The 229,456-nt window shown below is 71.1% G+C and carries 210 protein-coding genes and 5 pseudogenes (1 of these 215 running past the window's edge); 99 read left to right on the top strand and 116 right to left on the bottom strand.

Going from position 1 to position 229,456, the window contains the following annotated elements; genetic code table 11:
- The 16 genes from FHR82_RS45190 to FHR82_RS10850 all read right to left on the bottom strand — a co-directional run.
- Positions 1–350, bottom strand: partial view of a right-handed parallel beta-helix repeat-containing protein gene (locus FHR82_RS45190; RefSeq protein WP_221463605.1) — the 5' portion only. Its footprint begins 1,459 nt before the window's first position; only the first 350 of its 1,809 coding nucleotides appear in the window; its start codon is at positions 348–350; its stop codon lies off the left edge, out of view.
- A gap of 4 nt (positions 351–354) precedes the next feature.
- The gene (locus FHR82_RS10920) at positions 355–1,296 is read right to left on the bottom strand and encodes a dihydrodipicolinate synthase family protein (protein WP_184810145.1); all 942 of its coding nucleotides are present in this window, start codon (positions 1,294–1,296) and stop codon (positions 355–357) included.
- Positions 1,296–2,909 carry an FAD-dependent oxidoreductase gene (locus tag FHR82_RS10915; RefSeq protein WP_184810144.1) on the bottom strand — a complete coding sequence of 538 codons (1,614 nt, stop codon included), beginning with the start codon at positions 2,907–2,909 and terminating at the stop codon, positions 1,296–1,298. Before FHR82_RS10915 ends, FHR82_RS10920 begins: the two co-directional genes overlap by 1 nt.
- Positions 2,906–4,570, bottom strand: a complete 1,665-nt coding sequence (locus FHR82_RS10910; protein ID WP_184810143.1) for a glycoside hydrolase family 13 protein — start codon at positions 4,568–4,570, stop codon at positions 2,906–2,908. Before FHR82_RS10910 ends, FHR82_RS10915 begins: the two co-directional genes overlap by 4 nt.
- Positions 4,563–6,422 carry a right-handed parallel beta-helix repeat-containing protein gene (locus FHR82_RS10905; RefSeq protein WP_184810142.1) on the bottom strand — a complete coding sequence of 620 codons (1,860 nt, stop codon included), beginning with the start codon at positions 6,420–6,422 and terminating at the stop codon, positions 4,563–4,565. The genes FHR82_RS10910 and FHR82_RS10905 overlap by 8 nt, the downstream gene beginning before the upstream one ends.
- Positions 6,423–6,477: 55 nt before the next feature.
- Positions 6,478–7,293 (bottom strand): ATP-binding cassette domain-containing protein, encoded by an 816-nt coding sequence (locus FHR82_RS10900; protein WP_184810141.1) that lies wholly within the window; start codon positions 7,291–7,293, stop codon positions 6,478–6,480.
- Positions 7,290–8,366, bottom strand: a complete 1,077-nt coding sequence (locus tag FHR82_RS10895) for an ABC transporter ATP-binding protein (protein WP_184810140.1) — start codon at positions 8,364–8,366, stop codon at positions 7,290–7,292. Before FHR82_RS10895 ends, FHR82_RS10900 begins: the two co-directional genes overlap by 4 nt.
- Positions 8,359–9,864: an ABC transporter substrate-binding protein gene (locus FHR82_RS10890; RefSeq protein WP_184810139.1), complete on the bottom strand. Its 1,506-nt coding sequence runs from the start codon at positions 9,862–9,864 to the stop codon at positions 8,359–8,361. Before FHR82_RS10890 ends, FHR82_RS10895 begins: the two co-directional genes overlap by 8 nt.
- A gap of 49 nt (positions 9,865–9,913) precedes the next feature.
- Entirely contained in the window at positions 9,914–10,792 is an 879-nt protein-coding gene (locus FHR82_RS10885) for an ABC transporter permease (RefSeq protein WP_184810138.1), read from the bottom strand.
- Positions 10,789–11,718: an ABC transporter permease gene (locus FHR82_RS10880; RefSeq protein ID WP_184810137.1), complete on the bottom strand. Its 930-nt coding sequence runs from the start codon at positions 11,716–11,718 to the stop codon at positions 10,789–10,791. Before FHR82_RS10880 ends, FHR82_RS10885 begins: the two co-directional genes overlap by 4 nt.
- A gap of 52 nt (positions 11,719–11,770) precedes the next feature.
- Positions 11,771–12,097 carry a DUF6385 domain-containing protein gene (locus FHR82_RS10875; RefSeq protein ID WP_184810136.1) on the bottom strand — a complete coding sequence of 109 codons (327 nt, stop codon included), beginning with the start codon at positions 12,095–12,097 and terminating at the stop codon, positions 11,771–11,773.
- A gap of 45 nt (positions 12,098–12,142) precedes the next feature.
- Entirely contained in the window at positions 12,143–13,075 is a 933-nt protein-coding gene (locus FHR82_RS10870) for a DUF6772 family protein (RefSeq protein ID WP_184810135.1), read from the bottom strand.
- Positions 13,076–13,110: 35 nt separating this feature from the next.
- Positions 13,111–14,163 (bottom strand): LacI family DNA-binding transcriptional regulator, encoded by a 1,053-nt coding sequence (locus FHR82_RS10865; protein ID WP_184810134.1) that lies wholly within the window; start codon positions 14,161–14,163, stop codon positions 13,111–13,113.
- 219 nt (positions 14,164–14,382) lie between these two features.
- Positions 14,383–15,147, bottom strand: a complete 765-nt coding sequence (locus FHR82_RS10860; protein WP_184810133.1) for an alpha/beta hydrolase — start codon at positions 15,145–15,147, stop codon at positions 14,383–14,385.
- A 110-nt stretch (positions 15,148–15,257) separates the two neighbouring features.
- Entirely contained in the window at positions 15,258–16,592 is a 1,335-nt protein-coding gene (locus tag FHR82_RS10855) for a sulfatase family protein (RefSeq protein WP_184810132.1), read from the bottom strand.
- A gap of 94 nt (positions 16,593–16,686) precedes the next feature.
- On the bottom strand, positions 16,687–17,220 hold the full coding sequence (locus FHR82_RS10850; RefSeq protein ID WP_184810131.1) for an RICIN domain-containing protein: 534 nt from the start codon (positions 17,218–17,220) through the stop codon (positions 16,687–16,689).
- Between the two features lie 98 nt (positions 17,221–17,318).
- Here FHR82_RS10850 and FHR82_RS10845 point away from each other — a divergent pair.
- A pseudogene (locus FHR82_RS10845) lies at positions 17,319–18,371 on the top strand (macrolide family glycosyltransferase); the annotation flags it as partial.
- 392 nt (positions 18,372–18,763) lie between these two features.
- Here FHR82_RS10845 and FHR82_RS10840 read toward each other — a convergent pair.
- Positions 18,764–19,693: a 3-hydroxyacyl-CoA dehydrogenase family protein gene (locus FHR82_RS10840; protein ID WP_184810129.1), complete on the bottom strand. Its 930-nt coding sequence runs from the start codon at positions 19,691–19,693 to the stop codon at positions 18,764–18,766.
- A 343-nt stretch (positions 19,694–20,036) separates the two neighbouring features.
- Here FHR82_RS10840 and FHR82_RS10835 point away from each other — a divergent pair, with 343 nt between their 5' ends.
- The gene (locus tag FHR82_RS10835; protein ID WP_376706396.1) at positions 20,037–20,273 is read left to right on the top strand and encodes an RNA-binding S4 domain-containing protein; all 237 of its coding nucleotides are present in this window, start codon (positions 20,037–20,039) and stop codon (positions 20,271–20,273) included.
- A 282-nt stretch (positions 20,274–20,555) separates the two neighbouring features.
- On the opposite strand, the gene FHR82_RS10830 is transcribed toward FHR82_RS10835, so the two are convergent.
- Positions 20,556–21,050: a hypothetical protein gene (locus FHR82_RS10830; RefSeq protein WP_184810128.1), complete on the bottom strand. Its 495-nt coding sequence runs from the start codon at positions 21,048–21,050 to the stop codon at positions 20,556–20,558.
- 244 nt (positions 21,051–21,294) lie between these two features.
- Between FHR82_RS10830 and FHR82_RS10825 the strand changes: the two genes are divergently transcribed.
- From FHR82_RS10825 to FHR82_RS10810, 4 genes are all read left to right on the top strand, one after another.
- The gene (locus FHR82_RS10825; RefSeq protein ID WP_221463604.1) at positions 21,295–22,452 is read left to right on the top strand and encodes a sensor histidine kinase; all 1,158 of its coding nucleotides are present in this window, start codon (positions 21,295–21,297) and stop codon (positions 22,450–22,452) included.
- A gap of 9 nt (positions 22,453–22,461) precedes the next feature.
- The gene (locus FHR82_RS10820; protein ID WP_184810127.1) at positions 22,462–23,148 is read left to right on the top strand and encodes a response regulator; all 687 of its coding nucleotides are present in this window, start codon (positions 22,462–22,464) and stop codon (positions 23,146–23,148) included.
- Positions 23,149–23,784: 636 nt separating this feature from the next.
- Positions 23,785–24,315, top strand: coding sequence for a Rossmann-fold NAD(P)-binding domain-containing protein (locus FHR82_RS10815; RefSeq protein ID WP_184810126.1), 531 nt, complete (start codon positions 23,785–23,787; stop codon positions 24,313–24,315).
- A gap of 309 nt (positions 24,316–24,624) precedes the next feature.
- The gene (locus FHR82_RS10810; protein WP_221463603.1) at positions 24,625–26,916 is read left to right on the top strand and encodes a choice-of-anchor P domain-containing protein; all 2,292 of its coding nucleotides are present in this window, start codon (positions 24,625–24,627) and stop codon (positions 26,914–26,916) included.
- 65 nt (positions 26,917–26,981) lie between these two features.
- Here FHR82_RS10810 and FHR82_RS10805 read toward each other — a convergent pair whose 3' ends face one another.
- The gene (locus FHR82_RS10805; protein WP_184810125.1) at positions 26,982–27,752 is read right to left on the bottom strand and encodes a hypothetical protein; all 771 of its coding nucleotides are present in this window, start codon (positions 27,750–27,752) and stop codon (positions 26,982–26,984) included.
- A gap of 753 nt (positions 27,753–28,505) precedes the next feature.
- Here FHR82_RS10805 and FHR82_RS10800 point away from each other — a divergent pair.
- The 4 genes from FHR82_RS10800 to FHR82_RS10785 all read left to right on the top strand — a co-directional run bounded on the left by FHR82_RS10800 (position 28,506) and on the right by FHR82_RS10785 (position 33,170).
- Positions 28,506–29,690, top strand: a complete 1,185-nt coding sequence (locus FHR82_RS10800; RefSeq protein ID WP_184810124.1) for an NAD(P)/FAD-dependent oxidoreductase — start codon at positions 28,506–28,508, stop codon at positions 29,688–29,690.
- Positions 29,691–29,837: 147 nt separating this feature from the next.
- Positions 29,838–30,797, top strand: a complete 960-nt coding sequence (locus FHR82_RS10795; RefSeq protein WP_184810123.1) for an RNA polymerase sigma-70 factor — start codon at positions 29,838–29,840, stop codon at positions 30,795–30,797.
- A 35-nt stretch (positions 30,798–30,832) separates the two neighbouring features.
- Positions 30,833–31,927, top strand: coding sequence for an ABC transporter permease (locus FHR82_RS10790; protein WP_221463602.1), 1,095 nt, complete (start codon positions 30,833–30,835; stop codon positions 31,925–31,927).
- A 37-nt stretch (positions 31,928–31,964) separates the two neighbouring features.
- Positions 31,965–33,170 carry an MFS transporter gene (locus tag FHR82_RS10785; protein ID WP_184810122.1) on the top strand — a complete coding sequence of 402 codons (1,206 nt, stop codon included), beginning with the start codon at positions 31,965–31,967 and terminating at the stop codon, positions 33,168–33,170.
- Between the two features lie 55 nt (positions 33,171–33,225).
- Here the strand turns inward: FHR82_RS10785 and FHR82_RS10780 are convergent, their stop codons facing one another.
- Positions 33,226–33,879: a TetR/AcrR family transcriptional regulator gene (locus FHR82_RS10780; RefSeq protein ID WP_184810121.1), complete on the bottom strand. Its 654-nt coding sequence runs from the start codon at positions 33,877–33,879 to the stop codon at positions 33,226–33,228.
- A 102-nt stretch (positions 33,880–33,981) separates the two neighbouring features.
- Between FHR82_RS10780 and FHR82_RS10775 the strand changes: the two genes are divergently transcribed.
- Complete coding sequence (locus FHR82_RS10775; protein WP_184810120.1) at positions 33,982–35,001, top strand: glycoside hydrolase family 113 protein; 1,020 nt, start codon at positions 33,982–33,984, stop codon at positions 34,999–35,001.
- 66 nt (positions 35,002–35,067) lie between these two features.
- On the opposite strand, the gene FHR82_RS10770 is transcribed toward FHR82_RS10775, so the two are convergent.
- Positions 35,068–35,673, bottom strand: a complete 606-nt coding sequence (locus FHR82_RS10770; RefSeq protein ID WP_184810119.1) for a cysteine hydrolase family protein — start codon at positions 35,671–35,673, stop codon at positions 35,068–35,070.
- Positions 35,674–35,835: 162 nt separating this feature from the next.
- Between FHR82_RS10770 and FHR82_RS10765 the strand changes: the two genes are divergently transcribed.
- The 7 genes and pseudogenes from FHR82_RS10765 (at position 35,836) to FHR82_RS10740 (ending at position 39,840) form a co-directional block, all read left to right on the top strand.
- On the top strand, positions 35,836–36,417 hold the full coding sequence (locus FHR82_RS10765) for a dihydrofolate reductase family protein (protein WP_184810118.1): 582 nt from the start codon (positions 35,836–35,838) through the stop codon (positions 36,415–36,417).
- 32 nt (positions 36,418–36,449) lie between these two features.
- Positions 36,450–36,647 (top strand): annotated as a pseudogene (locus FHR82_RS47950) (zinc-binding dehydrogenase); the annotation flags it as partial.
- 166 nt (positions 36,648–36,813) lie between these two features.
- Positions 36,814–38,061, top strand: a complete 1,248-nt coding sequence (locus FHR82_RS45895; RefSeq protein ID WP_225943784.1) for a hypothetical protein — start codon at positions 36,814–36,816, stop codon at positions 38,059–38,061.
- A gap of 160 nt (positions 38,062–38,221) precedes the next feature.
- Complete coding sequence (locus tag FHR82_RS10755; protein ID WP_184810116.1) at positions 38,222–38,509, top strand: hypothetical protein; 288 nt, start codon at positions 38,222–38,224, stop codon at positions 38,507–38,509.
- A gap of 11 nt (positions 38,510–38,520) precedes the next feature.
- Positions 38,521–38,781: a hypothetical protein gene (locus FHR82_RS10750; protein ID WP_184810115.1), complete on the top strand. Its 261-nt coding sequence runs from the start codon at positions 38,521–38,523 to the stop codon at positions 38,779–38,781.
- Positions 38,782–38,992: 211 nt separating this feature from the next.
- Positions 38,993–39,355 carry a peptidoglycan-binding domain-containing protein gene (locus FHR82_RS10745; RefSeq protein ID WP_184810114.1) on the top strand — a complete coding sequence of 121 codons (363 nt, stop codon included), beginning with the start codon at positions 38,993–38,995 and terminating at the stop codon, positions 39,353–39,355.
- Positions 39,352–39,840: a hypothetical protein gene (locus tag FHR82_RS10740; protein WP_184810113.1), complete on the top strand. Its 489-nt coding sequence runs from the start codon at positions 39,352–39,354 to the stop codon at positions 39,838–39,840. The genes FHR82_RS10745 and FHR82_RS10740 overlap by 4 nt, the downstream gene beginning before the upstream one ends.
- 15 nt (positions 39,841–39,855) lie before the next feature.
- Here the strand turns inward: FHR82_RS10740 and FHR82_RS10735 are convergent.
- Positions 39,856–40,289, bottom strand: a pseudogene (locus tag FHR82_RS10735) (MmyB family transcriptional regulator).
- On the opposite strand from FHR82_RS10735, the gene FHR82_RS10730 reads away from it, so the two are divergent.
- Positions 40,261–40,509, top strand: a complete 249-nt coding sequence (locus tag FHR82_RS10730; RefSeq protein WP_225943786.1) for an SDR family oxidoreductase — start codon at positions 40,261–40,263, stop codon at positions 40,507–40,509. The pseudogene FHR82_RS10735 and the gene FHR82_RS10730 overlap by 29 nt on opposite strands.
- A 90-nt stretch (positions 40,510–40,599) precedes the next feature.
- Here FHR82_RS10730 and FHR82_RS10725 read toward each other — a convergent pair whose 3' ends face one another.
- Positions 40,600–41,067 (bottom strand): hypothetical protein, encoded by a 468-nt coding sequence (locus tag FHR82_RS10725; protein WP_184810112.1) that lies wholly within the window; start codon positions 41,065–41,067, stop codon positions 40,600–40,602.
- A 166-nt stretch (positions 41,068–41,233) separates the two neighbouring features.
- Complete coding sequence (locus FHR82_RS10720; protein WP_184810111.1) at positions 41,234–41,818, bottom strand: SMI1/KNR4 family protein; 585 nt, start codon at positions 41,816–41,818, stop codon at positions 41,234–41,236.
- Between the two features lie 323 nt (positions 41,819–42,141).
- Between FHR82_RS10720 and FHR82_RS10715 the strand changes: the two genes are divergently transcribed.
- On the top strand, positions 42,142–43,182 hold the full coding sequence (locus tag FHR82_RS10715) for a ParB/RepB/Spo0J family partition protein (protein WP_184810110.1): 1,041 nt from the start codon (positions 42,142–42,144) through the stop codon (positions 43,180–43,182).
- 478 nt (positions 43,183–43,660) lie between these two features.
- On the opposite strand, the gene FHR82_RS10710 is transcribed toward FHR82_RS10715, so the two are convergent.
- Genes FHR82_RS10710 through FHR82_RS10695 form a run of 4 tightly spaced genes read right to left on the bottom strand, consistent with a single transcriptional unit; the run spans position 43,661 to position 47,099 of the window.
- A complete protein-coding gene (locus FHR82_RS10710; RefSeq protein WP_184810109.1) occupies positions 43,661–45,484 on the bottom strand; it encodes an ABC transporter ATP-binding protein in 1,824 nt (607 codons plus the stop codon).
- Entirely contained in the window at positions 45,481–45,945 is a 465-nt protein-coding gene (locus FHR82_RS10705; RefSeq protein ID WP_184810482.1) for a S26 family signal peptidase, read from the bottom strand. The genes FHR82_RS10710 and FHR82_RS10705 overlap by 4 nt, the downstream gene beginning before the upstream one ends.
- Before the next feature lie 26 nt (positions 45,946–45,971).
- Positions 45,972–46,529 (bottom strand): TlpA family protein disulfide reductase, encoded by a 558-nt coding sequence (locus tag FHR82_RS10700; RefSeq protein ID WP_184810108.1) that lies wholly within the window; start codon positions 46,527–46,529, stop codon positions 45,972–45,974.
- A 33-nt stretch (positions 46,530–46,562) separates the two neighbouring features.
- The gene (locus tag FHR82_RS10695) at positions 46,563–47,099 is read right to left on the bottom strand and encodes a MauE/DoxX family redox-associated membrane protein (protein WP_184810107.1); all 537 of its coding nucleotides are present in this window, start codon (positions 47,097–47,099) and stop codon (positions 46,563–46,565) included.
- 717 nt (positions 47,100–47,816) lie between these two features.
- Between FHR82_RS10695 and FHR82_RS10690 the strand changes: the two genes are divergently transcribed.
- Positions 47,817–48,881 carry a PQQ-dependent sugar dehydrogenase gene (locus FHR82_RS10690; RefSeq protein ID WP_184810106.1) on the top strand — a complete coding sequence of 355 codons (1,065 nt, stop codon included), beginning with the start codon at positions 47,817–47,819 and terminating at the stop codon, positions 48,879–48,881.
- Between the two features lie 57 nt (positions 48,882–48,938).
- Positions 48,939–50,153 (top strand): non-hydrolyzing UDP-N-acetylglucosamine 2-epimerase, encoded by a 1,215-nt coding sequence (gene wecB, locus FHR82_RS10685; protein WP_225943787.1) that lies wholly within the window; start codon positions 48,939–48,941, stop codon positions 50,151–50,153.
- Here wecB and FHR82_RS10680 read toward each other — a convergent pair.
- Complete coding sequence (locus tag FHR82_RS10680; RefSeq protein WP_184810105.1) at positions 50,069–51,427, bottom strand: FAD-dependent oxidoreductase; 1,359 nt, start codon at positions 51,425–51,427, stop codon at positions 50,069–50,071. The two genes, wecB and FHR82_RS10680, sit on opposite strands and share 85 nt — an antisense overlap.
- Positions 51,427–52,260 (bottom strand): glycosyltransferase, encoded by an 834-nt coding sequence (locus tag FHR82_RS10675; RefSeq protein ID WP_311771009.1) that lies wholly within the window; start codon positions 52,258–52,260, stop codon positions 51,427–51,429. The genes FHR82_RS10680 and FHR82_RS10675 overlap by 1 nt, the downstream gene beginning before the upstream one ends.
- A gap of 314 nt (positions 52,261–52,574) precedes the next feature.
- Between FHR82_RS10675 and FHR82_RS10670 the strand changes: the two genes are divergently transcribed.
- Both FHR82_RS10670 and FHR82_RS10665 read left to right on the top strand, forming a co-directional pair.
- On the top strand, positions 52,575–54,002 hold the full coding sequence (locus FHR82_RS10670; protein ID WP_184810103.1) for a sugar transferase: 1,428 nt from the start codon (positions 52,575–52,577) through the stop codon (positions 54,000–54,002).
- On the top strand, positions 53,984–55,219 hold the full coding sequence (locus FHR82_RS10665) for a putative glycoside hydrolase family 15 protein (RefSeq protein ID WP_184810102.1): 1,236 nt from the start codon (positions 53,984–53,986) through the stop codon (positions 55,217–55,219). Before FHR82_RS10670 ends, FHR82_RS10665 begins: the two co-directional genes overlap by 19 nt.
- Here the strand turns inward: FHR82_RS10665 and FHR82_RS10660 are convergent.
- Genes FHR82_RS10660 through FHR82_RS10620 form a run of 9 tightly spaced genes read right to left on the bottom strand, consistent with a single transcriptional unit; the run spans position 55,203 to position 65,291 of the window.
- On the bottom strand, positions 55,203–56,318 hold the full coding sequence (locus FHR82_RS10660) for a glycosyltransferase family 4 protein (protein ID WP_184810101.1): 1,116 nt from the start codon (positions 56,316–56,318) through the stop codon (positions 55,203–55,205). The two genes, FHR82_RS10665 and FHR82_RS10660, sit on opposite strands and share 17 nt — an antisense overlap.
- On the bottom strand, positions 56,315–57,424 hold the full coding sequence (locus tag FHR82_RS47345) for a glycosyltransferase (protein WP_184810100.1): 1,110 nt from the start codon (positions 57,422–57,424) through the stop codon (positions 56,315–56,317). Before FHR82_RS47345 ends, FHR82_RS10660 begins: the two co-directional genes overlap by 4 nt.
- Positions 57,421–58,869, bottom strand: coding sequence for an oligosaccharide flippase family protein (locus FHR82_RS10650; protein ID WP_311771008.1), 1,449 nt, complete (start codon positions 58,867–58,869; stop codon positions 57,421–57,423). Before FHR82_RS10650 ends, FHR82_RS47345 begins: the two co-directional genes overlap by 4 nt.
- The gene (locus FHR82_RS10645; RefSeq protein ID WP_184810098.1) at positions 58,866–60,170 is read right to left on the bottom strand and encodes a glycosyltransferase 87 family protein; all 1,305 of its coding nucleotides are present in this window, start codon (positions 60,168–60,170) and stop codon (positions 58,866–58,868) included. The genes FHR82_RS10650 and FHR82_RS10645 overlap by 4 nt, the downstream gene beginning before the upstream one ends.
- The gene (locus FHR82_RS10640; RefSeq protein WP_311771007.1) at positions 60,167–61,207 is read right to left on the bottom strand and encodes a hypothetical protein; all 1,041 of its coding nucleotides are present in this window, start codon (positions 61,205–61,207) and stop codon (positions 60,167–60,169) included. The genes FHR82_RS10645 and FHR82_RS10640 overlap by 4 nt, the downstream gene beginning before the upstream one ends.
- Positions 61,204–62,283, bottom strand: coding sequence for a glycosyltransferase (locus FHR82_RS10635; protein WP_311771006.1), 1,080 nt, complete (start codon positions 62,281–62,283; stop codon positions 61,204–61,206). Before FHR82_RS10635 ends, FHR82_RS10640 begins: the two co-directional genes overlap by 4 nt.
- Positions 62,258–63,484 carry an O-antigen ligase family protein gene (locus tag FHR82_RS10630; RefSeq protein ID WP_184810097.1) on the bottom strand — a complete coding sequence of 409 codons (1,227 nt, stop codon included), beginning with the start codon at positions 63,482–63,484 and terminating at the stop codon, positions 62,258–62,260. Before FHR82_RS10630 ends, FHR82_RS10635 begins: the two co-directional genes overlap by 26 nt.
- On the bottom strand, positions 63,481–64,458 hold the full coding sequence (locus FHR82_RS10625; RefSeq protein ID WP_184810096.1) for a polysaccharide deacetylase family protein: 978 nt from the start codon (positions 64,456–64,458) through the stop codon (positions 63,481–63,483). The genes FHR82_RS10630 and FHR82_RS10625 overlap by 4 nt, the downstream gene beginning before the upstream one ends.
- The gene (locus tag FHR82_RS10620; protein ID WP_311771005.1) at positions 64,455–65,291 is read right to left on the bottom strand and encodes a hypothetical protein; all 837 of its coding nucleotides are present in this window, start codon (positions 65,289–65,291) and stop codon (positions 64,455–64,457) included. The genes FHR82_RS10625 and FHR82_RS10620 overlap by 4 nt, the downstream gene beginning before the upstream one ends.
- Positions 65,292–65,586: 295 nt before the next feature.
- Between FHR82_RS10620 and FHR82_RS10615 the strand changes: the two genes are divergently transcribed.
- The 5 genes from FHR82_RS10615 to FHR82_RS10595 all read left to right on the top strand — a co-directional run bounded on the left by FHR82_RS10615 (position 65,587) and on the right by FHR82_RS10595 (position 70,553).
- Positions 65,587–66,705, top strand: a complete 1,119-nt coding sequence (locus FHR82_RS10615) for a S1 family peptidase (RefSeq protein WP_184810095.1) — start codon at positions 65,587–65,589, stop codon at positions 66,703–66,705.
- A gap of 67 nt (positions 66,706–66,772) precedes the next feature.
- Positions 66,773–67,357, top strand: a complete 585-nt coding sequence (locus FHR82_RS10610) for a TetR/AcrR family transcriptional regulator (protein WP_311771004.1) — start codon at positions 66,773–66,775, stop codon at positions 67,355–67,357.
- Between the two features lie 39 nt (positions 67,358–67,396).
- Complete coding sequence (locus FHR82_RS10605) at positions 67,397–68,215, top strand: enoyl-CoA hydratase-related protein (RefSeq protein ID WP_184810094.1); 819 nt, start codon at positions 67,397–67,399, stop codon at positions 68,213–68,215.
- Positions 68,216–68,268: 53 nt separating this feature from the next.
- Positions 68,269–69,705 (top strand): AMP-binding protein, encoded by a 1,437-nt coding sequence (locus tag FHR82_RS10600; RefSeq protein ID WP_184810093.1) that lies wholly within the window; start codon positions 68,269–68,271, stop codon positions 69,703–69,705.
- Positions 69,702–70,553, top strand: coding sequence for an acyl-CoA thioesterase (locus FHR82_RS10595; protein WP_311771003.1), 852 nt, complete (start codon positions 69,702–69,704; stop codon positions 70,551–70,553). Before FHR82_RS10600 ends, FHR82_RS10595 begins: the two co-directional genes overlap by 4 nt.
- Positions 70,554–70,580: 27 nt before the next feature.
- Here FHR82_RS10595 and FHR82_RS10590 read toward each other — a convergent pair whose 3' ends face one another.
- The 4 genes from FHR82_RS10590 to FHR82_RS10575 form a co-directional block, all read right to left on the bottom strand.
- Positions 70,581–71,945, bottom strand: coding sequence for a hypothetical protein (locus tag FHR82_RS10590; protein ID WP_184810092.1), 1,365 nt, complete (start codon positions 71,943–71,945; stop codon positions 70,581–70,583).
- The gene (locus tag FHR82_RS10585; RefSeq protein ID WP_184810091.1) at positions 71,942–72,331 is read right to left on the bottom strand and encodes a hypothetical protein; all 390 of its coding nucleotides are present in this window, start codon (positions 72,329–72,331) and stop codon (positions 71,942–71,944) included. Before FHR82_RS10585 ends, FHR82_RS10590 begins: the two co-directional genes overlap by 4 nt.
- A 33-nt stretch (positions 72,332–72,364) precedes the next feature.
- Positions 72,365–73,006, bottom strand: coding sequence for an SAV_915 family protein (locus tag FHR82_RS10580; protein WP_184810090.1), 642 nt, complete (start codon positions 73,004–73,006; stop codon positions 72,365–72,367).
- A gap of 89 nt (positions 73,007–73,095) precedes the next feature.
- Positions 73,096–73,554: a hypothetical protein gene (locus FHR82_RS10575; RefSeq protein ID WP_184810089.1), complete on the bottom strand. Its 459-nt coding sequence runs from the start codon at positions 73,552–73,554 to the stop codon at positions 73,096–73,098.
- A 194-nt stretch (positions 73,555–73,748) separates the two neighbouring features.
- On the opposite strand from FHR82_RS10575, the gene FHR82_RS10570 reads away from it, so the two are divergent.
- The 4 genes from FHR82_RS10570 (at position 73,749) to FHR82_RS47340 (ending at position 82,636) form a co-directional block, all read left to right on the top strand.
- Entirely contained in the window at positions 73,749–75,974 is a 2,226-nt protein-coding gene (locus tag FHR82_RS10570; protein WP_184810088.1) for an Hsp70 family protein, read from the top strand.
- Positions 75,971–78,223 carry an Hsp70 family protein gene (locus FHR82_RS10565; RefSeq protein ID WP_184810087.1) on the top strand — a complete coding sequence of 751 codons (2,253 nt, stop codon included), beginning with the start codon at positions 75,971–75,973 and terminating at the stop codon, positions 78,221–78,223. The genes FHR82_RS10570 and FHR82_RS10565 overlap by 4 nt, the downstream gene beginning before the upstream one ends.
- A gap of 122 nt (positions 78,224–78,345) precedes the next feature.
- Complete coding sequence (locus FHR82_RS10560) at positions 78,346–81,429, top strand: NHL domain-containing protein (RefSeq protein ID WP_184810086.1); 3,084 nt, start codon at positions 78,346–78,348, stop codon at positions 81,427–81,429.
- 559 nt (positions 81,430–81,988) lie between these two features.
- Positions 81,989–82,636 carry a response regulator gene (locus FHR82_RS47340; protein WP_184810475.1) on the top strand — a complete coding sequence of 216 codons (648 nt, stop codon included), beginning with the start codon at positions 81,989–81,991 and terminating at the stop codon, positions 82,634–82,636.
- On the opposite strand, the gene FHR82_RS10550 is transcribed toward FHR82_RS47340, so the two are convergent.
- From FHR82_RS10550 to FHR82_RS10540, 3 genes are all read right to left on the bottom strand, one after another.
- A complete protein-coding gene (locus FHR82_RS10550; RefSeq protein WP_184810474.1) occupies positions 82,617–83,357 on the bottom strand; it encodes a CPBP family intramembrane glutamic endopeptidase in 741 nt (246 codons plus the stop codon). The genes FHR82_RS47340 and FHR82_RS10550 overlap by 20 nt on opposite strands.
- The gene (locus FHR82_RS10545) at positions 83,357–84,280 is read right to left on the bottom strand and encodes an NAD(P)H-binding protein (RefSeq protein ID WP_184810085.1); all 924 of its coding nucleotides are present in this window, start codon (positions 84,278–84,280) and stop codon (positions 83,357–83,359) included. The genes FHR82_RS10550 and FHR82_RS10545 overlap by 1 nt, the downstream gene beginning before the upstream one ends.
- Before the next feature lie 137 nt (positions 84,281–84,417).
- Entirely contained in the window at positions 84,418–84,843 is a 426-nt protein-coding gene (locus FHR82_RS10540) for a VOC family protein (RefSeq protein WP_184810084.1), read from the bottom strand.
- A 62-nt stretch (positions 84,844–84,905) separates the two neighbouring features.
- Here FHR82_RS10540 and FHR82_RS47335 point away from each other — a divergent pair, with 62 nt between their 5' ends.
- Together FHR82_RS47335 and FHR82_RS10535 are read left to right on the top strand one after the other, a co-directional pair.
- Entirely contained in the window at positions 84,906–85,139 is a 234-nt protein-coding gene (locus tag FHR82_RS47335) for a helix-turn-helix transcriptional regulator (RefSeq protein WP_311771002.1), read from the top strand.
- 96 nt (positions 85,140–85,235) lie between these two features.
- Complete coding sequence (locus FHR82_RS10535) at positions 85,236–85,901, top strand: helix-turn-helix transcriptional regulator (protein ID WP_311771030.1); 666 nt, start codon at positions 85,236–85,238, stop codon at positions 85,899–85,901.
- 105 nt (positions 85,902–86,006) lie between these two features.
- Here FHR82_RS10535 and FHR82_RS10530 read toward each other — a convergent pair whose 3' ends face one another.
- Positions 86,007–86,807: an MOSC domain-containing protein gene (locus tag FHR82_RS10530; protein ID WP_184810083.1), complete on the bottom strand. Its 801-nt coding sequence runs from the start codon at positions 86,805–86,807 to the stop codon at positions 86,007–86,009.
- An 82-nt stretch (positions 86,808–86,889) separates the two neighbouring features.
- On the bottom strand, positions 86,890–87,678 hold the full coding sequence (locus FHR82_RS10525; RefSeq protein WP_184810082.1) for a M15 family metallopeptidase: 789 nt from the start codon (positions 87,676–87,678) through the stop codon (positions 86,890–86,892).
- Between the two features lie 230 nt (positions 87,679–87,908).
- On the opposite strand from FHR82_RS10525, the gene FHR82_RS10520 reads away from it, so the two are divergent.
- Together FHR82_RS10520 and FHR82_RS10515 are read left to right on the top strand one after the other, a co-directional pair.
- Positions 87,909–88,667, top strand: a complete 759-nt coding sequence (locus FHR82_RS10520; RefSeq protein ID WP_221463600.1) for an N-acetyltransferase — start codon at positions 87,909–87,911, stop codon at positions 88,665–88,667.
- Between the two features lie 86 nt (positions 88,668–88,753).
- Positions 88,754–90,001 carry a cytochrome P450 family protein gene (locus FHR82_RS10515; RefSeq protein ID WP_184810081.1) on the top strand — a complete coding sequence of 416 codons (1,248 nt, stop codon included), beginning with the start codon at positions 88,754–88,756 and terminating at the stop codon, positions 89,999–90,001.
- A 118-nt stretch (positions 90,002–90,119) separates the two neighbouring features.
- Here FHR82_RS10515 and FHR82_RS10510 read toward each other — a convergent pair whose 3' ends face one another.
- The 3 genes from FHR82_RS10510 to FHR82_RS10500 all read right to left on the bottom strand — a co-directional run bounded on the left by FHR82_RS10510 (position 90,120) and on the right by FHR82_RS10500 (position 94,206).
- Positions 90,120–90,668 carry an SUKH-4 family immunity protein gene (locus FHR82_RS10510; RefSeq protein WP_184810080.1) on the bottom strand — a complete coding sequence of 183 codons (549 nt, stop codon included), beginning with the start codon at positions 90,666–90,668 and terminating at the stop codon, positions 90,120–90,122.
- A 181-nt stretch (positions 90,669–90,849) separates the two neighbouring features.
- Positions 90,850–93,408, bottom strand: coding sequence for an ATP-binding protein (locus FHR82_RS10505; RefSeq protein WP_184810078.1), 2,559 nt, complete (start codon positions 93,406–93,408; stop codon positions 90,850–90,852).
- 60 nt (positions 93,409–93,468) lie between these two features.
- Entirely contained in the window at positions 93,469–94,206 is a 738-nt protein-coding gene (locus FHR82_RS10500) for a phosphotransferase family protein (protein WP_184810077.1), read from the bottom strand.
- Between the two features lie 197 nt (positions 94,207–94,403).
- Here FHR82_RS10500 and FHR82_RS10495 point away from each other — a divergent pair, with 197 nt between their 5' ends.
- The gene (locus tag FHR82_RS10495; protein ID WP_184810075.1) at positions 94,404–94,844 is read left to right on the top strand and encodes a hypothetical protein; all 441 of its coding nucleotides are present in this window, start codon (positions 94,404–94,406) and stop codon (positions 94,842–94,844) included.
- A gap of 221 nt (positions 94,845–95,065) precedes the next feature.
- Positions 95,066–95,869: a hypothetical protein gene (locus FHR82_RS10490; RefSeq protein ID WP_184810074.1), complete on the top strand. Its 804-nt coding sequence runs from the start codon at positions 95,066–95,068 to the stop codon at positions 95,867–95,869.
- Between the two features lie 380 nt (positions 95,870–96,249).
- Here the strand turns inward: FHR82_RS10490 and FHR82_RS10485 are convergent, their stop codons facing one another.
- Both FHR82_RS10485 and FHR82_RS10480 read right to left on the bottom strand, forming a co-directional pair.
- Positions 96,250–96,744 (bottom strand): hypothetical protein, encoded by a 495-nt coding sequence (locus FHR82_RS10485; protein ID WP_184810073.1) that lies wholly within the window; start codon positions 96,742–96,744, stop codon positions 96,250–96,252.
- A gap of 88 nt (positions 96,745–96,832) precedes the next feature.
- Positions 96,833–97,057: pseudogene (locus FHR82_RS10480) on the bottom strand (RNA polymerase subunit sigma-24); the annotation flags it as partial.
- Here FHR82_RS10480 and FHR82_RS10475 point away from each other — a divergent pair.
- Positions 96,998–97,477, top strand: coding sequence for a carboxymuconolactone decarboxylase family protein (locus FHR82_RS10475; RefSeq protein WP_184810472.1), 480 nt, complete (start codon positions 96,998–97,000; stop codon positions 97,475–97,477). The pseudogene FHR82_RS10480 and the gene FHR82_RS10475 sit on opposite strands and share 60 nt — an antisense overlap.
- A 508-nt stretch (positions 97,478–97,985) precedes the next feature.
- On the opposite strand, the gene FHR82_RS10470 is transcribed toward FHR82_RS10475, so the two are convergent.
- Together FHR82_RS10470 and FHR82_RS10465 are read right to left on the bottom strand one after the other, a co-directional pair.
- Positions 97,986–98,753 (bottom strand): DUF6357 family protein, encoded by a 768-nt coding sequence (locus FHR82_RS10470; RefSeq protein WP_184810072.1) that lies wholly within the window; start codon positions 98,751–98,753, stop codon positions 97,986–97,988.
- A 178-nt stretch (positions 98,754–98,931) separates the two neighbouring features.
- Complete coding sequence (locus tag FHR82_RS10465) at positions 98,932–100,347, bottom strand: DUF6357 family protein (protein WP_221463599.1); 1,416 nt, start codon at positions 100,345–100,347, stop codon at positions 98,932–98,934.
- Positions 100,348–100,776: 429 nt separating this feature from the next.
- Here FHR82_RS10465 and FHR82_RS10460 point away from each other — a divergent pair, with 429 nt between their 5' ends.
- Positions 100,777–101,856, top strand: a complete 1,080-nt coding sequence (locus tag FHR82_RS10460; RefSeq protein WP_192772841.1) for a HEAT repeat domain-containing protein — start codon at positions 100,777–100,779, stop codon at positions 101,854–101,856.
- A gap of 56 nt (positions 101,857–101,912) precedes the next feature.
- On the opposite strand, the gene FHR82_RS10455 is transcribed toward FHR82_RS10460, so the two are convergent.
- Entirely contained in the window at positions 101,913–102,473 is a 561-nt protein-coding gene (locus FHR82_RS10455) for a VanZ family protein (RefSeq protein ID WP_184810069.1), read from the bottom strand.
- A gap of 283 nt (positions 102,474–102,756) precedes the next feature.
- Here FHR82_RS10455 and FHR82_RS10450 point away from each other — a divergent pair, with 283 nt between their 5' ends.
- Positions 102,757–103,134: a histone-like nucleoid-structuring protein Lsr2 gene (locus tag FHR82_RS10450; RefSeq protein WP_184810471.1), complete on the top strand. Its 378-nt coding sequence runs from the start codon at positions 102,757–102,759 to the stop codon at positions 103,132–103,134.
- A gap of 141 nt (positions 103,135–103,275) precedes the next feature.
- Here the strand turns inward: FHR82_RS10450 and FHR82_RS10445 are convergent, their stop codons facing one another.
- The 4 genes from FHR82_RS10445 to FHR82_RS10430 form a co-directional block, all read right to left on the bottom strand.
- Positions 103,276–103,473, bottom strand: a complete 198-nt coding sequence (locus FHR82_RS10445; protein ID WP_184810510.1) for a hypothetical protein — start codon at positions 103,471–103,473, stop codon at positions 103,276–103,278.
- Positions 103,470–103,748 carry a DUF3253 domain-containing protein gene (locus FHR82_RS10440; protein ID WP_184810068.1) on the bottom strand — a complete coding sequence of 93 codons (279 nt, stop codon included), beginning with the start codon at positions 103,746–103,748 and terminating at the stop codon, positions 103,470–103,472. Before FHR82_RS10440 ends, FHR82_RS10445 begins: the two co-directional genes overlap by 4 nt.
- Entirely contained in the window at positions 103,745–104,164 is a 420-nt protein-coding gene (locus FHR82_RS10435) for an ATP-binding protein (RefSeq protein WP_184810067.1), read from the bottom strand. The genes FHR82_RS10440 and FHR82_RS10435 overlap by 4 nt, the downstream gene beginning before the upstream one ends.
- Before the next feature lie 117 nt (positions 104,165–104,281).
- Positions 104,282–105,652 carry an APC family permease gene (locus FHR82_RS10430; RefSeq protein ID WP_184810066.1) on the bottom strand — a complete coding sequence of 457 codons (1,371 nt, stop codon included), beginning with the start codon at positions 105,650–105,652 and terminating at the stop codon, positions 104,282–104,284.
- Between the two features lie 97 nt (positions 105,653–105,749).
- On the opposite strand from FHR82_RS10430, the gene FHR82_RS10425 reads away from it, so the two are divergent.
- Complete coding sequence (locus FHR82_RS10425) at positions 105,750–108,983, top strand: tetratricopeptide repeat protein (protein WP_221463598.1); 3,234 nt, start codon at positions 105,750–105,752, stop codon at positions 108,981–108,983.
- A gap of 103 nt (positions 108,984–109,086) precedes the next feature.
- Here the strand turns inward: FHR82_RS10425 and FHR82_RS10420 are convergent, their stop codons facing one another.
- Positions 109,087–109,242 (bottom strand): DUF6131 family protein, encoded by a 156-nt coding sequence (locus tag FHR82_RS10420; RefSeq protein ID WP_184810064.1) that lies wholly within the window; start codon positions 109,240–109,242, stop codon positions 109,087–109,089.
- A gap of 123 nt (positions 109,243–109,365) precedes the next feature.
- Positions 109,366–110,964 (bottom strand): carboxylesterase/lipase family protein, encoded by a 1,599-nt coding sequence (locus FHR82_RS10415; RefSeq protein WP_184810063.1) that lies wholly within the window; start codon positions 110,962–110,964, stop codon positions 109,366–109,368.
- A 179-nt stretch (positions 110,965–111,143) separates the two neighbouring features.
- Between FHR82_RS10415 and FHR82_RS10410 the strand changes: the two genes are divergently transcribed.
- The 3 genes from FHR82_RS10410 (at position 111,144) to FHR82_RS10400 (ending at position 114,380) form a co-directional block, all read left to right on the top strand.
- The gene (locus FHR82_RS10410; protein WP_184810062.1) at positions 111,144–113,132 is read left to right on the top strand and encodes an ATP-binding protein; all 1,989 of its coding nucleotides are present in this window, start codon (positions 111,144–111,146) and stop codon (positions 113,130–113,132) included.
- Entirely contained in the window at positions 113,129–113,803 is a 675-nt protein-coding gene (locus FHR82_RS10405; RefSeq protein ID WP_184810061.1) for a response regulator, read from the top strand. Before FHR82_RS10410 ends, FHR82_RS10405 begins: the two co-directional genes overlap by 4 nt.
- A 103-nt stretch (positions 113,804–113,906) precedes the next feature.
- Complete coding sequence (locus FHR82_RS10400; protein ID WP_184810060.1) at positions 113,907–114,380, top strand: ATP-binding protein; 474 nt, start codon at positions 113,907–113,909, stop codon at positions 114,378–114,380.
- A gap of 95 nt (positions 114,381–114,475) precedes the next feature.
- Here FHR82_RS10400 and FHR82_RS10395 read toward each other — a convergent pair whose 3' ends face one another.
- Together FHR82_RS10395 and FHR82_RS10390 are read right to left on the bottom strand one after the other, a co-directional pair.
- Positions 114,476–115,360, bottom strand: a complete 885-nt coding sequence (locus FHR82_RS10395; RefSeq protein WP_184810059.1) for a hypothetical protein — start codon at positions 115,358–115,360, stop codon at positions 114,476–114,478.
- Positions 115,357–115,980, bottom strand: coding sequence for an RNA polymerase sigma factor (locus FHR82_RS10390; protein WP_184810058.1), 624 nt, complete (start codon positions 115,978–115,980; stop codon positions 115,357–115,359). Before FHR82_RS10390 ends, FHR82_RS10395 begins: the two co-directional genes overlap by 4 nt.
- Before the next feature lie 217 nt (positions 115,981–116,197).
- Here FHR82_RS10390 and FHR82_RS10385 point away from each other — a divergent pair, with 217 nt between their 5' ends.
- On the top strand, positions 116,198–116,350 hold the full coding sequence (locus tag FHR82_RS10385) for a hypothetical protein (protein WP_184810057.1): 153 nt from the start codon (positions 116,198–116,200) through the stop codon (positions 116,348–116,350).
- Between the two features lie 25 nt (positions 116,351–116,375).
- Here the strand turns inward: FHR82_RS10385 and FHR82_RS10380 are convergent, their stop codons facing one another.
- Complete coding sequence (locus tag FHR82_RS10380; RefSeq protein ID WP_184810056.1) at positions 116,376–117,209, bottom strand: SAM-dependent methyltransferase; 834 nt, start codon at positions 117,207–117,209, stop codon at positions 116,376–116,378.
- A gap of 347 nt (positions 117,210–117,556) precedes the next feature.
- Here FHR82_RS10380 and FHR82_RS10375 point away from each other — a divergent pair, with 347 nt between their 5' ends.
- Positions 117,557–120,721, top strand: a complete 3,165-nt coding sequence (locus tag FHR82_RS10375; RefSeq protein WP_184810055.1) for a ThuA domain-containing protein — start codon at positions 117,557–117,559, stop codon at positions 120,719–120,721.
- Between the two features lie 64 nt (positions 120,722–120,785).
- Here the strand turns inward: FHR82_RS10375 and FHR82_RS10370 are convergent, their stop codons facing one another.
- Positions 120,786–121,949 carry a TetR/AcrR family transcriptional regulator gene (locus tag FHR82_RS10370; RefSeq protein WP_184810470.1) on the bottom strand — a complete coding sequence of 388 codons (1,164 nt, stop codon included), beginning with the start codon at positions 121,947–121,949 and terminating at the stop codon, positions 120,786–120,788.
- Between the two features lie 349 nt (positions 121,950–122,298).
- Between FHR82_RS10370 and FHR82_RS10365 the strand changes: the two genes are divergently transcribed.
- The 8 genes and pseudogenes from FHR82_RS10365 (at position 122,299) to FHR82_RS10330 (ending at position 129,316) form a co-directional block, all read left to right on the top strand.
- The gene (locus tag FHR82_RS10365; RefSeq protein WP_184810054.1) at positions 122,299–123,498 is read left to right on the top strand and encodes an oxygenase MpaB family protein; all 1,200 of its coding nucleotides are present in this window, start codon (positions 122,299–122,301) and stop codon (positions 123,496–123,498) included.
- 146 nt (positions 123,499–123,644) lie between these two features.
- Positions 123,645–125,297, top strand: a pseudogene (locus tag FHR82_RS47945) (MMPL family transporter).
- 5 nt (positions 125,298–125,302) lie between these two features.
- Positions 125,303–125,992, top strand: a complete 690-nt coding sequence (locus FHR82_RS10355; RefSeq protein WP_376706395.1) for a response regulator transcription factor — start codon at positions 125,303–125,305, stop codon at positions 125,990–125,992.
- A complete protein-coding gene (locus FHR82_RS10350) occupies positions 125,989–126,777 on the top strand; it encodes a sensor histidine kinase (protein ID WP_184810053.1) in 789 nt (262 codons plus the stop codon). Before FHR82_RS10355 ends, FHR82_RS10350 begins: the two co-directional genes overlap by 4 nt.
- Before the next feature lie 333 nt (positions 126,778–127,110).
- Entirely contained in the window at positions 127,111–127,467 is a 357-nt protein-coding gene (locus tag FHR82_RS10345; protein WP_184810052.1) for a hypothetical protein, read from the top strand.
- Between the two features lie 69 nt (positions 127,468–127,536).
- Positions 127,537–127,884: a hypothetical protein gene (locus FHR82_RS10340; RefSeq protein WP_184810051.1), complete on the top strand. Its 348-nt coding sequence runs from the start codon at positions 127,537–127,539 to the stop codon at positions 127,882–127,884.
- A gap of 106 nt (positions 127,885–127,990) precedes the next feature.
- The gene (locus FHR82_RS10335) at positions 127,991–128,602 is read left to right on the top strand and encodes a hypothetical protein (RefSeq protein WP_184810050.1); all 612 of its coding nucleotides are present in this window, start codon (positions 127,991–127,993) and stop codon (positions 128,600–128,602) included.
- A 141-nt stretch (positions 128,603–128,743) separates the two neighbouring features.
- A complete protein-coding gene (locus FHR82_RS10330) occupies positions 128,744–129,316 on the top strand; it encodes a sigma-70 family RNA polymerase sigma factor (RefSeq protein WP_184810049.1) in 573 nt (190 codons plus the stop codon).
- Here the strand turns inward: FHR82_RS10330 and FHR82_RS10325 are convergent.
- Together FHR82_RS10325 and FHR82_RS10320 are read right to left on the bottom strand one after the other, a co-directional pair.
- Complete coding sequence (locus FHR82_RS10325) at positions 129,313–129,639, bottom strand: LuxR C-terminal-related transcriptional regulator (protein WP_184810048.1); 327 nt, start codon at positions 129,637–129,639, stop codon at positions 129,313–129,315. The genes FHR82_RS10330 and FHR82_RS10325 overlap by 4 nt on opposite strands.
- A 66-nt stretch (positions 129,640–129,705) precedes the next feature.
- Positions 129,706–130,512: a hypothetical protein gene (locus tag FHR82_RS10320; protein WP_184810047.1), complete on the bottom strand. Its 807-nt coding sequence runs from the start codon at positions 130,510–130,512 to the stop codon at positions 129,706–129,708.
- Positions 130,513–131,068: 556 nt separating this feature from the next.
- Between FHR82_RS10320 and FHR82_RS10315 the strand changes: the two genes are divergently transcribed.
- Entirely contained in the window at positions 131,069–131,527 is a 459-nt protein-coding gene (locus tag FHR82_RS10315) for a hypothetical protein (RefSeq protein WP_184810046.1), read from the top strand.
- A gap of 77 nt (positions 131,528–131,604) precedes the next feature.
- On the top strand, positions 131,605–131,937 hold the full coding sequence (locus FHR82_RS10310) for an STAS domain-containing protein (protein WP_311770997.1): 333 nt from the start codon (positions 131,605–131,607) through the stop codon (positions 131,935–131,937).
- 145 nt (positions 131,938–132,082) lie between these two features.
- Here FHR82_RS10310 and FHR82_RS10305 read toward each other — a convergent pair whose 3' ends face one another.
- Together FHR82_RS10305 and FHR82_RS10300 are read right to left on the bottom strand one after the other, a co-directional pair.
- A complete protein-coding gene (locus FHR82_RS10305) occupies positions 132,083–132,376 on the bottom strand; it encodes a WGxxGxxG family protein (RefSeq protein ID WP_225943790.1) in 294 nt (97 codons plus the stop codon).
- Positions 132,373–132,693 carry a PRC-barrel domain-containing protein gene (locus FHR82_RS10300; protein WP_184810045.1) on the bottom strand — a complete coding sequence of 107 codons (321 nt, stop codon included), beginning with the start codon at positions 132,691–132,693 and terminating at the stop codon, positions 132,373–132,375. The genes FHR82_RS10305 and FHR82_RS10300 overlap by 4 nt, the downstream gene beginning before the upstream one ends.
- 153 nt (positions 132,694–132,846) lie before the next feature.
- Here FHR82_RS10300 and FHR82_RS45875 point away from each other — a divergent pair, with 153 nt between their 5' ends.
- Positions 132,847–132,975, top strand: coding sequence for a hypothetical protein (locus tag FHR82_RS45875; RefSeq protein WP_260418018.1), 129 nt, complete (start codon positions 132,847–132,849; stop codon positions 132,973–132,975).
- A 9-nt stretch (positions 132,976–132,984) separates the two neighbouring features.
- Here FHR82_RS45875 and FHR82_RS10295 read toward each other — a convergent pair whose 3' ends face one another.
- From FHR82_RS10295 to FHR82_RS10280, 4 genes are all read right to left on the bottom strand, one after another.
- Positions 132,985–134,430, bottom strand: coding sequence for a glycoside hydrolase family 183 protein (locus tag FHR82_RS10295; protein WP_184810044.1), 1,446 nt, complete (start codon positions 134,428–134,430; stop codon positions 132,985–132,987).
- Between the two features lie 127 nt (positions 134,431–134,557).
- Positions 134,558–135,067, bottom strand: coding sequence for a hypothetical protein (locus FHR82_RS10290; RefSeq protein WP_184810043.1), 510 nt, complete (start codon positions 135,065–135,067; stop codon positions 134,558–134,560).
- Between the two features lie 913 nt (positions 135,068–135,980).
- The gene (locus FHR82_RS10285) at positions 135,981–136,136 is read right to left on the bottom strand and encodes a hypothetical protein (RefSeq protein ID WP_184810042.1); all 156 of its coding nucleotides are present in this window, start codon (positions 136,134–136,136) and stop codon (positions 135,981–135,983) included.
- 76 nt (positions 136,137–136,212) lie between these two features.
- On the bottom strand, positions 136,213–136,833 hold the full coding sequence (locus tag FHR82_RS10280) for a hypothetical protein (protein ID WP_225943791.1): 621 nt from the start codon (positions 136,831–136,833) through the stop codon (positions 136,213–136,215).
- Positions 136,834–136,991: 158 nt separating this feature from the next.
- Between FHR82_RS10280 and FHR82_RS10275 the strand changes: the two genes are divergently transcribed.
- Positions 136,992–138,737, top strand: coding sequence for a serine/threonine-protein kinase (locus FHR82_RS10275; protein ID WP_184810041.1), 1,746 nt, complete (start codon positions 136,992–136,994; stop codon positions 138,735–138,737).
- A gap of 81 nt (positions 138,738–138,818) precedes the next feature.
- Complete coding sequence (locus FHR82_RS10270) at positions 138,819–139,679, top strand: spermidine synthase (protein ID WP_184810040.1); 861 nt, start codon at positions 138,819–138,821, stop codon at positions 139,677–139,679.
- Between the two features lie 32 nt (positions 139,680–139,711).
- On the opposite strand, the gene FHR82_RS10265 is transcribed toward FHR82_RS10270, so the two are convergent.
- Positions 139,712–140,770, bottom strand: a complete 1,059-nt coding sequence (locus FHR82_RS10265) for a hypothetical protein (protein WP_184810039.1) — start codon at positions 140,768–140,770, stop codon at positions 139,712–139,714.
- Between the two features lie 58 nt (positions 140,771–140,828).
- Positions 140,829–142,673 carry a glycoside hydrolase family 5 protein gene (locus tag FHR82_RS10260; protein ID WP_184810038.1) on the bottom strand — a complete coding sequence of 615 codons (1,845 nt, stop codon included), beginning with the start codon at positions 142,671–142,673 and terminating at the stop codon, positions 140,829–140,831.
- 130 nt (positions 142,674–142,803) lie between these two features.
- On the opposite strand from FHR82_RS10260, the gene FHR82_RS10255 reads away from it, so the two are divergent.
- Both FHR82_RS10255 and FHR82_RS10250 read left to right on the top strand, forming a co-directional pair.
- Entirely contained in the window at positions 142,804–143,559 is a 756-nt protein-coding gene (locus tag FHR82_RS10255) for an SDR family oxidoreductase (protein ID WP_184810037.1), read from the top strand.
- Entirely contained in the window at positions 143,556–145,283 is a 1,728-nt protein-coding gene (locus tag FHR82_RS10250) for an L-aspartate oxidase (protein ID WP_184810036.1), read from the top strand. The genes FHR82_RS10255 and FHR82_RS10250 overlap by 4 nt, the downstream gene beginning before the upstream one ends.
- 34 nt (positions 145,284–145,317) lie before the next feature.
- Here the strand turns inward: FHR82_RS10250 and FHR82_RS10245 are convergent, their stop codons facing one another.
- Positions 145,318–145,941 (bottom strand): SEFIR domain-containing protein, encoded by a 624-nt coding sequence (locus tag FHR82_RS10245; RefSeq protein WP_184810035.1) that lies wholly within the window; start codon positions 145,939–145,941, stop codon positions 145,318–145,320.
- An 18-nt stretch (positions 145,942–145,959) separates the two neighbouring features.
- On the bottom strand, positions 145,960–146,304 hold the full coding sequence (locus FHR82_RS10240; protein ID WP_221463595.1) for a hypothetical protein: 345 nt from the start codon (positions 146,302–146,304) through the stop codon (positions 145,960–145,962).
- Positions 146,305–146,436: 132 nt separating this feature from the next.
- Here FHR82_RS10240 and FHR82_RS10235 point away from each other — a divergent pair, with 132 nt between their 5' ends.
- Entirely contained in the window at positions 146,437–146,679 is a 243-nt protein-coding gene (locus tag FHR82_RS10235) for a DUF6411 family protein (protein ID WP_184810033.1), read from the top strand.
- Between the two features lie 44 nt (positions 146,680–146,723).
- On the opposite strand, the gene FHR82_RS10230 is transcribed toward FHR82_RS10235, so the two are convergent.
- Positions 146,724–147,398, bottom strand: a complete 675-nt coding sequence (locus tag FHR82_RS10230; protein ID WP_184810032.1) for a FadR/GntR family transcriptional regulator — start codon at positions 147,396–147,398, stop codon at positions 146,724–146,726.
- Between the two features lie 49 nt (positions 147,399–147,447).
- Here FHR82_RS10230 and FHR82_RS10225 point away from each other — a divergent pair, with 49 nt between their 5' ends.
- Positions 147,448–148,650 carry a CynX/NimT family MFS transporter gene (locus tag FHR82_RS10225; protein ID WP_311770996.1) on the top strand — a complete coding sequence of 401 codons (1,203 nt, stop codon included), beginning with the start codon at positions 147,448–147,450 and terminating at the stop codon, positions 148,648–148,650.
- On the opposite strand, the gene FHR82_RS10220 is transcribed toward FHR82_RS10225, so the two are convergent.
- Positions 148,641–149,306, bottom strand: a complete 666-nt coding sequence (locus FHR82_RS10220; protein ID WP_184810030.1) for a response regulator — start codon at positions 149,304–149,306, stop codon at positions 148,641–148,643. The genes FHR82_RS10225 and FHR82_RS10220 overlap by 10 nt on opposite strands.
- Complete coding sequence (locus FHR82_RS10215; RefSeq protein ID WP_184810029.1) at positions 149,303–150,415, bottom strand: sensor histidine kinase; 1,113 nt, start codon at positions 150,413–150,415, stop codon at positions 149,303–149,305. The genes FHR82_RS10220 and FHR82_RS10215 overlap by 4 nt, the downstream gene beginning before the upstream one ends.
- 194 nt (positions 150,416–150,609) lie before the next feature.
- Here FHR82_RS10215 and FHR82_RS10210 point away from each other — a divergent pair, with 194 nt between their 5' ends.
- Entirely contained in the window at positions 150,610–150,960 is a 351-nt protein-coding gene (locus tag FHR82_RS10210; protein WP_184810028.1) for a DUF6223 family protein, read from the top strand.
- 19 nt (positions 150,961–150,979) lie between these two features.
- On the opposite strand, the gene FHR82_RS10205 is transcribed toward FHR82_RS10210, so the two are convergent.
- The gene (locus FHR82_RS10205) at positions 150,980–151,951 is read right to left on the bottom strand and encodes a helix-turn-helix transcriptional regulator (RefSeq protein WP_184810027.1); all 972 of its coding nucleotides are present in this window, start codon (positions 151,949–151,951) and stop codon (positions 150,980–150,982) included.
- 62 nt (positions 151,952–152,013) lie between these two features.
- Between FHR82_RS10205 and FHR82_RS10200 the strand changes: the two genes are divergently transcribed.
- Complete coding sequence (locus FHR82_RS10200; RefSeq protein WP_184810026.1) at positions 152,014–152,574, top strand: DinB family protein; 561 nt, start codon at positions 152,014–152,016, stop codon at positions 152,572–152,574.
- 1 nt (position 152,575) lies between these two features.
- On the top strand, positions 152,576–153,013 hold the full coding sequence (locus tag FHR82_RS10195; RefSeq protein ID WP_184810025.1) for a VOC family protein: 438 nt from the start codon (positions 152,576–152,578) through the stop codon (positions 153,011–153,013).
- Between the two features lie 39 nt (positions 153,014–153,052).
- Here the strand turns inward: FHR82_RS10195 and FHR82_RS10190 are convergent, their stop codons facing one another.
- From FHR82_RS10190 to FHR82_RS10165, 6 genes are all read right to left on the bottom strand, one after another.
- Positions 153,053–154,315 (bottom strand): MFS transporter, encoded by a 1,263-nt coding sequence (locus FHR82_RS10190; protein WP_184810024.1) that lies wholly within the window; start codon positions 154,313–154,315, stop codon positions 153,053–153,055.
- A gap of 233 nt (positions 154,316–154,548) precedes the next feature.
- Complete coding sequence (locus FHR82_RS10185; RefSeq protein ID WP_221463594.1) at positions 154,549–155,574, bottom strand: GH25 family lysozyme; 1,026 nt, start codon at positions 155,572–155,574, stop codon at positions 154,549–154,551.
- A gap of 8 nt (positions 155,575–155,582) precedes the next feature.
- Positions 155,583–156,416, bottom strand: a complete 834-nt coding sequence (locus tag FHR82_RS10180; RefSeq protein WP_184810023.1) for a peptidoglycan DD-metalloendopeptidase family protein — start codon at positions 156,414–156,416, stop codon at positions 155,583–155,585.
- A gap of 103 nt (positions 156,417–156,519) precedes the next feature.
- Positions 156,520–157,173 (bottom strand): response regulator, encoded by a 654-nt coding sequence (locus tag FHR82_RS10175; RefSeq protein WP_184810022.1) that lies wholly within the window; start codon positions 157,171–157,173, stop codon positions 156,520–156,522.
- Positions 157,155–158,237 (bottom strand): hypothetical protein, encoded by a 1,083-nt coding sequence (locus FHR82_RS10170; RefSeq protein WP_184810021.1) that lies wholly within the window; start codon positions 158,235–158,237, stop codon positions 157,155–157,157. Before FHR82_RS10170 ends, FHR82_RS10175 begins: the two co-directional genes overlap by 19 nt.
- A complete protein-coding gene (locus tag FHR82_RS10165; RefSeq protein ID WP_311770995.1) occupies positions 158,230–159,321 on the bottom strand; it encodes a sensor histidine kinase in 1,092 nt (363 codons plus the stop codon). The genes FHR82_RS10170 and FHR82_RS10165 overlap by 8 nt, the downstream gene beginning before the upstream one ends.
- Before the next feature lie 255 nt (positions 159,322–159,576).
- Here FHR82_RS10165 and FHR82_RS10160 point away from each other — a divergent pair, with 255 nt between their 5' ends.
- The gene (locus FHR82_RS10160) at positions 159,577–160,077 is read left to right on the top strand and encodes a hypothetical protein (protein WP_184810020.1); all 501 of its coding nucleotides are present in this window, start codon (positions 159,577–159,579) and stop codon (positions 160,075–160,077) included.
- On the opposite strand, the gene FHR82_RS10155 is transcribed toward FHR82_RS10160, so the two are convergent.
- Genes FHR82_RS10155 through FHR82_RS10145 form a run of 3 tightly spaced genes read right to left on the bottom strand, consistent with a single transcriptional unit; the run spans position 160,070 to position 162,087 of the window.
- Complete coding sequence (locus FHR82_RS10155; RefSeq protein ID WP_184810019.1) at positions 160,070–161,356, bottom strand: ArsB/NhaD family transporter; 1,287 nt, start codon at positions 161,354–161,356, stop codon at positions 160,070–160,072. The genes FHR82_RS10160 and FHR82_RS10155 overlap by 8 nt on opposite strands.
- Before the next feature lie 10 nt (positions 161,357–161,366).
- Entirely contained in the window at positions 161,367–161,825 is a 459-nt protein-coding gene (locus FHR82_RS10150; RefSeq protein WP_184810018.1) for a CBS domain-containing protein, read from the bottom strand.
- The gene (locus FHR82_RS10145) at positions 161,812–162,087 is read right to left on the bottom strand and encodes a hypothetical protein (protein WP_184810017.1); all 276 of its coding nucleotides are present in this window, start codon (positions 162,085–162,087) and stop codon (positions 161,812–161,814) included. The genes FHR82_RS10150 and FHR82_RS10145 overlap by 14 nt, the downstream gene beginning before the upstream one ends.
- Before the next feature lie 152 nt (positions 162,088–162,239).
- On the opposite strand from FHR82_RS10145, the gene FHR82_RS10140 reads away from it, so the two are divergent.
- The 5 genes from FHR82_RS10140 to FHR82_RS10120 all read left to right on the top strand — a co-directional run bounded on the left by FHR82_RS10140 (position 162,240) and on the right by FHR82_RS10120 (position 166,819).
- Complete coding sequence (locus FHR82_RS10140) at positions 162,240–163,184, top strand: HAMP domain-containing sensor histidine kinase (protein ID WP_184810016.1); 945 nt, start codon at positions 162,240–162,242, stop codon at positions 163,182–163,184.
- The gene (locus FHR82_RS10135; RefSeq protein ID WP_184810015.1) at positions 163,181–163,816 is read left to right on the top strand and encodes a response regulator; all 636 of its coding nucleotides are present in this window, start codon (positions 163,181–163,183) and stop codon (positions 163,814–163,816) included. Before FHR82_RS10140 ends, FHR82_RS10135 begins: the two co-directional genes overlap by 4 nt.
- Before the next feature lie 201 nt (positions 163,817–164,017).
- A complete protein-coding gene (locus FHR82_RS10130; protein ID WP_184810014.1) occupies positions 164,018–165,070 on the top strand; it encodes a sensor histidine kinase in 1,053 nt (350 codons plus the stop codon).
- Positions 165,063–166,166, top strand: a complete 1,104-nt coding sequence (locus tag FHR82_RS10125) for a hypothetical protein (RefSeq protein WP_184810013.1) — start codon at positions 165,063–165,065, stop codon at positions 166,164–166,166. The genes FHR82_RS10130 and FHR82_RS10125 overlap by 8 nt, the downstream gene beginning before the upstream one ends.
- Complete coding sequence (locus FHR82_RS10120; protein WP_184810012.1) at positions 166,148–166,819, top strand: response regulator; 672 nt, start codon at positions 166,148–166,150, stop codon at positions 166,817–166,819. Before FHR82_RS10125 ends, FHR82_RS10120 begins: the two co-directional genes overlap by 19 nt.
- Here FHR82_RS10120 and FHR82_RS10115 read toward each other — a convergent pair.
- The 3 genes from FHR82_RS10115 to FHR82_RS10105 all read right to left on the bottom strand — a co-directional run bounded on the left by FHR82_RS10115 (position 166,785) and on the right by FHR82_RS10105 (position 175,455).
- On the bottom strand, positions 166,785–169,748 hold the full coding sequence (locus FHR82_RS10115) for an AfsR/SARP family transcriptional regulator (RefSeq protein ID WP_184810011.1): 2,964 nt from the start codon (positions 169,746–169,748) through the stop codon (positions 166,785–166,787). The two genes, FHR82_RS10120 and FHR82_RS10115, sit on opposite strands and share 35 nt — an antisense overlap.
- A gap of 195 nt (positions 169,749–169,943) precedes the next feature.
- On the bottom strand, positions 169,944–171,935 hold the full coding sequence (ligA, locus tag FHR82_RS10110; RefSeq protein WP_184810010.1) for an NAD-dependent DNA ligase LigA: 1,992 nt from the start codon (positions 171,933–171,935) through the stop codon (positions 169,944–169,946).
- A gap of 49 nt (positions 171,936–171,984) precedes the next feature.
- A complete protein-coding gene (locus FHR82_RS10105; RefSeq protein ID WP_184810009.1) occupies positions 171,985–175,455 on the bottom strand; it encodes an alpha-N-acetylglucosaminidase TIM-barrel domain-containing protein in 3,471 nt (1,156 codons plus the stop codon).
- A gap of 95 nt (positions 175,456–175,550) precedes the next feature.
- Here FHR82_RS10105 and FHR82_RS10100 point away from each other — a divergent pair, with 95 nt between their 5' ends.
- The 3 genes from FHR82_RS10100 to FHR82_RS10090 all read left to right on the top strand — a co-directional run bounded on the left by FHR82_RS10100 (position 175,551) and on the right by FHR82_RS10090 (position 178,663).
- Complete coding sequence (locus FHR82_RS10100; protein ID WP_221463593.1) at positions 175,551–176,714, top strand: ROK family transcriptional regulator; 1,164 nt, start codon at positions 175,551–175,553, stop codon at positions 176,712–176,714.
- Between the two features lie 591 nt (positions 176,715–177,305).
- On the top strand, positions 177,306–178,001 hold the full coding sequence (gene xynA, locus FHR82_RS10095; protein ID WP_184810007.1) for an endo-1,4-beta-xylanase XynA: 696 nt from the start codon (positions 177,306–177,308) through the stop codon (positions 177,999–178,001).
- Entirely contained in the window at positions 177,998–178,663 is a 666-nt protein-coding gene (locus FHR82_RS10090) for a polysaccharide deacetylase family protein (RefSeq protein WP_311770994.1), read from the top strand. Before xynA ends, FHR82_RS10090 begins: the two co-directional genes overlap by 4 nt.
- Positions 178,664–179,055: 392 nt before the next feature.
- Here FHR82_RS10090 and FHR82_RS10085 read toward each other — a convergent pair whose 3' ends face one another.
- Positions 179,056–180,537, bottom strand: a complete 1,482-nt coding sequence (locus FHR82_RS10085; RefSeq protein WP_221463592.1) for a glycoside hydrolase family 76 protein — start codon at positions 180,535–180,537, stop codon at positions 179,056–179,058.
- A gap of 605 nt (positions 180,538–181,142) precedes the next feature.
- Here FHR82_RS10085 and FHR82_RS10080 point away from each other — a divergent pair.
- Together FHR82_RS10080 and FHR82_RS10075 are read left to right on the top strand one after the other, a co-directional pair.
- The gene (locus tag FHR82_RS10080; RefSeq protein ID WP_184810006.1) at positions 181,143–183,335 is read left to right on the top strand and encodes a hypothetical protein; all 2,193 of its coding nucleotides are present in this window, start codon (positions 181,143–181,145) and stop codon (positions 183,333–183,335) included.
- A gap of 59 nt (positions 183,336–183,394) precedes the next feature.
- Positions 183,395–185,152, top strand: a complete 1,758-nt coding sequence (locus tag FHR82_RS10075; protein WP_184810005.1) for a pentapeptide repeat-containing protein — start codon at positions 183,395–183,397, stop codon at positions 185,150–185,152.
- Here FHR82_RS10075 and FHR82_RS10070 read toward each other — a convergent pair.
- Positions 185,089–185,958, bottom strand: coding sequence for an SDR family NAD(P)-dependent oxidoreductase (locus FHR82_RS10070; RefSeq protein ID WP_184810004.1), 870 nt, complete (start codon positions 185,956–185,958; stop codon positions 185,089–185,091). The genes FHR82_RS10075 and FHR82_RS10070 overlap by 64 nt on opposite strands.
- Positions 185,959–186,029: 71 nt before the next feature.
- On the opposite strand from FHR82_RS10070, the gene FHR82_RS10065 reads away from it, so the two are divergent.
- Positions 186,030–186,935, top strand: coding sequence for a LysR family transcriptional regulator (locus FHR82_RS10065; RefSeq protein WP_184810003.1), 906 nt, complete (start codon positions 186,030–186,032; stop codon positions 186,933–186,935).
- Between the two features lie 36 nt (positions 186,936–186,971).
- On the opposite strand, the gene FHR82_RS10060 is transcribed toward FHR82_RS10065, so the two are convergent.
- Positions 186,972–187,220 carry a hypothetical protein gene (locus tag FHR82_RS10060; protein ID WP_184810002.1) on the bottom strand — a complete coding sequence of 83 codons (249 nt, stop codon included), beginning with the start codon at positions 187,218–187,220 and terminating at the stop codon, positions 186,972–186,974.
- A gap of 152 nt (positions 187,221–187,372) precedes the next feature.
- Between FHR82_RS10060 and FHR82_RS10055 the strand changes: the two genes are divergently transcribed.
- Positions 187,373–188,245: a S1 family peptidase gene (locus FHR82_RS10055; protein WP_311770993.1), complete on the top strand. Its 873-nt coding sequence runs from the start codon at positions 187,373–187,375 to the stop codon at positions 188,243–188,245.
- On the opposite strand, the gene FHR82_RS10050 is transcribed toward FHR82_RS10055, so the two are convergent.
- Genes FHR82_RS10050 through FHR82_RS10035 form a run of 4 tightly spaced genes read right to left on the bottom strand, consistent with a single transcriptional unit; the run spans position 188,237 to position 191,908 of the window.
- Entirely contained in the window at positions 188,237–189,235 is a 999-nt protein-coding gene (locus tag FHR82_RS10050) for an acyltransferase family protein (RefSeq protein WP_184810001.1), read from the bottom strand. The genes FHR82_RS10055 and FHR82_RS10050 overlap by 9 nt on opposite strands.
- Entirely contained in the window at positions 189,232–190,188 is a 957-nt protein-coding gene (locus tag FHR82_RS10045) for a D-alanine--D-alanine ligase family protein (RefSeq protein ID WP_184810000.1), read from the bottom strand. Before FHR82_RS10045 ends, FHR82_RS10050 begins: the two co-directional genes overlap by 4 nt.
- Positions 190,185–191,300 (bottom strand): alanine racemase, encoded by a 1,116-nt coding sequence (gene alr, locus FHR82_RS10040; RefSeq protein WP_184809999.1) that lies wholly within the window; start codon positions 191,298–191,300, stop codon positions 190,185–190,187. The genes FHR82_RS10045 and alr overlap by 4 nt, the downstream gene beginning before the upstream one ends.
- Complete coding sequence (locus FHR82_RS10035; protein ID WP_184809998.1) at positions 191,297–191,908, bottom strand: M15 family metallopeptidase; 612 nt, start codon at positions 191,906–191,908, stop codon at positions 191,297–191,299. Before FHR82_RS10035 ends, alr begins: the two co-directional genes overlap by 4 nt.
- 156 nt (positions 191,909–192,064) lie before the next feature.
- Here FHR82_RS10035 and FHR82_RS45185 point away from each other — a divergent pair, with 156 nt between their 5' ends.
- Complete coding sequence (locus FHR82_RS45185) at positions 192,065–192,340, top strand: DUF2087 domain-containing protein (protein ID WP_221463591.1); 276 nt, start codon at positions 192,065–192,067, stop codon at positions 192,338–192,340.
- Between the two features lie 74 nt (positions 192,341–192,414).
- Here FHR82_RS45185 and FHR82_RS10025 read toward each other — a convergent pair whose 3' ends face one another.
- From FHR82_RS10025 to FHR82_RS10000, 6 genes are all read right to left on the bottom strand, one after another.
- On the bottom strand, positions 192,415–192,936 hold the full coding sequence (locus FHR82_RS10025; protein WP_184809996.1) for a DUF6924 domain-containing protein: 522 nt from the start codon (positions 192,934–192,936) through the stop codon (positions 192,415–192,417).
- 403 nt (positions 192,937–193,339) lie between these two features.
- A complete protein-coding gene (locus tag FHR82_RS10020; protein WP_184809995.1) occupies positions 193,340–194,611 on the bottom strand; it encodes an RNA polymerase sigma factor in 1,272 nt (423 codons plus the stop codon).
- Between the two features lie 15 nt (positions 194,612–194,626).
- Entirely contained in the window at positions 194,627–195,046 is a 420-nt protein-coding gene (locus FHR82_RS10015; protein WP_184809994.1) for a YciI family protein, read from the bottom strand.
- A 150-nt stretch (positions 195,047–195,196) separates the two neighbouring features.
- Positions 195,197–196,351, bottom strand: a complete 1,155-nt coding sequence (locus tag FHR82_RS10010; protein WP_184809993.1) for an ABC transporter substrate-binding protein — start codon at positions 196,349–196,351, stop codon at positions 195,197–195,199.
- 58 nt (positions 196,352–196,409) lie between these two features.
- Positions 196,410–196,835: a roadblock/LC7 domain-containing protein gene (locus FHR82_RS10005; protein WP_184809992.1), complete on the bottom strand. Its 426-nt coding sequence runs from the start codon at positions 196,833–196,835 to the stop codon at positions 196,410–196,412.
- Positions 196,832–198,955: a sensor histidine kinase gene (locus tag FHR82_RS10000; RefSeq protein WP_184809991.1), complete on the bottom strand. Its 2,124-nt coding sequence runs from the start codon at positions 198,953–198,955 to the stop codon at positions 196,832–196,834. The genes FHR82_RS10005 and FHR82_RS10000 overlap by 4 nt, the downstream gene beginning before the upstream one ends.
- Positions 198,956–199,257: 302 nt before the next feature.
- Here FHR82_RS10000 and FHR82_RS09995 point away from each other — a divergent pair, with 302 nt between their 5' ends.
- Positions 199,258–200,118 carry a M23 family metallopeptidase gene (locus FHR82_RS09995; RefSeq protein ID WP_184809990.1) on the top strand — a complete coding sequence of 287 codons (861 nt, stop codon included), beginning with the start codon at positions 199,258–199,260 and terminating at the stop codon, positions 200,116–200,118.
- A gap of 34 nt (positions 200,119–200,152) precedes the next feature.
- Here the strand turns inward: FHR82_RS09995 and FHR82_RS09990 are convergent, their stop codons facing one another.
- The 6 genes from FHR82_RS09990 to FHR82_RS09965 all read right to left on the bottom strand — a co-directional run bounded on the left by FHR82_RS09990 (position 200,153) and on the right by FHR82_RS09965 (position 205,623).
- Positions 200,153–200,554: an STAS domain-containing protein gene (locus FHR82_RS09990; RefSeq protein ID WP_184809989.1), complete on the bottom strand. Its 402-nt coding sequence runs from the start codon at positions 200,552–200,554 to the stop codon at positions 200,153–200,155.
- Positions 200,536–201,003, bottom strand: a complete 468-nt coding sequence (locus tag FHR82_RS09985) for an ATP-binding protein (RefSeq protein WP_184809988.1) — start codon at positions 201,001–201,003, stop codon at positions 200,536–200,538. Before FHR82_RS09985 ends, FHR82_RS09990 begins: the two co-directional genes overlap by 19 nt.
- A gap of 90 nt (positions 201,004–201,093) precedes the next feature.
- Positions 201,094–201,723 carry a TetR/AcrR family transcriptional regulator gene (locus tag FHR82_RS09980; RefSeq protein WP_184809987.1) on the bottom strand — a complete coding sequence of 210 codons (630 nt, stop codon included), beginning with the start codon at positions 201,721–201,723 and terminating at the stop codon, positions 201,094–201,096.
- Positions 201,720–202,244 (bottom strand): carboxymuconolactone decarboxylase family protein, encoded by a 525-nt coding sequence (locus FHR82_RS09975; protein WP_184809986.1) that lies wholly within the window; start codon positions 202,242–202,244, stop codon positions 201,720–201,722. The genes FHR82_RS09980 and FHR82_RS09975 overlap by 4 nt, the downstream gene beginning before the upstream one ends.
- On the bottom strand, positions 202,241–203,089 hold the full coding sequence (locus tag FHR82_RS09970; protein ID WP_184809985.1) for an SDR family NAD(P)-dependent oxidoreductase: 849 nt from the start codon (positions 203,087–203,089) through the stop codon (positions 202,241–202,243). The genes FHR82_RS09975 and FHR82_RS09970 overlap by 4 nt, the downstream gene beginning before the upstream one ends.
- A gap of 245 nt (positions 203,090–203,334) precedes the next feature.
- On the bottom strand, positions 203,335–205,623 hold the full coding sequence (locus FHR82_RS09965; RefSeq protein WP_184809984.1) for a glycogen debranching protein: 2,289 nt from the start codon (positions 205,621–205,623) through the stop codon (positions 203,335–203,337).
- 150 nt (positions 205,624–205,773) lie between these two features.
- On the opposite strand from FHR82_RS09965, the gene FHR82_RS09960 reads away from it, so the two are divergent.
- From FHR82_RS09960 to FHR82_RS09930, 7 genes are all read left to right on the top strand, one after another.
- Positions 205,774–206,895 carry an endonuclease gene (locus FHR82_RS09960; protein ID WP_184809983.1) on the top strand — a complete coding sequence of 374 codons (1,122 nt, stop codon included), beginning with the start codon at positions 205,774–205,776 and terminating at the stop codon, positions 206,893–206,895.
- Positions 206,896–206,967: 72 nt separating this feature from the next.
- A complete protein-coding gene (locus FHR82_RS09955) occupies positions 206,968–208,281 on the top strand; it encodes a cytochrome P450 (RefSeq protein WP_184809982.1) in 1,314 nt (437 codons plus the stop codon).
- 83 nt (positions 208,282–208,364) lie between these two features.
- Positions 208,365–208,796, top strand: a complete 432-nt coding sequence (locus FHR82_RS09950) for an SRPBCC domain-containing protein (protein ID WP_184809981.1) — start codon at positions 208,365–208,367, stop codon at positions 208,794–208,796.
- A gap of 2 nt (positions 208,797–208,798) precedes the next feature.
- Complete coding sequence (locus FHR82_RS09945) at positions 208,799–209,128, top strand: ArsR/SmtB family transcription factor (RefSeq protein ID WP_184809980.1); 330 nt, start codon at positions 208,799–208,801, stop codon at positions 209,126–209,128.
- 3 nt (positions 209,129–209,131) lie between these two features.
- Positions 209,132–209,602, top strand: coding sequence for an SRPBCC family protein (locus FHR82_RS09940; protein ID WP_184809979.1), 471 nt, complete (start codon positions 209,132–209,134; stop codon positions 209,600–209,602).
- Positions 209,599–210,282, top strand: coding sequence for a DUF899 domain-containing protein (locus FHR82_RS09935; protein ID WP_184809978.1), 684 nt, complete (start codon positions 209,599–209,601; stop codon positions 210,280–210,282). The genes FHR82_RS09940 and FHR82_RS09935 overlap by 4 nt, the downstream gene beginning before the upstream one ends.
- Before the next feature lie 229 nt (positions 210,283–210,511).
- Positions 210,512–211,609, top strand: a complete 1,098-nt coding sequence (locus FHR82_RS09930) for an IS630 family transposase (RefSeq protein WP_311770992.1) — start codon at positions 210,512–210,514, stop codon at positions 211,607–211,609.
- Positions 211,610–211,616: 7 nt separating this feature from the next.
- Here FHR82_RS09930 and FHR82_RS09925 read toward each other — a convergent pair whose 3' ends face one another.
- The 3 genes from FHR82_RS09925 to eccCa form a co-directional block, all read right to left on the bottom strand.
- A complete protein-coding gene (locus tag FHR82_RS09925) occupies positions 211,617–212,525 on the bottom strand; it encodes a hypothetical protein (RefSeq protein WP_184809977.1) in 909 nt (302 codons plus the stop codon).
- 233 nt (positions 212,526–212,758) lie between these two features.
- A complete protein-coding gene (locus tag FHR82_RS09920; RefSeq protein WP_184809976.1) occupies positions 212,759–213,904 on the bottom strand; it encodes a S8 family serine peptidase in 1,146 nt (381 codons plus the stop codon).
- Positions 213,901–217,851: a type VII secretion protein EccCa gene (eccCa, locus tag FHR82_RS09915; protein WP_184809975.1), complete on the bottom strand. Its 3,951-nt coding sequence runs from the start codon at positions 217,849–217,851 to the stop codon at positions 213,901–213,903. Before eccCa ends, FHR82_RS09920 begins: the two co-directional genes overlap by 4 nt.
- 212 nt (positions 217,852–218,063) lie before the next feature.
- Between eccCa and eccD the strand changes: the two genes are divergently transcribed.
- The 9 genes from eccD to FHR82_RS09870 form a co-directional block, all read left to right on the top strand.
- Positions 218,064–219,488, top strand: coding sequence for a type VII secretion integral membrane protein EccD (gene eccD / locus FHR82_RS09910; RefSeq protein ID WP_184809974.1), 1,425 nt, complete (start codon positions 218,064–218,066; stop codon positions 219,486–219,488).
- A gap of 49 nt (positions 219,489–219,537) precedes the next feature.
- A complete protein-coding gene (eccB, locus tag FHR82_RS09905) occupies positions 219,538–220,890 on the top strand; it encodes a type VII secretion protein EccB (protein WP_184809973.1) in 1,353 nt (450 codons plus the stop codon).
- An 18-nt stretch (positions 220,891–220,908) separates the two neighbouring features.
- Complete coding sequence (locus tag FHR82_RS09900) at positions 220,909–221,202, top strand: hypothetical protein (RefSeq protein ID WP_184809972.1); 294 nt, start codon at positions 220,909–220,911, stop codon at positions 221,200–221,202.
- A gap of 41 nt (positions 221,203–221,243) precedes the next feature.
- The gene (locus tag FHR82_RS09895; protein ID WP_184809971.1) at positions 221,244–221,534 is read left to right on the top strand and encodes a hypothetical protein; all 291 of its coding nucleotides are present in this window, start codon (positions 221,244–221,246) and stop codon (positions 221,532–221,534) included.
- 70 nt (positions 221,535–221,604) lie between these two features.
- Positions 221,605–223,965, top strand: coding sequence for a hypothetical protein (locus FHR82_RS09890; protein WP_184809970.1), 2,361 nt, complete (start codon positions 221,605–221,607; stop codon positions 223,963–223,965).
- A 26-nt stretch (positions 223,966–223,991) separates the two neighbouring features.
- On the top strand, positions 223,992–226,832 hold the full coding sequence (locus tag FHR82_RS09885; RefSeq protein WP_184809969.1) for a hypothetical protein: 2,841 nt from the start codon (positions 223,992–223,994) through the stop codon (positions 226,830–226,832).
- 9 nt (positions 226,833–226,841) lie between these two features.
- Positions 226,842–227,237, top strand: a complete 396-nt coding sequence (locus tag FHR82_RS09880) for a YbaB/EbfC family nucleoid-associated protein (protein WP_221463590.1) — start codon at positions 226,842–226,844, stop codon at positions 227,235–227,237.
- Positions 227,234–227,545, top strand: a complete 312-nt coding sequence (locus tag FHR82_RS09875; protein WP_184809968.1) for a hypothetical protein — start codon at positions 227,234–227,236, stop codon at positions 227,543–227,545. The genes FHR82_RS09880 and FHR82_RS09875 overlap by 4 nt, the downstream gene beginning before the upstream one ends.
- Before the next feature lie 9 nt (positions 227,546–227,554).
- The coding region (locus FHR82_RS09870; protein WP_446471755.1) for a WXG100-like domain-containing protein at positions 227,555–229,456 on the top strand (1,902 nt) is incomplete at its 3' end.

Below are 229,456 nucleotides of genomic sequence, written 5' to 3'. Positions count from 1 at the left end.
AAGTCCGGGGCGATGATCGAGGTGCGCAGGCCCATCGTGCCCGCGCCGACGAGAAGGATGCGGTTGAAGGCCCCCGACCGGTCGGGGATGACGACGGTTCTTGTGGTGCGGTACGTGCCGGGCGGGAAGTAGACGATCTTGTTCGCCTTGCCCTGCTGCGAGTCGATGGCCGCCTGGATGGCGGCGGTGTCGTCGGCGACGCCGTCGGCGACGGCGCCGAACTCCTGCGGGGTCGTGGCACCGGTCACGTCCACGGCGGGTTCCGCCTGGGCCGGTGTGCCCGCGGTGCCGAGCGCCGCCGCGGTGACTCCCGCGATGCCCGCGGTGCGGATGAGACTGCGCCTGTTCACGGCATTACCCATGCTGCTGTCCGTTCGTCGGGTGAATGAGCTGAGCCTCGTGTGGAGCCATGAATTTCCTGAGTTCCGCGCCCTGGGCCGTGGTGCACTGGCGCAGGGGAGGCGCGACGTGGGGCGGGCAGAGAGAGCGCTGCGCGAGGATTTCCTTGACCGCCGGTGTGCCGGGCCGGATCGTGTGGAGCTTCGTGAGCCCGGTGATCCGGTCCTGGAGCCGTGTCACCTCCGCGCGGTCGCCCGCCGCGTGCGCGGCGACCAGTCGCAGGGACAGTTTTGGCGCGAGGTTGGCGACGCCGGGGGTGATGCCGTCCGCCCCGAGGTCGAGCGCGGCGGCGAGCTGCGTCTCCGCGCCCTGGCTGACCGCGAAACCCGGGCGGTCCCTGGCGCGCTCCACGAGGTGTGCCAACCATTCCAGGTCACCGGAGCTGTCCTTGACGCCGACGACGTCGCCCAGCGCCAGCAGCCCGTCCAGCACGGCGGGGGTGATCGGGTTGCTGTAGCGCGGCGCGTTGTAGGCGATCACCGGCAGCCCGGTGCCCGCGAGGGCGGCGTAGTGGTCGACGATCTCGTCCTCGCGGTGGTGGAAGTAGATCGGCGGGCTCATGACCAGTGCGTCCGCGCCGGCCGCCACCGCGACCGCCGCGCGGTCCAGTGCCTCCGCGGTGCCCGGCGCCGTCACGTTCACCGTCACCACGCCCGACGAACCACACAGGGACCGCCAGCGTGCGATCACGCCCTCGACGAACGGCGCGAGCCACCTGGCCGGGATCAGCGGGCCCTCGCCGTTGCTGCCGAGCAGCATCAGCCGGTGGATGCCCGCACCGTGCAGCGCGTCGAGGAGCGCGCCCGCCGCCGCGGCCGATGGTGTGCCGCCGGGCTCCATCGGGGTCACGAGCGGCACGGTCACGCCGGAGAGCAGCTCCGTGCCGGTGCGGTGCATCAGTAACCCTTCACGTCGGGCCACGCCAGCTCGACCCCGTCGGCCTGGAGCTCCCGCTGGAACGTCGCGAGCCTGCCTTCGTCGGCACGGACCTGGTGCGGCGTCAGGGAGTTGGCCAGGCAGTGCGCCGCGAGCGCGCCGGCGGCCTCGCCGATGTTCCACTCGACCGGATGAAGCCGGTAGCAGCCGTTGGTGATGTGGGTCGTGCCGATGTTCTTCCCGGCGGCGAGGAGGTTGCCCATCCGGACCGGCAGCAGCGCGCCGAGCGGGATCTGGAACGGACTGCTCGGCACGTCGAGGTAGTTGTCGCCACCGGTGGAGGGATGGAGGTCGATCCGGTACATGCCCACACCGACCGTGTCCGGGTAGGACACCGCGCCCGCGTCGCCGCGCACCGTCATCGACAGGTCCTGCTCGACGATCGTGGTCTGTGCGCGGATCCGGCGGGACTCCCGGATGTAGGGCGCCATGGCCAGGCCGTCGTCGGTGCCCATCACGTCGGGCCGCATCCGCAGCCCTGGCCAGCCGGTGCCGCCGTCGGGCCGCGGCGCCTCGGTCTGCAGCCAGTACAGCATGCTGAACGAGAGCTGCCTGGCGCCCTCCAGGTGCTTGGCACGCTCGTCGTCGGTGACCCCGAGCAGCGGCCCGGGGAGATAGTCGATCATCGGCCAGTTGACGACGGTGATGTCGCTGGCCGCGAAACCCGGCACGTACTGCTCCCGCGCGAAGATGCGGCGGAACAGCCACAGGTCGATGTCGCCGCCGTCCTTGCTCTGGTCGGCGACGATCGGGCCGGCCAACGGATGCGGCACGAACGTCCTGGGCGTCGCCTCGAGCGTCCTCGGGTGCGGTGCGGTGAGGCTGAGCATGCGGTCGGGCCAGTAGTCCGGCCGGTACTCCCGCCAGAAGCCGTACGTGTCCGGCCGGTCGATGGTGAAGTCCGCGCCGTCGTGGTGCTCCACGGCGAACACCCACGAGAACGCCTGCTGGTTGAGCGGCTGTGCCTCGCCCGGCGCACTCGGCTCGCCGGTCTCGGCCCGCGACTCGAAGCCGATGACGTGCTCGACGCCCGCCAGCGGCAGCAGGTCACCGAGCTCGGTGGCGTCGAGGACGTACGGCGCCTCGATGGTCAGCTCGTCGCCGGCGCGTGACGCGACCGTCACGGCCGTGATCCGGTCGCCGTCGACGTGTGCCGCGACGGGACGACAACCGGTCAGCGTCCGCAGTTTCCCCGCCGAGCGGTACGGCGCCAGCATTCCCTCCAGCACCGCGACGGCGACCCTCGGCTCGTGACAGAGGCGGCTCACCCGGCCCAGCCCCGGGTTCAGGTCCGGTTGCCGTCGCGCGGCTCCCGTCAGCGGGTACCACGTGCGGTAGTAGTCCCGAACGCCCTCCCGGAACGCGCGGTAGCCGCGCGTGCAGCCGAACTGCTCGATCCACTTGTGCTCGTCCGGCGGGACGGCCTGGCTGGTGAGCTGGCCACCGAGCCAGTCGTACTCCTCGGTCACGATCACCGACCGGCCACGGCGCAACGCCGCGAGCGCCGCGGCGACACCGCCGACACCGCCCCCGACGATCAGAACGTCCGTGCTGGTCCCATGTTCATCCGTCACGTCGTGCTGCTTTCCTCACTTGTGGGATCGAGCGTCAGCCAGACCGCGCTGTGGGGCTGGACCTCGCCATCGACATCGCTGTTGGCACTGGACAGGAGGACGCGGCCGCGAAGGGGGATGGGCGCCGGTGCCGAGCCGAAGTTGACGACGCAGCCGAAGCCGGGCGCGCGGGTGAACACCAGAACGTCGTCGCGTGGCGCGTCGCACCAGTGCAGGTCGCTCGTGCCACCCAACGCCGGGTGGGAGCGCCGAAGTGCCAACGCGGCCCGGTACAGCTCCAGGAACGAGGAGTCACCGCCGTCCTGGACCGACACCGCATGGGTTCCCCACCCCGCGGGCTGCGGCAGCCAGGCCCCGTTGTCGCCGAACCCGTACGAGCTGCCGTCTTCGGTCCACGGCAACGGAACCCGGGCGCCGTCCCGGCCCGGGCGCCTGCCCCCGGACCGGATCCAGATGGGGTCCTGCCGTGCGTGCTCCGGCACGTCCACATCGGTCAGCCCGAGCTCGTCGCCCTGGTAGAGGTACACACTGCCAGGCAAGGCGAGCGTCAGCAGCGCCGCGGCCCTTGCCCGGCGGCGGCCCAGCCGCTCGTCGACCGGCCCCAGCTCGGGCCCGGACATGCCGGAGCGACGACTGGTGTCGGCGCGGCCGTACCGGGTGGCGACCCGTTCGACGTCGTGGTTGGACAGACCCCACGTGGTGGGTGCCCCGACCGACGACGTGGCCGCGATCGAGGCGTCGATGGCGCGGCGCATGTCCGCCGCGGTCCACGCCGACTTCAGGTAGTAGAGGTTCAACGTGGTGTGCAGCTCGTCGGGCCGGACGTACCGCGACAGCCGGTCCGCGTCGTCGAGCCACGCCTCCGCCGCGAACATGCGCGGCGGGTCGTAGGAGTCGGCCAGCTTTCGCCAGTCGCGGTAGATGGCGTGGACCTCGTCGCGGTCTCGGTGCGGGTGGTCCGGCCGCGTCAGGTCGGCGAGGAACGCACCGTCGGGATACCCGAGATCCGGTAGCCCCGGCGCCTTGACCAGCGCGGTGGCCACGTCGATCCGGAACCCGTCGACACCGAGGTCGAACCAGAAACGCAGGATGTCCTCGAACTCCGCCCGCACGTCCTCGTTGTCCCAGTTGAGATCGGGCTGCGAGGAGTCGAACAGGTGCAGGTACCACTCGCCGTCCTCGACGCGTGTCCAGGCAGGACCGCCGAACACGCTCAGCCAGTCGTTGGGCGGACGCTGTCCATCGTCCTGCCCGGCGCGGAAGTGGTAGCGGGCACGTGCCGCGGACCCGGGTGGCGAGCGCAGCGCCTCGACGAACCACGGGTGATCGGACGAGGTGTGGTTGGGGACGATGTCGAGCACGACCCGGATCCCGGCCGCGTGACATTCCTCGATCAGCTCCCGGCCCTCGGCCACGGACCCGTACCGGGGATGGATGGCGCGGTAGTCGGAGACGTCGTAGCCCGCGTCGCGCAGTGGTGAGCGGAACCACGGCGTGATCCAGACGGCGTCGACGCCGAGAGCCGACAGGTAGCCGATTCTGCCGCGCAGCCCGGCGATGTCGCCGATGCCGTCGGCGTTGCCGTCGGCGAACGACTGGATGTAGAGCTGATAGATCACCGCGTCCCGCCACCACGGTGCCGAGGTCACGTCGTCACCCATTGATGGAGTTCCCCAGGGGCACGCGGCGCCACGACTTGCCGTCGGACATCGCCAGGCACGGTTTGCCGTCGTGACCGTCGTCGACGTTGATCAGCGCGCCGCGCGCGTCCGCGGCCGGGGGAAGGTTCGCGGCCTTGTACGGGCGCAGCCGGGTGGCGTGGGTGTACACGGTGCGGATGCTCGCGTCCGCGCTGCCGATGTCACGGGCGTTGTCCGTCGGCGGAACCAGACCCGCGACGCTGGCCTGGAACGAAACCACCTCGTTCGTGGAGTTCGTGGCGCACAGGAGGTTGGTGGCCGCCGAACCGGACGCGTTCACCGCGACCACCTCGACACCGCCCTTGACACCGGGGCCCGACCCCTCCGGCAGCGCGCTCTGGACCAGGTAGCCGCCATAGGTGTTGCCGGCGGCGACATCGGTCGTGGCCGTGCTGAGGACGCGCACCGCGGCGTCCTTCGCGGCGGTCAGCTCGAGCCTGGTGAACCGGCCCGGTGTGGACTCCACGAACGAGTCGGCACCGATCGACCCGGCGCTGACCAACCCGGCTTGCGGGGACGCGTTGCCGACCACGTTGGACGCGGCCAGCTTGCCCGAGACCCGGACCGGCAGCCCGTCGGGCCTCGGGCCGCCAGAGAACACGTTGCCGAGGATCGCGAACCGGGTGGCGTCGGCCTTCGCGAGGATGGCTCCGTGGGCAGGCGAGCTGCCCAGGTTCCAGTTGTCGAACGAGTTGTTCGTGATGCTGACCTTGTCGGCGGCCTGGTCGAACCCGATCGCGGACCCGCGGATCCAGTTGAACGAGTTCGCCGAGATCGTGACGTTCTTCGCGGACACCCCGCCGGTGAACTGGATCGCGTAGAGGGGCGGCGTCCACGCTCCCGGCGTGGTGTCGAACCCGCCGATCACGTTGCCGGTGATGGTGAGGTTGTGGCCGCCCGCGTCGATCTGGATGATCGCGTTCCCGGTGCCGTTCTCGATCACGTTGCCGCTGATGGTCGAGTTGGTGAGGCAGCCCTTGAACAGCCTGCGGCCGATGTCGAGCAGGTTGTTGCTGATCACCGCGCCGCGGAAGTCGGCGTCGGGGGCGTCGTTGAACACGATCGCGTCGAAGTTCGAGTGGAAGTGGTTGTCGGTGATCAGCCATTTGCGCAGGCCGTAGGGCGGGAAGTGGACGGAGTCGGGTACCCCGTCTGTCCCTTCCGTCGGCCAGGAGATGTCGATGCCCGTCGTGCAGACGGCGACCTTGTTCTGCGTGAACGAGAAACCGCGGCCCACGCTCACGACCGCGCGGTTGAAACGCAGGAACGAGCACTCGACGATCGTGACGTCGGTGTCGTCGGTGTTCGCGGTCCTCTTGACGTGGATGCCGACGTTGTTCGCCGTCTTCACCGGGGCGTCGAACGCCATGCCGTGGATTCCGCCGAGCGACGCCTCCCACCGGATGCCGACACCGTCGTGGTGGAAGCGGATCTTCGACGGCTCCTCACTGAACATGCCGTACCCGCGCATCACGAACCGGTTCAGGTGCTCGCCGGGGGTGTCGTACTCGTGGTCGCCGACCACGAGGGTGGACGTGACCTTGTACAGCCCGGGCGGAAAGACCACGATCTTGTTCAGCTGCGACCGGGCGGCGTTGATCGCGGCCTGGATGGCGGCGGTGTCGTCGGCTTCTCCGTCACCGACCGCGCCGAACTGCTGGGGCGTGAGGACGGGCGAGCCATCGGCGTTGACCAGACTCGGTGGTGCCGACTCGGCCTGTGCCGAGCCCCCGAGCGCGAGCCCGCCGACGCCCACGACACCTGCGCCTGCGGCGGAACGGAGCATCATGCGCCGGTTCAATCGATCGGTCACGTGTCCTTCTCCTTACGGTGGTCCACTGGGGAATGAGGACTTGCCTTGCGGGGAGTCAGCTGCTCACGTCGAGGTCGACGGCGGCAGCGAGGAGTTCCTTGGTGTAGTCGTGCCGTGGGTCCGCGAACAGCGTCTGCGCGTCGGCGCTCTCGACCAGCTCGCCGCGGCGCATGACCGCGACGCGGTCGGCGACCTGACGTACGACGCCGAGGTCGTGGGTGATGAAGAGCATCGAGAGCGAGCGCGCCTCGCGCACGCTCACCAGCAGAGCCAGCACCTGTGCCTGGACGGAGACGTCGAGCGCCGACACCGCCTCGTCGCAGATGAGCAACCGAGGACGCAGCGCCAGCGCGCGAGCGATGCTGACTCGCTGGCACTGCCCACCGGACAACGCCGTCGGACGTTTCCCCGCGACGTCCGGGTCGAGCCCGACCTGGGCCAGCAGGTCGACCACGGCCGCCCGCCGTCGCCGAGGATCACGGCGCACGCCCTCCGGCGCTGCTTCGGGGTGTGCCTGCCAGGCCTCGCTGATGGACGCCTCCGCCGACATGCGCGGGTTCAGCGCGGACCGGGGGTCCTGGAAGATCATCGCGATGTTCCGCCGCGCCCACCGGTCACGCTGGTTCAGCAACGACGTCCCGTCGAACTCGATGGCACCGCCTGACGGAGCCACGAGTCCGACGATCGCGCGGGCGATCGTGGACTTCCCGGACCCGGACTCACCGACGAGCGCGACGGTCTCGTCCGGTGCGACGTCGAGGCTCACGGCGCGTACCGCGGTGATGGGCGACCGGCGGCCGAAACCACTGGTGCGGGGCCCCGGATAGGTCACGGTGAGATCGGTGATCCGCAGGCCGGTGCGAGCCGTCATAGCAGGTCCTCCGCGGCTGTGTCCGATGTTCGCTCCGCAAGCTCCGCGAAGTGACACGCGCTGAAACGCCCGGGCTCGACCTCGCGCAGCGGCGGCACCTCCGTCCTGCACCGGTCCTCCGCACGCGGACAGCGCGGGTTGAACGGGCAGCCGGTCGGCCGGTCGAACGGGTTGGCGGGGCTGCCCGGTAGCGGGTCGGCGATCGCCGACCTGACCCGCACCGAGGGAACACTGCGCACCAGCGCGTCGGTGTAGGGATGGAGTGGCCGGTTGAGCACCGCTTTCGCCCCGCCGCGCTCACAGACCCGGCCCGCGTACATGACGACGAGGTCGTCGGCGACGTGCGACATCACCCGCAGGTCGTGGCTGACCAGCAGCATGGACAGGTTGTCCTCGTCGCGTAAGCGAGCGAGCAGGTCGAGGATCCTGGCCTGCACGGTGACGTCCAGCGCGGTCGTCGGCTCGTCGGCGAGGACGAACCTCGGCCTGCCCGCCAGCGCCAGGGCGATCATCGCGCGTTGCCGCATCCCGCCGGAGAACTCGTGCGGGTAGGCGCCGACGCGTCCCGCCGCGTCCGGGATTCCGACGTGGTCGAGAAGGTCCGCGGCCCGCTCCCGCGCCTGGCGCCGGGACAGCCCCCGGCCCCGCAGGATCTCGCCGACCTGGTCACCGATGGTCATGGTCGGGTTGAGCGCGGTCGACGGGTCCTGGAACACGACCGAGATCTCCGCACCGCGGACCTGCCGCATCCGCGCCCGGCCCGCCGTGAGCAGGTTCTCGTCTCCCAGGAGCACCTGCCCGCTCGCCACACCGGTGTCGGGGATCAGGCCGACCAACGCCATCGCCGTGAGCGACTTCCCGCTCCCGGACTCACCGATCAGGCCCGTCGTGCGCCCTTCCAGCACGTCGAAGGAGACGTCGTCGACGACGTCGGCCGTGCCACGTTGGCCGGGCAGCGCGATCGTCAGACCCCTGACCCGGAGGGGCCCAGCGGAGGATCGCTGAGCCCGCTCCGGTGCACGGTCCGACATCGTCGCCGTCGTGCGCGTCGGCACCGGGTGCCTGTCACTCATCAATCGAGACCGAGTCGAAGCGCGGCAGTCCCTCACCGTCGGGTTCGAAGCCGGACACCGACGCACGGGTGGCGAAGAGGTTCTTGGCGAACATGGGGAACATGCCCACGGCCTCGTTCCAGATCAGCTCGGTCGCGTCGGCGTAGGCCGCCTTCCGCTCCTCCGGGTCGACGGAGGTGCCCGCCCGCTTCAGGATGGTGTCCAGCTCCGGGTTGCAGTACCCGGTCCGCTCCGCGGCGCAGGTGTAGAGCCGGCCGAGGTTGTACGAGGCGTCCAGCCCGAGCGTGCCGACCTGCTGGATGTTGATGTCCCAGTTCAGCGCCAGCAGATCCTCGGTGTAGACGGCCTGTTCCTTCTCCAGTGCCTCGGCCTTCACGCCGATGGCCGCGAGATCGGACACGACCGAGTCCACCCACTGCCGGAACTGCGCCTGTGAGAAGTGGAAGCGCAACGTCGTGTCGAAGTCGAACCCCGCGTCGGCGAGCGCCTGCTTCGCCGCGTCGGGGTCGTAGGCCACGGGCTCCTGCGGTGCGTAGCCGAACACCGTGGGGCCGACGACCGAGTCGGCGGGCTCACCGCTTTCCGGGTAGAGCGCCTTGATCTTCTTGTCGAAGTCGACCGCCTGCCACAGCGCCCGCCGCACCTCGGCCTTCCCCAACGCCGGCGTCGAGGCGTTCATCCACATGGTGATGACAGCGGAACCGGTCGCGGACACGACCTTGACCTCGGAGTTGCCGTTCAACTGCGTCACCTGGTCGTCGGAGATACCCCAGATGACGTCGAGCTCACCGGTCTCCAGAGCCGTGACCCGCGCGGCGACCTCGGGGATGGACCGGATGGTGAGCCGGTCGAGCTTCGGCTTGTCTCCCCAGTACTTGTCGTTGGGGACCATGACGAGGTCTCCGCCGGGGGTGAACGACTCCACCTTGAACGGACCCGAGGTCACCGGCTTGTCCAGGTAGCTGTCCTCGGTGGCGTCGGCCGGGGTGATCATGACCCCGGTCAGCTTGGCAGGCAGAGCCGGATCTGGTTCGGCCGGTGTGAACGTCACCGTGTCGTCGGTCGCCGTGACACCGACGTCGACGAAGTTCGCCGAGAACGGGCTCTTGGCCGCGACCGTGCGCTCGAACGACGCGGCCACGTCCTGGCCGGTGATCGGGGAGCCGTCGGAGAAGGTGATCCCGTCGCGCAACGTGAAGGTGAACTCCGTCGCGGTGTCGTTGATCTCCCAGCTCTCCGCGGCCTTGGGGTCGAACTCGCCCGGGCCGATCGTTTCCAGCAACGGGCTGTACAACTGCATCGATGCGACCCGGGTGCCGCCGTCGATGGCCAGCGTTCCGTTGGGATCGATGGACTCGGTGGGGAACTGCCCGGCAACCGCGATCTCCCCTCCGCTCGCATCGCCGCCGCCGTCCGCGGCATCGGCGCCACATGCCGTGGTCGCGACCAGGCCCACGAGTGCGGTCACCGCGATCGCGGCATGCCGTAGGGATCTCATTGCCTTGCTCCTCACTGAGCTGTGCTCGGGCTGTCGTACAGACGTTTCGCTATTGCTTCCGACCGAAGTGGCGGGTGAGCCGGTCTCCGGTGAAGCCCACACAGATGACGAGCACCGCGAGGGCGATGCCGGGAATGGCGGAGATCCACCAGGCGCTGGCGAGATATTCCTTTCCTGAGGCGATCGTCTGTCCCCAGGAGACCGACGCCGATGGCAGGCCGAGCCCGAGGAAGCTCAGGGCGGCCTCGGCCAGGATGGCGCCCGCGAACTCGACGGTCGCCAGCGCCAGCGTCGGCCCGGCGATGAACGGCAGGATGTGCCGCGCGATGATTCGCCTGCGCCGCACGCCCATCACCGTCGCCGACTTGACCCAGTCGCGCTCCCGCAGGGTCATGGCCATCGATCGGGAGAGGCGGGCGAAGCCGATCCAGTTGGTGACACTGAGCGCGATGACCACGATCGCGAGGCTTCGGTCGAACACCCCGGCGATGACGATGGCGAGCAGGATGCCGGGAAAGGCGAGCAGCACGTCGATGACGCGCGATGCCACGAGATCGGTCTTGCCGCGCAGATATCCCGCTGCGGTACCGACCGCGATGCCGACCAGGCCGCTGAACAGCACGACGAGCGTGCCGATGAGCACGGATGTTCTCGCGCCGTAGAGGACCTGGCCGAAGAGGTCCCGGCCGAGCGCGTCGGTGCCGAACACGGCCGTGCTGCCGTCGCTCGTGACCGAGCCGGGGGAGAGGAGCCGATCGTCGAGCTCCCCGCCGACGGGGGAGTAGTCGACGAACAGCGGACCGAACACACCCGCCACGACATACAGTCCGAAGATCACGACCGGGATGGCGCCGACGATCCGGCGTACCGTGGCCCGCCCGGTCCGCACCGGCACCACCGGGGTGTGCACCAGTCCCATCGTCGTCATGCCTGGGCCCCCGCCCGGATTCGTGGGTCCAGCCGGGAGTTGAGCACGTCGGCGAGCAGGTTCATCGTCACCACGACGATGGCGAACAGCACGGTCGCGCCCTGGACGATGGCGTAGTCACGGTTGCCGACCGCACCCACCAGCAGCGATCCGACCCCTTCCCACGCGAAGACCTGCTCGACGATGACCGCGCCGCCCAGCAGGGTGCCGATGTGCAGCGACACGATGGTCACGACCGGGATCACCGAGTTGCGCACGGCGTGCCTGGCCAGCACGGCGCGCTCGGACAAGCCCTTCGACCGTGCGGTCAGGATGTACGGCTCTGCGGTGACTTCCGCGACACTGCTGCGGGTGATCCGCGCGACCAGGGCGGTGAACGGGATCGCGAGGGTGACCGAGGGCAGGACCAGGTGCTCCAGGTCGCCCGACCCCGCACTCGGCAGGAGCCGCAGGGTCAACGCCATGAGCAGGATCAGCATGATGCCTGACCAGAACGGCGGGATGGCCTGCATGACCAGGGTGATGCCGGAGATCACGCGGTCGGCGAGCCGTCCTGGCGAACGACCCGCCATGATCCCGAGGAGCAGACCGATCGTCAGCGCCAGCGCCGTCGCGGTGAGCGCGAGCACGACGGTGGCGGGGAACCGTTCGAGGATGACCGTCATCGCCGACTCGTGGAACCGGTACGACTCACCGAAGTCACCGGTGCTCGCCGAGCCGAGATAATCCAGGTACTGCACGAAGATCGGCCGATCGAGGCCGAGTTCCCCGCGCAGCGCGGACACCTCGGCCGCGGTCGCGTCCGGCCCCAGTTGCACGGTGGCCTGATCCCCTGGCGCGAGCCGGAGGATCACGAAGGTGAGGCTGACCGCGCCCCACACGGTGAACACCATGAGGCCGATTCGACGCACCAGTTGGGGAAGCATCAAGCCGTCCTCCTCTCGATCGCAACGAACCCCGGAGCTTCCCTGCTACGGGTCATCCCTTCAGGGCAAGGTGAACCAGGACGGTCGCGGGCTGTTCCTCGGTCGCTCCGGTGATGGCCAGACGCAGCCATCCGCCGAAGTTCACCAGGTCGATGGCGGCGATCTCCTCCTGTGCGGCCAGCACACAGGGGCCGCCCCGGTCGATCCAGTGCAGTCCGTCCGGGGAGATCTGCGCCTGAATGGACAGTTCCGGATGCGTTCCCTCGACCTGGATGAAGAAGACGGCTTCGCCTGCCCAGCCGGCCTCAAAAGGGTGAGTGGTGTGCGCCGCCTTGATTTCGAGCCGGCGTTCGATTACCGAAGTGGCGAAAGTGAGCACGGATTGGGTCCTTCTCGAGTGGCATGGTCCGTCGTGCTGGACGTGTCATTCCGTGGAGTACACGACGGAGTCGAGGAAGAGGTTGACGCTTCGGTTCGTGTCGGTCTCGACGAAGAAGATGGGGTTGATCAGGTTGTTGATGCTCTTGTACGGCTCGGACAGGGTCGGCGTCAGGCCGCGCAGGTCGAAGGTCCGGTCCATGCTCTGCAACTCGACGTACTCGCGCCGCCGGTAGTCGACCAGCAGCCGGAAGTACAACCAGTTGATCTTGTCCGGGCTCTCGTTGTAGAGCAGGTCCTGTGCGCCGTCGGGCACCCATTGGAAGGCATCCGCTGAGCCGTCGGGAAAGCGGCGCCCGTACCACAGGTTGTCGATACCCGGTCGCTGCCAGCCGTCCTCGCGGCCGTAGCACCAGTCCTTCTTCGTCACCCCGTCGGCGACCTTCCAGTACTGCCATTTCTTGGTGAGCTCGCCGTTGACCGAGTTCACGTAGCGCACGCCCGGCATCCAGCGGTATTCGGGATCCTGCAGGTCGAAGTAGAACCCGAACGCGCGCATGTCCTCTTCGCCGAACCCCAGCCGGTCCTGCTGTGGGGTGTACGCGTACCACGCCTCCATCTGGATGAACCGCATGGTGGGGTCGAAGTTCGAGAGCCGCTTGAGCGCGACGCCCATGCTTCCGTTCGCGGGCTTCTCCTCGTAGCGGTTGGCGACCGGTTTGGTGTTCAGCTTGAGCGAGTACGTGCCTTCCATCGACCCGTGAGTGGCGGCGAACCGCATCGGCGCGGCACTGAGCATGGTCGGTGCCCAGCTCGCCAGGTCCACTTCGGACGGATGGTGGCGGTAGTCGTCGTTGACGAAGTTCGGGGTCAGGTCGAGCCAGCCGTTGTAACCGTGGTCGAAGTCGTCGTAGGTCACGATGTTGCGTAACGGTGTGAACTTCTCCAGGCCGCGCTCATAAGAAATGACCCGTTGCATCGTGCCTCCGTCAGGGTGATGTTTGCCTGTCCGAGCTATTCGGGGAGCTCTGTCACCGAGTCGCCGGCGACCTGGGTGCAGTCCAGGTACAGCTGCCGGGCGCTCACGTTGTCGTTCAGCAGTTCGAGGAGAATCCGGACGGCTTCGCGGCCCATCTGTTCGCGGGGGAGGGTGAACCGGGTCCAGTCGCGTGCGGTCGCTTCGCTCAGCGGGGGGTCGCCGAGTACGGCGACGGAGACGTCGTCCGGGATCCGCACGCCTGCTTCGGCGGCCGCGTTCTCCAGTGCGACGATCGCACTGTCGTCGTCGGTGGGTTCCACCAGCACCGCGGTGATCCCCGCCGCGAGCCAATCCTGTAGCCGAACCGCCGAGAGGGCGGCTCTCTCGTCCATCGCGAAGACGCGGACCTGGTCGTCCGGGATCCCGGCCGCCACGAGGCCCTGCCGGAACCCGGCCTCGCGGTCGCGGGTCCACTCCCTGTCGTCGGTCACCTTCAGGTAGGCGAGGCGCCGGTGCCCGAGCCGGGCCAGGTGCGCCACCATCTCGCTGGTGGCGCCCACGTAGTCGGCGGCGACGTACGACAACTCGACACCGGGCACCTCGCGTCGTCCGACGAAGACGAACGGGAAGTCCTCTTTGGCCAGTTCGGCCAGGTCGTCGCGGTGCAGGTGCCTGCCGAGCAGGACGCATCCGTCGGCCACCTTCAACCTGTTGACCCCGCCGGCGTAGATCCGACGGTCGCCACCAGAGCCCGCCGAGCTGAACAGCAGCAGGTCGTACCCGTACGCCGCGGTCGCCTCCTCCACCCCGAGCAGGAACGGGAAGTAGAAGTCGCGCTGGTCCACCGGGAACACCGGCTCGAACGTGTACAGGCCGAGCATGCGGTTGCGGCCACCCTTGAGGCTGCGCGCCACGGCGTTGACCGTGTACCCGAGTTCCGCGGCGGCCTGGAGCACCGCCTGCCGGGTGCTCTCCGCGACCTGGTTGCCCAACGCGCCACCGCTGATGACCAGCGACACCGTCGCCTGGGACACGCCGGCGCGGCGGGCTACGTCTACCTGCGTCGGGGACCGTCGTTGGCCTGCCATCGCCGTCCTTAATACGTATCAATTTCCGGTGAGCCGAGAGGTTACGGGCCGATGTCGCGCGCCGTCAAGAGCCCGCGGCGCGGGGTGGGTCCGGCGCGGTCGCGGGTGTCGGCCGTGTCGTGAAAGGAGCGTGCACGGCACCGGAAGTGCCGTCCGCGCCCAGGAACCCGGCGGCGCCAAACGCCCCACGATGGCGCACGCCGAGACTTCCGGTCGCGGTTATTCGAATACCGCGATGCGCATGAACCGGATCATTTCCCGGGTCGTCCGGTCGAAATACGTGTCGTGCCCGTCGCCGGGCGCACGGGGATCGTCATCGCGCGGGTTGAAGAACCCGTGTCGCTGGCCAGGGTACAGAACGATCTCCGCGTGCCCGCCGTGGAGCCGCACCTTCTCGACGAATTCCACGGAGTTGTCGCAATGGACGGCGGTGTCCGCCGTGCCGTGCATGACGAGCGTGGGCGGGGTGCTCGCACCGACGTGCCGCAGCGGCGAATAACGGAGTGCGTGATCGTCATTGTCGAAATACCGCCTGCCGAACCCGAGCGGGAACTCACCGGACGTGTTCGTCACCGGGTTCAGCAGGACGAGGGCCGCTGGCCGGTGGCCGGGGTTCGTGCCCGGCAGGTCGAGCACGGCCGTCGCCAGCGCCAGGTGCCCGCCTGCCGACCCGCCGATCGCGACGACGCGCTCCGGGTCGCCCCCGAGGTCCGGGGCCACCTCGAACACCGCGTTCATGGCGGCCACCGCGTCCTCGGTCGCCGCCACCGGACCCGCCGTGCGGTACTCGACCAGGACGGTGAGCATGCCCAGCGCGTTGAGGCGGTCGGCCTGCGGGCGGAACTGCGTCCAGTCCCCTTTCACCCATCCACCGCCGTGGTAGAACACGGCCACCGGCACCGGCGAGCGTGGCGGCTCGGCCGGCGCCGACACCCGAAGGAACAGCGTCCTGCCGCCGACGGACCGGTAAGGGATCTCCCGCATGAATGCCGATTATGCGCAGCGCGGTCACCGGCACGGCGAGGCGGCCGCGGTGCGTCGTGCGGCGGCCGCCTCCGTCCAGGGCGGTTCGCCACCGGCCTGAGTGGACCGTCTCAGCGCACGAGACGGTCCCGGGTCCTGCGGTGCAGCGGGGACGTGACGGCGCCGTCCAGGAGCGGGTCGCCGGTCACGGCCATCCAGGTGTGCAGCCGGGCCAGCAGCTCCTCGACCGTCGCCGCGTGCGCCGGCTCGGCCGCCAGGTCGGTCAGCTCGTGGGGGTCCGCCGCGAGGTCGTACAGCTCGACGGGTGGGTGGTAGGCCATGGGCTCCACCCGGGGCGTGCAGCGCCGGTGCCACGACTGGCTGGGGTCCATGTACGCGTACGCGTTGCTGAAGTTGGCGATCAGCTTGTGCCGGTCGGTCCGGACGCAGCGGCGGGGGTCGTAGTAGTCGTGGTAGGTCAGCTCGCCGAAGATCTCCTCGTTGGGCCGGTAGTCACCGCCGTCCAGCAGGCCGAGGAAGCTGCGGCCGTGCAGCTCGTCGCCGGGGTCGATGCCCAGCAGCTCCAGCAAGGTCGGCACGACGTCCACATTGGACAACAGGGCGGCGTGCGCCCGGCCCCCGAGCCAGCCTCGCGCGGGGTACCGGACGATCATGGCGACCTCGAGGCCGGGGTCGTAGAGGGAGCATTTGGCCCGGGGCAGGGCCAGGCCGTGGTCGGTGGTGAACAGGACGAGCGTGTCGTCGGCAATCCCGAGACGGTCGAGCTGGTCGAGGATCCGGCCTGCGGCCTGGTCCATGTGGGCGACCGCGCCCTGCAACTCGGCGATCTCCGCGCGGGCGGACTCGGTGTCGTTGAGGTAAGGCGGGATCTCGACGCCCAGCTCGTCGTCCGGCTCGACGTGGTTGCCGATGAAGCCCTTGGTGCCCTCCGGGTCGCGGGCTCCGCCCATCCGGTGCGGCTCGAAGCAACCCACCTGGAGGTAGAAGGGTTGCTTGCCGGCCAGCTCCGGCAGGTGCTCGCAGGCGAGGTCGGCGACGGGCGTGGCCATGATCCGCGAGGTGTCGACGTGATCGAACCCGAGCCGGGCGGCGAGCTCGGTGTCCGGCCGGGCACGGGACTCGTGGTGCACCCCGAGGAGCACGCTGCGATAGCCCGCCTCGCGGAGCAGGCCGCCGAGGTGGCGCTCGCCGGGATGGAGGTCCCAGGCGAAGTCGCCGTGGGTCAGGCCCATGACGCCGTTCGCGTGCGGCCACCGCCCGGTGAACAGCGACGCCCGCGACGGGCTGCACTGCGGCGCGGTGGCGAACGCGCGGTCGAGACGGATCCCGTCCGCGGCAAAGGAGTCCAGGTTCGGCGTACGCACGGTCGGGTGGCCGTAGCACCCGAGGAAACGTCCGAGATCGTGGCAGTGCAGGACGATGATGTTGGGGCGCGCGGTCGTCACCGGCCGAAACTACCGAACGTCGGCTCGATTCACAGCGGAGGACGGGCCCTCCGCCACGTTGTCGTGGCAGGAGGGCCCGTTCGTCGTCAGTTCGTCAGTACCACCACTGGTCCTCGAACCGGGCCGTGCAGGTGTACTGGACCGCGGCGGCGTTGTTGGCGCCGCCCCGCACCAGCAGGCACTTGCCGCTGTTGTAGTTCTTGAGCATGAGGCCCTGGCTCCCGGAGGAGTGCACCTGCCAGAACTGGTCGGCGTAGCGGTCCGAGCACGTCTGTTGCTGTGCTGGCGCCTCGTTCGCTCCGCCCTGCACCACGAGGCACCTGCCGCTGGCGAGGTTCTGGATCCAGAAGTAGTCGCTCTCCGGGCCGGTGTAGATGAACGCCCAGTAGTGGTAGCTGCTGCTGGTGCAGGTGGTCTGCACAGCGCGGGTGCCGTTGTTCGCGTTCGGCACCGCGAGGCACTTGCCACTGCTGTAGTTGCGCCAGTGGTAGAAGACGGCCGCGGCCGAGGCGTCGTCGGAGGGTGCGGATGCCGGTGCGGCGGCTGCCGCCGGGGCCGACACCAGCGCGAGCCCGGCGATCATGCCGAGCGCGGACAGCAGGAGGGTGAGTCTTCGGCGAGCGCTCATCGTGGTTCCTCTCGGTTGGCGGTCGCTGTGCGCGCCCACCGTTTCGGACCGGTGGTGGGGAAACCTTGAACGGACCATGAACCGGTTACGACTCACAACTCGTGCACGTCGACCTGTCCGAAGTGGTCAACGCCGACGCGACCTCGCGGATGCCCGGCATCTACCTGCAGGAGACCGTCGACATCCTGGCCGCCGCCGAACCGGTGCTGACCGAGGACCGGCCCGACCTGATCGCCTTCGACATGACCGTCTACCACTCGGGCCGCATCCTGGCCCGCAAGTGGGACGTGCCCGCCGCCGAGTGCTTCCCGTGCCTGGCGTCGAACAAGCACTTCTCGTTCCTCGACGCGATGCTCGACACGATGGCGGACAAGGGCAGCTGGGGCCACCCCGCGCTGCGCGCGTTCTTCACGAGGCTCAACGGTGTCCTGGCCGACCACGGCCAGTCCGACCGCACCGTCGAGGACATCATGGGCCAGGTGGACGACCTGAACCTGGTCTTCCACCCGCGCCGGTTCCAGCCTGCCGGGGGCTCCTTCGACGACCGGTTCACCTTCATGGGCCCGTGCCTGGAGTACACCGAGCGCACCGAGGCGCCGTGGCGCCCGCCGGATGGCGCGGGGCCGGTCGTGCTGATCTCGCTGGGCACCAGCGTGAACCAGCAGCCGGACTTCTTCCGGATGTGCGTGGACACCTTCGCGGACACCCCGTGGCACGTCGTCCTCGCGGTGCACAACGCCGTCGACCCGGCCGACCTCGCGCCCCTGCCGCCCAACATCGAGGCACACTCCTGGATCCCGCACCTGTCGGTGCTCGAGCACGCCGCCGTGTTCGTCTCCCACGCCGGCCTCGGCAGCACGATGGGCGGGCTGCACAAGGGAGTGCCGCTCGTACTCGTGCCGTCCTCGCCGGAGCACAAGGTCAACGCGCACCGGGTCGCGGAACTCGGTCTCGGCCGCGTCGTACGCCAGGAGGCGCTCACCCCGCAGCGCCTGCTGGCCGCGGTCGGCGAGGTCGCGGCCGACCCGCTCACCACCAACCGCGTCAAGCGCATGCAGGAGGAGATCCGGCAGGCGGGCGGTCCTGCCGCGGCTGCCGACGCCATCGAGCGGCGCGTCGCCGCTCACCGGAGCGTGGTTTCTGTCCACTGAGGACTGATGTGCGATCGCTGTGATGGATTGTCTCGTGTGTGGGGTTGTCCTCGCCCCGCTGCGATGCCACGAAAGCCCCTTCGGGAAACTCAACGTCCCAAAGGAACCCTTCGTAACGTCCGGCGGGATGAAGGACCCCTTCGTTGCGCCCAGCGGGATGAAGGGCCCCTTCGTGACGTCCGGCGGGATGAAGGACCCCTTCGTTGCGCCCAGCGAGATGAAGGACCCCTTCGTGACGCCCGGTGAGATGAAGGACCCCTTCGTTGCGTTCACCGTGACAAAGGGCCCCTTCGTCACGGCCGGAGTGATGAAGGGCGCCTTCATGACATCCCAGAGAGACCTGCCCCTCCGGCGAGGAGCCTCCGGAGGGCACGCCGTCGGCAGGCGCCGGTTCACCGGGACAGGCGCAGCGGCAGCTCTTCCAGCATGCGGAGGTTGAAGTGCTCACGGTAACGCGGCTCGTCCACCCCCAGCTCGATCTTGGGGTAGCGCGCCAGCAGCGTCCCGAACACCCCGCCCGCCTCGACCAGCCGCATCGCGGGCGCCGGGTTGAAGAAGTGCAGCCCCACCACGTCCCACGGTCTGCCCGACGCGGCGGCGCACTCGGCCACCGGCAGGCTCGACGTGGTCGTCGCCAGCACCGCTCCCGGCGCGCAGATCCGCCCGAGGTCGGCGAACAGCTCCCGCTTGACCGCCAGGTCCTCGACCACCGCCTCCACGGCCAGGTCGACGTCGGCCAGCACGCCGCGCTCCCCGGCCGGGGTCAGCAGACCCAGTGCCCGGTCGCGCTCCGCCTCGGTCATCCTCCCCTTGCCGACCGACCGCTCCATCGACGCCGCGATCTTCGCCACGGCCTGCTCGGCCCGCGCGTGGTCCCGTCCCACGAGCACCGCCGGCAGTCCCGCGGTCACCGCCACCTCGGCGATCCCCCGCGCCATGGTCCCGGTGCCGACCACGCCGGCCCGGTCGATCCGCCGCGCCGTGGCCGTGCCGGTGGCCGGCGTGCCGGTCGGCCGCCGGCCGACCCGCGCGAAATCCGCGAACAATGGCGCGGGCGCGAAAGACGGGTCGCCGGTCGTGTCGTGCATGCGCGCCAGCACACCGCGCACGACATCCGGCCCGATCAGGTCGATCATCGCGAAAGGCCCGGACGGCAGGCCGCACCCCAGCCGCATGGCGGTATCGATATCCGACGCCGAGGCGTACCCGGTTGCCAGCAAACCCGCGGCCCGGTTCAGGTAAGCGAACACCAGCGCGGCGGCAGGCCCTTCCTCGGCCACGCCGATCGGTATGTCAGGGGAGTAGCTCAGTTCGATGGACATTGCGTCGATCTCCTCCAGTCTGAGCCCACGTAAAGCGGTCGATTCACGACTGACCGCCGCACCCGCCGCCGTGTGGAGTCCTCCCCTGCACCGTAAAGACGCCCGGCAACCCCCTGTAACCCTTAACTCCTCCTAGGCGGACCGGCGCTGTAGGGACGCGTGCGGGGTGACCGCGGCTACACGTACGTCAGGTAGGCGCCGGAGTTCTGCCAGGTCCCGTTTCTCCCACCACTGGACCTGCCACACGATGGTGCTGCGCTTGAGATGGGTGAACTGGGGTTCGTGGTGAGCCGGGGTCGGCAGCCAGGGGAGGCGGCTTCTGCTGACGACGGCCTGATCGGCGATGATGGGCGTCGTGTCGCCATCATCGATCCAGGACGTTCCCGTCGCCGAGTTGCCGATCCGGCTTGGTCAGTTCCTCAAGCTGGCCGGTCTCGCCGAGCACGGGGCGCACGCGCGTGAGCTCGTCGAGACCGATCAGGTGCAGGTCAACGGCCAGGTGGAGGCTCGGAGAGGAGCGCAGCTCCACCTTGGTGACGTGGTCACGGTCGCCGGCAGGCAAGCTCGTCCGGTGACCTGAGAGCTCCCGGACGGCACGGATCAAGGCCGGACGACGCCGTCGGCCGGCTCATCCGTCGTGCGTCGCAGTCGGGTGAGGCGTTGTCGTGGCGCCCGACGGTGCGGTAGAAGTCACCGACGTTTGTTGAGGACGATGCCCTCGAAGTACCCGACCGTCCACAGCTCGTAGGCCCGCCGGAGCTGGGGGTGTGGTGGAATGGCGGCGAGTGGGGGGCCGCCATCCCACCAGGGCGTCATCCGAGTCACCCGGAGGCCGCCGACATGGCGTAACGGCGCCGGTGCCTCAGCTGACCTTCAGCGCGGAGATCTTGTTGTTGAACGCGGTCAGCTCGATGTCGTGGTCCCGGTAGCCGGCGAAGTGCGCGCCGGTGAACCGCAGCCCGTCGTAGGCCTTGATGTCGCAGTTGTTGTGCGTGGTGAAGGAACCGGCCCAGTCGGACCGCTGGCCGAGGTCGGGGATCGTGTAGTCGGGCCGGTCGGTGCCTTCGGAGCAGTTCTCCTTGCTGAAGCTGCCGATCAGATAGGCGTTGCCGGCGTAGCCGGTCCGGGGGAACAACCGGACGTGGATGTGGAACGGGATGCCGCCGGTCGAGCGGAAGCCGGCGACCTCCGTCGTGCTGTCGAAGCAGGTCTCCTTGCCGTCGTCGACGTTGAGGACGCACTGCTCCCCGGACGCCTTCTCCGTGCTGACGGACGCCGTCGCGGCGACCGCACCACCCACACTGATCGCGGCCACGGCGGCTGTTGCGACGCCGGCCCTCCAGAACGCCTCGCGCATGTTCGAACCCTTCTCGTCACTGGTGCCCTCTGCACCGCACACGGCCTTCGACGGCGCTGTGGCCAGATCGGATCGCCGCACAGCATCCCGGTAAGAACTCCGTAACCAGTGCCTCACCTGCTCACGGTGTGCAGCTTGACGCCGATCCTCGATGCCAGAGCCCGCCGTTGCTGCAACCCGTGTAGTAGGCGTCTGCACCGTGGGTTGGACGTGTGCGCCCCACGCTGTACTTATGCTGGGGCGCATGCGCGACGCCGAGGTGATGAAGGTTCCGGTCGCGGACCTCGTGGTCGCCATCGCACTGGTCGCGATCGCGTGTGTGGTCGGGAGCCAGTACGCACCGTTCGGCTGGGGGCCGGATCCCGTCGCCTTTCTGTTGACCGTGTTGGTCTTCCTGCCGTTCGCGGTGCGGCGCATGGCGCCGGTGCTCGCGTTCGGGTTGAGCAACGCGGCGCTGCTGGTGTTCGTCGTGCACGGCTACACCCAGCTGGGACTCAACTACTGGGGCCCGATCCTCCTGCTGTACACGGTGGCGTCGTTGCGTCCACCGATGATCACCGCGCTGTGCCTCGCGACCCTGGCGCCGGTGCTGTTGTTCGCCGGGCTGCGATTGTCGCTGTTGTGGTACATCGCGGTCGCCGAGGCCATCCTGTTTCCGTTGACAGCGTGGGTGTTGGGCAATGTCGGCAGGCAGTTGGCGCTCCGCAACCGGCAGCTGGCCGAGCTGACCGAGCAGCTGCGGGTCGAGCAGGAGCTGCGGACGGAACAAGCGGTGACCAGGGAACGGGTTCGCATCGCCAGAGAACTCCACGACGTCGTCGCGCACCACATGTCGGTGATCGCCGTGCAAACCGGGCTGGCGCAGTACGTCTTCGACGACGACCCGGCGACCGCCCGGGGCGCGGTGAAGGCCATCGGCGCCACCAGCCGGGAGGCGATGCGTGAGATGCGGCGTCTGCTGGTGCTGTTGCGCGCGGACGACGAGCCGGGGGACACCGCGCTGAGCCTGGCGCACCTGCCGGAGCTGGCCGATCGGATGAGGTCCATGGGCCAGCCGGTGACGCTGGACATGGCGGACACCGGGGAGCTGCCGTCCGGGTTGCAGCTGTGCGCGTACCGGGTCGTTCAGGAAGCACTCACCAACGTCGTCAAACACGCCGGGTTCGCGGACACCGCCGTGCTGGTGCGGCGGGACGCCGACCGCCTCGTCGTGCGGATCACGAACGAGCCGGGACAACCGTCATCCGTGGCGGGCTCGGGCTCCGGCCACGGCCTCGTCTCCATGCGCGAGCGGGCGGAGTTGTACCACGGGACGTTGTCCACGCGGTGCCGCGCGGACGGCGGGTTCGTGGTCGAGCTGACCCTGCCGATCAGGCCGGATGACGAGCCGACTGCGGTATAACTGTTCGTGATGAACGGGTTGGTTTCGGTACTGGTCGCCGACGACGAGGTCCTGATCCGCGCCGGGCTGGCGTCCCTGATGCGGGCCGCGCCGGGCATCGAGGTCCTCGGTGAAGCAGCCGACGGGGAGGAGGCGGTCGCGCTGGCCGCGCGGACGCGTCCGGACGTGATCCTGATGGACATCAGGATGCCGGGTGTGGACGGCATCACCGCCACCGAGCGCATCCTGGCCGCGGCGGAAGAGCCCAAGCCGCGCGTGCTGGTGCTGACCACGTTCGACCTCGACGAATACGTCTACGCGGCACTGCGCGCCGGTGCGTCCGGCTTCCTGCTGAAGGAGACCGAGCCGCACCAGGTGATCGCGGCGGTCCAGACCGTGTCGGCCGGGAACACGCTGCTCGCCCCCGCCGTCACCTGCCGTCTCGTCGAGGCGTACGCCCGGCAGCCGCTGCCGCACCTCATGTCGCCGAAGCCGGTCGACATCGAGCAGCTGACCCCCCGCGAGGTCGAGATCCTCCGCTTCGTGGCAACCGGGCGAACCAACCGGGAGATCGCACTCGACCTGACCGTCAGCGAGGCCACGGTCAAGACCCACCTCAACCGCGCCATGACGAAACTCGCGCTCAACAGCCGGGCACAGGCCGTCGTGGCGGCGTACGAGTCAGGCTTGGTCACCCCCGGACACCAAGCCCGCTGACTCAATCAGGCGCCCCGCCCCACTTTCCCCCGGTCACGCCGTGGCTCCTTCCGCTCCGGCCGGCTCTCCCGGGACGTTAGTCCCGCGAGGGTGGCGTGCGCGTCCAACGCAGGCAGACAAACCAACGCGGTAGGCGATGACAACTTCCGCGGTACGGGCGGGATCGCGTTCGGCGGTCGGGTCAGCCCGTGTTCATCCCCGCTGTCCGGAAGGGGCCACCCCCGGTCGGTCCGCAGGCCGCTTCGGGATCATGGACCGGTATCCGTGGCGGTGATGGGGCTGAGGTGGCTGTGAAGACGTTGGGCGATGCCGGGCCGCGCCAGGTCGGGCCCTACCGGGTGCTCGCCGAGCTGGGGCGGGGCGGCATGGGACCACACGAGACGCCGACGTAGATTGCACGCCGGTGCACCGACTCCTCAGCGCTCGTGTCCTTCCGGGACCGTCGTCACCGGACCTGGATCAACCCGACGGGGTCACGTCAGCAGGAAGGGGCCGCCATGGCGCGGTCCAGGATCGTCGAGAGCGCTTGCGGCTGAGCGTGTGAGGTCCCACGCGATCAGGCTGCCTCGACGCACCCCAGGGCGGCGGCGATGACTCCACCTGGACGACCTCGATCACGATCGCGACTACGACCCGGTGCACGCGTACGGTGCGTCGAAGCTCGAGAACATCCTGTTCACCACCGAACTCCATCGGCGCTACCACGCCAGCGGCCTGTCGGCGGCCTCCTTCTACCCCGGCAACGTCGCCACGAACCTCGCCTCCGACACCACCAGCCCGGTCATGCGCCTCGTCCGCTTCCTCGCCTCCAACGCGCTGTTCCGGCGCGTCATGCTGTCCACGCCCGACCATGGTGCGGACCAGATCGTGTGGCTCGCCGAAGGCGTCCCGGGAACGGACTGGCAGTCAGGGGCTAATTACTACAAGCGCAGGGCCGTCGCGCCGCGAAACACGCAAGCGCTCGACGCTGGTCTCGCCCGCGCACTGTGGGAGCGCTCCGAAGAACTGCTCGCGGGGCGACTGTCTGGGTTCGGCATGACGAACCCGGTGGGGCCACCGTCCGGACGAGAACGGCATCGGACGCGCGCCCTCGCGAGCAGGACCCGGGCTGATTTCACCCGCACAGCCGATCGGTTGCGCGATGCCGGTACATGTCGTTCCCGTTGACCACTGAGACGACTATTTCGGAATGCTCCGTTCGGCACCGCTCGGCCGAAGGCGTGAACAATCTCCGGTGGCCGGCGGCGTCCGGCCGAAAACCGGCAGACAATTCCCAGGTCGGTCGCGGTGTCCGGGTTTCCTGTTGGGCCATAGGGACGAACTCGCACCGTGCAAAGTGCACGGCCGAATCCCGTAACGGCTGTGTGCTCACGAGGCGATGCACCGGAGTGCCGAACAAATCGGATAACCGGAAGGTTCCTCCTTTATCGGCGCGATACGGAAAGGGAACTCATGCACATCGGAGTCAGGTCACCAGTGGTACGAAGACCCAGGTGGACGGCGGCTCTCGCCTCGGCGGTCCTGGTGCCCGTGGTGCCGGTGGCGCTCGCCACCCCCGCGGCGGCCGTGGTGGCGGGCACGAATGTCCTGTACACAGTGGACGCCCAGTTCGACGAAGGTGTTCTGCAGGACGTCAACCACGACGCACCGAACAACGACCAGTTGCAGCTCGACCGGACCTCGGTCTTCTTCCCGTACGTCAACATCGCCGCGTCGGGACGCGGCACGATGGTCCGCATCGACGTGAACACGGGCGAGACGGTCGGCGAGTGGTTCTCCGCGCCGTCCGGCCGGGGCCGTGACCCGTCACGCACCACCGTGGACCGGCTGGGCAACACGTGGTTCTCGAACCGGGCCGAGTCCTCGGACGTCGACGGGGACGGCAACCCCGACGGCTCGATCACGAGGGTCGGTGTCGTGGTCGGTGGCACGCGGGCGAACGCGGACGGCTCGGCCAATCCCGCGGGTGACTACCTGGCGGGCCCGTTCGCCTACAACACCTGCGTGGACCGCGACGAGGACGGGCTGATCGCCACCTCCCGCGGCCTCGGGGACATCAGGCCCTGGACCAACGCGGGCGGTGCCGACAACGACGGCGGGGTGGCGACCGCGGCCGACGAGTGCCTGATCAACTACACCAGGGTGGCGGGCACCAACACCCGCACGGTCGCGGTCGACGCGAACAACGACGTGTGGACGGGCGGCGCCGACACCGAGCACGAGAAGGTCTCCGGTGGGACCGGTGACCCGGTGCCCGGCACAGAGTTCTCCCTCGGGTGCGGTGGCTACGGCGGGCTGATCGACCAGGCCGGCACGCTCTGGTCTGCCCGGTACGGCAACAACCTGCTGCGTTACGTGCCGAGCACCGGCACGGGCGCCTGCCTGGACACCTCCCACGGCGACTACGGGCTGGGCATCGACCCGATGACCGGCCACATCTGGCACACGACGGTCGGCAGCGGTGTCGTGAAGGAGCTCGATCCCGCGACGGGGAACGTGCTCGGCTCGTACCCGCACGGCAACACCTTCGCGCAGGGCGTCGCGGTGGACCGGGACGGCAACGTGTGGGTCGCCCACTCGATCCTCGGCGGCGGGCAGACCACGGTTGGCCACCTGCGGACCGACGGCACGTTCGTCGGCAACGTGACACTGCCGGGCGGCGCGGGCCCGACCGGTGTCGCGGTCGACACGAACGGCAAGATCTGGGTCGCCAACCTGAACACGAACAACGCCATGCGGATCGACCCCGACGCGGGGCCGATCGGCGGTGACGGGTTCCCGGTGGGCGCGGTGGACCTCACCGTGGACCTGGGTGCCGGTGCCGCGCCGTACAACTACAGCGACATGACCGGTTCGGTGCTCGGCGAGATCACCGCGCCGGTGGGCACGTGGTCGGTGGTACAGGACGGCGGCGTCGCCGGGCAGACGTGGGGTCGCATCACCTGGAACACCGAGGCGCAGGGCAGCGTGCCGCCGGGGACGAGCATCACGCTCGAGGCACGTGCGTCCGACACCGAGGCCGGGCTGGCCGGCGAGTCGTTCGTCCCGGTGGGCAACGGCACGCTGTTCTCGTTGACCGGCCGGTACATCGAGGCGCGGGCGACGTTGACGGCCGCACCGGACGGCACCAGCCCGGTGCTGTCGGACGTGCGGATCCAGACGGCGGAGCGGTCCGGGGTGTTCTCCTGCCAGGCCACCGCGCTGAACCTGGCGGGCATCGTCGTGGCGCGGGCCAACCCGCCGGACGTGCCGTGCGTCGACGACCAGGAGCAGGTGGCCGACGTGAACCTGAACGCGGGCATCCTGACCGTGCGGGCGAACGTGCTGGACGCGACGACGGACCAGACACCGGACACGCTGACCGGGTCGCCACCCACCGCGGGTGACAAGGCGACGGCGACCGCGCGGGTCGACTCCACGAAGGTGACGGCGACGCTCGTCACCGTCGAGATCGGCGTGATCAGCTCCACGGCCACCGCGGAGTGCGTCGCGGGACCGGGCGGTCTGGTGCCGCAGTTCACCGGCTCGTCCACGATCGCCAGCCTGAAGATCAACGGTGTCTCGGTGACGGTGGGCAGCGCGCCGCTGACGATACCGCTGCTGATCGGTTCGTTGCGGCTCAACAGCACCACCACGACCGCGACGAGCGTGACCCAGCAGGCGGTCGTGCTCGACACACTGCTCACCGACGTGGTGATCGGTGAGGCGAAGGCGAACGTCGAGGGCAAACCCGCCACCCCGGGCGGGAACCCCTGCGCCGTCGCGTGACCGAGCGGGTGACCGCGGGGCAGCCCGCGGTCACCCGTGCACCGACGCGGTGGTGCCGAGCGGTGTCACTCCGCCGGCGCCGCCGCCTTCATCGAGTCGAAGAGCACGGTGTTCAGGCCCGTGAGAATCTTCAGGTAGCGGTACGGCTTCGAGGACGGGTTGTCGACCGTGGTGACGCGCGGACCGGAGCCGATCATGCCCAACTGGCCCTGCCCGAGGCGCTTCCCGTTCCGGTCGAGGAAATGCACGTCCATCACCATGCCGAGAACGTCGCCCGGCTGCAGTGCGTAGTGCACCTCGAGATCGCCGATTCCTTCTTCGCCCGCACCGAGGTCGAGAACCAGGAATTTCGTGAGCCGCCCGTGCACGGTGGCGAACCGCCCGTCGGGCGCGCCCGTCAGGTTGGCCGCGTCGTCCACCGCAATCTCGTTCTGCGGTGCGAGACCGTCGAGGTACGGGTCCGGTGCCGCCGCGCGCGCCGTGTCGCTTGGCAGGAAGAGGAAGTAGTCGCCGTCGAGGCCGATGGGCACCCAGGCGCAGCGGTAGGCAGTCCATTCGCCATTGCTGACACCAGCCGCGCCCGCGGTCTCGCACTGCGCGCACGTGTGGAAGCGGTGAATGGTCATGGACCACCCAGAGCCGGGTGACGGGGGAAACCAGCAGGCCCACGGATCCGTGGCGGCAGGGGAGTCGGCGGGAGCGGTGATTCCTCCCGCCGGTACTGGCAGGAGGAATACGGTCACGGCCGCGATCAGCAGGGTGATGGTACGCATTTCCCGAGTATCCGCGCCGGATCGCGCGGGGTAGAAGATCCGGCCACAGGTGGTGACGAACATCCAGGCGTTTATGGGCCATTCAGGCGACTGGGGGTCAAGGAACTGTTACAGGCACCGGGCGTGATGAAGGGCCCCTTCGTAACACCCGGTGTGATGAAGGGCCCCTTCGTTGTGCTCGGTGCGATGAAGGACTCCTTCGTTACGTCCGGTGTGATGAAGGGCCCCTTCATGACACCGGGCCCACGTCCGAAAGCGCCCTTCACGGCACGAACGCCAACCGGGCACGGGCGGAAGCCCGCACAAGGGGCTGCCTGCCATCCCGTCGACCTGGCAAAGCCCGATCACACCGGATCAAGGGGGCACAAACAACGGAACCGGCAGCAAACGCTGGAACCGCCCCCTTGAGCCGGTGTGATAGCCCGCAGGGAGGTCGACGGGATGGCAGGCAGACCGACCCATGCCAAAGAACCGAAGATGCCAACCGGGTAGCCATCCCAGAGACCTGCCCCTCCGGCGAGGAGCCGCCGGAGGCAAACCCGCTCGGCGAGAACGTCCGGCGAGGACAAACCACCCCGTGCAGAACGTCCGACGTGGACAACACCCACCGAGACCAACCCAACCCGGCCAACGAATCTGGACACAACACCAGCTAGGTGTTGGGCACGTACGACCTGCGTCTCCGGCGCTGCGGGCGCGTCCACGTTCGCCGCAGACCGATGAGCTGCGGACTGCCGAGTGATCTCCTTCACATGATGTCAGGTTCTTCGTCGATGCGGTGTCTTGTGCTCGATCCACGGAGCGAAGGAGACGCCCATGAGCAAGAACATCGATGTGGTCGTGATCGGCGGCGGATATGCCGGTGTCATGGCGGCCAATCGTCTGACACAGCGCGACGACGTGACGGTGACGGTGGTCAATCCGCGGCCGGTCTTCGTCCCGCGGCTGCGTCTGCACCAGTTGGTGGGTGGGTCCCACGACGCGGTCGTCGACTACACGGAGGTCCTCGCCAAGGGGGTCAGGTTGGTTGTCGACGGCGCGACACGCATCGACGCGGCCGGGCGCAGTGTGACCCTGGCCGAGGGCGGCACAATCGGCTACGACTACCTGATCTACGCGGTGGGCAGCGGCAGCGCAGGCCCTCGGGTGCCGGGCGCGGCCGAGTTCGCATACCCGATCTCCACGTTGGAGGCGGCGCAGCGACTGCGGTCGGTGCTCTCCGACACGCCCATGACGGCCGAGGTGACGGTCGTCGGGGGTGGTCCGACCGGCATCGAGACCGCGGCGGAGCTGGCGGAACAGGGTCGCGCCGTCACGTTGGTCTGCGGGGGTGAGGTCGGTCCGTACCTGCACCCACGAGCTCGACGCACCGCCCGCAAGTACCTCGCCAAGCTGGGGGTCGACGTGCTGGAAGGCTCGGACGCGTCGGTCAGCGCGGTCACACCGGATGCCGTGGAACTCGTTGACGGCCGCACGTTGGCCAGTCAGGTCACCATTTGGACCGCGGGCTTCGGTGTGCCCGATCTGGCGGCCGACAGCGGGTTGCGCACCGACGCAGTGGGGCGCCTGGTCACCGACGAAACACTGACCAGCATGGACGACGAGCGCATCGTCGCGGCGGGTGACTCGGCAGCACCGTCCGACCTGCCGTTCCGGATGAGCGCCTACGCCGCGGGTTGCCTGGGCGCTCACGCCGCCGACACCGTCCTGAACCGGATCGCGGGTGCGCGGCCGGCGCCGATCGACCTGTCGTTCCCCGCCATGTGCATCAGCTTCGGCCGCGGCACCGGCATCTTCCAGCTCGGCCGCAAGGACGACACGGCGATGCGGATCTACTTCAGTGGGCTCGCGGGCAAGAAGCTCAAGGAGTTCGCCTGCGCCGCCAGCGTCAAGCACCTGGCCAACGAAGCGCACAAGCCCGGCTCGCACTCCTGGTTCAAGTACGGCGAGCACAGGCTGCAGATGCTGCAGGCCCGGCGCAGCGACGCGCCGATCGTCTGAAACACCGACACCGCCGTCGTCGCGCTCGGTTCCCGGTTGATCACGGCCACACGATGTGCGGCGGTGCCCGAATCGCGGGCGCCGCCACTCATCGTGCGCCATCGGCGAACCGGCGCGGACCCGACGGGCACTGAAAGGGGAGGACTCATGGACACAACAGGTGAAGCCGACGGGCAGCGGCGGGCCGACGGGGAGACAGCGGACCTCGACGGAGACGACCGCGCCACCGTCGACGCGACGGAAACGTTCGTCGTACACCGCAACCTGCTGTTCACCGTCGCCTACGAGATGCTCGGATCAGCGGCCGACGCCGAGGACGTGCTGCAGGAGACCTGGCTGCGATGGGTGAAGGTCGACGTGGCACAGGTGAGCGACCGGCGCGCCTACCTGGTGCGGATCACGACCCGGCAGTCGCTCAACCGGCTGCGCTCGATGAAGAACCGCCGGGAGGCGTACGTGGGCTCCTGGCTGCCGGAGCCACTGCTCACCGCACCGGACGTGGCCGTCGACATCGAACTCGCCGAGAGCGTGTCGATGGCGCTGATGCTCGTCCTCGAGACACTGAGCCCGACCGAACGGGCGGTGTACGTGCTGCGAGAAGCGTTCGGGATCGGCTTCGACGACATCGCGGACGCGGTCGGCAAGACCCCCGCCGCCGTGCACCAGATCGCCCGTCGTGCCCGCCGCCACGTCGAAGCCCGCCGTCCGCGCCGCGCGGTCACCGCCCGGCAGGCCCAGGCGGCGCTCGAAGCCTTTCAGCGTGCGCTCGAGACCCGGGACCTGCAGGGGCTGCTCGACGTGCTCGCCCCCGACGTGGTCGCGATCAGCGACGGTGGTGGCATCAAGCAGGCCACCCCGCGTCCGGTCGTCGGCGCCGACAAGGTGGCCAGGTTCATCGTCGGCGGACTCACCAGGAACGACGTGCCGCTCACCGTCGAGCCCGCGGTGGTCAACGCCGGCCCGGCACTGGCTCTGCACGTCGACGGTGAACTCGACGGCGTCATCGTGATGCACGTCGAGGACACCCGCATCACCGGCCTCTACTACGTCCGCAACCCGCAGAAACTGACCCACATCGAATCCGCGACCCCGCTCACCCTGCGATGAACCTCGGTCTCGGCCCAACTGTTCAAGGAGTGGACATGACCACGCGGGCACCGCTCGCCACCGGCACACCTCCGTCCCCATGGTCGACGGTGGCCGGAGCCGTCGTCCTGCTCACGGCGCTCACGAGCATGTTGCTCATCGCGTTCGCCTGGCCGTCGGTGCGCTCAACGGTGCAGGATGTGCCGATCGCTGTCGCCGGGCCGACCAGCGCGGTCGCACAGATCCGTACCGCACTCGACCAGCGTCTGCCGGGCGGCTTCGAGATCACCGAAGTCGCCGACTCCGATGCCGCCGAACGACTCGTCCGCGACCGGCAGGTGTACGGGGCGATAGACCTCAGCTCCGGCCACCCGCAGGTGATCGTCGCCTCCGCCGCCAGCACCGCGGTCGCCCAAACCCTGCAGACCATGGCGACCGGCCTCGGCCAGGCAGGCGAACCAGGCACCTCGGCCGCCGTCCGCGACCTCGCCACCCTGCCCGCCGACGACCCGCGCGGCGCAGGACTGGCCGCGGGCGCACTGCCACTGGTCATGGGCGGTTCGATGGCCGCGGTGCTGCTGGTCAGACTCGTCCGCGGCACCGGCCGCCGGGTCACCGGGGCACTCGCCTTCTCGGCCATCGGCGGCCTGTCGGTGGCGGCGATCCTGCAGTTCTGGTTCGGCTCGCTGAGCGGGTCCTACCCAGCCAAGAGCGGCGCCGTCGCCCTGACCATCGCGGCCACGTCCCTGACCATCCTCGGGCTGGAATCCCTGCTCGGATATGCCGGAATCGGGCTCGGCGCCGTGGTCATGATGCTCGTCGGCAACCCACTCTCCGGCACGGCGACCGCACCCGAGATGCTGCCCGGCTGGTCCGGCACGCTCGGCCAGCTACTGCCCCCGGGAGCGGGTGGCCGGTTGCTGCGATCGACCGCCTTCTTCGACGGCCGCGGCGCCACCCACGCCGTCACCGTTCTGGTCGCCTGGATCGCGCTCGGCGCGGTGCTCTGCCTGGCGGGCGGCCTGCGCGCACGCCGGACCGCCAACCGCGGCCGGACTTCTGGCGACCCGCACAGCACCGGCCACCGCCACGTCCGCACCCCAGAGCCCGCCGCGGTGCCGGCTCTGTCACCGTGGTCGGCCGGTAAATGAGGTTCGGCCCGAGCACGTCTTCGGGAGCATTGTGATCATGACCGATCAGTTCACGGCGAAGGCCACCTATGGCCAGGTCTTCGCTGTCACACAGTTCCGCGTCATCTTCGCGGGTCGGTTGCTCGGCGTCATGTCGGACACGCTGCGGTCCGTCGCGCTGGCGGTGCTGGTGTTCCGCCAGACCGCCTCTCCGTTGTTGACGGCGATGGCGTTCACGATCGGTTTCCTCCCCCAGGCCGCGGGTGGCCTGTTCCTTGCCGCGATGGCGGACCGGTTCTCGCCGAGGACCCTCATCGCCACGGGCTACGCGCTCCAGTGCGCGGTCGGGCTGCTGCTCGCGTTCGGGCACCTCCCGGTCGTGGCCAGCCTGCTCCTCGTCGCGGCCGTGGCCTGCCTGACTCCGGTCACCACCGGGGCCGCTGGCCGGGTCATGGCGGAGGTCCTCACCGGCGACACCTACGTGCTGGGGCGTTCGCTGTCCTACCTCGTCGCGGTCGCGGCGCAGATGGTGGGCATGGCCGCCGGTGGGGTCCTGGTCGGGTGGCTGGGTGTGGAACGGACGATGCTGGTCACCGCAGGGGCGCACCTGCTCGCGTCGGTGATCAGCCGCCTGTTCCTGTCGCGCACCGAGGTGGTCCGCCAGGGCGGGTCGATCGTGCGCAGGACCTTCCAGGGCAACGCCGCGCTCGTCGCCGCGCCCGGCGTCACCAAGCTGATCATGGTCCAGTGCCTGCCCGCCGCGTACCTGGCAGCAGCGGGAAGCCTGCTCATCCCGTACGCCGCGCAGCGTGCGTTCGACCCGAGGGAGACCGGCATCCTGTTGGCGGCCACGTCGGTCGGCATGCTCATCGGCGACGTCGTGGTCGGGCGAGCGTTCGCGCCCGCCACCCGGGAACGACTCGTCCTGCCACTGCTGCTGGTGATGGGCACGCCCCCGATCGCGCTCGTCCTGGACCTGCCGTACCCGGCGGTCGCCGCGGCGTACGTGATCACCGGCGTGGGCTCCGCCTACCTGCTCGGCCTGCAGCGACGCTTCCTGGAGGCGGTCCCGGCCGACCTCCAGGGACAGGGTTTCGCACTGCTCAACACCACCACCATGACCATCCAGGGGATCGGCCCCCTGGTCTTCGGCGTGTTCGCGGAATTCCTCCCGGTCGGCCTCGCGATCGCACTGACCGGGGTGAGCAGCGTGCTCACCACACTCCTCCTGCGGAACGCGATCCGCCCACGCACCTCCGGCTGAGGCTTGCGGCCCGGGACCGTGGCCGGTCGGGCAGCGGCACGGTTACCGCTCCTCGTCACTGAGGCGAGCGTTGTCGTGCTCGTTCTTCGGCCGCGTCGAGCGCGGGTGCGAGCGGCGCGAGTGCGGCGCGGAGCAGGTCGGGTAGCGAGCCGGCCGGTACGACGAGCCCACTGGTCGTGGGAGACGCGGTGCTCGGCTGTACCCATTGGTGGAGCGCGATCCGGATCGCGGCGGCGACGCTCGCCGCGAGCACGCGGGCGGTGTGCGGGTCGGTGTCGCCGAGGCGGTGGGCGATCGCGTCGGCGAGGGGGTGTTCGACCGTGCCGGCTGTGTCGACGAACGCGGCACGCAGTGCTGGGTGGGTGGTGATCATCAGCAGTGCGTCGCGGTGGTGCTCTCCCGGGTCGGTGTACTGCTCCACGATCGCGTCGGCCACGGCGTCGGCGAGGCCGACGCCGGTGGGGCGGGCGGCGATCGCCGCCGCGACTCGTGCTTCCCGTTCGGCGGTGACGGCGGCGACGATCGCCTGTTCGCGGCTGGAGAAGTAGTTGTTGTAGGTCCTCGGCGAGACCCCGGCTGCCTCGGCGATGTCGTCGACGCGCACGTTCTCCGGTCCGTGCGTCATGGCCAGCCGCAGGGCCGCCTCTCGCAACGCCGCCCTGGTGGCCTGCTTCTTCTGCTCGCGTAGCCCCGTCGGTTGTGCGGTCATGGCCCCAGTGTCCCAGCTAACATGCGTGCACGCAAACTTGCGTGCACGCACTTTTCTTTCTAGGCTCGGGCCGTCAGCTCCCCGACAGGAAGGACCAAACCCATGCGTGCCAAGGGCATCGCGTACGACACCGGGTTCGTTCGCAACGGCGAGATCTCCCGTGAGCGCTTCGATCTCGACGTGGTCAGGCGAGAGCTGGCCATCATCCGAGACGACCTGCACTGCAACGCCGTGCACGTCGTCGGTGGCGATCCGGAGCGACTGGAACAGGCCGCCCGTTGCGCGGCCGAGCTCGGGCTGGAGGTCTGGTTCTCGCCCTACCCGCTGGAACTGACGACCGCGGAGATCCTGTCGCTGTTCGCCGACTGCGCGCAGCGGGCGGAGCGGATCCGGGAGGCGGGCGCCGAGGTCGTCTTCGTCGCCGGCGTCGAGCTGAGCATCATGAACCGGGGATTCCTGTCCGGTGACAACGTGGAAGAGCGGGTCGAGCTGCTGTTGAGCCGGCCAGATGGCCGGGGCGAGCGAATCGCCGAGGCGAACGCCCGCCTCAACGACTTCCTCGGCGACGCCGTCACGGCTGTCCGCGAACGTTTCCGGGGGAGGATCACCTACGCCTGCATTCCGTTCGAGAACGTCGACTGGACCCTCTTCGACATCACCTCGGTCGAGCTCATCCGGTCCGCCGAGGTGGCCGACCAGTTCCGGGAAGGCGTGCGAAAGCTCGTCGCGCAGGGAAAGCCGGTCGCGATCACCGGCTTCGGCACGGCCACCTGGCAGGGTGCGGGCGACGTCGCGCCGCGCAGCATGGAGATCGTCGAGTACGACGAGACCGGTCGCCCGGTCGCACTGGACGGGGACTACGTCCGCGACGAGCCCGGCCAGGCCGCCTACCTGCGCGAGTTGCTGGAGATCTTTGACGCCGAAGGCGTGGACGGCGCCTTCGTGTACCTCTTCGCGCTCAACAACTTCCCACACCGGCCCGACGACCCTCGCCACGACCTCGACCTGGCCAGTCTCGGCATCGTCAAGGTCCTCGAGGACCGCACCGGCGACACCTACCCGGACATGCCGTGGGAACCCAAGGCCGCGTTCACCGCCGTCGCCGACTACTACCGCGGCTGAAACAGGGTCAGCACGACACCAGACTGATGCTCGACCGGCTCCTCGGCTCGCTGTGCGCGGTGCGGATCACCGAAGCGAGAGCTGGGTGACGATCTCCGCCGAGGACAGGCAGCCCGCGGTCGTCAGCTCGAGGTTCGCCAGCGAGGCGGCGTGGACGTCCTCGTCGGCGGCGGTCACGCAGTCGCTGACCACGTGCACGGTGAAGCCGAGGTCGGTGGCCTGACGCGCGGTCTGCTCGACGGTCAGGTTCGTGGCCACGCCCGTGACGAACAGCGTGTCGACGTCGCGTGCGGTGAGCCGTTCGGCCAGGTCGCTGCCTGCCAGGCCGGACAGCTTCTGGTTGTCCACGACCTCGGTGGCGCCCTCGGCCATCTCCGGGATCAGCTGTGCGCCCCGCGCATCGGGCCGGAACGAGTCCTGGGCGTCGCCGACCGCGTGCATGAACGCGGTGTTGCGGACCAGCCCGCCGTCGCCCGCCGGGATGGTGAACCGGGTGAAGACGACCGGCACCCCGGCCGCGCGCGCGGCCGCGTGGAAGTCCACCGCCCTGGCCACGACGCCGCTGCGGGCCACCGGTCCGGCCAGCATCGCGCCGAAGAAGCCCTCGGGCCGGATCACGTTCACCTGCCAGTGCAGCGCCAGGACCGCGGCACGCGTCGGGTTGAGCACCATGCCGCCATCATGCCCGAACCGTCGATCGCCAAGATCGGTCATCGGCGGGTGGCAGGAAATCCGGCACGGGGTGTCGAATCGGGGCGGAGGTGTTCGTAGCGGAGGTGAGAGGCCGCCCACGACGGGCGCCAACGCAGCAGCACCGCACTCGAGGAGAGCATCGTGACCGCTACCTACACCTTCGACGTCTTCTCCACTCTCGACGGCTTCGGCTCGTACAACGGCAACGGCGACTGGGGTGGCTACTGGGGCAAGCAAGGTCCCGACTTCCTCGACCGCCGTCTCGCCTTGTACGGCGAGGAGCAGCGGATGGTCCTCGGCGCCACCACCTTCCGGCAGTTCGTGCAGGTGCTGGGGCCGAGCGCCGCGGCCAAGGTGACCGATCCGGTGAACACGCGGATGAGGAACCTGCCGACCACCGTGGTGTCGACGACCCTGGACGGCCCCCTCGACTGGCCGGACGCGACCCTGGTGAGCGGCGACGCCGTCGACGTCGTCGCCCGGCTCAAGGAGGAGTCCGACGTGCCGCTGCGCTCCCACGGCAGCCTGTCGATGAACCGGGCGCTGATGGCCGCGGGTCTCGTCGACCGCGTCCAGCTGACGGTCTTCCCGGTGATCACCGGTCGGACCGGGGCGGACCCGATCTTCCAGGGCGCCGCCGACTTCGACCTCGAGCTGCTCGAGAGCCGGACCCTCGACGGCCACACCCAGGAACTCATCTACCGGCCCACTCCGCACGCCTGAGCGGTCCCACCCGGTCCGGCACCTCGGGCCGGGTGGCCGCCAGCTCGCGGAGCAGGGCGGCGCTGTCCTCGTCGGCGGGGAGGAAGGTTTCGTGCGAGGTCGGACGCGCCGACGTCCAGCGGCGCGCCGAGCGTGTGCGCGCCCACCGGATACGGCCGGTCCTGGACCGGACCTTCCCCTTCGACGACGCACCAGAGGCGTTCCGCCACTACCTCGGCGGGGCCGCCATCGGGAAGGTCGTCATGAGGACTACGTCGGAACCACCACCAGCACCACTCCTTCCAGGGCCACAGCCACCCGGCAACCACGCCACAGCCGCCCGGCAACCGCCGGTCCGTAGACCTTCCAGCGGACCGGCGGACAGGTGGTGCCGGCCACGTCAGGAAGGACGAATCCATGCGCACACGCTCACGTGCCGGCGGTCTACGTCGCTACGGGCTGCCACTGGTCGCGGTCGTGGCGGTCGCGGCGGCCCTGGTCCCCGCACAGGCCGTCGCCACTGCCCAGCAGCCCCGGGTCGCGGTCGAGGACCCGGAGTACCCGCCCCCGCCGACGCCGGGTGACCTGAGGTCCGATCCCGAGATCGCGTCGATCATGCAGGACGCCGACTACGCGCTGAAGTACTCGATGGCCGTGGTCGCCGCCGACCCGTCCACGTCGTACCCCGCCGGCAGCATCGAGGAGGACCTGCGCACGGGCATCCTGTCGATGCCCGCCGACCGGCAGAAGTCCGCCGCCGAGGCCGCCCGCCAGATGATCGCCGACCCGGCGGTCCGCAAGCGCGAGTTCGGCAGGCACGGCGCCATCGAGCCCGCGAAGTACGCCCAGCTGGGCTTCTCCGGCGTGTTCACCCCGGACACCGTGCCGTTCGACCGGGTGGCGCTCAAGAACAGGCTCACCGACCGGGCGGCCCGGATCGAGGCGGTCCACCGGGCCGAAGAGGCCGCCGCCATGGACATGGCGCGGAAGTACCAGATCCCGGCGCACCTGTGGATCCCCACGCTCACCAGCCTCGACTACCGGATCGAGCGGGTGAAGTGCGCGGACGAGACCAACCCGGAGTGGCCGGGTGACGACGAGATCGCGATGGGCGGGGTCGCCGTCGGCCACAACGGTGTGACGACGAAGGTCGGGCAGTTCATGGTCCGCGACGACTTCGACGACGACGAGGTCAAGGTCTACGCCGACCCCGGCAAGCTCTTCCACCGGTTCGACCTCACCGGCGCGGGGGCCTGGCCGAGGACCTACAGCACTGTCGTGATGCTCGCGGAGAAGGACGGCTCCGGGTTCGCCGACGCGATCAACACCGTGTGGGCCAAGGTCAAGAACGACGTGCTTGCGGTGATCGAGAAGGCCATCGCCGGTGTCCTCACCGGCTACCTCGGCGCCGCGCTCGCCGAAGCCATCGGCAAGGCGGTCGCGTGGCTCGTCGGTGTGTTCTTCGACTGGCTGTTCGAGCTGTTCCAGGACGACCTGTTCGACCCGGGCACGCACTACGTGTACCTGCCGAACCGGTACGAGTGGATGTACAAGAACGCGGCGGACTACGGCTGGACGAACTTCCGCCTCCCGACGGGCACGTTCACCTTCAACGGGCACGGTGGCAGCTACAAGGTCAACGTGCACTGGCAGGTCAACCCCTGACCTGTGCGGTACCGCGCGGAGGCGTCCGGATCCTTTCGGGCGCCTCCGCGTGTCCACTTGGACCGTCCACCCCTGCCCCAACGGACGTGCCACCGGACGTGTCCACTGTGGAATCCCGCGCGGAGAATGATGTGTTCGCGCACATGAGGAGGTGGAACACGTGGCGAACATCAATGTCTGGGGTTACCCCCAAGGGGGAGCGCTGGCGCCGCAACAGGAGCAGTCCTGGTGGACCGGGCCCCTGCCCGCGTCGTTCGGGGGGACGGTACAGGTCATGGCGCACGCGTGGATCGGCCCGGGGGCGCAGTACACGCAGGCGCTGGCGGTGACCTTCGTACAGATGACGGTCAACGAGTTCGGCCAGCACTACGCGGAATACGTCATCAAGAACGTCCATACGACCCATGTCGCGGCTTACATGATATGGGTGACCACGATCGGGGCTTAGAACGGAGAGTCATGAGGTTCTTCGCCGTGCACGACACAGAAGGAAACATCGCGCGCATCGTCGGCTGCCCGGACGGCGCCCCGCCGACGCTCCCCGCGTCGATGGCGCCAGGACAGGCGGCCTCGGAGATCGTCCTACCCGACAGCGTGTCGGTCTCCTCGGACCGGGACATCCTCGCGGACCTCGTCGAGGTGGCGGAGAACTACCGCCTCGACGTCAGTCCCGGCCCATCGGTGCGGATCATGAGGAAGGACCGTGCCACGGGCGAGTGAGACCGCCTCGCACGGACGTCCCGCCGCGTCTGCCGAAATTCCTTGACACCGGAGATCCTGCCCATTCGGGCGGGATCTCCGGTCCGCATTCCGGACCGGGCCACCGGCCACCGCCGGGTCGGTGTCCCTGCGCGCGAAGGCACTTCCGTTCGCACGATGGGGTGCCCCAAGGACGATTGCCCACGACCGCGCGAGCTGGCACAACGGAGGTATGGCGGAGCAACCGACGCTCAGTGCGGGCGATACCGGGGAATGGGTGACCTACCTGCAGGAGATGCTGGCGTACCACCAGATGGGCAGCGGATTCCAGGACGGCACCTACTGCGCGGCCACCGAGTACGCGGTGAGCACGCTCCAGCAGCACCACGGACTGCCCGCCACCGGTCAGTGCGACGAGGCGACCTGGGCGGCCCTGCTCGGTGGCGCCGCTCCCACCGAGCAGGGAACCGGGCAGTCGGAGGCGATGCCGGCCGACATCGCGGTCTCCATGCAGGTGCAGGTCGCCGCGCCGGACGAGCAGCACACGCTCGAAGAGCTGGACGACCTGCCGGGCAACGCCAGGAGAAACGCATGACCGACACCGACCTGGGCCCGATCGCCGTCGAGGCCGCCGCCGAAGGTGACACGAGTGAGGGCTTCGAGGGCACGATGACCTTCGAGTTCGCCTTCGGGGACTTCCACCTGTTGCCCCGGCCGCTGTTCGGGTTGATCAACCCGCGGGACCCGGCTTTCTCGATCACCTACACCACCGGCTTCTCGTGGCAGGCGCGGTTCGGCTGGACGCTGCTCCAAAGAAGCTGGCCGGCGTTCGGTTCGCACCTGGAGTTCAGCCTCGAACAGGGCATCGGCGCGCAGTTCGGGCACGACTCGACCGAACACGCCTGGATCGTGGACTTCCTGCAGGGCAGGGTGAAGTACCCGGTGCGCCGCTCGAACATCTACCTGTTCGGCGAGGTCGGGTTCAGCGGTCAGTACAACGGCGCCCGCGGCTGGACCGCGGGGTTCACCGGCGCCATGGGGGTCGGGATCGAGCTGGAGACGTTGTTCGGCACGTTCTGAGCGGCGGTGCCGTCGTCAGCGGGGGAGAAGCGGTGCGGCCCGTGTCGACAACCGGTCCAATGCCGACTGGGTTTCCGTGTTCGCGGCGCGGTAGATCACCAGCAGCTGGTCCGGGTCCTGGAGTGGCCGCAGCGTCTCGAACTGCATGGCGAGTACCCCGACCTCGGGGTGCCGCATCATCTTGAGCCCTCGGCCGCTGACTTGACGTCTTGTTCGCCCCACAACCGCGCGAAGTCCTGGTTGCCGGCGGCGAACTCGGCGATGAGGCCGCTCAGGGCCCGGTCGTCCGGGTGCGCGGCCCACGCGGCGCGCAGGTGGGCGATCCCTTCGCGCACCATGCGTTCGCGGTCGAGGTAGAAATCGCGCATCCGGGGGTGCATCAGGCACAACCACATCGAGTTGCGCTGCGATGGCGGCAGGGTGTCGAAATCCACCAGCAGTCGCGCCATCTCCGCCGCGGCCCTCACGGGCAAGCAGCCCGCGGGTGACCCGGCCGCCGCGGCCAAGGCACTCCTCAAGATCGTCGACGCCGACAACCCGCCGCTGCGGATCCTCTTCGGCCAGGGCTTCTACCCGCTGATCCAGCAGACCTACGCCGCCCGGCTCAAGACCTGGGCCGACTGGCAGGACCTCTCCGCGGAAGCACACGGCAACCACGAAGATCGGTGACCTTCGGTGTGACGGGTGTCGGCGTGACCCGGGTACGGCGAAACGCGTCCGTCCCGCACCTCTCGGTGCGAGACGGACGCATTGGGCGGGTCAGCCGCAGAGAAGGGCCCACGCGTTGTTCGGGCGCCAGGTCTCCTGGCCGGCGGACGCGCCCCGCCAGTAGAACGTCGCGACCACGCTGTAACTCTGCCGCGGGTAGTTGCACGGGTCGACGGTGGTGGTGCCTGCCAGGTCCTCGGTGGCGTGCCAACCGTCACCGTCGGCCTTGGTGCGCAACGTGACATAGCCACCGCTGGTGCTGGTTCGCTGCAGCTTCACGTCGATGACCCGAACCTCGTAGTCGACGCCACCGTCGGCATCGGTGATCTTCGCCCGTGCCCGGTAGGTGTCGTCGGTCTCGTCCCACCAAACGGTGGCACACCGCTTGACCGCGGTGCCGTGGCACCACCACTCGCTGTCCGCGGACGCCGATGACGGGACGAAGACGATCAGCGCGCCGGCGACCGCGGCGACCACCGCGCCAACGATACCGAACCGGCGCACAGCCTTGAGCCTCATGAAGAACCTTTCTGAATTGCCGGAGCCGGCAGATATCACGTCGACGTGGTCACCCGTGCGACGAGTCCTGTAAGGACCCAGGGTTGTCCATCGTCCACAGCAGAATAGGTACCGACACTGGCACGGCGCTGCCCGTACTTCACCCGTATCCGAAGCGGCCGCGGGGTCAGGCCCAGCCGAGCGCGCCGTCGTCGAGGACCTTCGGGCGGGCGCCGTCCACCGCCGTGCCGTGTTCGAGGGCGTCGGCGATCTCGGTGAGCATGGTGGCGACGTCGGGCCATGTCGGGTCCATCGTCGCGAACTCGGTCTCGTACCACCGCGTGACGCACCCGCGTTCCGGACCGGAGCGCAGGTCGACGAACAGAAGGTCGCCGCCGGTGTCGTGGGCGATGGGTACCCACATCGGCAACCAGTGCCAGCACGGGGAGCCCGCGGGTTCCGCCGACAGGTCGGCCAGTTCCGAGTCGTCGCACGCCGCGATCTCCAGCATCATCGTGCGGCACTCCACGGCCTCGTCGATCGAGTACGGGGCGAACCCGGTCAGCAGCCGGCCCGCGAGGAAACTGGTCGTCCCGCACGAGCGGCGCCACCACGTGACCAGGTCGTCGGGCAGCGGCTCGTCCACCAGCGCCGCGACAGGTGGGATCGTGTCCCTGCGCGCGGGTATGCCGAGATGCTCGTCGGAGGCGGGCGCGTTGGTCCGCAGCCAGGCTTCGATCCGGTCCCAGGTGTCGTCGACGTCGGGTGGCATCCCGGCATTGTGCCGACCGATCGGCAACTGGTCCAGTCGGTGTCCACTGTGGAGCGATACGTCCCGGGTGTGGTGGGCGCCATCCCGGCTCCGACTTCGACTCCGCGTCCCGGACCGGCAGCCGCGGCCGGTGGCTGACCAGCGGGTAAGGCGAGTACGGGTGGAGTACGGGCAGTCCCGTGTCAGTCGTGGTTCCTAGGCTGCCACCAGGTTTGTCCGGAAGGTTCGTGGCCCTGACCCGCCGACACGATGGTGGAGCCGCCGTGGGTTCAGAATCGTTGCCGATGCCCAGTCCGTCCCGACCCCGCTCGGTATCGTCGACGGTGACGGGCCCCACCGGGCCCGAGTTCGCCGACGCCGTCTCGATGGTGTCGATCAGCGATCTCGTGCGGGGTGACTCGCCTCGGCTGGACGGGGAGGACGAGGAACACATCCAGCGGCTCGCCGAAACGGACGAGCCGCTGCCCCCGATCCTGGTGCACTGGCCGTCGATGCTCGTCATCGACGGCATGCACCGGCTCCGAGCCGCCCAGCTGCGAGGGCAGCGCGCGATCGGGGTCCGATTCCTCGACTGTGGGCCGAACGAGATCTTCGTGGAGAAGGTCAGGGCGAACGTCGCCCACGGGCTGCCCCTGTCGCTCGCCGATCGCAAGGCCGCGGCGGAACGGGTGCTGACGACGCATTCGCACTGGTCGGACCGGATGATCGCGGGCGTGACCGGGCTGGCGCACAAGACTGTCGGGCGGATTCGGCGTGACCTCGCCGAGCACCTCCCGGAGGCCACGAGCAGGGTCGGCCGCGACGGCTACGCCCGTCCGCTCGGGCGCGGCGGCCGGGAGCGTGCGGCGGAGATCGTCCGTCGTGATCCCGATGCCTCGCTCCGGACGGTGGCCAGGGCCGCGGGTGTCTCGGTCGGCACCGTCCACGCCGTACGGCGGGAGGTGAACGTCCACAACGCCGAAACCTCGCCGGTACCACCGGGGAGCGTTCGGGATGGTGAACCGGTCGTCGGCCTCGTCCGGCGCGCGGAGGAGCCGCCGGCGCACGTGCACAGCATCGCTGTCCCGGACGTCCCTGACGTGCAGTGGGCGTCGATGATGCGAAGGCTGAGGGCCGATCCCTCGCTCAGGTTCACAGAAGCGGGCCGCGCCGTGCTGCAGCTGTTCGGCTCGCATTCCATCGCGGGCGGTGGATGGCGGCGCCTGTCCGACAGCGTGCCCCCGTACTGGGCGCCGTCGCTCGCTGATCGGGCCCACGAGCTCGCCTTGGCGTGGCAGCAGTTCGCGGCGCACCTCGACGAGGTCGCCAAGGGCTCCGGCGAACGCCTGCCGGGCCAGCGGCGGCACGAACCGCCTGCGCCGTGATGTCAACGGGTGTTCAACCGGGGAACGTCCCCAGTGTGCGTCAGCGTCCCGATTTCGGAGAAGACCACTTCGGACTCGACCATGTCCCAGTTTGCTGCTAATAGGTGAACTCGGCGAAACATGTTGAATCACTGAATGCTTTCGCGTCGAAAGCGGGATTGTCGAAGTCTTGATCATCTTGGGTGGCTCGGTTATCGTTTCCGCACTTAGGAGGTATTCATGACAAAGTTTGTCGGAAGCTTGAGTGACCGCCTGCTCTCCGTATTCGCACCAAAGATCGAGGCATCCGCGATCTGTCCGCCGTGCCGCTGGGTCGGCCAGTGCGGTGGTTGCAACGGAAACCGCAGGTACCGGACCAAGGTGTGCCTGTCCGGCCCGGGATGCCAGACGGAGACCCGTACCTGTGCGGCTGACCCCGGCTGCGCCCCGTAGACCCGCATGACCGGCGGCGGCGTTCGAACGAACGCCGCCGTTTTCTTTATTCGCTCTGGTAACCCTTGGCCTGTGTGGCGAACAGGCGGGCGTAGGTGCCACCGCTTGCGAGCAGTGACGTGTGGGTACCGGCCTCCGTGACTGCCCCGTCGTCCAGGACGACGATCAGATCGGCATCGCGCAGCGTACCGAGCCGGTGCGAGATCAGCACCGAGGTGCTTCCCGCCCGCAACGCGCTGATCCTGGCGTGCGACTCGGCTTCGGCCTCCGGATCGAGGCCCGCGTTCGGCTCGTCGAGGATCAACAGGTCTGCCTCGGCGCGGAGGAAGGCCCTTGCCAGCGCCAATCGCTGCCACTGTCCGCCGGACAGGACGACCCCGGTCCCGTCCGATCCGTCGTCATCGGCGAACATGCGGCTGAGCATGGTGCGGTAGCCGCCCGGAAGGTTCTCGACGACATCGTGGATGTCCGCACGCGCGGCAGCCGCGGTGATCCGAGCCGGATCCGCCAGCGCCGTGAGGTCGCCGAGCGCGATGTTCTCCGCCGCGGTGAGGTCATAGGACATGAAGTCCTGGAACACCGCACCAATACGATCCCGTAGCCGGGCCGGATCGAGATCGCGCAGGTCGACTCCGTCCCAGGTGATTCTGCCCTTCGTCGGGTCGTACATCCGGCACAGGAGTTTGACGATGGTGGACTTGCCAGCGCCGTTCTTCCCGACCAGACCCACGGCCATGCCGTACGGAATGGTGAGCGACACGCCTCGCAGCACCCACGGCAGGTCGTCGCCATAGCGGAACCACACGTCGTCGAGCACGATCCCGCGGCGCAGTTCCGGCGTCGGCACCGGGTGCTCCGCGATGGGCAGCTCTGGCGGAGCGCTGACCACGACGGTGTAGTGGGTGAAGATCATCAGCTGTTCGTTCGTCTGCGCCAGCAACGACACGATGCCCGCCACCGCCGTCTGCACACCCGCGACCGCGGCGATGAACATGGCGATGTCGCCCGCGGTCAGCTCACCGCGGCCTGCCGCGAGGATCGCCCAGACCAGACCCGTGCCCGCGACGGCGGCGGCGAAGAGCTCGAGGCCACTTTGGACGAACAGTTCGCGGCGGTCGAGTGCGCGCCGGGCGGCGTGGATACCCGACATCGTGCGCATCATCCTGCCGCGCAGGAAATCGCCGGTGCCGAACAGCCGGATCTCCTTGCTGGCGCGCTCATCGGACAGCAGCATCTGGTAGAAGAGCTCGCGGCGTTCGTCCGGGCTCAGCCGCGTCGTGGTGTTCACCCGGCGTTGTGTCAGCGCGAGCTCGGCGAAAAGTGTCGGCAGCGCGGCGACCAGGACGACGCAGGCGATGAGCGGGCTGATGACATACAGCGATCCGAACAGCCCGAGTGCCGTGATCGCGTTCCTGACCAGCTGCATCGTCGCGGTGGTCAGCTGCGCGGGAGCACTGTCGGCGGCTTCCGCCAGACGCAGCTGGTTGAGGAACCGAGGATCCTCGAACCGGCCGAGTCCGGGGAACCGGTTCACCGCCTGGTACAGCCGGTCCTTGGCCGCTCGGCTGATGCGCCGTTGCGCTTCCGCGGAGAGGTACTGCGTGAGCTGCGCAAGCGTCGCGGTCAACGCGCCGAGCACGGCAAGTGCGATCGCCAGCGGAAGCAGCGCGTCTGTCGCGGAGCCCCCGGTCACCGAGTCGATGACCAGCTTGGTCAGCCAGGTGATCGCGACCGGGAGTACCGCCCCTGCCAACGCGACCACGCTCAGCAGCCCCAGCTGCGCGGGTGCGCCCCGGAAGGCCAGCGCCACCGCGGGCGCCAACCCTCGCGCGGTACGCCACCTGTGCCCGTCCGGCACGTCCGTCGTCATGAGGCCTGACCCCGGGCACGTGCGCGCATCGACCTGGTGACCACACCGAGTACCGCATCCCCAGCGGTGAAGCCCCAGTGCCGGGAGTCCCCGCTGCGTGCCGGGTTGTCCCCGAGCAGCAGCAGCCGTCCCTCCGGCACCAACGCGCCGGCGAAGTCGATGTCGCCGTTTTCGGCCCAGCCGCGCCGGATGACCGGCGGTATCCGCTCGCCTGCCGTCGCGGCGGCGCGCTTGATCACCCAGGGCCCCGCCGTCGCGAACTCGTGGGAGTCCGGACGGGCGACGACGACCAGGTCACCGGTTCGGACCGCGGTCAGCGGAACGCGCCGGACCAGGACCCGGTCGCCGTCGTACAGGGTCGGTTCCATGCTCGGGCCCCGCACGTCGACCACCACCAGCCGCCGCGCCCGCAGGAGCAGCGCGAGGGACGCGGCCACCACGACGGCAGCGACTGTCCACATCACCGGGAGATCTCCGCCGGGGTTCGTCAGACCGGAGCGGGGACCGGCAGCGTGGTGAACTGGAGCGCGGTCGCGGTGATCCTGCCGGACGCGACCACGGCGTAGGTCGGGAACGCGGTCACGCCGAAGGCGGTGGCCACCGGCCCGTCGTATCCCTCGACGACGACCCGGGCGCCGTCGCTGAGGGTGCGGACCATCTCGGACGGGTCGTCATCGCCGTCGGCGACGACGACCGCGAGCACGCTGTCCTTGCCACCGGGTACTCCGGCGGCGTGTGCGGCGAACTTCGGCGCGTTCTCGGCGCAGGGTGCGCAGGACACCGAGAAGAAGCCGACCATCGTCTCCTCGGCCAGTGCGTCCCTGGTAACCGGAACACCGTCCGTGCTCACCGCGGTGAACTCGTCGACCTCCGAGCCGGGAGCCCGCATCGAATCCGCGGGCGCGCTCGCCATCGAGCCGTGCGGGATCTTCGCGATCGCCTGGTCATGCTCCTTCAGCCGGCGAATGACACCGAGCAGCAGCAACAAGTTCAGCACGCAGACAATGCCGACCACGGTCACCACAGCGGTGAGAAACGTCGTCACGGAATCCAGCCCCTCTTCAGTATTCTTGCTGAGCTACGACGTCGCTGTCGTCGCCCGGAACAGACTGATCAGGTCGTCGAGACGGGCGGTCAGCGCGACACCGATCAGCGCGGCGAAGGCGACCACGCACGCCAGCCCCAGGTCCAGCGACGACGCTTCCCCGAACGTGCCCGCGGCGATGCCGAGGCCACCGAACGCCGCGAGGACGCCGTTGCGGGCCACATGCTGCGTGCCGAGCGGCGTGTTCGACGCGCCGAAGCAACGGCACGGCGACCGCTGCCCCCGGCGCAGGGAGCGGACGACGGCCGCCGTCAGGACGGCGAGCAGGCCCACACTGGCGGCAAATCCCCACAGGACCAGCGCCGGGACGGCCAAGGCGAGCACGATGGCGAGCTCGGCCGCCACGGCGGCGACGGCGAGCTGTCGCGCCCGTGCCGCACGCGCTCCGGTCAGCCGGGCCGTCGCCGCCGTGAAATCGGCGAACGCGGTGCGCGAGTACAGCTTGGAGCCGGCGGACACGGCGAACACACCGCCCAGCAGGACCCGGCAGCCGAACTCCAGATACTCCACGCCCACCTCGCCACTTCGGCCACGTCGTATGGCCGCGATTCTGCTCAGGTGAAGATCACTTGGCAACGCCGTCGCACGAGACCGGCCGCGGGAGCGTCAGTCGGACGCGATCCGGTGGCCGTCAGGGAAGTCGGTGGAGCGGGACAGCTCCCACTCGAGTAGGCCCTTGTCGACCGTCGACCGTCGACCGTCGAGCGACCGGCGACGACCGGTCGCCGCGCGTCAGAACCCAGTACCAGGTGCACGAGCGGGTTCTTTGCCTCCAGGACTCGCAGGACAGCCGCCGCGGCCATGGCCGGGTTCCCCAGCTGGTTGCCGCTCGCTGCCTCCCGAGCCGCGCGGAGCGGCTCGAACAGCCTGTCGTAGTCCTATGGACCGTTCCGTGCGCACCATCGACCGGCCTGCCCAGTCTGGGCGGAACGAGCCGGGTTCGATGATCGTCACGTGCACGCCGAAGTCCTTGACCTCCGTGGCGACGGTCTCCAGAATCCAGCAGAGCGCTCGGGCGAGCGCCGTCGCGCCGGTTGGACCGTCCTCGTCGGGCAGCCCGGCCGCGACGAGGACACGGGCCATGGCGTCGGTGTTGCCTCCGCGGCGTCCAGGATCGCCTGTGACGTGGCACGCCCTGATCCGGTCGAACGGTTCGTCTTCACCGAATCGGGTGCACCTACGCGTTCCGCCGCGTTCCCGGGGCGGAATTGCTGAACCATGGCCCCCATGAACTTCGGCAGGATCGCGGTGGCGCTGTTGTGCGTGCTCGTCTCGGCGCTGAGTGGCGGCGCGGTCGCGGCGCACGCGGACACGCCGGCGAGGACGATCGCCCAGGGCCTGCACAGCCCGTGGGCGATCGCGTTCCTCCCCGGCGGCGACGCGTTGGTGACCGAACGGGACACCGCCCGGCTGCTGCGCGTGACGACTGCCGGCGCGGTGACCGTCGTCGGTGTGGTGCCTGGTGTGGTGCCGCGCCCACAAGGCGGGTTGCTCGGTGTCGCGGTGTCGCCGCGGTTCTCGACCGACCGGTACGTCTACGCGTTCGTCTCCGCCGCCCAGGACAACCGGATCGTGCGTTTCCGCTACCCCGAGGGCACCGGCATCACGGGGATCGAGACCGTGCTCGCCGGCATTCCCGTCGCCGACGCCGCCAACGGCGGTCGCCTGAAGTTCGGTCCGGACGGGATGCTGTACGCGACCACGGGCTTCAACTTCCGGCTCGAGTTCGCGCAGAACCCCGGCTCGCTGGGCGGGAAGATCCTGCGGATGACACCGGACGGCCGCCCCGCGCCGGGCAACCCGTTCCCGGGCTCTGTCGTGTGGACGCTGGGCCACCGCAACGTGGAAGGCCTCGCCTGGGACCCCTACGGCAGGGCCTACGCGACCGAGTTCGGCGAAGCCGCGTTCGACGAGCTGAACCGGATCAGGCGCGGCCACAACTACGGGTGGCCGCACGTCGAGGGATCCGCTGCCGACCCCCGCTTCACCAACCCCGAGCTGACCTGGCGAACGGGCGATGCGTCACCGTCGGGCGTCGCGTTCGCCGGCGGTTCCTTGTGGGTCGCCGGACTGGGTGGTGAACGGCTCTGGCAGGTCCCGCTGGGCGCCAACGGCCGTCCTGGCACGCCGGTCGCGCACTTCGTCGGGACGCACGGGCGGATGCGCGAGGTCGTGGTCGCGCCCGACGGTGCCCTGTGGGTGCTCACCAGCAACACCGATGGCATCGGCGTGGCACGCGCGGGCGACGACCGACTGCTCGTCCTGCCGGCGGACTTCACCCGGGGTGGGTAACCCGCGCTCCGGCGTGCGGAACCTCAGTGGCTCGACCACCTGTCAGGTGTCGAAAGGATGCTGTACGTGGGTATCAGGATGGGCGTTCGCGTGCTCCTCCCCTCCGGCCGGATCGCGCCGGAGCTGAACCTCACCGGGTCGGCTGACGCGCCTGGTCGAGATGACGAGGACACGGTCACGCTCGTGTGCGGCACCCGGCCCGAGCTGATCAAGCTCGCTCCGTTGATCCGCCTCTTCGGCCGAAGAGCGGCGGTCGTCTACACCGGACAGCACTACGACTCCTCGATGTACTCGCTCATCCGGCGGGACATCGCCGAGCCGGGCCGGTTCCACGAGCTCGCCGTCGGCGGTGCCAGCCGTGGCAGGCAGCTGGGGCAGTCGGTGGCCGCGGTCGACGAGATCCTCACGAACCACCCGACGTCGGCGGTGTTCGTCCAGGGCGACACCACCTCCGCGCTCGCAGGCGCACTGGCCGCCAACGCGGCCGAGGTCCCGCTGGTGCACGTCGAGGCCGGGTTGCGCAGCTACGACCGGGCGATGCCGGAGGAGCACAACCGCGTCCTCATCGACCACCTCGCCGACCTCTGCTGTGCGCCGACCGGACTGAACCGCGACAACCTGCTCGCAGAAGGTGTTGCGGCGGAACGGATCGCGGTGACCGGTAACACGGTCGTCGAGGCGCTGCGGTCCGCCGTGCCCAGCGCCGCCGAACAGTGCGACGCGCTGTCCGCGCTGGGACTGGTGCCGGACGGCTACATCGTGGCGACCATCCACCGGCCGGAGAACGTGGACGAGCCCGGCAGGCTCGCGAGCATCCTGCGGGAGCTGGCCCGGCTGCCGCTACCGGTGGTCCTGCCGCTGCACCCGAGGACGGGCAAGCGGATCGAGCAGTTCGGCATGGTTTCGCTGCTCGACGGGTTGCGGGTGGTCGAACCGCAGGCGTACCCGGCCTTCCTGGGCCTGGTGTGCGGCGCGGCGGTCGTCGTCTCCGACTCGGGCGGGATCCAGGAGGAGGTGAGCGTGCTCAAGCGTCCGGTCGTGGTGGTCCGGCGCAGTACCGAACGTCCCGAGATCGAAGGGACGTTCGGCACGTTGGTGCCGCCAGGGCCGCGGATCCACAGCGAGGTCCTCAGGTGGCTGGACGACGTGGCAGGCAACCGCGCCCGGCTGGCAGGCATCCCGTCGCCCTACGGGGAGGGCTCGCCGTCGGCACGCATCGCTGACGCGGTCCGGCGGCTGACCGCGGCCCCGTCGATGGTGGCGGCGACCTGATTGGCAAGCCGCACGCTCGAGTTCCAGCTGGTGACCTCGGGGTAGACGTGCGCGGTCGTCGCCAGCAGCAGCGGGGTGCCGGGCAGCTCGATGGGCGGTCGCTGCCGCAGGTAGCCGAGGGGGTACACCGGTTCCACGAAGGGCGCCTTGAAGACGTGGACCTCGTCGATGTCGTCGGCGGTGAGCGACAGTCCTGAGTAGAGGGTCCGCAGCTGTGCGGTCCACCGCGCGGCGATGCGGTCGTCATCCTCCTGGTAGAGCGCGGACTCCCGGTCCGTGTAGCGCATGGCGTAGGCCAGGTGCCTGCCGCCGTATGGAGCTGTTCCGGCGAGAGCGGACATCTCCACGACGCCGTCGAACTCGGTTCCCGACCGCACCACGGGTGTCCAGTAGTGCCCGGCGAGCGGCCTGCGGAGGAAGAACAGCGCGTTCACCACACCCTGGTACGGCAGCCGCCCGGTCGGCAGGCGGGTGGCCAGATCGTCGTCGGCGAGCTGCCGCAGCCGCGGCAGCGGCAGCGTGGACACCACCTGGTCGGCCTCGACCATTTCCTTGTCCGGCAGGGTGATGCGCGCCGATCCATCCACAACGGACAGCCGCTGGACCGGTGCGGACGTGCGCACCCTCGCGCCGCCTGCCTCGAGGGCCGCCCGCAGCCCGTCGATGACGGACTTGTAGCCGCGGGCCGGGTAGCCACGCGTGGCCACGTTGCCGTCCCGGCCGAGCCGCTGCCACAGGTACAACGCGGGTACGTCCCCGAAGGAGCGGCCGAACTTCGAGCCGAACATGGGAGCGAGCAGTGTCTCCCACACGGCGTTCCCGTAGAGCCCGCGCAGCCAGTCCTCGGTGCGGGTGTTGTCGAGGTCCTTGCCGCGGCCGAGCCTGCGCAACAGCAGGGACACCACACCGAACCGCAGCCGGTCGGGCAGCCCGAGCGGGGTGAACCGCAGGAGGTCCCGCGCGGTGTTGAACGCGTGGTGCTCGCCGTCGACGATCATGCCCATGTCGGTCCGGCGCCAGCGCACCTCGTCGGCGAGTCCCAGCTCCGCCAACAGGCCCAGCAGTTCGTCGTCGGAGGGCATCACGCAGTGGTAGAACCGTTCGACCCACCCGTCGCGCCACGGGAAGTAGGTGCCAAGACCACCGAGCTGCGCACTGCCCTCCAGTAGCGTCACCCGGTGCCCGCTCCTGGTGAGCCGGTGCGCCGTCGCCAGGCCGCAGATCCCGCCGCCGAGGACCGCGACATGCCGGGCCGTCGTGCTCGTCCCGGCCATCACAGCGCCCGGTAGGGCGCGGGCGCGAGCCGGTCGCGCAGCAGTAGCCGCAGGTACTGCAGCACCGTCCGCACCAGCTTGAGCTTGCTGGCGCCCGGTTTGCGGTCGTACCGGAGGTGCAGCGGCACCTCGCTGATCACCGGCCCGCAGTGGCGCAGCTTGAGCAGCAGCTCCACCATGCAGGCGAACCCCTGTTCCTCGATGAGGCGCTCACCCCAGTGGCGAGCGGCCCGGTCGAGCAGGCTGACCCGGTAGGCGCGGAAGCCACTGGTGAAGTCCCGCACCCCGTCGAGTCGCAGCGTGCGCCGCAACAGCACCGCGGCACCGCGGGACAGCAGCCGCCTGCCGAACGGGGCGCTCGTGTCGTCCCCGCCCGCGACGAACCGCGAGCAGATGGCCAGGTCCGCGCCTGCCGAGATCTCCGCCCGCAGCCGGGGGATCAGCGCCGGGTCGTGGGTGTCGTCGGCGTCCATGACGACCACGATGTCATCCCCGTCCGCGGCCGCCAGCACCGCGCGCAGGCCCGACCGCACGGCCTGACCGAGCCCCAGGTTGACCTCGTGCCGCACCAGCCGCACGTCGAGACCGGGTGCTCCCGCGGTGGCGGTGGCGGCGGTGGCGTCCGTCGAGCCGTCGTCGACCACCCAGACCGTCAGCTCCTCGGTGCGCGCGAGCTCGGCGAGCCTGCCGAACAGCGGCGGCAGCGCGGCCGCCTCGTTGTAGGCGGGCAGCACGACGTGCGCCCTGCCCGCGGTCTGCGCCGGTGCCGTGCCCGCCGCGGGCTGGCCGGCCGGTTTCTGCGCGTCGAGCACCTTGACCTCTTCGAGCGCCACGGGACCCCTCATTTGTCGATCCGCTTTCGGGTGGCGCAAAATTATCAACCCGGAGCCGACAGTTCTCGTGTCGCCCTCGACGTTTTCCGGGAAGTTCCGCCAATATCGGGCTTTGGTGGAGCTGAAAGAGCTCGACGCGAACACAGCAAATTCGCCCAAGGGAGTAATAACTTGACCTCGGACAGATTGCCTCGAACGCATTTCCTCGTAATAGTTCAGGCAGGGGTTACGAAGATCGCTTTCGGGTGTACTCGAATGGGTGATCGCAGTGAGGCGAGCGTGGCTCCGCCGAGCACGACCCGAAAGGGTGAACCATGTTGACCGCGGCGGGGGCGGCCGGTGCCGCGACGAGGAAGCGCAGGCCGGTCCGGCCCCGCGACCGGTCGGTGAGCCGGGTACCGGTCGCGGAGGCGCTGAGCCGGGTGAAGGCCGTCGCGGTGCTGCTCGTCGCCGTCGACGTGCTGGCGGTGGCCGCCGCGGCCACGGCCGTCACACCCCGCTGGGACTGGACGCTGGTCCTGGCGGCCACACTGCTCGGAGTCCGGGCGGGCAACCGGCTCTACCGCAGGCGGCTGTGGCTGTCGTGGCTGCACGACCTGCCACGCTCGGTCGCCTCGACGATGACGGCGTTCGCGCTGCTCACGGGTATCGCGCTGCTCACCGGGCAGGCCCCGGCCACCACCACTGCGGTGCAGACGGCGGTGCTGGCCTTCGCCGTCCTCGGCGAACCGGCCCGCTTCGGCGTCTTCGCGTTCGGGCGCTGCTGCCGGCGCAGGCTCGGCCGCTGCGACCGGACGATCGTGGTCGGCGCGGGCAAGGTCGGCACGGACCTGGTCAGAACCATGTTGCACCACCCCGAGTTCGGGCTGCGGCCGGTGGCCGTCGTCGACTCGGAACCCCGGTCCGACCCCGCGTCCCTGCCGGTCGAGCTGCTCGACGAGGACCTGTCGGCGGCGATCACCCGGCTGCGGGTGGGCACCGTCGTGCTCGCCTTCTCCCACGCCCGCGACTCCCCGGTGGTCGACGCGGCGATCGCCGCCCACCGGCTCGGTTGCGCCACCTTCGTCGTGCCCAGGATGTTCGAGCTGCACGAGGACGGGCCGCACATCGAACGGCTGCGCAGCTACCCGCTGGTCCGGCTGAGCACCGCGCCGACCAGCAGGCCGAGTTGGTGGGTGAAGCGTGGGCTGGACGTGGTGCTCGCCGCGGTGGCGCTCACCGTGCTGGCACCGGTGATCGCGCTGTGCGCGCTCGCGGTGCTGCTGGAGAGCGGCCGGCCGGTGATCTTCCGCCAGGTCCGGGTCGGCATGGACGACCGCACGTTCCAGCTCTACAAGATCCGCAGCGTCCGCATCGGCGACGTGGACGACTCCCAGAGCCGGTGGTCGGTCGTCGGCGACGCCAGGGTCGGCCCGGTCGGGCGGTTCCTGCGACGCACATCTTTGGACGAACTGCCGCAGTTGTGGAACATTCTGCGCGGTGACATGTCCATTGTCGGGCCGCGGCCCGAGCGGCCCGCTTTCGTGCGCGAGTTCTCCGCCATTCACGACCTCTACTGGGCGCGGCACCGGGTGCCGACCGGATTGACCGGGCTCGCCCAGGTGCACGGGTTGCGCGGCGACACGTCGATCGCCGACCGGGCCCGGTACGACAATTACTACATCGCGAACTGGTCCTTGTGGTTGGATGTGAAGATCGTGCTGTTGACGGTGGGTGAACTGGTGTGCAGGCGCAATCGTTGAACCGGCGGTGGCGCGGAGTTCTCGCCGGCGTTGCCGCGCTGGTTCTCGTGGTTTCGTGCGCGCCCGGCTGGGCGACGAACACCGTCGCGCCGCCGCCGAAGCCGCTCGCGCCGTGTGCGTGGTGGTACGGCATCGGCGAGCCGCCGACGGCCGCCGACCTGGAGGTCGCGGCCAAGCGCTACGACGTGGTGGTGCTCAACGCCACCGAGACCGCCGCCATGCGCAAGCTGCGTGAGCTGAACCCGAAGATCAAGGTGCTGGTGTACAAGGATCTCTCCAGCACCCGCAACTATCCCGGCGCCGTGCACGGGAACACCGACGCCACCTGGTTGCCGAGCGGCATCGGTTATTACGCCGCGCAGACCAAGCACCCGGACTGGTTCGCGCTCGACAACACGGGCGGGCGCATCGAGTGGCGCGGCTACCCGAAACACTGGCAGATGACGGTGTGGACGGTCGCCTACCAGCAGGCCTGGACCACCGCGGTGACCGAGGAGGTCACCAAGCAGGGCTGGGACGGGATCCTCGCGGACAACGACTTCAACTCGCTGAGGCACTACTCGTCCGCGGTCCTGGCAGGCACCGCGAACGCCGAGGAGACCGACCGGAAGCTGCGCGACGGCCTGGACGCGTTCCTGACCATGGTGGGCGAGTCGTTGGAGAAGGCCGGGAAGATGTTCGTGCCCAACGTGTCGGAGACGCGGCTGATCCCCGGCAGGTGGACGGCGCACTCCAGGTTCAGCGGGGCGATGGAGGAGAACTTCGGCTTCCGCGACGACGGCGGCACCGGTGAGCTGCTGACCTTCCAGGGCAACGAGTGGGAGGAACTGCGTGCGCAGGCGGCGCTCGGCGAGTCCTGGCTGCTGTTGCTCACCCGCACGCGGGGCGCCCGTGAGGAGCGCGCGGGCTACGCCAGCGCGGCCCTGCTGGCCGGGCCGCACACCTGCTGGACCCCGGCCACCACGGCGACCTACCTGAACCCCGAGTGGTCGAAGTTGCAGGACTCGGGGCTCGGGGAGGCCGTCGACGCGGCGACCCGGCAGCCGACCGGTGTCTGGACCCGCCAGTTCACGAACGGCTGGGTGGCGGTCAACCCCACCTCCGTCGCGGTGTCGGTGACCCCGCCAGCCGGGCTGGTCGACCCGGCGGGCAACCCGGTGTCCCAAGTGGACCTCGCGGCCGCGGACGGCTCGGTGCTGGTCAAACCGGCGGGTTGAGCAGCTCGCGGTACAGCTGGAGGTGGCGGCGCGCGGCGACCTCCGGCGCGAACCGTTGCCGCGCGCGGGCGGCGAGCAGGCGTCCGGCGCCCGCGGGGTCCGGGTCGGCGAACAGCTCACGCAGCCGCGCCGCGAGCCCGGCGACGTCACCGGGCCGGGCGAGCCTGCTGACCGCGCCCGGCACGTCGAGCATGTCGGCCACGCCACCGGTGTCGGTGGCCACCACCGGTTTGCCCGCGGCCATGGCCTCGGCCACGACGAGCGGCTGCTGCTCCATTGTGGACGGCAGGACGAGTGCGTCGTGCTCGCACAGCAAGGCGGGGACGTCGGTGCGGAACCCGAGGAACCGCACGCGGCCCGCCAGCTCCGGCCGGCTCGCGGACCGTTCCGCCTCCGCGCGCTGCGGGCCGTCGCCGATGACCGTGAGCGTCGCGTCCGGCGGCATGACACCGGGCATGGCCAGCGCGTCGAGCAGTGGCAGCAACCCCTTGCGTGCCACCAGGAGACCGGCGAACGCCAGCCTGCGCACCGGCCCGGCGGCCGGTCGCGCGGCGGGCAGGTGGACCGAGTTGTCGATGTGCGTCAACCGGTTGGCGGGCACCAGAAGACGTCGTCGCAGGAAATCACCCATCGCGTCGGCGGGCACGACCGTGTGGGTGACAGTCCTGGCCACCACGGCGTCCGCGGCGAGTACTGCCCTGGTGTAGGGGGAGGGGCCTGGTGCGCCGCGGACGCCGCGGAACCACGGCTCGGTGACGTCGTCCGGCACGCCGTGGTAGGTGTGCACCACGGGGTACCGCGTGCGGAGACGCGCGCACACCAGCCCCGCACGGCGGTCCTGGGCGTGCACCACGTCCGGCCGCCACGCGTGCACCGCGGCGCGCGCCGCCCGGCCGGCGCGGAGATCTCCCTTGCGCGCCACCAGAACCGGCTCGTGGTGGGCCGTGATCGACGCGGTGCCGCGGCTCGGCACCGGGCCGAACACGCGCACGTCGACCTCGCCGGTCGCGAGCAGCGCCCCGGCGAGGCCGACCGCGGCGTCGACCGGTCCGCCCCGGTCCTGTGTCAGCAGGTACGCGATGCGTGTGCGGCGGGTCATCCTGCTGCTCCCGGGTCGGTGAGTTTCTCGACGAGCGTGGCGATCCGCTCGTGCACGCGGTCGCCGCCGAACAGGTTGTCGACGCGGTGGCGACCAAGCAGGCCTTCGCGGGCGGCGAGCGCGGGGTCGGCCAGCCGGGTGGCGATCGCCCTGGCGAGTGCCGCCCCGTCGCCAGGGGGCACGACGGCGCCCGCGCCGCCGACGCTCTGCCGTACACCGCCGACGTCGAAGGCCACCACCGGGCGAGCGCAGGCCATCGCTTCGAGCGGCACCAGCGCCATCCCTTCCGCCCTGGAGGGCAGCACCAGCACGTCGGCGGCCGCGTAGTGCTCGGCGACCGCGTCGCTGTGTCCCCACCACCGCACGGAAGGGTGCGCGGCGACGGGGTGCCCGGTCCGCCAGCGGTCGCCAAGCGGTCCGTCGCCGACGAGCACGAGCCGGGCGGCCGGGACCTCGGCCAGGACGGCGGGCCACGCGGACAACAGCTGGTCCTGTCCCTTCTGCGCGGCCAGGCGGCCGACGCACACCGCGGTGGGTGCGTGCTCGGCGAGACCGAGTCCGCGGCGCGCGGCCGACCGGTCCGCCGGGCGCAGGCGGTCGGTGTCCACGCCGTTGCAGACCACCTCGGCGGCGGCGGTGACGCCCGCGGCCCGGCCCGCGGCCAGCTCGTCGTCGCTGACGCACACGAGCTGATGGGTCCACCGGGACGCGAACCGTTCCCACGCCGCGGCCGCGCTCCGCAGGGGACCGGGCGCCGACTGGAAGGACCACAGATGGGGCTGGAAGATCGTCGGCCGGGTGCCGCGCACGGCGAGTCTGCCCGCGAGGCCTGCCTTCGAGCTGTGCAGGTGCACGACGTCGGGGGCGAGCCGGTCGAGGATCCGGCGCAGGCGGGTCACCTCGCCTGCCGAGGCCGGTCCCGGACCACGGCTCGCCTGCCAGGCGTGCACGTCGATCCCGGCCTCGCGGGCCCGGTCGGCGAGCCAGCCGGTCCTCGGGCACACGAGGGTGACCGACCACCCGCGGTCGTGCTGCGCGGTGGCGAGCTGCAGCACCACCTTGGCCACCCCGGCGGTCACCGGCTGGGTCACGTGCGCGATCTTCACCGCCCACCGCCGGCCAGCGTCAGCGCGCGCAGCTCGCGGACCGCGGCTCGCTGGGTGAGCAGGGAGCCGCCCGCGTAGGCCACCACCAGCGCCAGCGCCTCGGCCAGCACCCCCGCCACAGTGCCCGGCGGTCCGAACAGCCGGTCGGCGAGGACCGCGACGGCGACGCACGGCACGGCGGCACCGAGCACCGCCGCGGTCATCGCGGCCAGCTCCGCGGTCGGGAAGGCGAGCGCGAGCCGGGTCAGCACGCACCAGGTGAGCACGACCAGGAGCCACGCCGCGGCGACCTGCGCGGCGGCGACCGCCACCATGCCGTGCCGGGTGACCAGCACGAGTGCCGCGCCCAGCGAGACGAGGTGGGTGACCTCGAGCAGGAGGTAGCACCGCGCCTGCCCGGCCGCCTTGATCACCTGGTACCAGCTCTGCAGCAGGCTGATGGCGAGGCCGTAGGCGCACAGCAGGACGAGGACCGGCGTGGCGGGGGCCCAGCGGTCGCCGAGCAGCACCACCCGGTCGGCCAGCAGCGCGATGACCAGGTACAGGCCCGCGGTCACCACCAGCGTCGCGCGGGTGAACCGGGCGGTGGCCGCGGGCAGCGCGGCGCGGTCGCCGTCCCGGACCAGCTTGGTGTACACCGGGAACGCGACCGCGGCCAGCACGATCGCCACCATGATGTAAGGCACCCAGGCGATCCGGTAGGCCAGCGAGTACACGCCGACCGCGGCCGGGCCGAGCACGTGCCCGATCGCGAGGTAGTCCACGTTCACCAGCACGATCGCGACGAGCGCCGCCGGGCCGACGACGGCGATCCAGCCCAGGGCCTCGCGGGCTGCCCCGGCGTCCCATGCCGGGCGTGGTGGCACCCCGACCACCGCGCCGAGAACCGGCTGCGCGACCGCTGTGCACAGCAGGCCGGCGACCAGCGCGACGGGTCCGGCCCCGGTCACGGCGAGCACGACCGTCACGGCCGCGCCGAGCACCGCGCTCCCCGCGTCGGGCAGCAGCCTGCGGCGGAAGTCCAGCCGCCGGTGCATCACGGCCATCTGCACCCCGCCCGCCGCGGTGAAGGGCAGGCTGACCGCCGCGAGCCGCACGAGCGGAGCCGCGTCCGGCGCGCCGAGCAGGGCCGCGACCGGCGCGGCGGCCGCCACGAGCACCGCGGCGAGCGCGAGCCCGGTGCCCACGCTCAACGTCAGCACGGTGCCCGCCAGCCGGTCCGGGTCGCGCTCGGTGCGGCCGATGACGTCGTAGACGCCCATCGCCTGGATGACCTGGCCGATGTTCACGACCGCGACGGCCAGGGCCACGGAGCCGAGCCCGCCCTCGGTGAGGGTGGCCGCCAGCACCAGGGTCACGACCACCTGGCTGCCCTTGCTCACCAGGTTGACCAGCCCGAGCCACAGCGTGCCCCGGACCGCGTGGCTGCCGATGCCGGCGGTCACCCTGCCCGTCCGGCAGTCCATTCGGGCCGTCCGGCGGCGGAGAGGGCCTCGGACCGGGCCGCCAGGGCGGCCCGGGTGTGCCGCGCCGCGAACACGACGAGCACGAGCCACGCGGCCACGACGGCCACACCGTCGAGGGTGACCGCCGCCCGTGCGGAGAACAGTGCCCGCACCGCCGAGTCCACGACGTGCAGGTGCGCGAACGGGACGGCGAGTGCCGCGACGGCGAGACCGGCCAACGGCCAGCCGCGCTCCCGTCGGCGCCGCCACCACACCACCGCGGCCAGCGTCGCCGCGGGCACCGCGAGCAGCACGTCACCCGGCTGGTGCACCACGGCCACGACCACGGCGAGGCAGGTCAGCAGGTCGGCGACCGCGGTGGCGTCCGCGTCCCCCAGCCGGTCGAGCCGCCGCACCAGCAGCACGCTCACGGCGAGGACGCCTGCCAGCGCCACCGGTTCCGCGGCGGGTGCCAGCCAGTCGGTGAGCCGGTAGAGCACGGCCGCCAGGTCGACGCGCTGCCCGGTGGGGGAGTCGACCGCACCGTAGTCCGTGCCGGTGGCGTAGGTGAGGTTCGCGGCGGCCGCGTCGAGGAACGGCCCGACACCGCCACCGCGCAGGACCAGCAGCACGACGACCGGCAGGCTCGCGATCGCCGCGACGGCCGTGCCCGCCAGCGCCGTCGAGCGAGAGCCGCGGGCGAACAGCAGGATCGTGAGTGGCAGGCCGAACTGCGGTTTGAGCCAGGCCAGTGCGAGCGCCACCGCCGCCAGCCGCGGATGGCTGGACCGGGCCAGCAACGCGCCCGCCGCGCCGACCACGACCAGCGGGTTCACCTGGCCGAGGTAGAGCTGGGCTTTGCCGACCTGGCTCAGCACCAAGAGCGTGGCCAGCACCGCGGTGCCGAGCACCAGCGGCACCCGTGACCGGAGCCTGCTCGCCGCCATGCCGGCGAGCACCACGAGCAGCAGCAATGAGACGACGGCGAACGCCACCGCGCCCACGCGGTAGCCCGGCAGCGCGAACGGCAGGTGCAGCGCGAGGTGGTAGGGCTGGTAGAAGTTGAAGATCTGCCGTACCGGCCAGTGCGCGAACATCGCGGCCGGGTCGTACGGGTTGCCGCCCGCCAGGAACTCCCGGAGGGGGAAGTAGAGCGCGTCGCGGAAGTCCTGCATCCGCACCTCTGACCGGTTCGCCATCGTGGGCAGCGGCACCTGCCAGGACGGCCGCAGCGCCCACCACGCGCCGAACGCGCCGACCACGGCGGTGACGGCGAACGCGACCCGGAACCTGGTGCTCATGCGAGGACCACCGCGACCACGACGACGGCGCCCGGCAGCACCCCTGCCACGGCACCCAGTTCGTCCTGGCGCCTGCCCGCGCGGGCCACCACGACGACCGCGTCGGCCGACGGTTCGGCGGACGTTTCGGCGGACATGCCGGGCAACTGGCCGGCCAGCGCCTCCGCCTGGGCCGCCAGGTCCGGCGCCACCGGGACCACCCGGACGGGCCGGGCGGCGGCGTCGCAGAGTGTGCGCAGGCGCCCGGCCAGTTCCGGGTCGGTCGCGCTCAGCGTGGTCACGGGCCTGCGGACCCCGGCGGCGGCGAGTGCCGTGTGCACCGCGTGCTCACCGGCCCGTCCCCGGCGCAGGTGCCGCAGCGCGCCGGTCGCCACCCCGGCCACCGCGGCGGCGGCGAGGGCCAGCCCGAGGCCCAGCGGCCGGTCCGGGGCCACCTGGGTGATGTCGGGTCGCTCGTCGAGCAGCCGGAGCGCACCGGCCGGGGCGAGCAGGTCGGCGTCGATCATCGCGCGGGCGATCGCGGTGGCCGCGGCACCGGACTGCTCGGCGGACGGCCCGATGACCGCGAGACGCGCCAGCCCGGACGCGGGCACCAGCTCCACCGATAACCCGTCGCTGAGTTCGTCGGGCGGGAGGCCGGTCGTCGCGGCGGCGGACCCGACCACCGACGGGCTGCGTGCCAGTTCGACGAGTGCGGGCAGGGTGAGGGCGACGACCTCGCCGTACTGCGGCACGGCGGCGGTGCCCGGTGCGGCCGGCTCGGCGAGGAGCCCGACCCTGGCCTGGTACCGGTCGCCCCGCAGCTCGGTCACGAGCAGGACGAGCAGGCCGACGAGCACAGCCGCCACGAGCCCCGCCACGGCGGGCCGCCTGGCGTACGACAGTACTTTGTGGACAGTGGCGGCGGCGGTCGGCGTGGTCGTGGGTGCCGGGTCCGGCACCGGGGCGGGTGCGGGGGTGGCCTTGTTCGTGGTGGTGCGCGTGGCTTTGCGCACGGCGGGCCTGTTCGCCGGGCGCTTCCTGGTGGTGGTCTTCACCGTCGTCTCCCTCGGATCGCGGCCCGCAGCAGCTCGTCGTAGGACCTCATGAACGTGTGTGGGTCGTGCCCGCAGCGGATCGTCGCGAGACCCGCTGCCGCGGCGGCGTCCCGGGCGGCCGGGTCGAACAACAGGGCGTCAAGCGCCTCGGCGGTCGCCGCCGGGTCGCGGCGCGGCACGACGATGCCGCCGCCCCCGGCGAGCACGGCACGCACCCCGGAGACGTCGGTGGCCACCACCGGGCGGCCCGCCGCCATCGACTCCAGCACCGCGACCGGCATGCCCTCCCAGTCACTGGTGAGCACCGTGACGTCGGCGGCGGCCAGCAGGTCGGGCACGTCGGCGCGGGTGCCGAGGAAGCGGACCCGGCCGGTCAGCGCCAGTTCCGTGCAGCGGTGTGCCAGTTCCGCGCGCAGGCTGCCGTCACCGGCGAGCAGCAGGACCGCGTCGCCGCCGAGCTTCGCCCAGGCGTCGAGCAGGACGTCGTGCCGTTTCTGCGGTTCCATGCGTGCCACGCACAGCGCCACCGGCACGTCCTGGACGATGCCGAGTGCCGCGCGGACCGTGTCGCGGCCTGCCGTCGCCTGCTGGGGGAAGACCGCGTTGGGGATCACCACGGGGTCGGGGAGACCGGCGGTTCGCAGCCGCTCCGCCGTGGCGCCGGCGACGGCGATCACGGTGCGCGCGGTGTGGCGGAGGATCCGGGCGGCACCGGGGTAGTCCGCGTCGGCGAGCCCGTGGCACACCGTCACGACCGGCACCGCGCGGCCCGGCGCCACGGCCAGCCGGGCCACGAGGGTCGCGGAGACGTTGTGTGCCAGCACGACATCCGGGCCGAACCGGCGGACCGCCGCCCGGGTTGCCGAGGCCGCCCGCAGCACGCCCGCGGCCCTGCGCCGGGCCACCGGCACGGTGAACGTGGGCACGCCGCGGGCCCGCAGCGCGTCGGCGCGGTGCCCGCCGCCGCTGGCGACAGCCGACTCCCACCCGACGGATCCGCCAGCCATTGCCATGCCCGCGACGAGCGTCTCGGCGCCGCCGCTGCCCATCTCACTGATCACGTGGAGCACCCGCACCGGCGCTCCTCCCTTCTCGACGAGTACGCAGCGCGGCCGCGACCGAGACGGCGATCAGCAGCCACAACGGCAGGTAGTACTGCTCGGACAGGAAAACGGCGCCGATCGCGACGGCGACCACGCTCGCCTGCACCGCGACCATCGGCCTGCGGTCCACTGTGGACCGCAGCACGTGCTCACTCGACACCATCGCGATGGCGGTCAACGCGAGGAACAAGCAGAACGCGGGCAGGCCGAGCTCGGCTGCCACCTCAAGGAACATGTTGTGCGCCACCGGTGTCTGCTCAGCGATCTCCGCGTTGTGCGACGCGGCGGCGTACTCGGCACGGAACCCGCCGGGCCCGACGCCGAGCAGCGGGTGCTCCGCGAGCATGCGCGCCGACGCCTGCCAGCGAAGCTCCCTGGTGTCCACATTGGCACCGGCGATGAAGCTCTTCTCCCGCAACGACCGCGCGAGGTGCGGACCGGCGAGCAGCGCCGTGGCGCCCGCCGCGACCACCACCGCCGCGGCCGCGCCCGCGAGCACCTTCGGCGACAGCGCGCGGCGCAGCACCAGCCAGCCGACGGCCGCGGTGAGCGCGAGCGCGCCGCCGCGGGAGAAGGTCGCCGCCGCACCGGCCACGAGCACGGCGGCCGCGACCGTGACCGCGAGGACGTGCCGTGGCGCCGGTTCGGCAGGCAGTACCGCGGCCAGCAGCGGCACCGCGGTCACCACGACGAAGGCGAGGTCGTTGGGGTCGGCTAGGGGCCCGGTCGCGCGTGCCGCGCCCGCCACGACAAGGCTGTGGAGCGCCCCCGCGCCCGCCACCGTGGCGCCGGCGACCGCCGCGATCAGGAGCGCGCGGATCGGCACGTCGGTGGCCGCGACGTCGATCAGGACCACCGCGACCGCGACGAAGGGCAGCCACCGGATCGTGTACTCGACGGTGAACGGCCCGTCCGCGTGCGCCGCCGCGGACGCCAGCACCAGCACCGTGAAGGCGGCGAGCACCACGTGGACCGCGTGCGGCCGCGGCATCTCCCGCCGCCGCAGCCGCACCACGGCCCAGGCCGCGATCAGCAACGCGGGCGGCAGCTTCGCGAGCTGGGCGTGCACCGAGGCGAGGTAGCCCTCGACGGGCGCCAGGGCTACGGTCGCGCAGGCGAGCACGCGGAGGACGGTCGTGCCGGCCGGGACCCGGAGGGCGTGCGGCGTGGTCATGTGCCGCGTCCCAGTTCGCGGACGTCCCGCTCGCGGCGCGGCGGGCCAGCGCGGGTGACGTGCTCGCCGGTGCCCACCACGGTGAAGCTCGCGCGCACGGTGGTCAGCATCCAGCTCAGCAGTGCGACCTTCCGCGCGGTCGGCACGCCCATGCCGGGGAAGAACGCCATGCCCGGCGCCTCGGCGGCACCCAGCACGTCGGTGGGGTGCACCAGGAGCGACGGGGACACGCCCAGTGCCCGGCACAGCCGCAGTGCCGTGGCGAAGTAGCACCGCGCCAGTCGTGGCGAGATCTGGTGCAGCTGCAGGACATATGCCCCGTGGATCGGGACGCGGAGCAGCGGCATCGTGGTCACCGGCAGCTCCACGAGGTCCGCGCGGTCCGCGCCGGAGCCGGTTCGCCAGCGGTAGGCGGAGTTGGGTGCGAGGACCCGGGAGAAGCCGCCGAACAGCTCGTCGCGCCGGGCGTCCCCCGGCGGCGCGGTGCGGTTGTGGAAAGCCCGGGCCAGTGGGCCGATCCAGGTGGGCAGTGTGCTCGCGTCATAGGTGTAGCCGCGGTCGGCGAGCACCTCGACGAGCGTGGGGGAGACGCTGAAGCCGGGGCCGCGGAACCCGACCGGTCGCGGCGCGCCTGCGGCGACGATCGCCTCCTCCGTCCTCGCCAGCTCGGCCTCCAGCTCCGTGCGGGAGTACCGGTGCAGCCACGGCTCGTGGCGGTAGGAGTGGTTCGCGACCTCGTGGCCCTCGGCGGCGAACGCCGCCACCGCCTTGGCGCCGTCCTCGCGTTCGACGTCGGCGCCGACCGCGAACACCGTGCCGGTCACGCCGTGCTCCCCGAAGAGCTCCAGCAGGCGGGGTGCGGCGGTGGGCAGGAAGCTCGGCATCCGCTCCCATTCCGCGTCACCGTGGGTCTTGAGGTACGCCCAGAGGTTGTCCAGGTCGAGCGACACGCTCGCGAGCGGCCGGGTGGTCACACCGCCTCCCGCGCGGGTTCGCGCGCCACGACCGGGCGTCCGGCGGAACCGAGCACCAGCACCCCCAGCACGACGAGCGCGAGACCGAGCACGACCGACCACTGCCTGCCGGGGGCGACCCGGTCACCCAGCGCGGCGATGCCCACCACCGAGGTGAGCACCATGGAGGCGGCGTCCATCGTCGCCACTGTCGAGGTGGCGGACCCCCTCGCCAGCGCCACGGTCATGCACGCCTGGCCGAGTACCGCCGCCATCAGCATCAGCCAGGTCAGCGGGTTCAGGGGCAGCTGGTGCAGGGGCTCGTCGGCCAGCGACCGGCCGCTGATGGCGACCACCGCGAACGCCAGACCGGCCAGCAGCGCCAGGAACAGGACCGAATCCGTGCGGCAGGCCCGGATCGCGACCAGGCCGATCAGCAGTGGCAGCCCGAGCAGCACCCAGCCGAGCCCGGCCGGGATGTCGTGCGCGATCGACGGCACCGACGCGGTGGCCAGCAGCACGAGCCCGGCTGCCAGCACGCCCAGCATCGCGACCTCGACGGGTCGGACCCGCCAGCCGAGTGCCAGCACGCCGAAGGCGGTGGCGAGGCCGACGGCGCAGGAGGAGCCTGCCTGCACGAGGTACAGCGGCAGCTCCGCACGGGCGAGGAAGGCGAGTGCGAACCCGCCGACCTGACCGGCGAACCCGAGTTGGTACAACCGGTCCGTGGCCAACCGGGCGAGCAGCCCGAGCCCCGCACCACGTCGATCCGCCCGCCGGGCGGCGACGCTCTGCGCGACGATTCCCATCCCGTACATGGCGGTCGACACCGCGAGTTCGATGTGTGCGAGCACGCTACAACCCCTTGGGAATGCCTCACCGCCCGGCTTTCGAGCGATCGTCGCTTCGATGGAGGCGAATCGTACGGTTCAGATTTCGCAAACCCGTCAGAAGGACATTCCCGCGTTGTCTTATGACAGTCTGTTGCAATCAACCCTGGTCAGGGGCACTCGAAAGTGGAGGGTTGACCACGCTTTCGAGAACTTACAAGGATGGTTTGCGCGATTTTTGGTCTGGACCACCTGGTGGTCTGGACCATAGACTGGCTGACAGCCGCGTTTTCCTTGATCGGGCAAGGAGTTGTCGACGATGACCGCACGCCGCTCGTTCTCGCTCGCGTTCGCACTGGCCGTAGCCGCGTCCTCGGGCCTGGTGCCCGCGGTACAGGCGGCACCGGCCGCGCCGGAACCCACCGGCTGGCAACGCATGCTGGCACAACAGCCGCTCGTCCACGCCGCCGAGACCATCCAGGCCGAGGTCGACCGGGGCTCGGATCAGGGCTTCGCGGGCATCGTCCTCGAGGAGGACCACGTCGCGCTCTGGTGGAAGGGGCAGGTCCCGGCGGGCGTCGCCGCCGCCGTGGCGGCGGCGGCGAGACAGGCGCCGGTCGAGATCGAACAGGCCGCGTACTCCAACGCCGAGTTGCAGGTCGCCGCCGAGATGATCGAGACGCGCAAGGGCGCGAAGTCTCCCGTGCACGCCGTGAAGATCCCCGCTGACGGCAGCGGCCTGGTGCTGGGCACCACCGAGGCCGTCGCGACCCGCGCGCTCACCACGCTGGTCGACGTGCCGGTCCGCACCGTGGTCGAGGAGCCGCTCGCCCCGGTGTCGCGCCAGAACGACAGCCCGCCGTGGAAAGGCGGCGCGACGATCGTGCTCGGCAACGCCGCCTGCACGTCAGGCTTCTCGGTCCGCAACGGCAACAACGACCGCTTCCTGCTCACCGCGGGCCACTGCGGCAACCCCGGCACCCGGGTGACCGACCCGACCGGCGAGTACATCGGCACCGCCGGTGCCAAGCACGGCGACCACGACATCATGCTGATCCCCACCGGGAACGTGACGGCACAGCAGTACGTCGGCGGCGGCGACAGCAACACCACCGTGCCCGTCCGGGGATGGGGTGACGTGTTCACCGGCGAGATCCTGTGCCAGTCCGGGGTCACCAGCGCGCGCGAGACCGGCGGCCCGGTCTGCGACATCAAGGTGCTGTTCTTCTACGCCGACCGCGAGGACCTCGTGGAGGGCGAGCAGATGAACGGCCAGCCCGCCGCACGGCCCGGCGACAGCGGTGGCCCGGTCTACGGCCCGTCGTCGGCGGGCGGCGTCATCGCGAAGGGCACCGTCACCAGGACGGCGGGCGCCCGCATCGGCTTCCAGGACTTCCGCACCGCGAACCGCGACTTCGGCGTGTACATCCCACTCTGAGCCGCCGCGATCCCGGCCTTGCTACTATCTGCACTCGATGTGCAAATAGTTCGACGGGGTGGTGCCGGTGGCCGTGCTCGCGGACGGGCGTGCGCTGCGCGCCGAGCGCACGCGCGAGTCGATCATCGACGCGCACATGGCGCTGATGCTCGACGGTGACCTGCAGCCCACCGCCCGGCGGATCGCCGAGCGGGCGGGTGTCTCGCTGCGGACGTTGTGGGGGCACTTCAAGGATCTCGAGACGTTGTTCGCCGCGGCGGGGCACAAGGCGTTGGAGATCCAGTACACCGGCTTCCGGCCGGTTCCTGCCGACCAGCCCCTCGCCGACCGGATCGAGCAGTTCTGCCTGCAGCGGGCCCGCATGCTCGACGTCATCGCGGGCGCCTCCCGGGCCGCGCAGGTCCGGCTCCCCTTCTCCGCGCAGCTGCGGCGCAACCGGGCCCGGCACAACGAGCGGCTGCGGGCGGAGGCCGGGGAGTTGTTCCGCGCGGAGCTCGCAGGCGACGACGAGCTCCTGACCGCCGTGCTCGTCGCCACGACCTGGCCCGCCTGGATGGGGTGCCGGGACGACCTCGGGCTGTCCGTTGCCGAGGCCACCGCCGTCATGCGGCGGGCCGTCACCGCGCTGCTCGCCACACGGGAAGGTCACTGACCATGGCACGCGTCGCTGGTGGACCGAGAGGCATGAACCATGCGTGAAATCCACACCGGCACCGGTGACCTGCTGGCACACGTCGAACGCGGCGTCGCGGTCGTCACCCTGAACCGGCCCGACCGGCGCAACGCGCTCTCGCCGGAGATGCTCACCGCGTTGTCCGCGCTGCTGCCCGAACTGGAGGACGCCGAGGACGTGCGGGCCGTCGTGCTCACCGGCGCGGGCGGCGCGTTCTGCGCGGGCGGCGACGTCAAGGCGTTCGCCGCACGCGGTGGGGAGGGCGGCGGTACGACCGTGCCGCACGAGGAGCGGATCACCCGCCAGCAGGCCATGCAGCGGGCGATCACCGGCCGGTTGTACGACTTCACCAAACCGACTGTCGCCGCGTTGCCCGGTGCGGTCGCCGGTGCGGGGCTCGGGCTCGCGCTGGCCTGCGACCTGCGGGTCGGGCAGCCGGGGACGGTGTTCGCGACCGCCTTCGGCAAGGTCGGGCTCTCCGGCGACTACGGCGCGACCTGGCTGCTCTCCCGGCTCGTCGGTCCCGCACGGGCCCGGCGCGCCATGTTCCTCGGCGAGCGGATCGACGCGGCGACCGCCGAGCGGTGGGGGCTGCTCGACTGGGTCGTCGACGCCGGTGGACTGGCCGGGTTCGCCCGCACGACGGCCGCCGAGCTGGCGGCCGGGTCGCCGGAGTCCCTCGCCGCCATGAAACAGAACCTGCTCGACGCGCAGCGGTACGGGCTCGCCGAGGCGATGGACCGCGAGGTGCCCCGTCACCTCGCGTGCGGGCTGACCGACAACCACAAGGAGGCGGTGCGGGCATTCGTGGAGAAGCGCCCGCCCGTCTTCAGCTGAGCCGCCGGGCACGGGAAGTTTCAGGGGCGTACTTGGCGGGACAGGGAGGACGCATGGGCGGGGAGCTGTCCATCGGCAGGCTGATAGGGCACTTCGCCGCCACCCGGCCCGACGTCGTCGCGCTCGTCGAGGACGGTTCCGCCGACGTGATGACGTGGGCGGAACTGGACCGCGCCACCAATCGGCTGGCGCGGGCGTACGCGGCGGCTGGCGTGGTCAGGGACTCGGTCGTCGCGGTCGTGCTGCCGAACTCGGCGGCGTTCGTGCGCGCGTGTGTCGCGGCGTGGAAGCTCGGCGCGACCGCGTTGCCGCTGTCGGTGAAGCTGCCGCCCGCCGAGCGGGAGCGGATTCTCGCGCTGGCGCCGCCCGCGCTGGTCGTCGAGTCCGAACCGGACAGTGCGGGGCTGGCCGGCACGGAGCTGCCGGACGTCTCGCCGACGTACTGGAAGGCGCTCACGTCCGGTGGCAGCACGGGAAAGCCGAAGCTGATCGTGAGCCACGACCAGCCGAAGTGGGACCCCGGCCAGGCGGTGGTCGAGTACATGCACGCTGACGGCGTCCAGCTGGTGGTCGGCCCGCTGTACCACAACGCGGCGTTCGTCTACGCCATGCGCGGTCTGTTCAGCGGGAGCAGGCTCGTGGTCATGCGCGGGTTCGACGCGGCCCGGGTACTGCGCCTGGTGGACGAGCACGCCGTGACCTGGATGCAGCTCGTGCCCACCATGATGAACCGGATCTGGAAGCTGCCGCCGGAGGTGCGGGCCGCCGCGGACCTGTCGTCGCTGCGGACGCTGCTGCACGTCGGCGGCCCGTGTGCGCCGTGGCTGAAGGAGGCCTGGATCGACTGGCTCGGCCCGGACCGCGTGGTCGAGGTGTACGCGGGCACCGAGAACCAGGGCATCACGATGATCACCGGCCGGGAGTGGCTGACCCACCGGGGCTCGGTGGGCAGGGCGATCCGTGGCTCCCGTTTCCAGGTGCAGGACGAGCACGGCGACGTCGTGCCGCCGGGGGTGGTGGGTGAGGTGTTCCTCATGCCCGAGGGCGGCCCCGGCTCGACGTACCACTACGTCGGCGCGACGCCACGCGGCCGCGACGGCTGGGAGTCCCTCGGCGACCTCGGGCACTACGACGAGGACGGTTACCTGTACCTCGACGACCGCTCGACGGACTGCATCGTCACCGGCGGTGCGAACGTGTACCCGGCGGAGGTCGAGGGCGCGCTGGACTCCTACCCGGGGGTGCGGGCCAGCGCGGTGATCGGCCTGCCGGACGAGGACCTCGGACAACGGGTGGTCGCGATCGTCGAGGCGGACCAGCACGTGACGGCGGCCGCGCTGGACGAGCACCTGAGGTCGTTGCTGGCGCCGTACAAACGCCCGCGCGCCTACGAGCTGACGCGGTCGGCGCTGCGTGACGAGGCGGGCAAGGTGCGCCGTGCCGCGTTGCGCGCGGAGCGGCGCACCTCGCCGACCGGGGCGACGTCGTGACCGCGGACCTGGCGGCCTGGCGCGCACACCGGTCCGGGGTGTCCACAGTGGACGAGCTGGTGTCGGTGCTGGCGGTGGAACGCGTCTCGGTGACGACGTTCACCGGTCACAGCACCACCGTGCCGGCGCGGCGGGTGTTCGGCGGCCAGATCCTGGCCCAGTGCGCGGTGGCCGCGGCGCAGACGGTCGCCCCGCCAGCGGCCCTGCACTCGATGCACGCGTACTTCGTGCGAGCCGGCCGTCCCGGGGTGAAGCTCCACTTCGAGGTGACGACCCTGCGCGACGGCCGCTCCTTCGCCGCACGTCGCGTGGACGCGGTGCAGGACAACGAGATCGTGACCTCGATGAGCGCCTCGTACCACGTCCCGGAGGAGGGGCTGGCACACCAGGACCCGATGCCGGCCCGCCCGGCGCCTGCCGACCTCCCGGCCCGCACACCGTTCCACGTCGCGGCGGACGGGCCCGCCCGTGCAGGCGCGGTGGACCTCCGCGCGGTCCCTCCCGGAGGGGACGAGCCGGAGTCGTCGGTGTGGCTGCGCATCACCGCGCCGCTCCCGGACGACGCGTTGCTGCACCAGGCGATGTTGATCTACCTGTCGGACTTCAGCATCCTGCACGGTGCGTTCCGCCACCACGGCGTGGCCCGCAGCCAGGTCCGCACCGCGAGCCTCGACCACAGCATGTGGCTGCACCGCCCGGGCCGGGCGGACGACTGGCTGCTCTACGAGAGCCGCAGCCCGTCCGCCGCGGGCGCCAGGGCGATGGGACAGGCGGCGCTGTTCACCGCCGAGGGCACCCTGCTCGCCACCGCGAGCCAGGAGATGCTCGTGCGGCCAGTGCCCCATTGACGGCGGTCAGGGGCACCTGCCGATCCGTCAGCGTTGTGGCGCGGGTCCCGGGGAACCGCCGGGCGCCGGGGTTCCTCCGGTCGGCTGCGGTGGTGTGAGCGGGGAACCGGGGTGCAGGCGGTCCGCCATCTCGACCTTGGGCTGGTTGTACTCCGGCTTGTAGTGGTCCGGCATGAATGTTTCGACCACGACCTCCATGCCGAGGCTGGCCGCAACGCTGACGCCGAGCCCGATCAGGCCGCCGACCACTCCGCTGATCCTGGGCGCGACCCTGGTGAGCACCGCTGACGTGGCCTTGCCTGTCGCGACATCGGCGCCTATCTTCGCGCCGGCCGCGTAGAGCGTCTGCTCGCCCTTGAGCGCGCCGTACAGTTCGTTGCCGATGCCGAGCCCGGCGCCGAGGTACGGCAGCCTGCGGAAGGTCGCTCGCGCCTTGTGGGCGCCGGGGTGCTCGGTCGCCTTGCCGTGCTGTCCGGCCGCCGCCGTCTTCACCCATTCCCTGGTGGCACGGTATGCGGGGTCGGTGAGGAACTCCTCGTACTGGGCCACCCTGCCGAGGGCTTCGTTCCTGAGGGAGCCCGCGTGTTCGGCTGCCGCTCGCAGGGTCGCGCGTTGGGCGGTGGTGAACTCCTGATAACGCTCGCCGTTGGCCCAGTCGGTGAACAACTGCGTCTTCTCGTCCCAGCGGTTGGCTTCCTTCAACGCGGCGTCGCGGGCTCGCGCGGTCTCGAAGCGACCGTCCTTGTCGTCGACGCCCTCCCCGAACGCCGCGACTTCCTTCGCCGCCACCGACCCTATTTTCCAGGCTTCGCCACTGCCCTGGCCTGGCGCGCCGAACGTCGCGCGCAGCGCACCATGTGCTTCGTCCTCGGCGATCCGCGCCTGCTTCACGATCTCGCTGCAGGCGTTGAACACGGCCGCCTTGGCGTTGTACGCGTCGACCTTGGCGTTGAACGAGGCGATCGCGGCGTTGTACTTCTGCAGGGTGTCACTGGTGGCCGCCGCCGGCTTCGCCGGCGCTTCGCCGATCATCGCCGCGCGATCAGGCGAATGGATGAAGGTGCCCGCGACCTCCAGCCCGCCGTCCGCCGCTGTCGTCATCGCGCCGTCCATCGTGCGGCCGATGCTCTCCAGTGCGCTCGCGAAGTCGCGCAACGCCTGTTCGTAGGTGTGACAGGTGAAGGCGAGGTCGTCGCAGTCGTCGCGGGGCGCGGCCACCTCGTTGACGAACACGCCCGCGGCTGGGCCGGTCCACCCCGAGAGTGCCGTGTTCCGCGCGCTGTTCGCCCCGTTGGCGGCCTCGGTCGCCATCAGGCTCAGCTTCCTGAGCCAGTCGGCCGTCGCGGTGCACGTGCCGGGGCTGCCGTTGACGAGCGTGTTGAGTGCGGTCACCGGTTCTCCCAGGATCGTGCGTCCGTTCGCTTGTCCTCGTCGTAGACTCGCGTGTCGCGGAGTCCGCTGTCCTGCTCGCGATTCTGCTCGGTCAGGGCGGCGATGCGTTCTGTCGCGGCGAATTCGTCGGCGACGGTGTTCTCGATGTCGTTGTAGTCCCCGTGACCGAGCTCCACGGCGTGCCCGCTGTCGTCGAGGAACTCGGCCAGGATGACTCCGGCGCGGTGCACGACCGAAAGCCGTGCGCCGACGAAGCTCGACGACAGACCCGCGTCGACCTCGGGAGCCGCGCCCTGGGTCGCGCTGTCGAGTGCGGACGCCGCTGCCTTCAGATGACTGGCAATGGAGTCGAGGGCGGCCGGTTCGAAACCGTAACCGTCTGGCATGAGTACTCCCTCCTCGTTGACCGGTGGCGGTTGCTACCGGACACCGTGCTCACCGGTGCTTGTCTGGGCACTGTCCACGGAGAACAGGTCCTCGCGGCTCCAGTCCACGACGGGAGCCGCATGCCGCAGGTCCTCATCGAGCACCGCGTCCATCAGCACGCCGTGGGCACCGGTCGTCCGGACGATCTCGTCCAGGTCCTGTGGGCGGACCGCGACGGCCGCCTGGTGCGGACCGCACGCGTCGAGCAGGTCGGGCAGCGACCCGTACCCGAGAACCATCGGCTCACCGGGAACCACGCAATGCAGTTCGAGGTGCACCTTCTTCGCGCCGGGCCCGACCGGACGGGACGGAATCCACACCCGCGTGATCGGCGGCGCCGGCTCCACGGGCAGCAGGGGCTCGAGTTCACGCACGTCCGGCTCGGCGTAACGGATCCCGGCGGGATGCCAGGCGTCCAGTGCGACGAACACGGGGCGCCCCGCCGCTTCGGCGGACGCGACCAGGCTCGACGGGCGGACTCGGGCCCACGGCTGTCCCGGACCGCACGCCGCCACGAGGTACCGCGACTCGGTGTAGCAGAAGAGGACCTGCTCATCCCGGTCCGTGACATACAGTTCGAGGTCGCCGTCGGGCAATGTCAACGCGAGCAGCTCGTCGCGCCCGTCGGCAGCCATGTCGTCGAGGTCCCTCAGCACGCGTCGGCCGAAGGGCACCAGCGCGCCGCCCGTGGACCGTCCTGAGTGGACCGACCGGCCGCGGGCGGTCATTTCGCGGCGAAGAACCGGTTGGCCTCGCCGGAGAAGACCAGCACGATGACGGCCACCGCGAGCAACCCGACGAGGATGTTGATGATCAGCAGCACGGCGATCGTCGGTGCGAGCAGGGACGCGACGGTACCGAGCAGGCTCAGCGCGGCGAAGACCACGGTCACCACCCGCGCCCACCGCGCGCCCTTGCCCAGGTTGAGCGCGGCGAACGCGAGGACCGCGCCGATGATCAGGACGCCGATCGCGACCCCCGAGTAACTGGGCGCCGCGGCCTCGACAAGCTCACGCGGCAGCGCCTTCCTGGCCTCGTTGTCCCCGATGTAGGCGTCGAGCAGGTCGTCGGCGAACGCGAAGGTCAGAATGACGCGGAACACGAGCAGCCCGAGCATCGCCCACACGGCGAGCGTCGCGTTGCGCACGGACTGGGGCACCACCGCGGGTGGGGTCGTCGACATGTTTCCTCCCTGAATTCGTGTTGCGTACCTGACATGGACTCCGCGATCGGCCCCGCCGTTCCATTCGTGGAGAATCTGTCACACTCGGCGGGGCTCGGCCGCCGCACGTTTCAGGGAACTGGTGCGACCGCGGCACAGTCATATGCCGCGTTCGCGCAGATCGGAGGTTTCCGTTGGGGCAGGTCACCGCGACAGTGGATTTCGGTACCTCGCACACGGTCGCCGTGGTGTCCGGTCCTGCGCTGCCCGCCCGGCTGGTCACGGTCGACGGGCAACCGTGGTTCCCGTCCGCCGTGTTCTGGACCGGGCGGGGCACGGCGGTGGTCGGCACCGACGCGCTGCGGCTGGCCCGGGCCGAACCGGCCCGGCTGGAGCCTCGGCCGAAGGCCAGGATCGCGGATGCCGAGGTGCTGCTCGGCGACACCGTGGTGCCCACGACCACGCTGGTCCGCGCCGTCCTGTCCCGGGTCGTCGCCGAAGCCTCCGCGACGGCCGCGGCACCGGTGCAGCACCTGGTGCTCACCCACCCCGCGAACTGGGGCTCGACGCGGATCGGCGCGCTGCTGACCGCGGCCCAGGGCCTCGCGCCCCGGCTGTCCACCACGTCCGAGCCGGTGGCCGCGGCGGCCTGGTTCGCCCACCAGCACGAGTTCCCGGTCGGCGCGTCGATCGGCGTGCTCGACTTCGGCGGCGGCACCTGCGACGCGGCGGTGGTCCGGCGGGAACGGTCCGGGCTGAGCGTGGTCGGCTGCGCCGGCCTGCCCGATCTCGGCGGGGACGATCTCGACCAGCGCGTCGTCGACCGGATCCGCGTCGACGAGCCCGCGGTCGCGGACCTGCTCGACCGCCAGCAGCGGTTGCGGCCCGACGAGATGGCCGCGCTGCTCCGGTTCCGCGACGATGTGCGGGCCGCCAAGGAGGTGCTGTCCCGCCACCCGCAGGTCGACATCGCGATGCCCGACGACCTGCCCGACCGGCTGCTCACCCGGCCGGAGTTCGAGCGCCTCGTGTCGGCGGACGTCGCCCGCGCGGTCGACCTGCTCGCCGACGTGGTGGCGGGCTGCGGCCTGACCCCCGGCGACCTGCACGCGGTGCACCTGGTCGGCGGCGCGAGCCAGATCCCGTTGCTGGGCACCCTGCTCGGCGCCGCGTTCGGCACCCGGATCCGGCTCGACGAGGCGCCGCAGTCCGTCGTGGCGCTCGGCGGGCACACCCTCACCGACGCCGACCGGTCCACCGCCGATGACGTCGCCACCCGCCCGGTGAGCGAGCCGGACCCGGCACCCACCGGACCGGTCCGCACGGCGGCGCCCGTGCCCGCCGCGGCGCGGGACCGGCGCCAGGCGTGGATCGCGGTCGCCGTCGCTGCCGTCGTCGCGCTCACCGCCGTCACGGCGGTCGCCCTGGGCGGCGGCCGCACCGTGCCCGGCGCCGCACGGGCAGCGGGGTCGGCGCCCGAGCGGCTCTCCGTGCCACCGCCCGCCGACGGCGACCCGATCACCGTGCCAGGACAGTCGACGCAACGCCTGCCGGTCGTCGAGAAGGGCACCGGGATCCGGTACGAGCAGGGCGGGGTGACCATGATGTGGCGGCTGGACTCCTTCATCGACACCCCGGAGCAGAGTGCCGAACTCGCCGAGGCCGGGGTCCACACCGACGACGAGCACCGGCTGGTGCTGGTCCGGATCACCACCGGGCCGGTGGACCAGCAGGCCAGCCCGAAACAGGTCGAGGCGGAGACATACGTGGTCGACGACCGCGGGTTGATGATCAGCTCGGACGATGATCTCCGGCTGGCCGGTTGCCCGGACCGCGTCGGGGACGAGCTGCTGGAGCCAGGCGAGCAACGGCAGGCGTGCCTGGCGTTCCGGTTGGGACGGACCACGCCGGTGACCGAGGTCGCGCTCACGCCCAACAGCACCGCGGCGCCAGGCGACCGCATGCCGACCGCGAACGGCGCCCGGGTCCTGGTGACCGGACAGCGGGTGGACGGCGCGGCCCAGCCGCTGCCGCGCGAGGCGCTGCCGCTGCTGGTCCCGCACACCTTCCGTGCCGAGGACGGGTCCTACTCCGCCGACGTCGCCGTGGCGGACCTCGTGTCGGCGCCGTCGGCCTACTTCAGGACCGAACCCATCGGCCTGCCCGGCACCCGGGGCGTGGTGGCGCGCCTGGCCATCCGGGTGCCCGCCGACTCCGACATCGCGCCGCCGCTGCTGGTCCAGCTCCGCGACGACCGGGGCACCACCATCGAACAGGCCGACGAGGTGGTGGGGCAGGAGTGCGTCGAGAGACGACGGCTCACCGAATCCACGGCCGTCCAGGTGCGCTGCTTCCTGTTCGCGGTGCCGACCGCGACGCCGGTGCGGGACGTGGAGATCTCGCTCTACGGCACGGACCCGACCGTGTGGGCGGCGTCGTGAGCGAGCTTGCGAGCGAACCGGCATCACGGAGCGCGGGTGAACTGACCGTCGCCATCGACTTCGGCACCACCAACACCGTCGCGGTGGCCAGGCGGGACGGGGCCGCGCCGAGGGTGGTCAGTGTGGACGGCGCGCCGCAGCTGCCGTCGGCGGTGTTCCTCGGCGACGACGGCGGGCTCGTCGTCGGCACGGACGCGCTGCGGCTCGGCCGGTCCGCGCCACACCGGTTGGAGCCGCGGCCCAAGGCTCGACTCGACGAGGACACCCTCCTGCTCGGCGAGACCACGGTCGACGTCCTGGCGGCGGTGCGGGCGGTGCTGTCCAGGGTCTGCTCGGCCGCGGCCAGGCAGGCGGGCGGACCGATCGACCACCTGGTGCTGACCCACCCGGCCGACTGGGGCCCGGTGCGGATGGGCAGGCTGCCCCGCGCCGCCGCCGGTCTGGCGTCCCGGCTGAGCCTGGTGCCGGAGCCGGTCGCCGCCGCCGTGCGGGCCGGGCTCGCCGACGGCGCCGCGGTGCTCGTGGTCGACCTCGGTGGCGGTACCTCCGACGCCGCCGTGGTCCGGCGGCACGGCTCCGGGTTCGCGGTACTGGCGTGCGCCGGGCTGCCGGACCTCGGCGGCGACGACCTCGACCAACGGATCGTCGACCGGCTGCGGACGGCGGCGGAGCCGCCCGCCGACGACAAGGCGCGGCGGGCGGAGCTGCTGGTGCGCCAGGACGCCCGCGCCGCCAAGGAACTGCTCAGTCGTCACGAGTCCGCACTGCTGTCGGCGGGCGCCGCCGAGCCGGCGACGTTGTCCCGGGCCGAGTTCGAGACCCTGGTGGCCGACGATCTGCTGCGGGTGGTCGAGCTGGCAGGCCGGGTGGTCGAGTCGTCCGGTGTGGACCGGGCGACGCTGCGCGCCGTGCACCTGGTCGGCGGCACCAGCAGGATCCCCCGCGTCGCGGAGCTGCTCAGGACGGCGCTGGAGCTGCCGGTCCACCCCGACCCGGAACCGGAGGCCGGGGTCGCCTGGGGCGCGGTCGGTCTGGCCGCGGCCGACGAGTCCGTCACGCCGACGCGACCCGTCCACCCGGCACCGGTTGTCCCCGGTGCACCGAGCCGCCCGCGGCGCACGCGCGCGCTGGCCGCGGCCGGCACCGTGGTGCTCACGGCGGCGGCGCTCGTGACCGCCGGTGTGCTGGCCGGCGGCAAGGAGGTCGGCGGCACGCCCGTCGCCGTGCGGGCCGGCGGCCACCCGACGGCCACCTCGGACCCGGACGCCCCGGACCCGATGCCGGAGTTCCCGCCCGTGCGGCCGGGTTCCCCGGTGACGGGCCCTGGGTCGCCCAACCCGACGGTCGTGCCGCCGGGCGGCACCGGGTTGTTCCGGGCCACCGGAACCTACGAGGGCGCCACCGAGACCCGGGTGGAGGTCCGGCTCCAGCGTGGCGAGGTGGCCGACCGGACGGCGCCTGCCGGCTACCGGTGGGTGGTCGCCGGCGTCGAGACGACCCTGCGGGTCGAGGGCGAACTCAACGCGGGCGACGGGCACAACGTGTACCTGCTGGACGACCGCGGCCAGCTCGTCGACACGGTCGACCGCGCGGGCGACGTCACCGTGGAACTCTGCGGCTCGAGCCAACAGGACCTGCCCGCCACGCCCCAGGGCACGCCCCGGATCGAGTGCGCCGCGTTCCTCGTCCCGGCCGCCACCGCCGTGCGCGGCGTGGTCTACGTCGACCGGACCGTCGACCGGCTCGGCGCGCACGCGCTGCTGTTCCCGGCCGACCTGCCCGCGACCGGCCCCGCGGCCCCGCCGGGTGGTGAGGGGCAGGTCGGCGGCCCGCCGCTGGAGGTCGACACCGGCTCGGGCTACGCCGATGTCGCGATCGCCGACCTCATCGACACGCCCTCGGCGTACCTGGCGGACCCGAAGCCCCCACCCGGCTCCCGGCAGTACGTCGTGCGCTTCTCCATGCGCGCGGGCGGTGTCGGCACGGCGCGGCTGCCGAGCGTCGCCGGCGCCCTGCACGTGCTGGACGACCGCGGCCTGCTGGTCTCGGCCGACGTGTTCGTCCGTTACCACCTGCGCGAGTGCCCCGACCCGTACGAGGAGCCCCCGGATGTCCCGCCGGGCGACACGGCTCAGGGTTGCCTCGTGTTCGGGCTGGCCCGGGACGCCACGATCAGCCGGATCGTCTACGCGCCCCGCACCGCGAGCGGCGCCCCGGCCGACTGGCGGATCTGGAACGTGCCCACCTGAGCCGCCATGTCGACCGGAGCGTGCGCCGGCCGGGCGGGGTGTCAGCCGGGCGGCGGAGGAACCGTGCTCGCGACGGGTGCGTCGGTACTGCCGTACCGGTCGCGAGAATGGGGGAGCCTGTGGTGCGCCACCGATCACTCACCGCGCGTGGCAGGCGCACGGGTGCCCGCGTCACGGCGGCCCTCGCGGGCGTCGCGGCCCTGCTCGCCGTGTCCGCGCCTGCGCAGGCCGCGCCGCTCCGTGCCGGTCAGGTCGTCGTGGTGGCCGGGCTCGGGCCCACCGGGTTCTCCGGTGACGGCGGCCCGGCACGGGACGCCAGGATCAGCGTCGAGCGGATCGCGGTCGGCGCGGACGGATCGGTCTACCTGACCGACACCGCACGTGTGCGGCGGGTCGCCCCGGACGGTGTGATCGACACCGTGTACGTCGCGGGCGCCGAACCGGGCTCCGGGAGCCGCCCGACGATCACCGGGATGGCGGCCGCCCCGGGCGGCGCCCTGTACCTGACCCTCGACGACGACTACGAACGGCAGCTCAGCAGGATCGACCCCGGCGGCGCGGTGACGGTGGTGGCGCGCGAGGACACGCTCGGCGCCGCCACGTCGGGACCCGCCGAGGACGACGACGTCGCGGTCGACGCCGAGGGCAACGCGTACCTGTACGACGCCACCAACAAGCGCGTCGTGCGGGTCGACCGGGCAGGCCGTGTCACCCGGGTCGGCGAGGCGGCCGTGGACCTGGCCGGTGTGTGGCTCGCGGTCGGCCAGGACGGCACGGTGTTCCTGACGAGGATCCCGGAGCCAGGGCGCGGTGTGTCCGGTGGCCAGATCCAGGCGCTCGGCCCCACCGGTCCGCTGCGCACCGTCGCCACCGTCACCGCCGCCATGGACACCAGGGGACTGGGCGGGCCCGCGGTCGCGCCAGACGGTCGCGTGTACTTCGTCGACCACAACCGCGAGCAGGTCATGCTGGCCGGCGAGGACGGTGCGAGCAGCCCGGTCGGCCCGGCACTGGACGGCATCGGCGATCTCGCCGTCGGTCCGGACGGCGACCTGTACGTCAGCCGCGTCGAGACGCTCACCGGCACCAGCCAGGTCCTCCGGCTCGTCCAGCACGGCGCCGCGAACGCGGCCCGACCCGTGGCGCGGGCACGGTCGGCGTGGGCCGACGACGAGCCGGGCGCCGTGCACACGGTCGCAGGCAGCGGCAAGCGGCCACCGGCCGCGCAGGACACGGTGCGGATCACCGAGGACGAGCGGGTTCCCGGCGGGCTCGCGGTCGGGCCGGACGGCACGATCTACGTCGCCGAGCCGTACCGCCACCAGGTGCGCGCCATCGCGCCGGACGGCACTGTCCGGCGGTTCGCAGGCACCGGCAGGAGCGCCGAGACCGACGGCGCCTACCACGACAAGACGGCCACCGAGGTCGTGCTGAACCGGCCGACCGGGGTCGCGGCCACGGCAGGCGCCGTCTACCTCACCGCCAACGGCCTGCTGTACCGGGTGACGCCCGACGGGATGATCGACACGGTCGAGACCTGGGCGGAGTCCGCGCAGGACAACCTCGACGCGCCCCGCCTCGTGGCCACCGATCCCGCGGGCACGGTGTACTACTCCGACTACGTGTCCATCCAGCGGCTCACGCCCGGCGGTCAGGAGATGGTCGTCGGGTACGAGCGGGACGCGGAGGAGAGCACCAGCCAGGCACTGCGCACCCTGCTGCACGACGTGCGCTGGTTCGCCGTCGGCCAGGACGGTTCGGTCTACTTCGTCCAGCGGGCCGCGAACGCGGTCGAGGTGGCCCGCCCGGACGGCACCGTGAGCACGCTCACCGGCGGCCCCACGGCGGGGTACGGGGGTGACGGCGGACCGGCCGAAGGCGGCGTGCTGAACAACGTGCTCGGCGTCGCCGTGGGCGCGGACGGCGCGTGCCATGTCGCCGACGCCAACAACAACCGCGTCCGCCGCGTCGACCGGAACGGCGTCATCACGACGGTCGCGGGCAACGGGAAGCGGGGCGACGGTGGCGACGGTGTTCCCGCCGTCGCCACCGAGGTGACCGACCCGACGGGTGTCGCGTTCGGACCGGACGGCACGCTCCACGTCCTCACCGCGGGCGGCCAGGTGCGGGCCGTCGGCACCGACGGTGTCATCCGCACCGTCGCCGACCTCGACCCGGCACCGGTCCGCAAGGCCACGGACGTGCCGTTCAGCGACCTCGAGTCGTTCGCCGTCGGCGCGGACGGGACGGTCTACCTGGCCAGCGCGACCGGCGTGCACTCGGCCCGGCCAGGCGGTGAGCTGCGGCCGGTCGAGCTCCACCCCCCGCTGCCCACGTTCGTCAAGTACGGCCCGACCGGTCCGCTCGAGGCCGGACCGCTGACCACCGGACCGGACGGCTCGCTCTACCTCGTGCCGGACGCCGCGCTGCGCCGACACCCGGACGGCGCGGTGGTGGCGCTGCTCGGTGGTGGCATGGACAACCGGATGGCCGACCAGCCGATCGAGAACTGGTCGTCCCCGACGGACTACACCTTCCGCGAGGGCGACCCGCACGACATCGCCGTCGCGCAGGACGGCACGCTGTACCTGAGCACGTCCCACGGCGTCTACGCGATGAGCGAGGACGGCGCACTCGACGTGGTGCTCAGGGCGGGCGAGCACGAGTTCTTCGACGGCATCGCGCTCGACCCGGACGGCACACCGCACGTCGTCACCGGCCTGAGCGGCGTGGACCGGGTGGTGGACGGGAAGGCCGAACCTGTCGTCGGCAGGGGCCGCGACGATGCGAACCCGGTCTACGACATGACCCTCGAGGACCCGGAGGACATCGCGTTCACGACGGACGGGGTGATGTTCGTCAGCGCGGGCTCGGAGATCCACCGGTTCTCGCCGGACGGCGAGACCGAGGTCGTCCACCGCGGTGAGCACGGCCCGGTGACCCAGCTCGCCATCGGCCCGGGCGGCGACCTGTACTTCCTGCAACCGGACACCGCCCAGGTGCGTGTCCTGGTCAGGGCCGCCGACGCCCCGGCGATCTCGGGAGGTGCGCCATCGGGCATCTCCGCCGGGACGGTCGTCACCGTCGCGCTGGTGGTCCTGGTGGGCGGCGGCATCGTCCTGGCACGGGTACGCGCGCACCGCAGACCTACGCCTCAGACCACAGCAAGCAACGGTGACCCCGCCTCCGGAAGCGCCGAGTCCTGATGCCGGAAACCGGCATGGCCCGTGTGCCGATCCGGCGTAACGTCGTTCTCCCATGGTGCGGAGTCCTGTTGGGACTGTCATGGACGACCTCGCGGCCGCACTCGGGCGGCTGACCGACGCGTTCCCCGCCGACCTCGGCCCGGCCGCCGACCCGTTCGAGCGCAACGACTTGTTCGACAACCTGGTCTACCACGGCAACTGGGCGGTCGACTCGGAGCAGGCCGCGTTCGTGAGCCGAATGGTGGCATGGGCACCGCGGACCATGCGGTTGTGCATCGACGGGCACTTCTCTCCACCACGGCGGCGGAGTGCCCGCCCGGTTCGTCGAGGCGCGATGGCAGGAGTGGCCGCACACGTGGTACGGGTGGGGTACGGGCAGAGCCGTGCCAGCCACGGTTTCTACAGTGCCACCGCGCCGTCCAGGAACCGCCGAGCAGTTCCCGGACTGGAAGCGCACGCCAGAAAAGGGAAGCTCCGCGACGACATCACCGGTGGACGTAACCCGGTATGTGCGCGGTGCTCATGGTCGGGGGGAGGTCGGGTGGCTTCTGGTACCGAGGTGGCCGGTCTGACCGCGGTGATCGTCGACGATCATCCGGCTGTGCGAGCTGGGGTCGGTCAGTGGCTGACCGAGGGGACTCCGCCGGTCACGGTGGTCGCCGAGGGCGCGGACGTGCGGGTGGCGTGGCTGGGGCGGGGCGCCGACGCGGATGTGGTGATCCTGGACCTCAACCTGGGCGGCCCGGCCCCGGTGCTCGGTGACCTGCGCCGGCTGGTCGACGCGGGCAGGCGGGTGGTGGTCTATTCCATGCGCGCGGACGACAGCATCGCGTTGCAGTGCCTGGAGTTGGGCGCCCACTGCTATCTGACGAAGATCGAGGGGGCGGCGCACCTGGTGAAGGCGGTGCACGCCGCGGCGTGGAACAAGCCGTACACGCCGCCGTCGCTGGCCGGGGCGCTCGCGGGTGATCGGTCCGAGCGGCGGCCCGCGTTGTCGTCGCGGGAGATCGAGGTGCTGATCGAGTGGTTCCAGTCGGAGTCGAAGGAGTTCGTCGCCCACCGCCTCGGGATCTCCCCGAGTACGGTCAACTCCCACCTCGAACGGATCCGGGTCAAGTACACGCAGATCGGCAGGGAAGCGCCGAGCAAGGTCGCGCTCGCCGCCCGCGCGATCGAGGACGGCCTGATCAATCTGGACGACCTCTGACTCGCGAGCCCGTCGAACGCGGGCGAGCGGCCGGTGGCGGGAACAGCGGTGGCAGGAACCGCAGCATGAGTGCGGACCACACGAGGTGCGTGATCATCGGTGCCTGGATCCCGCCCGAGGCGCGTCGCTGCAGTGCGAACAGCGTGCCCATGACCGCGGACGCGGCCACGAGCACGGGGTTGCGGGTCGCGGTGGTCGCGAGCACGTAGGTGCCGGTGGACACGACCGCCGGGTTCGCGTGGCGCACCGCCGCGTACAGGGCGCCGCGGAAGAACACCTCCTCCGCCGCGCCGTTCACCAGGGTGGTGGCGAGCACCGCGCCGCCGCTGCCCTGGTGGGCGTAGGCGAGGATGGACGTGAGCATGCGGTTGAGCGGCGGGATGCGCCTGCACACCAGCGCGCACCCGTAGAACGGCGCGAAAGCTGCCGCCCCGAGCAGGACCGGCACCAGCGCCGGGCGCCGCAGCCGGTCGCCGCCGCCGAACGCGCGGCCGAGGTGCAACGGCCCGGACAGCAGGCCCCCGGCGACCCAGGTGGCCGCCGTCGCGGTGGTCAGCCGGTAGAACCGCGGCGAGCCCGGTGTGGTCGACAGCGAGGTGCCGAGCAGCCCCGCGCCCGCCACGGCGGTCACCGTGACGACCCGCCTGCGCCGCCGGATCGCCTCGGACGTCTCCCGGTGGTCGCGCGGGACCTCGCGGAACAGCGTGCGGAGGACCCGCATCACCGCGCGGCCTCCGACGCGGCCCTCGTCTCCCGCGCCCGTTCCGCGAGCGCGGCGAGCACGGCGTCGTCGAAGTTCATCGGCTCGTGCGGCACCACCTCGTCGATGGTGTGGTCGTGCACGACCACTTCGGTGTTCATCGAGTCGATCAGGGCCCGGCTGGTCCGCGCGTCGACCCCGGCGAACACCGCGATCCACTGCGCGGACAGCCACGTGACCGGGCCGACCATCGGCACCGGGGCGGGGAGCATCGGCAGGAAGCGGCCCTCGATCACCGCGAGCCTGCGCATCATGTCCAGGTATGTGTAGACGTCCCGGCCGCCGATCTCGAACGTCCGCCCCTCCGCGGCCGGCGCCTCCAGCACCCTGACGAGGTAGTGGACGACGTCCGCGACCGCGATGGGCTGACAACGGGTGTACACCCACTGCGGCACCACCATCAGCGGCAGGCGCTCCACCAGCTTGCGCGTCATCTCCCAGGAGGTGCCGCCGTGCCCGATCACGATGCCCGCACGCAGCGTCGTGACCGGCACCCCGCCCTCGCCGAGGAGCGTCTCCACCTCCCGGCGGCTGCCGAGGTGCTCGGACAGCTTCCCGTCGTCCGCGCCGAGCCCGCCCAGGTAGACGATCCGCCGGACCCCGGCTGCCGCGGCGGCCGCCGCGAACGTCCGCGCCGCGTCGGCGTCCCGCTGGGCGAACCGCGGGTCGTCCAGCGAGTGGACGAGGTAGTAGGCCGCCCCGCAGCCCTCGGCCGCCGCGCGCAGCGAGCCGGCTTCCCGCACGTCGCCGTGGACGGGCGTCCCGGCGCCGCGGTAGCGGTCGACCTCGCGGGTCATGGCCCGCACCTCGTGCCCCTCGTCCACCAGCGCGGCCGCCAGCCGCCGCCCGACGAACCCCGACGCTCCCGTCACCAGTACCCGCATGGCCCCAGCCTCGCCGATCAGCGCCGTCGGCGCGCGGCGGGACGCGGATGACGGCGGTGGTGCACCCGGCGCCGACGCACGCACACCGTCGCCGGGCAAGGCGGCCTGGAGCGCCTACGGGACCGCAGCCTCGCCACTCAGGACCGGTCGGCCGGCTCGTGGCACACGGCCTCGAGGTTGATGCCGTCGGGGTCGAGCACGAACCCGCCGTAGTAGTCCGGGTGGTACTCGGTCCAGGCGGCAGGGGAGTGCAGCGGCGTGGCGCCGGCCGCGAGTGCGGTGTCGTAGAAGCGCCGCACGAGGTCCCGGGAGCCCACGGTGAAGGCGACGTGCATGTTGGTGCCGACCGTGCCGTCCGCGATGAGCCAGAAGAACGGCTTGCCGCCGACGCCGAACCCGTGCATCTCTGGCAGGTCCGGGCGGGCGGGGACGTGCAGCTTCGTCTCGATGCCGATGACCTCGAGGACCCGGCTGTAGAACGCGATCGACCGGTCGAGATCGGGCACCGCGACGTTGAGGTGGTCGATGCGGGAGCCGGTGTAGGGGGAGGCGGTGTCGCTCATGTCCCGCACTCTGGCAGCGGTGGCGGACATCGAGTGTCCGCTTCTTCGGGGACGATGGCGTCATGGCAACCACGTCGTCGCGGGCGCTGACCCTGCTGTCGCTGCTGGCCACCCGCCGCGAGTGGTCGTGCGTGGAACTGGCCGAGCGTCTCGCGGTCAGCACCCGGACCGTGCGGCGGGACATCGGCACCCTGCGTGACCTGGGGTACCCGGTGGCGGCGGCGAAGGGGCCGGACGGCGGGTACCGCCTCGGGGCCGGCTCGACCCTCCCGCCGCTGCTGTTCGACGACGACTAGGCGGTCGCCGTCGCGCTGGCGCTGCAGACCACACCGCTGACGGTCTTCGGGCTGCGGGAGGCGAGCGCCCGGGCGCTGGAGACGCTGCGGCAGGTGATGCCGGTGCGGCTGCGCGCCGAGATCGACGCCATGCAGCTGACCTCGCTGCGCAACCACTGGGAGTTCGCCGCGCCGCCGATCGGGGCGGCCACGCTCAAGGCGGTCGGCGACGCGGTGCGCGGGCGGCACGTGCTGCGGTTCGACCGGCTGCGCGCCGACGGCACCCGGCCCGGCCCGCGCGACCCCGACTTCGCCGCGCCGCGCGCGGTCGAGCCGCACCACCTCGTGGTGTGGGCCGGCCGCTGGTACCTCGTGGCCCGCGACCCGGACGACGACACGTGGCCGATCTTCCGCGTCGACCGGATCCACCCGCACGACCCCACCGGGATCCCGTTCACCCGCCGGCCCCTGCCCGGACGCGGAGTCGCGGAGCACGTGGTCACCAGCTTCGACCGCGGCGACACCCCCGCCCGCTGGCAGTGCCTCGGCTCGGCGGTCCTGCGCCACCCCGCGGCCATCGTCGCGCGGTGGGCACCGGGCGGGTCGGTCGTCGAACCCGTCACCGAGGAGACCACCCGGCTCACGCTCGGCGCGTGGTCCTGGGCGGGCATCGCGGGCATCCTCGCCACCTTCGACACCGACCTGACCGACATCGAACCGGCCGAGCTGCGCACCGCCTGCGCGACACTCGCCGACCGCTACCAGCGCGCGACGGGCGGATGACCCGGCTCCGCGTCCGTGGTTCGGGGTGAAGCGGGTGTTGCGTGGTTCCGTGTCACCCGAGCCGAACCGAGGGTCCGGTGTCCACATGGGACCGGGTGGAGCCGATCAGCGTGCACCGTCCATTGTGGATCTTCGGGCGGTGATGGTGACCTGGTCACCGACGGCGACGTGGCCCGGGGTGTGCACGGTGGCCTTCATGCCGAAGGCGACACCGTCCGGCTCGCGGCGGTAGTCGGCCAGCGTGCGCAACGGTTCGGGGCCCGCCCGGACGCCGGCCAGCTGGTCGACCATGGTGACCGCGCACCGGATCGCCAGCTCGCCGAAGCCGAACTGGGCGGTGCCCACGGTCATGCGGGCGACCAGGTCCTCGGTGTGCGCCTCGGCCCAGCCCGTGACGATCACGTTGGGGCGGAAGCGGTCCATCGGCACCGGGGCGGCACCCTTGGCCTGGATCCGTGCGTTGAGGCCGTCCAGCGACGACCGCGACGTGATCAGCAGCGCGGTCGGGTCGGCGCCGGTGCGGGCGCCCGGTGGCTCACGCACCAGGCGGACCGGAACGTCGAGCACCTCGGACAACCACCCCGCCGCCTCATCGCCCTGGTCGATCCCCGTGCCCGGCCACTTCTCCACCTCGACCGCCAGGGTCCGCCCGCCGGACGCCACGTCCACCTCGAGGTCGTCCGCACCGGGGGCGCTCAGCACGATGCCGGCGCCCGCGTCCAGCACCCGGCCTCGAACGACCGCCATCCGCGGCACTTCGCCCTGCCACAGGCTCGCACCTGACCGGTCGACGACCGCGAAGGTCCGGTCGTGCGCCAACCCGGCCGGCGTGACCTCACCGCGCTCCAGAACGACCCCGGCACACCCCTTGATCGGGTAGCACACCAACCCGGTAACGACCGCCACATCACCAAAGTACTACCGCACCGACGATGTGACGCCGGGATCGGACCGCGGACTCGGGCCGGCTGAACCAGGCCAGGCCCTGTCAGTCCAGTGCACCTCGGCTGACGGGGAAGTCGAAGTACGTGTCGGGGAAGGGTTCGTCGTTGAGGGTGAAGTGCCACCACTCCTCGGGGAGGTTGCGGAACCCGGCGTCCGCGAGCGTGGTGCGGAGCAGGTCGCGGTGGTGGCGGGCGGCACCGGTGATGGCCGGGTTGTCGGTGTGGGACAACGGGTCGAAGCAGTCGTAGCCAGTGCCCATGTCGACGCCGTTGTCGGGGAAACGCTGCTCGACCGGGGCGAAGCAGGCGACCAGCGGCTCGCCGGGGCGGTACGGCCGTTGGGGACCCGCGGGCAGCTTGACCAGCGTGACGTCGAGGGTGCTGCCGCGGCTGTGGCCGGACTTCTCCGCGATGTAGCCGTCGGCGAACAGCCGTGACTTGTCGACGTTGGGGTAGAACTCGGCCTTCATCCGTTCGTCGTCGAGGTCCGTGGCCCAGCGGACGAAGTGGTCGACCGCGCGCTGTGGGCGGTAGCAGTCGTAGACCTTGAGCGTGTAGCCCTGCCGCAGCAGCGTGCGTTGTGCGGTGCGCAGGGCTGTCGCGGCGTGACGGGTGAGGATGCACTGCGGTTGCCGGTAGCCGTCGATGCGGTCACCGACGAAGTTGTGCCGCCCGAAGTAGCGGATGTCGTACCGGATCGTCGGGTCGACGTCGTGCAGGACGACGAACTCGGGTGGCGCGCCGTGCTTGTCGCTCGCGGCGGCGGGTGCGGCGAGAGCCACGCACGAGAAGAGGGCCAGCACAGCCGCGCTGAGGCGGGAGGTTCGGGACACGAGGACTGTTATACACAAAGCCGGACCCTGCTGGGCAGGGACGAGGTCGCCGGGCGCGCCGTGGGCAGCGAGTTGCCGCTGAGTGACCGCGGTGTGCGGGCTGCCACGCCGACCCCCACCACACCAGAGACTCCTGACCGGGCGGTGGGTGCGGCGAGTCTGGTGCGGGTGTGGCACCAGTTCGGCGGGCGAGACTTTCGGCGTGATCCTGCGCTCGTAAGGAGCCCGACATGTCCGTAGCAGTGCACCTGCGTGTGGTCAGTCTTGCCGAGCGGCCCGACCTCGCGTCGGCGATGTTGACCATGGAGTCGACCTGGCCCGCGTACGTCCGAGCGGAGCCACTGCTCATCAACTGGGCCTTCGAGCGGCATCCCGAGCACCAGCTCGTCGTGCTCGACGGTGAGGGTGACGACGAGCGGGTGATCGCCAGGGCGGCGAGCGTGCCGTTCGCATGGGACGGTGACGTCGACAGCCTGCCCGACACCGGCTGGGACGAGGTGCTTCGCCAGAGCATGCTCGACACCTACGCCGGGCGCGAGCTCACCGCCGTGTGCGCGCTCGAGATCGCCGTGGTCCCCGGTTCGCAGGCCAGGAACCTCTCCAGCCGGACACTCGTGGCACTCAACGACAACGCGCGACGTTTCGGGTTCGCCGACCTCATGGCCCCGGTCCGGCCGAGCAACAAGCACGCCGAACCCGAGACGTCGATCACCGACTACACGGCGCGTACCCGGTCGGACGGGCTGCCTGCCGACGCCTGGTTGCGCGTGCACGTCCGGGAGGGCGGCCAGATCATCAAGGTCTGCCCGGTGTCGATGGCCATCGCCGGGAGCCTCGCTCAGTGGCGCGGGTGGACGGGCTTGCCGTTCGACACCGACGGGCCGGTGGCGGTGCCCGGCGCACTGACGCTGGTCGAGGTCAGCGTCAAGCACGACCGCGCTGTCTACATCGAACCCAACGTGTGGATCCGGCACCGCCTGACCACGTGACCAGTCCATGGGCCGCGACGCGGCAGCCCACCGCCCATCAACGCCCGAACCCGGGGCGTCCCTAGTAGACACAGGAGTAGGACGAGATGATCCCCTTCAGCACCGCGCCGAGCGAGAAGATCGACAGCGGCGGCGGCAAGTGCATGTACGCACAGCTCGACCGCTTCCGCGAGGCCGCTCCCGCGGTGGCCGTCGAGCTGCCAGAGGGTGTCGTGGTGTGGTCCATCACGCGAGGAGACGTGGTCAAGTACCTGCTGAACCACCCGGGTGTCTCCCGCAACCTCAGGAACAACCTGCCCATGTACGTGCCGGGCGAGGTGCCCTGGCTGTCGCCGTGGGTGGACGTGGAGTCCATGTCCACCGCTGAAGGCCGCGAACACCAGCGGCTGCGCAAGATGGTCGCGCCCGCACTGACACCCAAGCGCATCGACGCGATGAAGCCGCACCTGGATGCCATCGCCGCGACGCTGCTCGACGAGCTGGCGATCCGCGCGGCCGGCGGACCGGTGGACCTGCACACCGCGTTCTCCCAGCAGCTGCCGACCAGGATGATCTGCGACCTGTTCGGCGTGCCCGAGGACCTGCGTCCCGAAGTGCTGCGGATCCTGCGAGTCGTGCTCGACACCGACAACGTGCCGGAGGAGGAGTCGGCGAGGGTCTTCGTCGACATCAACACCGCGATGCGCACCCTCATCGAGGGCAAGCGCCGCGAGCCGGGGGACGACCTGACCAGCTTCCTGATCGCGGCCCGCGTCGACGGCGAGGAGCCGCTGTCGGAGCAGGAACTGGTCGACATGCTGATCCTGCTGATCGGGGGCGGCAGCCAGACCACGGTCTCGCTCATCGACCACACCGTCCGGGAGCTGCTCGCCAACCCCGACCAGCTGGCCATCGTCCGGGCGGACCCGAGCCGGTGGCCGGACGCGATCGAGGAGTCACTGCGCCTCCAGTGCCCCGTCGGGCACCTGCCGATGCGGTGGGCCAAGGAGGACATCGACCTCGGCGAAGGCGTCGTGATCAGGAAGTACGACGCCATCATGATCAGCTACCTCGCCCACGGCCGGGACCCCAACGTGTTCCCCGACCCCGAGGTGTTCGACATCGACCGGGAGAACAAGGAGCACATCGCGTTCGGCGGCGGGCCCCACTTCTGCCCCGGCGCGCGCCTGGCGCGGCTGGAGGCCGTGGTGGCGGTACCCGCGCTGTTCGCCCGGTACCCGGACCTGGCACTGGCGACCGCCCCGGAGGACATCCCGCCACTGCGCTCGTTCATGGCCAACGACGTGGCCGCGCTGCCGGTACTGCTGCACCACGAGGCAACGAAGGCCGCCTGAGCCGACGAGGAGCGGACGCCGGATGTGAATCACGACCGCGGACAGGCCGACGGGATCGTGCTGTCGGCCTGCCCGCCAGGCCACGGCGCCCAGCGGCAGAAGCGGATGTCGCGGTGTGTCAGTACAACCACCGGTCCAGGACAGCAGGCCAGAAGCGGGTTCGGTGATCACCGTCGTCGCCGTAGGTGGGCGGGTCGAGGTGGATGATCTGCTCCGACAGGTCGGCGAGTTCGGTGAGTGCCAGCTCTTCCATCGCGTCGTCCTCGTCCCAGCAGCGGATCGCCGTCGAGCTCGCCAGCCAGGTGCCGACCAGGTGCAGCGAACAGAGCCAGTGAGCGATCGACGAGTTGACCAACCTGGCAGCGCCCGAGGTCGTCAGTTCGAGCACACGTCCGGTCTCCGGCTCCGCGGCGTAGACCGAACCGGACCGGCATCGGTCGTCGCCGTATCCCGCGAGCCGGTACATCCCCGACTCCGTCGTGAACGACACCGCGTCGACGACGCCTTCGAGCAACGGCACCCCGCACGAGACCAGCGTCGCCTTCTGCTGTTCGGGGAGCTGCCAGGCGGCCAGCTCCGACTTGTCGGCACGGATGACCCGCCCCGCTCCGGCCCACGCCTCGAGCGCGGTGAACGTCGGAGGAGTCGGAGAAACGCCTGCTGTCACGTCCGACGACCCTAGCCCAGCCCAGCCCAGCCCAGCACGGCCCGGCCGTGCGTCGTGACAACTCGTGGTCCGGCTCCGGCTCGGACTCGACGACCCGGAACAAGCCAGGACCGAATGCTGTCTCGAGGACCGCGGCCCAGCCGTCGTCGGCGTGGAGGCCGAGGTCGGCAGGTTTCTCCTTTCACATCACTGTCGTACGGAGCTGTGCCACGACTTCGGCCTTGGGATGCCGGATCCTGGTGAAGATCGCGAGTGCCTGTTCGAACGCGATGTCCGCGGCGTGGCTGTCGCCGGCGGACAGGTGGGTACGGCCGATGTTCTCGAGGATCTCGCCTTGCCAGTACCAGTCGCCGAGTTGCCGGTCGATCTCCAACGCCTCGGTGAAGCACGCGATCGCCGCGTCGTGATGTCCGAGGTTCCGGTTGATGTCGCCGATGTTGACGAGTGCTTCGGCCTGCCCGTCGTGGCTGCCGAGCCGCCGGTAGTGGGCGAGTGCCTGCTCGCAGTAGGGGAGTGCGGCCGCGTCGTCACCCGTGTTCGACAGCTGCTTGCCCACCGAGTTGAGGGTGTCGGCCTGCCGCATGGATCCCTCCTCGGTCGGTGTCAGTGCGTGGGCGGCTCGTGCGTGCGCGAGCGCCTCATCGAACCGCCCGGCCAGCCCGAGCACCCGCGCGTAGGACAGCTGTACCGAGATCCGGGTCGCGGTGCCCGTGACCGACCCGAGCAGGGGCTCGACGTGGGTGAGTGTCTCGAGCCCCTCGGCGAACCGGCCGATCCGCGCGAGCACGCGCGCCAGGCTGCACAGTGCGCGAACCTGTCCGTCCTGGTCACCACTGGCCCGGGTGGCGGCGATGACGAGCCGGTCGGCGGCGACCCGGTCCTCCAGCCGGCCGTTGCGGCGCAGGTAGGTCGCGCAGGCCCAGACGAGGCGTGCAACGTGGCGGTGGCGGCCGAGGTCGGCTGCGAGACCGACCATCGCCAGCAGCGTGGTGTCCTCGGCGGCGAACCACGTCATCGCGTCGCGGTAGGTCGTCAAGCGCGGGTGGGGCTCGGGAATGCGCAGAACCCCGTCGCGGAAAGGGAGGAGCAGGGTGTCGGCGTGCAGGGCGGTCGTGACGTAGTGGTCGAGCACGCGTTCGACCGCGGCGGTGCGGTCCGGGGCGGTTTCGGCCAGCTCCGTCGAGTACGCGCGGAGCAGGTCGTGGAACCGGTAGCGGCCGGGGACGTACTCGGTGAGAAGGTGGGCGCGGGTCAGGGTGAGCACCGCCGCGCGGGCCGGGGCACCGAGCAGCGCGTCGCATGCCAGCAGGTCGATGTCGGGTCCGGAGTGGACACCGAGCAGTACGAACAGACGTGCCGCGCCGGCCGGGAGGACGGCGTAGGACCAGGAGAAGACGGCACGGACGCTCAGGTCGACCTCGCCGAGGTCGAGGAGGTCGAGCCGGTTGCGTTCCTCACGAATCTCGCGGGCCAGTTCGCGCAGGGGCAGGCTCGGCTGGACCGCGGCGCGCGCGGCGACGACGCTGAGGGCGAGCGGCAGCCGCGCGCACAGCTGGATCAGCTCGTCGGCCGCCGCGTGGTCGTCAGCCACCCACGGCACTCGTTCGGTCAGCAGGGCGCGGGCTTCCACTTCGGACATCACGTCGAGCGGGATGCGCTGCGCGCCATCGCGGATCACGAGACCGTCGAGGCGGTTGCGGCTCGTGACGATCGTGATGCACGACGACGTTCCGGGCAGCAGCGGCCGGACGTGCTCGGAAGACCGGGCGTTGTCGAGTACCACCAGCATCCGTCGGTCGGCGAGCACGCTGCGGTAGAGCGCCGCCTTCGCGTCGAGCTCAGCCGGAATGCTCTCCGGGGCGACACCGAGGGCCTGGAGGAAGTCGTGCAGCGCCTGGCCGGCGTCCATCGGTTCCCGCGGGTCGAAGCCGCGCAGGTTGACGTGCAGATGGCCGTCGGGGAAGCGTGTTTTCACGGTGTGCGCCCAGTGCAACGCGAGAGACGTCTTGCCGATACCGGCGCTGCCGTCGATCGCGGTGATGACGACGGTCCCGCCGGTCTGCTCGGATTCGTCGAGCAGTGCCGTCAGCCGGTTCAGCTCTGCCTCGCGGCCGACGAAGCGCCTGATGTTGGTGGGCAGCTGATGCGGGACCGGGCCAGGGGCCGGCCGGGTGCTCTGCGAGCTGGGTGACCACACCCACGCTGTCGTCGTGGTCTCCTTGTTGCCCACCGTGACCTGCTCGTAGCCGGTGAGCCCGCTGTGCCACACGACCTCCTCGTAGAACCACGCGGAGGCGATGACCGCGAGGTCGCCGCTCGAACCGGCGGCCACCGCGCGGAACGCGGGGGCGTCGACGAGGCGGAAGGCATGCGTGACGGCGCGGCCGGCGACGCCGTGGTCGTCGTGGTGGACCTCGCCCGCGTGCAGTGCCACGCGCAGGCGGATCCGCTCTTCGGGGTCGCGTGCCGCGTTGTGCTCGCTCAGCAGCCCGAGCAGATGACCGGGGAGCGACTCGACGAGTGGGGCCTTCGCGGCGGTGGGCGGGAGGACGACGAGGATTCCGTCCCCGCGGTCCTCGTGGTGGCAGCCTGTCCAGTTCACGCCCGACCGCGCGAACGCGTCGTCCACGATCCGGTACAACGCTGTGCGCACGTTGACCTGGTGGGTGTTGGTTCGCCGGAGGTCGCCGAAGCCGACGACGTCGACGACCACGATCGTGCCGTGCAGTGCGGGGGCCACGCCCAATTGTCACGTACCGCCAGGTCGGGTCCGGGGTCAGCGCACCGCACTGGCCGGGCCTTACATCTGGGCTGTGAGCACGTCGATCTCGCAGCCTGGCGCGGAGGGGTCGAAGCCGTGTTCGGTCAGCCAGCGGATCGCCCGCAGGCTGCGCAGTGACCACCACGCGCGGATCACGTCGAGGTCGACGTCGGTGCCGTAGCCCGCGATGACGTCGTCGAGGTGCTCCTGGTGTCCGAGGGTCAGGGTGGCGAGGTCGAACAGTGCATCGCCCTGGCCCGCCTCGGACCAGTCGAGCACGCCGGTGATCTCGTCACCGTCGACGAACACGTGGGCGACCTGCAGGTCGCCGTGGGTGAACACCGGTGTCCACGGCCGGAGCGCGGCCTCGGCGACCTGGCGGTTGCGCGTGACCAGGTCGGCGGGGAGGACGTTGTTGGCGAGGAGCCATGCGCATTCGTCGTCGAGGTGTGCCGCGATGTCGGCGCGGTCGCGGCCGGGCCGTGGTGGCAGTGGCGCGTCGTGCAGCTCCCGAGCGGCGGCGCCCGCCGCGGCCCACGCTGCCCGCGACGCGGTCGACGGCTGGCCGAGGCGGCCGAGTGCGGTCCCCGGGAGGGCGGCGAGGGCGAGCACGGGCGGTGTGCGCCACAGGATCCGCGGTGTCGGGATCGGCGCCATGGTCATCGCGTCGACCTCGACGTCGGTGCGCGCCTGATCAGCGTCGATCTTCAGGAACACGTCGCCGACACGCAGGGTCGCACACTCGTGATGCGCGACGACGACCTCGACCTCCTGCATGTCGGCCATTATCGCGGGGATGACCACCGACGTCGCCGGGTTTGTGCGGCCCCGTCACGCTCTGGCGGCGTCGCGGCACGGCCGCACCTGCGCGCGTTCAGCCGACGAGGATGTCCTCGCCCGGTGACCACGGAGGCTGGTGGCGCTTGCCTGGGTGCGGTACGCGGGGTAGTGGCCGGGCAGGCTAGTTTGCCCGGGTGAGTCTCCTCGATGATGTGGCCGAACGCGACGGCTGGCGATGCTGGGTGTGCGACGAACCGGTCGACCCCGACATGTCGGTGAACGACCCGCGGGGGCCCAGCGTCGACAGCCGGACCGCCGACCGGAAGGCCAAGGTCGCCGAGCGGCTCGCGCACCGCGGGTGCAACACCCGCAAGGGCGCGGTCAAGGTGGTCATCGCCTGGCCGGACCGCCTGCACGTGGTCGAACCCGCGCCGTTGATCACCGTTGCCGGGAGGCTGGAGCGCAAGGGGGGCCGCGAGATGGTGGCCCGCTGCCCGACCAGGCAGGACGCCCAAGAGGCAGCGGACTGGCTGGTGGACCGGTTCTCCCGACTGGCACCAGGGTTGCCGGTGACCGCCGACATCGAGGCGGGCGGCGGCCAGTTCCTCGTCATCCTGGCCACCAGCCGTCGCTGACCGGGATCACCGAGCGCACACTCGCGTCGAGCCGAACCGTCGGCCGACATCGACCTCACAGCACCGGATCCACGCTGCCGCTGCCCGCCACCCGTCACGGCCACGGCTGGCTGGGTGGCGCCGACCTCGCCGTCGCGATGGCCGATGGAACCCGAGGAATCCGGACCGCACAGCGCATCCGGACTCGTCCCGGCCCCGTTGCTAGGTTTTGTTCAGCCACGGTGGTCATACCGGGGACGCGGAGGGGCGCGCAGCATGATCGAAAAGGAGTCTCCGCGAACCTGAACCCCATATGGGTGATATCGCTCTTTCTTACGTTGTCCGAGGTAACGATCGGCGCGGTTGCCACACAACTGTCCGGCTGGGTTCAGGGACTGCTCGCGATATTCGCCGTCACCTTTCCGGCAGGTGTCGCCGCTGCGTTCTTCTTCGTGGTGTGGCACAGGCCGTACGTGCTGTACGCGCCTCGCGACTACACGAAGAACGCGAGTCTTCCTTCCTTCGTCGAAGCGATGACGATCGCGCAGCGGAACCGGAACAGGGCCATCGAGGAAGCCGTCCGCGCCACCGCCGAGACCCTGATCGAGAAACATCTGACCGATCTGCCGTCCCAACAGGTCACCACGAACGTCAAGGAAGCCGTCCAGGAAGCTCACGAGAGGTTCGAGCGACTCCAGGTTGTCATCGACAGTTCCGCTGTTGCCAAGAGGTACGGCGACCCCGTGCCGAAGAGCGTGGCGATCACGGCGTTCGACGACACGACGATGCAGGAGTTCCTCGACGAGCTGTGGGCAAAGCTGTATCCGGTCTTCGCGCCCTACACCTATGGCGACCAATGGATTCTCGAGAACGTCGGGACCAGGAAGCGCTTCCCCTCGACGCGAACCTCGAGCACGTCGCACGATCCGAGCCTCGGTGACAACCGGTACCTGCGGGAGGTCGACATCGAGCCAGGCGACAGCCTCCGGATCGTGCTGCTCACCTCGGACACCGACGTACACGACGAGGGCATCGACTACTCCTAGTCCTACGGCTCACCGGTCCGGGGCGGCAAATAGCCGTGCGCCGGATCGCCGTCCCGCCGGAGTCTCTGGGCTCCACACCCGCGGCGGGCCTGTCGAGCCCGCCGATCTTCGCCCACCGCTCGAGATCGCGGAGGTGCTCGGCTGCGGGGCGCGCTGCGCACCCTGACGACGTCCCGTTGTGCCGTGAAAGGCGCGTTCACGGCGTTGGCCATGCTGTGAAAGGCGCTTTCAGGGCACTGGGCGACCTCAACGCGCCATTCACGGCACTGGGGATGCCGTGAACGCGCCTTTCACAGCAAACCAGCCCACCCCGGCACGACGATCACCGTCGGCTTGGCCGGACCTGCCGCAGGAGCCGGCAAACGTTGGTGGACACAGCATTAGCCGAAGGATTGTTCGGCGAAGCTGATCCCGCCGCGCTGGGCCGTGGTGAGAATCTGCTGGGGTATGTGTCGAGGCGGCTGGCGCAGGTACTGCCGGTAGCCGTCGGCGCGGAGTCGGATGTCGAAGGACTGCCCTTCGATGTGCCAGGACGGCTCTGGACTGTTGTCCGGTGGTCCGAGGCGGTGCAGGTCGGCGATCTCGAGGAGTTCGTGGAGCGGCCCGAACTCGCCGGTGATGTCCCACGCACGTTCGAACACGAGTGTCGCGGGCGCGACCCAGAAGGTGAAATGGCTTGCCGGGCGTACCGGATGGACCCAGCGCACGATGTAGTCCAGATCCATGAGCAACCGAGCCGGCGGCAGAGTGTCGTCTTCGTACTCACCGATGCTGATCGCATGGACTCTGCAGTCGTGCCACCCCATGACCGAGAAATCCTCATCGGACCAGGTGGCCTTGGACAACTCGGAAGGTGGGTGCAGCAAATCTGACATCGGCACAGTATTCCGCAGTCGCCACAGGCACAGTTGCTACGCCGTCGCCGGCAGCGACGTGCGGGTGGAGATGCCGGTTGGGTTGGGCTCAGCGGTGCAGGGCGGTCTCCCGCTCCATGTGCGACAGCTTGTCGGGATTGCGCACGGCGTAGAGCCCGGTGATGAGGCCGTCGTCGATGCGCACCGCCACGACGGTGTCGATCTTGCCGGCGAGCCGGAGGATCAGCGCCGGGTAGCCGTTGACCTGTGCCGGCTGCAGTGGCGCCGCGGCGGCGGCCCTCGCCAGCTCGCTGGCGGCCAGCAGCGGGGCCACTCCAGCCTGGCGGTCGTGCAGTCGTCGCTGCCGAAGGCCACGCTGGAGCTGGTCGAGCTGCGCGCCAGCCAGCTCAACGGCTGCGGTTACTGCGTCGACGCCCACACCAAGGAGCTGGCGGCCGCCGGCGAACCCGCGGTCCGGATCAACCTGGTCGCGGCCTGGCGTGAGGCCACCGTGTTCACCGAGGCCGAGCAGGCCGCGCTGGCGCTCGCCGAGGAGGGCACCCGGCTCGCCGACGCTCACCAGGGAGTGTCCGACGAGACCTGGGCCCAGGTACGCAAGCACTACGACGACGACCAGATCGCCGCGCTGGTCTACCTGGTCGCCATGATCAACGCTGCCAACCGGCTCCTCGTGATCACGCGCACCAAGGGCGGTTCGTACGAACCCGGCACGTTCGACAGCATGGCGAGCTGATCGGCGGACGAAACCCGGCCCGGACCCGGCCAGGGACATCCGACCCTCGCCGGGTCCGTGCATGTCACGCACGGAATGGGCATGACCGTGCGTTTGCCCGACCACTCCGACCGCTCGAATCGCAGCGTTCTGCCTGAGCAGGTGTTGCCTACACTCGCTTGCCGTGCCGGCTGACGTCTCGTTACCGGACTCCTGTGCCAGTCAAAGCCCACTACGCCCAGCTGTGGCAGCACGTGCGTCCGACAATGCCGGCGGTGCACCACCGTGCGGACCCGGTCGAGGTCGGATTCGCGAGATCCTCCGTTCCTCCCCACGAGAAGCGTTGCGTCGTCAACTCGACCTGCTGCGCGCACTCGAGCCCCACCTGACCCCCCAACCACGAAGATGATCGAGGTTCGAAGCCGGAGCGCGCCGCGCGCAGCACCAGGCACGCGCGACCGGCCCGGAAGGTGTCGCCGCCAGCTTGCCCCGCAGAGGACCGGCAGTCAGCCCGTCGCTTCGTCCGCGCTCAGGTTGTCCGTGCCCGGGCGGCAGCTTCCGAGCACATCAGGAAGCTCACGGTGCGCACCGCGTCATCGACGAGATCCGGGTAGGCGCGGCGAACCGCACGGTCGACCTTCTCCTCGATCCGTTTCCACCCGCGGTCCTCCTTCACAGCGCTCCGGCCTCGTCTCCGATCGGAGGAGAGCCGCATCCCGGCGCACGCCTGCTCGGCGATGGCGATCACCCGCATGACCTCGGGTAGCAGGTCGGGATCGACGGCATCGGGCTCGCGGGTCGGGAGCCTCCCGCAATGCAGGTAGCGGCCCGTGTACCTGAGGAGTGCCGCGTCGAGCGGGGTGAGTCGTACACCGCGCCGGGCACGGCCACGGTCCGCGTCGTAGGTCTGGACGCGATGCCAGTCGGACTCCACGGTCGCGGAACGCAGCGCGGCGAAGATCTCGCCACGCTCGAGCAGTGCGATGTCCGCGCCCTGAGCGACGAGCCGGCGCCTGTCCCAGGGGATGCCCAGGAACAACGACTCGACGTCGTCGGGCGTGCCGAAGAGGATCGGGTCCAGCAGCGCAACGGCCGCGTGTTGGTCAAGGGGGCCTCGGATCCCGGCGGCACTGCACAGGGGCAGGATCGCGCTCCACAGCAGCAGGTGCCGGGTCAGGTCGTCCCCGATCACCTCGAGGTGAGCCGCGGAGACCGGGACGGCGAACGTGCGAGGGTCGTGAAGTGCGTCGGCTCCGGCGGTGACCTCCAGCCTGAGCTCACCGTCCGCGCGGACCACTCACGGGATCCAGCCGTTCTCTCGAGCGAAGAGGACCTCGCTCATGCCGCCGAAGTCTCCACCGGACGAGACTCCTCGCCGATCCCCTCGAAACGACGACGCAGCTCCTCGCGAACCTCATCGATGTTCGCCCAAGCCGAGGGGCGCCGGCCGTGGCCGCGCAGACGGCAGCGACCGGTCATGACCAGTGCTCGAGCTCGGCGTCGATACGGGGGTCCGTGCGGACCCACACCTCACCGGTGGCGGCTCCCGGCGGGGCGTCGACGCGCTCGAGTCCGAGCGTCTGGATCAACCTCAGGAGCTCCTCCCGATCTTCGCCCGCCTCCTCCAGTGTGCGGCTGTCGAAGAGGACGTAGTGCACACCCCAGCGATCGTTGTACCCGGCGTCGGCCCAGATCCGGCAGAAGCGGTCCGCTGCCTCCCGGTCGAGTGGCGCGGTCGCGGACCGCTCGTGGTCAAGCGCGGCCGTCGCGGCGAAACCTCTGGCGATGTCCTCGGCGCTCCACCACTTCACTGCCTCCGCGACCGCGGCGGGGGTGAAGTCTTCCATCGCGAGGAAGCCCTCCACCAGCCAACCGACCCCGGTGTCCTCGACGCCCAACCGCGCCTCCGTCAAGCGGGACACCAGGCCGTCCGCCATGGCACAGGGACCCGAGAAGGTGAAGATGCCGGTGGCGGCCACCAGGGTGCCGCCGTCAGGATGCGAGACACCGAGCGTCGTGTCTGCTTCCGGCACGTCCCTCACCAGATCGAGGAGGTCTGCCGGTACGCCGTCGTACAGCGCTGCCTGCGCGCGGGCGTCGTCGGAGGAGTTGAGCGCGCTGGTGTGGTCGAACGTCACCACCAGGCCGCGACCGTCGGCGGCAAACCAGGCGTTGACGGTCTCGCCGCCGCCGTTGCCGAAGCCACAGTGCGTGACCCCGGCAACCGTCGTCGGCTCGCGTCCGTCGACGTAGGTCAGGACCTCCAGCCGACGGCGCAGCTCGCGCGGATGGGTCCGCCGCAACACCGACCCGTCGAACTGGGACCGGAGTTCTTCTCCGCGCTGGTCACGGACTCCTCCAGGTGCTTCCTGGCCTCGGTGAGCATCTCGCGCGGCCCGTTGGCGGAGGTGAGCCGATCGTGCACGCTTGAAGCTGTCGACGTCCGGCATCCACGGGCCGTGGCGGTCGAGGGCGGTGAAACCGCCGCGGACGAAATAGCTCGCCTGGGTCCGGTAGTCGCCGCGGTTGGTGACGACGCGGTACTCGTTCCGCGAGTTCTGCCCCCACCTGATCCGGCAGATGGCCCCAACCTCGAACATGAACAACAGCGCCTCTTCGTTCTCCTCATCTTCGATGCCGAACGACGTGTTGTCGACATCACGGTGTCGGGCGACGAACTCCAGGAACGCGTCGACGGCGGATTGAGGGCCACCCGGGAGCCACTTCTGCTCCTCGTCCTTGTCGTCGCTGAAGGTCAGTGGTCTCATCGCGTCCTTGGTGTGTCGGGTTCGGACTCTTCCCTGAACGTCGCATGTCACCACGCTCAGCCTCGAGTTCGCAGGGGAATGGCACGATCCGCCCACGTGGCAGCCGTGCACGCGAGGCGACATCGTGGAACATCGAGAATGGAGCCGGGCGCCTCACGGCAATCCGGGTGACTGATCGTCGCGAAGCCGTCAGAATCGGCTGCGTGCTGAGCCCATCGCAGATCCGTCACCGGTTGCGTGACAGTGCCGCGGCGGTCGTGCGGGATGACAGGGTGTCGCTGGGGGAGACCGCGTCCTGGCTTGTCGCCGTGACCGCACGCGAGTTGTTGCGGATCGACTATCACGCCCGCCGGTTCGGTGACGAAGGGCAGGCGCTGGGAGGGGCGGAGAAGGCCGCGGGAGGTGCTGGAGGGGCCGCTGCCGGTCGTCGCGGTGCTGGGCAGCATGCACCCTGACGGACACGTACGCGAGCGCGCTGTCCGGTCGTTGGCCGCCTCTTCCGATCCGTTGGGCGATCGCGCACTCGCGGTCCGGGTCAGCGACCACATCGGAGTGGTCAGGGAGTTGGCGACGCGGGAGGTGCTGCGACGCTCGGCGTTGGACCACGCCGACCACATCGTGCCGCTGCTGCAACGGATCGAGCTGCGCGGCCGGGGGGCTGACGTCCTGCCGTCGTACCTGCGCGCACTGGTCACCGAACACGGCGAGGCCGGCGTGTGGGCCCGCCTGCGCGGCTGTGCCGACCTCGCGGTCCGGCGTGCCGCTTTCCGGCACAGCTTCGACTCCGGGCTGATCGGACCGCGGGACGCGGTCGTGTCGTTCCCCGACGAGGGGGACCAGGTCGTCCGCAGGCAGCTCATCCGGGTCATCGCCGACGCGGCGACGCCAGAGGACATCGCCAGGGTGCTGCTTCGCGGCCGTTCCGCTGAGGGGCGCGTCGCGGGCTTGGTGAAGCTGACAGCCGAGGAGCTCGACCCTGCCGACGTGGAGCGGCTTCTGGTCGACCCTTCGGTGCTCGTGCGACTGTGGGCCCGCCGGCGCCGGCAGGAAATGGGACACGACCCGGCCACCACCTATGCCGCGGTCGCGCGTTCCACCGCCACGCCTGCCGTGCGCGCACGCGCCTACACCGGGCTCGGCGAGACCGGATCGCCGGTCGTGCGCGAGGAGATCCTCGACCTCGTCCAGAGCGCGGAGCCCGCGCTGCGGAAAGTCGGTCTGTCGCTGCTCCGGGACGTCGCCACCGCCGAGGACGTCCCGTTGTTGCTCCGCCTGGTGGGCAGCGAGCACTCGCGGGTGGCCCGGCTCGCGGGCGAGGTCCTCACCAACTGCCCAGGACTGTGGTCCCTTCCCGACCTCGCGCCGCTCAAACAGGCAGCGGATCCGGAACTCCGTCGCCGCGCCTGGTGGCTCCACCGGCGCCACGGCGGTTGGGAAGCGGTCATCGCGGATCTCGAACTCGTTCGCGACACGGACCCGCATGTGGCCGCCCTGGCCCGCCAGCCCGTGCCACCGATGTACTTCACACCGACCAGCGCGCGGAAACAACGCATCGCGGAACTGCTCGCCGACGCTCCGCTCAGCCGCGGCCGACGTCTCTCCATCGCCATGGCCGCCGGACTCGATCTGTGAACACTCGCACGTCGGCATGAGCCCACGTCGCCGCGGGAGGCCGCTGCCGGCCGCACCTACACAGCGGCACCGGCCGAGGCATGGTCGACGGAGGTGTCCCGCCACCAGCGGCGCGTCGCCAGCGCGGCCAGGCCGGCGCCGGCGGCGTTGAGCAGTACGTCATCCACAGAGGACACCCGGTCGAGCCGCAGGACGTACTGCGCGGTCTCGACCAGGACCGAGCAACTCGCCGCGAGCGCCAGGATCCGCGGCACCGACGCCAGCGCCGCGAACCGCAGCGGCGCGAGGAACCCCAGCGCGGCGAACACCAGCAGGTTGCCGACGATCTGGCCGGCCGACATCATGAGCAGGTCCCGCAGCGGCACCAGGCTCACCCGGCCGGGGACCGCGCCTGCCTGGCCGCCGGGCAACATGGTCATGCACACCCACGGCACCGTCCCGTAGACGATGCCGACCTCGGCCAGCGACCTGCGCCACGCCCACGCCGTCGTGGTGCCGCCGGCAATCCGGCGGCGTGCCAGAGCCCACACCGTCAGCGCGGCCAACGGCAGTGCGGCCACCGTGATGACCGCGATGCCGGTGAACGTACCGAGCCAGGCGTACCCCCCACTGATCACGCTGCCTCCGTTCCGCCCGACCGGGGAAATCTACCGCGGAGCGGATCGATTGATTCGATGTCCCGACCACCATCCACCAGTCCACATCGGACCTGGTGGCGCCGGGCGTACCACCGGCGAACCCCGGTCCGCATTGGGGTATATCCGTGCTGGGGCAATTCGTGAATATGTGGTCGCCGCCATTTTTGGGTGCCGGTTGTTGTTGTGGTTCTGATACAGTCATACTGTATGCAGTGTGCGCATCCCACGTATCGTGCACGAAGCTCCGCGGGAAAGTAGGAAAATGGCTCAACAGGTTCTGGTGCAACTGGTCGACGACCTCGACGGCACTTCATCGGATGACGTCTCCACGCTCACCTTCGGACTCGACGGTGTGACGTACGAGATCGATCTCGGTTCTCCGAATGCGGAGAAGCTTCGCAAAACTTTCGAGGAGTACGTCGCCGCGGCGCGCCGTACCGGTGGGCGGCTGCGTCGTGGTACCGCGCCGGCTCGCGGGTCGGCTGATCCGGGTGAGGCGGCCCTCGTGCGGGAGTGGGCGCTCGAGAACGGTTACGAACTGTCCGGTCGCGGACGGATTCCCGGCCATGTCATCGAGGCGTACAAGGAGAGCAAGACGGCGAAACCTTCGAAGCGAAGGAATGCCAGGAAGAAGAGTTGATCGCCTGTCTGGTCCGCGCCCGCGAAACCGCGTTTCGCGGGCTCCGGGCGGTACGCGATCGCCTTTCCCGGCAGCAGGTCCCGCCCGGACATGCCAAGGGCCGGCGAGGTGGTGCACCTCGCCGGCCCCTGGCGAGTTGGCTCAGCGCGTCCGGGCGGTGCGCCGGCGACGACCGCCGAACAGTTGGCCGAGCACACGGAACGGCAGCGTGACAACGCTCATCACCGTGCTCATCACCGAGCCGGCTGCGTTGCTCGTGCGGCGGGCTGGCCTGACCATGGTCATCTCCTCCTCGTCGCCGGTTATGTCCTGATCAAGGGCTACCCGTGTGACGGTCACTCAAACGAGTGATCTGTCGATGAGTCGGCGCCGCGGATGCGGACCGGGCCGTGCCACGTGCCGTTCGGCGACAGCACACGCCCCCGGCTCGTGACCGCCACGTGGCCCTCTCTGGCCAGTTCACGGGCCACCGCCCGGGTCCGTGCCATGAGCTCGCGCCAGTTCTCGCCGCCGACCGCGCGGGCCGCGTCGGACGGGCAGATCGAGCTGTCCGGGCCGCGTTCGCGGGTCAGCGCGAGGATCGTCCGCGCCAGCCGGTCGTCGGTCGCGCTCACCGGGCCAGCCGCATGCGGCCCCACACGACCTTGCGGTCGGAGTCCTTGCGCACGCCCCAGTCGTCGCACAGCCTGGTCACGAGCTTCATGCCGCGGCCGCGGTGGTCACCGAGGCTGGACGTGCCGACCACCGGGGCCAGGTCGGGCGTCGCGTCCCACACCTCGATGAGGAGGGTCTGGTCGTGCTGCTCGACCCCCCTGCGCAGCCGCAGCTGCCGGGGGTGGTCCGCGTGGTCGCAGGCGTTGGACGCGAGCTCGGTCGCGACCAGTTCGACGTCCTGGACCAGCTCCCGGTCCATGCCGGTGAGGACCCGCTCGATCTCGCGGCGCACCACCGCCAGGTTCTCGCACATCAGTGACTCGTCGAGCTCCGTGTCCGCGGCGGGTACCGGGGCACCAACCTGTGGATCCCGCATCGTCGGCCTCCCTGGTCCGTCAGTCCGTCGTGGACATACCCCGGTCACCGGATCCGAACCGGCCCGGCGTTGTCCGCGCGGCCGCCGTGTTGACGGAGAGTGCGGATACCACCACGCTCAGTCCTGCTCCGACCGCTCCGGATCGGCCATGACCGTGCTGTCATCGAGGCGGTCGTCCGGAGTGTCGTCGAGATGGCTGTCGAGGTGGCCGCGGCCGGCACGGACCGCGTTGACGGTCGCCAGGACCAGCCCGATGGCGAGCAGTACGAGCCCGCGCAGCCACACGTCCGCCTCGATCTGGGTGAACAGCAGCAGGCACGAGGCGATGCCGAGCCACGGCACGATCACGGGGATGCGGAAGTGGTCCTGCTCGACGCGGTCGCGGCGCAGCACGAGCACGGCCGCGTTGACGCCGGTGAACACGATGAGCAGCAACAGGACCAGTGTGGCGGCGAGCCCGGCGACGTCACCGGTCAGCGCGAGGACGAGTGAGACGGCCGCGGTGACCACGACCGCCACCCACGGGGTCCGGCGGCGGGGCAGCACCGTGGCGAGGACGGCGGGCAGGAGCCCGTCGCGTGCCATGCCGTAGGCGAGCCGGGAGGACATGATGCCGGTGAGCAGCGCGCCGTTGGAGATCGCGACGAGCGCGACCAGGCTGAACAGCCACTCCGGCACGCCACCGGCCTCGCGGACGACCTCCAGCAGCGGACCGCTCGACTCGACCAGCACGTCGGTCGGCACCACCGCGCTGGCGACGACCCCGATCAGGAGGTACATGACGCCCGCGACCGCCAGCGCGCCGAACAGCGCGCGGGGGTAGGCGCGGCGCGGGTCCTTGGTCTCCTCGCCGAGGTTGACCGACGTCTCGAACCCGAGGAACGAGTAGTAGGCGAGCACCGCGCCGCCGAGCACGCCGCCGATCGCGGCGCCCTCCCAGTTCCCGAAGTCCGTGAGTCGGCTGAAGTCGGCGTCGCCGCGCAGGATCAGCCACCCGCCGAGCCCGACGACCAACAAGAGCCCGCTGACCTCGATGATCGTCGCGACCATGTTGGCGCGCAGGGATTCCTTGATGCCGCGGATGTTCAGCAGCGCGAGCGCGACGAGGACGATGGTCGCGACGACCGCGGTGGGCAGTGAGACGAACTCGCTGAGGTAGTCGCCGCCGAACGCCCGCGCCAGCGCCGCGACGGACACCACGCCGGCCGCGAGCATGCAGAACCCGACGACCGAGCCCGCGAACGGGCCGAAGGCGCGGTTGGCGTAGTGCGAGGCGCCGCCCGCGCGGGGGTACTTGGTGGCGAGCTCGGCGTAGGAGCCCGCGGTCAGCACGGCCAGCCCGAGGGCGATGAGCACCGGCAGCCAGACCGCGCCGCCCGCCTGGCTCGCGACCTCGCCGACCAGCACGTAGACCCCGGCGCCGAGGATGTCGCCGAGGATGAACAGGAACAGCAGCGGTGTGGTGACAGCCCGGTTCAGGGACGGCATGCGACAAGTCTCACCGCACCCGCGGGCTGGTGCTCGACGAACGGCTGCTCCGGTGGCACGCCGGGTGGCCTCCGCGCCTCCTGGTTAGCATTGCCCGGTGATCACTGGGTTCGGCGGGCTGCTCCGAGCTCATCGTCGGCGCGCCGGTATGACGCAACGTGAGCTCGCCGACCAGGCGGCGGTGAGCGCCGGCGCGATCCGCGACCTGGAACAGGGCAGGACGAGAAACCCGAAGCGGAACTCGGTGCAGGCCATCGCGACCGCGCTCGGGTTGAGCGGTGAGGACACCGAGCACCTGCACGCCGCCGCGGGGACCGGTGACGTGGCCCACGTCGACGTCCCGCCGGTCGGGGGCGGTCCGCTGCGCATCCGCGTGCTCGGTCCGGTCGAGGTCTGGCACGGCGACGTCCAGGCCGCTCTCGGCTCCGGCCTGCAACGCACGCTGCTCGCGCGGCTCGCGCTCGGTGCCGGCTCGGTGGTCGCCCAGGACGAGCTCATCGACCTGCTGTGGGGGCACGGGGAGGCGCAGAACGCGGCAGGCCTGCTGCACACCCAGGTGACCAGGTTGCGGCGCCTGCTCGGCATCGGTTCGCGCACCGGTGGTGTGCTCGTCGGCGGTCCTGCCGGGTACCGGCTCGCGGTCGACGCCGAGCACCTCGACCTGCTGGCGTTCCGCGACCTCGTCGCGCGAGCCGCCCACGACGTGCCGGAAGAGGCGTTGCGCAGGCTCGCCGGTGCCGTCGCGCTGTGGCGCGGTGAGATCGACGTCGAACGGGTGGTGTCGAGCCCCATCCACACGTCGGTGACCAGCGAGTACGCCGCCGCGGTCCGGACGTACGCCACGCTGGCGCGCAACCTCGGCAGGCCGGAGGAGGCGCTGGCACCGCTGCACGACCTCGCGCGCAGGCACGAGCTGGACGAGCCGTTGCACGCCGAGCTGGTCCTGACCCTGGCCGCGAGCGGCAGGCAGGCCGAGGCGCTCACGGCGTACGACCGGATCCGGTCCGCACTCGGTGACCAGCTCGGCATCGACCCCGGCGAGCAGCTGCGGTCGGCCCAGCTCGCGGTGCTCCGCAGGCGGGACCGGCACGCACTCCGTGCGACGGAGCAGGCCGCGATCCAGCAGGCACCCGCCGCGCCGCCGGACTTCGTCGGCCGGGCAGAAGAGCTGGACAGGATCGAGGCGGCGCTCGCGCGACCGGACGACGGCACCGTGCCGGCGTCGTCCCGGGTCGTGCTGATCGACGGCATCGCCGGGGTCGGCAAGACCGCACTCGCGCTCGCCGCCGCGCACCGGTTGCGCCCGCGTTATCCCGACGGCCAGCTCTACGCCGACCTGCGCGGCGCCACCACGAGCCCGCCGGACCCGATGCAGGTGCTCGGCCGGTTCCTGCGCGCGCTCGACGTGCCGAGCAGGCGCATCGGGACCGACGTGACCGAAGCGGCGGCGGTGTTCCGCAGCGAGCTCGCCGACCGGCGGATGCTGGTGTTGCTGGACAACGCCCGGGACGCCGACCAGATCCGGCCGCTGCTCCCCGGTGCGGGCGGCAGCGACGTGATCGTGACCAGCAGGCGCCGGATGCCCGGCCTCGCCGGGCTCAACGTCGTCGATCTCGAACCGCTCACCCCGGCGGAGTCGGTCGCCCTGATCGCCGCGACCGCGGGGGCGCACCGGGCCGACGCCGATCCCGGCGCGACGGGCGCCCTCGCCGAGGCGTGTGCACGGCTGCCGCTCGCGCTGCGCATCGCGAGCGCGCGGCTGGCCACCAGGCAGGCGTGGACCATCGGCGACATGACCGCCCGGCTGCGGGACGACAACCACCGGCTCACCGAGCTGGCCACCGGTGAGTCGAGCGTGCTCAGCAGCTTCCAGCTCAGCTACGCGGACCTGAGTGGCGCGGCCCAGCGCGCGTTCCGGCTGTGCGCCCTGCACCCCGGTGACGACTTCGGCGCCGACAGCACCGGTGCGCTGCTGGCGATCTCGACGGCCGAGGCCGAACGCCTGCTGGAGGACCTGCTCGAGGCGAACATGCTGATGCAGTACTCGGCGGAGCGCTACCGGTTCCACGACCTGCTCGGCCTGTACGCCCGCAGGCTGCTCGCCGACGACGCCGAGCGTGCGCCCGCGCGGTCCCGGCTGCACGCCTGGTACGCCGACGCGGTGACCGCCGCGATGGAGTGGGTGTACCCGCAGCTGGTGCGGCTCGAGTCGCACGCCCAGCGGGACGCGGTCTTCACGTCCGAAGCCGACGCGCTCGCCTGGCTGGACGCCGAGGTGACCGCGTTGGTCGCGGTCGTCTTGGAGACGGCCGCGTCCGAGGAGCCCGCGTTGTCCTGGCGGATCACCGACCAGCTGCGCGGGTACTTCATGGTGCGCAGGCACGTCGACGGCTGGGTGCCCGCGGCGGAGGCGGGTCTGGCCGCCGCGACCAGCGCGGGCGACGACCTGGCGCGGACCGCGATGTTGATCAGCAGTGGTCAGGCGCTGTGGTCGGTCGGCCGCGAGGAGGAGGCACTCGCCGACTGCCTCGCCGGGGAGCGGCTCGCGGTCGCCTCGGGCTGGACGACGGCCGTGGCCTACCTGTCCCACCACGTCGCGTGGATCTACCTGGAGCAGGGCAGGCTCGCCGCCGCGGAGGAGCGGCTCCAGCGTGTGCTCGAGCTGACCGAGGACGACCGGTTGGGCCACGTGCGTGCGGTCGCGCTCAACGCGCTCGGGGTGCTGCGGCTGTGCCAGGGCGAGTTGCGGGAGGCCGCCGATCTGCTCGGCGCCGCGCTGGAGATCAACGAGGCGACCGGCCGGGAGACTTCCGCGCTGGCCAACCGGGGCAACCTGGCGAGCGCGTTGCGTCAGCTCGGCGCGGAGACGCAGGCCGAGGAACTGCTCACCGACGTGCTCGCGGCCTACCGGAAGGGCAGGAACCTGCGCGGCGAACTATCCACTTTGGACGAGTGGAGTGAGCTGCACAGGCAACGAGGCGACGCAGGCACCGCGCTGGAGGTGGCCCGGCAGGCGCACGGCATGGCGATCACGGTGCGGGACAGGAAGATCACGGCCCAGACCTCGGCGACCGTGGCACATGCCCACCTCGCCCTCGGCGACACGACCGCCGCCATCCAGTGGTTCGAGGACTGCCTGACGATCGCACACGACACCTACCCGTTCGTCGAGGCGCGCGCCCTCGCAGGCCTCGCCACCGCCCGGCTGCTCGCCGGTGACCCGGCCGCGGCGAGCGACACCGCCGAACGAGCCGTGTCGATCGCGCGCTCCTGCGGGTTCCGCCTCCTGGAAGAGCAGGCATCGGCCGCCCTGCACGTGTCGACCAGGTGACCGTCGCCGGTTCCTGGCCAGGATGACGCGCGGGGAGTGCCGCCGACCCCGGTCGGCGGCACTCCCCGCGCGAGATTCCTTCGTCGCGTGCGGAACCTGTTTGTCAGAACCAGTGTTTGCGACCGCCGACCAGGCGCCCGGTGCCGCCGACGATGGCCAGCACGGCACCGACGACGAGCAGGATGATCCCGATCGTCCACAGAATCGAGATGTCCGCGATGAACCCGATGATGAGCAGGATGACACCCAAGACGATCAACTGGATCCTCTTTTCCGCAGGGGCGCGAGAGAAGTGCGCCGGTGGATTCCGTTGTGCCGCTAGGTACCCGGGCCCTCCGGCGCGAAACGCGCCGAACGGAGCAATGTCGGCCGGTCGATGGTCTTACCGGGAGGCCCAGAACCGGCACTGGTGGTCGGCCGCCAGGTCGACCGGGCCGATGTCGTCAGGGGCCAGGGACAGCACGTGCGGCCGGGCCGGGGAACCGAACTCGGGCCACCGAGGGCCCGGCGCCGCGTTCGGGTCGCCCTTCGCGGCGAACGCGGTCCAGTAGCCGATCATCCGGTCGGACAGCTGCCGCTGGTCCTCGGTGAGCTCCGGTGTGATACCGGCGAGGTCGAACAGCGACCACAGGTCGGCCGAGTGGTAGGAGCCCATCGGCATGGCGGGCGGCAGCGGCGAGATCGGCGGCGCGGCCGGGTCGGCGAACTCGTAGTGGTACACCGGCACCCGCCTGGCGAGGTTGCCGGACGTCTCGTACTGGTTGCACGTCCACTTGCTGTCGGTCGTGATCGCGCTCCACGCCAGCGCCGCCGAGTCGTAGTCCTCCCTGGGGTAGCGGGCCTCGATCTCGGGCCGGTCGTCGCCGAAGGTCTCGGTGAGGACGGCCTGGTAGGTCTCCTCGCTCATCGGGTACTGGAAGTTGTCGTACATCGACGTGGCGAGCCGTGCCTCGTCGTGGGTCTGGCCGGTCAGCACCGGCACGCGGTGGAACCGGCCCGCGCGGATCGCGTCGGCCGGGTTCCTCGGCAGCACCGGGGAGCCGTAGGCGGGCTGGATGTACTTCTGCAGCACCGGCATCAGCGCGTCGACCGGCAGTGCCCGCAGGCAGTCGAGCGCCGCGCCCGTGTCGGTCTGCCCGCACCCCAGGCCGGTCGCGGTCTGCCTGCCCTGTTGCTCGACCCGGTGCAGCGGCTCGAAGATCGCATCCGCGGGCTGGCCGCGGTACTCGGTGTTGGCCTCCCAGGCCGTGTCGCACGAACCGCTCTGCATGACGGCCTTGTCGAACAGCCCGGCGGCACCGGGGGAGGTCAGGTGCGCGCAGGTGCTGATCCCGCCCGCGGACTGGCCCGCGACGGTGACGTTGCGGGGATCCCCGCCGAACTCCGCGATGTTGCGCCGCACCCAGCCGAAGGCCGCCTGCTGGTCGGCGAGCCCGAAGGTGCCGGACCCGGCGAGTCCGGGGTGGCCGAAGAAGCCGAACACACCGAGCCGGTAGTTCACCGTCACGACGACCACGTCGCCGCCCGCCACCAGCCGCCGCGCCGGGTAGTTGCGGCTGGCACCCATGTAGAAGCCGCCGCCGTGCACCCACACGATCACCGGCTTCCGCTTCTTCGCCGTGGTCGCGGGTGTCGTCACGTTCAGGTACAGGCAGTCCTCGGCGCGGCTGCCGCCCTGCACCTCACCCGCACCCTGCGCGCACGCGGGTGCCGGGCTCGTCGCGTCCCGCACCCCGTGCCACGGCGCGGGTGGTTCCGGGTCCCGCCACCGCAGGCCGCCCACCGGCGGCGCGGCGTAGGGAATCGACTGGAACGTGCGGGTCGTCCCGGACACGGCGCCGCGCACCGCGCCGGACTCGGTCGACACGACCGTCCGGTCGCCGTCCGGCAGCTCCTGGGCCTGGCCCGTCGCGCCCCACAACACCCCCGCCGCGACCGCGGTCACCGCGGTCACCAGCACCGGTGTTCGCCGGCTCGTCATCTCTCGTCCCCGATCATCCGTGTCCTGTGTCGGCGTCCAGTCGAGACGACGCGGGGTGGTCGCCGCCAGCGCCCAAGGCGGTCGGCGGCACCTACGAAAGTAGGTACCCGTGCGGACCTTCGTCGGGTCTCGTGTCCCGAGTGGAGCGCGGGACGCCGTGGTGGGCCTACCGTGAGCGCATGGAGCGTGCGCGGTGGTCGAGCCGGGAACGGGTCCTCGACGGCGCGGTCCTCCTCGTCACCGCCTGCGTCGCGCTCGTCGTGCCGCTGTGGCTGCCCGACGGGCGCCCCGCGCACGGCCCACTCGCCGGGACGGCCGGGTTCGTGGTCGTCGGGTGCGTGCTGGCCGCGACCACCCGCCTCCGGCTGGACGCGCGGTTCGGTCTCGTGGGCGTCGTCGTGGCCGGCATGGCCGGGTGGGCGCTCCTCGCGCCCGGCGCGGTCGCCACGGCGTCCGATCCGACCAACCTGCTGATGCCGCTCGCCCCCGCGTTCGTGCTCCACGCCGGTCACCGCTACGCGCAGGACCAGCGGTGGACGTGGGGCGTGACCGGGGTGCTCACGGTCGTCGCCGTGCACCCGTGGTCGACCACCGTGCCCACGGCGGCGGGCGGGCTGGTGTACGTCGCCGCACCGATGCTGTTCGGCTGCTACCTCGCCGCGCGGGCGCAACTCGTGCGGACGCTGACCGAGCGGGCAGAGGAGGCTGAACGGGAACGGGACCTGCAGGCCGGCCGCTCCCGCACCGAGGAGCGGCTCCGGCTCGCCGTCGAGCTGCACGACACCGTCACCCACCGGGTCAGCCTCATGGTGTTGCACGCCGGGGCGCTGCGGGTGACCGCGGCCGACGACACCACCAGGGACACGGCCGAGCACGTTCGCGCGACCGGGTGCGACGCGCTCGTCGAGCTGCGCGACCTGATCGGTGTGCTCCGCTCCCGGCCTTCCGGTGCCCCGGCACCCGAGGTGCCAGGGCCGCCGGTGGCGCCCCGGCCGCCCCGGATCGGCCGCGCCGACCTCCGCGCCGCCGCGATCGCGGTGCTCGTGACGGTGGCCCTCTCCGCCCTCGCGGCGTCCTGGAACCCGGCCGACGCGGCGATGCGCCTGGTGGTCCCGTGGGCGGAGATCGCGATCCAGCTCCCCGTCGCGGCCGCGTTCGTGCTGCGCAGACGCCACCCGCACCTGGTCGTGCTGGCGGTCACCGCCCTCGCGCTGGCCTCGGTCGCTGCGGCGCCAGGGGAGCTGCTGACCAGCGATGTCCCCTTGTTGCTGGTGCCCGCCGTGACCCCGCTCGCCACCTACGCCGTCGGCGCGTACTCCCGGCGGCCTGTCGTGGGCACGGCTCTGGTGCTGGGCCTGGTGACGCTCGCCGCGCGGCCGTGGGCGCCGCACCTGCCGGTGATCACGGCCGCCGCGGCCTTCGTCGGCGTGCCCGCACTGCTCGGGCTCTCGGTCGGGGCGCGGCGCCGGGTGCTCGCCGCCCTCACCGAACGCGCGGAACGCGCGTGCCGGGCGCGGGCGCTGCTGGCCGACCGGGCCCGCGCCGACGAACGTGCGCGGCTCGGCGAGGAGATGCACGGGATCGTGGCCGGGCGGGTGCGCGACATGATGGCGCGGGCGACCGAGCTCGCACCGGCCGAGGCCGCGACCGAGCTGGTCGCGAACGGGCAGCGCGCACTCGACGAGCTGACGGGCCTGGTCGGCGCGCTGCGCACGGACCAGGTGCCCGTGACCGGGCAGCTCGCCGGCCTCGCGTGGCTCGCCGAGGAGTCGGCCGCCGTCGGCGTTCCCGTCGATCTCGTCGAGGAGGGCAACCCGGCCGCGGTGTCACCGACGGTGGCGCGGACGACCCACCGGATCGTCGGGGAGGCACTGACCAACGTGCGCAAACACGCGCACGGCGCGTCGGTGCGGGTGCGGGTGCGCTACTCCGTGGAGTGCGTGCGGGTCGAGATCCGCAACGACCGCCCACCGCCCGGACCGCGCGGCGGAGACCCGGACCTCGCCGCGGGCGGGTCCGGCACCGGGCTGCTCGGCGTGCGGCACCGCGTCGAGCTCGTCGACGGCACGCTGCGGGCCGGTCCGACCGCCGCGGGCGGCTTCACGGTCGATGCGACACTGCCCGCGTACGTGCCGACGTCGACATCCGTGGGGGAGCGGAGCCGATGAGTCCCGACCCGGCCACTGCCGTCATCCGTGTCGTCATCGCCGACGACGAGCCGATGGTGTGCGCCCACCTGCGCACCATCCTCGCCTCGGCACCCGACATCGAGGTCGTCGGCCTTGCGCACGACGGCGCGGCGGCGCTGGCCGCGGTGCGACGGCACCAGCCGCGCGTCGTGCTGATGGACCTGCGGATGCCGGGCATGGACGGGCTGGCCGCGACCGAGCGGATCAACGCGCTGCCGGACCGGCCGATGGTCGTGGTGCTGACGACGTTCGACGCCGACGAGTACGTCCTGCGCGCGCTGCGGGCGGGCGCCGCGGGTTTCCTCGTGAAGTCGACACCACCGGAGGACCTGATCAGCCTGGTCCGGGTCGCCGCCGACGGGCACACCGTGCTGTCCCCGGAAGCCACGCGCCGGCTGGTCGCGGCCTCCTCGGCGGAGGAGCAGCACAGGGAACGGGCCCGCCGCCAGGTCGAGGCGCTCACCGAACGCGAGACCGAGGTGCTCACCCACCTGGGCGCCGGCCTGTCCAACGCACAGATCGGCAGGCGCCTGTTCCTGACCGAGGCCACGGTCAAGGGCTACGTCTCCCGCATGCTCGTCAAGCTCGACTGCGCCAACCGGACCCAGGCAGGCCTGCTGGCGAACGAGGCGGGCCTGGTCGACCGCTGACAGCGACAACCTCGCGCCGGTCGTGTTTGGCGTCCGTCGAGCCGGGTATCTGCCCACTGACGACTACGAGACGCCTCCGCATCGGTGGTGGTGCGAGGTGATGATGACGAGTCAGCCGCGGGGTCCGGACGGAAGCGACCCGAACCGTGGAGACGGCGATCCCGCTGTCGCATGTGACCTGGACCGGACGTCGTTCCCGACGTTCCGCACACTGGTCCGCCAGTTGCTCCACGGGCAGTCGGGTGTCGTGGTCGAGGACGCCGTTCTGGTGGCGGACGAACTCGCCGCCAACGCCCACCGGCACGGCGCGGCACCGCGTGCCGGCCGCCTGTACCTGGTCAACGAGGGTCGCTGCCTGCTCATCGAGGTCGATGACAGCGGCCCGGCACAGCCGCGCATGGCAGCCCGCGCCGGGCGGCGCGGGCTGACGCTCGTGGACCGCCTGGCCAGCAGGTGGGGAGTGCGACGCCACCCACGGCACAAGACCGTGTGGGCGGAGCTGCCCCTGGTCGCTCACACGACCAACGGCCGGGCACCGCACCTGTCCCGGTCGCCGAAGTGGAAGCACCTGGACTGACAGCCAGGGCCGGTCTGGTCAACCCCTGCGTGGTGAGTGGGTCCGGGCGGGACGACCCGGCGGTGGTGGCCCGGCCCGGACCCACTCTGTCCGGGTCAGCCGCCCTGAGACGGCGGTCCGGCGTCGCGGGGGGTGGCGACGCCGTGGGCGGGGTGGCCCGGAGTCGGAGGGCGGGCCGGCGTGGTGGCCGACCGCCGGGGGTTGTCTGCTTCGCCGTTGCCGGTCTTCCTCGGTTGGTTCGTCTCCGTCGGCTTGCCGTGGTCGCCGGTCTGCTCGGGTTCCTTGCCCGGTCTGTCCTCGGGCTTGCCCTTCTCCTCGGGCCTGCCGTTGTTCTCTGGCTTGCCGTTCTCGGGCTCGCTCCCGGGCTCTGGCTTGCCGTTGCTCGTGGGCTTGCCGGGCTTCGGCGGCTGCTTCGAGTGCGTCGCGCAGTAGTCGGCGACCTTGCCCTTGCCGCCCGCGGCGGCGACCAGGGGACCGAAGGCCGGGTCGTTCAGCGCCTTCGCCTTCCCCTGCTGGTCGTGGGCCGCGTACCGCTGGCACAGCTCGGTGACCGGTGAGGCGTTCGGCGCCGAGGACTCCGCCGGTCGCGGCGCGCCGGCCTCGGTGCTGCGGTCCGCCGACGTGGGCGCGGGAGCCGCCGTGCTGCTCTCCGCGGCGGGCGGGGCCGCTGACCAGGGAGTGGGCAGCACCCCGCCGGTGGCGGCCACGACGATGCCCGCCGACCCGGCCACGGCCAGCAGGATCACGGCCTTCACGGTGAGCACCTTCGCGAGCACGGTCCGCAGCATCGACGGACGGCTGGGAACGGTCGCGGCGGCCACCCGGAACGCGGCCAGCGCGGCCTCCTCACCTGCCAGTTCTCCGGGATGCGCGGGCGCGGCGGCAGCGCGGAGGACGGCGGCGAGCCGGTCGCTGTCCAGCCCGGTGGGGAGGTCCCCGCCGGGCTGCCGGTCATTTCCTCGTGCTGGTTTCGTGCTCATCCTGTCGTCCTTGGCGTCGAGCCACCCGGCCACGTCACACCCATCGCGCCGATCTCCTCCACGTGACCCTGCTCGAGCTGCTCACCGAGCCGGTGCAACCCCCGCCAGGTGGCGGTGCGCACCGCGCCCTGCCGCTTGCCCATGACGCGTGCCACGGCCCGGGTGTCGAGTCCCATCACGACCCGCAGCAACACGGCCTCGGCCTGGTCCCGGGGCAACGTCGCGATGAATGCGATCGCCGCGTCCGTCGCGGTCGCCGTGACGGCCTGATCCGCGGTGTCGGCGTCGCCGGGCACGCTGACCAGCACATCGTCCGGTAGTGCCGCGGCGGGTCTGGCCTTGGTGTACCGCAGGTGGTCCATCGCCCGGTGCCGCGCGATGGTCGCCGCCCAGCCGCGGAACCCCGCACCCTCGTCGCGGAAGCCGCGGATGTCCCTGGCGATCTGGAGCCAGGTCTCCGACGCGATGTCCTCCGCGTCCTGCGCGGGAACCAGGCCGCGCAGGTAGCGCAGCAGACCGGGCTGTACCTCCCGGTACAGCTGCCGGAACGCCGCCTCGTTCCCGCCACGGGCCGCCCGCACCGCCGCGGACAGGTCAGCCGCCGTCTGACCATCCGTCATGCCGAAACCACAACCTCCCGAAGGGTGCACGCCGCCCCGCCAGACCTGGCGTACGAAGCGTCAAAAACGTCACACCCCGCCACGACTGTGACACGTCCGGCCCTTCGTGCGCCAAGGCAGGAGGAGAGGTGACCTGGAGGAGTGGGTTCTGGCAGGCGCCCCTGACCTCGGCGTCCCGGACTCACTCCGCTGCTCGCATCGAGTCGGGGAGGACTTCGTGCCGGATTCACCAGCGACGATCACGCCGATATTCGACCAGCTGGTCGAGGAGTTCCGCGGGCAGGACGAGCCGCCCGCCGGTTCCGGTCAGCAGCCGGCACCGGAAGACGACCCGTCGAAGACCGCGCCCGCACCCACGCCACCGGACTGACCACCGACGTCCCCAGGCCAGCCGCTCAGGGTTTGCGGCCGAGCGCGGCGACGATGCAGCGGCCCGCGTCCGGCAGCGGCTTGTTGCCGGGGCCGTCCGGCCACCACTCGTCGGCGACCGCGATGCCGGGGTCGATCAGGTCGAGGCCGGTCAGCATCTCCTCGATCTCCGCGCGGGTGCGGAAGAAGCCCCGGCTGATGCTGCTGTTCAGGATGGCCTGGACGCGCTGCGCGATGGCGCTGTGCTCGTCCTCCGGGTCGAAGAAGTGCGAGAACACCACGTACGAGCCGGACGGCAGCGCGTCGACGTAGGCGCGCATCACCTCGGCGGGCGGCAGGCCTTCGTCAGCGCTGTGGTGGTGCAGCGTGGCGACCTGCAGCAGCGCGATCGGGCGGGTGAAGTCCAGGTGCCTGCGGATCACCTCGTCCTCGAGCACCGCGCGCGGATCGAAGATGTTGGCGCCGACGAGCTTGGTGTTCTCGTTGTCCTCCAGCAACGCGCGGCCGTGCGCGAGCACCACCGGGTCGTTGTCCACGTAGACGACCCGGGCGTCCTTGTTGAGCCGCTGGGCCACCTGGTGGGTGTTCTCGGCCGTCGGCAGACCGGACCCGCAGTCGAGGAACTGGTCGATGCCACCTTCCGAGGCGAGGAACCGCACCGCGCGGATCAGGAAGGCGCGGTTGGACACGGCGATGATGTTGACCTCGGGCACCGCGGCGTTGAGCTGCGCCAGCAACTGCCGGTCGACCTCGTAGTTGTCCTTGCCGCCCAGAGCCGCGTCATAGGCACGCGCGACGCTGGGCACCGTGGTGTCGATCGCGTGCGACGGGACTGAACTCCGGGAGGTGGTGTCGGCCATGTGGTTCCTCAATGCGGCAGTAGTCAGGCACCAATGCGGGGGGCTCGATCGTACGCGTCGCCCAAACCGGTGCAAACCGCCCCGGGGCGGCCGGGCTGCCCGAGCATGCCGACAAGAGCCGGCGCACACCGGTCCCGGCATCGGCCGCGCCCCGGATACCCGTGTGGACGAACGACGGTGGTTGGCAAGGAAAGGGCTTTCCTTTGGTGGTCTGACTGCGCCGATCGGGCGTAGTTGGCCAGGAATGCCCTTGCCTTGGTGTGGTTCACAGACCACACTGGGCGGGACGCGCGTCACGATCGTTGCTGGACATGCCGTTGGTCAGAGACGACCGCGAAGGGACTTCCATGCCCGCCTTACGAAGAGTGGCCGCCGTGGTGGTGATGGCGCTGGTGACCGGCTTGCTCGCCGTGACACCCGCCGCCGCGCACGCGAGGTTCACCGTCCTCGTGTTCTCGAAGGTCACGAACTTCTACCACGACTCCATCCCCGCCGGCATCGCCGCGATCCGCGACCTGGGGGCGAAGAACCACTTCGCGGTGGAGGCCACCGACGACGCCACGGCGTTCACCGACGAGAACCTGGCCAGGTTCGACGCCGTCATCTTCAACAACACCAACTCCACGCCCGAGGCAGGCGACCTGCTCGACGCGGACCAGCGGGCCGCGTTCCAGCGGTACATCCGCGCGGGTGGCGGCTTCACCGGCATCCACGCCGCGTCCGCGAGCGAGCGGGACTGGCCGTGGTACGAGGGCCTGGTCGGCGCCATCTTCGAGAACCACCCCGCCCCGCAGGCCGGCCGCGTCAAGGTCCTCGACCGGGCCCATCCGTCCACAAAGAACCTGCCGGAGCTGTGGGAGCAGCAGGAGGAGTGGTACAACTGGCGGGTCAACCCGACCGGCAAGGTGCACACGCTCGTCCAGATCAAGACGGGTGACGGCGTCACCGGCCTGAACGAGGGTCTGGACCACCCGTGGTCGTGGTGCCAGCGGTACGACGGCGGCCGGTCCTGGTTCACCGCGGGCGGGCACGCGGGGGAGAAGTTCTCCGACACGTGGTTCCGCCGCCACCTGCTCGGTGGCATCGAGTGGGCAGCGGGCGCGAAACCGGGGGACTGCGCGGCGACCCAGACCGGCAACTTCCAGCGCGTCCCACTGGTCGACGAAGGGCTCGCCGACCCGTTCGAGCTGGCCGTCGCACCGGACCGCAGGGTGTTCTACATCCAGCGCACCGGCGCGCTCAAGGTGATCGACCAGAACACGCTGACGGTGACCACGGCGCTCGACTTCGCCTACACCCCGGCGATGACGAGCCAGTCCGACGGGCTGCTCGGCCTGGCGCTGGACCCGCGGTTCGCCGAGAACAACTGGGTCTACCTCCAGTACTCCGACACGGAGAAGAAACAGGTCAACGTCTCCCGGTTCACCGTGACGGCCGACAACACCGTCGACCTGGCGTCGGAGAAGCGGTTGCTGGAGATCCCGACCTACCGCGACGAGGGCCGCGCCAACTCGCACATGGCCGGGTCGCTGGCGTTCGACCCGAAGGGCAACCTGTACGTGGCCACGGGCGACAACACCGACCCGTTCGCCTCCGACGGGTTCGCGCCCACCGACGAACGGGACGGCCGCCGTGCCTGGGACGCGCAGGGCACCAGCGCCAACACCAACGACCTGCGCGGCAAGATCCTCCGGATCACCCCGCGCCAGGACGGGACGTACACGATCCCCAAGGGCAACCTCTTCGCGCTGGGCGCGGAGAAGACCCGGCCGGAGATCTACGTGATGGGCATGCGCAACCCGTTCCGCATCACCGTGGACCCGAAGTCGAACGCGCTGCTCGTCGGTGACTACGGACCGGACTCCCGCGCGGCGAACCCCGACCGTGGGCCGGCGGGCACCGTCGAGTTCCTCCGCATCACCAAGGCTGGCAACCAGGGCTGGCCGTACTGCACCGGGAAGAACACCCCGTTCCGCGACTACGACTTCGCCACCGGCACGTCCGGCCCCGCCTACGACTGCGCCGCACCGGTCAACGACTCGCCGAACAACACCGGGCTGCGCGACCTCCCGCCCGCGCAACCAGCCTGGGTCTGGTACAGCTACGCGACCTCGGCCGAGTTCCCAGAGCTGGGCTCCGGCGGTGGTGGCCCGATGGCCGGTCCCGTCTACGACTACGACCCGGGCAACCCGTTGATCAGCAAGTTCCCGGAGTACTTCGACGGCAAGTGGTTCACCTTCGAGCTGACCCGGCGCTGGTTCAAGACCATGTCGGTGCAGCAGAAGGACCAGACCTTCACCGACCCCCGGTTCCCCGACGCGCACGCCGGTGACCTGCAGTCGATCAACGGGGTGTTCGCGGACCTGTCGTGGATCCAGCCGTTCGAGGCGGACTTCGGGCCGGACGGCTCGCTGTACGTGATCGACTTCGGCGAGGGCAGCGGCACCGGACGCGGTGGCACCAACGAGGGTTCCGGCATCTACCGGATCGACTACGTCGCCAACGGGCGGGCGCCGACCGCGGCGGTCAGCGCGTCCACCGACTCGGGACCGGCGCCGCTGTCGGTGCGGTTCTCCAGCGAGGGCTCGGGCGGCGGCTCCGGCGAACCGGTGACCTACGCGTGGGACCTCGACGGCGACGGGGACACCGACTCGACCGACCCCAACCCGTCGCACACCTACACCGAGCCGGGGGAGTACCGGGCGCTGTTGACCGTGACCAGCACGACCACGGACCTGACGGCGGTCGCGGCGACCACGGTCACCGCGGGCAACACCCGGCCCGAGGTGCGGATCGTGTTCCCGGCCCACGGCGGCATGTTCGACTGGGGCGCGGAGATCCCGTTCGAGGTCCAGGTCAGCGATCCGGAGGACGGCCAGATCGACTGCTCGCGGGTCGTGGTGCAGTCCCAGCTCGGGCACGACGACCACCTGCACCCGATGGACAACGTCACCGGCTGCGCGGGCACGGTCCGGACCGACACCGGCGACAGCCACGGTCCAGGGCAGAACCTGTACGCGGCGGTGAGCGCGCAGTACACCGACGGCGGCGCGCCGGGCGCCCCCACGCTGGTCGGCTCCGCGCACGCCACGTTGGAGCCCAAGCACAAGGAGGCCGAGCACTTCGAGCGCACGGGCGGCGTGGAGGTGCTGAGCAGGGCCGACGCGTCGGCGGGGAAACGGCTGGGCGAGATCGAACACGGTGACTGGGTGGCCTACGACCCGGTCAACCTGACCTCGATCGACTCGGTGACGGTCACCGCGTCCTCCGGCGGCATCGGCGGCAGGATCGAGTTCCGCGCCGACGCGCCGGACGGCGAGCTGGTGGGTTCGGTCGACGTGGCGAACACCGGCGGGTGGGGGACCACCGTGGACCTCACGGTGCCGCTGACCGATCCGGGCAGGACGGTCACCCTCTACGCGGTGTTCGTCAACCCGGCCTGGACACCGGCCCAGCCCGACCTCATGTCGGTCGACGTGCTCCAGTTCAACGGACAGGGCGTCAACCAGTGAGAGCCGCCTGTGGGCGGGCCTTCCCGGCCCGCCCACAGGCAACCGGTCGGTGTCAGGCCGGGAATCACAGGCCCAGGGCGCCCATGACCAGAGCGGCGACGGCGTCCCGGTGCTCGGGGCTGTCCTGCCACCGCAGTCGGCGGCCCGCTTCGACCACCACGCCGAACCCGGCGTGCACCAGCACCCGGGCCTGGCGTGAGTCGAGTTCCGGGCGTGCCGACCGCAGTTGCTGTTCCCACACCGCGATGTGCTCGCGCTGCGCGATGATCAGGGGCCGCTGCAGGTCGGCGGGCAGGCCGACGAGTTCGGCGTTCGCGACGCTGGTGAGTGCGGTGTGCTCGAAGCTGTAGGCCACGTAGGTCGTCGTCAGCGCGGCCACGGCGCCGTGCGGGTCGGCCACCTCGCGGAGGTTCTGTTCCACCGCTTGGGAAAGCAGTCCCGCGGCCTGCAGGCAGGCCGCCGCCAGGATGTCCGCCTTGCCGGGGAAGTAGCGGTAGAGCGCGGACGGGACCAGCCCGACGGCCTCGGCTATCCGGCCGTTCGTGACGTTGGCGAACCCGTCCCGTTCGAACAGCGGGATGGCGGCGGCGAGGATCTCCGCGCGCCGGGTCCGCGGTACGGGCTGGGTCGGCAGTTCGACCAGGCGCGCGCTCCCGGCGGCCGCCGTGGGGTCGGTCGCGACCACGCGCGTCGCGGCCGCCAGCAACAGTTCCTCGACCCGGCGTTGCGCGATCGAGGTGTGGTGCATCGTGATGGACCCGATCGCGCCGAGGGCCGCCGCGGCGCGCAGGTGCCCGCCGGGCAGTGGGTGCTCGCGCCGCACCACGTCGGTCACCCGGCCGACGATGTGCGCGAACTTCCTCCCGAGCACCCTGCGGTCGTCGCGCTCGAGATACCTGGCCTCCCAGCGGTACAGGCCACTCGACGCGCGATGGGTGACGGTGATCTGGGTGACGGCGGTGAGCACGTCCGCCAGTGACGCGTCGGCAGGCACCTCGTCGACCGCGGCGACGAGCCGGTCCACCGCGACGTTCGCGCACTCGGCGAACAGGGCGTACTTGTTCGGGAAGTGCCGGTACAGGGCCGCTGCCGTGATGCCGACACCCGCGGCGATCACCTCCATCGACGCCGCGTGGTAGCCGTGCTCGCTGAACACCCGGCCCGCCGCTTCGACGATGAGTTGCTTGCGGTTGCGCGGCCGGACGGCCGCGGTCGGCTCGGCCGTCACCGGGGCACCCGTGCGGACGGACGCGGGAGCGGGGCCATGCGCGCCAGTCAACCACGAAACGGAACGCCCGGAACGCACGTCGAGGGCCGCCTCGGCGGGGTGCCGGCCAGGGCGAGAGCTCGCCGCCGTGGTGGCAGGAGGTGCCGGGATCCGGCCCTGCTCCGTGGTCATGCCGGCTCCTCTGGCGTAGCGGACCGATTCAGGTCGGTGATTCCCTTGCCGACGCGGGATCTGCCTCGATATGTTAATGAAGAATCTCGTCAGAGATCAGGTGGGCACGTGGCCGGTTCGCTACCGCGAAGTCCGTGAAATTGGCGTCTCATACCTACCGAGGAAGTCAGGTAAGTAAATGAGCGATCTCAGCAGAAGGAACGTCCTGTCCCTTGGTGTCGCGCTGGGCCTGGCGGGAGTGGCGGGTGCCGCTCCGGCCTGGGCGTCCTCGGCGGCCGGCGCCTCCGCGGGTGACCCGTGGTGGGTCTGGGACGACGAAGTGGACGCCCTGATGGCGACCGTGCTGGACAACGGCCAGGTGCCCGCGGTCAACACCGCGATGCGGTCGTGGGTGAACAACGACGACCCGTTGCCTGGCGGTCTGCCGGCCAACCTCGCCACGTGGCTCCGGAAGGTCAACAAGCTGCCCTCCTGGGCCGACCCCGTGAAGCTGCGCCGTGCCGCCGACTTCAACCGGCGCAAGGACACGTACCTGTTCATGCTGTACGGCCTCGGCAGCGGCATCATGAGCACGGTGATCCCGAGGGAGGCCAAGTCGGTCTACTGGTCCGCGGGCGGCGCCGACATGCAGGACCGCGCGGCCAAGACGTTCACCTTCGGCTACGACCTGAGCGACAGGAACGGGTTCGAGCCGTCGGGTCAGTTCGTGGTCACGGCCAACAAGACGCGCCTGGTGCACGCGGCGGTGCGTCATCTGCTGCCGCGGTCGTCGCGCTGGCAGGCGGTCGCGGACGAGCCGAACCGGATCCCGATCAGCAACGGCGACATCCTGGTCACGTTCCACAGCCTCGGCACCTACGTGCACAAGAAGCTGACGGAATGGCGCGTCCCGATGTCGGCCGCGGACGAGGAGGCCTTCCTGCACAGCTGGCAGGTCGCCATCCACCTGCTCGGCGTGCGGGAGGAGTTCATCCCCAAGACGTGGGCCGCCGCGTACGCGCAGTCGGAGCAGGTGCTCACCCCGATCCTCGCCCCGTCGCAGGAGGGCAGGGAACTGGCGGAGGACCTCCTCGGGCTGACCGCGCAGATCGATCTGGGCGTCACCCGCGGGTTCCTCAACGAGTTCGTGCGCTACGCGCTCAGCGACACGGTGGGCGACTGGCTCGGCCTGCGCCGCGACTACGCGGCGGCGGCCCTCGTCCGCACCGGGTGGCCCGCCTACATCGCGTTCCGGGAAGGGCTGATTCCCATCATGCCGGTCGGGTTCTACATGTTCGACCAGTTCATCCGCGCGCTCGCGATGCTGTTCCTCAACAAGGTCACCTCACCGACGACCACACCGATCACGATCCCCACGGGGAACCGGCCAGGAGCCTGAGAAGCCGCCCGGCGGCGGCGCACCGTGCCCCTCGCGCCGCCGGGCACCGCCGCCGTCAGGCAACCGTCAGGTGCACGGTCGCCGGGCCGTCAGGTTCGGCCGTTGTGATGAGAACTCCTTGATCCACGATCGCGGGAGTTCTCATCATGGCCGCATCGCTCTACCGGCTCGGTGACCGGAGTTGCCGGCACCGCAGGCTCGTCCTCGTCGCGTGGCTCGCCGTACTCGTCGGGATCGGGGTGCTCGCCGGTGCCGGGGGCGGCCAGTACGAGGAGGACCTCTCGGTTCCCGGCTCGCGTGCCCAGCAGGTCCTGGACACCGTCGACGAGCGGTTCCCCGCCTCGTCGGGTGCCTCCGCGCAGGTGGTGTTCGTCGCGCCGGCGGGGCACCGGGTGGCCGAGTACGAAGCCGTCATCGCGCACACCCTCGACGCCGCCGCGACAGTGCCACGGGTGGCCGGGGTGGTGGACCCGTTCACCGCGGGGACGGTCTCGCCGGACGGGCGCGTCGCCCTGGCCCAGGTGACCTACCGCGACGACCGCGTCCAGTCGCACGACGCGCTGGCGGACGTGGTCCGGCCCGCCCGCGACGCGGGGCTGCGAGTGGAGCTCGGCGGGTACGGCGACAGTTCGGCGGAAAGCGGCCGCGGCACCGAGGTCGTGGGGTTGCTGATCGCGCTGGTCGTACTCGTCAGCACGTTCGGTTCCCTGGTGGCGGCCGGGCTTCCACTGCTCACCGCGCTGCTCGGGGTCGGTGCCACCGTCGCCGGTCTTGCCGCGGTCGCCGGCGTGCTGACCCTCCCGGCGACCGCGCCGCCATGGCCCTCATGCTCGGGCTGGCGGTCGGCGTCGACTACGCGTTGTTCATCGTCGCGCGGCACCGGTCGCAGCTGGCGTCCGGCATGCCGGTGGCCGAGTCCGTGGCCCGCGCGATCGGCACGGCGGGCACCGCCGTGGTGTTCGCCGGACTCACCGTGGTCATCGCGCTGGCCGGGCTGGCCGTCGTCGGGATACCGTTCCTCACCGCGATGGGACTGGCCGCCGCCGCGGCCGTGGTCGTCGCGGTGCTGGTGGCGGTCACCCTGATCCCGGCGGTGCTGGGCTTCGCGGGGGAGCGGCTGCGCCCGTGGGCGTCACCGGGGTGACCGCCATCGGCATCGACATCTCCGAGCTGCTGAGCGCCGCGCTCGTACCCTTCGCGCTGATCGTCGCGGGCCTTGCGTTCCTGTTGTTGGTGGTGGCCTTCCGCTCGCTGGTGGTGCCGCTCAAGGCGACCCTGGGGTTCCTGCTGTCGGTCGGCGCGACGCTGGGCGCGGTGGTCGCGGTGTTCCAGTGGGCTGGCTCGCCGACCTGGTCGGGATTCCCGCCACCGGGCCGGTGATCAGCTTCATGCCGATCATCCTCATCGCGGTGCTGTTCGGCCTGGCGATGGACTACGAGGTGTTCCTGGTCAGCCGGATGCACGAGGAGTACGCCGGTAGCGGCGACCCACAACGCGCCATCACCAGGGGATTCCGGGCTTCGGCGCGGGTGGTCGCGGCGGCCGCCCTGATCATGGTCGCGGTCTTCGCGAGCTTCGTCCCGGACGACGACGCCACGCTGAAACCCATCGCCTTCGCACTCGCGGTCGGCGTGCTGCTGGACGCGTTCCTGATCCGGATGACGCTCGTGCCCGCGGTCCTGGCCCTGACCGGGCACGGCGCCTGGTGGCTGCCGAGGTGGCTCGACCGGGTGCTGCCGAACCTGGACGTGGAGGGCGCGCGGCTCGGCGGCCGGGTTCCCACCCTGGTGGTGGAATAGCGGACGTGGACCGCATTCTGGTGGTGGACGACGACCCGGGGCTGCGGGAGCTGCTGCTGTCCACGCTGCGGTTCGCGGGGTTCGAGGTCGAGGCGGTCGGCGACGTGCCTGCCGCGCTGGCCGCGATCGGGGCACGCGTGCCGGACGCGATCGTGCTGGACGTGATGCTGCCCGGCACGGACGGCTTCGACCTGCTGCACCTGCTGCGCGCGCGGGACGTCGGTGTGCCGGTGATGTTCCTGACCGCCCGCGACGAGCTGGACGACCGGGTGCGCGGGCTGCGCATGGGTGGCGACGACTACCTCACCAAGCCGTTCGACGTGGTGGAGGTCGCCGCGCGGCTGGAGGCGCTGCTGCGGCGGGCCCGCCGCGTGCCGCCATCGGTGCCGGAGGGCGTGCTGCGGTGCGGCGACCTGGAGATGGACGAGGCCCGGCACGTGGTGACCAGGGGCGGGCGCCCGGTCGAGCTTTCCCCCACCGAGTTCCGGCTGCTGCGCTACCTGCTCGCCAACTCCGGGCGGGTGGTCTCCAAGGCGCAGATCCTGGACCACGTCTGGCAGTACGACTTCGGCGGTGACACGGGCGTGGTCGAGCGGTTCGTCTCCAACCTGCGGCGCAAGATCGACTTCGGCGGACCGTCGGTGGTCCGCACCGTGCGCGGTTTCGGGTACAGCCTGCGGCCGGTGCGGTCGTGAAGGGGACCTCCCGGTGGCGGCTGATCCGCATCGCGCTGCTCGCCGGCCCGGAGGCCGCGGTCGCCACCGCGGTCAGAGACGCGTTCGACGCTCAACGACGTGCCCAGGACCGGCTGCGCAGCTTCGTCGCCGACGCGAGCCACGAGCTGCGCACGCCGCTGGCGACCCTGCACGGCTGGATCGACCTGTACGTGCAGGGCGGCCTGAGCGACCCCGGCCTGCTCGACAACGCCATGGCACGGATGCAGGCCGAGGTGGGCCGGATGCGGCTGCTGGTCGACGAGCTGGCACTGCTGGCCCGCCTCGACGCGGCGCAGCCGCTCAACCGCGAGCGGGTGGACGTGGTGGCGCTCGCGGGCGAGGTGGTGGCCGACGCCAGGGTGATCACCGCCGACCGGGCCATCAGCCTGCGGGGAGCGGCGGAGGCGGTCGTGCACGGGGACGGCCCGCGCATCCAGCAGGTCCTGCGCAACCTCGTCGGCAACGCGGTGCAGCACACCCGGCCCGGCACGCCGGTCACGGTCACCGTCGGCGTCGAGGACGGGGACGTGGTGGTCGCGGTACGCGACGAGGGTGACGGGATCGCCCCGGAACACCTGCCGCACGTGTTCGAGCGCTTCTACCGCGCCGACCCCGGCCGCAGCCGGGACGGCGGTGCCTCATCGGGTCTGGGCCTCGCCATCGTCGAGGCGATCGTCACCGCGCACGGCGGCACGGCCGGGGTCACGTCGGCGCCCGGGCAGGGCACCACAGTCCGGGTGACCTTTCGCGACAGCTCTCCCTGAGCGGTGCCACCGCCCCGGCCGCGGCGCGGGCTCTCCGGTGCCGCCGTCGACGAGCCCGCGCACCAGTCCTGTCCCACGCGGCGGCACGTACCCGATTTCGGTAGCGCGGGGCGACCACGGTCGCGTTATGAACCACCCGTACGAGTGAAGATATCGCTGCGCTTCGTATATGAAACTGTCCCGGCAGGCACCGATAGAAAATCAAGTGGGTAATACAAGGCCCAATGGGATTGCTCGAGTGGAACGACGTAACGCGACCGCGCTACTGTCGCCTCCGGTCGAAGGCAAGATCGACCGGCAATTGATCGCGCAATCAAACGAAGGAATGTCCCGATGTTGAAAAAGATCGGTTTCGTGACGGCGGGTGTGGCCGCCGGAATGGTGATGCTGAGCGGCTTCGCCTCCGCCGAAGGCTCGGACTACCCCGGCTGGGGTCAGGACAACGAGGGCGGCGACCAGACCGGCCTGGTCAACCTCAACAACCTGGACGTGCTGCACAACGTGAACGCCAACCTGGGCGTGTGCGACAACAACATCAACGTCCTTGGTGTGCAGGTGGTGGTCGAGGACGTGCTGAACGGTGTCGCCGTGCCGATCCTGTCCCCGGGTGAGCACGAGGCAGAGGCGGCCGTTCCGGAGAACTGCGCGTCCGCGAGCCTGAACGACGGTGGCTCGATCCAGGACAACTGACGCGCTGAGCGTCGGTTCTCCCCGGTGGCAGAACGATCTGTCGCCTACCAACGAGAGGTAGTTCTTCCCGTGTTGAAACAGTTCATCGTCGGCGCCGCCGCCATCGCCGCCGGTGTCATCCCCTTCAGTGGCGTCGCGTCGGCGGACAGCGGTCTGCCGTTCGCGAGCGACAGCGACGGCGCCGAGACCGGTTTGGTCAACGTCGGCAACGTGGACCTGCTGCACAACGTCGACGGTACGGTCGGCCTCTGCGACAACAACGTCAACGTGCTCGGCGTCCAGGTGCCGGTCGAGGACGTCGCGAACGGCGTCGGTGTGCCGGTGGCATCGCCCGGCGCGAGCGACGCGGAAGGCGCCGTTCCGGAAAACTGCGCGTCCAGCACGACGTCCGACGGCGGGACAGTCCAGGACGACTGAGTCCGGGGCGGCATTCAGCCGCCGACCTTTGGGTGGATGGAGGCAGGACCGGTCACGGCTGGTCCTGCCTCGCTGTTTTGTTACGAAGTGAGAGAAAAGGTGCCTCATGTCAGAGGACGTGCTCGACAACTTCCCGCTGTCGTTCCCGACGCGGTTCCGCGGCTATGACCGCGAAGCCGTCGACCAGGAGCTGCGCGAGTTGCGCAGTGCGCTCGACTACGCGCAGGCGGAACGTGACCGGGCGGTCGCGCGGGCGATCTCGCTCGAGACGGCCTCGGCGGGTGACCAGGCCACCGCGTCGACGTCCGCGGCGGTGCGCTGGCTGATCGAAGCCGCGGAGCAGGACGCGGGGCGGATTCGCCTGGCGGCAGAGGAAGCGGCCAGGCAGGTGACCGAGCGGGCCGACGACCTGTTGCGCCGCAGGGTGGAGATGGTCGAGGAGGCGCAGCACGAGGCGGACGCGTGCCGGGCGCAGGCCGCGGCGGAGGCCAGGAAGATCGTCCATGAGGCGCTGGAGAAGGCGAGCATGCTGGTCCGCGGTCTGCAGGAGAGCGAGGTGTCGCTGCAGGAGATGTTCGGCAGTGGTGCGCTCAGCCATCGCATGCCGCCACCACGCCTTCCCGTCGAGCACAGCCGGGGCCAGCACCACGCCGTGCAGCAGATTGGGCCGCAGCTCGTCGCGGAACCGTCGGTGCGGACCGAACCGTCCGGCGCCTGACACATTTCAATGGTCCGGTAAAACAGCTTGCCGGCGCTCGACCGTTCAAACAACTCGTTCCGTGGGGTCGTCACCGGGACGGGACATTTGGTTTGCCATAAACCGGGAGTTACTCGAAACGATTTCGGGTGGGGGACCCGGATGAGGATCCGTGAGACGAGCGCTCCAGTGGACTGGAAGCAGATTTACACCGAGTACCACCCTGCCTTGATCGAGGCGGCGGCGCGGTGCGCGTGCGGACGGGCCGACCGCGAGGCCTCGGACGTCGTGCACGAGGTGTTCGTCGCGGTGCTCAGCGACCCGCCGCTCGTCGAGCCCGACTGGCGGGTGTTCCTGACCGAGCTGACCATCCAGATGAGCGCGGCGGACCGCGACGTGCCGGCGGGCACCATCGAGGAGGACCCGGCGGAAGTCGAGGCGGTCGAGGACGCCGCCGCGATCGCCGTGCGCCGGCTGGCGGCATGCGAGGTGCGGCAACGCATCCTGCGCATCATGGGCTACATGACCGAACGGCAGCGGCAGATCACCCGGCTCCGCCTGTTCGAGGGGCTGACGGTGGGGGAGATCGCGCTCGCGATGAACACGTCGTCGTCGAACATCTCGCAGATCGTGATCCGTTGCCTGACCAAGCTGCAGCCGGTACTCACCCAGTTCGACACGTTCGACCAGCACGACCTCGAGGGGGTCCGGCCGCCCCGCAGGGTCATCCGCTAGCCGAGGTAGCCCTGGCAGTCACATGACGGGGTGCGCAGCAGCGCGCACGTCGAGGCGTGGCGGTCCGCGATCTCGCGGCGGAGGCGGGCGGCGCGGTGGGTGTGTGATTCGAGCAGGCCGAGGCGGACGCACTCCACGACCGTGTGGATGGCCGTCGTCGTGCCGAGTATGTCCGCCGCGCGGGCGAGGCGCATCGACACCGCGCTCATGGTGATGCCGAGCCGCCTGGCGATCTGCTTGGTCCGCAGGCCGTCGGCCAGCAGGCGTACGACCGCCAGTTCCTTGTCGGTGATGAGTGTCTTCCGGGCGAGGGTCTGCGTCACGGTTCCTCCACGAGGAAGGCGCCGGCTCCCGGGGCACGGGAACCGGCGCCAGGCCTTGCTTTCCGGTCAGTCCTGCTCGAACGCGGCGGATTCGAGATTCTCGACCCACGCGCCGTCCTCGCCCGCGGCCGCGGCGGTGTGCTCGAACATGGCACCCGTCACGTCATGGTGGTGATGGTGTTCGGAGAAGCCACCGTGGCCCCAGCCGTCGCTCTCGAACGCACCGCTCTCGGTCGACTCCACGTAGGCGCCGTCCTCGCCCGCGGCGGCGGTGGTCTGCTCGTGCCAGACCGCGGTGTCCGAACCGGACAGGCCGCTGTCGTCACCGGCCACCGCATGGGACTCGGTGGACGTCACCCACGCGCCGTCGGCACCCGCGTACGCGGCGATGTTCTCGTAGGAGGCACCCGCCCAGGCGTCCGTCGAGTCGTCCAGGTCGTCATCGGTGTACGTGCCCCACGTCTGGTCGACGGGCGTCACGACGGCGACGGCCTCGGTGCTGGTCTCCTCGGTGCTCTCCTCGGTGCTCTCCTCGGTGACCTCCTCGGTGCTCTCCTCAGTGAGCTCCTCGGCCGCGTCCTCGGTGATCTCGGTGGTGTCCTCGTCCTCGGTCGAGTAGATCACCTCGGGCACGTACTCCACGTCCGGGTCGGGCCCGTGCCAGACGTCCTCGGACTCCTCGACGAACGTCGTGTTGGTCGCCGCGGCCGCGGCAGCGGCACCGTCCTCGGTCGCTACAGCGTTTGCCGTCATCTGGTCAGTCATGACCACGTCGTACGGTTCGTCCGCCGACGCGGTCAGTGGTGCCGCCGCGAGTGCGACCGGCACCGCAAGGGCCGCGATGAGAACACCGCGGCCAGCCAACTTGGGCATCGAAGTTTCCTTTCAATAGTGATCGGAAAACGATTCGGGCAACTGAAAGTTACCCACAGATCACGCCGGGTGCTTTCCCATGAACCCAAAAGGAACGGTCGACTACCCGTTCGCGCCGCAACGGACTCCGACGGTGACCAGCCACGCCACCGGCCGGTTCCCGGAAGCGGGAACACGGTGCCACTGCCGGGTTGTCGGACCCGTCGCCGATCACGGTGGGAAAAAATTCGGTTCAAACCCCACCTTCCGGTGATTAACACGGGCTCTCTGCTGGTCAGAGGGCCGCTATCACTGGTAGGGCAGGAGAAATAGCTCGAACGAGCGCCCTGCCGGATCAGCCGGGTGCCGCGCTCACTACACGTGGCCGGAGCTGTCGGGGTGGTCGGTTCACGGTCGATTGTAATGACGCGAACCCACGAATCCCGTTCCCGGCGTGGTGACGCTCGGGGTCTGCTGCGTCGCGGAGGATTTTCCCTCATTGGCGCTGTTCCTGGCGAGCGGGTGACCATGACGACGAGGTCCGCCATGCGAATGTTGCAATGGAAAGGGGTTTCCCATGAAAGGAAGGCTTGGGCGCTTCGCGGCTTTCGCCACGGCGCTCGCCCTGGCGGTCACCGGGACCGTCACGGTGACCAGTGCGTCCGCGAGCCAGCCCGCAGGTCCGCAGGAGGGCGCGGTACTGGTCCAGGGCATGCACGACGCGCTGGCCGCCGCGGCCGACGCTGGCGATGTCGCGCAGGCGAAGTCGACGCTCACCGAGCTGGAGCCGCTGCTGGCCGAGCTGGAGAGCGGGCAGCGGTACGCGGTGAAGGACAGCAGCCGCGCGCTGGCCGCCGACGCGGGCGCGGAGGCCGCGACGACGCACCAGCAGCTCGACGAGCTGTTCCCGGCGGGCGAGCAGGCGAGGGATCTGCCGTCGGTCGCGGCGTTGCTGAACGCGCTGGTGCAGCGGCTGCTGCTGGCCCTGTCGTCGCTGGTGAACGACCTCCTTGGCGGCTTGCCAGCGGCGGCCTAGTGGATGTCGACGGGAATGGCGGTGGCGGCTCACAGGTGCGCCGCCGCCATTCCTGACTTTCCGGAATCGAGGACCGCGTGGCAGACACCGACTTCGACGTCTCGATCGCCCACCGTGACGCCGCGACCGTGCTCTACGTGCGTGGCGAGGTGGACGTGGCGACCGCGCCCACGCTGCGGACGGCGATCGCGGAGGCCATGCGGTCGGAGTCGGAACTGGTGGTCATCGACCTGATGGCGGTGACGTTCCTGGCGTCGGCCGGGCTGCTGGTGCTCGTCGACGCCAGCGCGGTGGGGCGGCCCGCGGTGCGCGTGGTCGCGGCGGGCCGGGAATGCCTGAGGCCCATTCGCCTGACCGGTCTCGACACCGTGCTCTCAATGCACGAAACGCTCACGAAAGCGCTGGGCTGACATATCATCGCTCACCCGGAATGCCACACCATGGTGTCACCAACGTGTTCCGAGTGCCTTTCGTCGTTATTCTGTGCAAGGGCCGGCCGCACGGGTGCTCCCTTCCAGGTTTCTCACTCCGCGGCCGGTCCGTCTCATTGTCGCCTTAGCGGCCCGCGGGCGGCGCGACGCCGGGCCCGGCGACGTGCTCGGTCTTCTTGCCGCGGCGGAGGAGTCCGGTGAGCCCGAGCAGCCCGAGCAGCCCGAGCAGACCCCACATCCCGTTGTCGTCGTCGCCGGTCTCCTGCTCCTGCTGTTGCTGTTGCGCGGTGACCACGTAGGTGATCTGCGGTGCGGTTGTCGCCGCTGTCGTCGCCATCGCCGTCGTCGTCACGGGTCCTGCCAGGATCGCGCAGCTCGCCATGACGGCCAGTGATCCGTTGCGTACGAACGTTTTCATCGTGACATCTCCATTCGGTAGTAGGCGCGCAGGACGTCCTGCTCGACCGCCTCCATCGTGTCGCCGACCGGGTGCACGCGCGGTGCGTCGTCCACCACCTGCTTGGGTATCGCCACGGCGACGTACCCGGCCGTCACCTCTGCTGACCGCAACGGCACGAACGAGTGGTGCATGCCGAGGAACCCGGTGTCGACCCAGATCCACTCCGGAGCCCCGGTCCGCTCGTCGGCCCAGACCTCCCGGACCGTGCCGATCTTCTCCCCGTGCGAATCATGTACCGCGAGCCCGCACATGTCCTCGTCGTCGGTTTTCATCATCTTCGTCGTCCTCCATCCGAATGTTCGGACACGACGTGGGTGCCCACGAATTCCGGGTGGCGAACGCGACCGGTGCGAGTTCACCTGAATGAACGTCGGGCGGACCTGTAATGCCTCGATCGGACGATCTTTCGCGACGATCCAAGGCGGACGGTGACCGACCTGCCGCGGCCTGGTCGTGCGCGAGGTGCACTGCGGGGTGGCCGCACGTCGCAGGATCTCAACGTCACACTCGCCGACCTCGCCCGCACGAGCGCCGAACACCTGGACCGGCTCGGCTGACGCGGTTCCTCAGCCCGGTGTCGCCCACGCACCTGCTCGGGGTGTCGACGTGGCGGCCAGGGTGCCGGCCGCGATGTCGGCTCGGCTGACGCGGCTGTCGCAGTTGTCGCTGAGGATCGCGACCTGGTCGGCCACCGGAAGCCGTTGCCACTGCGGGGAAACCGGTCCCACGTGCCCGGGAAGGGCAGGTTCGTCGGCCATGACCACCAGTCGTTCCGCGGTCGTGCCGCGCGCGGCGATCCTGCCGTCCACCGAACCGGACCACTGCCGCACGCCGTAGAACGTCGAGTTGGGGCCGGGGTTGATCCACTGCGAGACGAGCAGCTGAGCGTTGCCCGTCGTCGAGTACGGGTGGACGACCGGTGCGTACAGGTTCGGCGCCTGCGCGAAGGTCACCTGTGTCCTCGGCGCCGACCACAGTCCCGTCGGGTACGGCGCCGTCTGCGTGACCGCGCCGCGTCCGCCGTTGAGGAAGGACAGCACGACCCGGCCGTCGATGACCTCGGCCGCGATCTCGCCGATGGCCTCGAACGGGCTCGGGGCGCCGATGATCGGCGTCGAGGGCCCGGCGGGCCGCCAGTCCCAGCGCCCCGATCCGTCCGCGCCCCAGAAGGTGTACTGGCCGCGTTCCCACATCCGGTTCCACGGCACCCGCATGAGGTGGATGCCGCCGCCGTTCCACCGGCCCTCGTTCGTGCCGTAGATGTAGACCCAGTCCTCGCCCGGCCACATGATCATGGCGTTGTTCTGGAAGTGCGCCATGAGGCCCTCGTTCCAGAAGTCCATGTTCTCGCGGTTGGTCTCCAGGTTCCAGGTGGTCGTCCAGTTCTCGGCGTGCGTCTCGGTCGACGTCCACTGGCGGGAGTACCAGGTGCGCCAGCTGCCGCCGGGGCTCGGTGTGCCGCCCTGGTCCGGGATCGCCCAGTCGCGCACACCGAAGGTGGTCATCATGTAGCGGCCGTCGGGGAGGTGGATCAGGTCGTTGGGGATCTCGGTGACGACCAGGCCGGGGGTGTGCCGCGCGACGTTCGGATCGGTGTGGACGTACGGGATCAGCTCCTTCGCGCGGCCACCGCCGATGCAGTTGTCCCACCGGATGCCGGTGTGGATGTCCGTGTTCGACTGTCGCAGCCCGACCGGCGACCGCCAGCCGGTGCTGTTCTGGGGCACCGGCTGGTCGAACGTGTCCCCGAAGATCGTGATGCAGTAGCCGTGGTTGGTCCGCGCGGTGAACCCGAGATCGGTGCCGCGGAAACCGAACCGGGCGGTCTCCTCACCGGTGAGGTCCTTGACGTACCCGGCCCGATGGCCTGCGGCGGCCCTGCCCGAGGCGACGGCGTTGCCCGCGTCCGCGCCCGCGAGCAGGCCGAGCGCCGCCCCGGCGGCGCCCCTGAGGAACGTCGCGCGGCTGAACCCGCGAGACGAAGTCGGCGCGGTGTCGTCGTCTCGCCGCATGCCCGCTCCCCGAAGCTCGACTGGTTGTCATCGAGACGCTACACAAGGTAGCGAGAAATCGATATCTTTTGGTAAGTCTGGGAAGGCGCCTGTGGACTCAGCGCCGCGGCGGCGGGCACGAGCCGGTTCAGCGGTCGCACTCGTCCATTCGGTGGGCGGTGATCAGCCACGTGTCGGAGGCGTTCCGGTCCAGCACGAACACGCCGAGCTGCGGGCCGCCCAGCACCTCGAACTCGCACGAGTCGATCTCGGCGTGGGTGTCGCCGTCACCGGCGGTGAAATAGCCGAAGTTCGTGTTCGCGTAGGCCTCCGGATCCCCGACCCGGCCGTGGTGCAGCAGGGTCACGACGGTGGTGCAGGACTCGGCCTGCCACTGGCCCGCGAACTGTCTGGCCGCCTCCGTGGTGAACCGTGCGCACACCTCGTCCGGCAGGTTCGCGGCCACGCCCCGGTACACGTGGCGGACCGTGTCGTACGGGTCGGTGTCCACGGCGGCGCCGGGCGTTCCGCTTTCGGTGTTCGTGCTCGTGCTCGTCGGGGTGGTCTGTGTGGGTGGCGCGCCCTCGCTGTCGCCCACGCAGCCGGCCGACAGCGTCAGCGTCACCGCCGCCACCAGCACCCGCATCCAGGTCGACATCGCCGGCCTCCCTTCCGTGTCCACCTTATGGGCGTGGTGAGCGACCAGGTACCACACAATCATCGCTGTCGATGTGGAGAAGTTCCGTCACCGGGACGCGGCGCACCAGCGCAGGATTCACGAGGCGCTGCACCCGTTGGTGCGGAAAGCCGTCGAACATTGCGGGCTGGTGTGGGAGAACTGCCACCACGAGGACCGCGGCGACGGTCTGCTCCTCCTCGCCCCGCCGGATGCGTGCGGCGAACGGCTTGCCGAATGCCTGCCGAACGAGCTGGGGCACCGAGGCGACCGCGTGGATCTGCCGTCCCGACGACCAGGTCCGGCTGCCGGTAGGCAAACCCCCGCCCCGGCGGGCGCTGCCCGACCGGTGGCCCGACCGGTGGTGGGTGGCGGTGGGCCTGGCCGGGGTCGTGGCCGGTGCGCTCACCCTGTGGCTGGCCGGGTGGTACTTCCCGCACGCCGTGATCGCGGGCCTGGTCATCGGCGCGCTCGGCTGGCTCACCGCGACGGCCGTGTCCGGTCTCGCACCGAGGGCTGCCCGGCTGGAGCTACCCACGCGACGAGCCATAGGGTTTCGACGTGGCCCTGGCCAGGTTGGAAGCGGCTGGACGCGGTCGACTTCGCGGGGCCGTACTTCCTCGACCACTCCGGTGGCATGTACTCGCCGGACAAGCTGGTCGGTCAGCCCGCAATCCCCGTCGGCAACGTTTGTGTGAGCAACGGGACCACCGCTCAGGACTACCTCGAAGGGCAGGGCATCGTCGCCGACCAGGCCGAATGCTCCCGCCGCTTCGCCGACCGGACGGACACGGCGGTCATTGGGAGTGGTGACCGACCTGTCGCTGCTGACGACCTACACCCGCGAGTTCGGCGCCATGGCGCAGCCCGCGGTGTGGCGGAACGGCCCGTCCCACTACCCGGTGCACGACGAGCGGTACGGGATCGCGATGCCCGACGACAGCCCGGCGCTGTGCCGGAGCTCACGAGTGCCGTCGACGAGTTCCTCGCCGACGGGCGGGACGAGGCCTTCGCCGACCACCTGCGCGGCGTGGGCGACAGCGGCAGGCACAAACCTGAACGGGCCGGTTCACGTCTGTGCTGATCGGGTCGGCGGTCGGGCAGACCACGAAGACCGAAGCTGACCGTCAGGCCGGGTAGGCCCACTCCCAGCCACGTTGACCGTCCTCTTCCGCGGCCGTCAACTGGAGTGCGATGGTTCCGGAGGCCTCTGGAACCTCGAGGTCCATCACGCCCTGGTACTGCTGGTTCGGGCCGTAGGTGTCCGGCAGCTGGTTCGTGGACGGGTCCGCGCACATGCCGAAGCTGGTGTCGCGGGTCACGCCGTCCTTGCCGATCTCCACGAAGCTGAACGGGTTGATGACCCCGCTGATCTGGTCGACCACGTTCGCGTCGTCGCCGGTCGCGATGCGGAAGTGAAGGATGAGCGTGTGCCCGTTGTCCGGGTGGGAGCCGAACTCGGTGCACGGCGGGTCCACCTCGACCTTGTCGATCGCGAACGACACCCCGCCCTCGCAGTTCTTGCTCGCCCCGCCGAAACACGCCTGTTCGCCCAGTTGCTTGACGATGAATCCGCGTTTGTTCGTCTGCTGCTTAGCCGCCGCCGGGGCGCCGTCGTCGTTGCTCGCCGCGGCGGGCAGTCTCGGCGCGTTCTCGCCGGAGCCGGAGCCGGTGCTGGTGTCGGCGCAGCCGGCGAGGCTCGCCACGGCGCACACTGCGAGCGCGAAGCCCTTCACGACGTTGTTCACGTTCCTGCCTTGTCTACTGTGGATGGATCCCAACCAGGGCATCGCGTCGTGGTGGCCCGGGGTTACACAGTCCCTCGATCGGGTGGGTCCGTATGCGGGGCGCAGCACGACGGAACTGTGACACCTGGGTTCCATCGCGCTCAGTAAGCTCCCTCCCCGTGGGTCACACACTGATCGCGCAGCGGTACCGGCTGGACGAGAAGCTCGGTGCCGGGGGGATGGGGGTCGTGTGGCTGGCCACCGATCTGGAGCTGGGGCGGGTCGTGGCGCTCAAGCGGTCGCAGTCGGGTGACGGCGGCCAGATCCGGCGGGAGGCGCGGCTCGGGGCGGGCCTGCAGCACCCGAACGTGGTCACCGTGTTCGACGCGGTCGTCCACGAGCACGACCGCTGGCTCGTGATGGAGTACCTGCCTGCCCGCAGTCTCGCCGCGATCCTGGACGACACCGGTCCGCTGCCCGGGGCGGCCGCGGCCGCCATCGGCACCCAGCTCGCGAGCGCGCTGGCGGCCATGCACGCCAGGGGCATGGTGCACCGGGACATCAAACCGGGCAACGTGCTCGTCACCGAGGACGGCACGGCGAAGCTGACCGACCTCGGGATCGCCAGGTGGGCGGACGAGACCGGCACCGACGCGCACGTCGTCGGCACCCCCGGCTACCTGGCGCCGGAGGTGGCCGACGGCGTCACCTCGGCTTCGGCCGCCGCCGACATGTTCTCCCTGGGTGCCACGTTGTTCGCCGCGGTGGAGGGTGGTTCGCCGTGGGGTGACGGGGACACGCCGTTCCGGCAGCTGCGGCGGGCGGCGGCGTTCGAGCTGACACCGGCGCGCGCGGCGGGCGCGTTGGCGCCGGTGCTCGACGCGCTGCTCGCGCGGCAACCGTCGGCGCGGCCGTCCGCGCAGGACGCGGCGCGGATGCTCGCGGCCCTCGCGGGGACGACCGTCCGCGACGCGCCCCCGCGCCGGTTTCGCCGGTCGCGCAGGGTGATCGCCGTCGGTGCGCTCACGGCCGCGGCCGTCGTGGCGGCCGGCGCGGTCGTGTTCTGGCCCGACGACTCGATCACCGCCGACACCACCGGCGACCCCCGCACCGCCGACCCGTGCGGCATGTTCGACCTCGACAGGTTCCGCGCGTTCGGGGAACCCAGCCTCGCCCGGGACGGCGGGCGCTTCAACGACTGCCACGTCCTGATCCGCCGCAACGACAGCGACGAGGACGTGATCGACGTCCGGGGGTTCCTCGAGCTGCCGGGCTTCGAACCGCTGTGGAAGCCGGCGCCCGGCAAGATCGAGGTGCCAGAGCAGACGCCGGTGGCGGACGGTGACTGCGGCAGGTACGTGACCCTCCCGGACGGCAACGTGTTCACCATCGGCGTGACGCACTGGAGCGGCTGGTCCGCGCCGCTGTGCGAGGTGGCCGACCAGGCGATCGTCCACGCGGTCGAGGTGCTGAACCGCGGGCAGATCCCGCGGCTGCCACGCCCGCACCCCGCCGACTCCCTCGCCAACGTCGACGCCTGCTCACTGCTCGGCCCGGCGGACGTCGTGGCCTCGCTCGGCAAGGAGGTCACCGGCGAGCCGACCTACGCGGCATGGGAGTGCGACTGGCTGTACGGGCCCAAGGAGGTGCACATCGCCTTCGACCGCGACGACTGGCCGATGACCTCGGACGAGCGGCGGGAGATCACGGTCGGCACGCGGGCGGCGTTCGTGCAGGAGGGCACGAGCGGCTGGCCGGACTCCTGTCAGGTCGAGATCGCGTACCGCCGCATCGGCGACGAAGGGCAGTGGGTCGAGTCGGTGGAGCTGTACATCGAGCGGGAGGGGGCCACCCCGGCGGAGAACTGCGCGGAGGCCGAGGCGATGGCGGGCACCATCAACGACCGGCTGCCCCGATCCGGCTGAGCCGCGGGTCCGCCGCGCAGGCTGCCCGGCCAGGACGCACACGCCCGCGCCACCGATTCCCCCCGGCACTAGGTTGGTGGCGTGGGACGTAGCCGCAGGACCGACGAGACCGTGACCCAGGAGGTCGATTCGGGCTACGCGGAGCTGGTGGCGGACCGGGACGTGCCGGACGCGTGGACGCTGTGCGTCAACGGCACCCCCCAGTCCCATGTGGACCTCGACGATCCCGCGCGGATCGAGTTCGAGTACATGCGCCGGCTCGCGCACGTGACCGACCTCGTCGCGCCACCAGGGGTGCCGCTGCGGGCCCTGCACCTGGGTGGCGGCGCGTTGACGCTGCCGCGCTACATCGCCACCACCCGGCCCCGTTCCTCGCAGCAGGTGGTCGAAGTCGACGCCGCGTTGATCGAGCTGGTGCGGGCCCGGTTGCCCGTCGACCGGGCGTGGCGGCTCAAGGTCCGGCACGGTGACGCGCGTGCCGTGCTGGCGCGCGCGCCGTCGGACGCGTTCGACTTCGTCGTCACCGACGTGTTCGCCGGGGCTCGCACACCGGCTCACCTGACTTCGGTGGAGTTCGTGTCGTCGGTGGCCAGGGCCCTGCGCCCGGACGGGGTTTACGCGGCCAACATCGCGGATGGCGGGCAGCTGTCGTTCGTCAGGGCGCAGGTGGCTACTGTGCTCGCGGTGTTCCCGCGGGTTTGTGTGCTCGCTGAGCCGACCGTGTTCCGGGGGCGGCGGTTCGGGAACTTCATCCTGGTGGGTTCTCGTGCGGAGTTGCCGCTGGCCGATCTGACGCGGCTGATCGCCGGGGACGTGTTCCCCGGGCGGGTCGAGCACGGGGAGGCGCTGGTCCGGTTCACCGGTGGTGCCCGGCCGACCACCGATGAGACCGCTACCCAGTCGCCCATGCCCCCCAAGGGGACGTGGGGTTTGCCTGCCTGAGCGTGGTGGCTGCCCTTCTCCGCGGCTTGTCGCTACTCGAACATGGCTTCGTAGCCGTAGTTCTCGAACGGCAGGCCCATGCGGTCCAGGACTCGGCGGTATGCCGCTGTCGTCGCCGCGTCGATGTCCATGACCTCGCGGTTGTTCTGGGTGGCGGCGATGGCGATGCGGAGCAGGGCGTCCACGTCCGGGTCTTCGGGGGTGGGCTCGGTCATCAGCATGCGCGGGAAGTCGTCGGCAGGGTCGTCGGCGGTCTCGGCGGACAGTTCTCGCAGGGAGTCGAGCCAGTTGTCCAACCAGGTGGTGCGCCGCAGTGCCACCAGTTGCGGCATCAGGTCGGCCACACCGCAGGCCCGCCATCGGGGGGCGCGCTCGGCCTGCTCGGCGAACGTGTCGGCCACGGCCTGCGCGTCGTCCTGTTCCTCCAGTTCCTCCAGGAACTGGACCATCGTCGCGAACGGGGTGAGCACCCACCCTGTGGTGTCCACCTCGGGCAGGCCCGCCGTGTCGATCCTGGGCCAGGTGCGCCACACCTCGGGGCGTTCCTCGTCGTACGGCTCGAGGAGCTCTCGCACGTGGCCGGCCGCCAGTCCGTGCGGGCTCCGTGCGACCAGACGGCTGCCGCCGCCGAGGAGGTCGGCCAGGTCACGCAGGCGATCGCCCAGCCAGCCACTGAAGTCGCGTTCGTTGGTCAGTGCCCGCGCCAGCACGTCGACGGCCGCGCGGTCGTAGTCGGCGGGTGGGCGCGGGCGGGACGACCCGCCGAGGTCCGGGTGCGAGGGCAGGCCGGTGTCCGGTGACCACTCCCCGGGGCCCGCGCTCGCGCTGAACCAGATGCACGACTCCTCGAACCACAGGGTCGCGTCGGCCACCGGTGCGTCGGACGTCACCTGCTCGACGCGGCCGGTCCCGCTCACCAGGAACACCGACCGCGTCACGAGACTGTCCGGCGCGTCGTCGGCGATCATCACCGGTGCGTACACGCACCAACCGCCGTCGAACGGGGCCGCCGTCAGGTCGTCCGTGGGGTAGTCGTCGCCGTCGGTCCGGATCCGTTCCAGCACCAACTGAATGGCCCGCGCTTTGTCCATGTCCGACAACGTAGTCGTCGTGTGCCGGGAAGGCGCCGTGTTCCGGCTGGGACATCAGTCAGATGACGCGGCAGAGCACGGCGTCCGGGGTTTTCCCGGAGCCGATCCGGCCGGTGTAGGCGACGCCGGCCACGTACTCGCCGGCCGTGCACTGGCCCTTGTGGTGACCGGACGCGAAGTCGCCGCCCGGAGCGCCTGCCGGGCGGTTGTCGCCGCGGTCGAACCACACCGTGCGGCCAGTGCGGCTCAGGGGAGTGGGGGACTTTCCGCACAGTGCGGCCGAGAACGCCGCCCCCGTCACGCTGTAGCCCACCAGGTAGTGGCCCGGTGGGCACTGGACCTTCGTGTAGCCACTCGCCCAGTCGGTGTCCACATGGGACTCGTCGCGGACCACCGCGAAACCGGCCGGGGTGGGCCACGATCCGGTGCACAGGCCCCGGTTTCCGGTGTGGGCAAGGCCGATCACGCGCTGCCCGTCCGGGCAGACACCCTTGCGGGCGCCCGAGTTCCAGTCCGGCAGCGCCCGCACCGTCCGGGACTGCTGGAAGTCCGCGTAGTCCAGGTTCAGCATCGACCAGCGTTCGGTCGCCGGGATCTGGCCCGTGCGGCCGGTGGCCGTCGCCAGCCTCGTCCACGCCGCCGCACGCCAGTCGGAGTACACGTCGATGCGGGTGCCCGCCGTGTCCCACGCCAGCAGCGACCAGCCGTCGCCCGACCCGCCGGTGTGGAAGCCGACCGCCGGCCAGTAGGCGAAGTCCGTGTCCGTCGACACCAGGTAGTCGACGAAGGTCTCGAACCAGGCGCGGGACTTCGGGTCGGTGTTGTTCCGGCCGCCGACACCGAACTCGCTGATCCACAGCGGTGCGGTGAAGTGCTTGCCGGTCTCCGAGGAGACGAAGAACGCCTGCCGGTACAGCACGTCCCGCAACTCCTGCTGGCTGAGGTCCTGGTACCGAGGGTCACTCGTCTCGCCGATGCCCGTCGCGCCGGAGTGGTTGGGGCCCGTGTAGCCGTAGAAGTGCGCCGCGTAGACCAGTTTGCCGGAGTCGACGAGCGTGTGGGACAGCGTGCGGGCGGGTTCCAGTGTCGGCCTGCCGTGCGGGAAGCCGTCCACCGGCAGGCCCGTCCAGTTGATGCCCTCCACGATGATCAGCAGGTCCGGGTTGGCCTCCGTCAGGATCCGGTCGCCGACCCGCTGGCTCGCGCGCTGCCAGTCCTTGTCGTTGCCCCAGCCCCAGTTCGGGTCGTCCAGCGCGTTGCGCCGCACCTCGTTGTACAGGTCCGCGCCCACCACCCGCTTGTTCGCCGCGTACCGGCGCGCCATGAACAGCCAGTCGTCCTGCCACTGCTGTTCGGACTGGCTCGTGTTCCAGCGTTCGTTGCCGTCCAGGCCGCAGCACCAGCGGGACGTCGTCGTGTGGTTGTTGAGGATCACCGCGAACCCGCGCGCGGTCAGCCGTTCGACCACCGCGTCGTACACCTGCAGCGGCGTCTTCCCGCCCAGCCCCGGGTTCGCGGGCAGGTCCGGCACCGGACGGGTGTCGTGGATCATCGCGTTGGAGAACGGCAGGCGCACGCTGTTGAGCCCGAGATCGGCGAACCCGTCGATGATGGCGTCGACCGGCGCCCGGTCCAGGCCGAGCGGGGTCTGGAAGGCCTGCTCGCCCGCGTGGTGGTGCGCGGGATCGCCGACGTCGCCCGAGCCGGTCCACGTGCCGCTCGCGCCGTGCCAGTTCGCGGACTTCAGCTTGAACCGGTCGCCGTCCGCGTCGACGACGTACCGGCCGCGCGTGCTCAGCGGCCCGGTCCAGTCCACGACGGCAGCGGCGGGTTCCGCACTGGTGGTGGGCGCGACGAGACCCGAGGTGAGCAGGACGGCGAGCAGGGCGCTGGCGAACCTCACCTTCGGACCGTAGCGCGCCGGCGCGGTGACGCGCGACCAATCCCAGTTGCCCTTTCGGCGCCGCTGTCACAGAACGCGGGGCTGCCCTGTCTTAGCTGGTTGTCCGACGTACTTCCAGGAAAGGCGCATCATGAAGATCGTTGTCATCGGCGGTACCGGCCTCATCGGGTCGAAGGTCGTGCGCATGCTGTCCGAGCACGGGCACGAGGCGGTCGCGGCCTCGCCGGCCTCCGGCGTGAACACGCTCACCGGAGAAGGGCTCAAGGAGGTCCTGCGGGACGCGCAGGTGGTGGTCGACGTGTCGAACTCGCCGTCGTTCGCCGACGACGACGTGCTGGCGTTCTTCCGCACCGCGACCGGGAACATCGCGGGCGCGGGCCGGGACGCCGGTGTGGGCCACTACGTCGCGCTGTCGGTCGTCGGGAGCGACCGGCTGCCGGAGGCCGGTTACCTGCGGGCGAAGGTCGTGCAGGAGGACCTGATCAAGGAGTCGGGGATCCCGTACTCGATCGTGCGCGCGACGCAGTTCCTCGAGTTCGTCGGCGGGATCGCCCACTCCGCCACCGACGGCGGCACCGTCCGCCTGCCCGCGGCGGGTGTGCAGCCGATCGCGGCGCAGGACGTCGCCACCGTGGTGGCGCGGACCGCGGCCGGGGAACCGCTCAACGCCACCATCGAGATCGCCGGGCCCGAGGTGCTCACGATGGACGAATGGATCCGCCAGGGACTGGCGTTCCGCGCGGACCCGAGGACGGTCGTGACCGACGACGAGGCCCGCTACTTCGGGGCGAAGCCGGGCAAGGACGGCCTGCTGCCGGGACCGGGCGCCCAGCTGGCCGGGACCCGCCTCGCGGACTGGCTGCCGGCCAACCCGCCGGTCAAGTGACACAGGAACAGCAGATCGCGGCCTCGGTCCTGGTCATCGGCACCGGTGGGGCCGGGCTCCGGGCCGCGATCGAGCTGGCCGAGCGCGGCGTCGACGTGCTCGTCGTCGGCAAACGCCCGAAGGCCGACGCGCACACCACCCTCGCCGCCGGAGGCATCAACGCGGCGCTCGCGACGATGGACGCGGCGGACACGTGGCAGCAGCACGCCGCCGACACCATCAAGGAGAGCTACTTCCTCGCCCACCCGGACACCGTGCGGATCGTCACCGAGAACGCCGCGCGCGGCATCCGGGACCTGGAGCGGTGGGGCATGCCGTTCGCCCGTGAGGCCGACGGGCGGATCTCGCAGCGGTTCTTCGGCGCGCACACCTACCGGCGCACCGCGTTCGCGGGGGACTACACCGGGCTGGAGATCCAGCGAACGCTCGTGAACCGGGCCGCGCAGCTGAAGGTCCCGGTGCTCGACAACCTCTACATCACGCGGATCCTGGTGCGGGACAACGTGGTGTTCGGTGCGTACGGCTTCGACCTGGACACCGGCGCCCGGCACGTGATCCGGGCCGACGCGGTGATCCTCGCCGCGGGCGGGCACACCCGCATCTGGCGCCGCACGTCCTCGCGGCGCGACGAGAACACCGGCGACTCGTTCCGGCTCGCCGTGCTGGCCGGCGGCCGCATCCGCGACCCCGAGCTGGTGCAGTTCCACCCTTCCGGTCTGCTCGAGCCCGAGAACGCGGCGGGCACGCTGGTGTCGGAAGCGGCGCGCGGGGAAGGCGGGCAGCTGCGCAACGCGCTGGGCGAGCGCTTCATGGCGCGCTACGACCCGGAGCGGATGGAACTGTCCACACGGGACCGGGTGGCGCTCGCCGCGTACACGGAGATCAAGGAGGGCCGCGGCACACCGAACGGCGGGGTGTGGCTCGACGTGTCGCACCTGGCGCGGGAGACGATCACGCAGCGGCTGCCGAGGGTCTACCAGACACTGCTGGAGCTGCAGATGCTCGACATCACCCGCGACCCCGTCGAGATCGCGCCGACCGCGCACTACTCCATGGGCGGCGTGTGGGTCCGGCCCGACGACCACGGGACGGACGTCGAGGGCCTGTACGCGATCGGCGAGGCCGCGAGCGGGCTGCACGGGGCGAACCGGCTCGGCGGCAACTCCCTGACCGAGCTGCTCGTCTACGGCAGGCTCGTCGGCGCGGCGGCGGCGACGTACTCCATGGAACTGCCCGCGCAGCAGCGGTCGCGCGCCGCGTTGCCGGACGCGCGCGGCGAGGTCGACGAGTTGCTCGCCGCCGACGGGCCGGAGAACGTCCGCGCCCTGCAGCGGGCCCTGCGGAACACGATGACCGAGCACGCGGGCGTCGTCCGCGACGAGGCCGGGCTGCGGGCCGGTCTGTCCGAACTGGACGAGGTCGAGGACCGGATGACGCACGTCGGCGTCCACCCGGACCTCGCGGGGTTCCAGGACCTCGCGCACGCGTTCGACCTCAAGGCCGCCGCGCTCGCCGCCCGCGCGACCCTGGAGGCGGCGCTCGAGCGCCGCGAAACCCGTGGCTGCCACAACCGGACCGACCACCCGCACCTCGACGAGTCGATGCGGGTGAACCTGGTCTGGGCTGGTCCCGGCCGGATCGAGCGGGAACCCGTTCCTCCGGTGCCGGAGGAGATCGCCGGGCTCATCCGCGAGGTGTCCAGCACCGGGAAGCTCGTGGAGTAGCCGGTCCGGCGCGCGCTCCACCGGCGGCTGCCGGTCAGAGGTGGATGTCGCCGATGATGGTGTCGGCCTGGATGACCTTGCCGTGGACCGTGCCGTTGATCTGGTTGACCGCCGGGGCCCGTTCGAGTGCGTCGCGCACCTGTGCGGGCTCCGGCGGCGCGGGTCGCGCGGCGCCGGCCTCCGGCACGAGGTGGCGGGATCGGCGCAGGACCACCCGCAGCAGCTCCTCGGTGCCGGTGGTGTCGATCGAGGTCACGAGGTAGTGGCTCGCCGTGTGCGGCTGGAGGAACAGCGGGATCTCGTCGACGGTGTGGCCGGGCAGGACGACGGGCAGGACCTTGGGGAGCCAGGTGGCGCGGTCGGCGTGGACGAGTTCCCGCAGGAGCGCGGCCTCCGCCTGCAGCCCGCGGTTCTCGAGGTTCGGACCGTTCCCGTCGCCGGTCACCCGGTACCGCTCCGACGCGATGACGAGGACGTGGTCGGCGGCGGTCATCTCCCGGATGGCCCACGCGTACCAGTCCTGCCTGGCGTCGTCCGACCAGGCGTCCAGCACGACCTCGATGCCGGCGTCGCGCAGGAAGGTGGCGAAGGCGAGTACCTGTGCCTTGTGCGCGCCGGACTCGTGTGCGTAGGAGACGAACACCTTCGGTACTGCCATCTCTTCACCCACACGGTGTCAGAAGCTGATGCCGCCTTCGATGTCGCGCGCCTGCACGACCTTGCCCGACACGTTCCCGGTGATCTGGTTGACCACACCGTCGCCGCTCGCGCTGGTCTGCTGCCACACCTGCCGCAGCTCCACCCCGAACGCGGGGTCCTGGGTCTCCTCCTCGGCCAGCCGATCTGCCAGCGCCACCACCTCGGGTGAGTCCGGTTGGGCGCCGTCCGCCGCCTCGAGCGCCGCCTCGGCCTCCTGCCGGCCGGCGAACCGCCGTTTCACCAACTCGTAGAGCGACGTCGCCGACTTGGCCGCAAGCGCGGCGGCGATGGACACCAGGATCGGTTCGGGCACGGGCACCATCCTTTCGCACGTACAGCTTACGTGCCAGCGCTCTCCGTTGAGCGGGACCTGGCGGCCGACCGGAACTCGTGATCATTCCGTGCATGGGGTCACCCGGTTGCGGGTAGTCCTTCTGGGAAGGGAGTTGTCGCAATGGTTGTCGGAATCGTCATCGGTGTCTGTGTGTTGTTGCTGGTGCTGGCGTTCGTCGTGCCTCGGCTGTCGCGGGGGCCGGAGCGTGGGGCGCAGAAGACCGCGGGTGCGGGCGGTGCCGTGGCAGGCAAGGCCCCCGGCCCGTTGGGGCGCTGGCTGCGCAAGCCGTTCTCCCAGTCCCAGAAGGCGATGGGGAAGAGCGCGCAGGCCGGTCGTCAGGGGCGTGGCAAGTCGCCGTTCTGATCTCTGAACGCGCACTGACACGGGTCCGCCGCGGCGGACCCGTGTCAGCTGTCCAGCCCCGCCAGCAGTTCGTCCAGGAACTCCGCCGCCTCCACCGCGGCACGGGCGGGGTCGCGGTCGGCTATGGCGTTCAGGATGCCGTGGTGCTCGATGCGTTCGGCGGGGCCCAGTTTCTCGTTGGCGGTGGCCGCGACCGAGGCCGTGACCACCTCGGTCAGGCCGCGGTACAGCTCGGTCAGCAGCGCGTTGTGCCCGCACCGCACGACGGCGAGGTGGAACTCCGCGTCGGCGTGGACGAAGTCGTCGAACCGGGCTTCGCGTTGTGCGGCGTCGCGCTGGTCGTGCAGTTCGCGTAGCCGGGCCAGCTCTTCTTCGGTGCGCGCGGTCGCGGCCAGGCGGGCGCCCTCCACTTCGAGCATGCGCCGGACCTGCAGCGCTTCCCGCAGCTCGGTGCCGCACAGCCTGCGGATCGCACCCGACACCTCGCTCGTGGCACGCACGTAGGTGCCGTCGCCCTGCCGCACTTCCAGGAGCCCGCTGTGCGACAGCGCCCGCACCGCCTCGCGGACGGTGTTGCGCCCCACGCCGAGGGTCGCGACGAGTTCCGGTTCGGTCGGGATGCGCGTGCCGATGCGCCACTCGCCCTGCCGGACCGCGTCCCGCAGCTGCTCGATGACCTGGTCGACCAGGCCGGCACGTCTCGTAGTGGCGAGCGGCACAGGGACATCCTTTCAACCAATCATCCTACGTTTGCCTATAGTACTGGGTGTGCCCGTAAAGCCTCAGCTGGAACGTTCGCGTGTCGCGGCGCCGGTCGCCGTCACGGGCGGGGCGTTGCTCGCGGTGGCCGTCGTGCTCGCCGCGCTGAACCTGCGACCTGCCGTGACCAGCGTCGGCCCGCTGCTGGACAGGGCGCAGGCCGACCTCGGTGCCACCGCGACCTGGGCGGGGCTGCTCACCACGATGCCCGGGTTGTGCTTCGCCGTAGCCGGGCTTGCCGCACCCGCGCTGGCCCGCCGGGTGGGCATCGGCGCGGCCGTGGCGCTCGCGCTCGGTGTGCTCGCGGTCGGTCTCGTGGTCCGGGTGCTCGACGGCCCGCTGGTCGTGCTCGGCGGCACCCTGGTCGCGAGCGCGGGCATCGCGCTGGCGAACGTGCTCATTCCCGTGGTGGTGAAGGACAACTTCCCGGCCAGGGTCGGCCTGATGACCGGCGTGTACACCGCGGCGCTGCAGGGGGGCGCCGCGTTCGGCTCGGCGGCCACCCCACCGATGGACGACCTGCTCGGCGGCTGGCGTGCGGCGTGGGCGGGCTGGGCGGTGCTGGCGGTCGCCGCGCTGGTCGTGTGGCTCCTGGTCCTTCGCCGTCTGCGTGGTGGCGCGGGTACCGCTCGCCAGGAACGCGGTCGTTCGCTGCTGCGCAGCCCGCTGGCGTGGATCGTGACGGTCTTCTTCGGGCTGCAGGCGTACGTCGCGTACATCGTCATGGGCTGGTTCCCGCAGGTGCTGATGGACGCGGGCGTGAGCAGGAGCGACGCGGGCCTGCTGCAGGGCCTGATGTCGCTGCTGGCCGTGCCGATCAGCCTGGTCGTCCCGGCGATCGCCGCCCGGCAGGGCAGCCAGACGTGGTGGATCGTCGGCCTCGGCGCGATCGGGGTGGTGGGCACCGTCGGCCTGACCGTCGCCCCGTCGGCCGCGCCCCTGCTGTGGGCGATCCTCGTCGGCGTCGGGATGAGCGTGTTCTCGCTCGCGCTGACCACGGTCGCGCTGCGGGCCCGCGACGGCGCGGACACCGCGTCGCTGTCGGGGATGGCGCAGGGATTCGGGTACCTCATCGCCGCTCCCGGCCCGCTCCTGTTCGGGCTGCTGCACGACCTGACGGCCGCCTGGACGATCCCGCTGGTCATGGTCACCGTCGTCATGGTGGGTCAGTCGGTGTTCGGCGGTCTGGCGGGCCGCAACCGCTACGTGTGATGCCGCTGTTGCGGTGCCGCCAGGCCTGATTCGTAGGCGGCGACCACGAGTTGGGCGCGGTCCCGGGCGTGGAGCTTGGTCATCGCGCGGTTGACGTGGGTTTTCGCGGTCAGGGGGCTGATCACCAGGCGGGCGGCGATCTCGTCGTTGGACAGGCCCTGGGCGACCAGGGCGACGGCCTCGCGTTCGCGGTTGGTCAGCTCCTTCAGCCCGGTCGTGGGGACCGGCGGCTGGGTGACGTACCGGTCGATCAGCTTGCGGGTGATCGCCGGGGCCAGCAGCGCGTCGCCACGGGCGGCGACCCGCACCGCGTGCAGGAAGTCCTCCGGCTGGATGTCCTTGACCAGGAAGCCTGCCGCGCCGGCGCGCAGCGCGTTGAAGACGTACTCGTCGAGGCCGTAGTTGGTCAGGATGACCACGTGCACCCCGGCCAGGGCCGGGTCCGCCGCGATGCGCCGGGTGGCCTCGATGCCGTCCACGACCGGCATCTGGATGTCGATGAGCGCGATGTCGGGCAGGTGTTCCCTGGCCAGCGCCACGCCCTCGCTGCCGTCCGCGGCCTCGGCCACCACCTTGATGTCGTCCTCGACGTCGAGCAGTGCGCGGAAACCGCTGCGGATGAGGGGCTGGTCGTCGACCAGCAGGACGCGGATCACGATGTCTGGTCCACGGGGAGTTCGGCGTGGACGGAGAAGCCGCCCTCGCTGCGCGGGGCCGCCTGTAAGCGACCGCCGAGGGCGGTGACGCGCTCGCGCATCCCGAGCAGCCCGACACCGGGCACCGGCTCGGCGCCGGACACGGCCTTGCCGTCGTCGTCGACGTGGATGACCAGGGTGTCCTGGCGGTAGTCGATCCTGATCGACGCGGTCGCGGCCGCGGCGTGCCTGCTGATGTTGGTGAGGGACTCCTGGACGATCCGGTAGCCGGTCCGGTCCACTGTGGCGGGCACGTCGCCGCGGTTGCCCTCGATCGTCAGGGTCGCGTCGAGGCCCGCCGTCCGGGCCCGGCGCACCAGTTCCGGGATGTCGTCGAGCCCGTGTCGCGGGTGTTCGTCGTCGTCGCGCAGCGCCTCCAGCGTCGCGCGCAGTTCCCTGGCCGCCTCGCGGCCCGCGTCCCGGATGGCCAGCAGGGCGTCGGGTACCGGGTCACCTCGTTTCCTGGCCAGGTGGACCGCGACCTCGGCCTGCACCTTGATGACGGAGATCTGGTGGGTGAGCGAGTCGTGCAGCTCCCGCGCGATGTGCAGCCGCTCCTCGTCGGCGCGGCGGCGCGCGGTCTCCTCGCGGGTGCGCTCGGCCTCGTCCGCCCTGCGCTCGGCCTGCCGCACCGCCTCGCCGGCCGCGGCCGCGGCGACCAGCCACGCGAGCTGCAGCACGTCCCTGGTGTGCACGACCGCCTCGGTGACGTCCCACTGGTACTGGGAGAGCAGGAGCGCGACCGGGATGCCGGCCAGCAGGAGCACCGTGACCGCGACCGTGGCGAGGCGGTGGCCCGCCCGGAAGGCCGAGTACACGGCGAACAGGTACGCGAGGGCGGGCACGTCCAGGCCGAACCCCTGGTACAGCAGTGCGCTCATCCCCGTCAGGTACAACACGAAGACCGGCAGCTGGCGGTGCGCGACCAGGGACATGCCCCCGGCCACCAGGGACACGTAGCCGAGCACCTCGAAGCCCCAGCCGGAGTTCTGCCCGGACAGCGCGGTCGCCAGGAGGATCGCCGTCATGCCGACGGCGATCGCCCAGTCAGCGATCCGGCCCTTGTTCATGCGCTGAACACTAGCCAGGTGGACCGCCGGGCGAATCCCGCACGCGGATCATCGATCAACTACTGCGCCCGCAGTACTTTCGCCGTTTCTGCGCCGTCCGCGGCAGCGCGAAGTGTCTGCGTCCGGACGACGACGGCCAGGGGGTGCGCGGGACATGCTCGACGGCGTCCAGTCATGGCAGAAAGGAACACCTCATGGCCGCGCAAGAACTGCTCGTCCTCGCCGACTCCTACGGCCTCACCTCGGGACGGCTCGTGGCCACGTCGGCCGCGCTGCTGGGCCTGTTCGGCGCGGTCGTCGGCGGGCTGGCACAGGTCCGGGCTCGCCGGGGCGGTGCGCGCTTCGCCAGACGCGGGGGCGTGGTGGCGCTGGTCTCGGGACTGATCGCCGCGTTCGCCGGTGTGCTGTCGCTGATCACCGCCGACGGTGGGCCCGGCACCGGCAACGGAGTGGTCGGGGCCTTCCTGGCGGTATTACTGGGAGGCCTCGGCATGGCCTTCGGCGGGATGGCGCTGTCGCGGTCCGGCTCGGTCCGGTCGGGATAGCTCGTCAGCGCCGCGGTCGTCACGTGGCTCGGCTTCCGGGGTCGGCCAGGGCGGCGAGCCGGCGGGCCAACTGGGCCGCGGCCTCCCGCAGCTCCGGAGGTGCCAGCACTTCCGCCTCGAAGCCGAGCCGGGCTATGTGCATGGCCATCCAGTCCAGGTTCACGCCGCCGATGACGAGCACGCACCACCCGTCGCGGTCGTCCTCGACGCGGCCCGCCTGCGGTGGTATCAGCTGCCGTACCTGGTCGGCGTGGGCGTGCAGCCGTACCCGGGCCAGGTGCGGGTACGGCGTCTCGGCAACGGATCGCTGGACGTACGTGGCCGGGTCCGGATGGTCCCTCTGGCGGAAGCGCCAGGTGGTTGCCGCCGCGTCGTGCATGCGGTCCAGGCGGAAGGTGCGCCAGTCGTCGCGGTCGACGTCCCACGCCATCAGGTACCAGCGGCGGCCGGTGGCGACCATGCGCACCGGCTCGACCGTGCGTTCGCGTTCGCCGCCGTCGCGGTCGGTGTACCGGAACCGGACCCGCACGGCGTCGCGGCAGGCGCGGGCGAGCGTCACCAGCAGCTCCGCGTCGATCTCGACGCCGTGGCCGACGAGGGTGTCCGTCGCGCCGTGCACGGCCCGCACCTCGGCGCGCAGCCGGGGTGGCATCACCTGGTCGAGCTTCGTGAGCGCCCGCAGCGCCGCCTCGCCGGCCCCGGCGACCGTGCCGCCCGACGCCATGCGCAGGGACACCGCCGTCGCGATCGCCTCCTCGTCGTCGAGGAGCAGCGGTGGCAGCCGGGTGCCCGCGCCGAGCTGGTAGCCGCCGCCGACGCCCGCGGTCGCGTGCACGGGGTAGCCGAGCGACCGCAGCCGTTCCACGTCGCGGCGCACCGAGCGGTCGGTGACGCCCAGCTCGGCGGCGAGCCCGGCGGCGGTCCACGAGGGCCGTTGCTGCAGCAGCACCAGCAGCCGCAGCACGCGTTCGGTGGTCGCCTCGACGGTCACGGCGCTCATCGTGCCACGGATCACGGACCGTTCCTGTCCGCTATTGGTGCCAGGCTGACGCCATGATCTGGAACCCGCTGCTCCGCGAGCAGATCTCCTGGCACTGGACCGCGCAGCTCCGCGACCGGCTCGACGGGCTCACCGACGACGAGTACTTCTGGGAGCCGGCACCCGGCAGCTGGAGCGTGCGCCCTCGCGACACCGGCACGGCGGCGGTGCGGGCCGGGGCAGGGCCGATGACCATCGACTTCGCGATCCCGCAGCCCGACCCGGCACCGTTCACGACGATCGCGTGGCGCCTCGGGCACGTGATCGTCGGAGTGCTGGCGATGCGCAGCGCGTCGCACTTCGGCCGCGCGGCCACCGACTACGACACGTACCGGTACGCGGCGACGGCGGCCGAGGCCCTGGCCCAGCTGGACGAGGAGTACGCGACGTGGCTCGCTGGCGTGGAGTCCCTCGGCGAGGACGGGCTCGCCCGCCCGTGCGGCGAGGCGGAGGGCCCGTACGCCGAGTACCCGCTCGCGGCGCTGATCCTGCACATCAACCGTGAGCTGATCCATCATCTGTCCGAGGTCTGCCTGCTCCGCGACCTCCACCCGCACACCCGGGAGACGAACTGACATGGCTCGCGACGTACAGATCACCTTCGATTCCGCCGACCCAGCCGCGCTGGCCGCGTTCTGGGCCGAGGCACTCGGCTACCGGGTGCAGGACCCGCCCAAGGGGTTCGACTCGTGGGACCAGGCCCTCGAAGCGATGGGCGTGCCACCGGAACGCCGCAACGACGCGTCGGCACTCGTCGACCCCGACGGCGCGGGACCGCGCATCTTCATCCAGCGGGTGCCGGAGGGAAAGCAGGCCAAGAACCGCGTGCACCTCGACCTGCGTGCCGCACCGGGCCTCGAGGGCGACGCGCGGATGGCGGCCCTGGAAGCGGAGGCGGAGCGGCTCGTCGCGCACGGCGCCACCCGCGTCGAGCGTCACGAACCCGCACCACCGCTGGGTTTTGGCCACATCATCATGACCGACCCGGAGGGCAACGAGTTCTGCCTCGACTGATCCAGTGTCGCCACAACCCTGTCCGGCTCCACCACACGCTCACGTCGCGTGTGGTGCAGTCGAGGACCGCGATGATGCGCGGCCGGCGCGACGGGCCGCCAGCAGGACACACGCGATGACGCCGAGGGCCACGGTGGCCAGCCCGGAACCCCCGAGTGTCCACCGCGGACCAAGCAGGGCGGTGAGCGGTCCGCCGAGTGCCGCGCCGAGCGGGGAGGCGGTGAGGAGCGCCGCGCTGCGGGCGGCGAGCATCGCGGCCAGGTGCCGCGGCGGCGACGTCGCCTGCATGAGCGTCACCGACAGCGCCACGAACGGCCCGTAGATCGCGCCGCCGAGGGTGAAGCACGCGACGGTGACAGCCGTCGGCGCGTCGAAACCGAACGGCAGCAACGTCAGTCCCCAGGCGATGACGATGCCGACCGTCACCGGCCACAGCGGCAGCCGCCGCAGCGCACCCACCGCGAGACCACCGAGCACCGCGCCGATCCCGAACAGCATCCAGTACAGGCCGAGCAGTGCGCCCGGCGCGCCCAGCTCCCGAACGTGGAGCGGCAGGGCGACCTCGACCGGGCCGTACAACAGGTTGAAGAACCACGTGAGTGCCAGCAACCCCAGCAACTCGGGATGGGACCGCAGCAACGTGAACCCACCGCGCGCCGCGTCCCCGTCGACGGGGGAGGCCTGACCCGTCGACGGGAGCCGGGTCCGCGCGACCAGCACCGCGAGGAACACGTAGGTGAGCGCGTCCAGCCCGAGCACGAGCGCCGAGCTGACGTGGAGCACCAGCACCCCGGCGATCGCGGGCCCCGCGATGGTGGCGGCGAAGTTGAGCGTGCTGACAAGCGTGTTCGCGGCGAGTCGCTGCTCGGCGGGCAACAACTCGGCCAGCAGTGTGTACTTGCCCGCACTGCCCCACGCGTGCAGCAGCGAAGAACCCGCGAGGAGCACGACGTACAACGGCAGCGTGAGCACCCCGGCGAACCACGCGAAGGGCACCGCACCGAGGAACACACCGCGCGCCACGTTGTCGGCGAGCAGCAACCGCCGCGGGGGCATCCACCGCAGACGGCGGCCGAACACCAGCGCACCCACCACACCCGGCAACGTGTACGCGGCCACCGCCGCCCCGACCCACAACCCCGCGCTCGCCGCGGGCGCCAACTCGATGGCAAGCCACGCGACCGCGACGAAGCTCATCCCGTCACCGAGGTAGGAGACCCCGAAACCGAGCGTGAGCCGCCGGAACAGCCGATTGGCGAGCACCGGCCGGTAGGAGGCGGGAACCACCCGCTGGAACACCATGCCCGCCACGATAGGAACGAGAGGACCACAGAGCTTCTCGATTCCTGACCCAGTGCAGAACCCAACAACGTTTGAGTGGCACCAGGAAGACCACCGACAGAGTCCATGCCAAGAACCGAAGATGCCACCGAGAGGCCATCCCGGAGACCGGCCCGTCCGGCGAGGAGCCCCGTCCGGCGGGGACAACACCTCGTCAGAGCAGAACGTCCGATGAGGACAACGAACACAGAGAGCTAGTCGTACACGTCCTGGTTGACGAAGCGGGCGAACGCGCGCCACGAGTTGGGCCCCATGACGCCGTCGACAGGACCGGTGTAACCCCACTGCGCGCCGAGCCGCTGCACAGCCGCCCACGTGTTCACCCCGGGCACGCCGTCGACCGGCCCCGTGTAACCGTAACCACGCATGGCCCGCTGCAGAGCCGAGTACGTGTTGACCCCCGGCACGCCGTCGATCGGTCCGGTGTAGCCCCAGTCCATCGACAGCCAGTTCTGCGTGCGCTGCCAGAACACCGCGCCCGGCACACCGTCCTGTTCGGTCGTCGTCTTCGGCAGCGGCGGGGTCTCCGGTGGGTCGCCGGGGGTCACGACGTCGAACGCGTCCTGGCGTGCCACGTTCAGGTCGACCCGCATCCCGCCCACCACGCCGTTGGACGTGTACTGGTGCGCGCTCCACGACGGGTACGCGCCGCCGAGGTCCGGGTCGCCGGGGTAGGAGCCGTCGTTCGCGCCCCACGACGCCACCCACAGCTTCGTGCCGGTCGCGATGGTGCGTGGCCACGAACCGGAACGCAGGTCGGCCGCGCCCATGTACAGCCACGGCACGTGGTCGCCGACGCGGTCGTGCACGCGCGTGAAGAACGCCGCCACCTCGCTGTCGTTCCACAGCCGCGTCGAGTCGTCGAGCACCTCGTTGTCCAGTGCCAGCACGTCACCGCGCCGGTAGTCGTGCAGGTGGTCGGCGAAGAAGTCGGCGGCCCGCACCGGGGTCGAGAAGTCGCCCGTCACCCAGTAGTGACCGACGCGCAGCCCGGCGGCCCGCGCGCCCGCGACCTGGGTCGCGTAGTGCGGGCTCGTGTACGGGCCCTCGGTGAGCTGGGAGCCACCGGCCTTGACGATCGCGAAGCCGTGGCCGTCGGCGCGCGCCTGCGTGAAGTCGATCCCGGCCTGCCAGGTCGCCACGTCGACGCCGGTGACCATCCCGGGCGGAACGGGGGCCGCGACGGCGATGACCGCCGCGACCAGAGCGTGTGCCAGCACGACGTCCCCTAGTTGTACTTGTCCTGGTTGAGGAAGCGGGCGAAACCACGCCACGAGTTCGGGCCCATGGCGCCGTCGATCGGCCCCGTGTAACCCCACTGGGCGGCGAGGCGCTGCACCGCCGCCCACGTGTTCGCGCCCGGCACGCCGTCGATGGGGCCCGTGTAGCCGTAACCACGCATGGCGCGCTGCAGGGCCGCGTACGTGTTGACGCCCGGTACGCCGTCGATCGGGCCGGTGTAGCCGTGTTCGATGCGCAGCCAGTTCTGGGCGCGCTTCCACATGATCGGGCCGGGCACGCCGTCCTGTTCCGTGGTGGTCTTCGGCAGCCCACCGCCTCCGCCACCCAGGAAGGTCAGCGGGTTGATGCGGGCCCCGCTCGGGTTGATCATGTGCCAGTGCAGGTGCGGGCCGGTGGAGTTGCCGGACCCCGGCGCCCCGGCCGCGCCGCCGGACAGCCCGACGACACCGCCCATGCCGACCCGCGTGCCGTTGGCGAGGGAGAACTGGGACAGGTGCATGTACTGGGTGCGGTAGCCGTTGTCGTGCTGGATGGTGACCGTGTGGCCGCCCGTGCCGTTGTACGGGATGTTCGTGACGACACCGCCGCCCGCCGCGGGGAGCCGGGTGCCGACCCCCATGCCGTAGTCGATGCCGCCGAGCGAGCCGCGGTCGATGTGGTCCTGCCAGGTGCCGGTGATCGGGTAGCCGGTGAAGGGGTTGTAGAACCCCGGGACGTCGGCGCCTGCGATGCCGGCACCGAGCGCGGTGACCGCGCCGGCCGCCGCTGTGCCGTACAGGAACGCCCGCCTGCTGATGCCGCTGATCTCGTCGCCTGCCATCGACCCGACTCCCGCGTCCGAGGGATAGTTCCGCCACGAACGTAGGGACGGTGACCGCTCGCTCACATCGTGTGTTCGACCGACGGCCATTCGGCGCAACGGCTCACAGGTCGTCGAGGCGCACCAGGCCGTCCTGGATCGCGCGCGCCACCAGCGCGGCCTTGGTCGGGGCCTCGCGGCCGCTCATCGCGTACTTGATCCGGATGTGCTCGAGGTGGGTGTTGACGGTGGAGAGCGAGATCCCCAGGCGCTGCGCCACGAACTCCTTGGACTCCGACTGGAACCACTCGACCAGCACCTCGGTCTCGCGTGCCGACAACGCGGGCCGCCGCTCGGAGCGGTCCCCGGCGAGCGCACCGGCGAGCGCGGGTGGCGTGTACGCCCGGCCCGCCGCGGCGGCGATCGTGGCCTGGCGCAGGTGCTCGGCGCCCTCGGCCTTCGTCAGGTAGCTCAACGCGCCGGACTCCAGGCATCGCAGCGCGATCGCGTCGTCCGCGCGCATCGAGTAGACGACCACCCGCCGCCCCGCCTGCACCAGTCTGCGCAGGTCGGCCGTGGCCGGGGCCGGGCCACCCAGGTGCAGGTCGAGGATGACCACGTCGGCGGCGGCGCCGTCCCCGAGCCACGCGACGCGGACGTCGTCGCCCGCGGCCACGACGCGGATCGCCGGAGTGCCGGCGGCCAGCCACTGCGCGACCCCGTCGCGCACGGCCGGGTGGTCGTCGATCACCACCGCGGTCAGCTGTTCCTGCGCCATCTGGCCTCCGTTCGCAGGTAGTCACCATAGGTGCCGCACTCGACCTCGACCCGTGCTGTCGAGGCGGCGACCACCTCCGCGCCCGCGTCCGCCACCACGGCGACCCGCACGTCCTCGTCGGTGCGCAGCACGCTCACCTTCGCCCGCACCCGTGCCGCGGACAACGCCGCGACGACCGGGCCCGTCAGGTCGCGGCGGATCTCGGCGGGCACCGCCACGGCCGCGCCGCTGACCGCGAGCGACACCTCGACACCGCGCCGTTCCGCCACGTCGACGCACGCGGTGACCTCGTGCACCAGCGGATCTGGCACCTCGTCGTTCTCGGCGAACAACCGGCGGAGCTGGGTCGCGGCGAGGGCACACCGCCGCCGCGTGCCCGCGTCGCGGGGGTCCAGCACACCGTCGGCGAGGTCCGCCAGCAACGGCAGGGTCGCACCCAGCTGTCCCGCGAAGACGGTCCGCTGCTCGCGTTCCCACTGCTCGGCGTACAGCACGCGGGTCGTCAGCCGGTCGCGTTCGGCGGCGACCGCCATCGCCTGGCCGGTCCTGCGGACCAGCATCCGCGTGATCACCACGACCGCGAGCTGCATGCTGACCGTGCCGAGCGCGACGATCCCCGCGGCGCCGACCTCGGCACGGCCCGGCGCACCCGCCAGCGCGAACTGGCCCGCGCTCACCACCAGGTGCGTGCCGAGCGCGGCGAGCAGCACCGGCACCCGGTCCAGGAGCAGCAGCACCAGGTGCCACCCCACGAGGCCGACGGCCCAGTCGGGTGCGCCGAAGTGCCCGCCCTCCGGCACGACGGCGGTCGCGGCGGACGCGGCGGTCAGCGACACCACCGTGCCGAGCGCGACCACGGTGCGCGGCAAGGGTTTCCCGCGCACGACCCACACGGCGGCGGTCGCGGTGACGAGCGCCAGCGTGGCGAACGCGGCGACGGCGACCCACGTGGGGCGGTACTCGTGGCCGGCCAGCTGCCGCAGGCTCAGTCCGAACTGGACACCGGCCGCGACCCCGAGCAGCGCGATCCGCATCGTGGCGTGCACCGTTGCGTGCTCACCCATCCGGCCACACCAGCCGCACGGTGGTCCCCGCACCGGGTCGCGAGGTGATGTCGGCGCGACCGCCGACGGCCGTCATGCGCTCGAGCACCGAGCCGCGGAGGCCGCGCCGGGCGTGCGGCACCTCTTCCGGCCGGAAGCCGGCGCCCGCGTCTTCCACCGTGACGACAACGCGTTCGCCCTCGGTGCGGGTGCTCAGCGTGGCGGTCGGCACCCCCGCGTGCCGCTCCACGTTGGTGAGCGCCTCGCGGACCGCGCGCACCAGCGCGAGCGCCACCGACGCGGGCACCAGTACCCCGGCGCGCCACCGGACGTCGACGGTCAGCGGGCCGCGGTCCACAGTGGTCCGCAGCGAAGCAGTCAGGTCCACCGGGCTGTCGTGCGCGGTCTGCCCGCCGCCCGTGAGCACGGTCAGGTCGTGCCGCGCGTACTCGGCCACCCGCGCCGGTTCGGTGTCCGCGCCGCGCACCGCGACGAGCAGGAACGTCGATGACGCCGTGTCGTGCAACAGCGCGAGGTACTCCCGTTCCCGCCTGCGGCGCGCCAACGAGACGGCCTCGGCCCGTGCCAGCGCCGCACGCCGTTCCCGCAGCACGTCCACCCGCGCACTGGACCGTCGCAACAGGACGAACGCGAGACGCGACAGGGCGCACTCGATCACCAGGCGCGGCACGACCGCTCCCGCGTCACCGACCGCGACGAGGTGGACCGCCAGCAACCCGGCCGTGACCGGCACCGCGACCGTCGGTGACCACTCCCACTGCAGCGTGATCGCGGTGATCGTCAGCACGTGCAGCGCCCACGGCCCTGGCCAGTCCTGGGCCACGCAGACCACCACGACCCGCACGACGGCGAACGCGAGCGTGACCGGCGCCGCCCGACCGGTGAGCCCGGCCCAGCAGTCCACCGTGGCGCCCACGACGATGACCCCGAACAGCCCGGCGCCCAGTGGCAGCGCGTGCTCGGGCACCGTGAGCAGTCCGAAGGCGCTGATCACCACCAGGCCGACCCCGCGCAGCGGCCCGGCGAACCGGCGCGCGGACGCGAGGAACTCCGCTTCGGCACTGGCCAGCCGCGCTCCCGGCACCGGCCGACCCTAACAACGGATCCGGCTTCGTGACGCGCGTTGCCGATCACCGTGTGCGGAGGCGAACACCGACCTCGAACGGGTTGACCGTGGGCACCTTCGGCTGACCGAGGTGTGGCGGTCCTGATGTCTTTGTCACGGGTGGACGAGGTCCGTGCGGCGGATGGTTGCGCTGGTGCGTAATTCCTCCTGAGAGGTGGCTCGGCCGGCACGCGCCTGTTTTCATGGGCTTTCGGCTCACCTGGGGAGAAGTCCATGCGTGGCACCTCGTTCCGCGTCCTGATCACCGTCCTGACCCTGCTCCTCGCCGGCGCGGGTGCCGCGGCCGCGGACGTGTCGCGGTACGTCGGGTACGGCGGCCCGGTCGGGTGGCCCGGCTGCGACAGCACCACCATCGCCGGGCCGGTCGACGCGGGGCTGCTGGGCGGCATCGACGCGGTCACCTACCAGAACTGCCAGTGGGTCGGCGGTCTCACCTTCGAGGTGGATGCGCTGCTTCCCTGGACGATGAACGCGACCAGCCCGTCCGCCTACGTCATCGACGACATCGAGATCGACTTCGCGGGGCCCGGATGTGCCGGGACGGTCGCCGGCTCGGCGAACGCCTGGTACGACGTCGGACTCGGCGTCCTCACCGTGCTCGACCAGGGGACCGTGATCACCTCCCTCGACCCGTCCAACGACTGTCTCGGGCTGGTGCAGGTGGGCGAGCCCGTGCCCGTCCTCGCGGACTCGTACAGCATCGTGCTCATGTGAAGTAGCGCAGCCACACGTACACCCACGCGAGCACGATGCTCAGCACCGTCACGACGACGCCGTACTTCGTGAACTGCCAGAAGCTCACCCGGTGCCCCGCCCGCGCGGCGATGCCGAGCATCACGACGTTGGCGCTCGCCGCGACCGCGGTGCCGTTGCCGCTGAAGTCGGCGCCCAGTGCGAACGCCCACCACAGTGCCTCACCCGTCGCGGGGTCCGGGGCCTGGGCCACCATGCCTTCGACGATGGGGGCCATGGTCGCGGTGTACGGGATGTTGTCGAAGAACGCGCCGAGCACACCAGAGCCGAACAGGAGCGCGGTGGCCGCCATCAGGTAGTCGTCGCCGAACTGCTGGATGGCCCACTCGCCGGCGGTGGCGATCAGTCCGGTGTGGACGAGACCGGCGACCATCACGAACAGGCCCGCGAAGAACGCCAGCGTCGGCCACTCGACCTCGTTCAGCACCTCGTTCGCGTCCACGCCCGCCACGAGGTACATCACGCCCGCACCGACCAGCGCGACCACCGACGGCTCGACGTGCAGCACCGAGTGCAGGCCGAAGCCGATCACCACCCCGGTGAGCACCACGAGGCAGCGGACCAGCAGCTTCGGGTCCTTGATCGCCCGCCGCTCCTGCAGGGCCATGACCTCGGCGACCTGCTCGGGGTTGTACACGAACGACTTGCGGAACAGCACCTTCGTCAACAGCACGAACACGATGAAGATCAGGACGACGGCCGGGGCCATGTGCACGAGGAAGTCGTTGAACGTCAACCCCGCCCGGCTGCCGATGATGATGTTGGGCGGGTCGCCGATGAGGGTCGCCGCGCCGCCGATGTTCGCGGCCAGCACCTCGGCGATGAGGTAGGGCTGGGCCGGGATCCGCAGCCGGTTGCACACCACGATCGTCACGGGTGCGACCAGCATGATCGTGGTGACGTTGTCCAGGAACGGCGAGGCGATCGCGGTGATCAGCATCAGCATGACCATCAGCCGGTACGGCTTGCCGCGCGACCGCTTGGCCGCCCAGATGGCCAGGTAGTCGAACACGCCGGTCGGTTTGATGATGCCGACGATGATCATCATGCCGAACAGCAGGAAGATGACGTTCCAGTCGATGCCCTCGTGCTCGGAGTAGAACACCCCGGCACCGGGGATCAGCCCGAGCACCGCCATCGCGCCGGCGGCGACGAGCACCGTCGTGACCTTGCTGACCCGTTCCGTGGCGATGAAGAAGAACGCCACGATGAAGATCGCCAGGGCGAGGAGCGCGCTCACGACGTGCGGATCAGTCGCCGAGGTTGGTGACGGCGAGGCTGGTCAGCAGGCGTTCCAGCGTGACCGCACCGGTCAGCGTGCCGCCGGCGTCGACCATCGCGACGAGCGGGCTGCGCTGCCGGGCCATCGACGCGGCCACCTCCAGCAGCGTCGCGTCCTCGCCGACGGTGGCGGGCTTCTGCGCCTGGCGGACCAGGCAGTCGCCGACCGTGCGGTCCCCGAGCTCGGTCCAGAAGCGGTCGGCGTGCGCCTCGTCGATCGTCCTGGCGAGCGCGGGGTCGTCCTGGAACGACGCGGGCACGGCCAGCCGCAACACCTGCGTGCCGGGCAGCACGACCGACGGCCGGGACCGCTCGTCGACCAGGATCAGCCCGGGCAGCCGGCGCAGGACCATCACGCGCACCACCTCGAGCACCGGGTCGTCGACCGTCAGCATCGGCATGGTGACCGCGATGTCACGTGCTTTCATGGCATCCACCTGTCGCGCGAAATCCGAAGTGGTCATGACGTCCTCCCGACGTGGTCGACCGCTTCCGCGGTACGGAGCGGGTGGTGAGCTGTTCGGCGTGGCCGGCCGGGACCCGGACCCCGCGCTCCACCCCGGGGAGGACGAAGACGAGGCCCGGGCCTTGCACCGCAGTCAGCACCCCGTGGCGGAACACCACGAGCCGCTGGTCCGCCCAGACCACGTGCAGCGACGACGCGGCCAGTGCGCCGAGGGCGGTGAGCATGGGGGCAACGCTGAACACATGCTCAAGTCTTCGCAGGTCAGCGGCCTGGCACCATCGGGTCTGACACCCAACTCCGGTGTGGTGGGTCATGTAGACGGGCATGGGGGCCAGCCCGCATGGACAGCGCGTGACACGCGCGCGACCCTGGACCGGTGAGCGTCCACACCGCACTGTTCCGACGGCTGTTCCTGATCAACGGCCTGGTCTTCACCGTCGGCACCCTGGTACTCGCGCTGTCGCCCGCGACCGTGTCCTCGCCGGTGGTCCTGACCGAGCTGCCGGTGCTGCTGGTCGGGCTGGCGGTGATCCTCGCCGCGAACGCGCTGCTGGTGCGGACCAGCCTGGCCCCGCTGGGCTCGCTCGCCACCCTCATGCAGCGGGTGGACCTGCTGCACCACGACGACCGGCTCACCGACGGCGGGAACGGCGACCTCGCGCACCTGATCAGCACGTTCAACGAGATGCTGGACCGGCTCGAGGCGGAGCGGAACGCGGCGAGCGCGCACGCACTGGCCGCGCAGGAGGGCGAGCGGCAGCGCATCGCCCGCGAGCTGCACGACGAGATCGGGCAGAGCCTGACCGTGGTGCTGCTCGGGCTCAAACGGGTGGTGGACCGCGCGCCGGACGACCTGCGGGAGGAGCTGCGCGGCGTGGCGGAAGGCGTGCGGTCGAGCCTCGACGAGGTGCGGGGCGTCGCGCGGCGGCTGCGGCCCGGGGTGCTCTCCGACCTCGGCCTCCACTCCGCGCTGACGGCGTTGAGCAGCGAGTTCTCGCAGGCGAGCGGGTTACCGGTGACCCGTAGAGTGGAGGTTCCGCACGGGCTCGACGGGGATGTCGAGCTGGTGCTCTACCGGATCGCGCAGGAGGGGCTGACCAACGTGGCCAGGCACGCCGCCGCAACTCGTGCCGAGCTGACGCTCGGGCAGGAGCAGGCCGGCCTGACGCTGCGCATCCGCGACAACGGCCGCGGCGGGGTGACCAGGGACGGCGCCGGTATCCGCGGCATGCGGGAACGCGCGCTGCTGGTCGGCGCACGGCTGACCGTCGAGTCACCGCCCGGGGAAGGCACGGAGGTCGTGCTGGTGGTGCCGGCGTGACCACACGGATCCTGCTCGCCGACGACCACGCACTCGTCCGCCGCGGCCTGCGGCTCATCCTCGACGCGGAACCGGACCTGACGGTCGTGGCGGAGGCCGCGGACGGCGCGGAGGCCGTGGCGCTGGTCGGCGAGGGCGGCATCGACCTGGCGATCCTGGACATCGCGATGCCGAGGATGACCGGCCTGCAGGCGGCGCGCGAGATCTCGGCGCGGGCACCGGACGTGCGCATCCTCGTGCTGTCCATGTACGACAACGAGCAGTACCTGTTCGAGGCGCTGAAGGCGGGCGCGTCGGGGTACGTGCTGAAGTCCGTCGCGGACCAGGACCTGCTGGCCGCGTGCCGGTCGACCATGCGCGGCGAACCGTTCCTCTACCCCGCGGCGGTCACCGCGCTGATCCGCGACCACCTGCGCCGGGACAGCGTGCCGGAACGAATCCTCACCCCACGCGAGGAGGAGATCGTCAAACTGATCGCGGAGGGCAACTCCACCAAGGAGATCGCGGACCTGCTCGTCATCAGCGCGAAGACGGTGGACCGCCACCGCGCGAACATCCTCGCCAAGCTCGGCATGCGCGACCGCCTGGCGTTGACCCGCTACGCGATCCGGGAAGGTCTCGTGGAGCCCTGACCGGTGCCCGCCCGGCCCGGACGACGCGTCCCAGCCTGACTTCCGGCGTGCCGGAAGGGATCCGGGTGCCCGTTCGCGGGAGAAGCGGTGACCGGTACGGTCAGCGGCGCGGGGTTTGCGTGGATTGATGGGGTGGGATGACGGGTGGCTGGCGAGGCCGTTCGGTTGCTTGGGCGGTTCGGGCGCCGGTACGCGGTCATCGTGCGGCTAGCGATCCTGCCGCCCATCGCGGCGATCGCGCTGTTGCGGAGTTCCGCCGAGGGGTTCGCGGGGACCGTGCTGATGGTCGCCCTCGCCGTGGCCTGGACCTGCGGACAGGGGTGGTGGCTGTACCGCGGCCGCACCGTGCCGATCGCGTTGGACGTCGCCGTGCTGCTGGGGTTGTGCCTCAGCGTGTTCTGGACCGACGCAGTGGACACGACCAACTTCGGGTGGCTCCGGCTCCTGGTCACCTTCGCGTGCGTGACCTGGCAGTGGCACACCACGCCACTGGCCGGCGGCGCCGCGGCCGTGGTGGCCAGTGCGGGCATGATCGTGATCTTCGTCGTGGCCGGGTTGCCCGTGGCCGTGGTGCAGACGTGGATGCTGGTGATGGCCGCCATGTCCAGGGCGGCGTGGGTGCTCGTCACCAAGGCGGCACAGCGCGCCGACCGGATGGCCGCCGAGGCGGAACGGGTGCGCCGGGAGTCCGCGGTGGCGGCGGCCGAGCGTGCCGAGGAACGTGAACTGGCGAACTCGCTGCACGACACCGCGGCCACGACGTTGCTGATGGTCGGCACCGGACAGGTGCCGCCGGGTGCGAGCTGGCTGGTCCCGCAGGCCCGCCGCGACCTGGCGCGGCTGCGGTCCGACGGCACGCACACCGCCGCGCGGACCGACCTCGTCGACCTGCTCAGGGTCGACCTCGACGCGGGCCACCTGACCGTCGACTTCGGTGCGCCCGCGCGGGTGGAGCTGCCGTCCGAGGTGGCCGGTGCGATCGCGGGTGCCACGCAGGAGGCGCTCAACAACGTGCGCCGGCACGCCGGGACCGACCGGGCCGCCGTCCGGCTCGATGGTGACGAGCACGGGCTGCTGGTCGAGATCGCCGACGAGGGCACGGGGTTCGCCGTCGACGACGGCAGGGTCGCCCGGCGCGGGTTGCGCGAGTCGGTGCACGGCCGGATGGCGCGGATCGGCGGCACGGCGACGATCACCTCCTCCGAGGGCGCGGGCACCGTGGTGCGACTGGTCTGGGAGGCCAGCCGTGGGTGACGAGGAGCAGACCAGGGCACAGCTGCGGCATGGGCTGCGGATCGCCACGTTGCTCGTCGCCGTGCTGACCGTGGACGTGCTCGGGCTGATCAACCTGTTGCGGCACCTCGGTTCCCACGACCTGCCCGCCGCCCAGTTCGCCGCGTACGCCGGCCTGACCGCCGTGCTCGTCACCGAGGCCGTGCTGGTCCTGCGGCGCAGACCGTGGGGGGCGCTGCGCTGGCCCGCCGTCGCCGTGGTGTTCGCCGCGGCGGCGTTGTCATATCTGACGTTGCCGGACGGCAAGACCTCGACCACTGTGGACTGGTTGTTCGGGGCGGCGGGCTGGGTGCTCGTCGTCGTGCTGCTCGACCGCCCCTTCAGGACGGTCATGACGGTCCTCGTCGCGCACGAGCTGCTCGCGCTCGCCAACCTGTTGCTGTTCCACGAGGTGAGCCGGAGCACGCTGGCGCGGTTCGCGACCGGGTCGGTGACCGTGTTCGGGCTGCCGTTGTGCGTTGCCGTGGTGGCGGCGGTGCTGGGACGGATCGGCACGGAGGCCGCCGCGGCGACGAGAGAGCTGGAACGCGTGCGCACCGCGGAGGCCGTCGCGGTCGCCGCGCACCGCCGCCGCGCACAGCGCTTCTCCGAGCTGGCAGGCACGACCGTGCCGCTGCTGGAAGGCCTGGCCGACGGCTCGCTCACCCCGGACGACCCGGCGGTGCGGCGCGGGTGCGCCATCGAGGCGGCCAGGATGCGGCGGCTGTTCGCCGAGTCGGACACCGTGGAGAACCCGCTGCTGCACGAGCTGCGGCACTGCGCGGACATCGCCGACCGCAAGGGTGTCGAGGTCGAGCTGGACGCGCGCGGGCACTGGCCCGTGCCACCGGTCGCCGTGCGGCGCGACCTCACCGACGCCGCGCTCACCGCGCTCGCGACGGCGGGGTCGTGGGCGCGGGTCACCGTGGTCGGCAGTGGTGGCGAGGTGTCGGTCAACGTGGTCGCGGACTGCGGCGAGCTCACCGTGGCACCACCCGTGACACCGGACGTGCGGGTCGAGACCTTCGGCAGCGACGGGACGGTCTGGATGGAGGCCCAATGGCAGCCGGCGAACTGATCACGGCCGTGATCGTGGACGACCACGCGGCGATCGCGGCGGGCGTGCGGTACTGGTGCGAGCAGGCGGACCCGCCGATCAGGCTCATCGACGCGGGGGAGCGGCTCGTGGACGTGTGGACCGGGCCCGGCGCCGAGGCCGACGTGGTGATCTTCGACCTGGAACTGGTGCCGAGGAACCCGGACTTCGGCGAGCTGCGGCGCCTGGTCGACGTCGGCCGCCGCGTCGTCGTGTACTCGCAGCACGCCGACGACGCCACCGCCATCAAGTGCATCGACCTCGGCGCGCTCGCGTACCTGACCAAACGCGAAGGGCCGGACCACCTCGTGTCCGCCATCAGGGCGGCAGCGGAAGGCCTCGCGTACACCGCCCCGTCGCTGTCCGGTGCGCTCGCCGCCGACGACACGCCGGACCGGCCGCGCCTCTCGCCACGCGAGGCGGAGGTGCTGCGCGCGTGGTTCGCCGCGTCCTCCAAGGAACTCGTCGCCGCGAAGCTCCACATCACGGTGAAGACCGTCGACACGCACATCGCGCGGGTGCGGGTGAAGTACGCGAACGCGGGCCGGGCCGCGCGCACCAAGAGCGACCTCGTCACGAGAGCGCTCGACGACGGCGTGATCACGTTGGCGGAGCTGAACGACGCGGCGCTGTGAGCAGCTTCGCCGCGATGGCGTCGGCGTGCGGCGTGCCCATCTCGCGGTAGACCGTCACCGCCCGCTCCCAGTGCTCGCGGGCCAGGTCGTGTTCGTCCCGGGCCGCGTGGACGTCGCCCGCACCCGCCAGCGCGTGCGCGTACTCGTCGCGGTGACCGTTCTCGATGGCCAGCACCTCGCGGTACAACAGGAGCGCCTCGTCAGGGTGCCCCGTAGCGGCGTACAGAGCCGCCTGTTCGGTCAGCGTCGCCATGAGGTCGTCGGTCTCACCCACCGCGCGGGTGATCCGCAACGCGTCCTCGAGGTGGCGCCTGGCGGTCTCGAACTCTCCGAGCCCACGGTGCGCCGCACCGAGGAGGCGTAGGGCGATGCCCTCGTAGATGCGATACCCGGTGTCCCGTGCGATCCTCAGCGCGGCGGCGGCGCGGTTCAGCGCCTGCCTGTGGTGAGCCTTCTCCAACTCGATCCGGGCCAGGCCGTTGAGCGCCTTCGTCTCGCCGGTCCGGTCGCCGTTGTCCTGCGCGATCGTCAGGCCCAGCTCGTACAGTCCGTGGGCCTCGTCGTGGCGGCCGAGGATGCCCAGGACGTGCGCGAGGTTGTTCACGGCAGGCGCTCGCATGCGGTCCTCACCGGACTCCGCGTAGATGGTGCGCGCGTGCCGGAAGCAGTCCGCCGCCTTGGACAGGTCGCTTCGTTGCCAGTGCATGATGCCGATGTTGTTCCACGCGGCCGCTTCCAGGGACCGGTTGCCGACCCGCTGGTACAGGTCCCGTGCTCGCTCCAGGTGTTCGAGGGCGTGTGACACGTGGCCCGCGCGGTAGGTCGCGCTCGCGAAGGTCCGGCGCGCGTTGGCCTCCGCGGTGGCGTCGCCGAGGGCTTGGGAAGCGCGCAGCGCACGGGTGTGCAACACGAACGCGTCGTCATGGAGCCCGCGGATGCCCAGGTAGCGCCACAGGGCGTCCGACATGGCGCAGATGTAGCGGTCGTCGGCGTGCTGGGTGACCGCGAGGAGGTTGGCGCGTTCGGCGTCCAGCCAGCGGATCGCCGCCTCGTACGAGTCGAACGTGCGGCCACCGGTGGTCTTCGGTCTGCGGTCCGCCTCGTGCGGGGCGATGACGTCCATCGCGGCGCACGCTGTCGCGAGGTAGTGGTCGAACAGCCGGGTCAGCGGCTCGTCCACGTCACCGGCGCCGGCAGCCAGCTCCGCGGCGTAGAACCGCAGCAGGTCGTGCGGCTGGTACCGCCCGGCGGGCGTGAGGTCGACGAGGTTGGCGCGCACCAGCGCGTCGAGCACGCGCCGCACCTCCCTCGGTTCCTTCCCGGCCATCGCGGCCACCGCGTCCTCGGCCACGTCGTGGCCGGGGTGCACGCCGAGCAGCCGGAAGACGCAGGCCGCGGCCGGTTCGAGCTGCCGGTAGGACCAGGAGAACACCGCACGCACCGCGGTGTGCGGGTCGCCGTCCACGTCCAGCAGGTCCAGCGTGTCCTGCCTGCCCGCGAGTTCCGCGGCCAGATCGGCGATGGCGCGGCCCGGCCGCGCGCGCACGAGCTCGGCCGCGATCCGCAGTGCCAGCGGCAGCCGCGCGCACCGCTCGACCAGCGTGCCCACGGCCTCCGGTTCGATGGCGGCACGCACGCCGAGCAGCTCGCGCAGCAGGCCCACCGCGTCGGCGGCGGGCAGCCGGTCGAGCCCGACGCGGTGCGCGCCCTCCCGCGCCACCAGCCCGGCGAGCGAGTCGCGGCTGGTCACGAGCGTGAACCCGGCCGTGCTGCCGGGCAGCAGCGGGCGGACCTGGTCGACGGTGCGGGCGTTGTCCAGCAGCACCAGTACCCGTTTGCGGTCGACGAGCGAGCGGAACCGTGCCGCGCGTTCGCCGAGGTCTTCGGGGATCGCGGCGCCGTCGAGGCCGAGCGCGCGCAGGAACCCGGCGAGCGCGTCGGCGGCGGGCACCGGCTCGTCCGGGCCGTACCCACGCAGGTCCACGTACAGCTGACCGTCGGGGAAGCGCTCACGCATCCGGTGCGCCCAGTGCACGGCGAGCGCCGTCTTGCCGACACCCGCGGTGCCCACCACCGCCGCGATCACCATCGGCGGCTCGATGGACAGCATGCGGTCCAGCTCCGCCAGTTCCGCGTCGCGGCCGGTGAAGCCGCGCACCTCCGCGGGGAGCTGCGCCGGGACGTCCCGGCGCACGACCGGCGCCGGTTCGGGGAGGCCGCCGACCAGCACGCGCTGGTGCAGCTCACGCAGCTCCGGACCGGGCTCCAGTCCCAGCTCGGCCACGAGGGTGTCGCGCGCCCGCCGGTAGACGTCGAGCGCGTCGGACTGGCGGCCCGCCCGGTACAGCGCGGTCATCAGCAGGCTGTGCAGCCGTTCCCGCAACGGGTGCTGCCCGACCAGGTCGGTGAGCTCGCCGATGACGGCCTCGTGCAGGCCGCACGCCAGCTCCGCCTGGTACAGCGCCTCGAACGCGGTGAGGCGGCGTTCGGTGAGCTGCCGCGACCAGTCCGCCAGCGCGGGCACGTCGACGTCGGCGAACGGCGTGCCACGCCACAGCGCCAGCGCGGCACGCAGCGACTTGACCGCCCGCTGCGGCTCGAGGCCGGCCGCCGCGTCGGCGAGCGCACCGAACTGCTCGGCGTCGATCTCGTCGGGAGCGGCCAGCAGCCGGTAGCCGGCGGGGCCGAACGACAGGCGGTCCGGGTCGTCGAGCAACGAGCGCACGCGGTGGACGTGCAGCTGGAGTTTCTGCGCGACACGCGGGTCCGGCTCGCCACCCCACAGCACGTCGGTCAGCGCGTCCACCGGCACCGGCTGGTTCGCGCGCACGAGCAGCACCCCGAGCAGCGTCCGCTGCAGCTTGCCGGTGACCACCTGCACACGACCGCCGACGCCGACCGCGACCGGCCCCAGAACCCGGAACTCCACTCGGCCACCCCCTGCTTTCCCCGGCATGAAAGCCCGCTGAAAGCCATGCCGGCATCCTGACTCCCGTGGCACAGCCTCCTGCACTGGGTGCTGCCCGTGTTGTCAGGCGTTCACCCGACAGCCCGCGTCAGCGGCGCTCGCGGTGTCGGCATGTGCTGTCGAGGGGGCAGCACATGCCGGCGGCGCACCGGGTGCTCAGACGAGGCCCGCGGCGATGAGCAGCCGCCAGATCTCGCCCTGGTCGACGACCTCGACGCCGAGCTTCTCGGCCTTGGTGAGCTTGCTCGCGCCGACGTCGGCGCCGGTGATGAGGAAGTCTGTGCTCGCCGACACCGACGACGCCGGGGTCGCGCCCGCCTTCTCGCACAGGCGCTGGAAGGTGGGGCGGGGGACCTTCTCACCGGAGCGGGGGTCGCTGATCGAACCGGTGATGACCACCGTCTTGCCCGCCAGCGGCGCGTCCGACGCGACGACCGGCGGGAGGTCCTCGTCGCGGACGTCGAGGGACACACCGAGTTCGCGGAGGCGCGCCAGTTCCGGGCGCAGGCGGGTGAGGTGCTCGACGAGGGAGGCCGCGACCTTCGGGCCGATGTCCTCCACGGCCACGAGCCGCTCCTCGCCTGCGTCGGCGATCTCCTCCAGCGAGCCGAAACCCGCGCGGCACAGGCGGGCCGCGGTGCCCTCGGACGCCATCGGGATCGCGAGGCCGATCAGCGCCCTGCGCAGCCCGACCCGGCGGCTCGTGTCGATCGACTCGATCATCCTGGCCGCCGAGACCTCGCCGATGCGGTCGAACTCCAGCAGCTGTTCCTTGGTCAGCGCGTAGAAGTCCGACGGCTGTTCGAGGATGCCGTGCTCGGCGAGCCGTTCGATCCACACCGGACCGACGGCCTCGATGTCCGCTGCCGCGCGGGACGCCCAGTGCGACAGCCGCCGCGCGGTCTGGCCGGGGCAGGAGACGTTGGTGCAGAACAGCTCGCGGCTGTTGCCCTGCTCGATGAGTTGCTGTCCGCACGACGGGCACTCAGTGGGCGGCACGATCTCCCGCTCGGCACCGGTGCGCTGGGACTCGTCGAGCACCCCGGCGACGTACGGGATCACGTCGCCCGCGCGGCGCACCAGCACGGTGTCCCCGATCCGGATGCCGCGCGCGCGGATGACCTCCTGGTTCGCGAGCGTCGCCTTCGTGACCGTCGACCCGCCGACGAACACCGGCTCCAGGTGCGCGACCGGGGCGATCTTCCCGGTCTTGCCGACGTCCCAGACCACATCGGACAGCACGGTCGTCTTCTCCTCGGCGGCGAACTTGTACGCCAGCGCACCGCGGGGGGAGCTGGACCGGGTGCCCGCGGCCGCGTAGGCGTCGCGGTCGGCCAGCCGCAGCACGGCACCGTCCAGGTCGTAGTCCAGCTCGGCGCGCTGTACCTCGATGGTCCCGATCACCGCCTGCGCCGCGTCCGCGTCGGCGCAGTGCCGCATGTCGGCGACGGTGAAGCCGAGCGTGCGCAACGCGTCTTCCAGGTCGGTCTCCGCGCCGCCGCTGGTGGTGTCCAGGTCGAAGGCGAAGAACCGCAGGCGCCGCCCGGCGACCGTGGCCGGGTCCTTCGCACGCAGTGTGCCCGCGGCGCCGCCGCGCGGGTTGATCAGCGGGCGGTCCGGGTGCGCGGCGTTGTAGGCCGCGAACGTGGACCGCAGCATCACCGCCTCGCCCCGCACCTCGACCCGGCCCGGCACGTCCACCCGCTCCGGGATCCCGTCGCCCAGCGCCCGGATCAGGACCGTGACGTCCTCGCCCGTCGTCCCGTCCCCCCGGGTGACCGCGCGCGCCAGCCGCCCGTCCTCGTAGATCAGCGCCAGCGACAACCCGTCCAGCTTCGGCATGACCACCACCGGCTGGCCGGGGAACCGGTCGAAGAACGCCGCGACCTGCTCGGGCCGGTTCGCCTTCTCCAGCGACAGCATCGGCCGCGAGTGCCGCACCGGCGCGTGCAGCACCGAGGGCGCCCCGACCTGGTCGAGCGGGTTGGGGTCGGGGGTCAGCTCCGGGTTCGCCTCGATCAGCGCCCGCAGCTCGTCCTCGATGGCGTCGTACTCGGCGTCCGCCACGCGCGGCGAGCCGCGGTAGTACGCGTCACGCAGCGACGTGATCTGGCCGGCGAGTTCCTGGATGCGTTCCCGAGCGTTCACAGCGCACCAGGCTACCGGCGCGCAGTGGGCCGTCGATGGGTTTCGCCGGTCACGGCACGGGCGTGCCGTACACGCTCACCTCCGTGAGGTGGAACGTGCCGTTCGCCGTGTTGCCGAGGCCGACCACGCGCACGTACCTGGCCCGCGCCTCGGTGTTCGCGGTGTCGCCCGCGTCCGTGGCGGGACTCGGCCCGCTCCGCCCGCCGAGGGTGTACCAGTGGGTGCCGTCGGCGCTGCCTTCGAGCCGGTAGGTGTAGTACCGCGTGCCGTCGACGTAGTTGCGGACGTTGACCCGCGACACGTCGTGCACGGCGCCGAGGTCGACCTGCCACCACGTGCTGCCGAGCGTGAGCGGGCCGCCCCAGTACGGGTTGTTGGCGCGGCTGCCGTCGTTCGCGGCGGTCGGTGGCCTGCCGTTCTCGTAGTTCAGCGCCGTGACCGGCCTGCCGACGCTGCGCAGCGTGTCGCCGGAGCCGTCGCGGGCGGTGGACGGCGTGTCGGTGATGCCGCCCGCGAACGTCGCGACGGCCTCCTGGCCGGTGTGCCGGTTGACCGCGCTGACGAACATGCCGACGTCGCTCGCCGCCGCCGCGTCCGGCACGGTGCCGGTACCGACCACGGCCCAGCCGACCCCGTCGCTGCTGCAGGAGCCGGTGAGGCGCGCGCCGGTCCTGGCGAGCCGCACGTGCACCTCCGGTGCGAACCCGCCGACCTCGGTGTACCTGTCGAGCTCGCCGTCGGCGTCGGAGTCCCAGCTGAACATGCAACCGTGGTCCGGCGTGACCGCGATGGTCGCGAAGCCGCCCGGTTCCCGCGCGGACAGGTCGTTCCCGGCGACCAGACCGGACCGGGTGTACGGCGACGCGCCGTCCTGGCGGGTCACGCGCGTCGCGACCGCCTCGTCGTCGGCGAGCACGTCCTCCCGGTACACCGCCGCGTACTCGTTGCTGTCGCGCCACATGTCGTCGCCGCCGGCGGCGATGCCGATCTCGTCGCCGTGCTCGGCGAACACGGCGTCGGTGTGGGCCGCTGTCCGGTACGGCTCGCCGACGGCACCGCCGACCAGCAGCGTGGTGCCCGCCGAGGTGGTCTCGCTGTCCCACGTCGCGGTCGCGGTGACCGCGTCGACGCTCCCGGCCGCCGCGTCCGCCGGGACCGTGACGTCCCACGTGACCGCGAACGTCCCGCCAGCGGCGACCGAGTCCGTGGACGTCGGTGTGGTCGCGGTGGCGCGATAGCCGTCCGGGACGGCCGGCTCGACGGTCAGCCCACCGGAGGCACGCAGCTGGTTGGTGTTGGTGAACGTGGCGGTGACCTTCGCGGTGCCGCCCGGTGCGACACCCTTGTGGTCGACGCCGACCGCCAGCTCACCCGACGGCAGCGCCGCCACCGTGCTCGCCTCCGCGTACGCGTCGCCGCGCGGCGTCGCCGGGTAGCGCGTACCGGCGTGCGCCCAGTCCTCGGCGACGGCGAGCCAGTCGATGGGCGCGGGCTGACCGCCGGTCCGCAACGCCTCGGCGAGGCTGTCGAAGTACAGCCGCCAGCGGTGGGCGTAGTAGTCGCCGACGAGCCCGTTGAACTCGCGGCGAGCGTAGTCCTGCAGGTCCGTTCCGGTGGCCCACAACGTGATCAGCGACTTCAGGTCGTAGTCCAGCACGGCCATCTCACCGCTGTCCGCGGCCTGCCCGCGAGCCTCCTGCTGCCAGGTGCCGAGCAGGAAGTGCTCGTTCGTGCCGAGCAGCCGGTCCATCAGCGCGATCCGGTCCAGCCAGCGGCCGGTCAGGTGCGCGAACAGGTCCTCGTCACCCGCCGCGTACGCCGCCCTGATCCTCGGCAGCTCGACGCGGCTGTGGTTGGCGAGCACCTGCCGTGCGACGTCGACGAGGTCGTACCGGTACGCGCCGTTGCGGCGCAGCGCCGGGTCCACCTGGAGCAGCTCGCCGAGCGCCGTGTCGAACGTCGCGATGTCGTACTGCAGCTTCGTCCCGGTGTTGCCGAGGCCGGGCTGGTCGGAGAACAACCCGGTCACGTGCACGGTGTCCGCCCCGGCAGGCCAGCTGTAGGCGGTGTTCGCGATGGTCTGCCACGCCGCGGTCGCGTGCGGGTCGGCGGCGCCGTACCGCGCGGTCGCGTAGTCGGCGAACCACCGGTCCACGTCGACGGCCCCGTCCTGCCACGGCATGTCGGCGAAGAACGCCACCGCGGCCGGGTTGTTGTCGATGGCTTCCGGCATGAGCGCGATGCCGTTCATCCGCGTGCCCGGTTTCTCCTGCCACGCGTGGAACTTCTCGTTCCACACGGTGAGCCCGGCGCCGAAGTTGGTGTGCCCGCCGAAGTTCCAGATCGTGCCGAACGCGTACTCGGCACCGAAGAAGTCCTTGTCGCGATCGGTGATGTTCGGCTTCTCGGTGATGCCGTCGACGACGAACATCTTCGACCGGTCGATCGCCTGGAGCGTCGCGGGCAGCGGGTTGCGCTGCCAGCCGAGGATCGTCCACAGTGCACCAGGGTGTGCGGTGTCGAGTGCCTTCTGCACCGCCCTGGACGCGTCGGGCACGTCCACGTCGCCTGCCTTGCCGCCCTCGTGCAGCAGGTCCATCTTGTACATCGTGCTGGGGCCGAACAGTTCGGTCTGCACGCGGTAGAACGTCGCGGCGACGTCCGCGAACACCGGGTCGGTCGGGTCGAGCCAGTCGGGCCGCTCCAGGCGGTTCCACGTGCCCTGCGGGACGGTGTGCGCGGCGGGGTTGCGGTCCTCGAAGTCCGTCGGCACGGTCCCGAAGTAGCCGGGCAGCACGGGGGTCATGCCGAGTGAGCGCAGCCGGTCGGTCATCTTGCGACCGAGCCGGGCGCGCTGGTCGATGAGCTGCTGGGAGATGGGGCTGCCGGTGCAGCACATGTTCTGCAGCAGCCACCACGCCTGGTGCGCGGGCTGGGGGATCCACTCGCGCATGTCCTGCGCCGAGTAGCCGAAGTTCGTGAACGTCCGCTGGTACACGGCTTCCTGGCCCTCGTACACCAGCACCTCGTTGATGCCGTGCAGTGCGAGCACGTCGATCCGCCGCTGCCATTCCGGCCAGCTCAGGTAGGCGCCGGCGTAGCCCTCGTTGGTGTCGTTGAGTGCGAACCGGTGGTCGACCGAGGAGTCCCGCTCGATCGTCGCCCTCGGCAACGGGAGCCGGGGTGGCAGGTCGGTCTGCGAGCCGTTGATGGCGATGTCGGCGTGCGCGACCTCGCGCAGGTAGTAGCCGAACCCGGTCAGCTGCACCGCGGGCGTGGTCCCGGCGATCACGACCTTGCCGCGTGCCGCGGACACGGTGAACCGGTCCTGGCCGTCGCCGCGGTCGACGGCGCGCAGCGTGACCTGGTGCGCCCGCGCGGGGCCGATCAGCCGGACCAGCGCGTCCCGGGCGGGTCCGCTGTCGAACGCGTCCGGTGCGGCCGCGGCCGATGCCGCGACGACCAGTCCACTCAGGAGCGCGAGGACCACACCCAGTCCCCGCCAGCTTCGCCATGACACCGCGGACCACCTCCGGCGAGGTTATGAAAGGTGCTTTATAAAGATTCTTGCGTAAGATGGTCGCAGGACGATCCACAGCAGTCAAGGGAGTGCCGGTGGCCGAACGGCATCCGCAGGGCACCCGGGTGTTGCGGCGCATCAACACCGCGGCGGTGCTGGCCGCCGTGCGCGACGCGGACGGCCCGGTGCGGCTGACCGAGCTGGTCGAGCTGACCGGCCTCACCCGGCCGACCGTCACGCAGGCGGTCGAGGAGCTGCTGGACTCCGGGTGGCTCCAGCAGCACGCCGCCGAGCCGTCGAGCCTCGGCGGGCGGCCCGCGGTGCGGGTGTCGCTGAACGGCCGCGCCGCGCCGGTGCTCGGCCTCGACGTCGGCCCGCACACCGTCACCGCCGGCGTCGCCGACCTCGCGGGCGAGCAGCTGGCCGTCACCAGGAAACCCGTGCGCCGCAAGGGCACCACGCACCTGCTGGCGGTGATCGACGCGGTCACCGAGGAGGCGCTGGCCGCGGCGGACGTGACCGCCGGACGCGTGGCGATGGTGGCGATCGGCACGCCCGGCATCGTCGACGGCGAGAAGGGCCGGGTCCTGTTCGCGCCGAGCATCCCGGGCTGGTCGTCGATCGACCTGGTCGACCACCTGCGTGCGCGGTTCCGGTGCGCGGTCGGGGTGGAGAACGACGCCAACCTGGCCGCGCTGGCCGTCGCGCACGGGCGGGACGGCACGCTGCTCGCCGTCCAGTGGGGCGAACGGCTCGGCGCCGGGGTGGTCATCGACGGCCGCCTGCACCGGGGTGCTGGGGAGGCGGGCGAGATCGGCTTCATCCGCCCGCCCGGCCACAACCCGCGCGACGACGACGGCCGTGGACCGCTCGAGCGCACGATCGGCGCCGAGGCGATCACCGCGCTGGCACGTGCGGCCGGAGGCGCCCGGCTGGACACCGCGGCCGACGCGGCTGAGGTGTTCGCGGCGGCCGCCGACGGCGATCCGGCGGCGCTCGACGTGGTCGACCGGGTCGCGCGGACCTTCGCCGAGGCGGTCGCGCCCTCGGTGCTCGTCCTGTCCCCGCACGCGATCGTCATCAGCGGTGGCGTCGCACGGGCGGGCGCGGTCCTCCTCGACGCCATCCGCCGCCACCTCGAGGACCTCACCCTCACCCCGCCCGCCCTCGAGCTGTCCGACCTCGCCGAGCACACCGTGCTGACCGGCGCGCTGCGCATGGCGCTGGACCGGGTGTGGCGGCAGCGCCTCGCGACCTGACCACGCGGGCGGTCCGCCTCAGCGGGGGTCGCGCGCCGGGTCGTAGATCCAGGCCGCTTCCGTGCCGCCGCGGGAGACACACGTCGTCATGTTCATCAGTCGTCCCGGACCGGGCGGCGGACACCGCCGACCACCAGCGTTCCGTCGAACGGCCTCGGTCGTCTGTTCTTCCGGAACAGTCCCATTCCGGGAAGTGAACCACCAGGACCGAGGACCGGTCCCGGCGCGTCGGAAGTTTTGCGTAAGTTTCGCTGCACAGGAATTGTCGAGCGGCGGTCACATCGCAACTTCCGACGGCATTCCCCAGGTCTCGGATGGATTCAGCTCGTTGAACAGGTAAAATCAATCGGCACGTATTTCTTGATCGTGAATGTGTTTCCGAAACATTGGCGAAACTTGTTGACAACGCGGCGGAGTCAGGCCAACACTGCTCGTGTCGACAGGGCCCAGTGCCGGTGTCGATCCGGGGTCGGGAGACCTGCTCTCCGGTCGTAAGCGGCCGGCAATCCCGCTGTTGTGCGTCGTCGCTGTGCGTCGCCGGCGTGCGTGTCTTCGCCCTGCCCCGGGCAGCCTCAACGACGAGGAGGAAGAATGCGTTTCGTTCAGTCGGGGAATCGCAGACGGATCAGGGTGCTCGTGGGCAGCGCGTGCGTCGCGCTGGTCATGGCGGTCCTGCCAGGGGCCACGACCGCCACCGCGGCGAACGATGTCGGTGTCGCCGCCGTGTGCAACAGCCAGACCGGCAACAACGGTGGCTACTACTACACGTTCTGGACCGACGGTGGCGGCTCGGCCTGCATGGAAATGGGTTCCGGCGGCAACTACAGCATGCGGTGGAGCAACGTCGGGAACTTCGTCGGTGGCAAGGGGTGGAGCAACGGCTCGCGGCGGACCGTGAACTACTCCGGGAGTTTCAACCCGTCCGGCAACTCCTACCTGACCCTCTACGGGTGGACGTCCAACCCGCTCGTCGAGTACTACATCGTCGACAACTGGGGCACCTACCGGCCCACCGGGGAGTACAAGGGCACGGTCACCACTGACGGCGGCACGTACGACATCTACCGCACGATGCGGTACAACGCCCCGTCCGTCGAAGGCACCAAGACCTTCCCGCAGTACTGGAGTGTCCGGCAGCAGAAGCGCACCGGCGGGTCGATCACCACCGGCAACCACTTCGACGCGTGGTCGCGCGCCGGCATGCAGCTCGGCAGCTTCAACTACTACATGGTGCTCGCGACCGAGGGATACCAGAGCAGTGGCAGCTCCAACATCACGGTGAGGTGAGCGTGCGCACGGTCCTCACCGCACTGGCCGCCGCGGCGATGGTCGTGACGGGCCTCGGGGTCACCGCCCCGGCGCAGGCCGCCGCCTGCAACGGCTATGTCGGGCTCACGTTCGACGACGGTCCGTCCGGCAACACCCCGGCACTGCTGAACGCGTTGCGGCAGAACGGGTTGCGGGCCACGATGTTCAACCAGGGCCAGTACGCCGCCGCCAACCCGGGCCAGGTCGCGGCCCAGGTCAGCGCCGGCATGTGGGTCGCCAACCACAGCTACACCCACCCGCACCTGACCCAGCTGGGCGCGGCGCAGATCGAGTCCGAGATCTCCCGCACGCAGCAGGCCATCGCCAACGCGGGTGGCGGCACACCGAGGTTGTTCCGCCCGCCGTACGGCGAGACGAACTCGACCGTGCAGTCGATCGCGTCCCGCTACGGCCTGCGCCAGATCATCTGGGACGTCGACTCGCAGGACTGGAACAACGCGAGCGTCGACGCGATCGTGGCCGCCAACGCACGGCTCACGAACGGCCAGATCATCCTCATGCACGACTGGCCGGCGAACACACGCGCGGCGATCCCGCGCATAGCGCAGACGCTCGCAGGCAAGAACCTGTGCGCAGGCATGATCTCGCCGCAGACCGGGCGAGCCGTGGCCCCTTCCTGATCCGGGCCGCACACCGGGCCGGGGGCAGCGACGCCCCCGGCCCACGCATGTCGGCAGCACAATGCCCGCGAGAGCGCAATCGCCGATGTCCTGAAGACGCTTCCGGGACGTGGCCCAATGCCATGAAGGGGTCCTTCATCACGTTGAGCGCAACGGAGGGGTCCTTCATCGCACCGGGCACAACGAAGGGCCCCTCGCGGGCGAAAGCCGCCCACAAGGGGCTCCCTGGCAGGCAGCCCCGCACCCAACGCAAGAAGAACTGCAAACCGAGAAGCCATCCCAGAGACCTGCCCCTCCGGCGAGGAGGCCCGTCCGGCGAGGACAACCCCCGACGGGCGGAGGCCCGCCCGCCAGGACGCCCCAACAAGACGCCCCCGCCCGACGGGACCACCTCAATGCGTCGCGTTCATCAGCGCGAGCGCGCTCGCCTGGCAGCCCGGTCCGGACGGTTTCGTCCACGCCGACCACGACAACGAGTACTGGTCGAAGGCGTTGCGGGAACGGGAGAACGCGGTGTCGCCCTGCCGGTCGAGGTAGGTGGCGTACGGGTGGCCGGACAGCGCCGCGTCCAGTTCGGACAGTCCGCGCATGAGGCCGGCCTTGAAGTACGCACCGTCCTTGAAGCAGTCGTCCCAGCCCTCCGGCGGGTCGTGCAGGATGCCGCCGCTGTCGGTGAGCGCCGAGCCGGGGCGGGTGGTCGCGTCGGCTACCTGCCGGGCGCGGTCGCGGTGGGACGCGTTGCCGGTCAGCGCGGTCAGCTCGGTGAGCCCGGACATCAGCACGCCCTGGTTGTAGGAGAACACCGTGCCGCCCGGCGCGCAGTTCGACTCGTCGAGCCCGTCGCGCACCAGCCCGTCGCCGCCGATGAGCCCGGTGCCCGCGAACCACGACCAGCCGGTCGTCGCGCGGGTGCGGTAGGTCGCGTTGCCGGTCCGGCCCGCGAGCGTCGCGTTCACCTGGATGTACAGGCTGTTGGAGATCGCCGCCTTGTACGTGCCGCCCTCGCGCCACCTGATGCCGCCGCCGCACGCGCCGGTCCAGAACGTGTGCATGTGGTCGGCCGCGATCCGTGCCGTGTCCAGGTACCGCCGGTCACCGGTGAGGTCGTAGGCATCGAGCCACGCCATCGCCCACCAGCCGGTGTCGTCGGAGAACTCGTTGCGGAACTGGCCCCGGCCGGCGCCGACGTTCCGGTCGTAGGTCGTCGAGATCGCGTACCGGTAGCTCGGCATGCGTGTGACCTCGATGTTGCGGATCACCGCGGACAGCGCGACCGCGCTGCCCCACCAGCCGCCGCCGCGGAAGTTGCCCGCGCCGTTGTCGTACAGCGCCATCATGGCGGTCGCCGCCGCCTCGGTGCGGTTCGCGGCGTTCCACTTCGTCCTGGCCCACTCGGTGCACGCGACGGCACCGGTGTCGACGGCGCGGCCGCACGCACGCAGCGCACCGACCCCGAGCTTCGCCCAGTCGTCGTTGTTGTACATGAGGGTCCGCCAGCCGCCGACGCCGCCGGGCGCCGCGGTCAGCCCGAGGCGGCTGCCGTCCGCCCAGGAGGACCCGCCGTCGAACGACCGGTCGAGCCACACCTCGTCGCCTGGCCGGACCTGGTTGATCGCGGCCCAGCCCATGGCGTCGCCGTCGGACAGGTGGAGCACCAGCGTCCGGCCGGACACCCCGGCCGACACGGAGGTCCGGTCGCCGGTCGCGGCGGCCGGGTCGCGGGCGTCGCAGTGCAGGTTGCAGATCACCGCCGCCGCCACCGGTGCGGCGGCCGGGGTTGGTGGGCTGGTCGTGGGTTGTGCCGCGACGGGTCTGGCGAGCAGCAGCGTCGCCGCCGTGACCAGGACAGGGATGTACCAGGAAGATGCGCGCACGGTGGTACCTCGCAAATCGCAGGGAAATTCCACCGTGACTCATGAGAGCGCTTTCCGGTACGGCCAAAGGGGCTAATCAGCCGTAGTCCGGGCCACCATGCAGAAGACATGCCGTCCGCCACCGGCCGTGTTGACACCGTCACCGGGCGCGAGCCTGATATTCATCACCTGTTGATTTGAGGGGGGTCACGATGGCGCGGAATTTCCGGCTCGACGAGGTCGACGTCGACGGTGTCTCTACGAGGGGCGGTCGCTGCTCTCCGGCAGCGACGTGCCGTTCGAGGTGGCGCCGTGGGACATCGGCGGGCCGCAGCCCGCGGTGGTCGCGCTCGCGCCTGGCACCGGGCAGGCCGCTTTCGCGACGATCGCGGGCTGAATTCGCGGATGAAAAGGCGTATATTGGGTCTTCCGCGTGTGCTTCCGTGAATTTCGTGACATTCCAGCCGATCGGCGCGAGACGTTCGGGCTAACGGAATACGCCGATCGGTCACGGTCGACGCGATAAATTTCTCCGGCACCGATAGCGTGGTCCCACCTTTTTCACCTCACGTCTTCGGGGAAACGGAGAGGGATCCATGGCGAAGAAATCAGGTCACCCACTCGGGGTGACCAAGAGAATGTTGTTCGGTGCGGCCATCACGACCGTCGGTATGGGACTGTCCGCGGGGGTCGCGGCGGCCGACCCGGAGCCCGTCGGTACGACGTCCACAGAGGACGCGCGGCCCGCGCCGGCCACCGATGTCCGCACCATGACCGACCAGGAGCTGAGCAACGAGCTCGCCCGCGTGGCGGGCGAGGACTCCCTGCGGCAGCAGGAAGTAGTGACCGAGATGAAGGCCCGCGGCGCCAGCTTCTGGGAGGCGTCGCCCGCACCGGACGGGATCGGCATCTCCGGTGGGGTGCCGGTCAGGAAGGGCGTGTCGGTCACCGGCACGATCGCGTACGACCCGTACAGCGGCAGCTGGTACGTCAGCGGCGGGGTGCGGGTCGGGAAGCCGAGCGGTCCGCAGTTCACCGGCATCGCGCCGAAACCGGACGGCATCAACGCCAACGGCACCGTGAAGATCGACCTGGGCGAGAATGGTGAGTTCTCGTCGACGCTGTCGCTCAACCTGTCGCCGGAGGGGGAGGTGACGGGCAGCTACAAAGCGAAGGGCACGGTCACCACACCGGACGGCACCAGCTACGAGATGGACGTGACGGTCACCCGTAACGCCGACGGCACGGTGGACGTCGGCCTGCCGGACGGCTTCAGCACGTCCACCCAACTGCCCGGCGGCGCCACGATCGACACCACCACGCCGGTCGACCCGACAGAGGAGCGCCCGACACCGGAGGTGAAGGGGCCTGCGCCGAAGACCGAGGAGAAGCCGCGGCAGCAGAAGGAGCCGGGCGGCTGGTCGGACTGGTTCGACTGGTTCGACTGGAGCGGCGGGATCAGCATCGACAAGGAGATCCGCCCGGCGCCCCAGCCGCTGCCCACGCCGGAGGAGGTCGACCGAGCCAAGGAGAGCTGGGCCGAGCAGCAGCGCGCCGCGAAGGAGCAGCAGGACGCGTGGCGGGCGCAGAACCGCCAGGAGTCCCAGTACCGGGAGGCACAGGAGCGGGCGCGGCAACGCGCGGACGCGGCGGAGGCCGCGCGCCGCGCCGCCCTGCCGGACCGCGACCACGACGGCATCCCCGACGCCGAAGACCGCACCTGGAACCAGAACGACACCGATCCGTCGAGCCCGGACGTCGGCGATGGCCCGGAGGGCGGCAAGGGCTACCCGAGCGACCGCGTCGACACCCCGGAGCCCACGAGCCCGCCCGCGAGCGACGACCAGAACGCCGACCACGACGAGGACGGCATCCCCGACCGCGACGACGCCACGTGGAACCAGAACGACACGGATCCGGCAAGCTCGGACATCGGTGACGGCCCGGAGGGCGGCGAAGGCTACGCGGGCCCCGACCCGGACGCCGACGGCCTGATCGGTTCGGCGGACGCGACGCCGAACCAGAACGACACGGATCCGTCGAGCAGCGACATCGGTGACGGTCCGGAGGGCGGGGAGGGCTACGCCGGGCCGGGTAGCGACGGCGGCGCCGACGCGGACGGCGATGGCCTGACCGGTTCGGCGGACGCGACGCCGAACCAGAACGACACGGATCCGTCGAGCAGCGACATCGGTGACGGCCCGGAGGGCGGGGAGGGCTACGGCGGCAGCGACTCCGGTTCGGACTCGGCCACGGACTCCAGCTCCGCAACGGATTCCAGCTCCGCCGCGGACTCCGGCCTCGGCTCTGACTCGGGCTCCGGCTCCGACTCCAGCTCGGACTCCGGTGTCGGTAGCTCGGACTCCGGTGTCGGTTCCGACTCGGGCCTTGGTTCGGACTCCGGCGCTGATTCGGGCGGCTACTCCGGCTCGGATGCCGGGGCCGACTCCGGCTCCGGCGCGGGCGGCTACTCCGGCGCTGACTCGGCCGCTGATTCCGGAGGCTACTCCGGCTCGGACACCGGCGCCGACTCCGGCTACGGCGGTGACTCCGGCACCGGATCTGATTCGTCCACTTCGGACTCCGGTGGCTACGGCGACGCCGACGGCGATGGCCTCAGCGGCTCCGCCGACTCGACGCCGAACCAGAACGACACCGACCCGTCCAGCACCGACGTCGGCGACGGCCCGGAAGGCAACGCGGGCTACAGCGGCTCGACCGACACCGGCAGCGACACGGATACCGGCGGTTACGGCGGCGACACCGACGCCGGCGGCTACGGCAGCGAACCGGGCGACGGCAGCTGCGCCTGCTTCTGACGCGCACCCCCTGCCCGCGACGTCACCGGCGTCGCGGGCAGGGCTCTAGTCTCATCGGCATGGTGACCGACGGGGGAGACACACCGCACTACAAAGTCCTGTCCATCAGGATGATCTGGGCGGCCACCGGCGTGGTCGTGGTGGTGGGCGTCGCGGTGGCGGTGTGGTTGTTGCTGGCGTTCGGGGGCGGGGACGCGCAGCAGCGCAACCAGCTCGAGGCGATCAGGACCGCGGGCACGATCGTGATCGGCACCGGTGGTGCGGTGGCGTTGCTACTTGCCGCCCGCAGGCAGCGGACCGCCGAGATCGCCCTGAAACAGAAGGACCTCGACCAGCTCGCGGTCACCAGGACACACGAGCTCCAGGAACGCGTGGCCGAGGACGTCCGCCTCAACGCCACCGAGCGCCGCGTGACCGAGCTGTACACCAGGGCCGTCGACCAGCTCGGGTCCGACAAGCTCCCGGTCCAGCTCGGCGGGCTGTACGCGCTGGAACGGCTCGGGCAGGGCAATGTGGACCAGCGCCAGACCATCGTGAACGTCCTCTGCGCGTACCTGCGCATGTTCACCGACGCGGCGGCCGATGTGGACACGGCGCGGCAGCCGCAGCAGCGGGTCCGCGAAGCCGCGGGCGCGATCCTCGCCACGCACCTGCGGGAGGACCGGGCCTTCTGGCCGGACATCGACCTCGACCTGTCCGGGGCGAGCCTCCTCGGGTTCGACCTGGCGAACTGCCGGGTCCGGTCGGCGACCTTCCGGGCCGCGACCTTCGTCGACGACGCGCGGTTCGCCCGCACGGTCTTCGCCGGGGACGTCACGTTCGAGGCGGCCACGTTCACCGGCGCGGCCGGCTTCGGCGCCACGCGGTTCGACGGACCGGCGGTGTTCGAGTCGGCGATGTTCAGCGCGGACGCCGTCTTCACCGCCGCGCGGTTCGCGGGCGGGCCGCGGTTCGACGGCGCGACGTTCGCCGCGACCGCGGGCTTCGACGAGGCCGTGTTCGACGCCGTGCCGTTCGCGGAACTCCCGCCGGACACGGTGAAGGCGCTGACCTCGCTGCCGACGCACGTGGCCTACGCCGACATCGCCGCGTCCCGCGAGAAGCTCGTGCCCATCGGCGTCAGCGACGGGGGGACCGCGGGGCTGGACTTCGCCGTCGACCCCCACTTCGTGGCGTTCATGGGGCCGAAGTCCGGCAAGACCACCCTCGTGCGCACCATCCTGCGCGGGATCGTCGACCGCTACACCGACAAGGAAGCCGTCATCCTGCTCGTCGACTTCCGGCGCGGTCTGCGCGGCTACCTCGACACCAAGCACCTCCTCGCGTACGCGGTGCGGGCCGAGCAGCTGAAGGACATGCTCGTCGATGTCCGCAACTCGCTCAGGAAACGGCTTCCCGGCCCGCACGTGACGGCCGAACAGCTGAAGAACCGCACGTGGTGGAAGGGCCCCGACCTGTTCATCGTCGTCGACGACCACGAGCTGACGCGGCACCGAGGGGAGGACCTCCTCGAACCGCTGCGCGAGTTCGTGCCGCAGGCGAAGGACGTCGGCCTGCACCTCGTGCTGGTCAGGAGCACCGAGGGTGCGGCGGCCGGGGACACTGTGGTCGAGGCGCTGCGGGACGTGTCGACGCCCGGCCTCGTCGGCAACGGCGATCTGCGCGAAGGCCCGCTGCTGGGCGAGGTCTGGCCGTCGGCGCTGATGCCGGGGCGGGCCGTCGCGCTCGACCGCCTGTCGGGCAGGCGGCTCGTTCAGGTCGCGTGGACCGGCCCCGCGGAAAAGGCGAGCGACGACCAGGGCACGACCTCCCCGTGACGGACCAGTTCGCCGTACTGGCCGGGCCTGGCCGGGTCGAAGGCCAGGTCCAGCAACGCGACCGCGCCCTCTGCGGGACTGGCCGCGGCGCTGACGTCCCACCACAGCGCGGAAGTCGGGGTGTTCAGCATCCCCGGGCAGGCAGCCGCGACGAGGACGCCGCGCTCGGCATCCCGCTCGCGCCGCTGTGACGCCAGCGTCCGCACGGCGGCGACCTGGGCGATCTTCGACGGGATGTTGACGAAGCCGGGCCACGCGCCCGCACGGGCGCTGCCGTCCTTGACCGCGTCGCGCCAGGCCGCGACCTGCCGGTCCACCTCGTCCAGTGACGGCAGGCCGTCGAACCGGCGGTGCAGCACTGGGGCGAGCTGGTGCAGCGTGCCGAGCGAACTGGCCACGACGATGAGCCGTCCGCCGTCCCGCACCAGCGGCGCGAACGCCCGCAGCAGCCGCGTGGTGCCGAAGTTGTTCACCTCGGTGTACTGCTCGATGACCGCGCGCGGGTCGTCGTCCGGCCCGACCCGCATCACGGCGTTGCCGAACACGATGTCGACACCGCCGTGCCGGTCCCGCAGCTGTCGTGCGAGGCGGGCCGCCGCGTGGGGGTCGGCCACGTCGAGCAGTTCGCCGCGGACCTGCGCGCCGCCGCCGGGCACGGCGTCGACGGCCTCGGTGACGCGGGTCAGGTCGCGCCCGGTGAGGTAGACGGTGTCGTGGGGCGCCATGCGGTGGGCGAGCCCTTCGACCAGCGCCAGGCCCAGCCCCTGGGTGGCCCCGGTGACCAGTGCGACTCTCGGAGTTGTCATGCCACCGACGCTAGGAGCGGACCGGCCATGCGGGAAGCGCGAGATTCGCACGCCTGGTATTCCTGGATGTCATGGCCTTCACCGATGCCTCGCTGACCGCGCTGCGGGTGTTCCGGGAGGTGGCCGAGCGCGGCACGCTGACCGCGGCGGCGGCCGCGCTCGGGTACACGCAGTCCGCGGTCTCGCGGCAGGTCGCGGCGCTCGAACGGGCGGCGGGCACCCGGCTGCTGGAGCGGCGGCACGACGGCGTGCGGCTGACCCCGGCCGGCCACGTCGTGGTGCGCCGCGCCGCCGCCGTGGTCGACCAGGTCGACGCGGCCGCGCGGGAGCTCGCCGGCCTGCCAGACGGGCACGGCACGGTGCGGCTCGGCTGGTTCGCGAGCGCGGGTGCCGGGCTGGTGCCGAGGGCGCTGGCCGCGCTGCGCCGCACGCACCCGGCCATCACGGTGATCACCCGCGAGGGCAGCACCCCCGCGCTGGTGCGCGCGCTGCGCGCGGGCACGCTGGACCTCGCGCTCCTGGCGTCGGCGCCGCCGTTCCGGCCACCCGACGCCGAGACCCCGCCCCTGCACCTGCTGACCCTCACCGAGCGCGGCCTGTGCGTGGCCGTGCCCGCGACGCACCCGCTCGCGCGCGGGGACGTCGTCGACGTCGCCGACCTGCACGGGCAGCGCTGGATCGCGGGCACGGGCGACAACCTGGGGATGGGCGTGTGGCCCGGCCTGGACGAACGGCCCGAGGTCGCGCACACCGCGCGCGACTGGCTGGCCAAGCTGAACCTCGTGGCGGCGGGCTGCGGCATCACCACGGTGCCCGCCTCGCTCACCTCGGTCGTCCCGGCCGGGGTGCGTGTCCTCCCGGTCCACGGCGGGCCGGAAGAACAGCGCCGCCTGATGCTCGCCCGGCTGCCCAGCCCACTGACCGAACCGGCCGCCCGCCTCGCCGACGCGCTGCGCGCCGCCGCTCGTGACGCGTGAGCGGGCCCGGCGGGGGTTCCGCCGGGCCCGGGAGGGTCAGCTCGCCGCCAGCAGCGCGACGCCGTCCGGTGTCACGTGTACCCGCCGCTCCAGTGGGCCGAGCCGCGGTTCCACCGCTATCAGGTGCTTCGCCTCCAGTCGCTCGAGTACTCCGTGCCACGGGATCGGTCCGCCGCCTGCCACGCCACGCCAGCGATAGCCTGCCGGACCACCCCACGCACCGGTGTGGAACTCCACGTCACCGGCCGCGACCAAGGCCAGCGCGTGGAGGGTTCTGTCATCCATTGTCAACCTCCGAGCATGCCGGCTCAGCGTGCCTCGGCGGGAGCCGCGAAACATCGCGCAACGTACGTATATCGCAATCGAGGGTGACACTTTTCCGTGACCGAACTGTGCAGATCCGCAACCGTTTCGCTCTCGCATCCGTGATCCAGTGTGTGAGGACCAGATCGGGAGGACGGCTGGCGGCGCTGGCGGTCGGTGTCGTCGTGGGTGCCGGGGTCACGTTCGCCTACGTCGGCGCTGGTGAGCTGCGTGCCGCGGGGCTGCCGGTGCCGGGCAGGGCGGCCACGACCGTCGGTGTGCCCGCCCCACCCACCACCGCGCAGGCCAAGACCACCCCACCGCCACCGGCGCCCAGCCCGGTGCTGCCCTTCAACGCGAAGCTGACTTCGCAGGACATCCCCGTGCCGGGTGGCGGGGTGCGCAGCGGCGCGTGCAGCGGTGCGCTGATCGCGCCCCTGTGGGTGGCCACCGCCGGGCACTGCTTCCACGACCTGGACGACAGGCGGATCGGCGGGCCGCCGCCGTACACGATGACGGTGACCATCGGGAAGCTGAAGGACACCGACCCCGGCGGTCACGTCGCGCGGGTCGTGGACGTCCGGCAGTCACCCGTCAACGACTTCGCCGTGGTGAAGCTCAGCGCTCCCGTCACCGGCGTCGAGCCGCTGACCGTCGCCGGGGCACCGCCCCCGGTCGGCGCACCGCTGCGGTTCGCGGGCTGGGGCTCGCTGTCCGCGACCGTGCCCGGCCCGTCGACCTTCCTCAAACGCGGGCGGTTCACGGTCTCGAGCATCGGGTCGACCACCCTGGAGACCGCGTCGGTGGGGGAGCGGACCGTGGAGAACACCCCGTGCCCCGAGGACTCGGGCGCGCCGTTCTTCGTCTCCGACGACGACCGCACCGGCACGCTGGTGGCCGTCGTCAACACCGGGCCGCCGTGCCCGCAGCCGGGGCTGGAGATCGTCGCGCGGGTCGACGTGGTGGCCGACTGGATCCACGAGCAGACCGGCGGCACGTCACGGTGACCGCGTACGCGCCCTGCGCATGACCGGCTCCTCGACGAACCGCCAGGACAGGGCTGCGGCCACGATCGTCAGCCCCGCGGCGAGCGGGCCCGCGACCGCGCCGAGGTCCGGGCGCAGCCACAGCGTCAGCGGGTAGTTCCACAGGTAGGCCCCGTACGACACGACACCCAGCGCCGCCAGCGCGCGGGCGATCCCGTTGCCCGGCTCCCGCCACCGCGACCACGCCAGCAGCAGCACCGCCGTGAAGCACGCGACGGCCGGGCCCGCGACCAGGTAAGTCAGCGCGTGGCCGCGCAGCGGCACGACCGACAGCGCCACCAGCGCGGCGAGCATCAGCGGCACCAGCGCGGTCGGCACGCGGGCCGCGTCGCCGCGCAGCCGGGTCGCCGCGCCGATCACGAAGCACACGAACCACGACGTGGGCAGCACGTAGGCGTTGTCGGCGTGGGGCCACAGCCACACCAGCACCGCGACGCACGCCGCCAGCGCGGCGACCGAGGTGGCCACGAGCGCGGCACCGACCCGGCCGCGGACCCACGCGAACGCCAGCAACGCGGGCCACAGCAGGTAGAACTGCTCCTCGGTGGCGAGGGTCCACGAGTGGAACGCGGCCGCGCTCGTGTCGGCGACCGGCAGGTTGCCGGTGAACGTCAGCAGCACGGCGACCGTCGCGGGCAGCCGGTCGCGGTCGCCGAGCGGGTCGAACACCAGCGTCACGCCCGCGAACACGACGACCAGCGCCACCAGCGCAGGCAGCAGCCGCCGGGCCCGGCGCAGGTAGAACCGCCGGAAGTCGACGCGGCCGGTCCTCGTCAGCTCCGTGGCCAGCACCCCGGTGATCAGGTACCCGCTGAGCGTGAAGAACATGACCACGCCCACGACACCCGCGCCCCCGAACACGTCGGGGACCGCGTGCCGCGACACCACGAGCAGGATCGCGATGCCCCGCACCACGTCCAGGCCCGCGATCCGTCCACTCGGGACACTCACCGGCGCGCCGCCAGCACGAGCAGGTCCAGCAGCTCCGGATAGGTGAGCCCGTCGGCGGCGAACATCTTCGGCACCTGCGACGCGGCCGTCATCCCCGGCATCGTGTTGACCTCGTTGAGCACCGGCCCGTCCGCGGTGAGGAAGAAGTCGACCCGCGCGAGGCCCCGGCAGCCGAGTGCCTCGTACACGCGCAGCGCCGCGTCGGTCAGCGCCTTGGTCTCGGTGTCGGTGAGGCGGGCCGGGATCACGAACGTGGCGCTGCCGTCGTACTTGGTCGTGGTGTCGAACAGCCCGCCGCCGACGACGATCTCCAGCGGCGGCCCGGTGCGGTGCCCACCGCCCGGCTCGTCGAGCACGGCCACGTCGATCTCCCGGCCTGCCACGACCTCCTCCACCAGCACCCGGTCGTCCAGTTCGAGCGCCGCCAGCAGCGCGTCCCCGAGGTCCTCCTCGCGCTCCACCAGCGCCACCCCGAAACTCGACCCGGCGGCGACCGGCTTCACCACCACCGGCCCGTCGAACACCACCCCGGCGGCCGAGGTGACGAGCCTGCCCCGTGCGGTGCGCACCCCGGCGGACTCGGCCACCAGCTTGGTCGCGTGCTTGTCCATCGCGAGCGCACCCGCCCGCAGCGGCGACCCCACGTACGGGAGGCCCGCGAGGTCGCACAGCGCGGCGAGTGCCCCGTCCTCGCCGCGTGGCCCGTGCACCAGCGGCAGGACCACGTCGCACGTGGCGAGGACCTGGAGCGCGGCCGCGAGGCTCATCGCGGGGGAGAGCCCGAGCGGCTCGTCGCCGTCGAGCCAGCGCCCGTCGCGGCCGATCGTCAGCGCCACCGGCTCGTAGACGGCTGGGTCGAGCGCCGCCCGCACCGACGCCGCCGAGGCCAGGGACACGTCGTGCTCGCAGTTCTGCCCGCCGCCCACCACGGCCACCCTCGTACGCCCGCTCACCGCACACTCCGTTCCACCCGGTGACCGATGCCGGTCACGATCTCGTGCGGGATGGTCCCCGCCCACCTCGCCCAGTCGGCGACCGTCGGTTCGCCGTCGTCCCCCGGCCCGAACACCACCGCCTCCGCTCCCGGCTCGACCACGTGGTCACCCAGGTCCACCACCGTCTGGTCCATCGAGATCACCCCGACCACAGGCCGCCGCAGCCCCGCCACCAGCACGTGCGCCCGGCCCGACGCGACGCGGGGGAGCCCGTCGGCGTACCCGATGGGCAGCAGCGCGAGGGTGGTGGCGCGGTCGGTCACGTGCGTGTGCCCGTACCCGACGCCCACTCCGGCCGCCACCCGCCGCACCTGCACCACCGGCGCGGTCAGCCGCAGCGCGGTGCACAGCCGGGTGGTGCCCGACGGGTCGATCCCCACCAGCCCGGCGCCGACCCGCACCACGTCCAGGTGCGTGGCCGGGTCGGTCAGCGTGGCGGCGGTCGCGGCCAGGTGCCGGACCACCGGGCGCAACCCGGCCTGCTCGGCCAGCTCCACCCCGTTGAGCAGTGCCAGCAGTCCCTGTTTGTTGGCCGGGTGCCCGGATTCCCCGGCCATCGCCAGGTGCCCCATCACGCCGACGACCGTCACGTCCCCGGCGGCCTCCGCCCGCCGGGCCGCGCGCATCAGCGCCCGCCACTCGTCCTCGGCCGCGCCGTCGCGGGCCATGCCCGTGTCCAGCTGCAGGTGCACCCGCGCCCCGGCACCGGCCGCGGCGATCGCCGCCAGGTGGCGCACGCCCGGCACCGCCAGGTCGATCCGGTGGCGCGCAGCCGTCTCGACGTCCACGTCCACCGGGTTCAGCCAGCTCAGCACCGGCACGTCCACACCGGACTCGCGGACCGCGACACCCTCGGCGACCGACGTGACGCCGAGCCACGTCGCGCCGCTGTCGACCGCGGTCCTGGCCACGTCGGCGAGCCCGTGCCCGAACCCGTCCGCCTTCACCACCGCCATCACCTCGGCCGACGAGGACGCCGTCGCCCGGACGAACCGGCGTGTGTTGGCGGCGACCGCCGACAGGTCGATCTCCAGCGTCGGTGTGCGGACCCGGGTGGCGACCGCGGTCATGCCGGCACCGTGTCCTCGACGGGCCCGTACACGGCGTGGTCGGCGCCCGTCATGAGCGCCCAGTACCGGTCGCCGTAGGACCAGTGCCACCACTCGGTGGGGTAGTTGACGAGACCGGCGCCGGTGAGCACCTGCGCGAGGACCGTCCTGTTGCGACGGGCGGCCGGATCCACGTCGGCGCCGAATAAGCACGCGCCGTCGCTCTCTTCCGGGGTGGCGTCGACCGGCGTCCCCATCCACAGCTCGGCGCCCGCGTCGTCGACCAGCGTCAGGTCGACCGCCGCGCCCGCGACGTGCGGCGCGACCGCGACCGGCGCGACGAAGCGGCTGTACAGCCGGGTCAGTTCGACCTCGTCCGCCAGCGGGTGCAGCACCCGGAGCCGCGCCGAGTACTCGTCGATGATGGCGCGCTGGTCGGTGCGGCTCCGGTGGCCCTCGATGACCCGCAGGTCCAGGCCTGCGGGCAGCGCCGCACGCGCACCGGTCAACCGGTCGGCGAGGCCGGCCCGCACGAGCACGCCGGGCGCGAAGGGCAGGGCCACCAGCGGGTCGCCGTTGTCACGCACGCGGATCGCGTGGACGACGGGATCGGACAGCAAGATCGTCATGCCGCCGATGCTAGGAACGCGGCCCCCGCCGCCGAGTCGTCCGGAAGGACCGGCCGACTGGCCGAACGGCCGATTCCGCCGCGCCGCGAATGGCCGATCGGCCGAGAACCGGATTTTCGGTTGCGAGCAGGTCCCGCCCGCGGCCAAGGTTCCCGGGTGGACGGTTTGCGTGGGTTCGTGTCCGACGGGCGGCTGCTGCGCCTGCCCGCACGTCAGTCGAAGCGGCGGGTTGTGCTGGCGCACCTCGCGCTGTCGTTCGAGCCGGGACGCCGGTTCCCGGAGAAGGAGGTCGACGTCGTGCTCCGCGCGTGGTGCGCGGGCGGCGAGACCGACCACGTCGCGGTGCGCCGCCACCTCGTCGACGAAGGGCTCCTCAGCCGTGCGGACGGTGTCTACTGGCGCTCGGGTGGCTGGGTGGACGTGCTCGGCTGAGCCCCACCCGCTCGGCGGCAGGCCGTGCGCACTGTGTGGACGAGGACGACCACCAGGAGACGAACCCGGGACACCTACCCGCCGCGGAGGAAGTCGCGCAGTGCGGCCAGTGCCACCTGGCCCTTCGGGTGGGCGGCCACGCCGCGGTAGCAGCCGTCGGGGTCGGCGGCCGCGGTGGCGGCGAAGTCCGGGAAGTCGGTGTTCGCGATCAGCAGGTTGACGGCCACGTCCGCGACCCCGGCGGGCAGGACGCGGAACTCGCGGCCGTGGCTCATCTCGTAGTCGAACTCGTAGTCGTCCTCGCACAGGTCGCGGGTCACCGTGTTCACGGCCAGCAGCGGGTGCGGCGACCGCATGGTCACCGCGTCGGCGAGGAACACGACGCCGTTCTCGGCCGGGGCGGTGGCCAGCACCTCGTCGGCGGTCGCACCCGCCCAGGCGGGGTCGTCGACGACGTGGTTGTCCGGCCGGAAGCCGAGCGGGTGCTCGGCGTCGAGCATCGCGATGACGTCCTGCCAGGTCGCGTCGTCGGAGTAGTCGGTCCGCACGATGAGCGCGGCTTCCCCGACGACCTCGGGATCGATGTGTGGCCTCACGTCCCGTGCACGTCCACAGCGGGACGAAAGGTTCACCGCGGGGTGGCTCGCCGGGTTGTTCCGTCGCGACCTCCGCACCGGAAGGCCGAACGTGACCGCCACCGCTGCGCCAACGGTTTGCTGATGGAGCCGGCACGGGAGTGGGCCGCGGAACGGGGCCCGGCGATCGAGCCGTACGGCGTCGACCTCGCACCCGGCCGCCTGCTGGTGAGCCACTACCTCGGCGGCACCACCGACCGCGGTGCCGAGGAACACCTGCGCGACATGGGTTTCCGGTGTCCGGCACCGCGAGGTCCGACGGCGCGACCACGGCCTGGCTCGACAAACCCGGTGGTGGCGCGTAGGCGCGTTCCCGCACCGGTGGGCAGCGCACGGACCGGCGGCGCACGCGGAACGCGACGCGTCAGTCCAAGCCGGCGAGCTTGCGCACCAGCACCGTGCGCTCGCGTTCGTTGCCACACAAGCGGATGGCGTCCTCGAACTCGGCGCGTGCCTGCGCGGCGCGGCCCATGCGGGTGAGCAGTTCGCCGCGGACGGTCGGCAGCAGGTGCGAGTTCGCGAGCGAACCCGCCGCCGCCAGCTCGTCCACGATGGTCAGCGCCGCCGCCGGGCCCTTGGCCATGGAGACCGCCACCGCGCGGTTGAGATCGACCACCGGCGACGGCGCCAGCCTGCCCAGCGCCTCGTAGAGCAGCACGACCCGCTCCCAGACCGTGTCCTCGACGGACGCCGCCACGGCGTGGCACTCGGCGATCGCCGCCTGCAGCCCGTAGGCGCCCAGACCGCGGCCCGCCTTCTCCGCGCGGGCCAGGGCGGCGCGGCCGCGGCGGATCGCGGCCCGGTCCCAGCGGTCGCGGTCCTGGTGTTCCAGCAGCACCGGCTCCCCGTCGGGACCGGTGCGGGCGGGGAAGCGCGCCGCGGTCAGCTCGAGCAACGCCAGCAGGCCGTGGACCTCCGGTTCGTCCGGCACCAGCCGGGCGAGCACGCGGGCGAGGCGCTGTGCCTCGCCCGCGAGGTCGAACCGGATCAGGTCGTCACCCGAGCTGGCCGACGAGCCCTCCGTGAAGATCACGTAGATCGCGCTGAGCACCGACCCCAGCCGCTCGGTCCGCTCCTGGCCCGTCGGCACCGCGAACGGCACCCTGGCCGCGCCGAGCGTCTTCTTCGCGCGGGTGATGCGGGCCTGCACGGTGGCGGTCGGGACGAGGAACGCCCTGGCGATCTCGTCGCTCGTGAGGCCGCCGACCACCCGCAGCGTGAGCGCCACCCGCGCCTCCCGCGACAGCACGGGGTGGCAGGAGACGAACATCAGCGCGAGCACGTCGTCGTCGATCTGGTCCGGATCCCACGGCTCGTCGCCGCTGTCCTGCGCATTCCCCGAGTAGGTGCCGCCTTCACCCAGGTCGCGGGCGAAGGCGGCGTACCTCTCGTCGAGGGCGGACCGGCGGCGGAACGCGTCGATCGCGCGCCGCCTGCCGACGGTCAGCAGCCACCCCGCCGGGTTGTGCGGCACCCCGTCGCGCGGCCAGTTCACGAGTGCCTCCGCGAGTGCTTCCTGTGCCAGGTCCTCGGCGAGCGCGAAGTCACCGGTGTAGCGCGCGAGCGCACCGACGATCCGCGCGGACTCGATCCGCCAGACGGCGGCGACGGCCTTGCGGCCCGTGGGGTCGGCCATGGTCGTGCTCCTCGCTCAGAGCTGGCCGGTGGCCTCGCGCCACTCCCGCTCCTTGCGGATCCACTCGTTGTCCTGCGGGAACTCGTCGATGTGGGTCACGCGGCGGATCTCGGCCTTGAACCCGGGGCCGCTGATCGGTGACCGCTTGGCCCACTCGACCGCCTCCTCCTTCGAGGCCACGTTCAGGATGAGGAACCCGCCGAACAGCTCCTTGGTCTCGCCGTACGGACCGTCGGTGACCACCGGCGGCTCGGACGAGTAGTCGACGACCACGCCCTCCTCGGCCGAGTCCAGCCCCTCGGAGGCGATCAGCACGCCCGCCCGGATCATCTCCTGGTTGTACCTGCCGACGGTCGCGATCATCTCGTCGAAGTCGACGTTCCCCATCTGTGCGAAGGCCTCGTCGGTCGCCCGCCAGATCAGCATGTACCTCATGGTTCGTTCTCCCTGCCGCGTCCGGGTCCGTCCGGACCCTCTCACCCCTGGGTCGAACGGCGGACGCGGGGGATCGACACCCGTGAGAACTTTCCGAAGATCTTTTGGCTGTGCCCGGACGTGCTGTTCCGACGGATGTTGTCCGCCGACTCAGCTGCCCAGCGTCACGAGATCCTGGATCACCGCGTTCGACAGCGACCGGCCGTCCCGGCGGACCTCCCGCAGGTACCACTTCTGGACCGGCGTGTGGGTCTTCGGGCCGAACTCCCACTCGCCGCGGGGGCTGTCGATCTTGCCGAGCTCCTCGATCGCCTTGTTGATCTCCCCGGGGCCGCCGTCGGGGCCCGCGGCGGCGATGGCGCGGTCGAGCACCGCGCCCGCGTCGTAGGCCGACACCGCCAGCCCGGACGGCACGACGCCCGGGTACTTCGCGTCCCACGCCGACACGAACGCGCGGTTCGCCGGGTTGTCCAGGTTCGGCGCGTAGTGGAACGCCGACCGCACGCCGATCGCGGCGTCGCCGATCGCGGGCAGGGCCTTGGTGCCCTCCGTGGCGCCGCTGCCGTACAGCGGGAGCGCCGCCGCGCCGGACGTGGGGTACTGCTTGAGGAAGTCGACGCCCTGCTTGGCGACGTACCACCCGTACACGGCCTTCGCACCGGTGGCCGCGATGCCGTCCAGGACCGGCCGGTAGTCAGCGGTCGACATCGGGGTGAGCGTGGGTTCGCCACCGGGGTTGGCCAGCACCCCGCCCGACTCGCGGAAGGCGCGGAGGAACCCGCGCATACCTTCGTACGCACCGACGAAGTCCTGGCCCATCACGTACACCGGGCCGTCGATCTCCTCCGCCATGTACCGGCCCAGCGACGCGCCGAAGTCCTCGGTGAGGAAGCTGGTGTGCCACACCCAGGTCGTGTCGTCGATCTTGGGACGGCCGTTGGCGCCGACGAACGGGATCCGTTCGCGGGTCGCGACCTCGGCGACGCCCCCGGACGCGCCGCTGGAGATGGTGCCGGCCAGCACGTCGACCTCGCTGCGCTGGACCAGCCGCTCGGCCGCCGGTGCGGACGTCGTCGCGTTCTCGCCCTCGTCCTCGGTGAACAGTTCGACCTCGCGGCCGCCGAGCGTGTTGCCGTGTGTCTCCAGGTAGAGCAGGAACCCCTGGCGGATATCGGATCCCGGTGCCTGCTGGGTGCCGGTCAGCGCGGTGAGCAGTCCGATGCGGATGGGCGGCGGCCCATCCTCGGCCGTGCACCCGGTCGCCAGCAGCGCCACCGCGGCGCACGCGGCGACGGCCCGCTTCATGGCCGCTCCTCGCCGGCGCCGGCCGGCCACTGTGCCCGTGGTTCGTGCGCAGGCGCGCTCACGACGGCGTCCCCTCCGCAGCACGCGCGACGTTGCGGCTGCGGGCGGCGGGGGTCAGCGCCGGGCCCACCTTGTTGATCAGCTCGGCCATCTCGTAGGACACCTGGCCGATGTCGCACGTGTGGTCCGCGACCACCAGCAGCGACGCGCCGTCGCTGACGGCCATGGAGAACATGAACGCGCCGTTCATCTCCGTGAGGTTGCTCGCCACCGGTTGTGCCGACAGGATGCGTGACGCCCCGGACAGCAGGCTCACCAGGCCGGACGCGATCGCCGCGAGTTGTTCCGCGCCGCCACCCGCCAGCGAGCGGGTCGCCGCGACAAGCAGGCCGTCGGCCGACACGCCGACCGCGTGGGTCACACCGGTGACCCGGTCGGCGAAGTCGTTCAGCAGCCAGTCGATGTTGGACAGTTCCCTGGTCAACTCTTCTCCACGAGATCTGGGGCCGGCCGGTCCGGTTTGCCGTTCGCACTGCGGTGGGCGCCGATGCCCCTGGCGAACGCGGTCATGACCCCGGAGATCTTCGCCGAGTCCCGTTGGTCCGCACCGGCGGCCGGTGCCTGCTCCGGCTTGGCGGGCGTGGTGGCGATCGTGCTCGGTGCGGTCGCCTTGGCCTGGCCGTGGAACCAGTCGAAGTCCGCGCGGCGGGTGAACACCCTCGGCGGCAGACCGACCTTGACCACGGTGCCCTGCTTCGGTTCCGAACGGATCTCGATGTCGATGCCGTACCAGGAGGCGATGCGGCCGACGACCGCCAGGCCCATCGCGCGCACCGCCCCGGGATTCTGGTCCGGGTCCGCCAGACTGGCCCGCGCCGCGGCGAGCGCGTCGGGGGCGAAGCCGAGGCCCTTGTCCGTCACGGTGACGACCACGCCGTCGCCCGCCGGTGCCGCGACGACCGTCACCCGTGAGTTCGGCGACGAGAACGCGGTGGCGTTGTCGATCAGCTCGGCGAACAGGTGCGCGAGGTGGTCGGTCATCTCCGAGGCGACCACCCGGTCGAGGTTCTGCTGGTCCACCTCGCTGTGCAGGTCGACCTGCTGGTACCGGGCGATCTGCGAGACCGCGGCGCCGAGCAGGTCGTGGCAGGTCATCGGCTCCTTGCGCACCCGCGCCGAGCCTTCGCCGCCGAGGATCAACAGGCTGTTGTTGGTGCGGCGCATCCGCGTCGCGAGGTGGTCCAGCGTGAACAGCGCCGCGAGCCGGTCCGGGTCCTGCTCACCGCGTTCGGTCAGGTCGACCTGCGCGATCAGCGCGGACGTCAGCCGCTCCGCGCGCCTGGCCAGCGCGACGAACATCGAGTCCATCTGGTCGCGCAGCGCCGCCTGCTGCGCGGCGAGGTGGATCGCCGAGTGGTTCAGCTCGTTGAACGCCTTGCCGACCTGGGCGATCTCGTCCGTGCCGCGGACCGCGACCGCGTCGCCGTGCGCGTCCGCGTACTCCTTGGGGGTCGCGTTCCCGAGCGCGTTCCGCCCGCGCAGCGCGAAGACGGCGATGGGCAGGCTCTCGTAGGCCGCGGTGTGCGCCGCGCTCCGCAGCCCGCGCAGACCGCGGATCATGGGGGTGCCGAGCCAGATCGCGAGGGCGACCGCCGCGGCGAGCGTGGCGACGACGATGGCCGCCTGGATCAGGGTGCGCAGGACCTGGCCGTCCCGGTGGGCCTCGACCGAGGCGACCACCGCGTCGTCCACCCGCTGTTCGACCGCGCCGAGCCGGTCGAGGTGCGCGTTCATGGCGGCGGTCCACGCCGCGGCGTCGAGCACGACCTTCTGGCCGGGCTGGGTGCGGGCGACGCCGTCGTCCAGCACCTGGACCGCCGTGGCGTCCTCACCGACCCGCGCCCGGTCGTACCAGTCGCGCCACGCGGCGGGCGCGCCCTGGCTGAACGCGTAGGCGGCGTCGACGACACCAGCGCGCGCGGCCCGCACCTCGTCGTTCATGGCGGGGGACAGGTAGGGGTCGGCGGCGGCGCGCAGCACCGCGATCTCCTGGAGGCCGATGTACTCGGTGATGCGCGACAGCTGCGCCGCGGCACGCAGGTCACCGGTCAGCTCGGCGGGCGCGCCGGCCGACACCCGTTCGCGCAGCGTCGCGAGGTCGGCCGCGGTGATCCGGTACCGGAAGGTGATGGCGGACAGGTTGGCGTGCTCGCCGGACAGCACCTGCTCCCGGAGTCCCGGCAGGTCGGCGAGGGCGGTGTCGATCCGCCCGAGCACGTCGGCGAAGTGGTCCGGCACGACCGACAGCGCGGCGCGCCGCGTGCGGTACTCGGCGGCGTGCGCGTCGGTTTCGCCTGCCAGCCGGCGGAACTCGGCCCGCTGGTCGTCGGTCGGCGGGTTCTGCAGCATCGCGAGCGACGCGAGCCGCTCCCGGTGGAGGTCCCGCGTCAGCGCTCCCGCGGTCCGCCCGAGCGACACCTCGTCGGCGAGCCTGCCGCTGTCCACGGCCTGCCCGACGCTGGTCGACAGCGCCAGCGCGGCGAAGCCCACGACGGCGATCAGCGGCACCGCGACCAGGAGCGCCAACTTCCGCGCGAGGCTCAACGGTGCTCCCCTCGGGGGCGACGAGTGCGGATACGACGACATCGGCAGGGTTTGGTGGGGTGGGGAAATTTCTACCCGTCATTGATGTAGCACGCAACACTATCGGGTGAATACGTGATCATTCTGTCGAACGAGTGCCGAGTGGACAGTTGGCCACGTGGTCGTGCTCACGCGTGGGCCGAATGGAGGAAGCCGCTACTCGGGGTGGCGTGATCTTCCCGCGGAGTGGGTCATTCCCGTGACATGGTGACCGCCTGTTGTCACAGTGTGCCCGAACCCCCGACCCTGCAGGGAGGATCCACATGCGACAGCGAGTGCGGACGGCTGTCCGGCTGTTCACGGCGGCCGTGCCCGCCGCGGCGCTGGTGGTGGTCGCGGCGCCGGCCGCCGCCGCGGCACCGAACTTTCAGGTGCCGTTCACCTGCGGCACCACGGTGACCGCCGCGACGTTCAGCGGGCACAACCCGCCCAACTCCGTCGACTTCCAGAAGTCCGGCATCACCGGGATGCCCGTGCTCGCGTCCGCGGCGGGCACCGTGTCCAGGGTGGACAACGAGGGCGCGGACAGCTACGGGCGCTGGATCGAGATCAACCACGGCGGTGGCTACCGCACGCGGTACGCCCACCTGTCGCGCCAGCAGGTCTCGGTCGGGCAGAAAGTGGCGCGGGGCAAGCAGATCGGCAAGGCGGGCGCGACCGGCGGTGTCAGCGGACCGCACCTGCACTACGAGCAGATCCTGAACGGGGTGGCGCGCAGGGTCGTGCTGAACGGCCGCGCCGTGCCCTACCCCGGCCACACGAGCTTCACGAGCAGGAACAACTGCGGTGGCGGCGGCGGGAACCCGTACACGGCCAGGGAAGTCTGCGGCTCCGGCTACTCGGTGATCGACTCCCACGCGCTGGGCACCGCCGGGAAGGTGTACCTGCTGTACAACGCGGGCAACAAGCGCAACTGCGTGGTGACGCTGAAGTCGACGTCGCTCGGCAAGCCGTCCCCGGTCTCGGCACACCTGCGGGTCAAGGGCGCCGCGAAGGCCACCGACTCCGGCAACTTCGGCTACTACGCGGGCCCGGTGTCCCGCGTGGCGGCCGCGAAGTGCGTCCGGTGGGGCGGCTCCGTCGGCTCGAAGACCTACACGAGTCCCTACGAGCACTGCGGTTGACCGGTGGGCCGGGCGCTGGTCGTGGCCGGGGTGGTCAGCTCGTCGCGGACTCGTCCAGCGCCTCGTCGACCGACTCGTACAGGTGCAGCACCTGGTTCAGCCCGGTGATCTCGATGGGCCGGATGACGGGCCGGTTGGCGTCCACGACGATGCGCAGCCGTGCCTGCTGCGCCGCTGCCTCGCGCGTGGCGTCGACGAGCGCGGTGAGACCCGCGGAGTCCAAGTGGCCGACGGTGGTCAGGTCGAGGACGCAGCGGCCGCCCGCGGTCTCGGCCAGTGCGACGGCGATCGCCTCCCGCAGCCGAGGAGCCGTGTCGAGGTCCACCTCACCCGTGACCTCGACGACCACCGCGCCGTCGACCTCACGGGTGTCGACGCTCAGTCTCGAGGCTCGCGGCCGGTCGTTCGCGGGGCGGATCACTCCTGGCCGGTCCATTCCGGCGCGATGGCGAGGTGCGGCGCGCGCCCGTTGTGCTTTGTGGCGTCGCTGACCAGCTCGGCCCATACCGTCTTGCGCCCCTGGCACCAGCGCACGCCCCAGCTGTTCGCCAGTCGGTTCACCAGCACGAGCCCGCGGCCGCCGTTGTTGTCCGGAGTGCGCATGTGCGGTGTGCCCGGTCCCGCGTCGGTGACCTCGGCGAGCAGCCCCCGCCCGTTGTCGATCAACGTCAGCCGGCAGCTCCTCGGGCCCTGACCGTGCTGGATGGCGTTGCTGACCAGTTCGTCCGCCACGAGGACCGCGTCGTCGCGCAGGACGCCGAGGTGGTCGTCGAGCAGCTCGCGGACGAGTTGCCGGATACGGCGGATCGGCGTGGCCGCCAGGTCACACGTGAGCCCGGGTTGGTGGGGATCACTGTCTCCGACGTCCCGCGGTTGCATCGACATGGCCACGCTCCTTCACCGCTGGACTACTCGAGACGGTCGTGCATGCTCGGTATTTACCCCGGTGGCCGCCTGTCCTAAACCCGATGTGGCCTAATCCGGGCGGGGCGCGACGAGGTGCCGGAGCAGGTCGGCGACGCGCGGCGCGGCCTCCCGCAGCCGCTCCGGCTCACCCTTGATCAACGCCGAGGACACCAGCGAGCTGATCCCGCCGACCACGATGCGGCACGCGAACCGCGCGTCGGGCAGCGCGCGCCACTCCGGCGAGTCCGCGAACGCGGCGACCATCAGGTCGACGAACCGCTCCTGCACCTCGACCCGCTTGCGCTGTGCCGGAATCCCCGCCGCGTACGACTCGACGAAGAACACCCGCGCGAACGGCACCTGCTCGGACAATGTCGTGAAGTAGGTGGTGAGCACGTGTTCCAGCCGGGGCAGCGCTGGTTCGGCCGAGGTGGCGGCGCCCGTGGCGAGCGTGCGGGCCAGCAGCTCGGCGGACTCGTCGAGCACGGCGAGGAAGCAGTCCTCCTTGTCGGAGAAGTGCTGGTAGAAGGACTCGCGGGAGACCCGCGCCCGCTTCAGGACGTGTGCGACCGTGGTGCGCGGGTAGCCGTTCGCCGCGACCGACTCCGCCATCCCGAGCAGCAGCCGGGCACGCTGGGAGTCGCGGACCTCGTCGCGACTCAGCCCGTGGCGGCCGCGCGGCAGTGGTGTGTGGCTCACCGCGGCTCGTCCGGTGGGATGCGCAGCGTGCCGAGCACCGTGGCGAGCAGGTCGTAGTGGGTGACGAGCAGGCAGAACTCCAGGCACTCCACTTCGGACAGTTCGGCGCGCAGTGCCTGCCAGCCCGCGTCGTCCAGGTCGCGGTCGCGGACCAGCTGGTCGACGGCCGCGAGCAGCACCCGGTCGCGGCCCTGCCACCGGCCGCCGAGGTCCTGCACCCGGTCGATCTCGTCGGCGGTCAGGCCGGCGGCGCGGCCGATCCGGAGGTGCTGCCGCAGCTCGTACGCGCTTTCTCTCAGTGTCGCCACGCGCAGGATGACCAACTCGGTGTCCCTGCGGGGGAGTCGGCCGCCCGGCATGAGCGCCGACGCGAACACCAGCCACCGGCGGAACAGCCTGCGGTGCCTGCCGAGGACGGTGAACAGCGCGGGGGGTGCGGTGCGGGTCTTCCGTCCTGCCAGCCGTGTGAAGACCCAGCCGAACCAGCCCAGCTGGCGCCGGCTACCGGGCGCGATCCTCATTCCGGCTGCTCGGTGGTGAACGGAACGTCTTCCTTCACCGCGATCGCCAGTGCTTCCCGCATGCGGGGTCCTCGCGCGCGCAGCGCGATGGCGCGTTGGACCGGCATGCGGGCCAGCAGCACCGGTGCGGCCCACCGCGGGGAGCAGATCCGCGCGGCTCGCCGGCGGATGCCACGTTCGAGCGCGTCGATCGCCACGTCGAGCGGGGTGACCCGGCTGAGGGTGCCGCGGGTGCCGAAGAACGCCGCCGCGGCTTTCGTGTCGAAGCCCCGTGTCGTCATGTCGGTCGCCAGCTCGGCGAAGTAGGCGACGCCTGCCTTGGCGCCGGTCGGGCCGAGTTCGAGCCTGGTGGTGTCGCCCAGCGCTTCCACGGCTGCTTTCGATGCGCTGTAGGCGCCGAGGAGGGGGAGGTGCACGGCTGCCGCCAGTGAGGAGACGGTGAGGATGTAGCCGTTGGGATGGGCCACGTGACGGGCCGCCGCCTGGATGGTGTGGCACACACCGAGCGTGTTGACCTGGAGGGTGGTCTCCAGGACCGCTGGGTCGCCGTGCAGTACGGACCACTGCTTGGCTATGCCCGCGTTGGCCACCACGATGTCGAGGCCGCCCAGCTTCTCCGCCAGGCCGTCCACGGCTTCGGTGACCGCGGTGCGGTTCCGCACGTCGCACTCCTGCCAGGGGGCGGCGCAGTCGTGTGCCACCGCGGCCAGTGCCGCGGGTTCCAGTCCCAGAAGGGCTACCTGGGCGCCCTTCTCGTGCAGGCGGCGGGCCAGCGCCGCGCCGATGCCCCGTGCTGCGCCTGTCACCAGTACTCGGCGGCCGGCCAGTGTCGTCCTGCGCCTCATGGCGCTCACCGTAGCATCTGTGAACACTGGTGTTCGCAAATAGTGGTCGTGGCCCTCGCTGGTGTTTGCCTCCGGTTGCTTGCTGGTGTTTGCCTCCGGCGGCTCCTCGCCGGAGGGGCAGGGTCTCTGGGATGGCAGGCAGCCTCGGGTGTGGTGTGGGGCTTACGCCCCCGGGCGTTCGCGGTTCGCGCGGCTTCACGGCGCACCGGGTTCGGCTCGACGCTCGACACTCGTCGCGGTCTCGGTCATTTCGCTGTCAGCACCAGTACCGCGCGCTCTCTCAGCAGGTACGGCGTGCCGTCCAGTGGTTCCTCCGTGCCCGGCAGCCGCACCTGGTCCGGGCCTTCCGCCCACGTCGACGTGTCCGTGACGCGGTGCCACGTGGTGCCGGCCGGTGGTGCGGGCAGCGTGAACGTGACATCGCCTGACCAGCCGTTGTACGCGACGTAGAGTGCCGCTGCCGGGTCGCCGAGGGCGGCACCGTTGAGCTTCCACGCCAGTGCGTGGTTGGCCGCGTTGTTCCAGTACGCCGCGTCCGGGGTGGTGCCCGCCGGGGTCAGCCACTGGAGCTGGCTGGACGTGTAGAACGTGGCCGGGCGCAGGGCTGGGTGTGCTGCCCGGAACGCGAGCATGCGTTGCGTGAACATGTGGAACGTCGTCTGCTCCGCGGTCGGCGACCAGTCCAGCCAGTTCGCGGACGAGTCCAGGTTGTACGGGTTGTTGTTGCAGTTGAGCCGGCGCAGGTACTCGTCGCCGCCCGTGAGCATCGGGGTGCCTGCCGACAGGGCCAGGAACGCCAGGCCGTTGCGTGCCGCCTTGCGTTGTGCCGCCGCCGAGCCGCCCTGGTCCCACGAGTCGTTGTTGTCGCTGCCGCCGTCCGACGGGCCGTACGGCCACGGCTGGTTGTTGTTCTTCCCGTTGCACGCGTACAGGTCCGCCAGCGTGAAACCGTCGTGGGCGACCATGAAGTTCACCGAGTGGTAGGGCTTGCGGCCGTCGTCGTCGTACAGGTCGGACGAGCCTGCGAACCTGGTCGCCAGTTCCCCTGGCGTGATCGGCGAGACGCCCATCTTGTTCTGGTCCCGGCGTAGCGAGTCCCGGTAGCTGCCGTTCCACTCCGCCCAGCCCGCCGGGAAGTTGCCCACCTGGTACGTGCCGTCGCCGATCGCCCACGGTTCGGCTATCCAGTCCACTCCGGACCCACCGGCCGCCGGGCGGGGCGGCATCTCCGTCGTCAACCGGTTCAGTGCGGTGGACGAACTCGTCTTGTGGTAGGAGAAGCAGCCGTGCTGGCACGTGTTGCCCAGCACCGACGCGAGGTCGAACCGGAAGCCGTCCACGCCAAGCGTGTTCTTCCAGTACGCCACCGAGTCGACGATCAGGTCCTGGGCCGCCGGGTTCGCCGTGTTGTAGTTGCCGCCCACACCCGTGTTGTCCCACGGGCGCTGCCGGTCCGCGGTCAGCGAGTAGTACGTCGGGTTGTCCAGGCCCCGCCACGAGTACACCGAATAGGTGCTCGTGTCCGTGTCGCTCCACGGGCCGCCCTCCGCGGTGTGGTTGTAGACCACGTCCACGAGCACCTTGACACCGGCCGCGTGGAACGCCGCGACCATGGCCTTGAACTCCTTCGTCGGGCCGCCGGGGGAGCGGTCGGCCGCGTACCGGCGGTCCGGCGCGAAGTAGTTCACCGTCATGTAGCCCCAGTAGTTGTCGCCCGCCGTGCCGGTCGGGTCGACGTCGTTCGTGTCGTTCTGCGTCTCCTGCAACGGGAGGAACTCGACCGCCGTCACGCCCAGCGTGCGCAGCTGCTGCGCCTTCATGCCCGCGCCCCGGTAGGTGCCGCGGTACGCCGCCGGCACCGAAGGGTCGTTGCGGGTCAGGCCGCGCACGTTCACCTCGTACACCACGTCGTCCTTGAGCGCGCGGACCGGTTTCGTGCCGGTGCCGGTGCTGTCCATGGCCAGCACGATGCCCTTCGGCGCGGTGGGCCCGGTGTCGGTGGTGCGGTTGGCCGGGCCGGTGCCGTAGCGGGCGCCGTCCGGGTTCGCCGGGGTGAGCGGGTCGTGGCTGATCTCGCGCGCGTACGGGTCGAGGAGGAGCTTGTTGGGGTTGAACCGGTTGCCCGAGGCGTCCACATCGGACACGAACCCGGCAGGCGACCCTGGCGTCCACGACGCGGTGTACGGCCAGTTCGGGCCCCACGCGCGGTACCCGTAGTACACGGTGCCGGTCACGCCGACCGCCTGCAGCGCGGCCACGCTCACCGTCACCGACCAGACGTGGTCGGCGTCCGCCGTCAGCGGGTAGGTCACCGCCGGTGCGCCGGTGGCGGCGGCGAACACGTCGACCCGCATCCGGGTGGCGGCCGCCGAGTACACGCGGAACGTCACGTTCGACCCGGTGTAGCGGCCACCGAGCGTGCGCTGGTCGATGCCGGCCGGAGCGGCGGTGGCCGCCGGGGCCGGGGCGGTCGCCGGTACGACGAACGCAAGGACAAGTGCCGCGACGCACGCGGCTATCCGGGCTACGGGCATGGTCCCCCGACCTCTCTTTCAGTGCTCCCAACGATTCCAACGCATGAAACCCGCGGTGAACTGCTCCATTCGGGCGCTTCTTGGTGGAAATTTTCGTGCGACTCTTCCAACGAAGTCGGGGAAGGGACACCACTCGTGCACATCGCTCGCATGAGGCGATGGCCGCTGCTCGCGTCCGTGGTGGGCGCCGCGCTGGCCTTGGCCGTACTACAGGTTCCGTCCGGGGCGGCCGCCGCCACACCACTCACCGTCGCACAGGCGATCGGCCAGCAGGCCGGTGCGTCGGCGACCGTTCGGGGGTACGTGGTCGGCCAGCCGACCGCCACCAACACCGTTGTCACGTCGGCGTTCCCGTCCGACTACGCCATCGCGCTCGCGGACGCGCCGGGCGAGACCAGCACGGCACGGATGATCTACGTGCAGGTGTCGAGCGGGTTCCGCGCGGACTACGGCCTGATGTCCAATCCGGACCTGATGGGCGACCGGCTCGACGTCACCGGGTCGCTCTCGGCGTACTTCTCCCACCCCGGCCTCAAGTCCCCGACCGCGTTCGCGCCCGCGGGCGGCACCACCCCGCCACCGGACGACGACGACTACTACCGGTCGGCGCTCGGCCTCACCGGCCCGGCGTTGAAGGCCGAACTGCACGACATCATCAGCACCGGCGCGAGGCTCAGCTACGACCAGGTGTGGGACGCGCTGAAGGCCACCGACCAGGACCCGGCGAACGCGAACAACGTGATCCTGCTGTACTCGGGCCGCTCGCAGTCGAAGACCACCAACGGCGGCGACGCGAACGACTGGAACCGTGAACACGTCTGGGCCAAGTCCCACGGCGACTTCGGCACCGCGACCGGCCCCGGCACGGATGTGCACCACCTGCGGCCCGAGGACGTGTCGGTCAACAGCGCCCGCGGCAACAAGGACTTCGACAACGGCGGCTCGGCCGTCAGCGAGGCCCCTGGCAGCTACACCGACGCCGACTCGTTCGAACCCCGCAACGCCGTCAAGGGCGACGTGGCCAGGATGATCTTCTACATGGCGGTTCGCTACGAGGGCACCGACGGCTTCGCGGACCTGGAGATGAACAACTCGGTGGCCAACGGCTCCGCGCCGTACATGGGGAGGCTGTCGGTGCTGCTCGCGTGGCACGCCCAGGACCCGCCGGACGCGTTCGAGCAGCGCCGCAACCAGGTGATCTACGACCGCTTCCAGCACAACCGCAACCCGTTCGTCGACCACCCGGAGTGGGCGCGGGCCATCTGGAGCTGACGTCGCGGGTCGTTCCCTCCCCGCCGGTCGGCGTACGCTTTGGTACGCGCCGGTACCAACGGGGAGGGAACGATGGTGACGCTCACGGGCCGTGTGGAGAAAGCGGTCAAACCCGTCGTGCGGTGGGGACTTCTGCACGGGTTGCCGCGGGTCGCGCTGCTGACCGCCGCTCGGCGGGGGGACCTGCAGGCGCGGCTGTTCGCCGCGTCCGGGTCGGCGGCCGGGCTGGACGGGCTCTTCGCCGAGATCCGTGGCCGCGGCCCGCTGCACAGGGGCGCTTTCTCCTATCTCACCGCGAGCCACGCCACGGTCAAGGAAGTGTTGAGCAGCAACGACTTCCGCAGCGGGATCGCGCCCGAATCGAACCGGTTGCCCGGGCGGCTCGCCGACTGGTCGGCGGGTGAGTTCATCCACCCCGTCGCGCCGCCGTCGTTGCTGGTGACCGAGCCGCCGGACCACACGCGCTACCGCAGGCTCGTCACCAGGGTGTTCACCGTGCGTGCGGTGGAGAACCTGCGCGGCCGGGTCGAGGAGATCGCGAACGAGCTGCTCGACACCATCGATCCGGCCGGGCCCGCGGACCTGGTCGAGACCTACTGCGGCCTCCTGCCGGTGACGGTCATCGCCGAGATCCTCGGGGTGCCGCCACAGGACCGGGAGCAGGTGCTGCGGCTGGGGGCCGCCGCCGCGCCGAGTCTCGACATGGGTCTGCCGTGGCGCCAGTTCCGCGCGGTCGAGGCCGCGCTCGCCGCGTTCGACGCGTGGCTCACCGGTCACCTCGACCGCCTGCGCACCGACCCCGGCGACGACCTGCTGAGCCAGCTCGTCGCCGCCCGCGAGGACGGGGTCGGGCTCGACGACCGCGAGCTGCGCGCCACGGCGGGGCTCGTGCTCGCGGCCGGGTTCGAGACCACGGTGAACCTGCTCGGCAACGGCGTGGCGCTGCTCCACGACCACCCGGACCAGCTCGGCGTGCTCGCGGACGACCCGGCGTGCTGGCCGAACGCGGTCGACGAGATCCTCCGCCTCGACCCGCCCGTGCTGCTGACCGGGCGGACGTGCCGCCAGGACACCGAGGTCGCCGGGGTGCCGGTGCCGAAGGGTGCGCTGGTGACCACCATCCTCGCGGCCGCGAACCGCGACCCTGCCGTGTTCACCGACCCCGACCGGTTCGACGTGCGCAGGGAGAACGCCCGCGAGCACATCGCGTTCTCCGCGGGCCGCCACTACTGCCTCGGTGCCGCACTCGCGCGGATGGAGGGGGAGGTCGGGCTGCGGACGCTGTTCGCGAGGCATCCGAAGCTGCGGCGCCTGCCCGGCGCGACCCGCCGCGGCACCCGCATCCTGCGCGGCTTCGAACGGCTACCGGTGCGCCTCGACGGCTGACCCCGTCCTGGGCCTCCCCGCTTGACGCAACCGAACGGTTGCAATAGTGTGGCAACCGTTGGGTTGCTACATGAGGAGGCATGATGGGGTTCCCGGATCGGATCGAGCGCGTGGTCGAGCTGAAGCAGCCGCGCGAGAAGGTGTGGGCCGCGCTGACCACGGCAGAGGGGCTCGGCGCGTGGTTCGGCAACAAGGCGACCATCGACCTGCGGCCGGGTGGCGCGGCGACGATGGCCTGGGACAGCGGTGACACCGCCAGCATGCGGGTCGAGCGGGTCGAGGAGCCGGAGGTGTTCGGGTTCACCTGGCACATCTACGGCCTGCCCGAGGCCGACCCGCGTCGCACGTACGTCGAGTTCACGCTGAAACCCGCCGGGGCGGGCACCCGGCTGACCGTGGTCGAGAGCGGGTTCTCGCAGCTGCCCGACGACGCGCACCGCGCGGCTTTCGACGGCAACACCGATGGCTGGAAGAACGAGCTGGACGAGCTGATCGCCTACCTCGACGCAGCCTGACCGTGCCGTCGGACATGGAGGCGGTCGCCGAGCAGGTGTTCGTCGCGCTGGCCGACCCGACCCGGCGGACCATCCTGTCCGCGCTGGCGTCGGGCGGCCCGGCGACGGCCACCGACCTCGCGACACGCCTGCCGATCACACGACAGGCGATCGCCAAACACCTCAACCTGCTGACCGAGACCGGCCTGGTCACGGCCGAGCCGGGGGAGCGCCGCCGCGTGCGCTACCGGCTCCACTCCGCGCCGATGCAGGTGGCGCAGCAGTACCTGGCCGCGCTGGCCCGTGACTGGGACGGCCACTTCGACGCACTACGCAAACACCTGGAGGGATGAACCATGAGCTTCACGACGACGTTCACCGTCGACCGGACCCCCGCCGAGGCCTTCGCCGCGATCACGAACGTGCGCGGGTGGTGGTCGGAGGAGGTCGAGGGCGGCACCGCGGCCGCCGGCGACGAGTTCGACTACCACATGCAGGACCTGCACCGCTGCAAGGTCCGGGTGACCGAGGTCGTGCCGGACCGGAAGGTGGAGTGGCTGATCCTGGACAATCACTTCGCCTTCACCACGGACAAGACGGAGTGGATCGGCACCACGGTCACCTTCGAGATCGCGGACACCGAGGGCGGCACCGAGGTCCGCTTCACCCACCACGGCCTGGTGTCGGAGTACGAGTGCTACGACGTCTGCGTCAACGCCTGGGGCTTCTACGTCCGGACGAGCCTGCCGGAGCTGATCACCACCGGCACCGGGCGTCCGAACGCGAACGGCGGACACCAGGTGCCGGAGAAGGCGGTGACCCGATGAAGACGCCTCCGGTGGTCCAGGAGAAGGAGTGGCAGGCCGAGTGGGAACGCATGCTGGTCAAGGAGAAGGAGTTCACCCGGGCCCGTGACGCGCTGGCCGCCGAGCGGCGGCGCATGCCGTGGGTGGCGGTGGAGAAGGAGTACGCGTTCGAAGGCCCGTCCGGCCGGGTGGACCTGCCGGGCCTGTTCGCGGGGCGGCGGCAGCTGATCGTGTACCGCGCGTTCCTGGAGCCCGGTGTCCACGGCTGGCCCGACCACGCGTGCGAGGGCTGCTCACTGGTGGCCGACCAGGTCGCCGACGTCCGGCACCTGAACACCCGGGACACCACGCTCGTGTTCGCGTCGCGTGCGCCGCAGGCCGACATCGAGCGGGTGAAGGCCCGGATGGGCTGGACGATGCCGTGGTACACCCTCCTGGACGACTTCGACGCGGACTTCGGATGCGCCGAATACCACGGCACCAACGCCTTCATCCACGACGACGACCGCGTTTACCGCACGTACTACGTGAACAACCGCGGCGACGAGGCGATGGGCAGCACGTGGTCCTATTTGGACATCACGGCTCTTGGCCGGCAGGAGTCGTGGGAGGACTCACCGGAGGGCTATCCGCAGACCCCGCCGTACGAGTGGTGGAACTGGCACGACGCGTACGACGACGAGGTTCCGGCGGGGCCCTGAAAGGCGCGTTTACCGGCACCACCCAAGGCCGTGAAAGGCGCGTTGACGGCACTCAACGACAACAACGCGCCTTTCACGGCACTCCACTCGCCGGGCACGCGGAACACCCGGCCCACCGGAACCGGCCACCCGCGACAACTAGTGGCTCGTCTCAGTAGGTTGACCCGGTAATTGATCTTGGTGGTGGTGAGTCAGGCTGTCTCCTGCAGATCGAGTGCGGGAGGTGGTTGTGGCTCGTCGACCCGAGGTGTTCGTCCGGGCACTGTCGATGGAGGAAGGCCGCAAGCTGCAGCGTGTGACCAGAACCAGCAAGGATCCGGTCCGGTTGCGGCGGGCGATCGTCGTCATGATGTCCGGCCAAGGTCAGACGGTTCGGGACATCACCTCGTTGCTGCAGGTCAGCGCCGAGTATGTGCGGGATGTGATCCACGCGTTCAACGAGCGGGGGTTCGACGCGCTGGACCCAAAATGGAGCGGGGGACGCCCGAAGGTGATCGGTGAGCAGATCCGGGAACGGATCTGCCTGATCGCCAGGACGTCCCCCGCCGACTGGGGCATCACCGCGTTCTCCACGTGGTCGCTGGCCAAGCTGCGTGAGCATCTGATCGGCCGGGGCACGGTCGCGGCGATCAGCCGGGAGACACTGCGGCGGATCCTGCACGCTGGTGGTGTTTCGTGGCAGACCACCACGACCTGGAAGGCCTCCACGGATCCGGACTTCATCGCGAAGATGCACCGTGTCCTCGACCTCTACGACCACCCACCCGCTGACGGGCGTGTGGTCTGCGTGGACGAGTTCGGGCCGTTGAACCTCCAGCCCCGCAAAGGGAAAGCCTGGCGCCCGGTCACCAAGCCGGCGCGCCAGCGGGCGACCTACAACCGCCACGGCGGAGTGATGCACATGCTCGCCGCGCTGGACCTGGCGACCGGGAAGATCTTCTACCGAATCCGGGACCGCAAACGCCACCGCGAGTTCCTTGACCTGCTCAAGATCCTGCGCACCCGCTGGCCTGAAGACAAGTTGTATGTCGTCTGCGACAACTTCTCCCCGCACCGCCACCCCAAGGTCTGCACCTGGTGCGCCGACCACCAGGTCGAGTTGGTGTTCCTGCCGACCTACGGCTCCTGGTTGAACTGGATCGAGGCCGAGTTCGCCGCCCTGCGCTACTTCGCGCTCAACGGCACCGATCACCGCAGTCACGAGGAACAGAACGCCGCGATCGAGGGCTACATCCGCTGGCGCAACGCCCGCGCCCAACCCAAGACCGCGTTCGCCACCGACTCACCCATCCGAACCTGGACCCATTACCCAACCAAGGTTGCCTGACGCACCACTAGTTGTACGGCATCTCCGGGAACCACCCGAAGCCGAAGATCGACGGCACGCGCAGGTCCCAGTAGACGACCGTGAACACGCCCAGTGCCAGCAGCAGTGTTCCGCTCACCATGCTCATCCGGCGCGGGCTGCCTGCCAGCCAGGTCAGGAACCGTCCCCGGGTGCCGAGGATCAGCAGGGCGAACAACACGGTCACGATCACGATGTTGCCGAGCGACTGCAGGGCGAACGTCGCTGCGCCGTACAGGGGGTTGCCGGTCTCCGCGGCCCAGTTGAACAGCTTGACGAACATCGGGTACGGCCGTCCGATCAGGAACGCGCCCACCAGCGCGCCGAGTACGACGACGCGGGCGGTCGGGCGGTCGGCGAAGATGTCCCGCACCACGCCCAGTGCGGCCAGGCCGAGGTACACGAACGCCAGTCCCACGATCCCGAACACCACCGACGACTGGATCAGCCGCACCGGCATCTCGCCGACCATCGCCGTCGACAGCTGGGGGAGCGAGTCGCCGAGCAGGACGCCGACGAAGCCGTACACGGCCGACACCGTCACCATGCCCGCGGTGAACGCGCCGAGGGGCCGGATCAGCGCACGCAGCGTGTCGGTGCGCGATCCCTGGCCGGCCTGGCTCATCGGCCCGACAGACGCCGCCATCGCGATGTTGCACGCGGTGAACGTGCCCGCGAAACCGGAGACGAACGCGAACAGCAGCCCCGCGCCGGTGCCGACGATCGGGGTGGACTTCGCCTCGTGGCCGAGCAGTGTGTTCGCCACGTTGTCGCCGATCACGCTGTCGACGAACTCGTACGACCACAGGATGGCGAGCAGGATGCCCGCGACCACGCTCCACGCCACGGCCTTGCCGTTGCGCGTCGACTGCTTCGGTTCCGTCGCTAACCCTGTCACGGGCGTCTCCGTTTCCTGGCGAAAGAGCGCTTCCGTTTCGAGCATCGACGGGTACGGGCGCGCTCACAAGCGGCCGAACAGTGCCACTCCAGCGATCGTTCAGCGGTTGTGCAGCGGCGACGCCGCTGCTGTCGCGGCACGTTCCGCGCGACGCCGCGCAGACGGTCCACTGTGTACATCGGCAAGAGCGGGACTCCAGCGTGACCTCTGCGGAGAAGGCGCTGTGGCCGGGCTCAGGTGGCGCGGCGGCGACGTGCGGCCGCGGCGATCGTGGGGCCCGCCAGCAGCAGCGCTGCCGCCGTGACACCACCCGCGAGCCACAGCGCCTTGTTCGCGGGTGCCTCGTCCGGTGTCGGCGGCTTGGGGACGGTCAGGTCCTCCGCCGCCGGGGTCGGTGCCGTGTCGAGGTTCTGGACGATCGTGACCGCCGAGAACGGGTCGACCACGCCGTACCCGATCAGCTTGTTCGGCAACGGGGTCGACGGGTGGTCGGCGGTGCCCATCAGCCGCTCGGCGACCTCGCGTGCCGACATCGCGGGGTAGTAGGAGCGCACCAGCGCGGCCGTCCCGGCCACGTACCCCACCGCCAGCTCGGGGCCGGACGCCATCCGGTGCCCCGCGCCGCGCGGCGCGACACCGATCAGGTCCTGTGCCGGTGCGGCGAGTGTCGGGTCCGCGCCGTAGATCGGCGAGGTGAGCGGCCCCTGCGGCCCGACCGGCGCCACCGCGATCACCCCCGGGATGCGCGCGGGCAGGGCGAGCTGGCCCCGTTTCGGCACCGACGCGGACGCGATGACCAGCACGTCCCGCTCGGCGGCGTACGCGACCGCGGCCCGCAGCTCCGGCATGTCCAGCGTGGCCACCAGACCGACCGCGACCACCCGGGCGCCGCCGTCGACCGACGCCCTGATCCCGTCGCCGATCGCGCGGGCGAGCCCGGCGTGGTCCTGGATCTTGGGCGGGTCGTCGCTGACCCGGACCGGGAAGATCCGCGCGTCCGGCGCGATCCCGGTGAACGGGACGTCCGGGTTGTCGCTCTCGCGCGCGGCGATCAGCGCCGCGATGAACGTGCCGCGGCCGAAGCAGTCGTCGTCGCCAGGACCGCCGACGAGGTCCGTGCCGGGCAGCACGGCCCCAGCGAGCGCCGGTGTCGACGCGCTGACGCCGGTGTCGACGACCCCGACGATCACGTCACCGCGCGTCAGCGGCCACGCCCGTGCGGCGTCCATCCGTTGCTGCGCCCAGGATTCGCGCGTGATCGGGGTCTCCGACGGCGGCGTGCACTGGCCGACCGGCGGCTGTGGCTGTGCCGCGGCGGGGAGCACCGGGGTGAACGCGGCCGTCACGCCCAGGATCGCACCGATCAGGACCATCCTCATGCCGGCTCCTCCGTCCACCCGATCTGCAGCCCGACCCCGTCCCGGCGGGTGACCAGCACCGCGCGGCCCGGTGGGAGCTGCCTGCCCCGCGCACCGTTGAGCAGCGGCAGCTCGGTGCTCGGCATCGACAGCGCCAGCTCGGGCGTGTTCGACTCCTGCAGTCGCCGCGTCACCGGCTCCATCGCCGACCGGCTCGACCCGGCCGCGGCCCGCGCCATGATCATGTGCAGGCCGATGTCACCCGCCTGCGGTACCAGTTCCACGAGGGACTGGAACGGACCGCCCGCGGGACCGAGCAGCAGGTCGTAGTCGTCGACGAGGATGAAGATCTCCGGGCCGCTCCACCAGTCCCGCCTGCGCAGCTGCGCCGGTGTGATGTCGGTGCCGGGCACCCGCTCCTGCAGCTCCGCGGTGATCTCCCGGATCATCGTCTCGGCGGCGGGCACGGACACCGCGGTGCCGCGCCGGTAGGCGTCCGGCACGGTCTCGAGGATCGTGCGTCGCGGGTCGACCACCAGGATCTGCGCCTCCTCCGGTGTGAACACGGCGGTGATGGCCTTCGTGATCAGGCGCAGCGCCGCGGTCTTGCCGCTGCCGCTGTCGCCGATGATCGTGAGGTGTGGGCGGTCGCCGAAGTCGTGCCACACCGGCTGCAGGTCCAGCTCGCCGGCACCCAGCGCCACCTTCGGGCCCGGCAGCGGCGCGGGCAGCTCGTCGGCCGGCAGCACCGAGGGCAGCATCCGCACCGCGGGCGCACCTGGGCCGGACCACGTCTCGGCGACGGCCGCGGCGAGGTCGCGGGTGGCCTCGGAGAGCTCCACGGTGCCGGAGACACCGTCGATGCGCGGCACCCCGGCGAGGAAGTGCATCTGGTTCGACGTCATGCCCCGGCCGGGGATCTGCGGCACCTCGGCCGCCTTGCGCATGTTGATGACCGAGTCGATCGAGTCGCCCAGCCGCAGCTCGAGGCGGGTGCCGAGCTGGTCGCGCAGCTGGCTGTGCACATCGGACCACCGGTTCGTGGTGAGCACCAGGTGCACGCCGTAAGCGAGGCCGCGGCCCGCGAGCGCACGCAGCGCCATGTCGTGCTGCTCGAACTCCGAGCGCAGCGCGCCCCAGTTGTCCACGACGAGGAACACGTCGCCGTGCGGGTCCTCGGCGAACTCGCCCTTCGCGCGCCGCTCCCGGTAGGAGGCCATGCTCTCCACCTCGTGCTCGGCGAAGACCTGCTCGCGCTCCGCGAGCAGCGTCTGCACCTCGGCGATCGTGCGGGCGACCCGTTCGGCCTGCAGCCTGCCCGCGACCCCGCTGACGTGCGGCAGCCCGTCGAGCGCGGCGAGCGTGCCGCCACCGAAGTCGAGGCAGTAGAACTGCGTCTCCGCGGGGGTGTGGGTGAGCGCGATGGCGGCGATCATGGTGCGCAGCAGGTTGCTCTTGCCGGACTGGGGACCACCGGCGATGCCGACGTGCCCACCGGGACCCGCCAGGTCGACCACGTGCAGGTCGCGGCTCTGCTCGAACGGCTTGTCCACCACACCGACCGGGACGGTCAGCCGTCCGCAGCCCGGCCAGCCCGCCGCGGACAGGCCGCGCACGGGGTCCGGCACGAGCGGCGGCAGCAGCTGGTCCAGTGACGGCGGGTCGGCCAGCGGCGGCAGCCACACCTGGTGTGCCGGCGGGCCGTGCCCGACGAGCTTGTCCACCACGACCGACAGCACCGAGTCGCCGGTCTCGGCGTCCTCCGGCACACGCGCCGCGGGTGCCGGGGCCGACGTGATCGTGACCGGCAGCTTGCCGACACCGAACGGGACGACCTGGCGCCGCACCTCCTCCTGCCGCTGCTCGCGGGTGCGGCGGCGGTGCGGCCCGGACACGTACGCGGCCTTGAACCGGATGAGGGTCGCGACGTCGCTGCGCAGGTAGCCGTTGCCTGGCGCGCTCGGCAGCTGGTAGGCGTCCGGCACACCGATCACCGACCGGCTCTCCATCGCGGAGAACGTGCGCAGGCCGATGCGGTAGGAGAGGTGGCTCTCCAGCTTGTGCATCCGGCCGTCCTCGATGCGCTGGGAGGCGAGCAGCAGGTGCACGCCCAGCGACCGGCCGAGGCGGCCGATCATCACGAACAGCTCACCGAAGTCCGGGTTGGTCGCCAGCAGCTCGGAGAACTCGTCGACGATCACGAACAGCGTCGGCAGCGGGTCCAGCGGGGTGCCGGACAGGCGCGCCTTCTCGTAGTCCAGCAGGGAGCTGTAGTTGCCCGCCGCGCGCAGGAACTCCTGGCGCCGCACCATCTCACCGTGCAGCGCGTCCTGCATCCTGGTCACCAGCGTGGCCTCGTCGGCCAGGTTGGTGATCACCGCGGACACGTGCGGGAGCCGGTCGAGGCCGAGGAACGTCGCGCCACCCTTGAAGTCGACGAGCACGAAGTTCAGCACCTCGGACGAGTGCGTCATCGCCATGCCGAGCACCATCGTGCGCAGCAGCTCCGACTTGCCGGAGCCGGTCGCGCCGATGAGCAGGCCGTGCGGGCCCATGCCGCCCTGCGCGGACTCCTTGATGTCCAGCTCGATCGGCGCGCCGTTCTCCGTGATGCCCAACGGGATCCGCAGCCGGTCGCGGGTCAGCCCGGTGCGGGCGAGCGTCCTCGGGTCCCACGTGTCGACGTCGGTGACGCCGAGGAGCTGCGGCAGCTCGAAGTTCGCCACCATGGGCTCGGCCACGTCGGTGGTGCCGCCCAGCCGGTACGGGGAGATGATCCGCGCGAGCGTCGCGGCCTTCGACGTGCTCATCAGGTCCGGCGTGCACAGGTTGGTGCGGACTTCCTGGCCTGTGCGGTCGGTGCGCAGCATGTCGACCTGTTCCCCGGCCACGTCCAGCCGCAGCGTGGTCCGGCCCGCGCTGGTGAGCGCACCGGAGACGTCCAGTACGACGGAGTTGCGGTAGCCGGTGCCCGCCAGCCGCGACTCCGACGGCACCGCCACCCCGTCGAGCACGATCACGACGTACGGCTCCTCGGCGCTGGGGGAGGACGCGGCCTCGAAGCGGCCGCGCTCACCGAGCTCCGCGTCGAGCAGCTCGGTGAGCGCGTCCACGCCGTCGGCCAGCAACCGGGCCTGGCCCGCGCCGTCCTGCTCGACGGGGTGCTGGGCGTGCGGCAGCCACTTCACCCAGTCCCACAGGTGCACCCGTCCCGGCTCCGCGCACACCGCCACCCGCAGGTCCTCCGGCGAGTGGAACGTGACCAGCTGGGCGAGCACCGCGCGGGTCATCGCCCGGATCGCGTCCCCGTCGCCGCTGAACCGCACCTTCGCGAACCCGCGCAGGAACAGCGACGTCGGCAGGTTGGGCACCGTGCTGTGCGCGTTGATGAACCGGCGCAACGCCCGCGCGGACAGCGGTTCCAGGTCGGAGACCGGCTTGGTGTTCATCGGGTTCATCCGCACCGCGAGCCGCTGCGCCCCGGTCCCGACCCGCACTTCGGCGAAGTCCCCGTGCGCGGCCCGCCGCTCCCACAGCCGCCCGGTCATCGCGACGGACCACAGACCGCTCGGATCGGGGTGCCGCCACGCGAGCGACTCCCGCTGCCGGGTCGAGGCGGCCCGCACCTGCTTGCGGACCTGCCCGAGGTAACGCAGGTAGTCCCGCCGCTCGCCCCGCATCCGGCCGCGCCGTTCGGTGCCGCCACGCGCCAGCTGGACCAGGAACATGATCAGCGCCATCAGCGCCATGAGCCCGAACATGCCGAGCCCGAGCACGGGGTTGTTGGGCGCGATGTAGATCAGCATGAACACGCCGCTGCCGAGCATCATCGGCAACATCATCAGCGCGGACATGAAGTCCCGGCCGACGGTCTCCGGTAGGGCGGGAGGCTCCTGCAGCGACAGCTCCCCGCTCGGCATCTCCGGTGGCTGCTCCCGGCTCGGCCTGCGGAACAGGGTTGTCGTCATCGCGGTCCGCTCCTCGCTACTGGTGCCCGTCCACCACGTACACGTCGCGAACCCACGCGGAGGGTTCACTCGCTTCGGACGCCACCCGGAACTCACCCACGCGCGCACGACCGCCCGGACCGTTCACAACCGGGCCGGAAACCTGGGAACGGGCTGCCACCAGGGGACTGAACCTCTGGCGGAACGGGTGCCGTGTGGGGGGTATGGCGGCGATGAACCAGAACGCTCCTGCGACAGCCCAGGCCACCGCGCAGGCCGGCGGGTCCGGCGAGATGTGCAGGCTCACGATCTGCGGCCCCACGTCGAGGGTCGAACTGGCCGTACCGGCCCACGTGCCGATCGCCGATCTCATGCCGACCGTGCTCGGGCACCTCGACCCCTCCCTCGCCACCTCGGGGCTGGCGCACGGTGGCTGGGTGTTGCAGCGGCTCGGTGAGGCACCTCTGGACGAGGACCACGGCATCGCCGCCGCCGGGTTGTACGACGGGGACGTGCTGCACCTGCGGCCCCGCGACGACCAGCTGCCACTCGCGGACTTCGACGACCTCGTCGACGGGATCCACACCGGACTGTCCGCGCGTACCGACAGCTGGCGGCCCGTGATCACCCGGCGGGTGTGTCTCGGGCTCGCCGCCTTGTGCGGGTTGCTCGCGATCGTGGTCACCGTGTTCGCCGCGGACGGGACGACCACCGCGATCAGCGCGTGTGCTGTCGCGGTCATGTTGATCGGGGGCGGGACCGTCCTCGCGCGACTGCTCGACGACCGCGGCGGGGCGATCACGCTCGGCGCCACCGGGGTCGCCGCGGCGGGGGTGGCCGGGTTCGCGATGCCCGCCGGTGCGGCCGCCGCAGGGGAGTGGCTCACCGGCGCGGGTGTGCTCGCCACCGTGGTCGCCGTCGCGGCGGCGGCCACGGTCGCGCGGGCGGCGCTCGGGGTGGGGCAGCCGGGGTTCCTCGCCGTGACCTCCGGTGCGGTGCTGGCCGCGATCGGGTGTATGACCGGGATGCTCATCGGGCTGGACGCGCAGGCGACCGCGGCCGTCGTCGTGGTGCTGGTGCTCGCGGTGTCCAGGGCGGCGCCGCAGCTCGCGGCGTGGCTCGCCGGGCTCGCCGCCGAGCCGGTGCCGACGACACCGGAGGAGTTCCAGCAGGGGCTGGACCCGTTGCCCAGCAAGGACGTGCTCGACCGCGCGGCGCTCGCCGACGTGCACCTCACCTCGTTCCTCGCCGTCCTCGGCGCCATCGGCACGTGCGCGTTGCTCGTGCTCACGAGCGAGCTGGTGTGGGACACGATGACGCTCGGTCTCGTCGTCGCCGTCCTGTTGTTGTTGCAGGCGCGGGAGATGCAGGGCATCTGGCACCGGCTCTCCGCGATGGTCCCGGCGGCCGCGGTGCTCGTCTCGATCCTGCTGCGCTGGGTCGTGGACCTGCCGCTGCTCGGCCAGGTGTGCGTGCTCGTCGGCCTCCTCGGCCTCGCGGGCAACGCCGTGGCAGGCGCGCAGGTGCTGCCCGGGCGGCGGCTCGTGCCGCGCTGGGGTCGTCTCGGCGACATCCTGCACTGGCTCTGCGCGCTCGCCGTACTGGCGCTCGCGCTCACCGTCACCGGGTTCTACGGCCTCGTCTCCACCTGGCTGTGAACCTTTTCCGACATGACAACCGTGTGCCGAAAGGGAAAGGAGGGCAAGCGTGTACGGCAGGCGTGAGCAGGTTGAGGCGCACTCGTTCGTGGTCGGCAGGATCCTCGCGGCGGTGCTGCGCACCGATCCCGACGCGACGGACCGGCCACTGCGCCGCACCACCGTCGGCATGGCCGGTGGTATCGGCATCGCGATCGTGGTGATGGCGATCGTCCTGATCGTAGCCCTGTTCTCCGGCCGGGGCAGCGACTCCTGGCGGGAGGAGCCCGGCACGCTCGTCGTGGACGAGGACTCCGGCAACCGCTACCTGCTCATCGACGGCCGCCTGCGCCCGGTGCTCAACTACGCGTCGGCGCGACTGCTCGTGGAGGGCAACCCGCCGGTCGCGTCGGTCAGCGCCGAGGACCTCGCGGAGTTCCCCAAGGGCGCGCCGATCGGCATCCCGGGCGCCCCGGACACGTTGCCCTCGGTCGGTGTCTCCGGCAAGCCGTGGATGGTGTGCGCCGGTGTGTCCGATGAGGACCCCGGGGTCTCGGTGACCGTCGGCGACGTGCCGGGCGTGACCGAGGTCGGTGCCGAGCACGCGGTGCTCGTACGGGTCGGCCAGGAGCTGTACCTGGCGTGGCAGGGCACCCGCCTGCGCGTCACCGGTGACTGGGTGCCCCGCGCGCTCGGCATGGACCCGGCGACGGCGGTGCCCGTCGACTCGGCGTGGCTCAACACGTTGCCGTCGGGACCCGACCTCGGCTCGCCGCCGGTGGCACACGGCGGTCCCGGTCCGGACGTCGCGGGCATGCCGTCCGTGCTCGGCCAGCTGGTCACGGTGCCGGACGCGGTGGGGGACAGGACGTTCGTCGTCGCGCCCGCCGGGCTGGTCCCGGTGTCGCGCACCGTGGCGACGCTGCTCGGCGCGGACCCCGGGAACCAGACCCCGCCCGCGATCGCGATCACCCCGGCACAGCTCGCGACCCAGACCGTGCTGCCCGCACCGGTGTGGCAGACCGAGCTCCCGGCCAGCCCACCGGCCTCTGTGGACACCGACGAGCGGGTGCCGTGCGTGCGGTGGCAGTCCGAGCAGGCGACGCTCGTGTCCGCGCCGGGCATGCCGGGCACGCCGGACACCGCGCAGGCAGGCGTCACCCGTGACGGGCGGGTCGCCGACCTCGTCGAGGTCACGCCCGGCGCGGGCATGCTCGCCCGCACCCGTCCCGCGCCGGGCGTGCCGGGCGCCGGGGTCTACCTCATCACCGAAGCGGGCGCGAAGTTCCCCGTGGCCGATGGCGAAGCAGCCGAGGCGCTCGGGTTCTCGGTGGACGCGGCCGAGCTGGTCCCGGCGGAGCTGCTCGCTCTGCTGCCGACCGGTCCCGTGCTCGACATCCCCGAACAAGTCGCAAGTGAATAGAAACAAGGAGGAGATCCGGTGACGAACCCGAACTACGGTTACGACGACGGAATGCTGGTGTCGGTCATCAACGCCACCAACACCGGCATCGGCCAGATGCGGAACCTGAACAACTCGGTCATGAGCCTCGCGGGCGCACTGCCCTCGGTCAACAACTCGACCTCCGGTGTCAAGCTCGCCGGACTGCTCAGCGACTGGAACCAGAACTACTCCAAGATCATCTCCGAGCTGGAGCAGCTGAACGGCAAGGCCAGCGGCCTGCTGCAGAGCAACCGCAACGTCGAGACCGAGACCAGCAGCGCGCCGAAGTAGTACCGGCCGCCGTCCGCTTCACCTTCCGGGAAGGACCCAGCATGACCGCGTTCGACGTCAACCACAACGGCTACCTGGAGATCAACGAACAGCTCTACAAGGCCGTCGGCAACCTCGGTGTCATCATCGAGGACCTCAACTCCGCACTGCGCAACATCCCCGCGGCCGCCTGGGGTGGCGCCCAGCCGATCTGGCTCGAGTACCAGACCAAGTGGAACGCCGCGTACCAGGAGATGGTGCAGCAGATCAACGCGACCACGGTCTCGTCGATCAACGTGCACGAGATCTTCAAGCAGGGCGACAACCGGGGCGCGCAGATCTTCATCCAGTGACCCCCACGGCTGCATCGGTATCCCCATGACGGCCCGCTGACCGGGCCGGTGGAATCGGAAGGAGAGTTCGGTGGAGGAAACGGATCCGGCGCAGATCCTGCCCGCGAAGAAGCAGGTCGCCGAGGCGACCGCATCGGGCTCGGGTGGCACGCTGCCGATGGTTCCGCCCATGGGGATGCCGATGTCGCCGCACGCGCCCATGACGGGCCACTCACCGGAACGGTCACTGACCGGTGACGAACAGGTCTACACGGCCGACATGCCCGCCGAGGGTTTCGGCTCGCCTGCCGTCGCGCTGACCGAGGGCCAGCTGCTGCCCGCGACACCGGGCGAGCCGCTCATCGCGGCCCACGCCGCGGTGCCCGCGATGACCGCACGGGTGGCCGAGCCCCTCGTGCCGATGGAGCCCGCCCGTCCGGTCGAGGGCGACGTGCACATCCTGCCCGTCGACGACACGCCCTGCACCTGCTGCGGGAAGAGCCACGACGGACAGGAGTACCGGCCGTTCGATCCGGACGAGCCCGGGAAGCGCCACCTGGCCAACGATCACGACTCGCACAGTGACTCGCACGGCGACTCACACGGCGACTCGCACGGTGACTCGCACGGTGACTCGCATAGTGACCACCGGTACGACCACGACCACAGCGACCACCACCGCGGCGAGGACGTGAGCGACCGTCTCGCCGGGACACCCGACGGCAACGCCGGCACCCGCCCCGGCGAGGTCACCGAGCCCGTCCCCACGGACGACAAGCCGGACGACTGCTGCTGCGCCTGCTGCGGCGACGAGCACCCGGGCCTCGACAACGTGACCGGCGACCACAAGCCAGGCGACGCGACGAACACGGACGACGAAGACGAAGACGACGACGAAGAAGACGACGAAGACTCGGACGAGGACTCCGACGGCAAGTCCGACGGCGAGGACTCCGATGACGAGGACTCCGAGGACGGCGAGGACTCCGCCGACGGCAAGTCGGATGGCAACGAGTCCGAAGAGGACGCCGCCGACGACTGCCCCGCCGACGACAACGACAGCGGCGGCGACAAACCAGGCGGCGACAAACCAGGCGATGGCAAGCCCGGCGACGACGACGCCGAGGACAGCGACGATCGGCTCGGTGACGACAAGCCCGGCGACAAGCCCGGCCACCACGACGCCGAGGACAAGCACGACAAGCCTGGCGAGCACGGCAAGGGCGACCGGCCCGGTCACCACGACGACTGCGACGACAAGCCCGGCAAGCACGACAAGCCCGGCAAGGGCGAGCACGATCCCGCGGACCGCCCCCACGGTGACCGTCCTTCGCACCACGACAGCTCGGCGAACGTCCCGAGCGGCAGCGCAGGCAAACCGGCAACCCCGGGCCAGACGCCCACCGACTCCAACGTCGCGTACGACCACGCCAAGAAGCCCACCCCCGGTGCCACCGGTGAGCGCGAGACGATGGCGCCACCGCTGTCCAGCCTGTCCAAGCCGACCACCCCGGCCACCCCCACCGAGCGGGGCATGGCCGTGCAGGGCAAGCCACTCGGCGAGCGGATCCCCGCGACCGAGTCCTCCCGCCTGACGCCGCAAACCCCCACTACCCCGGCGATCCCGGCAACTCCGGCCGTCCCGATGACAGCGCTGTCGCCCACCACCTCGGTGACACCGCCGGTGACGGCCTACGTGCCCCCGCCGGCGACCAATGGGCAGGGCAACGGCGACCAGCAGTCCCCGGGCGGCGATGGCACAGGGGGCACCGGCGGCGAACAGCCGCAGACGTTCTACAAGTCCGTGCCCCCGCCCGGCTTCCAGGGGAACGGCAACGGAAACGGAAACGGGAACGGCGACCCGGACAACGCGACGATGGGCCTGCCCGCCCAGAACGATCCCGCGACCCCGCCCTTGGTGGCCGGCGTCCGCACGCCGGGCAACGTCATCACACCCGGCAACGGCAACACGAACGGCAACGGGAACGGCAACGGCAACGGGAACGGCAACACCCCGCTGTTCACCACCACCGGCGGCGGACCGGGCGGCCTCTTCCCGCCCGCGAACGGCAACGTCGGCCCGGACCCGAACGTCAAGTTCGACGAGGCGTCCTACACGCAGCTGACCAGCGTGGTCGGCGGGGTGCGCGACACCCTCGACGACGCGACGCACGACGACGTCACCTACCTCGACGCCGAACTCCTGCTGCAGCCGAGCAACCAGACCTGGGAGCCCGCGACCAAGCTGATCACGCGCGGCGGGAACTTCGGCGGTTCGGTCGACACCGAGTCCAAGAGCCTGGAGAAGACGCTCAAGACCTTCCACGAGTCGTTGCAGCTGGCGAAGGAAGTGTTCAAGGAGACCGACGACCTCGCCGCGTACGACGCGACGAAGTTCACCACCAACTACCCCGGTTTCAACAACGGCGGTCTGCCCGGCGGCGTTGTCTGAGCTCGCGACGTCACAGGAGATGAGTGATGACCGATCCACTTGGTACCCCTGCGCCGCTCACCGGTTCGGACCATTCCAGGGCGACGTACGAGCAGATCATGTTCGGCACCACGGGCAACGGGTTCGACCTGCACGCACTGCTGAAGGCAGGCGCGATGCCCGGCCAGGGCTGGCTCAACGTCGGCACGAGTCCCGCCCCGGGGTCGGCCCAGGCGGACGGCCAGTCCGGTGGCACGGCGTACAGCTACCACGCGTGGGACAAGTGGTACATCAACGTCGGCAAGAACACGACCGCGACGTACAACTGGGACACCGCGTTGTCGGAGATGAACGACCTGATGCCCAGCCTCGCGATCGCGAAGCTCGGGCCGCTCATGGACGTCGACAAGCTGCGGGACGCCAAGACCGCGGTCGACAAGTACGTGCTGTGGTTGTCCACGAACCTCGAAACGCTGCGGCAGTGGGTGAACAAGCTCTCCAGTGACGACTCGGCCTTCAAGGGCAAGGCCGCGTACGCGATCAAGCAGAACCTCGACAAGATCACCTACACCATCAACGACCTGCACGAGCAGATCGTCACCGAGCGGAAGACGCCGGAGCGGCTGCAGCGCACCGCGGACGCGCTGCTGACGTTCGGCAAGGGCATGGCCGACCTGTGGTACGCGCACGCCAACACGTTGGCGGGCGCGGTGAACTACGCCATGGGTGCCGTGATCAACAACGTGCACAACTACATCCTCGGCAGGGGACTGGCGCACGGCACCCCGAACTACCTCCTCGACTACTACGCGATGCAGAGCCGCGAGCGCGCCGAGCAGTACATCAGGGAGACCGTCTCCCAGTACAGCTCCGCCGCCAACACCCGGCCGACGCTCCAGATCACGATCGAGGACCACTTCTTCTGGATCGACTACAAGGTCGCGGACTACGGCGTGGCCACGTTCACGCCGAGCGCACTCCCCGAGGGGTTCCCCGTGATCACCGGTCCGCTGGACAGCCAGGCGACGTGGGACACCGTCAACAGGGCGATCTCCGACTACGTCAAGAAGAAGATGGAGCCGCTCGACCAGCAGGCCAGGGTGCTGCTCTCGGCGCTCCAGACCACCTACGACGGGACCAAGGAGCCACTCGAAGCCCTGGACACCCCGACCCCACCGCCCACCGGCGGCGGCAACAACAACCCGTTCGGCGGTGGCAACAACCCGTTCGGCAACGGGAACAACAACCCCTTCGGCAACGGAAACCCGTTCGGGAACGGGAACAACAACCCCTTCGGCGACGGCAACAACAACCCGTTCGGGAACGGGAACAACAACCCGTTCGGCAATGGCAACAACAACCCGTTCGGTGACGGGAACAGCAATCCCTTCGGCAACGGGAACAACAACGCTCTCGGGAACGGGAACAACAACCCGTTCGGCGAGGGGAACGGGAACGACAACCCGTTCGGGAACGGCAACAGCAACCCGTTCGGCGACGGCAACAACGCGCTCACCAACCAGAACGGCCCCGGTGGCAACGGCCCGGGCGGCAACTCGACCGACTTCCTGGCAGGCAACAACCAGACGCCGCCCCCGAACCAGCTGACGCCGCCCGGCGGTGAGGGCAACGCCACGCCACCACCGGTCATCCCGCCGGTGTTCCCCGGCGGCCAGGGCAACGGCACCAGCAATGTCCCGAACCTCCGCACGAACGGGAACGGCGGCTTCGTCGACGCGAACGGCAACCCGGTCGACATCAACGGCAACCCCGTCGACGCCAACGGCAACCCGGTCACCGGCGACTTCCCCGACGGGCAGGTCACGCCGAACATCCGTGACTTCGTCGTCGGCGACTCGGAGTTCCCGCCCGGCAGCGAGAACCTGCCGAACGGCCAGAACGACTTCGGCTCGTTCGGCAACGGCACGAGCGACTTCACCCTGCCCGGTGGCAACGACTTCGGCAACCCGGGAGGCAACGGCAACCCCGGTGACTTCACCCTGCCGGGCGGCAACGACTTCGGCAACCCAGGTGGGAACGGCAACCCCGGTGACTTCACCCTGCCGGGCGGCAACGACTTCGGCAACCCAGGCGGGAACGGCGACACGGGTGACTTCAACCTCCCCGATGGCCGCGGCCTCGACCTGCCCGGCGGCAACGGCGACACGGGCGACTTCACGAACCTGCCCGGCGGCGGTGACTTCGGGAACGGCCCCGGTGGCAACGGCAACACCGGGGACTTCACCAACCTGTCCGGCGGCAACGGTCTGCCGAACCTGCCCGGCGGCGGCCCGGGCGGCTCCGGCATCCCCGGCGACTTCGGCGGTGGCGGCGGTCTGCCGAACCTGCCCGGCGGTGGGGCAGGCGGGGCCGGTATCCCGGGTGACTTCGGTGGTGGCCTGCCCGGCGGCGGTGCCGGTGGCTCCGGTGCGCCAGGCGGCGAGTTCTCCGGTCTCGGCGGTGGTGGCGGTGCCCCCGGCGGCGGTGCGGGTGGCGGCGCGGGCGGCGGTTTCGGTGGCGAGGGCTGGTCCGACTGGTCCGGCCAGGACCAGCCGTTCAAGGACAACAACTCGCAGTTCGGCGGCGAGTTCGCCAACCGCCAGGGTGGCATGCCGATGATGCCGCCGCCGATGATGCCGCCCATGTCCGGCAACGGCGACAGCAAGGAACGCGAACGGCAGACCTGGTTGTCGGAGGACGACAAGGTCTGGGGCACCGACAACGACGCGGGCATCGGGATCATCGGGCTCCCCAACGACGACCGGTACGCGGCGGACGAGCCGCTCGCGCCGACGCACGTCCACGTCAGTTCCGCGCCTGCCCGCGGCAAGCCCGCCGAGCAGGACAAGCAGGCGGACCAGTCGGCCGAGCAGACGGCGAACGGATAGGAGGCAGGCATGTTCTCGTCGTTCGGGAACGAGATGACCGAGGCGATGCGCGAACTGCGCGACAAGCAGGGTGAGATCGCCTCGGCACTCGGGAAGATGCACGAGGCCACCGCGACCGCGACGTCCAAGGACCGGATGCTCCAGGCCACCGTGGACGGTCAGGGCCGGTTGACGGAACTGGCGTTCAACGGCAAGCGGTGGCGCGAGATGGCGCCCAAGGAGCTCGGCGCGAAGATCGTCGAGGTGGTCGCGGACGCACAGCGGCAGGCCGCGGTGACCACCGGCGAGCTGATGGCGGGGCTCGTCCCGGCCGGCGTCGACCTCGAGCAGTTGCGGTCGGTGGGTCCCGACCTGGAGTCCATGATCGACACCGCCATCGCGGACGTGGGGAAGTGGTCCCGATGAGCGACCGGCTCTATGTCGACGTCGCCGCGCTGACGCGGGGCGGGATCAACCTCGCCCAGTGGTCGACGCTCGCGAACCAGATCGGCGGCAAGCTCCAGTCGGCGACGTCCACCTACCGCAACGCGGGCGGCACCGGCGAGATGGGCGAGCAGTTCACCACGAACTACAAGCCAGGTGAGGAGAAGGCGCTGGAGTTCCTGGTGCTGCTCATGCAGGTCGTCGGCAGCTACTCGGCCAAGACCCTCGACGCGGCGAAGAACTTCGAGCAAACCGACCGCGACGCCGACTCGGCCACCCCGCACCAGTAGGCGGTTCCCATGGCCATGATGGTCAGCCCGGAAGTGGCGAAGCTGTTCCAGGTGCTCACCGGCGAGGAGTGGCCGGACGCCAACGAGGACCACCTTCGCGCTCTGGCACAGGAATGGGCGGTGGGCGCGCAGGCGCTGGGGAGCCAGCTCGGCCCCGGCCTGCGCGCCGCCGTCCAGGCCATCAGGTCGGAGTTCGCCGGCGAGGCGGAACGCGCCTTCGCGGCCCGCGTGTCCCCCTTCATCGAGGGCGACAACTACATCGACGCCGCGGCGGAGCTGTTCAAGAGCCTGTCGGACTACCTGCTCAAGCTGGCGCTCGACGTCGAGTACATGAAGCTCGTCTCCATCTACTCGCTGATCGCGCTCCTGGCGGAGATCGCGCTCGCCATCGCCATGTCCCCGTTCACCGGCGGCGCCTCCATGGCCTGGCTGGCGGCCCGCATGGCGATCGTCCGTTTTCTGTTGCGCAGCCTGCTCGGCAGGCTGTTGCTGCAGCTGCTGCAGGCCGCCGTCTTCGGCATCGCCTTCCAGCTGCTCATCGACGCCGCGGCCCAGGCCACCCAGTTCGCGATGGGCACGAGGAACAACTGGGACACCGACAAGACGAAGAACGCGGCAGGCGTCGGTGCGATGGGCGCGGCGCTCGCCCCGTTCATGAGTGGTCTCGGGAAGGCGCTTTCCAGTGGCCTGACCAAGTTCCTGAACAACTACTTCAGCAAGCTCTGGGGCAACAACTGGCAGAAGAAGCTCCCGGAGATCCTGACCGACATCGGCACGGAAGCCTTCCACGAGACCCTCACCGAGGCGCTGTACAAGTACGCCACCGAGGGCGAGTTCGAGATGAACCCGTACGCGGCGACGTCCGGCGCGGCGTCGGCAACGGGTAGCAACATCGGTGATGGGATCGGGAAGTTTGTCTTCGATGTCAACACCGGTCCCGGTGGCGGTCCGGGCGGTGGGCCCGGTGGGGGTCCGCCTGGTGGTCCGCCGGCGGGTGATGCGCGTGGGGGGCCGGATGGTGCCGGTGGGGCTGGGAACGGCCCTGGTCCTGGATCCGGGAATGGTCCTGGGCCGGATCCCGGGCTTGGGAACGGGTTTGGGCCGGGGAACGGTTTCGGCAATGGTTCCGGTCCGGGTGCCGGGAACGGCTTCGGCAACGGCCCGGGTCCTGGCGCGGGCAACGGTTCCGGCAACGGCCCCGGTGGCAGCAACGGCAACGGCAACGGGTTCGGCAACGGCAACGGAAACGGCTTCGGCAACGGCCAGGGAACCGGCCCGACCGGCAACCAGCAGGGCGGCCCGGCGCACAACCCGCCCGGCAACGACTTCGTCAACAACCCGGACAACTCCCGCGGCCTGAACTCGCAGCAGTTCCCACCCCAGGGCAGCCAGAACCAGTTCCCGACCGACACGATCGCGGGCCCCAACCCGCCGACGTCGAACCAGCAACAACCGGCTACCACCCCGTCGACGGTCCCGCCCCCGATCTCCAACCAGGACCAGCAACCCCAGCCCCCGGTGGCCGACGGCTCGAACCAGCAGACGGTGCCGTCCCAGCAGCCCCCGCCGGTCGACGGCACGAACCAGCCGGAGGTGCCATCGGAGCAACCGCCGGTCGTCGACCAGACGAGCCCGCAGGTCGACCCGAGTCACCAGCCCTCCGTCGTCGAAGGCTCGAACACGAACCTGACCCCCGAGCAGCAACCACCCGCGGTGGGCCCGACGAACCCGGAGGTGCCGAGCCAGCAGCCGCCGCTGGTGGGTGGCACGAATCAGCCGGAGGAACCGTCCCAGCAGCCGCCGCTGGTGGACGGTACGAATCAGCCGGAGGTGCCGAGTCAGCGGCCTCCTGTTGTGGATGGCGAGAACTCGCCGGTGGTGCCGTCGCAGCCGCCGCCGTTGGTCGGGCAG

It is taken from the genome of Actinophytocola algeriensis (assembly GCF_014203735.1).
GTDB classification, from domain to species: domain Bacteria; phylum Actinomycetota; class Actinomycetes; order Mycobacteriales; family Pseudonocardiaceae; genus Actinophytocola; species Actinophytocola algeriensis.
This window is presented reverse-complemented; position numbering and strand designations above follow the sequence as displayed.

Bases quoted from the DNA above. Each gene is read 5' to 3' on its own strand.
- FHR82_RS10850 (WP_184810131.1), bottom strand. From the start codon at position 17,220: ATGAGCGCTCGCCGAAGACTCACCCTCCTGCTGTCCGCGCTCGGCATG.
- FHR82_RS10245 (WP_184810035.1), bottom strand. From the start codon at position 145,941: ATGGCAGTACCGAAGGTGTTCGTCTCCTACGCACACGAGTCCGGCGCG.
- FHR82_RS10375 (WP_184810055.1), top strand. From the start codon at position 117,557: ATGCCCGCCTTACGAAGAGTGGCCGCCGTGGTGGTGATGGCGCTGGTG.
- FHR82_RS10065 (WP_184810003.1), top strand. From the start codon at position 186,030: ATGGCCTTCACCGATGCCTCGCTGACCGCGCTGCGGGTGTTCCGGGAG.
- FHR82_RS10740 (WP_184810113.1), top strand. From the start codon at position 39,352: ATGACCGACACCGACCTGGGCCCGATCGCCGTCGAGGCCGCCGCCGAA.
- FHR82_RS10200 (WP_184810026.1), top strand. From the start codon at position 152,014: ATGATCTGGAACCCGCTGCTCCGCGAGCAGATCTCCTGGCACTGGACC.
- FHR82_RS10785 (WP_184810122.1), top strand. From the start codon at position 31,965: ATGACCGATCAGTTCACGGCGAAGGCCACCTATGGCCAGGTCTTCGCT.
- xynA (WP_184810007.1), top strand. From the start codon at position 177,306: ATGCGTTTCGTTCAGTCGGGGAATCGCAGACGGATCAGGGTGCTCGTG.
- FHR82_RS10645 (WP_184810098.1), bottom strand. From the start codon at position 60,170: ATGAGCACCAGGTTCCGGGTCGCGTTCGCCGTCACCGCCGTGGTCGGC.
- FHR82_RS10870 (WP_184810135.1), bottom strand. From the start codon at position 13,075: ATGCAACGGGTCATTTCTTATGAGCGCGGCCTGGAGAAGTTCACACCG.
- FHR82_RS10195 (WP_184810025.1), top strand. From the start codon at position 152,576: ATGGCTCGCGACGTACAGATCACCTTCGATTCCGCCGACCCAGCCGCG.
- FHR82_RS10780 (WP_184810121.1), bottom strand. From the start codon at position 33,879: ATGACCGCACAACCGACGGGGCTACGCGAGCAGAAGAAGCAGGCCACC.
- FHR82_RS10320 (WP_184810047.1), bottom strand. From the start codon at position 130,512: ATGCCCAAGTTGGCTGGCCGCGGTGTTCTCATCGCGGCCCTTGCGGTG.
- FHR82_RS10775 (WP_184810120.1), top strand. From the start codon at position 33,982: ATGCGTGCCAAGGGCATCGCGTACGACACCGGGTTCGTTCGCAACGGC.
- FHR82_RS10400 (WP_184810060.1), top strand. From the start codon at position 113,907: ATGACGAGTCAGCCGCGGGGTCCGGACGGAAGCGACCCGAACCGTGGA.
- FHR82_RS10415 (WP_184810063.1), bottom strand. From the start codon at position 110,964: ATGACGAGCCGGCGAACACCGGTGCTGGTGACCGCGGTGACCGCGGTC.
- FHR82_RS10745 (WP_184810114.1), top strand. From the start codon at position 38,993: ATGGCGGAGCAACCGACGCTCAGTGCGGGCGATACCGGGGAATGGGTG.
- FHR82_RS10535 (WP_311771030.1), top strand. From the start codon at position 85,236: ATGCCGGTGCGGCTGCGCGCCGAGATCGACGCCATGCAGCTGACCTCG.
- alr (WP_184809999.1), bottom strand. From the start codon at position 191,300: ATGACCGCGGTCGCCACCCGGGTCCGCACACCGACGCTGGAGATCGAC.
- FHR82_RS10660 (WP_184810101.1), bottom strand. From the start codon at position 56,318: ATGACCCGCCGCACACGCATCGCGTACCTGCTGACACAGGACCGGGGC.
- FHR82_RS10010 (WP_184809993.1), bottom strand. From the start codon at position 196,351: ATGAAGCGGGCCGTCGCCGCGTGCGCCGCGGTGGCGCTGCTGGCGACC.
- FHR82_RS10215 (WP_184810029.1), bottom strand. From the start codon at position 150,415: ATGAACAAGGGCCGGATCGCTGACTGGGCGATCGCCGTCGGCATGACG.
- FHR82_RS10145 (WP_184810017.1), bottom strand. From the start codon at position 162,087: ATGCTCACCGCCCTCGGCGCACTGGCCGCGTCGTCGCTGCACGTGGTC.
- FHR82_RS09985 (WP_184809988.1), bottom strand. From the start codon at position 201,003: ATGTCGATGCAACCGCGGGACGTCGGAGACAGTGATCCCCACCAACCC.
- FHR82_RS10830 (WP_184810128.1), bottom strand. From the start codon at position 21,050: ATGCGCGAGGCGTTCTGGAGGGCCGGCGTCGCAACAGCCGCCGTGGCC.
- FHR82_RS10520 (WP_221463600.1), top strand. From the start codon at position 87,909: ATGTCCGTAGCAGTGCACCTGCGTGTGGTCAGTCTTGCCGAGCGGCCC.
- FHR82_RS10770 (WP_184810119.1), bottom strand. From the start codon at position 35,673: ATGGTGCTCAACCCGACGCGTGCCGCGGTCCTGGCGCTGCACTGGCAG.
- FHR82_RS10365 (WP_184810054.1), top strand. From the start codon at position 122,299: ATGAGCGATCTCAGCAGAAGGAACGTCCTGTCCCTTGGTGTCGCGCTG.
- FHR82_RS10150 (WP_184810018.1), bottom strand. From the start codon at position 161,825: ATGAAAGCACGTGACATCGCGGTCACCATGCCGATGCTGACGGTCGAC.
- FHR82_RS09895 (WP_184809971.1), top strand. From the start codon at position 221,244: ATGACCGCGTTCGACGTCAACCACAACGGCTACCTGGAGATCAACGAA.
- FHR82_RS09990 (WP_184809989.1), bottom strand. From the start codon at position 200,554: ATGGACCGGCCAGGAGTGATCCGCCCCGCGAACGACCGGCCGCGAGCC.
- FHR82_RS10880 (WP_184810137.1), bottom strand. From the start codon at position 11,718: ATGCTTCCCCAACTGGTGCGTCGAATCGGCCTCATGGTGTTCACCGTG.
- FHR82_RS09940 (WP_184809979.1), top strand. From the start codon at position 209,132: ATGAGCTTCACGACGACGTTCACCGTCGACCGGACCCCCGCCGAGGCC.
- FHR82_RS10800 (WP_184810124.1), top strand. From the start codon at position 28,506: ATGAGCAAGAACATCGATGTGGTCGTGATCGGCGGCGGATATGCCGGT.
- FHR82_RS09955 (WP_184809982.1), top strand. From the start codon at position 206,968: ATGGTGACGCTCACGGGCCGTGTGGAGAAAGCGGTCAAACCCGTCGTG.
- FHR82_RS10070 (WP_184810004.1), bottom strand. From the start codon at position 185,958: ATGACAACTCCGAGAGTCGCACTGGTCACCGGGGCCACCCAGGGGCTG.
- FHR82_RS10405 (WP_184810061.1), top strand. From the start codon at position 113,129: ATGAGTCCCGACCCGGCCACTGCCGTCATCCGTGTCGTCATCGCCGAC.
- FHR82_RS10790 (WP_221463602.1), top strand. From the start codon at position 30,833: ATGACCACGCGGGCACCGCTCGCCACCGGCACACCTCCGTCCCCATGG.
- FHR82_RS10335 (WP_184810050.1), top strand. From the start codon at position 127,991: ATGTCAGAGGACGTGCTCGACAACTTCCCGCTGTCGTTCCCGACGCGG.
- FHR82_RS10690 (WP_184810106.1), top strand. From the start codon at position 47,817: ATGAACTTCGGCAGGATCGCGGTGGCGCTGTTGTGCGTGCTCGTCTCG.
- FHR82_RS10290 (WP_184810043.1), bottom strand. From the start codon at position 135,067: ATGTCGACCTGGATGCGGGTGCTGGTGGCGGCGGTGACGCTGACGCTG.
- FHR82_RS10395 (WP_184810059.1), bottom strand. From the start codon at position 115,360: ATGAGCACGAAACCAGCACGAGGAAATGACCGGCAGCCCGGCGGGGAC.
- FHR82_RS10515 (WP_184810081.1), top strand. From the start codon at position 88,754: ATGATCCCCTTCAGCACCGCGCCGAGCGAGAAGATCGACAGCGGCGGC.
- FHR82_RS10545 (WP_184810085.1), bottom strand. From the start codon at position 84,280: ATGCGGGTACTGGTGACGGGAGCGTCGGGGTTCGTCGGGCGGCGGCTG.
- FHR82_RS09885 (WP_184809969.1), top strand. From the start codon at position 223,992: ATGACCGATCCACTTGGTACCCCTGCGCCGCTCACCGGTTCGGACCAT.
- FHR82_RS10190 (WP_184810024.1), bottom strand. From the start codon at position 154,315: ATGGTGTTCCAGCGGGTGGTTCCCGCCTCCTACCGGCCGGTGCTCGCC.
- FHR82_RS09975 (WP_184809986.1), bottom strand. From the start codon at position 202,244: ATGAGGATCGCGCCCGGTAGCCGGCGCCAGCTGGGCTGGTTCGGCTGG.
- FHR82_RS10900 (WP_184810141.1), bottom strand. From the start codon at position 7,293: ATGACGGCTCGCACCGGCCTGCGGATCACCGATCTCACCGTGACCTAT.
- FHR82_RS10840 (WP_184810129.1), bottom strand. From the start codon at position 19,693: ATGTCCATCGAACTGAGCTACTCCCCTGACATACCGATCGGCGTGGCC.
- FHR82_RS10835 (WP_376706396.1), top strand. From the start codon at position 20,037: ATGATGGGCGTCGTGTCGCCATCATCGATCCAGGACGTTCCCGTCGCC.
- FHR82_RS10380 (WP_184810056.1), bottom strand. From the start codon at position 117,209: ATGGCCGACACCACCTCCCGGAGTTCAGTCCCGTCGCACGCGATCGAC.
- FHR82_RS10410 (WP_184810062.1), top strand. From the start codon at position 111,144: ATGGAGCGTGCGCGGTGGTCGAGCCGGGAACGGGTCCTCGACGGCGCG.
- FHR82_RS09970 (WP_184809985.1), bottom strand. From the start codon at position 203,089: ATGAGGCGCAGGACGACACTGGCCGGCCGCCGAGTACTGGTGACAGGC.
- FHR82_RS10180 (WP_184810023.1), bottom strand. From the start codon at position 156,416: ATGGCAGGCGACGAGATCAGCGGCATCAGCAGGCGGGCGTTCCTGTAC.
- FHR82_RS10670 (WP_184810103.1), top strand. From the start codon at position 52,575: ATGTTGACCGCGGCGGGGGCGGCCGGTGCCGCGACGAGGAAGCGCAGG.
- FHR82_RS09995 (WP_184809990.1), top strand. From the start codon at position 199,258: ATGCGACAGCGAGTGCGGACGGCTGTCCGGCTGTTCACGGCGGCCGTG.
- FHR82_RS10920 (WP_184810145.1), bottom strand. From the start codon at position 1,296: ATGCACCGCACCGGCACGGAGCTGCTCTCCGGCGTGACCGTGCCGCTC.
- FHR82_RS10175 (WP_184810022.1), bottom strand. From the start codon at position 157,173: ATGGCGCAGGAACAGCTGACCGCGGTGGTGATCGACGACCACCCGGCC.
- eccD (WP_184809974.1), top strand. From the start codon at position 218,064: ATGAACCAGAACGCTCCTGCGACAGCCCAGGCCACCGCGCAGGCCGGC.
- FHR82_RS10485 (WP_184810073.1), bottom strand. From the start codon at position 96,744: ATGTCAGATTTGCTGCACCCACCTTCCGAGTTGTCCAAGGCCACCTGG.
- FHR82_RS10255 (WP_184810037.1), top strand. From the start codon at position 142,804: ATGAAGATCGTTGTCATCGGCGGTACCGGCCTCATCGGGTCGAAGGTC.
- FHR82_RS10885 (WP_184810138.1), bottom strand. From the start codon at position 10,792: ATGACGACGATGGGACTGGTGCACACCCCGGTGGTGCCGGTGCGGACC.
- eccCa (WP_184809975.1), bottom strand. From the start codon at position 217,851: ATGACGACAACCCTGTTCCGCAGGCCGAGCCGGGAGCAGCCACCGGAG.
- FHR82_RS09920 (WP_184809976.1), bottom strand. From the start codon at position 213,904: ATGAGGATGGTCCTGATCGGTGCGATCCTGGGCGTGACGGCCGCGTTC.
- FHR82_RS10825 (WP_221463604.1), top strand. From the start codon at position 21,295: ATGCGCGACGCCGAGGTGATGAAGGTTCCGGTCGCGGACCTCGTGGTC.
- FHR82_RS10895 (WP_184810140.1), bottom strand. From the start codon at position 8,366: ATGAGTGACAGGCACCCGGTGCCGACGCGCACGACGGCGACGATGTCG.
- FHR82_RS10805 (WP_184810125.1), bottom strand. From the start codon at position 27,752: ATGTTCGTCACCACCTGTGGCCGGATCTTCTACCCCGCGCGATCCGGC.
- FHR82_RS10710 (WP_184810109.1), bottom strand. From the start codon at position 45,484: ATGACGACGGACGTGCCGGACGGGCACAGGTGGCGTACCGCGCGAGGG.
- FHR82_RS10345 (WP_184810052.1), top strand. From the start codon at position 127,111: ATGTTGAAAAAGATCGGTTTCGTGACGGCGGGTGTGGCCGCCGGAATG.
- FHR82_RS09875 (WP_184809968.1), top strand. From the start codon at position 227,234: ATGAGCGACCGGCTCTATGTCGACGTCGCCGCGCTGACGCGGGGCGGG.
- FHR82_RS10540 (WP_184810084.1), bottom strand. From the start codon at position 84,843: ATGAGCGACACCGCCTCCCCCTACACCGGCTCCCGCATCGACCACCTC.
- FHR82_RS10500 (WP_184810077.1), bottom strand. From the start codon at position 94,206: ATGCAGGAGGTCGAGGTCGTCGTCGCGCATCACGAGTGTGCGACCCTG.
- FHR82_RS10750 (WP_184810115.1), top strand. From the start codon at position 38,521: ATGAGGTTCTTCGCCGTGCACGACACAGAAGGAAACATCGCGCGCATC.
- FHR82_RS09950 (WP_184809981.1), top strand. From the start codon at position 208,365: ATGGGGTTCCCGGATCGGATCGAGCGCGTGGTCGAGCTGAAGCAGCCG.
- FHR82_RS10170 (WP_184810021.1), bottom strand. From the start codon at position 158,237: ATGGGTGAGCACGCAACGGTGCACGCCACGATGCGGATCGCGCTGCTC.
- FHR82_RS10075 (WP_184810005.1), top strand. From the start codon at position 183,395: ATGGTGACCGACGGGGGAGACACACCGCACTACAAAGTCCTGTCCATC.
- FHR82_RS10585 (WP_184810091.1), bottom strand. From the start codon at position 72,331: ATGCCAGACGGTTACGGTTTCGAACCGGCCGCCCTCGACTCCATTGCC.
- FHR82_RS10035 (WP_184809998.1), bottom strand. From the start codon at position 191,908: ATGACGATCTTGCTGTCCGATCCCGTCGTCCACGCGATCCGCGTGCGT.
- FHR82_RS10725 (WP_184810112.1), bottom strand. From the start codon at position 41,067: ATGAGGCTCAAGGCTGTGCGCCGGTTCGGTATCGTTGGCGCGGTGGTC.
- FHR82_RS10630 (WP_184810097.1), bottom strand. From the start codon at position 63,484: ATGACCACGCCGCACGCCCTCCGGGTCCCGGCCGGCACGACCGTCCTC.
- FHR82_RS10430 (WP_184810066.1), bottom strand. From the start codon at position 105,652: ATGCCGTCCCTGAACCGGGCTGTCACCACACCGCTGCTGTTCCTGTTC.
- FHR82_RS10060 (WP_184810002.1), bottom strand. From the start codon at position 187,220: ATGGATGACAGAACCCTCCACGCGCTGGCCTTGGTCGCGGCCGGTGAC.
- FHR82_RS09880 (WP_221463590.1), top strand. From the start codon at position 226,842: ATGTTCTCGTCGTTCGGGAACGAGATGACCGAGGCGATGCGCGAACTG.
- FHR82_RS10720 (WP_184810111.1), bottom strand. From the start codon at position 41,818: ATGCCACCCGACGTCGACGACACCTGGGACCGGATCGAAGCCTGGCTG.
- wecB (WP_225943787.1), top strand. From the start codon at position 48,939: ATGCTGTACGTGGGTATCAGGATGGGCGTTCGCGTGCTCCTCCCCTCC.
- FHR82_RS10450 (WP_184810471.1), top strand. From the start codon at position 102,757: ATGGCTCAACAGGTTCTGGTGCAACTGGTCGACGACCTCGACGGCACT.
- FHR82_RS10860 (WP_184810133.1), bottom strand. From the start codon at position 15,147: ATGCGGGAGATCCCTTACCGGTCCGTCGGCGGCAGGACGCTGTTCCTT.
- FHR82_RS10795 (WP_184810123.1), top strand. From the start codon at position 29,838: ATGGACACAACAGGTGAAGCCGACGGGCAGCGGCGGGCCGACGGGGAG.
- FHR82_RS10235 (WP_184810033.1), top strand. From the start codon at position 146,437: ATGGTTGTCGGAATCGTCATCGGTGTCTGTGTGTTGTTGCTGGTGCTG.
- FHR82_RS09960 (WP_184809983.1), top strand. From the start codon at position 205,774: ATGAGGCGATGGCCGCTGCTCGCGTCCGTGGTGGGCGCCGCGCTGGCC.
- FHR82_RS10300 (WP_184810045.1), bottom strand. From the start codon at position 132,693: ATGATGAAAACCGACGACGAGGACATGTGCGGGCTCGCGGTACATGAT.
- FHR82_RS10240 (WP_221463595.1), bottom strand. From the start codon at position 146,304: ATGGTGCCCGTGCCCGAACCGATCCTGGTGTCCATCGCCGCCGCGCTT.
- FHR82_RS10605 (WP_184810094.1), top strand. From the start codon at position 67,397: ATGCGTGAAATCCACACCGGCACCGGTGACCTGCTGGCACACGTCGAA.
- FHR82_RS10600 (WP_184810093.1), top strand. From the start codon at position 68,269: ATGGGCGGGGAGCTGTCCATCGGCAGGCTGATAGGGCACTTCGCCGCC.
- FHR82_RS09965 (WP_184809984.1), bottom strand. From the start codon at position 205,623: ATGCCCGTAGCCCGGATAGCCGCGTGCGTCGCGGCACTTGTCCTTGCG.
- FHR82_RS10705 (WP_184810482.1), bottom strand. From the start codon at position 45,945: ATGTGGACAGTCGCTGCCGTCGTGGTGGCCGCGTCCCTCGCGCTGCTC.
- FHR82_RS10865 (WP_184810134.1), bottom strand. From the start codon at position 14,163: ATGGCAGGCCAACGACGGTCCCCGACGCAGGTAGACGTAGCCCGCCGC.
- FHR82_RS10120 (WP_184810012.1), top strand. From the start codon at position 166,148: ATGGCAGCCGGCGAACTGATCACGGCCGTGATCGTGGACGACCACGCG.
- FHR82_RS10295 (WP_184810044.1), bottom strand. From the start codon at position 134,430: ATGCGGCGAGACGACGACACCGCGCCGACTTCGTCTCGCGGGTTCAGC.
- FHR82_RS10330 (WP_184810049.1), top strand. From the start codon at position 128,744: ATGAGGATCCGTGAGACGAGCGCTCCAGTGGACTGGAAGCAGATTTAC.
- FHR82_RS45895 (WP_225943784.1), top strand. From the start codon at position 36,814: ATGCGCACACGCTCACGTGCCGGCGGTCTACGTCGCTACGGGCTGCCA.
- FHR82_RS10435 (WP_184810067.1), bottom strand. From the start codon at position 104,164: ATGCGGGATCCACAGGTTGGTGCCCCGGTACCCGCCGCGGACACGGAG.
- FHR82_RS10680 (WP_184810105.1), bottom strand. From the start codon at position 51,427: ATGGCCGGGACGAGCACGACGGCCCGGCATGTCGCGGTCCTCGGCGGC.
- FHR82_RS10265 (WP_184810039.1), bottom strand. From the start codon at position 140,770: ATGGACAAAGCGCGGGCCATTCAGTTGGTGCTGGAACGGATCCGGACC.
- FHR82_RS10615 (WP_184810095.1), top strand. From the start codon at position 65,587: ATGACCGCACGCCGCTCGTTCTCGCTCGCGTTCGCACTGGCCGTAGCC.
- FHR82_RS10890 (WP_184810139.1), bottom strand. From the start codon at position 9,864: ATGAGATCCCTACGGCATGCCGCGATCGCGGTGACCGCACTCGTGGGC.
- FHR82_RS47335 (WP_311771002.1), top strand. From the start codon at position 84,906: ATGGCAACCACGTCGTCGCGGGCGCTGACCCTGCTGTCGCTGCTGGCC.
- FHR82_RS10580 (WP_184810090.1), bottom strand. From the start codon at position 73,006: ATGGCTGCCGACGGGCGCGACGAGCTGCTCGCGTTGACATTGCCCGAC.
- FHR82_RS10820 (WP_184810127.1), top strand. From the start codon at position 22,462: ATGAACGGGTTGGTTTCGGTACTGGTCGCCGACGACGAGGTCCTGATC.
- FHR82_RS10550 (WP_184810474.1), bottom strand. From the start codon at position 83,357: ATGCGGGTCCTCCGCACGCTGTTCCGCGAGGTCCCGCGCGACCACCGG.
- FHR82_RS10910 (WP_184810143.1), bottom strand. From the start codon at position 4,570: ATGGGTGACGACGTGACCTCGGCACCGTGGTGGCGGGACGCGGTGATC.
- FHR82_RS10575 (WP_184810089.1), bottom strand. From the start codon at position 73,554: ATGTCGACGACCCCACCCGCGGTGGTGCCCCAGTCCGTGCGCAACGCG.
- FHR82_RS10210 (WP_184810028.1), top strand. From the start codon at position 150,610: ATGGCCGCGCAAGAACTGCTCGTCCTCGCCGACTCCTACGGCCTCACC.
- FHR82_RS10160 (WP_184810020.1), top strand. From the start codon at position 159,577: ATGCGTGGCACCTCGTTCCGCGTCCTGATCACCGTCCTGACCCTGCTC.
- FHR82_RS10315 (WP_184810046.1), top strand. From the start codon at position 131,069: ATGAAAGGAAGGCTTGGGCGCTTCGCGGCTTTCGCCACGGCGCTCGCC.
- FHR82_RS10305 (WP_225943790.1), bottom strand. From the start codon at position 132,376: ATGAAAACGTTCGTACGCAACGGATCACTGGCCGTCATGGCGAGCTGC.
- FHR82_RS10015 (WP_184809994.1), bottom strand. From the start codon at position 195,046: ATGAGGTACATGCTGATCTGGCGGGCGACCGACGAGGCCTTCGCACAG.
- FHR82_RS10390 (WP_184810058.1), bottom strand. From the start codon at position 115,980: ATGACGGATGGTCAGACGGCGGCTGACCTGTCCGCGGCGGTGCGGGCG.
- FHR82_RS10465 (WP_221463599.1), bottom strand. From the start codon at position 100,347: ATGTCGCCTCGCGTGCACGGCTGCCACGTGGGCGGATCGTGCCATTCC.
- FHR82_RS09935 (WP_184809978.1), top strand. From the start codon at position 209,599: ATGAAGACGCCTCCGGTGGTCCAGGAGAAGGAGTGGCAGGCCGAGTGG.
- FHR82_RS10020 (WP_184809995.1), bottom strand. From the start codon at position 194,611: ATGGCCGACCCCACGGGCCGCAAGGCCGTCGCCGCCGTCTGGCGGATC.